Genomic DNA, 225520 nt, shown 5'->3' with positions numbered 1-225520 from the left:
ACTTTGATGATCGTGATTGCATTAGGTGCGATCGTTGTAGGTACAGCAACAATGGCGATTGAAAAGAAACGTCGTCACGCCTAAGCCTGGAGTGATCAGCGACGAATGATTCAACGAATACCGCTTACGAAGGATCTTCCTAAACAGTCGATCCTTCGTATCAATCTATTGAATAGAAGCTTTTATTCAATAGCTGACATATCGTCTTGTAAAGAGATGATGGAAAGGAAAGGAAGACGATGAGAAAACCGAACCAACTAAAACGCATGGTCCCCCTCCTTCTTCCTGTCGTGTTGATAATAGGAGTTCTTTTCTTCTATTACCATGGAAAAGCGCTAAAAGCATCAACGCCTGACGCATTGGTCAGTGTAACAGTGGGAAATGAAGCGGTTCAAAATGATTCTTTGACGACGGAGAAAGAAACCGTTGAGCTGACCCTTCAGGCAAAAGAAACCGATATTTTTGAACTGCCCTATGATGACACCGTTTCTGTGACACCTTTGGATGAAGAAGGTCAAGAAACCACGTATCCACAATTGGCTTCCTCTGACGTGAAGAAGAGTCAAGCATTAAAACTCTTTAAAGAGCGTTTGAAAACAACGGACACAAGCGACAGTCACGAAGCAAAAAAGGAAGAAACAACCAAAACAACAGAAACAGCAGAGACAACCGAAGACACAAACAAGCGGCTTCCTTATTATCAAGTTCGCGAAACTGACGACAAAGGAAGTTTTTATTTTGAATTAGAAAAAGAGCAAACTCAACGTGTTCGGATCACTCGTTTGACGAAGAAAAAACAAACAGTGAATCTGGCTTCGTTAACAGATACAAATTTGAAACAACCGATCGTGGTTTTCAAAGCTACAGAACAGCTGACAGAAACACCACCTGAGATTCCTGAAGCACCAGAATCTCAAGAACCAGTAAGTGATGAGAACCAGGAAGAACCCGCGGAACCAACGACTACTGAAAATGAAGAGACCACAGAGGAAGCAAAAGAACCCGCAGCAGAAAAAGCAGCGATCAAACCGCAAGCGGCGAGTATGACAGACCCGTTTAAAGTGACTGTCGATGTTGGGAAAAAAACTGGGACCGAACCCTTTGACAAAGAAATAGGAAATGAGCCTGGTTATGACAAAGATGAACTTAATGATATTGTTCGAACGTTTGACGAAGTCTCTTATGAATTAACACTGGGAATTTCTACTTTAGACGAAAAATACGCGTCAGTTCGAATCCGTTTAGATATAGAGTTACCAGATGCTTGGCGAAAGGACTCCTCTGGACAAGTTCGACAAGTAGCAGAATTCTCAAATGGGACTCTGGTAAATACAGGAAATGGAACGAAAAAATCCATTCGATCGACTTATCAAACAGCCGAAAAAGGTTCAGGTATTCAGGCATACTTTGGTGAAACAATTGAAGTAAAAGGTGGAGTAAATGGCTGGGAATTGAATCCTAAGTTCACTCTGGTCATAGAAAGTGCCACTTTAAAAGATGGCAGCGAAGTAAAAATAAATCAAGAGATTGATAGCACTGTTAAGCCTGAGTTGGCAGAACAAACCAAAGTAACTATTAGTGCGAAACCACTAGTTGATGTGAAGATGGCATGGACGCCAAATCGTATGAGTAATTTTGAAAAAACAACTGGATCGACAGATAAACCTCACACAATGATTACGAATGTTGGAGCGTATGTTCAACTAAAACCTCTTCCTGGAAGAAGCGATCTAACTTCTATCAAGGGTAGTACGTATCCTGTAGGTGGTATAGAGTATAAGATAGAGCAACAAATGATTTATACCAATGAGAATACGGGGAAAAGTAAAGATTTGGTTATTGGAGTGGATAACAATCCTATGCAGGTGATTACTTATGACGGTTTACCTGGTTGGGATATGAATTCTAAAAGGAAATTTACTTCAGAATTTGATTCTTATAAAACTATATATAATCCAATAATTAGACAAGGGTTAGCTACTCCAGTGGGATATACAAGGGGGACATTTCCGCCGAGTCAAGGATACTCAACAGGTATTGGGATATATGACACAGGAAACCCAGTTGTAACAAATAATAGTGATTATAGCATAGCTGTTTCAAATCAGGATTATATACCAATTAGTGTGGGGAAGAATAAGTGGCTTTTATCAGGTACGCAGATGGCTAGTAATGCAGAGCCGTTTTCTGTTGTAGCGATGCAAGTGTTATTTCCTTATGAGTATTTAAATAGATTTCCTGGTGTAAACGGAAATATAAACTACAAATTGACCGTAAACAAAATCAAGTATAAAACTGTAGAGGAGGGTGTAGAGAAAGAGGTAGACCAAAAGGTTGAGTCTACATTAAATATGATTTGGGATAAAAAGTGGCCAGGTACAATTAAAACGTATTCAGCGACTTTAAATTCAGCAACAGCAGGATTAAGTACAAATCCAGATTCCAGTAGGGGTTATGCTAGTGCTGGAGACAGCATTACTACACAAGGAAATAAAATATGGGGAAGTTTTTACTCTGCATATACGGATATAGCAGCTGATACATCAATAATGTATAGTCGATGGAATGCGAATAGTGTAACTTATGACAATTCTAGAAGAATAGTGGATAAATCGAATGGTGGAAATCTTCAAAAGCTTTTTTATGGCGTGGGTTCTAAATTTCCTGATATGACATTAAGAAAAAATGATGATATTGATCAGGAATATAGTTGGTATTCTACACCTGAAGAGGCTTTAGCTAATGGAGAAATTGTGGCAATAAAAACACTATTTAAAGTCACTGATTCTTCAGGAAGTGGATATCCAAGAATTCATGTTCCTTTAATAGCTAATGGAAAAATTGGTGCTGCAGATAGCATGGGTAATGCTAATATATTTTTGACCAATGTATTTAATTTTGAAATAGATGGTAAAACACTATCTAAGAGTTATCCAACTGACAGCATGGTTGATTACAGACCAACGACATATAATGATAAAGGAATTCTTCAAACTTCTCATAGCCCAACTTCGGATTGGGGAGACACACTCTATATTGCTGGAATGACCATCCGCCCAACGATTTCAACTGATGAAAAGGTATATTCACCGAATGATATAGTCAAATGGACGGTGGATGGAAAAGTAGAAAGTGGTTCAGAGAATAAACATAAAGTTCAATTTGCAGTTACTATCCCAAAAGAAACGCAATATATAGATGAAACGGCAAAAGACTATCAAGGAAATCCATTACCTGACCCATCATCCAGAGTTGAAAATGCTGATGGTACATGGACGTTGAAATGGGTATTGGATTATACGGCTGAAGGCAGTACCTATAATCCGAAGGTAACGTTTGACACGAGTATTATCTCTTCAAAACTAACCTTCATAAGTAATTCGGCCCAGTTAGATGGAAAAGTAGTTGCGGATGTCTGGTTAGAGGAAGACAAAAATGTTCGAGATACTTCTGATGAACAATTACGAACCAGTACAGCAAACGCAACCGTCACGAATTCTGGGGTGATTGTGGTAGATAAGGTCGTGGATAAACCATACATTGAAAGTGGGAACGAGATTGATCCGGCGAAACCGTCGGATACCAATCCAACCGATTTTACGTATACGATTTCCTTTAAGAATCATTCGACGAAACCTATGGATGATGTTCGAGTCTTGGATGTTTTACCGTTCAACGGGGATCAACGAGGAACGGATTTTAACGGAAGCTATTCAGTGACTGAGGTCAAACAAATGCCGGGAAGTGTTCCAGGAACTATCTGGTATAGAACTAGTAGTGGTGTGGGGGTCAATACTGATCCCAATGATGTCATATTAACTAGCAGTTGGTACAAGCTAGGTTCGAACATGGAAGTTTTGAAAAACGCCAAAGCAATCATCGCGGTTTATGATAAGTTGGATCCTGGTGAAGACATGGCCTTAACGATAACTTTGAGACCAGATGGTCAACAAGCAGGGGATAAATATGTCAATTCGCCAGCTCTAAACTCTAGGGTCCCACAACATGTTCAAGGTGTCCCAAGTAGTGTACGAGTTTATGGACGTGATCTATCTGGTGTGGCTTGGTACGACGATAACTTGGATGGTCTCATTGGAAACAAACCAGCTGGCGGTGCTGAAGAGTGGGCTAAGGATATTCCAGTGAAATTGTATCGAACCAGTTTAGAAGTTCCTTCCTATACGAACAAATTAGTAGAGGAAAGTTTAACAGGTGAGAAGTTTATTGATCCCTCGGGAAATTCATTGGTGAAAACTGACACGAACGGGAAGTATCAATTTAACAATTTACCAGAAGGAAACTATCTTGCAGAGTTTGTGATTGGCGACAAGGTGGTCCAACGAGAGTTTCGGGTCACTAAGAAAGAGGCCGGCAGTGATGAGAGTCTGAACTCCAAAGCAGATCAGACGACCTATAAAACCAAGGACTTTGCACAGCCGATCTTAAGTGAGGTGGCGGGCTTAGGTGCTACGGATTCGAAGAATCATGTAGAACACGTCAACCTTGGCTTGGTCCGACCATCCACGATTCGCCTGTTCAAGTTTGCGACTGGAACGGCAATTGATGGTGACGGTGATGGAAAACTAAGTGAAGCAGAAAAAGCGACTGGAACGCCGTTGAAAAATGCGGAGTTTGAGGTGTACGAAGGGGATGCGTCATCGCCATTTGCGAAGGAAACGACTGATGAAAGTGGGAATTTGAGCTTTGTCAAATTGTTCCCAGGCGAACATACGTTGATCGAAACCAAAGCACCGGAAGGGTATGAACTGATCAAATCACCGATCAAGGTCACGATCACGGAAGGCAATCAAACGATCCAAGTCTATCAAGAAGATGACAAGAAAACCGATCTGCCATTTACTGGTGGTACTGGACCGATGCTTCTGTTACTGATCATCGTCAGCGGTATGGGAATTCTTGGACTTGGGGGTCTGTACTGGTATTATCGCCAACCTAGCAGGAAGGGAGAAGGATAAGTGATGAAACGATTTTTGATAACTGCGTTTAGCCTTCTTCTGATGCTGGGAGGTCTAATCGCTGGAACGACTCGAAGTATTGCGGCAGAAGAAGCCGAAGGGTATTCGATCTCTGTCATCAAGTACAAGCTGGAAGATCCAGAGATCTTGACCAATCAACTGCCCTTAGATGGGACAAAAGCTGAGGCAGTCAAAGATGCCAAGGGCAATCAACTAGCCCCACTTGCCGGGATCACCTATGAAGTCACACGGGTGTCGCCGGTTCAAGGTACGAATACCTTTGAAGATATCATCGGTGACGATGCTTACTCTACTACGGTTACGACCGATGCCACTGGGACGGCATACTTTCCCGGTTTGGCACAAGGGATGTATCGCGTAGTCGAAAAAGAACATGAACAATTGCGGGAAACGATGGAGCCGGTAATCTTAGAATTGCCGCTGCCCCAACGGACCGGAGAAGCGTTATCAGAGGTCTATCTTTACCCGAAATCTGGGGTGAAGACGGCCGCTGATCCAACGAATCCGAAGAAAGACCTGCCCAATACTGCTGGCACGACTACCAATGCAGCCAGTGCCGCCAACAAGGAACGGCTCCCGCAAACAAGTGGAACCATCGGTTCGTATCACTCGCTGCTACTCGTTTTAAGCTTCATTCTCATCATGGCTCTGATTGGTTTCCGAGTTATGAAAACGAAGAAGTTTGATTTTTAATGACGACGAAGAAGAGTAACTCGGGATCTTTGAGTTGCTCTTTCTTTTCTAATTTCTGTAAAGGATGACACGCCATGAAGAACAAAGGAACCCAAAAACGAACCAAACGCAGTAATCTTGTCATGGGGTTCGCCATTTTTATGATCGTGGCGGGAATCCTTGTGCTGCTCTATCCAATCGTGGGTAATTATTTAGCCAATCGTGAACGAAGTTCAGCCAGTACCAGCTATGACAATGCCTTAAAGAAGATGTCCAAAAAAGAGAAAGCCCAACAGTACGAATTGGCGAAACTCTACAATCAATATGTCTTTGACAAACAACAGGGCCATCACCCAGACCCGATCGCGTACAAAAGCATCATCAAAAATGAGTCTAACGTGATGGGAACGATCGATATTCCAGCGATTGATATCGAAAAGATGCCTTTTTACCATGGAACGTCGTTTAAGACCTTGGATAAAGGTCTGGGCCATTTGGAAGGCACATCGATTCCAATTGGCGGAAAGAATACCCGCTCCGTGATCACGGGGCACAGCGGCGTAAAGAATCAGATCCTGTTTACCGATGTGAAGAATTTACAAGAAGGCGATCTTTTTTATATCAATATTCTCGGCAAACGCTTGGCGTATCAAATCGATTCCTTTGAAGAGATCTTGCCTAGTGAGTCGGACAAAGTCAAGATCGTGGAAGGCCAAGACAAAGTGACCTTACTGACCTGTACTCCGCCGGGGATCAATACCTATCGATTGTTAGTCAATGGGCATCGAATCCCATATAAAGATGCAGAAAAACAAAAAGTTCGAAAACGAAATCTATGGAGTTACCAAAATGTTGTCTTAGCGACCTTAGTGATCAACTTCCTATTGTTCCTGATCTTGGTGTCGATCTATCGCTTCCATGTCAAACGCTTCCGTTCGGATGACCCATTAGTGGTCTATAAGGCACGGAAACGACTACGGCGATTGTTTACATTAACGAAGATCTATTTTGTCTTGATCTTTGTCGCCATGTTAACGGTCTTGAGTATTGCGGTTTACGGTTATGTCCAGATGCAGGAAGATACCTCGTTAGGTGCCGTGGATGTTGGACAAACCGAACAGCTAAGCACCTTCAACTTGGATAAAGTCAATCGCGCCAATTACGCGGAAAAGCAGATCGCCAGTGTCAATGTGGCGAACTATGCAGAGGCGCGAGGAAACAGTTATGAAACAACGAATAATTGGGGGATCGGAAAATTACAGATCCCAAAGGTCGATATTGATCTGCCTGTATTGGCTGGGCTCGCCAATGAAAACCTCTTGACCGGGGCGGCGACCTATCGGGCAGATCAACAGCTTGGCAGAGGAAACTATGTCTTGTTAGCACACAATATTTTTGAACAGGATGTGCTGCTTCATCGGATTAAGAACCTATCGCTCGGAGACAAGATGTATATTACCGATTTTAAAGATATCTATACCTATGATGTGAGTGTGAATAAGGTAATCGAAGAGACCGAGGTTTCCTATATTGAGGACAAGGCAAAGGATGGGAAACAACTCTTGACGCTGCTTCGATGTGAAGGCAATATAGGCACGATCTACCGCCGCGTCGTTCAAGGCAAGCTGTCGAGTGTCCAACCAATCGAGACAGCCAGTACACAATTACTAAAAGAAGTCGGTGTAAAAGCTCAGGCCCAAGAAGCGCCGAAAAAGCTCTTGAACAAACGAAGAGTCAGTCCTTTTCAACAGTTTGCGATGTTGATTGCGGCAAAATTCGTCTCAGAACCGCTTCAAACAATGGTTCCGATGTTTCTCTTCTTTTTATTGCCGATATTATTTTTCAGTCTGATTCATTAGTACTGAAACCATGATGTGAGAAAGGAAAACCAATTCATGAAAAAACTAGTTGTGGGTGTTTGCGGGGTACTTGTCTTCATTGGCGGACTCGCCAGTCTGCGAAGCGGCGTACTAAAAGCGGGTGAACTGCCAGAAGAATCTTCTTTAATAGTAGAAACAGGCACGATAGAAAGTGCAGTCTCTATTCCTGAAAGCAGTGAAGCCCCTGTTGTGGAAGCACCTGTTCCAGAAATAGTTGAAGAAATGCCAGCAGAAGAACAGCCGGAAGTTCCTGTGGTAGAAACACCGGAACCGTCTGGAACAACAGAGTCAGAAGAGCCGACATCCTCGGAGCCAGCACCTTCTGAAAGTAGTACGGTAGATTCTTCGACCAATACCAGTTCAACAGCGTCGTCTAGTGCTAGTAACTCAAGTTCTACGAAGCCTTCAAGCAGTTCGTCGACTTCAAGTACAACAACGTCGAGCAGTACAAAACCAAGTAATTCATCTAATAGTAGTTCGTCAAAACCAAGCAGCACCAAACCAAGTACGACTACGCCGAACAGTTCGGCACCAGCACAGTCGTCTACGAGTCAAAGTCAAGAAAAGCCAATACAGTCCGTGACACCAGCGCCAACACCTGTGGTTCCAAGTTCTCCCGCAGCGGCAGCGCCAATCACACCTGAGTATGCCAGTGTGCAAGCCAGTTCTGGGTTTACGCCGACCGTGCCCGAAGCATTTGCGGGAACTAGCAGCTTGAACTTGCCAAGTGAACTGAAAACGACCGAAGTCGCCCAATCGGACTTGAAAGGGTTCGAGTTACCACTATTAAGCAGTTTTGAAAACAAAAACCATGCGGCATTGATCTATGAAGGGATCAAACAGCTTGGAACTGAACAAGAAGAAACCTATAGTGCTGAGGACATGGCAACCGAGCTTTACCAGCAATTATTCGAACGAGAAATTACAGGGACACCAGAAAAAGCACCGGAAGAACTCACGGTAGGCAGTCTGTTGTATCAAAAGAAAAAAGAGAAGAATAGTTTGTTAGGTGTCTACATCGGCGAAGAGTATTACCTAACCGTCGATGATGTGGAGATTGAGAGAGAGACAGATAACTCTTCAGATGCAGAAGAGACCAAAAAAGAAACCCAACGCCAAGTCGTTGTCGAATCCATTGATTTGGAAGAGGACCTGTTGGTTCAAGAATTACCAGAAGTAAACTTGACGGAGTATGGCGAACAAACGTTGGCAGAGTATCCGGCAGCTATGAACTTTACCGAAAATGAAGGCGCGAAAAGCTTCATTGAAACAGTCGGAGAGGATGCTAGAAAGTTAGGACAAGAATACGATGTCTTCGCTTCTGTCATGATTGCGCAAGCATTAATAGAGAGTGGTTCTGGTACTAGCAGTTTATCTCTAGCACCAAATTATAATCTGTTTGGGATTAAAGGTACCTACCAAGGACAAGCAGTGTCGATGGCAACCCAAGAAGATCGTGGAAATGGCGAACTCTATTCTATCAACTCTGCGTTTCGTAAATATCCAAACTATGCAGCATCTTTAGGCGACTATGTGGAATTATTACGTGGCGGAATCTCAGGAAACGCGGGATATTACCAACAGACGTGGCGCTCAACGGCAAAGAATTATCTACGGACAACGAATGCTTTAACGGGTACCTATGCGACGGATACAACGTATGGTCAAAAGCTGAACTCGATTATCGCTTTGTACCATTTAACACAGTATGACCAAGTTAAAACAACTGAAGGAAATTCTGGGGTCTTTATTAAAGGCAAAGACGAAATTCCAGAAGAATACCGCAGTCGGATGAAATACCCTGATTACAATGGTATCGATTATAACAGCTCAGGCTCCTATCCAGTCGGTCAATGTACGTGGTATGCCTTTAATCGCGTGAAGCAATTAGGCAAATCAGTCGATGACTATATGGGCAATGGTGGCGAATGGGCGACTAAAGGCAAGGCATTAGGCTATGAAGTCAGTCAAAAACCCAAAGCCGGCTGGTTGATTTCTTTTAAACCAGGTGTTGCTGGATCAGATGCACGCTATGGACATGTGGCCTTTGTGGAAGTGGTGCGACCGGAAGGAATCTTGATTTCAGAAGGGAACGTCTATGGCGGTACGGTCATTTCGTATCGTGTAATCGATAATGCCTTAGCCACATCTGACCAAGTCTCATATGTAAAAGCTAAGTAAGAAAAGGAGCAACGCAACTTATGGCAACTGTGCACTCACGTCAAACGAAAAAGGAAGACATTCCAAAACGGTCGATTGGTAAAAGCCTTGTGCTTACGATCTTGACTATTTTGTTATTGCTGGTGATTATCGGTTCCTCGTTATTAGTTCGTAGAGAATATAGTTTTCATCCGATCTCTGGAACATCTATGAGTCCGGCGCTGACAGAAAAAGACATGGTGTTGGTCAAACGGCGTGGCTCGATCCTTCGGTATGACGTGATCGCATTTTCCGTTAAAGGAGAAGAAGGCAAATTTGTGAAGCGCGTGATCGGGATGCCGGGGGATACGCTGTTTATCCGGAATGATCGGATGATTTTGAATATCGGAGAAGAAGGCGATTTTGAAACGACGTACACCTTTCAGCTCTCGCCGGCGGTCTCGGAGGGTTTTCAGGAGTTGACGAAGATTCCGGAAGGCTTCTATTTTACGATTGGAGATCATATCGATGTGTCGAAGGACAGTCGCACCTTTGGACTTGTTAATAAAAATGAAATTGAAGGCACGGTCCAATTTCATCTCCCATCCTTATTGAAAAGGGAGGCGGAAAGTCCATGATGATCCTACTAGGAAGTGTGAGTGCTCTCTTTGTTTTCGCAGCGGTCGTGTTGACGCTCCTGCGAATCAGTTTCGATCTGCGATTTTCTGCCATTCAAAAAGAGCCGGATCAAACGCCGTTATTTCGCAGAAAAGTGAAATATCTGAGAAAAGTCGAACAAGCCAAGCACATTCGCTATTTATTGGTGACTTGTTTGAGCGTCGGGATTGCTCTGATGATCTTACTCAGCGCTTTTTATTTTCTAGCCAAGGATCAGCAAACGATGGCAAGGCAAACGAATAAGCTGACCGAGCGTATCATTTATTTGGAACAAGAACAGAAGCAACTGATCGCAAGTCTGCCCTTAAAGAATTATCCAGCAGCGGGTGTGGGGCTCAAGGACTATGCGTGGGAAAAATTAAGTGATGAAACGAAGGACGCGAAATTACAGAATCAGATTGAAACAGCCATTTCTCAAAGGACCATTCAATATTTTGGCTCTACGGATACGTCGGTTTCATTGTCTGTTCCTCATACGTTGACTCTTCAGTTAAACGGACAGATGGCTGATTCTGCAAGTCAGGAAACCATCAAAAAAAATATCGATGGGTTTGTTAACGAAGCCGAAGCGATTTCTGATTTGACAGATATCCAGGTTCGGATGATCACCTCCGATAGTAAAAACAAAAAAGTGGTGTACCACGTGAATTACGCTCGCAAAAAATCGAGTGATTCATTCAATAAAACAAACGTTTCTGAGCAAAATCTGAAGAATGATGGTGGGAAAGGCTAAATGGCAGATAAACAGAAAAAGAACAAGTGGCTTTCAACCAAAGCGTTGAAAGATTTTATCAACGATATTTCTGAAGAGGAACTTCAAGCAGAAGAGCTGTATAACGAAACCAAGAATTTTCAGAATTCTGCTGGTGAGGAGACTGAACCTTCACAAGGTGTGCTGGATGAATTGATCCAAACGCAAGAAGAAGTGAGTCAGCAGGATCACTTAGAGAAACAAGCAAGCGAACAGCAGCACGTTCAGGAAGAATTGGCTGCGTTAAAAAAAGAAACGGCTGGCCGTCTTCAGGAGCTGGAGCTGGAAAACGAGACATTGAAGGAAAAGTTGGATTTTGAGCGAACACGAATGCCAGAAGAGTTAAATGATCAAGAGGAGCAATGGCAAGTCAAGCTTGCCTCACTAGCAAAAGAAAAGCATGGACTAGAAGAAAAAAATGAACAACTTCAACAGCAGCTGAACGACCGAGAAGAGACAGAGAGTACCGTCGAACAGCTTCAACAGCAATTAAGTGAAGTGCAGCAAAAATTAGAAGAAGCACAACAAGATTTAGAAGAAACACAAAAAGACCTGACGGAAACGATCGAGCAGGTCAGTACAGAAGATTCAGAACACAAAAATAAACTTCAAGAGTTGGATAGTTTAACCCAACAATTGGAAGAAGTGCAAAACAACTACCAAGAGTCCCAAGAAAAAAATCGGGAAAAGAAAACAGCATTAAAACAGCTTAGAGGCGAAGCAACGCAGGCTCAACAGCAGCTTGATCAACTTAAGCAAGAACATTTGGAGCTGGAGAAGGATTACCAGCAGCTCCAGACGATCAATCAAAAAAATGAGCAGGAGCAAGCAGCGCTTCTGGCAGAAAATGAAGTCTTAGTCCGAGTGCTCGCTCAAAGAGATCAAGAGCTTGTAGACTACAAGAAAATGAAAGCAGAAATGGCTCGGCTAAAAGAAGAAAATGCGGTCTATCAAGCAACGATGCAACAATTAACTCAAGAAACAAACGCAGCTGAGCAACAAGATTCGGATACCGAACAGGTGCGTAAAAATAAAATGGAGGAATCACAAATGGAGGTTGTCGAGCAAGGACAAATGCCTGAAGAACAAGCAAATGAACAGGAAGAAACTACTGAAAACTTAGAACAATTAGTGGTGGAAAAAGAAGCACTCAACAGTGCCTTGTTCGATGCGCATGAAGAAATCGCAAAGCTTGAGGAAAAGACGAGTGCGCTGGAACAGCTGGAAGCTGAAAAGGAACGACTGGCGAGCCGCTTAGCGGATGCCCAAGTCGAATTAAGTAAGCTAAAGGAACAAAAAGACGCAGAGGAAAGCCTCGAATTGATCCAAGCCAAGAAACAGGTCGAGGAATTGATTGAGAAGAACGAACAGCTGAAAAAAGAAGTCGTGCAATCCCAACAAGAAATCGGCGAAGTGCTGATCTCCGCGAAGAAGCAAGCGAATCGCACGATCGAAGAAGCCCAAACCGAGGCGAAGCACCTGATCAGCTCTGCGGAATTGGAATTAGAAAACATCAGTAACCGGGCGCGAAAGATTCTGATCGAAGTGTCAGAATCACGGAAGAATGTGCTGTCGATCTATGATGATCTGGAATTCAAGGTCGAAGCACTCTCGAACGGTACACTGTTAAAGGAAATAAAGAAAAATAGTCAGGGACAGAAGTTATCCAATTATTTTGAGTAGCTGCGAAACGAAACTAGAGAGAGAAAAGGGGAAACGAACATTTTGATCATAAATTGGATGAGCGTAGGGCTGGTCATTTTGATACTCATTGTTTGGTTTCGGCGAATGATCATTAAAGTGCAGCTGCAACGACTAAACTTACCGCCCGATACGCCGCTATCATTCCAGCGAAAGCTGGAGTATGTCAAACAGGCAGAGCAAGAAAAGCATGTTTCTGCTTTATTGATCCTCATTCTATTTTTAGCGGTGGGTCTATTGCTGACTACTTATGGGCTTTTTCAGATGCAAAATCAAGTGCACGTTGTTACCGAGCGAAGCAATCAGTTGAAGGATGAACTATACACGCTAAAAAAAGAGCAGCAACAGATTATCACCAAGCTGCCAATTAAAGCCTACCCTGCTAAGGGGATCGGCTTGAAGGACTATCCATGGGATAAATTATTCTCAGAGGAAAATCGAGAAAAACAATACGAAACGGAAAGCGATTTGTCGACGAAAGTGAAACCATACTTTGGTCTATCCACGACCTTGATCGTACTGGATATTCCAACGCAGACCTTGAACATTGCATTAGCGGGGGATTCCGGCAGTGAGGAGAATCGCCAACAGATCAAAGACAACGTCACATCCTTCGCGAAAGAAGCGAAGGATGTGACGAAGTTAACCCAGATCACTTTCCAAATGAATTTAATGAATGATAAGAATAAGAAAAAGACCTATAGCTGTACCTTTTCACGCGAGAAGGCCGACGAAGAGTTTACATTGATCCAAGAAGAAGAGTAAAGAAAGAGGAGTGGGAGTCTGTATGAACGCACAACAAAAAAAGAATGGCTGGTTTTTCAATAAAAACATCATCGATGAGATCAATTCGGTGCCAGAAGAAGAGATCATGATCGAAGACCGACCAAGAACGGTCGAGCAGCCTGTGAAGAAAGAAACCGATGAGACCGCGGAACTGAAATGTCTAATCGCTGAAAAAGACGAGCAGCTTGAACAAGTAAAACGAGACACGGCCTTAGAAAAGCAGCGCCTAGCAAAAGAAAATGAAAAATACAAACAAGCCCTTCTGCGAACGGGCGAAGAAAAAGCCGAGAACCGTCGTCAGATTCAAGACTTAGAGACAGAGGTTCGCCGAAATCGCCAAGAGATCCAACGCCTGCAGGACAATAAAGAAACCGGCTACTTAAAAGAACAACTGGAACAAGCCGAAGAAGAAGTGAACACCTTAAAAACTTCGTTGGAAAATTATCATTCGTTGGAAGCCGATCTGGCAGAAGCCAAGAAACAGCTTCACGAGTTCGCTCTGAGCCAGCAAGACGGCGAACGCCGTTACCAAGAAGCCATCCAACAAGTTGAACACCAAATGGATAGCATCACCGCTGACTTGACCAAAAAAGAAGAATTGGTGGCTCAATTGGATCACTTGATTACCGATAAGGACCAACAGATTCTGGAAAAAGAAGAGTTGGTGCAACAATTGATCGAAGATCAGAAGCATCAAGAAACCGTGATTGAAAGTGAGCAGATCGCGAGTTTACAAGAACAGATTACCGAGCTTCGAAACGAGAATGACCAATTAAAACAAGAAGCGATCCATTCCCAACACGAGATCGGTGAAGTCTTGATCTCCGCTCGCCGCCAAGCGAATCGGATGGTGGAAAAAGCCAAGATGGATGCCCAACGCATTGTGAAGGATTCGGAAGCCGAATTACAAACGATCCATGACCGGGCCAAAGAAATTTCGTGTGAAGTCGACGAATCCCGTCAAACGATCATGAGCATCTATGAAGAAATGAAGACCCGTGTGGATCAGTTGGCGCAAAGTGATGTGCCGGATTTAGAGGAAATCAAGGGTCGCTATGAGTATCCAAAGGTTTCTGTGTTGTCACGCAAAGAGTTTCAGTAAGTCAATCGGAAGAGCGCAGGGCTGCCTTGTTTTCTTCCGGCTACATAGTGCTTCAGGAGATTGGATGAATCATTATTATTAGGGTTTAACTACGAAGGGGAGATTAGCATGAATCAAGTCTTGATTCTGACGAAAAATATTTTAACCGAACAAGAGATTCAACAGAAGCTGCAGGCGTTGAATTATGAAGTCTATTGTTCCGCACGAATACTTGAAACCAGCTGCCAACAATTAGGAACATCAGATTTTTTTAGATTCTTTCAATATGTCATTTTAAGTGAAACAATCTGTGAATCGGAAATAATGGAGCTCGTTCCACTGTTGCGCAAGAGCGCCATTCGCATTATTCGAAAAGTGGAGTCCAAAGTAACAGAAATGGACCATCAGTATTTAGAAGAAGCACTGATCCACGCCATCATCTCAAATGAGGATTCTGTCGATGAACTGCGGGAGTGCCTATACGCTTTGAAGAACCAACGAAATGAGCAGTCATATGAGAATCGAAAATATGTGCAATTATCGGATAAGGTCTCGTTGATTCGTCCGAATGTCCTGCAAAAAGAAACGATAACACCGGAAGACAATTATCAATTTTTAGAAGTCCTGCACCATTTATCTACGACCGAAACAAGGATTTTGTCGATCCTGCTTGAAGCGGGGAACCAAGTCGTGACCAGAGAAACCATCTGTCATCAAATCTGGAACGATGACGCCAATAAATCCCATTTGGCCTCATTATCCAGCACGGTCACCCGGATCAAAACCAAGTTTGAAACGACGAACTTAGCCAACAAAGCGATCCAAACGTTGTGGGGCAAAGGGTATCGAATCAATCCAGAGCTTCTAGACCGGATTCAGAAAAGCGATACGCTTCATACCCTTGTTTCAAATGGGTAATATTATAATGAAGAATTTTAAAACGAGAAAGCCGAGTCCAATTTGATATGCTCCCTATAAAGTAGACAAGGAAAAAAACAAAAATTCCAAATCTACTTTATAGGGAGTTTTTGTATGTCAAAAAGAAGTAAGTATTCTGTAAGCGTCATATAGCAAAGTGTCTCGGCGATGATTGTTAAACTAATTATATCGTAAGCGCCGAACCACTGAGTACCTAGACGACCTTTAGACCGATTGTTACCCTACAATCAGGCAAAAGTCGTTTTTCAATTATCTTGAACGCCTGCTGTCCAAGGAAGATACGTATCTAAATGTTTCGTTGTAAGAACAGGCACGTTTGGCTGCTCCTAAAATAAGTACTGAAGATACTTCATACTGTTGAGACCATTAAGTTCAGCCGTTTTAATGACACTTAGGATAACTCCTGTTGTCTGTGCACCGCTCAAGCTGGTAGAGAATGGGTTAGATCCGAGAAACTACCTCGTTTACTTATTCGAACAAATCCCCAATCTGCCAAATGTAACAAAAACTGCACTAGCAGCTTATTTACCGTGGAATCAAACAGTCCAAGCAGATTGCCGTGCAAACTCTAGAGAAGCCCAGCGTTCTTCTTGTTCTATAGGAGGAACGCTGGGCTTTTAAATACACCTTAGTATTTTTCTACCATATATATCATTTCATTCGTCGTATAAGCAACTTTTTACCGTATACGACGAACTTTGGTTTCTAGCTCCAAATCTGGGTTATCCTAACAGTAACTTAACTATATAGGAGGAATTACATTATGGCAGGAGCAATTACAGTCACACCCGAACAGCTGAAATCACAGGCGAAGGTTTACCAACAAGCCTCAGCCCAAATCGAGGACGCGATCCGCAAAGTGAATTCAATGAACCAGACGATTTCACAACAATGGCAAGGGGAAGCCTTCCGAGCTTATTTGGAACAATACAATCAGCTTGAAGGCAACGTGAAACAAATGGAAGAGCTGCTAGAAAGCATCCATGGACAACTAAACAAATACGCGGACACCGTGGCAGAACGCGACCGCCAAGATGCTGGATCATTCGGCTTAAATTAATCAAACATGAGAGCATCAGTACATTGCGTGCTGGTGCTTTTTTCAAAAAGGAGTAATTAATATGGCGGTAAAAAGTAATCTAGGCGTTGCCCAACAACGAGCCAGCGCATTGAAAAGTGCGGCGGGCAGTTTGACCGCAGGCGGTGTTGCAACAAGTGATTCGCAAACGACTGTTGCAGGGAATAAATCCGCTCAAAATGCGGTGAAATCAACATACAATGCAGTGCTGAAAGTCAGCGAAGCAGTAAGCAGTGCGTCAAGTAATATCAATAGTGTTGCGAAAAACTTTGAGGCGATCGATCAAGCCGGAAAAGAATTATTTACAAGGAAGCAATTTTAATGAGTGAACAACGATTAGAAGATATTCGAAGAGAGCAAAGAGACATCACGAAAAAAAGAGATGCGCTGTATGAACGTCAACGATCAGTCGACCGATTGAATGACGGCATCGGCACCTATTTCCGAAAAACGCAACAACTATTGCAAAAAACGCGGGAAACCTTTCGAAAAAACGACGGCGGCCGTGAATTTGATGACATCTATTCCTTCTTTTCTCGCGATGCCGGAAAAGCGATGGAAGCCCTAGGAGAAGAAAAACGAGAAATCAAGCGCGAACAGCAATTACTTGAAGAACAAAACCACGCACTAACGAAAGAAAAGAAGAAACTGTACAGCGAGGAGGAAACCAATGAGCATTGATATGTATGTCGGCAGTTCGCAAGCACAGGCGAGCAGCGTCAATACGATGTGTCAAAAACAAATCCAAGGCTACCAAGAGCTGCAACAAGCCATTAACCAATTCGTCATGAGCAGCGGAGAATTGCAGGGAAAAACCTACGACTCTGCAAAACAATACTTTTCGGCCGTTTTACAGCCTTTAGCCAAAGGTGGTATGCTTCTATCGGAAGCGGTAGCCGAAGCCTGCCAGAAATTTCCAGACGACTATCAATCCCAAGTCGATAGCGCAGACTTAAAATCGTCTGAGCTAGAAGAACAGATCCAACAATACCAACAAGGGATCGATACAGCGAATGCGATCATTCAAGCACTCTCAGCTAACCCAGAGATGGGCGTACTAATGAAATCAGTATTGAGAGGCGTTAAGAATGTAAAAGAAGGCCAAGAAAAAGCGAAGAAGAAATTAGAGAAGAAACTAAGAAAATTGATGAAGTTTCATGCCTCTTCGCCTTCAATATTTTCGGAGATAGCGACACTGGAATCTGCAGTGAATGCAGGTGCAAAGCAAGCAGGTACTTGTTGGAATGGGAGTACAGGAACTTTCTCTGTTCCTAAGCAAGAAGAGATGGCTTGGGCAGCAAATGTTAATACACTTTGGGAGAAAAAAGAAGCCGCGAAAAATGAAAAAATTGAAGTAAAAAAAGTCACGATACCGGGAAAAGTAAATGGCGACGGGTATTATTACCAGATATTTGTAGATGGTGTTTACGACAAAGAAGCGTCGGAAAAATATAATCTGGATAGAGTAAAGAAAAGAACCATTGAAGGCTTATACCATTTGGGAGAACTCTCTGGTATTAATGACTTTTATCGAGTTGCGACGGGCAAAGATTGGTATACTGGAACAAAAGATAGTCGCATAAAGGCCGCAGGGTTTACACTCTTGGATCTTATTGGTGGAAAAATACTAATAAAAGGTGCAAAAGCTCTAAAAATTGGCGAAATCTTTAGTGCTGGAAAAAAAGTAACGAAAGTAAAAGTTACTACCAAAGCAGGCAGGACGATTAATAAAGGTACTGTGATTAAAGGAAAGAAAACTGGGAAGTATAAAAAGACCAGTGTGGCTAATAATTTCAAATTTGGAAGTAATTCCAAGAATCATTTGAAAAAAGTAGAGGCGGTCAATACTAAAAAAGGTGTTGTCGGTGGTCATAATATGGATGATTTCAATAATGCGCTTAAAAATCAAGGGTTTAATCCAGAAGACTTGATTGTTTCAAAAAAACCACACCCAACTATTGATGGTATTTATGAAGTTGAATACAAAATACCTAGAAAGGATATGACTGGTAATGTTGCAGAGCCAGTAACTTATAAGAGTATTGAAAAACCTAAAACAGTTTATGACCCAACAAAAATTAGTGACAATCAAATGTATGAATGGGGGCAGACTGCCATGAATAATGGAAAAATCCAACCAGATGGTCGAACAATTATTGGAACTTCTCCAAACGGTGTAAAGTTTATAGGTTATTTAAATGATGCAGGAGAAGTAACTAACTTTTTCCCTGTATTAAACTAGAATGATTGGATTGTGATACTATGGAAAATGAATTTCAAATTTTAAATGATAAGAAAAGTGTAGACCAACTAATGTTAACCTATTTTTCAATAGTAAGTGGAAAAGATCTAAAAAAAGCTTTATCTGCTTTTAAAGAAAAAAAAGGATATGGAATAGAAATAGTTTTTGTTTCTTTTAAAAATGATTTAGATGACTACGATATGGCACAATTACCTAAACCGTTAGATGATAAACATGTTTTAGTTGAATTAGGTTCTCCGGCTGTCGAAGTAGATCAAATAGCGTATTTAGACTTTAAAACTTTTTATAATTATTTAGCTGAGAATGTAAAAAAGGAGGTAGAAAAAAATTCAGAAGAAAGTGAATTAATAGAACTATTAAAACAAGTAAAGAGCAGTTTGGAAATATAGTTTTTATCAAATAAAAAATGGCACTCTATTACAAGACTGAAAATCAAGTTGCTAATAGTTAATTGTACGTAATTTACAGAAATTCGGATTTCCTGAATGCTATATTATTATCATATGGCTCAGTCATCAATTAAGATGGTTGAGCTTTTTTGACTTAAACAGGTAAGACAGCCGTTAGTATTCGTCGTACAAGCGACTTTTTACCGTATACGACAAATTTTGATTTATCACGTCAGATTTGGATTATTTTGATAGTAACTTAACTATTATGAGAAATTAAATTATGGCAGGAGCAATTATAGGCGAAGGTTTCCCAATAACTCTCATCTCAAATCGAGGATGAGATCCGTAAAGTAAACTAATAGAGAAGGTGGAGGAACAGCGATACGAATTGACTAAATGAGAAGAGAGGTAAAAATATTATGATTAGAGTTGGAGAATCATTTGACCTGTTTTTAGAAACGTTGAAGCATTCTAATATTGAAATGAGGTACTTTGTTGATGAGGGAATTGCCAACACATGAAGAGATGATAGAGGCTATTAAACTAGATTTAGATGAATATATAAATGTAGATGGATTTACATTTACACAAGCTAGTGCAAAAATTATTGAAGAAGAGTGGCAGAATATAAATAAAAGTAAGGCAATAAAATATTCTTACTTGATTATTCTGGCTCTTGAAGGAATAGCTAGAAAAGAATTACCTGATTTTTTATATAAAAAATTAGATTTTAACTTCGATGACTTGTTTGATCCAGAAAACGTTCAATTTAATCAATTGAAACAGGATTTTGAAGTCTATCTTACCAAAATCAAAGAAGAGTTTGATGTCGTAGAAACTAGTGTAGATGTTAAGTCTAGGATTGATTATATTCTCAGTCAAAAACCATAAAAAATTAGAATCAAAAAAGATTCCTAGCTAATTGGATAGACAAGCTAAGGAGATGGAATGGTATTCTATCACCCAGGAGAAGGTATCCATACAGGATCATATTATGGGCTCTCATCGGGGAAAACAGGAAAAGTAAAGGTAATAAAACCTAGTGATAATTATGTTCCAACACCAGATGATGGAGCAACTTTAGTAATAATAGAATAGAGATGAGAAATTTGAAGGAATTAACGATTGGTGAATCTTTTAATGTTTTTTTTAATAGTTTGAAAATAAAAAATAATCTAGAAAATATGACTGATCAAGAGCTTTACAATTACATTTTTGAAGACTTTCTAGGAGATATCGTAGCGTATTTAAGTCCTTATACTTTAGATAGATTAAAAAATGAAGGAATTATAGATGAAGATATTTATAGTCTGGCAAAAAATATAAGAAATGAATTGTTTGAGATGATAAATGGTCCATTATGGAATGTTAATTCAGTAAAAATTTCAAAAGAGTGGGGTAAGATATTTGAAGATTTAAAAAAAATAGATATTTTAGTTCGTAAAAAATGGACAGAAGAAGAAATAGAGTATTTGAAAACAATATAAAAATGCCCTCTACCACTCGGCGGAATCAGGAAGATAGAGCCTTGACCAGTAAGGATATACTTACTAATCAAGTTGCTAATAGTTAATAAAAGCTAGCTGTATTTATTGTATAGGTAAGAAGGTAGCAGATAAATCAATTAAATCGTTAGAAGACTTTACAGCTAAAATCATTAATCATTGGAAAAGTTGAAAAAGACCATGAGTAGGGCAAGCTTCTGTTTGATGAAAAGCTAGTGAAACAGCAGTAGAGAAGTAAAAAAACTTCTCTACTGCTGTTTTTAAATAATGAAACTCTACATTTCAGGTTTGGGCTTGCATATAATTTGTGAAAAAAGTTCTATTAAATATAGAATAGTTCATGAAAGAGATAAAAAAGCATGTGTTACTTAATTCGCGTTATGATGGCATTTGATAATTAAAAGTATTAGTGTGAAAAAAATCACAAAAAGTATTTACAAACGTTTGCGGGTGTTGTATGATGTGTATGTGAAAAGTAACACAAAAATTTTTAGGAGGATACACATGGCTAAAGCGATTGAAAAGGAAAAAGACGCGATCAGCGTTGAGCAAGTGATTGATGAACTGGCGACAAAAGCAAATGTTGCTCTGAAAGAAATGGAAGATTTCGATCAAGAAAAAGTTGACCATATCGTTCACGAAATGGCAATGGCTGCACTAGACAAACATATGATGTTAGCAAAAATGGCGGTTGAAGAAACTGGCCGCGGGGTTGTTGAAGATAAAGCAATCAAAAACATGTATGCATCAGAGTATATCTGGAACAGCATCAAGCATGACAAAACAGTTGGCGTAATCGGTGAAGACAAACAAAAAGGTTTAATTGAAGTTGCCGGACCTGTCGGCGTTGTTTGCGGGGTAACACCTACAACTAACCCAACTTCTACTACGATCTTCAAATCAATGATTGCATTGAAAACAGGGAATCCAATCGTATTTGCATTCCACCCAAGTGCTCAAAAATGTTCAGCTGAAGCTGCACGTATCGTTCGTGATGCTGCAATCGCAGCGGGCGCTCCTGAAAACTGTATCCAATGGATCGAAAAGCCATCGATCGACGCAACATCAATGTTAATGAACCACCCAGGCGTAGCAATCGTTCTTGCGACAGGCGGACCTGGCATGGTTAAATCAGCATACTCAACTGGTAAACCAGCTTTAGGTGTTGGTGCCGGTAACGTACCTTCATATATCGAAAAAACTGCAAAAATCAAACGCGCAGTAAACGACTTGATCGTATCAAAATCATTTGATAACGGTATGATCTGTGCTTCTGAACAAGCTGTCATCGTTGACAAAGAAGTCTACGAAGAAGTGAAAGCTGAATTCCAAGCACATCAAGTCTACGTAGTGAAAAAAGCAGAATTGAAGAGATTAGAAGACGCTGTAATGAACGAAGGCAAATACGCAGTTAACCCTGCGATCGTTGGTCATTCAGCTGAAGATATCGCACAACGTGCAGGCATCAAAGTTCCTGCAGGCACGAAGATTCTGATTGCAGAATTAGACGGTGTGGGTGCTGATTACCCATTATCTCGTGAAAAACTTTCTCCAGTTTTAGCTATGATCAAAGCAAACGACCATGTACATGGATTCGATCTTTGCCAAGGCATGCTTGAATTAGGCGGATTAGGACATACAGCAGTTATCCATACTGAAGACGAAGATTTACAAGTGAAATTTGGTTTGCGTATGAAAGCTTGCCGTATTTTAGTAAATTCACCATCTGCTGAAGGCGGTATCGGTGATATCTATAATGAAATGATCCCATCATTGACTCTTGGTTGTGGTTCATACGGTAAGAACTCTGTATCTAAGAACGTATCTGCTATTAACTTAATCAATGTTAAAACTATAGCGAAACGGAGAAATAATATGCAATGGTTTAAATTACCATCAAAAATCTACTTCGAAAAGAACTCTCTATTGTATTTGACACAAATGGAAAACGTTGAACGTGTTATGTTAGTTTGTGACCCTGGTATGGTTCAATTTGGTTATGCTGACATCGTTCGCGAAGTTCTAGGACGTCGTAAAAATGACGTGAAAATCGAAGTATTCTCTGATGTTGAGCCTAACCCTTCAACAAACACTGTTTACAAAGGTTTAGAAATGTTCAATGACTTCAAACCTGATACAGTTATTGCTTTAGGTGGTGGATCAGCGATGGATGCGGCGAAAGGTATGTGGATGTTCTTTGAACACCCAGACACTTCATTCTTCGGCGCGAAACAAAAATTCTTGGATATCCGTAAACGTACGTACAATATCGGCAAACCTGAAAAAACTCAGTTCGTATGTATCCCGACAACATCTGGTACAGGTTCTGAAGTAACACCATTTGCCGTTATCACAGATAGCGAAACACACGTGAAATACCCATTAGCAGATTACGCGTTAACACCGGACGTAGCGATCGTTGACCCGCAATTTGTTATGACAGTACCTGCTTCAGTAACTGCTGACACTGGTATGGACGTATTAACTCATGCGATCGAGTCTTATGTATCTGTTATGGCATCTGACTACACTCGCGGCTTGAGCTTACAAGCAATCAAACTTGTCTTTGAAAACCTTGAAACATCAGTTAAAACAGCTGATCCAGAAGCTCGTGAAAAAATGCATAACGCATCAGCAATGGCTGGTATGGCCTTTGCCAATGCATTCTTGGGAATTTGTCACTCAATCGCTCATAAGATCGGTGGAGAATACGGGATTCCTCACGGACGTACGAACGCAATTCTATTGCCTCATATCATCCGTTACAATGCCAAAGATCCGCAAAAACATGCGATGTTCCCTAAATATGACTACTTCCGTGCAGACACTGACTACGCTGATATCGCTAAGTTCTTAGGACTTAAAGGTAATACAACAGCAGAATTAGTCGAAGCATTGATCGAAGCAGTTTACAACTTAGGTGTAACTGTTGGTATCGACATGAACTTGAAAGCGCAAGGCGTGACTCAAGAAACATTGAATACAACAGTTGATCGTATGTCTGAGTTAGCTTACGAAGACCAATGTACAACAGCTAATCCGAAAGAACCATTGATCAGCGAGTTGAAAGAAATCATCGTAACAGCTTACGATTACAAAGCTTAGAGCTTAGCAGGAGTCCTCATTATGAGGGCTCTTTTTTTGCGGGCTGTTCACGGAAACATTATGTATTTTTTAGAAAAAAATAAATTTAATTGTTTTTATTTAAAACATTCATTTTTTTTAGATAAAATGAATCTCTTTGATTGTTATAGGCTGTGAAAAACGATAGACTAGAATTAGGAAAAGAGGAAGGGTTCGAAGGCATGGAGAAACTGAAACGAGAGTTAAAAGAACTAGGTGAATCAAATGCACGATTAGGTGCGTTAATTGATTATTTGGCGAATGAGAAAAAATTAATGGCAAGCAAATCCAATCATATTTTTATGTTGGATATGCAGGATTATGTTGCCGCGTTGAATCGCTTGGCTCCCTCGGATTCGAAAGTTTCTGTAACGCTACCTGAAATCAAACAAATTAATCGTCTTTTAACACAGCAATATGAACTAATGAAGCTCGTCCAAAGAGACTATGCGCGGCTTGAGGTATCTGAAAATCCGCCGGAAGATCTGGATTTTGATGAGCATAAGAAAAAACATTTAAGACGTCTGCAGATTATCAACCAATTATTATTACAAGACAATATCTTTTTCCAATCAATGCTGGATGCAAAAAAAATCAGCGGAAACATTCGAATCGGCGAAAAGAAAAATTGGCTTCAACGATTACTTAGAAGATAAAGAAATCCATTCATGGGTTTCTTTTTTTTATGCCAACTTTCTACACTTTACGAAGGTGAGCTGGATATGTTCAGAAAAAATTGCCAAGCTCTTTTCTAAATGATATGATGAATTCAAAATACATCAGATGAATTTTAGAGAGGAGCAATTTATGAAAAATAAGAAAATGATTTTTGTGGTTTTTATCGTAGCCTTGAATCTGCGTTTGGGGATTTCTTCGATACCGCCGTTGATTGGATTGATCAAGCAGGATTTGCAGCTGAATAATTTTCAGGTGAGCTTGTTAACGAGTATTCCGGTAATCTGTATGGGAGTGATGGCTTTTGGGGTTAAACGGATGCAGCAGCAGTTTGGTCGTGATCGCAGCATTTTACTTTGCTTGTTTTTACTGGCAATAGGGACTGCCAGCCGGAGTTTGCTTTCCAATTATTTGAGTTTAGTCCTTTCCGCTATCGTGATCGGTTTTTCAATCGCGATTATCGGACCGCTGCTTTCAAGTTTGATCAAAGAATTTTTCCCGCAGCAAACAGGGTTACTAATCGGCGTGTATTCGATCAGTATGGGGATCGGTTCGGCGACTGCTTCGAAATTTAGTCTTTTATTAGCAGAACATTCTTGGTCTTTTGCGTTGGGAAGCTGGGGTGTGTTCGCGATCGTTGCCGGCGGTGTCTGGTATTTTGTGATGAGACAAAAGGCAGCGAACGTGGCCACGGCATCGCCAGTCTCAAATGGTTTTCCATTAAAGAAGATTCAGGCATGGAAAATGGTTTTGTTCTTCGGTCTGCAATCAGGGATGTTTTATGGTGTTAGTACATGGCTAGTGGAGTTGCTTGTTCAAAAAGGCTTCACTCGCGTTGATGCTAGTCAGTATTTGACCATATTTGTGATTGTGCAAATGATCTTCAGCTTTATTATTCCGGTGTTGATGGATCATTGGGGGAGTACCCGCAGCTGGATAATGATCTGCGGTGCCATGATTTTACTGGGAGTGGGTTGTTTGCTGACGAGTTACTTTTTCTTGCTGATTGGCGGGATTGTTTTGCTCGGTTTTGGCTTGGGCGGTTATTTTCCGATCGCTATGCTGCTACCGCTGCGGGCGAGTGATGATCCGATGGAAGCTAGCTTGTGGACTGGTATGGTACAATCCTTTGGCTATATTGTCGGTGGAGTGATTCCGATTCTTTTAGGTGTAACGGTAGATATTTTTCAAACCTTCAATGTCTTTTTATATGTTATGATTATTTTGTGTGGCGGGATCTTGCTGCTGACAATCCAAGGAAGAGGCTATGAAAATGACGAAAAATCGGAGTCTGGTGAACGAAACGATTCAACAGTTAGAAAATTACATTCAACAAAACGAGCTGACGATCGGAGATAAGCTGCCGGTCGAAAAGGAATTGGCGGAGATTTTCGGTGTTGGACGCTCGACTTTGCGAGAAGCAGTAAAAATTCTAGTCTTCAGTAATGTTTTGGAAGTGAAGCAAGGCTCTGGAACCTTTGTTAAAAATGGCAGTATCGGGGAGTTTTCGACTGGTGATCTTTTGCGGGCACGTTCCATGATCGAAGGACAGGCAGTATTGCTGGCAACAGTTCATCAAAGTGAGAAAGACCTGCTGCGTTTAAAAGAAGTATTGTTTCAACGGAATCATTTGCTGGAGGCGGGGAAATTCTCTGAATACATTGAGGCTGATCTGGCATTCCATCAGCAGATCGTCGCTATGAGTCAGAATCCTTTTTTGATTAAGTGGTACAATGAGCTGCTGCCGGATATCAAACTGCATTTAAGTCAGCAAGTATTGCGAATGGAAGATTATCAGGACAATACGAGTTTGCATAATAAAATCTATCGAGCATTGCTTGAAGGAAAAGCCGAAGAGGCACAAGGAATGATTCAGGAAAATATCTTTACAGACGAAGAGGCTGAGATCGAATGATCTCAGCCTCTTCTTTTAGCTGCGTAGGGCTAATTTTTTATAATCGATTCCGCGGGCTTCACACCATTCTTTGGGTGCACCGCTCAGGATGATCGGGTTGTGAACTAGATCAGCAGTCGTTGCTTTATCAGTCATCAGGTACAAACGCCGAAGCTGAATTTTCCAGTCTTCGATCATTTCCACCGTAGCGTCAATGCCATTACTGATAAGGTGATCTAAAATACCAGCGGAAATACCAACCGCTTTGGCGCCTAAACAAAGAGCTTTGAAAATGTCATAGGCATTGCGGATACCGCCGGAAGCTAAAATCGTTAAGTCATTTATTTCTTGTGCTTCCAACAGGGAGATCACCGTTGATTGCCCCCAGTCATCTAAATAATTCAATTCGCGTTTTTTTCGGCGGGCATTTTCGATTTGAGAGAAGCTGGTGCCGCCGCGGCCTGAAACATCTACCGCTTTTACGCCTAGCGCTTGCAGCTGATGGATAGTTTCTCTGTTCATGCCAAAACCAACTTCTTTAACGATCACTGGAACTGCTAGTTGTTGGACTGTTTCTGCGATGTTTTTTGACCATTCATGAAAATCACGATCCCCTTCAGGCATGACCAGTTCCTGCGGGACATTCAGATGAATCTGAAAACCATCCGCCTGAAGCAGGTCGACGATTTTTTTCGCATCGTCGCTTGTTCTGCCGGCCCCCATATTGCCTAAGATCAAGCCATTGGGATTTACTTCTCGAACGACGGTGTAGGAATCCGCTACGCTTGGATCTTTTAGAGCGGCACTAACTGAGCCGGTCGCCATCATTAGATTCGTTTCGCGGGCGATGATCGCTAAGTCATGATTGATTTTCTTGGTTTTCTCGCTGCCGCCAGTCATTGCGTTGATATAAAAAGGGGCGCTGAGCTTTAACCCGAGAATTTCTGTACTTAGATCGATCTCTTCTGGTCGAGTATTCACCAAAGAAGAGTGGATCAAGCGAACATCGTCAAAGTCATTTTCCTTCGGCTTTTGATGGAAAGCCCGAGCGAGCGAAACATGTTCGTCTTTACGATTCATGGCGATCCTCCGTAAGATGATAGACATGTAAAGGCAGCGGCGTGATGCCGGCCTTTTCCCATGAGCTCATCAACGGCAGGATACCTGCCCGTTTATCAACGATCACGATCCCGCAGTCGCCTCCGCCAGCGCCGGATGATTTAGCGGCACCGCCATATTGTTCTGCCAGATCATTCAGCCGTTTCAATTCTTCGGTTTCAATCGATACGTTGCTTAGACTGGTTAATTGATTTAATAAGCTGCGATTTTTACGAATCATTTTTTGGATCAAGGCGATATCATTTTGTTTGAAGCCTTGAATCATTTGATCTACACATTCTTTGCTGGCGTTCAAAAAGTTTTCGTAGGAAGTTTTCTTTTCGATGCGAGATCGATGGACCTGATCCACGAGATCAGAGGTCGACGCCGGGCTGCCGGTCCAACCAATCAATAAACGCAAATCTTCTGGGACCTGCAAAGGTTCGATCTGCAGGTTTGGCCAATCACTTTCGATCAGCGTAGCCATCTTTTCAGATGCCAGCTTGTCTAGCACCCAGTCATGATCAAAGGTCGAAAAAGCTAGCCAGCCGCCATAACAGCTTGCCGCGATATCCCCGCATGAGCCGTTGCCTTGAACATTTAAGTGGGCCAGGGTAGCCAGCTTGAACAATTCAAGCTGTGAAAGATTTAGCTCGTAAAAAGCGTTTAGTGCTTTGACTGTCGCTACTGTCACAGCACCGCTGGAACCTAAGCCGTACTTTCGACCGTTGGAGTTATCTAGTTCGCTGGTTACTTTCAAATCAAAGAAAGCCAGTTTTTTGCCTTTTTCTTGGGCGAATTTTTCGGTAAAGTGAATCGCCGCTAAAATATAATGGAAAGGATTGTCACGAATATCCAAGACGAGTTCATTTTTACGACGAGTCCAGCGGATAGGCATGTCGCTATATTGAGCGGATTGAATACTGCCGCTTTTCTTTGCCGGACCGATCGAGACCGAAATAAATTGATCGATCGCAACGATGATCGCTGGATGTCCCGGTTCTACTACCGCATATTCGCCGGCAATGTACAGCTTGCCTGGTGCAGTCACTTCGATCATTTATGCTTCCTCCTCTGATAAGACTTCAATTGCCGGACCAGCATGCGCGACAACAAGTTGCTGCGGGTCAAATTGGTCCTTTAAGGCGTTCAATAATGCTTCTTCATTTTTTCGTTCAACAAGAATTTTAACATTTGGACCAGCGTCCATCGTGAAATAGCATGGCAAGCCGCTAGTTCTAATTTGACGAACAAGATTCATCGCCTTCATACTTTCTGCGGACCAATAAGTAAACGGCGGCGTTGCGGCTAAGGTCGTGCCGTGCATTTTTAAAGCACTGGCTTCGGTCACTTCGCCAAGCGCGGTAAAGTCCTTATCCGCGATGGCTTCTCTAGCTTTAGCCAAATCCTGCGGTACGGTCTGCAGCCAGCCATCGTAAAAAGCAGAAGTTTCAACAGTTCGCTGCATCCCATCACGGCTGGAAATATCTTTTTGCGCGTCGTTAACAACTACGAAGATCATGCTTAACTCATCTTCAAAACGATCACTAGGAATATTTACGGCATAAGAAGTCTCGTCGGAATCGCCTTTTTGCCATTCTGCAAAGCCGCCGTAAATACTGCGGCAAGCCGAACCGGAACCACGACGAGCCAAACGAGATAATTCTTCGGATGAAAGCTGTAAATTTAACGCTGCACTGGCAGCCCCTGCTAAAGCAGCTAACCCGCTAGCAGAAGAAGCCAATCCAGCTGCAGTCGGGACAAAGTTTTGACTTTTGACGACGGCATGTAAGGAGCTGCCTGCTTTTGCCCGCACTAAATCAAGAAAGCGACTCACTTTTAAGGTCGCTTTCGAATCTTGCAGTTGATTGTCTAAATAGAAGAGGTCTTCGGACGTGTCTTCCGAAAAAGTTACGTTTGTTTCTGTATAAAAAGCATCCAATGTCAGTGACAAGCTGTTGTTCATTGGAATGATCAGTTCTTGGTTTTCCTTGCCCCAATATTTTATCAAGGCGATATTGGTATAAGCTCGAGCTTTGCCGCTATACATGCGCGTACACACCTAACCCTTCGATCCATGTATTTCGAGCGCCGGCAGCTAATAAGATTTGCTGCAGTCGACGTCCGCTTGTTTCGTCTTCGGCTAGAGCGATCATACAACCGCCGCGGCCTCCGCCTGTCAATTTAGCACCTAATGCTTGATTTTCTAATGCCGTTTCGATCAAGTGATCTAAGTGACGATTGCTGGTGCCTAATAGCCGCAATAACCCTTGAGCTTGATTCATACAGTCGCCTAAAATTTGCGGGCGGTTCTGTGAAATTGCCTGTTGTGCCTGTCTGGTCAATTTGCCTAATGTCCGCATTTGTTTATTGGTTTCATAGGGACGCATCTCCATCAATTTCGCAATATCTTTGACTGCTTTGCGCGTCTGTCCTTTAATACCTGTGTCGGCGACGACTAAAAAAGCATCCATATTTAATTGAAAAGGCTGGAAGCCGATGCCTTTTTGATAAAGGATCGGTTCAGTACCGCTGATGGTTGTTGCATCGATACCGCTAGGATTACCGTGTGCCACTGCTTCAGCTTGGTTTACAAAATGCAGCACGTTTTCCTGCGTTGCCGGTTCTTCCATCCAATCAAAGACGGCACGTGTAATCGCGACAGCAACTGCCGCACTAGAGCCCATTCCGCGTTCTGCTGGAATCGAGCTTTCTATTTTTAAGTAAAATGGTTCTGGAATTTTAAAATGCTTCACTAAATACCAAAGCAGAACCGTAACATTGCGCATCGTATTCGGAGCTTCTGAAAGCGGTCCGTGGAAGAAACTGGATTCGATCCATGATTCTAATTTATTTGCGCGGATCGTTGCTTGGATGCCTGTTCCAGAAAAAGGAAAGGCAATCGCCGGTTCTCCGTAGACAACCGAATGTTCCCCCATTAATATGATTTTTCCGCTGGCATAACCCGTGCCAATCGATTTCATTAAAAAAACCCCTATTTCGTTTTAGAGTAATTCGTCTCGTCAGAAAAAAATTCAATTCCACTAATATTCATTTTAATTGATCTGATTCTATAGTAAAAACAATTCGATTTCTTTTTATCTTTAGTTGAAAATGCACAGAGAAACTTTATAAGATAATAATATTCCATTTAAGTCTTATCTCATTTTACTCAGAGAATGCCTACAAGTAAACGAAACCACTGAAAAGTTTTTGAAAATCAACGATTTTTTAAACATTCCTTAGAAGAAAAATTTGATTTATTTTAGAAGTATTTCGATTGACGGCACAAGATATTGGGGGTATATTAGATAAGTTGAAAAATACGCACTATATTTTGTATGAAGCGAGTTGGAGGTTTATGAGCGTGATCGTATTAGCAGGAACCATTGGAGCAGGGAAATCAAGTTTGACCGCGATGCTGTCGGAGCATTTAGGCAGTCAGGCTTTTTATGAATCAATTGATGATAATGAAGTATTGCCGCTGTTTTATGCTGATCCAGAACAATATGCATTTTTATTGCAAATTTACTTTTTAAATAAACGGTTTGACAGTATTAAAAAAGCGATGCAGGATGATAACAATGTCCTAGATCGTTCAATCTATGAAGATTCTTTATTATTCCATTTGAACGCTGATCTTGGTCGAGCAACTGAGACAGAAGTGAAGGTCTATGATGAATTATTGGCGAACATGATGCAGGAATTGCCCTATGCCGCTCACAAAAAGCATCCGGATTTATTAGTCCACATCCGTGTTTCTTTTGAAACGATGATGGACCGTATTCAAAAACGCGGCCGGGAATATGAACAATTGGAATTTGATCCGACCTTATATGATTACTATAAAGAATTAAACAGCCGCTACGATCAGTGGTATGAGGAGTATAATGAAAGTCCTAAAATTCAAATCGACGGCGACCGTCTGAATTTTGTTGACGATGCGGCAGCGCGGGATGAAGTACTCCGGTTGATTGATGAAAAAATTTTAGAAGTCCAAGGTGTAACAGTTAAATAATTTGGCAGTTCATATTTCTAAATAGCAGGATATAAAAAATAGTATAAAGACAACTAACGGATTGTCTTTATACTATTTTTTTGATATTACAGATAGATGCTAGCCTTGGTATCTTTGATAATAATTTTTGGCTTTTTCCATATGTAATTGGGAGATAATTTTATAAAAATGTGTTTCTGACGTTGGCATCTTATTTAATTGGCCCAATAGTTCTGATAGTTCCTGTGAATACTTCGGGAAGTCTATGTAAGTATTCACGATGCAGGTCATAAAACGCAACTGTAAGGATAAATACAAATTATCTGACTTAGCGATTGCCTCACTATAAGCGTGTAAGCATTTTTTTGCTTCTTGGATGTGATTGATCATCAGTAACCATTGAATTCGATTGAAATAAAGATCGCCAATTTCTTCATAATATATTTTTGCATCAAACGCTTCATATTTTGCCAGCTCATCAATAAGTCTTGTATAAAGTTTTTTCTCGCTAGCTTTATCTTTTTCGGAATAAGAAAGGAGGACAAGTTTCCCTAATTTGATCTCTTTTAATGTCCACATTTTCATTGCATCCAAATAAGCAAGAATTTCCGAAAAAGGGGTGCGTGAGAATTTATAGAAGTTGGTATTGGTGATAAGCACTAATAAATAGGCTTTTATTGCCAGGTATCGTATCTCCGTACGAGAATCCTGATTATAGTTTTCGAAGACTTCATAAAGAGCTTCGAAGTTTCCCTTTTTATAGAATTGATCAATTTCATCAGTTAGAGACTTTTCTTCGTTTTTCATTCGACTGTCTTTGAAGTAATTAAACTCGGATTGGCTAATGCCTAAGTTAGTCAAAAAGCTTTGAAATTTTGTTGCCTCAACCGAATGTTTTCCAGCTTCAAAATCACTGTAAAAAGTTTTTGAGCAGACACCTGTGTAGATTTCCTTTTGAGTAAGCCCCTTTTGTTTGCGAATGGATTTAATAATTTCTGCGTTCATAAGTTCTCCTATCAGTAATTCCTGTATACAGGAATTATACTTGTTTTTGGCTTTGTTTTGCATGCTATAGTTTAAAAAAAGCAAACAGGAGGCTATTCAAATGAACAAAACACATTTTAAACTAATCGGTGCATCAATTGCATTAACAATGGTAATCAGCTTATTTTCAGCGGTGGGAATCGCGTTCAACTTAAATGATAATGGTGTAATCTTGTGTCAAATAGCAGCATTTCTAATTTGTGGAGCGGCAAGCTTTCTATACATGAAGAAAAAAGATCAAACATTGAAAAAATTTGGTTTCAAAAAAACTTCTCCAAGTAAAAGACTAATTGGATTTATGGCGTTGATCGTAGTGGTTCAACCAGCTGTTTTAGGAATCAACTTCAATCTTTCATTGTTAACTTTGAGCTTAATTCTTATTCAGATGCTCTTGGTCGGTTTTGTTGAGGAAACTTTTTTTCGCGGGATATTTTTCTATGTTTTGAGGAACAAAACGCCAAAGTCAGTTATCGCTTTTTCCAGCATTGTATTTGGTCTGTTGCATTTAGCTAGTAGTTTAAATCCAGAAACGGCATTTATTTTAGTGATTTTGCAGATTATCAATGCGCTGCTGTTAGGAATCGTCTTTTCATTAATCTATTATACGAATCACTCTATTTACACGGTTATTCTTTTTCACGGGCTATTCAATGTCTTTGCAACAATTTCTAATGACGTTTCGATTGAAAAGAATATTATTGCAGTGATTCTTTTGACAATTTGCTATCTTTTGTTTTTGATTTACTATGGTCGATTGCATATTTCTATTTCTAGCGCTAACTGATTTTGTTGGTGGGAAACAGCATTGAACTCATGCTAGTCGGAAGTTTTTGTTATACTATTACTACCATTCAATATACGGAGGTTTCTGATGGACAGCAGACAGACATTCAATCAAGAGATGTGTTCGTGGATCAATGTAGACACTACGCAACCTCATGAGATAAAAAAATTGAGAACCAGCTTTGCGATCAGTGATGAGATGCTGACGTATGCGCTCGATGATAATGAACGGGCGCGGGTGGAGTATGATCCGATGGAAAAAGCGTTGCTTCTGATCTTTAATGTGCCGAACCTCTTAAAAAAGGATAATCATTACGAAACTAGTCCGATGGCATTTATCTTAAAGGACCATTACTTTTTTTCTTTTGTAAATGAACGGACGTCATATGTAGAGAATATCATCGAAAATCTCTTAGCGAACGAGCCGAATCAAAGCACGGCGAGTTTGCTGTTCCATACATTGTTCTTGATTTCTGATTACTATTTCCCGCTGGTGGAAGAAGTAGACAGTCAGCGCATTCAATTGAATAAAAGATTGCGGGAAAAGACGACGAATAAGAATTTATTGGCGCTCTCTGATTTAGAGATCGGCTTGGTTTATTTAGTCACTGCGACCAAACAGAATGCCGTACTGTTGGAGCAGGTAAAGGTGCAGTCGATTTTTTCCAGTTTTACGGATAAGGAAAAAGAAGAGCTGGATGATGCGTTGATTGAGGCTAGGCAGGCAGTGGAGATGACGAGGTTGTCCAGTGAGATTTTGGATCAATTATCAGGAACCTACAATAATTTGCTGAATAATAATCTGAATGACACGATGAAAATTTTGACGATCTGGTCATTATTATTAACGATTCCGACGATCGTAACAGGTTTTTTTGGGATGAACATGCCATTGCCATTCACTCATTCTGAGGTTGGATGGATCATAACGTTGATCATTAGTCTGGGATTATCCGTGTGGCTGATCCTGATTTTATGGCGCAGAATACGATAAAAGCGAAACGATCATTTGATCGCTTCGCTTTTTTGCTTTGAAAAATAAATTCATTAAGATGAGACAGAGATAACTGTTTACTACTATAATATAAAAGTTTCGATGACTTCAGCGACAGCACTTTGCTCGTGATCAGCGATTGTCGTATGCTGCGCGGCTTCTTTTACGGCAGGGACAGCATTGGCTACGGCAATCCCTAATTCCGCTGCATGGATCATCGCTAGGTCGTTGGTGTTGTCCCCGATCGCGATCGTCTCGTTCATTGGGATGTCGAGATGTTCAGCCAAGGTTTGCAAAGCGCCCCCTTTATTGACACCTTTGGGATTAAATTCAATGTAACGGTTAGAAGAGTAGCTGATCTCTAACAGGTCATGAAGCTCCGCCGGCATTTCTTGTTCCAGTTTTTCTAAGTAGCTGCGGTCCAAATTTTGGAACAACGCTTTATAGCAGACTTGATTTTCCAGAAAGCGAATATCATCATCCAGTCGTTTCTCATGAGGGATCGTCGTAAGATAGGCGTCTTCTTCCGGGTTGCTATGATAGACATACGTTTGATCAAAGGTATAAAGGTGGATCGCTACATCATAGTTTGAGCCAAATTCAAATAATCGCGCCAAAATATCAAATGACAAAGGAAAATCCTTAATGATCGTGGGACCTTCATTTTCAACGACCACACCGCCATTAAAACCGATCATATAGTGATTTGCTTTATTTTCCGCATCTAATTCTTTCAAGGTTTGTTTGATTGAATAGAATCCACGCCCTGTTGCCGGCGCAAAGACCAAACCTTTCGCTTCTGCCATTTTTATGGTTTCTTGCGTTCGTTTTGAAACATGCCGTCCTTTATCTAACAAGGTTTCATCCAAATCGCAAGTAATCAATCGGTACATAGAGGAGCCTCCTTCAATTTTCATGTCTCCATTATAGCAAAAACCGAGTGAGGACACTCGGTTTTCCGATCTTTCTATCTAGTTCGAATGAAATTTTCGATTGTAAAATTCTAAACTGGTGCTCATCAGCCAGCCGGCTAGAAGTCCTAATAAGCTGCCGATCACGATTCCTAAAAAGCGGAACTGGATCATGGAGTAAAGATATTGCTGGCGGACTAACATGGAGAGCATCAATGCCATCGGAGTGGTAAAAAACTGGGCAATCGCATAATTGCGTTTAACGAAATATTCAACAGTCACAAACAGGGCAGTGATTATCAGCAGCGTTTCGAAAACTGATAAAGGTAAATTCAGCAGAAAGGCGGCAATTGCCAGTCCGATAATCGTACCAAAGATGCGTTGGACATTACGATGGGCCATTGCCCGCAGGTTATCCGCCTGTAAAATGGAGGCGCAAGAAACGACGAGCCAGTATGGATTTTTCAGCTGCAAGCCCATGCTTAGATAGACTGCGAAAAATAAGATTCCACTATATAAGAGACTATCGATAACGACAGCAGGATCATCATTGATTCGCGCAATTATTGTTTTACCTGCTTTTTTCTCAGGCAAAGGCTCATTTTCTACAAAATGTAAGACGAAAGCGACCGCTATGGCGAAAAGAACCCCAATAAAAAAGTAGCCGCTCATTACAGGAATTCTAGCTAGCGGAATCTTGGTACTTACGCCCATGGCCGTAACCATGACGATGAAAAAAGGACCGGGCTTAGCAATTCCATATAAGCGAAAGAAAAATCTTCCTAAAAAGCCAATAGCAGCAACGACGATCGGCGCCGTCCAAGCGGCGTGAGTCGAAAGCATGGCGAAAAAATTTGCCGCAGTTAAAAAGCTGCCGACGACAGACAGGCGCAACATTAATTGTTTTAGCGGGAGTCTTTGATAATAGAGAAAGGTGAAGATACCTAATGAGCCGAAACTAGAAATAGCTAGTTGGTGTGATAAATAGCCGGTGAATAAAACACTGATCATACAAAGGCCAGCACCGATCAAGCGAAATGGTGATTCCTTTAGTTTTTTGTAATGAATCAATTCTTTGAGAAAAGATTGTTCCATTGCATCACGTCCTTTTTTATATTGAATAAATTTTTAAGTTGTAGAGTGTTCTGTCATATATACGTTAGCATACAAACTAAAGAAAATTCAATAGATAGTTTCTGAAAATAATCAGAAACAGTCGTTAAGAGGTTGACATTCGATAGAATAGCTTGTATACTATTAAAGTTGAGAAATAAAAGCAGAAGCACCCGCTTCTCGCCTTATGCGAACATCTCGCTGGGCTAGATAGTTAATGACTGATCTTTTCGATGAGTCGAACTACGTGCGGGCTCGTAAAGAACTCGTTTTTTTTATTCGCTTTTTTTCTCTCAAAAAATTTGGAGGTGAATGACCATAGCAAAGGATATGATGGTTAACGACGGCATTCGTGCACGTGAAGTACGTTTGATCGGACAAGACGGCGAACAACTAGGTGTTAAATCGAAAGTAGAAGCCTTAAAGATTGCTGAACAAGCAAACCTTGATGTTGTCCTAGTAGCTCCTGGTGCAAAACCACCGGTAGCACGTATTATGGATTATGGGAAGTATCGTTTCGAACAACAGAAAAAAGAACGTGAAGCTCGCAAGAAACAAAAAGTGATCAACGTTAAAGAAGTTCGTTTGAGCCCAACAATCGACTTGAACGATTTTAATACAAAACTTCGTAACGCACGTAAATTCTTGGAAAAAGGCGACAAAGTGAAAGCTTCGATCCGCTTCAAGGGCCGTGCCATTACCCACAAAGATATTGGTCAAAAAGTTCTTGATCGCTTAGCTGAAGAAACTGCCGATATCGCGACAGTGGAACAAAAAGCGAAGATGGACGGACGTAGCATGTTCTTAGTGCTTGCACCGAAAGAGAAGAAAGACTAGCAATAATTTTGAGAATGCTTCTTTGACTCTAGTTAAAGAGTATGCGAAATGAAAAGTAGGAGGAAATTTAGTCATGCCAAAACAAAAAACACATCGCGGTTTAGCAAAACGCGTAAAACGCACTGGTAAAGGCGGTTTGAAACGTTTCCGCGCGTTCACAAGTCACCGTTTCCACGGAAAAACTAAAAAACAACGTCGTCAATTACGTAAAGCGTCTATGGTATCAAAAGGCGATTACAAACGTATCCGCCAACAATTGGCACGCATGAAATAATTGCGCAACCCGCTTTACAACTTTAAAAAATTCAATGATTTATTTATTAGGAGGAATTAAACATGGCACGTGTTAAAGGTGGAACTGTAACTCGTAAACGTCGTAAAAAGACACTAAAACTAGCTAAAGGTTACTACGGTTCTAAACACACTCTATTTAAAACAGCTAAAGAACAAGTAATGAATTCATACAACTACGCATACCGCGATCGTCGTCAAAAGAAACGCGACTTCCGTAAATTGTGGATTGCACGTATCAACGCTGCAGCTCGTATGAACGGCTTGAGCTACTCAAAATTAATGCACGGTCTTAAAGTTGCCGGTATCGAAATCAACCGCAAAATGTTAGCTGACTTAGCAGTTAACGATGCAGCTGCTTTCACAGCACTAGCTGACCAAGCTAAAGATTCATTAAGCAAATAATGAATGATCGACCCCGCTCGTTTGAGCGGGGTTTTTTGTTTGCTTAAAATGTGTTTCATATCTTGCACAATTTTTCAGGTAAAAATGTTGAAGGAGTTATTCATAAATTCGATAAACTAGATTGATTATAAATTATAGCGTAAAATTACGTTTATAAAGGTTTGGGGATGCTAATAAATGAAAGTGCGGCTTTTTGAGAGGAGCAGAAATGAAAAATAAATTACAGCGTTTGTTGGTCATCAGCTTGATATTTATTTGTGTTTGTTTTGCGGCGTATCAGTTTTTTGATAGTTTGATTGTTTTGACGATTTTTGTAGAGGCGGTATCTTTTGTCTTATGCGGCTATTTGGTTTTTATTGATAAGCGATCTTCTACTTCAAAATTCGCATGGCTATTTGCTATTTTATTTTTTCCTTATGTCGGCATTTTACTCTTTTTCTTAGTAGGCAGTAAGCCTAATTTTAGACGTTTTTCTTCGGTACAAAAAAGAAATGAACAATTATTGCACCAATATATGGCTCAATTATTAAATGAGCATTCGGAAATAATCAATGAGCCTTATTCTATCTCAAAAGAGCTGACGTATCTTTCTGGAAATGAACCGCTAAAAGGAAATCGAATTACACATTTGGCGGATGGTGAAAAAGCGTATCAGGAATTATTAAAGGATCTTCAAAGCGCTAGGCATCATATTCATCTAATGTATTTCATTTATAAAGCAGACGAAACAGGTCTTGAGTTAGCTGATGTTTTAATAGCAAAGGCTAAACAAGGGGTAAAGGTTAGATTTATTTATGATAGTGTAGGATCGATAAAGCTGCCCTTTGAATTTATCTCTAAACTGAAAGAAGCCGGAATTTCGGTTCGCTCGTATGATTTAGTTAATTCTCCTTCTTTAAGTACCAGAATAAATTGGCGCAACCATCGTAAAATGGTTATAATCGATGGTCAAATTGCTCATATGGGCGGCATGAATTTAGGAAATGAATATCGAAGTATAACAGACAAATTTAAGTATTGGCGTGATACGAATTTAAGAATTTTAGGACCTAGTACGATTTATTTACAGTATGTATTTCTATTGGATTGGCTCTTCTTAAATGAAGATGAGCAAGTTTTGCAGCCATTTTTTGATGCGCGGCAAAGCTATTTTCCGCTGGAAAAGGAGTATTTTGGAGAACGAAGTGACATCTGTCAAATAATTTTTGGCGGTCCCTATGATTCAGAGCGCATTCTAAGGGACTCCATCATGGAGTTGTTTGGGAAAGCCGAACGGTCCATTCAGATAGCAAGTCCATATTTTGTACCAGATGAGGAGTCCTTATCGGTTATTCGGCGTGCAGCACGATGCGGGTTAAAGGTGCAATTGATTATTCCGGGAAAAGGCGACCGTGCCATCTCTTACTACGGGAATAATTCCTTCATAGATCGGCTGCTGTCTGCGGGAGTTGAAGTCTATGCGTATGACTCAGAGTCATTTTTGCATTGCAAATATTTGATTGTAGATGGTCTCGTTGCCTCGGTGGGCTCGACCAATTTTGATATTAGAAGCTTTCATTTAAATCATGAAATATCGGCATTTCTATATGGTCCAAGCGCCTTGGTTAGTGAGATTCAAGCACAGTTTGAAGAGGATGTTCGTCAATCAAAACGCTTAAGCAGCGAAACACAGAAGAACAGGAACGTTGCGACCGTTGTAAAGGAACGATTAAGTGAATTTTTTACCCCGCTGCTTTAATGAACATAAAAGCAACGGGGTATTTTTTGTCTTTAGATGTTGAAAAGCAGGTCTTGCAGTTCTTGCCATTCAGTATCTAAGGGAATGTCAGATAAGCGATAAAGATCGGATGAAGTCAGGTTTAGCTGCGGTTCAAAATTATACACACACAAATCAATCTGCAACGTACTTAGCAATTCATTTGTTAAGGGACGATTGAACAAAAAGTGATATTCAACGTCATTTGGGATGACTTTTTTTGCTAGGGCTTTGTAGTAACTTACGGAAGAAGAATCACCAGTTAAGGCAAAGAGCACCTTTTTCTTGTTATATTTTTTTACCTCATATAATAAGGTCAATCTAGCCGCTACATCTTCAATCTGTGAAAAATATTTGTGATTTTCTAAAATGCGGCACCAAATGGAAAAAGTAGCAGGGTAATTGTTTTTTGCCTTGCGTATCAGAATGCGAGAATATTTTTGAAATAAGTCTGTACATTCAGTTAATATTGACAGGTTTGTGAGATAGGATTGAATAGCTGATTTTGCTTTATGATTGAGTACCAAATTTTGTTTTGATTCGATAAAGAATTTCGTAATAAGCAAATCCTGCTCTGTAAATTCTTGAATAAAGTCGTTGGTTAAGTATGAGCTGTTCGATTCATAAATAATGGTATCGACTTGTGCAAAATAAGAAAACAAAACTTCTTGGTTCCGTTTGTCTTCGTTAAGTATCTTCGGGTGGAAATACGCGGAGAAGGCTGTTTTAAAACGACGGTAGCTATCTTTATTTTCATATTTTTCCAGTATTGGGGTATCAAATTTAATAAAGTGGTGGTTTTCTATTCGTTTTTCTATGATGAACATCCAGATTGTCGCTCTGTAGTAGTCGAAATTTAGATTTAGATCATATTCCTTTTTCATTTTTTCTAATACTTCTGTTATCTCATGATATTGATCATTGTGGATAATCGGTGCGCTGCTTTCGTGAATAGAGCGAAAATATTGGAAGAAGAAATAGCGAATATCTGCTTCATCCCCCACCAAGGAGAAATTGGCGGTATCGAGGTCAAGCTTGAAATCCTTAAGAACTTTACGGAAGGTTTTGATATAATTTTTCATTGTAGATTCGGAAATGTATAAGTCTAAAGCGTAAGTGATTAAATCTTTTTTTTCTTCATAAAAAATTGATTCGATAATGTGGAATATCGGATTATCAGAAATCAGGCTATCGATATAAGTGATGATTTCACGACTCGTTCCATAATTTTCAAGGGATAAGGTGTGATTGAATTCTTCCAATAACAGAGTGTTTGGCAAATTATCGATTAAGTAGGCAATGTCCTGTTGAATCGTTTTGTAAGAAACATCACAGAGGTCGCTAAAAGTTTTTAATGATACCGGACGATTGGCTTCAAGTAATATTTGAAGTATTTTGATTTTTCTTTTTATGGATTTATCGACTAGCAAATCATAGGAATAAGTATTCATAGAAAGGACCCCTTATCTAAAAGTCTCAATGCGCTTACATTATAATACGAACTGGCTTATTAAATAAAACATTTGCCTTGGGATTATTAAATTATTTTTTTGTTGGCTGATTTATAAGTACTCAAGTTTTTTTGTCTTGCTTCAGACAAAGTATTTCCATTTTTGGGAATTATTTTATTTGTGAAGAGTATCTCTGTTTACTAAACTTACAATACAATCTATCGTTGAAGCTGCTTGAATAATTATGAAAGTCATTATGAGAAGTTCGATAATAGATAAGTAAGAGAGTCAGAAGGAGAATTTTTATGAATAAAATTGTAGTTATCGGTAATGGAGATGTCGGTTCAAGCTATACGTTTGCTTTAATGGCACAGGGAGTTGGCAATAATGTTGGCATTATTGATCTGGATTCTCAAAAGGTTGCCGGCGACGTGAAAGACCTTACGAACGGCTTGGCTTATGTTGGACCTAAAAGTATTTATCCTGCGGAGTATTCTGATTGTTCTGATGCTGATCTAATAGTCATCACAGCTGGAGCAGCGCAAAAAGAAAACGAAACTCGTCTGGATTTGGTAAAGCGAAATGCACGAATTATTAAGTCGATTGTTCAATCAGTTATGGCACATAATTTTACTGGAATATTTCTAATTGCCAGTAATCCAGTCGATGTTCTTACTCATTATGTAAAGAAGTTGACTGGATTTCCTGCAAATAGAGTTATTGGATCAGGAACCTCTCTGGACAGTGCCCGATTAAGAAGTGCGGTAGGTGAAAAATTTCAAATAGATCCACGCGATGTCAATATATATATTTTAGGCGAGCATGGAGATACACAGTTTCCTGTTTGGTCCCATGGAAATATCGGGGGATTAAAGATTACGGAATGGTTGGATCAGCATCCTGAATTTTCGAAATCCGATTTAGTTGAGTTGTCGGAAAATGTGAAGAATGCTGCTTATGAGATTATCCATTACAAAGGCTCTACTCACTATGGGATTGCTATTTCACTAGCAAGAATCACAAAAGCAATTTTGCAGGACGAAAATTCTGTACTTCCGGTTTCAGTTCATCTAGAGGGTCAGTATAATAGCGAAGATGTTTGTATTGGTTCTAACGCTGTTTTAAATAGAGAAGGAATTCGGGAGATCATTGAAATACCGCTAGCTGAAGATGAAATGGAGAAAATGCGGATTTCGATCCAAACATTGAAAGACATGCAGAACACCGTACTTGAGAGTGACAGCTGATGCAATAAACCAAATAGTTAAAATATATGGCCTAAGAGAATCCCCTTTTCTCTTAGGTCCTTTTTTACATAATCGTCTGGTAAATAATAAATGATCGACATGTTTAAAAAGCGGCAGTGCTCTCAGACAAATTATTTCTAATATTGAGAAATAGTTTGTTTGAGGGCTCTTTATTATTTTATTAAACTAGCACCATACTCATTAAGGAGTCGTCACGAAGGGGGAAAGGGTATGAAAGACAATGTTACTTTAAATTTAAAAACAGGGGCGAAAAAAAGAACGCCGATTATTAATAGAGAAAAGAAAAGCGGTACTGTTCTTTCTTTTTTATTGCAGCTGCTAAAAATATCAGTAGCGGTATTGTTACTAGCAATTAGTATCAATCTATTTTTAGGACCTCATGATATTGCCGCTGGAGGGGCTAGCGGGATTGGAATTTTAGCAGAATCAGCTTTGGGTATCGATCGTTCATGGGTCGTATTATCATTGAATGTCATAGTTTTAATTCTGGCCGCTTTATTCTTAGGAAAAAAGATTTTCTTTAATACATTAATTGGAAGTCTACTATTTCCGTTAGCGTTACGTATCGTACCAATCGGTATGTTAACTGAGGATCGATTATTATCTGTTATTTTTGGGAGTGTCGTTTTCGCGGTTGGAGTAGCCATTTTATATAAAATTCAAGCTTCTAGCGGCGGAACGACCATCCCGCCATTGATTTTTGAAAAATATTTTGGTGTGAACCCATCGCTAGGATTATTACTGACAGATATGGTGATAGTTTTTATGAGTCTTTATGTTTTTGGTTTTGAAGAGTTTCTATTCGCTATCTTATCTATCGGGATTACGTCGATTGTTATGAACTACATTGAGAACGGATTGAAGAGAAGAAAAGCGGTAATGATTATAAGTCAAGATAATACAAAAGAAATTCGCGATCAATTAACAAGTGAAATCGATCGAGGAATGACGGTGTTTGATGCTAGAGGCGGCAAAAATGATTGTGATAGAGAAATGATCATGGTAGTGGTGACTGGGCAGGAATATCCGTTGGTTAGAAAAATCGTAGATGAGATTGATCCTAAGAGCTTTATGATCACATATAATGTGGCGGAAGTTCACGGCTTGGGATTCACGTATCATCCGATTCAATAATAAGGAGGAAAAATAATGGAACCTATATTAGCTTTTACTATTGTAATGTTTATTTGGACGATTGGAGAGTTTGTTTCAAACAAAAGCAAGGCCTTGATATCGATGATGCTGGTAGCATCTCTGATCTTTTTGGTTGGTTTTGCGACGGATCTGCTGCCGCATGATTTGATTCAGGATTCGGGATTGTTAGGTTTAGGAAATGCGGTCATCGGGGTGATTATTGTTCATTTAGGAACGATGATGAGCTTTAAAGATTTGAAGCTGCAATGGCGAACTTTTGTGATCGGTTCTCTAACTGTTGTTTTGATGACGGTAATACTGATTTTCATTGGCGAGCTGATTTTTGATCGAAATATTGCGGTGGCTGGAACGGCATCGATAACTGGCGGGACGCTTTCGATTTTAATGGTGCAGGAGAAAGTAAATGAGATTCAAAATGCTGGCGGTGATTTAGGTATTTTATCTAGTTACTTATTAGCGGTTTTCCCGCTCTTGATTCTAAACTTAAAAAATCTAGTCGGCTTCTTGTTTACGGCGAATATTTTGAAAAAAGAGGCGCTTCGTGTGAAGAAGCAATATCGCAATGGTGAGCTGACGTTTTTTGAACAGGAAGTCGCTGAAAATACAACTGAGGCTAAGGAAAGTATTTTACCAGAATTTTTGCGGACACCATACGGCACACTGTTTTTACTGGGGCTGACAATGTACGTATCTCGATTTTTAAGTCAATTGACTAATGGAACGGTGAATGCCTTTGTGATTGCATTATTGCTGGGAATCGTTTTGCGACATTTCAGAATTTTGAAGCCTAATGCGTTATCTTCAACCGATTCTTTCGGCTTACTAATGATTTCTATCATGGTTATCGCGTTTGGACCGTTAGCAGATATTGTTCCGGCGGATCTCTTGCATTTGATTGGACCGATTGCTTTCTACTTAGCAGCAGGTTTGGCGATTATCTTTATCGCTTCATTCCTTATTGGTAAAAAGGTCGGTTACTCGGGTCCTTTATCTATCGCTGTTGGAATGACGACACTCTTTGGCTTCCCAGGGACGATGGTTCTAACGAAAGAAGCTGCGGCAGCTGTAGGGGAGACAGAAGAAGAGATCGCTGTTATTGAGCAGAATATTCTACCGATTATGGTAACGGCAGGTTTTTCTACGATAACGATAACTTCTGTCATTACCGGCGGGTTAATTGTTGGTTTGATGCTAGGATAGTTTTTTATGAATAAAGAGGTTGATTATGAAGAGATTTAGTAAGTATTTAGCGGTTGCTTTGTTGAGTGTTGCAGTGATCTACTTTGCGTTTTTCTATAGAATTCCAGATTTATATATAACCAAGCCGGGGCCAGTAGCAGATGCGATGGAAATGGTCTCGGTGGCAGACAGCTCCCCAAAAAGTGATTCAGAAATTTTGGTAACAACGGTCAAACGAAAACAGGGGACGGTATTTACGTTAATCAAAGCGCTGATCCACCCCTATCAAAATTTCTCGAAAGAAACTCAGAATTATGAAACAGTAAGACAAGATAGCAGAGATGTTCAGCAGGCTTTTATGGCAAATTCCAAGCAAACAGCAGTTACGGAAGCTTTTCGACTTGCCGAAAAGGAGAAGGAGCTTGAGTTTATTGGAATACGAATAATGAATATCAATCGAGATGTCCAGGCTTTAGAATCACTTAGAATAAACGACGTTATCCTTTCAATAAATGGAGAAAAAGTGTCGCCTAATGCGTTAGCCAAACTTCCTCAAAAATTGAGGGCGGCGCAAACCGAACTTGTCGTTGCGCGAGAAGGTAAAAAACAGGAACTATCTATCCCGCAAGTGGCAAGAAGCGGCTATTTATTGAACGGCGTACTGGCGGTCACTACTAATGAACCAATCCGCATAAATTCTAAAGGATTTGGCGGCCCCTCAGCTGGAGCGATGCTGACGTTAAGTATCTATCAACAGATCACAGGACAGGACCTGCTGAATGGCAGGACAGTTGCTGGAACAGGAACGATAGAAGCAAATGGAAGTGTTGGTCTTGTCGGAGGAATCCCGCAGAAGGTATATGCTGCACATCATTCTCAAGCGGATATTTTCTTTGTTCCTTATTTAGGAAATGAAGAAGGAACTTTTTCAACAAACTATTTCGAGGCTAGAAAAGTGGCAGCTGATATTCAGACTGAGATGAAGGTGGTACCTGTAGGGAATATGACAGATATTATTGAATATTTGGAAGTGCATGCTTAAGAAAACAATTGATGGAGGAACAGCTATGAATACAAACCGTTTAGTGAAAACATTTATCGAACTGGTTCAGATTGATTCTGAATCGAGAAATGAAGGAGAAATTCATGCATACTTAAAAAATAAATTTATGAAGTTTGGAATGGAGATCGTTGAAGATGCCAGCAAGGAAATTACCGGATTAGGTTCAAACAATTTGATCGTTAGACATCATGGAAAAGACCGCAACAAACTGCCTCTTTTCTTTTCCTGCCATACAGACACCGTGTCGCCAGGAATGGGTATTGAAGTGATTGAAGAATCAGGTATTTTGTCTTCTAAAGGGGAAACGATTTTAGGTGCAGATGACAAGGCGGGAATTGCGATTATCATCGAAGCAATTGAAACGATTCAAGAACAGGGGATTACAACCGGTGATTTGGAGTTTGTTTTTTCTCCAGGAGAAGAAATCGGATTAATTGGTGCTTCAGCCTTGGATATGCAGCTGATCAAAGCAGAAAACGGCTATGTTTTAGACAGCGGAGGAGAGGTCGGTCGCGTGACAATTGCCAGCCCGACCTTATTCATGTATGAGGTTCAAGTAAACGGACGATCGGCGCATTCAGGTATAGAGCCGGAAAAAGGGATATCTGCTGTTGCGATTTTATCGGATGCTTTACAAAAGATCGATATAGGCCGAATTGACGAGATGACAACGTCAAATATCGGGATGATCGACGGCGGAAAAGCGACGAATATTATCATGGACTCATTGAAGCTGAAAGGAGAAGTTCGTTCGGTATTATCAGAAGTCGCTGAGCAGTTACTGAAGGAGATCGAAGCTGCCTTTAATGGAGCGGTAGAAAAATATGGCGGTTCCTTTGAAATGACAGTAGAGAAAATGGCTACAGGATACAACATTTCTGATGAATCTGTGATAATGAAAATTTTGGATCAGGCAATGATTGAACATGATCTTTCTTTGATTAAAGAGATCAGCGGAGGCGGAAGCGATGCAAATATCTTCAATGAAAAAGGAAAAGAAGTCGTCAATCTGTCTGTTGGATATGAAAAGATCCACACGACAGAGGAATACATAGCTATCGCAGAAATGGAGAAAGCCGTCAAATTGGTGATTGAATTGACAAAGAGGGCGCCTCAAAATGGATAGCTGCCGCAAGAAAAAAATTTGGACAGAGGTTTTCAATAAATAGTTGAAAGAGCTGAAGGAATTGAGTGAAGGAGGAATTGGATGATTGCATTAAGCGCCTTTTTGTTAGCAGGTATCGGAGGACTTTTTCTCATCCTCATTAGGCGGAGCAAAAAAAAATTTTCTGCAACAGATCAGTTAATGCTGTCCCTATTTTTTGTCCTGCTCTCTCTTTTCTTGATCATTCTTTCCTCTGTTCATTTATTTTTCAGCTTATAAATAAAAATGGTTAATAGTTGTACTATAAATTTTATGAATGGCGGGAGAAAAATGAACGAGCTTCATTCATCTCAGCAAAAAGAAATACAACAGGCACAGTTTTTTTATGAATGTGCCATGAAGGAATGTGAAACAAAATTCCAAATTCTTTTTTCTGAGCTATTAATGAAAAACGAACGCTCATCGATTCAGGGAGTTAGTTCAAGAGTAAAGACAAGTACATCGATTTATAAGAAATGCGAAAGAAAAGGAATTTCGATAAGCTTGGATGATATTTTATCGAATGTTTTTGATGGAGCCGGTGTTCGAGTGATTTGTTCTTATATCGATGATGTCTACCGCATCAGAGAAATGTTTCTTGGACAAGATGATGTGGTCTTGGTAAATGAAAAAGACTTTATTAAACATCCAAAGACAAACGGCTACCGCAGTTTGCATCTGATCGTTCAATTGCCAGTATTTTTATCTAACATGAAGAAAAATGTTGTGGTGGAAGTGCAGCTTCGTACTGCGGCCATGGACTTTTGGGCGAGCTTAGAGCATGAATTGAAATATAAGAGCGACAACAAAGATCCAGCATTAATCAATGAGCTGCGCATCTGTTCGGATAAAGCGCATCTATTGGATGATGAGATGATGGGGTTGAGAGATCGAATCATCGCGTTCAATCAACAACTAGAATACGCTAAAAAAAGGTACTGAATATTTTTTGTTGTATGGTTAATAAAAGCAATTGAGTGATTTTTGCATTTTCAAGAATGAATGACCGGAATGAGCATATTAGGAGATACATAGAATTACTTGTGCTATGGTTAATACATACAATAACTGAGGCAGCAATCTAGTTATAGCTGTTTCGTTTTCATTAATAATTAAAAATCATAGGAGGGGAATCGCATGAAATCACTAGTTAAATTTATGGTTGCTAGTACACTTATCGTAAGCGGCGTTTTAGTAGCGGGAACAATTTTGACAACGAAGAAAATCGACGAATACGGCGATGATCTGCAAAACTTTTTACATTAATCTGATCTAATCGTAAGCAGTTCTACTTCATATTATTGAAGCGGGGCTGCTTTTTTTATTTGCTTAAACACAATAATTGCAGTCTTCCATGAAATTATCGACCTTAAAAAATGGGATTTCTCCGTATACTTAAGGTATCAAATGAATGACATGGAGGAATACATAGATGAAATGGTATAAACAATCAAGTGAAGCGGTTTTAAATAAAGTCGAGTCGCAAATCACAGGTTTAACGACAGAAGAACGTGAGGCGCGGTTAAAAAATAATGGACCGAATAAAATGGAGGAGAAAGAGCAAGTCAAGCTATGGCGGAAAATCGCCAAGCACTTTACGGATCTGCTGATGATCGTTTTGATCGTGGCAGCCTTGCTGAAGTTCGCGACAGGCGAAGCGGTGGAAGGCGGAATTATTTTCCTAGTCGTGATCGTCAACGGCTTCGTGGGATATTGGCAAGAGCGTAAGGCGGAAGAGTCATTGGATGGCTTGAAGCAAATGATGGGTCAAGAGGCGACAGTCTTAAACGAAGGACAGCCGTTGAAGCTGGATTCAGAAAAACTGGTTCGGGGCGATGTGGTGATCTTAAAGGCTGGCGATGTTATCCCAGCCGATCTGCGTCTGATCGAAGTACATGATTTGACAGTGGAGGAGTCAATCTTGACTGGGGAATCTGAGGCAGTTGAAAAAACGGTCGAAGCGATCTCACAGGATGCTATGGCTGGGGATCAGTTAAATATGGCTTTTTCAGGCACACTCGTACAAACGGGTTCGGCTCGCGGATTGGTCGTTGAAACAGGAGATGCGACGGAAATCGGCAAAATCAATCATGCCTTGCAATCGATCCAAGCGCAGACGACACCGCTGGTTAAAAAAATGCATCAATTAAATAAACAAATTTTTAGAGGCATTCTAGCCTTAATCGTCTTCTTACTATTCTTTACGAGCTTTAGATATGGAATGGACTGGAGTTTGATGTTCTCTGCGAGTATTGCCTTGATCGTTGCGATGATTCCAGAAGGCTTGCCGGCTGTGTTGACAATGATCCTTTCGATGGGTGTCAAAGAAATGGCGGATGAGAATGCGATCATCAAAGGAATGCCCGCGGTAGAAACGCTAGGCTCAATGACGGTGATCTGCTCGGATAAAACAGGAACTCTCACGAAAAATGAGATGGCCGTGCAGGAAGTTGTCACAGAAGAGCTTTCATTAGTTAAAGAAATAATGAATAACTGCCAAGAGTTAAAGACTAAAGATGAGCAAAAAATCGAAGAGATTCATGGCAATCCGACAGAGCTGGCATTGTTGAATTATGTAGCCGAAGAAGAGCAGCAGTTAAAGCCAGTATTAGCGAAGATCCCCTTCAGCTCTAGTTACAAATATATGGCGACGCTGCACGCGGATGGCGAAAATCAGATAATTTTTGTAAAAGGTGCACCGGAAGTATTATTGGAAAAAGCTGGCTTAACAAATGAAGAACAGCTTAAGTGGGAGCAGCGCGGACTGGAGCTTGCTAGTAAAGGTCAGCGGGTACTAGGCTTCGGATATAAAAAAGTCTCTTCAACAGAATTAACCCATGAGTCATTATCTGGATTAACCTTTGCCGGCTTAGCAGGAATCATTGATCCGCCGAAAGAGAGCGCCATTCGAGCGGTTGAGCAGGCACAGCAGGCAGGGATCGCGGTTAAAATGATCACCGGCGATCACAAAGCCACGGCTCAAGCAATCAGTGAGCAGATTGGGTTGAAGCACACGTCTAAAATTTTAGAAGGTGCCGATATTGATGGCATGTCTGATGAAGAATTGGCTGAAGCGGTGGGGCAAGTAGATGTCTTTGCTCGTACGACGCCAGATCATAAGCTGAGAATCGTGACGGCGTTGCAGAAAAAAGAAGAAGTCGTGGGAATGACAGGTGATGGCGTGAATGATGCACCAGCCTTGAAGCAGGCTGATATTGGGATCGCAATGGGGATCAAAGGCAGTGAGGTAAGTAAACAAGCGGCGGATATGGTATTAGCCGATGATAATTTTTACACGATCGTAAAAGCCGTGAAGGAAGGCCGCAGAATCTTTGATAATCTGCAAAAGACGATCAATTTCTTTTTACCAACAGCACTAGCACAAGGGTTGATCGTAATCTTGGCTCTGTTGATGAACCGTCCATTACCATTAACACCGATCCAAATTTTGTGGGTCAACATGGTGACGACGATCACACTCTCTTATGCATTAGGCTTTGAAAAGGCGAGTGCCGATACAATGACTCGTCCGCCGAGAGATACAAAGATGGGGATTTTATCCGGCTACAGCTTCTTCAGGATCTTGTATGTTTCCTTGCTGATCATGATTCCGGCGTACTTCTTATCAATGCGTTTTGATGGTGCGGCGTTGCAGCAGACGATTCTTTTACAGAGTATTGTTTTAGGACAGGCGGTTTATATGATCAATTGTCGTGAGATGGTCGATCCGGCGATCAACCGCCGCTTCTTCGAAAATAAATTCTTGTTTATTTCATTAGGAATCCTCTTTGTTCTTCAACTAGGTGTTGTCTTCTTACCATTAGGCCAGCAGTTGATTGGAACAACGGCACTTAGCTTCACACAACAATTAGTGATTTTAGGCAATGCGCTGCTGCTGTTCTTCGTAGTTGAGATCGAGAAAAGAATCAGTAAAGGGATTTTTCGAAAAAAAGAAAAAGCGGTTAGCCATTACCAAAATGACTAACCGTTCCATCTAAAGATACGAATGAGAAGTGAGTTCAGTCAATTGGCTGAGCTCATTTTTTGTTGGGATGGTGGAAATGTAGACCACCGGGATCGGCATCGAATCCAGCGGAATATTGGAAAGGATCAAATCACCGCTTTGAAGTCTTCCAGTTTGCAGCTGAGAAACTTCCAGTGAAACTAAGTTGACTCGTTTGCCCAAAAGATCCGCCAGCTCCTGCTGCAGGAAGATTTTCCAAGCGGGTTCACTTTGGAAAACAAAGAAGATCGTTTTCGTATAAGGTCGGATCATGAAAATGGCCTGCTGGCTTAATAGTGAAAAGAGATTAACGAAATAAGTCGTATCTCCGATCGCAGAAAATTGCGGCAGACTATTAAAAAGCTCCGTGCTTTTTTCGGTTAAGATCGCGTAAGTTTCATTTCTTTGCAGCAGCAGTTCTTGATATTCTAATTGAAATTGCTTCGACAGCGCCGGTGATTCGGCGTATTTTAACAGCAGCAGCAAAATATTTGTCAGCAGGTTTGTTTGAAGTAACGACGGCAACAACAGCTCGCCGGCGATTTCTTGAATGGTTTGCTGCGCTTTTTTTCGCAGCAAGGGATATCCTTCAGCTAATACATCGGCGACTTTTTTTCCTAAAGGATTATTGTAGTTCCAGCTTTCTAAAAAGCAGAAAAAGGCAAAAAAGATTTCTTCGTCTTGCAGATAGACGCCTTCTTTTTTGTATAGGTCCTTTAACAGCGGTGCGTAAATATTGAATAAGGGATCGCTGGCTTCAAAGCTGAAGTCATCGATGGGACAACCGGCCTTGATGCGGATACTATTGATAAAGAACCAGCAGATTCCAAAAATCTGTTCCGTATCCACAAACAACTCATCGGTGATTTCTTTTGTTAAGAAGCGTAGATAATGTTCTTCGTGGATCGTATAGTCCTCAAAAAAGTAATTGTTATGAGTAAAGGGCAGCAGCAGCCGATGATAAAAAATTCGGATGGCACTTTCTTCGCCGATCAAATGGGCGCGTGTAGAGGTTAGATGGATCTTGATGTTAAAAAGCTGCAGCTGGTGATTGATTTTTGTGCGCTGCCGTTTGAGCGTTTCATAGGAGACACCTGTTTCATCAAGAAAACGAGGAACGTTTAATTCCTTGGTAAAAAATAATTGTTTGATTAATTGCAGACTGACTGAATGGGGTAAAAAGGTTTCCCAGATATCATTGGTCAACGCCTTTTCCTGAGCAATCAAGCGGATGCCGCTTTTGTCAGAGTCCAACTCCCAATGTTGCGGCAGATAAGTACGAATCAGCTGCAAATCTGAAAAAATGGTGCGCTCGGTGGTTCCGATTTTTTCGGCCAGCTCTTTGGCGGTTAATTGTGAATGATTAAGAAGCTGTTCCAAGAGTAAAATCTGACGATAAATATCCTTTTCGGTAATGATTTTTTTCAGCATCGAGTACATATAGGAACCCTCCTTCAAAAATAAGCATACGAAGAAAGGTCTGTTGGGTCAAGCGAGAACTGCGGAGTGCGATTCTAAGGGCTGGGGATTTTTTTTATCAACAAAATAGTCTATACTTCTATAGGTAAGAAAAAATGTTTTTTCAGAGAGGATGGACACAATGCTAAAACGAAAAATCGGCAACAGCTATTGGGAAGCTTCAGCGATCGCTCTAGGAATCATGCGAATGTCAGCGCTAACGTCAACAAAGGCAGCAGAAGTTTTAGAAACTGCTTTAGAAAGTGATATTAATTTTATCGATTCAGCGGATATGTATGGCGATGGAAAATCCGAATTAGTTTTCGGCGCGGCTTTAAAAGAAGCAAACATCTCGCGGGATAAATTCTTTATTCAATCAAAAGGCGGCATCGTGACTGGCGACGACAAACGTTATGACTTTTCGAAACAACATTTATTAGATTCTGTAGATGGTATTTTGGAACGGATGGGCATCGACTACTTAGATAGTTATCTGCTGCATCGTCCTGATCCATTGATGGAGCCGGAAGAAGTTGCAGAAGCGTTTGATATTTTGCAGGCCAGCGGAAAAGTCCGTCACTTCGGTGTATCGAACGTTAACCCAGAACAATTCCAATTATTGCAATCTCATGTAGATCAAAAATTATTGATCAATCAATTGCAATTTTCAATCATGCATACAGGGATGATCGATTACGGCATGCATACGAATATGACGGATACCCGTTCATTCGATCATGATGGCGGCGTGTTAGAATTTTCTCGTCGTAAAGGCGTGACGATCCAAGCGTGGTCGCCATTCCAGTACGGATTCTTTGAAGGAGTCTTTATTGATAATGACAAGTTCCCAGAATTGAATGAGCTGCTGGCTAAACTAGCGAAGAAATATGACACGAATAAAAATGCGATCGCGACTGCTTGGATCTTACGTCATCCAGCGAATATGCAAGTAATCTTAGGTACGATGAATCCGACTCGGATCAAAGAAAGTGCTGCAGGCGGCGATGTAACCTTAACGAAACAAGAATGGTACGACGTGTACTTCGCAGCAGGAAATGATTTACCATAAAAAATAAGGGATGTGCCGATTCGGCACATCCCTTTTAGGTATCTAAGAACATAGGATCAATTTGTTTTGCAGCGATTTTAAGTTTCTTTTTTTGCGAACGGCAACCGGAATCGTCGCCCCATCATCCATCATCAATGAGTTGTAGTCTTTAGCAATTGAAGCGATGGCTTTTTGATTGATCAAAAAGCCGCGATGACAGCGAATAAAACTATCCTGCAACTGTTCTTCTAGATGATTTAGAGTGTTTTGGTAAATTAAATATTCATTATTCTTTGTATGCAATGATAAAATGTGTCCCTTGTTAGAAGAAAAGTAAAGAATATCATCCACCATAAATGAAGTAATCTCATTTCCGGTATTTAATTTGATCGTTTGACTAGTCGTTAGTAAATCCAAGCGTTGTTCAATCGTTTTTAAACAGGAATGAACCCGCTCGCGAATATCAACATTCGGATCTTTAATAATGAAATCCAAAGCTTGAACGCGATATTGGAAAGTTAAGAAACTTAGTTCAGATCTTACGGTGATAAAAACGATGAATCCCAGCGGATCAAATTTTCGGATTTCCTGTGCAACGGCAAAACCATTTTTCAAGTCCGCCTCCTCATCTAAGTTGATATCCAGAAAATAAACATTCCACTGATTTCTCCGGTCGACTTTTTCCAGCAGCTCATCACCTGAGCCGGTACTGCAAGCCAATTCAAATTCCCAATCAGAGAATAACTGATAATTTGTGATGGTTTGTTCGAGAATCGCTCGTTGAGCACTATTATCCTCTACAATATAAACTTTAAGTGCCATAGACACGCTCCTTTTTTAAAATCAATGTTTGACAAAACTCTTGCTCATTTTGTGTCGTCTTCAATGTTAATTTATGAGAATAATTCTGAATGATCGATTGAACAATCGACAGTCCTAGTCCGCGATTTTCACCTTTAGTTGAGAAGTTTTCCTTTTGCATCAAAGCTGGAGAAATAGTTCTGTTTTTAGTCGCATTAACCAGAACAAACAAGTAATGGTGCTCTTCTTCCAATATAGCCAAACGCACAAACGGTTTTTCGCTTTCTTCGGCAGCTTCTAAAGCATTGTCAATCAGAATACCGAAAATTCGTGCCAAAGCCAGATGGTCAATCGGCAGTTTTTTAATTGGTTGATCAATCTCGATATCAAAGGGGATATCTTCTTTTGTCGCCGCCATTAGTTTGGTGAAAATCAAAGTTTTCAACTCAGGATTTTCTAAGTTGCTGAGTCGGGATATTTCTAAAAAGTAATGATAATCCGCCTCAAAGGTTTGTGTAACATCTTCAAAATATTTTTTTAGCTCCTTTTCATTGATGGGCTCTTGGTAAATATATCCGCCCAAAGAAAAAAGCAGGTTGCTGAAATCATGGTGATTCTTTCGAATGTTTTGGGTCACACTTTCAAGACTATTAATGTATTGCGTTAACTCATATTTTACTCGCTCCTGAGCTTCCAATCTTTTTCTCGTACGGCGGTTTATGAAGATCAACATGGAAAAAGCAGTTAAACCAGTCATATTTATAAAGATAAGCACAGAGCCTTTAAAGAAAACATGATAGATCGGTTCAATAATAAATGTTGCTGAAGGAGCCAACCATTTGATCAATGAACGTCCAATATAACTATCAGCTAAAAAAATTATCGACGAGTAGTTTGTTTGCCCAGCTACTTCTCTTATGGAGCAGACTTGAACAAACATAAAGAAATAGTTTAGCGACAGTAAAAGCATCCACAACAATACAAGCAAAGATAAAAGTGAATTGGTTAAAAAAAGATTGATCCAATTCAATAGTTTTCTTAGTAATGGAAGAAACAGCAAAAAAACTAAAAAGTACCAATTGATTATTTTGGTGGAAGCTAATGGAGCGCCTACTCTATTTAATAGGAAGATACAGATATATTCGAATAGACCTGCCGCCAAAGTCACGAGAATAGTAACCAGCATTAAATCAATAAGAAAGGTTCGCTCGCCTCTGTGAAAGACCAGATACAAAATCAGCATCATTAATGATTGGGAAATAATGCTAAAAGCATTATGAATCGCCAAAAGATCCTGAAAATAGTATTGGATGATCGTATTGAATATCCAGCCCAAGTTATAGGCGGAAAGCGACAATAATAGGATGGTCCGCCAATTAATTTTTGTAGGAAAACAATATTTAAGTGCGCCGCAGTAAACAATCAAAGCAGGTGTCATCTGAAAGAAAAGCAGAATCAGCATCTCTTTTGTGGACATACCAGCAGTATAAAAGTTAATCATATGTGGATATTTCCTTTTGTTATTAGGTTAATAAATTATTTCGAAAAAAATGTCAGCAATAATTAATAAGTCGACATACTTATTATATAACAATTGGGTTAAGAAGAGTATACAAATCATGTGAAAATAACTGTTGAATCCCATGAAATGATCTCGTGATTAAATATAGATGATTTCTATTTAAAATAATTTAAATGTTAATGTTTAATATAATGATGAATTAAAGATAATTTAAAATGATATAGAAAAAAACAGACGTTTATGCATCATAAACGTCTGTTTTTTTTGTTTGGAATGACGCTCAGGTGATTATTTTACTGTTCATGAATAAAGTAGTTAATATTTTATTGATTATCATATAATTTTTTATAGACATGATTATTCCTTGGGTTCTATTAGAGTAACGGATAGTTATTTCATCCAATATTCGTATTCGGATGGAATAAGTGTGGAGATAAAAAAGATCATAAATTTAAAGATTGGATGGATAAAAATGAGAAGAAAGTTGATTAATTTATTTACTATAGCTTTTATACTTTTTTCTTCAGTGAATTTTCCGAAATTAGTATCAAGTGATACTGAAGAATTAACTTTGCTGAGTGTAGAGGATATAACCGGGGCTGTGCAAATACACGGATCAGAGGTTAGTGTAAATGGAAGTCCGGTATCAGAAACAAACGAGGTAAAAGTTGGTGATGATGTTGAGTTTAAATTTACCTGGTCGATTAATCCGATGCCAGAGGTCGAAGCAGGTAGTTATTTTACAGTAACTTTACCACCATCAGAATTTTTTCATTTTCCCAATAGCGCTTTTGATTTCATTATAAGAGATCCGATAACTAATGAAGTGATCGGAACATATAAAATAATAGATGGTTTAGTGAAAGTAACTCTTTCAGAAGACGGCGTGAATTCAGAAAGAATCGTCAATGGTGTCTTTACTGCAAAAGGCAAAGCCCAAAAAGAGGGAACATCTCCCGGTGGTGGGAACGGACAAGGAACTCCAGTTGAGATAAAGCCTAATCCGATCGATCCCCCAATTGATCCCCCTGACCCACCGATCGATCCGCCAGAACCGCCTGGTCCGATTGAAAAGCCAGAATATCCAGAAGAAGAACAAAAATTTAAGAAGGATGGTCATCAATTAGGCGATCAAAATGCAATTGTCTGGAGTCTTAAAGTGAATCATACGAGTCTAGGAGAACTCGCTGATAAATACAAAGAAAATGGGCAAGTTGAAGGCGGATATATTCAAGAAAAGAAAGATGGAATTTTAGTAGATCATCTTCCGCCAGGGGTGAAGTTCCATGAGGGTTCTTTATGGGTAACTGTTCCAATTAACGCACTAACAGCTGATGGTAAAATAAGCAGTCACGGACTAGGAAATGGCAATATTAAAGTTCACGGTTCTTTTACCAAGCTCACCCCTAATAACGGTGAAAGCTATGAGGATTTTTATGAGCGAGTTAAAAATTATCCTAAGGAACACAATCAAAGGGCATACGGTGTTTACGAACAAGCAAATGGTCGAGAAACGTTTTTAGCTTCTTTAGGTGATACTCCAGGATCAAATGGATTTCAATATGAAGATATCAATGAGGGTATTGTATCTACACTCATCGACGAAACAACTGATTTAACAGATGAAGAAAAAGAAAATTTGAAGAAATTGTATGGTATTGGTAATGAAAACAAGGCCATCAGCCCAAGTAAAGGTGCGATTGTAGCATATGATATAGCCTTTCAAGTTAGTGTTCAAGGTGGGACAGGCGAGTATGTGAATGAAGCAGAATATTTTTATGGTGAAGATGGTAAAGATGAAACTGCTACACATGTGGATTTTGTTGAAATTGGCGGTTCTGCCGAACTAGAAGATCTTACCTACGCAATCTTACAAAAGACAGATGATGAAACTGGAGAGGTATTAAAGGGCGCCAAATTTAAATTGTATAAAGATGGCGAATATATAAAAACATACACGACTAATCAATATGGAAAACTTCAAACAGATGGTCTAGAAGCTGGTGAATATGAGTTAGTAGAAGTTGAAGCACCAAATGGATATTTGACCGATCAAACACCAATACCGTTCACAGTTACTGCAGTATCAAAGCCGACTTTCATCAATTTAAGTATGACGAACAAGAATAAGTATAAATTCTCAGCAACAAAGGTTGTTAAGGGATCAAGTAACTTTACTGGTGAAAAGTTGTTTGAGTTTGAAATTAGAGATAGTTCTGATGTGGCTGTTGCCTTTGGGAAAGTGAATATTTCGAACAAGGATACTAGTCATTCAATCGAGTTCTATAAAGAGTCTACTTATAATAATCGAATAAAGGATTCGGAGTGGGCGACGATACTAGAAGATGGGAAGCAATACTCATTAGTTGAAACAAATACGCAGGGTTATAAAGTTAGTTATTCAGGTGGAAATATTAATGATGACAATCAATTTTTAGTGAGCCACACAGAAAATCCAACTGACCCTGTTCAATCAATTCAGATTGCTGTAACGAATAAAGATTCTTTTGATTTTAAAGCCTATAAAGAAGTAAAAGGTTCTGGTAATTTAACACCCGCTAAGACATTTGAGTTTGAACTTAAGGAAATGGCTGGTTCAGGAAATACTGTTGCATACGGCAAGGTGTTGGTTGGCACTAAAGGACAAAGGGAGATAATCGAGTTTTATACCCAAGCAAATTATGAACCGAGTACGCTAATAACTGACTGGACCACTGTGTTGACAGAAGGTAATAAATATAAATTAGTTGAAACAGTGAACCAGTTCTACAACGTGGATTATTCAGGTGGTACGGGAACTGACAGCAATGAATTTGAAGTTGTTTATAACAATAAGGCTAAGGATATTACTATCAACATTGTAAACTCCGATACTTTTGATTTTAACGCTACTAAAAAAGTTGTTGGAGATGGTGTATTTGAAAAGGAAACATTCAAATTTGAGCTATTGGATAGCTCGAACAACGTGATCGCTCACGGAAGAGCAGAAGTAACCGACAAAAATACTGAAGTACCAATCATCTTCTATACTGATCCAGAGGATTCGATAACCAAAATCACTGATTGGACCGATGTATTATCAGAAGGCGAAACTTATCAGTTGAATGAGGTTGATGACTCTGGATATGCTGTGACTTATGTAAATCAAGCTGGAGAAAAGACGAATCAAATTACTGTTCAGTTTAATACCGGACAAAAATTGAGCGTCCAAGTTGAAAATAAACGCGATAAAGTACCATTACCAGAAACTGGCGGCAAGGGCTCGCGACAACAGATGATTTTTGCTAGCGCGTTTCTCGCGTTCATTATCTTGGTAGGCGGAATCATCGAGTACCGCAGAAAGGCGGGTGCTTAATATGAAGAAACCTTCTATTATACTCTCGCTTCTGGCGACAGTCTTTCTTTTAGCGGGAAACCTGTTCTTTTCGCAGCCTGTTGCGGCGGCAGAAACTCATACTGTTTATCTGCACAAGGAGGCTGAAAAACCGAATCAAACTGGTCAAAGCTTGCTAAAAGAAAAACAAGGCATCAATGGAGCGGAGTTTACCGTGATCGATATCACGCATTTTGTTCGGACACATTCAACCTCCCATGAAGAAGCTTTGGAACAGGCTAAGAGCGTAACGAAAGCGGAAGTTGCCGATTTAGCGATCGGACAAGCAGTTCCCAATCGTTTAGGGATGGAAGTTGTTGCCAAAGGGAAGACGGCGCAGATGGAGGTGCCGAACAAGCAGGGACAGAATGAGTCAATGGATGGTGTGCTGAAACTGGCATTGGCTAAGAAAAACAAATCGCATGACGCCAGCTACTTATTCATTGAGACCGATTCGGTCAGTCAAGCTGCGCCAAGTGATTCGATCATCATGCATTTTCCAATCGAAGACGAGTTGAATAATGCGGTGCCTGATGAAGCGGTTCATGTTTATTCCAAAAATGACAGTCTGCTGATAATTCCGACAGAACCAAAAATCGAGAAGAAATTGGCAGAGGATCACGCGGATTTCACTTATGGTGAAGCAATTAATTACGAGATCAATGTAACGATTCCGATACCAATCAGCAGCTATCAATATTTCAAAGTAATTGATACGCCTGATCCGGCTTTGGCAGCGGATCTTAAATCGGTAAAAATTGTCGATCAAAAAGGACAGGCGATTGATTCAGACATTTATCAAGTCAGTGCCAAAGAAAATGGCTTTGTTGTAGATTTTGTACCAAGTAAGTTAGTAGCTTACCAAGATACTCAATTGAAGATTTCATATCAATTATCGATCAAAGCAGGGGCGGCACCTGACACGCCGTATTACAACAAAGTCTTGTTGCAATACAACGATTCTTTAAAGGATCAGGAACAGACATCTACTTCAAAAGAAGTGCTGACCGGCGGCTATCACTTTATCAAAGTGGATGAAAGTAATCACGAGTCAAAACTTAAAGACGCAACTTTCGTGGTGAAGAACAAAGAAGGCAACTATTTGACGTCGGAGTATGAGTGGAAAAAATCAGATGAACCAGCTAACGATGAAGCGTTGTTAAAACTCGTTTCGAATCAAGAAGGGTTATTTGAGGTGAAGGGTTTAGCTTATGGTACGTATCAAATAGAAGAAACGATTGCCCCGGATGGGTACCGCCGATTACAAAAGCCGATTGATTTTAAGATCGAGAAGAACACGTATGAAGCGGGGAAAACGACTGGCGCATTAGAAGTTGTGAACAGTAAATTGCCAAATACTGGTGGCGGAGGAACGAACAACGACGTTCAAGCAGCTGGTGGTTCAAACACTACTTATACTGCCCGTAACATTTCAAGCCGATTGCCAAGTACCGGTGAAAAAATCTTAGATTTTGGGATACTAGGCGGTTTATTAATTTTAATAGTGTTCGTTGTTTATGGCTTTAGAAAAAAACAGCAACAAGAAAACAACTAAATAGAAAACTGGAGGAAATGAAAGTGAAAAAGAAATTATTGGTTATAATTGCGAGCCTTGCTATGGTGTTGCCCATCGCATTAGGTTTCGGGTCGTCGTTAACTGCACAGGCAGCAGGAACGACTGTAGATATCAAATTACACAAAAAACGTTTTAGCAGCGCACAAACTGAGATTCAAAATACCGGGGAAGAAATGCCGGCATTCAATTCGGCTGCTGGATTTGGCGGAGTAGAATTTAAAATCTACGATGTAACAGCTGATTTTTATAATTTACTAAATTCAGTTAATTCAGCGACAACTGAAAAATACACGATGGATGAAGCTTTGGCAACAATGAAGGGGAAAAACTACAGTCCTGCAACACCTGTCGATACGCAAACGACTGCAACAACTGGAACTGTCGGCGATTTGACATTTGCGAATCTACCAGCCAAAACAGGTGGCAAAAACGCTGTTTATGTCATTGTTGAAACACCTATGGCTGGTGTAACGACAGCTGATAACATGGTCGTTGCTTTACCTGTCAAAAATGCTAGCGATGTAACGTTAGATACGATCCACTTATATCCAAAAAACGTCGTTGAAACAGCAGGTATCGAAGTAGAAAAAATCTCCAATTTGAAAGCTGGAGATGGCTCAACGATTCCGTTGGAAAATGTCGAGTTTGTGATCCACCGCAAGGATGTATACAAGGCTGCAACGACTGAATACTTAAGCGGATTTGACGGATCAGACACCCCAACTTGGTCAACAAACCTAGCGGATGCGTATAAATTTAAAACCGACGCAACTGGTAAATTCACTGAACAACGCTTACTATACGGAACTTACTATTTAACTGAGGTAACAACAGCGCCTGGTTATGTGATCCAAAACGGTGCAATCAACCAACAATTTACCTTGGATAATGCCAACAAATCAAAAGCATTTACTGGCACGAACGCCATTCAAAATGATGATATCGATGTGAAGAAAACCAATACTGGCGGTTCAGTCAATGTTGGCGACAAGATCGACTATAAAGTTGAGACCGTCATTCCAAATGGTATCAAAGACCAAATTGACACAGATGGAGACGGAGTGAACGATGCACCGCGCTACGTGAAATATGAAATCAAAGATACACATGGCGTGCATTTGAAACTAGATAATACGACTTTAGTTTTAACTGATGGTACGACAACATTTACTTCACCAGCTCACTATACGTTGAATGAAACAACAGCTGGCGAATTCACAGTGGCGTTTACTCCAGCAGGTATTGCAGCAATGGAACCAAATGCAACACTAACAATGACTTACAAAATGGAATTGATGCAAACAATCGCACCGGGTGTGGAAGTAAACAATACTGCGAAAGTTGACACAGATTATGATACTGATACTGGTTCAGGTAAAGAGGTTTATACTGGCGGATACAACTTTGTGAAGGTTGATGGTTCAAATGACAACGAAGCATTAGCAGGCGCGGAATTTGTTGTACGTGATGCGGATAATGATTCTGCGAAGTACTTGAAGGTTGGCGCAAACGGCGAAATCTCTTGGGTAGCAAATCTAAATGACGCGAAAGTATTCGTTTCAGATAGTTCAGGGTATGTAACGATCAAAGGTTTGGAAGATGGCACATATTATTTAGAAGAAACAAAAGCACCAAATGACAAATATGTATTACTAGAAGATCGAGTATCATTTGAAGTCAATAAAAATTCATTCGACAGTACTGATCCGTTAAATACTGGTACGGCTGAAACAGTAATCAACAAACAAAAAGGCAGCCTACCGTCAACTGGTGGTTCAGGTATTTACTTGATGATGGCTGCAGGGGTTGCTGTGATGGCGATCGTAGGAGTTGCCTACATGCGCTCACAACGTAAAGAAGCGTAATAAACTCACAGCACGAAGCTTTAGAAGACAGTAACGAAGGCGACATCAATCGTTGCTGTCTTCCTTTTTCAAAAAAACGACAGTTGTTATGGATAGGAGAGTTTTTATGGTGAAGCGGAAAGAAAAATCAAATGCAACAGCAGTATTGATCCAACGACTGGTGATGATGCTCTTTTTTCTTTTCGGCCTGGCACTACTGGTCTATCCGTTAATCAGTCAAGGAATCAACGACTACCTTGATCAACGAACTGTCCAAAAGTATCAAAGAGAAGCGTCAAAGAAAAACAAAGCTGAGATTGAAAAGCTGCAAAAACAAATGGCGGCGCAAGATGAAAAAGCAAAAAAGGAAAAAAATCCTGGATCAGATGGTGAACCTTTTTCCCAACAGCGGAGAAACAAAGAAAAGAAGCCAAAACCGACTCAATCCTATGTCAAAGAACATACGACAGGAACGATCATTATTCCTAAAATTGATGTGAAGCTTCCGATTTTTGATGTGACGAATGATTTCTTTCTATCTAAAGGCGCAACGGTGTTGGAGGGAACATCTTCAATCAACGGAGGCGAAAGTTCCCACAGTGTCATTTCTTCCCACCGTGGATTGAAAAAGGCGAAGCTGTTCACTGATCTGCCAAAGCTTAAAAAGCAGGATCAGTTTTACCTTGAGATTTTGAATGAGACTCATGCGTATGAGGTGGATCAAATCAAAGTGATCGAGCCAACTGAGACAAAGGATTTGTTGATCGTTGACGGTATGGATTATGTGACGTTGATGACATGTACACCTTATGGAGTGAATTCTCATCGGCTGTTGGTTCGCGGCCATCGCATTCCCTATACCAAGGCGATGGCTAAGAAAAAAGCGCAAGTGGATGAGCGGAAGAAATTCAAACAGCTTTTGATGCTGGCAGCAGTCATCATTGGCACTCTGCTGATTTTATGGATCTTTTATCGGATCATTCGAACAGCAATGGTTGGACGGAGAAAGTATCAGCTTACCTTTTATCTGCTGGATCAAACAACGAAGCAGCCAATTACAGAACAAGAAGTGTATCTGTCAGGAAGGCGTGGAAAAAATCCTATTATATTTGATGGTAAGCCTCTCGTTGTTTTGTCTGATAGCAATGGCAAAGTGACATTCCCGCCGCTTTTCGGCAAAGTGTACGGCTTGAAATTTTCAGAAGGGCCATCGGTATTCGCGCAAACAAAAGTGAAGAAAATCAAAGCGATAAACTTTTCGCTAAAACCAAAAAGCAAGCAGGTTGGTATCAACGAAGCGGATCAGCTCTCTGTTTTCAGAGGTGAAGCATGAAAGAAAAACTAAAAAAACCGGTTTTTATTTTGTTGGTTGGACTCATTTTATTGATGGCGGGCTTGATCTGGCGAAACAGTCAGTGGGTGATGAAGGTCAACGATCAGAAAATATCGGAGACCGAATATACTTTTTACCAAAAACTGTATCCTCGTTTGGATGAAAAGGCTTTGGCAAAACAGATCGTGGAAGACAAAGTTCAGCTGCAGCAGGCAAAAAAGCAGAAGATTGAAACGATTCCAGATTATAAGACCTTGCAAAAGAAATTGAAAACAGTCAATCAAGAAAATGAACGGAAAATCAAAAAGAAACAAGTCGTCTATGGTTTAAGAATGTACGATGAAGTCAGTTTTTATCGCTACTCATTAAGCAATACGATCAATGAGCTAAAGAAGATCGGGGCCAAAGATATCACGACTAAAATGATGCGCAGTTACTATGATAAGCATCAATCAGAGTTTAAGGAAATTGACGCAAAGGAACTTTATCGTGTGTCTGGTAAAAAATCAACGCTCGAACAATTACGTAAAGAAGATACGACGCAAGAAAAATTAATCACTCATTCAGGTATCACTTCTGAGCAAGTTACTCTGAATGAAACCACTTTGCGGGATTGGATCAAATATCGAGAGGATGACCTGTCGGCGGTAAACGATCTCTCCATTGGGGAATGGAGTGTCACGTTTGATAATGCAGACAAGTCATGGAGCTACTACTGTCTATCAAGTAAGGCGGGAGAGGTGCAATCCTTTGAGGTAGTAAAGGAAAAAATTGCTTTGCGTTTAGAAAAGGAACATTATCAGGCAAATGTAAAAAAATGGGTGAAGCAGGCTGAAGTGGAAGTCAAATAGGGAGAAATAAATGAAAAAGAAAAAGATATGGCCGTTTATAGGAGTGCTGACTTTGGTTATTCCGTTGCTTTTCGGGGTATTACCTGAAAAAACGGAGGCTGCTGGGGCAGTCTACTACGTAAATGCTGAAAGCGGCAATGATACGAATGAAGGTACCTCGCCAGATCAGGCGTGGGCCACTCTAGACAAAATAGAGAAAACAAAATTTGAACCAGGTGATACGATTCGTCTCCATGAAGCTAGTGTGTTTGATGATACGCTTGTTTTGGAAGGTGATAAGAACGGTGAAGGAGCCGATGGGGCACCGATTATTTTGGAAAGTTACGGTGATACTGGCGGTAAGGCAACAATCAACGGTAATGGCAAAGGTTACGTTGATCAAATGGAGAAGAAAGACATTTATTCAACTGTTACATTATTCAATGCCAGTCACTGGACTATTCGAGATTTAGCGATCACTAATATTGGTCCGGGTGAAGACACGAATGAAATGTCTAAAAAAGATCGTGTGGGTATGTACGTATTAGCCAAAAATAATGGGTTGACGCAAGATATCCATGTGGACAATTTAGATGTCAGTGATGTAAACGGCAGTTGGAATGCAAAGGATATCGGAAATGGCGGAATCTTCTTTACAGTTACGGGAACACCTACTGGTGAAGTTACACGTTTTCATAATATTTCGGTAACTAATTGTCAGGTTGATAATGTAACTCGTACAGGAATTTCAGTAGGTGCTACAGTTTATGGGGATATTATCACTCCTGACACCGAAGCGACTACGATTGAAGCTGGTGTGATCCAACAATATGGACATACCGACGTTTTGATTGAAAATAATTATGTGAAGCAAAGTGGCGGCGATGCGATCGTTCCGCAATTCTGCTACAAACCATTAATTCAATACAATGTCTCAGATACTGCAAGCTTCAGCCATTCGAAATGGGACTTAACCAGTAAAGAGAATGGCACTTGGCAAGTGAACGCAGGGATTTGGCCGTGGCTGTGCTACTTCCCAAATTTCCAATACAACGAAGCGTTTAATACGGTCGATAATTACGACGGGGAAGCCTATGATTGCGATTCTGGCACTGGAACAATCTATCAATATAATTACAGTCATGACAATGAAGGCGGCTTTATGCTGATTTGTTCACCGAAAAATTTTGATAGCTTGATTCGCTATAATATCAGTCAAAATGATCGGAAGCATCTGTTTTTAGTTTCCAACAGCTTGAATCCGGATTACTATGACCCTCGCTATCCGGGAATTTCAGAAGAGGAGACTGCTTACGTTTATAACAACACATTGTATACTGGACCTGGACTCGATGTAACTGTGATGAGTCAAGAAGAACCAGGGTATGTGCGAATGAAAAATAATCTATTCTATAATGAAGGAATAAATGTGACACCATATTGGCAACCAGCTCATTATGGTAAAGAGCATCCGGCAACAGTTAAGTACGATCATAATCTTTATTATGGGTATACGAACTTGCCGAATAATGAGGAAAATCCAACTATAGTTAAGAATCCTTCTGTAGAGTTAACCGGAGCCTACAATTCTATCACGCTCCCTGAAGAACCTCAGCATGAACGAGGGATCAAGGAAGATGAAGCGGTAGAAGGAGAAGTAATGACTGCTCCAGGAACAGGCGGAATTGGACTAGATAGCGTAGCTGGCTACCAATTAACATCTTCTTCACCAGCGATCAACGCAGGAACAGCTATTGTTGATAATGGTGGCCATGATTATTTTGGAAATGCTTTGACTGATGGACAAACAGATATCGGCGCACATGAGTACGCTGGCGAGATCACACCACCAACTAGCAGTACGGAAGAAAGCAGTTCAACAGAACCATCTTCAAGCAGCACAGAAGAAAGTAGCTCGACAAAACCATCGTCAAGCAGCACGGAAGAAAGTAGTTCGACCAAACCAACTTCAAGTAGTACGGAAGAAAGCAGTTCAACAGAACCATCTTCAAGTAGCACAGAAGAAAGTAGCTCGACAAAACCATCTTCAAGCAGCACGGAAGAAAGCAGCTCGACGAAGCCAACTTCAAGCAGTACGGAAGAAAGCAGTTCGACGAAGCCATCTTCAAGTAGTACGGAAGAAAGTAGTTCGACAAAACCATCTTCAAGCAGCACGGAAGAAAGTAGCTCGACGAAGCCATCTTCAAGTAGCACAGAAGAAAGTAGCTCGACGAAACCATCTTCAAGTAGTACAGAAGAAAGTAGTTCGACAAAACCAACTTCATCAAGTACGGAAGAAAGTAGTTCGACAAAGCCAACTTCAAGCAGTACGGAAGAAAGTAGTTCGACGAAACCAACTTCAAGCAGCACGGAAGAAAGTAGTTCGACAAAACCATCATCAAGTACGGAAGAAAGCAGTTCGACAAAACCATCTTCAAGTAGTACAGAAGAAAGTAGTTCGACGAAACCATCATCAAGTACGGAAGAAAGCAGTTCGACGAAACCATCATCAAGTACGGAAGAAAGCAGTTCGACGAAGCCATCTTCAAGCAGTACAGAAGAAAGCAGTTCGACGAAACCATCATCATCTGTAGATGAAGGTACAGATTCGACGAAACCATCATCATCTGTAGATGAAGGTACAGATTCGACGAAAGCTTCAACAAGCAAAGACAGCAGTAGCAGCTCTAAAGAGAAGACTTCGGATGATTCAAAAGATGATAGTAAGAAGAAACCAACAGACGATTCCAAGGGGAATTTAGGCGGTGGCGCTCAGAATACACCAAGTAACAGAGGCGGCAGCAATGTGACTGTTCGAAATCAAACGGTGAATGGAGCATCAGAATCAACGAAGAAAGAGTTGCCTAAAACGGGTAGTGTAACGGATTCATTACTGATTTGGTGTGGAATAACGTTGATCATTGGTAGTGCAATATTAATCAGAAAGACAAATATTGTTCGCAAATAACGAAGCGAAGAAATGAGGTGTAAAATGGAAGAATTCCTCGCTGGTTCTCGGAACTGAATGAGGAAGAAATCAACTTTACAAAAAAATTTATACTAGCTTCAGGTTCAATAAAGGAGTTGGCTGAAACTTACTCAACTAGCTATCCAACGATTCGAAAAAGATTGGATAAATTGATCCAAAAAATTCAAGTGAATGAAAGAAAGGAAAATGATACGGTTGTAAAGTTGATCAATCAATTAGAAGAAGAGGGAAAGATTGATCAAGAGATAGCCAAAACGGTTGTCCTAGAATACAGCAAATCATTAAACTGTTTGATTGTAGATTAATCAAACTATAAAAGTTAGACTTTTTCGGAGTGGAGAGATCCACTCCGTTTTTCTTTGTTTGATATTCGATGGTTCTGCAATCGTTTAGCCGTAACGCTGCATTTTTTAAACTAACAGTCAACAGCAAGCTCTTCCAAAGGATAGGTGAATTCTGTCTTTTGGGAGAGTTTTTTTGTCGCAAAAAAGCGAGGTCATTTGATGCACTTGCTGCGACTTGTTAATGCAAGGATCGTTACTTGAAGCGTTTGAATCAAAGATAACGATTTTGCTGCTTTCCATTCTTCAAAACTGATCCTTAGAAGATCTGTTCAGCTTATTCTTTTCTCTTTCTTCAAAACCACTAATAGTATTTTTTTGTATTAAGTATTAATAAATCTGAAAAACAAGAAAATGAATTCGTTCAATTAATCTTTTAATAATTTATCCTTAATAACAGTTGAATATAATCTCTTTATAAATTACAATGATTATTAAATTGATTAAAAATTAGTTACTTTTAAGTTAGTGGAATCGATTAAGTATTTGAAGCATTGAAGAATCTACAAACAATGTTGAATCCTTTTGGATTAATTGTTCCATAGATACATATCGGACTGATTTACATTAAAAATAACGATTGTTTCTTAATGCTAGTGAGGATTGAAAAGGAAAAGTGAGGATAATGAGAATGAAGAAGGACAAATGGACTATTTTATTTGTTTCAATGTTAAGTGTTTTTATTTTAGGGGCAGCTGGACAGACGGCTTTTGCGGATGAAGTGGCAGTCGATACGGTAGCTGAGCTGCAGGATGCAGTGAAGAATGCGCCAGAAAATCGGCGGGTCACATTGAGCGGCGCCTTCCCAACAGACCTCAGCGCCACGATCGGATTAGCTGAATCACCGTATCAAGTAGAAGTTGACGGTGAGGGCAAGACGATTCAATCCAGTGCAGGAAAGCAGTTGTTTTCTTACGGCGGCGGGACTGGGACAGCGAGCTCCACATTGACGTTGAAAAACTTTAATTTGCAAGGACTGGGGAATAATGCTCGAGCGTTATCCGTCTCAGGCTACAAGGGCGAGTTCATTTTAGAAAATACCGTAGTCAATAATTTTCGCGGATACGACGATGGCAGCGCCTTTTATACAGCCGGAAATACGACGATCAATAATTCTACGTTCTCAAACAACGTGAACAATGCATCGGGATATTCTGGTGGTGCGATTGCCTGTAAAGGCTACTCAGCGAATTTCAAAGTATCCAATTCTAAATTTATTGCCAATGAAACACTTCAGGCGGGAACCGGAAATGTCGGCGGTGAGGGTGGCGCGATCTACTTCTTCCAACCAAGCGCCTCAGCGAAATTCACCTTCAAGAATAATTATTTTGAAGGCAACAAATCGGTCGAGAATGTTTCTGGCGGCGGAAAAGCTAAATTAGCAGATGGCGGAGCGATCGCATTTTTCAATACGGTGAATGGCACCGATATTTTGTTTACTGGAAATTCATTTGTAGGTAATGTCGCTGGTGATGACGGCGGGGCGATCTTGATTCAAACGAATGACAACATCTCAAGTGCAGCGACCTTTATCAATAATACCTTTTACCAAAACAAAGCTTTAGGGCAGGATCTTTCAGCGAATAATGGCGGAGCGATCCAGATTTACGCGAATGGCGGACCGTTAGAAGGCAGGAGAGCTGCAGTTGATTATATCAACAATAGTTTTGTTGAAAACGTAGCGGTATACGATGGCGGTGCGATCGGAAGCTCTGGCTATGGATTGAATTATTCAGCGGGACGTTACGCGAATAATCTATTTGCTGGCAACAAATCACGTACAGCTAGCAAAAAAAATATTGCCGATGGCAGGGTTGATGGTGCTGGGAATCTCGAATCAAACCTCGGCTATGATAACGGCACTGCGACTTCGGTAACGATGGAAGATGTTTTTGGAACAGTTCCGGTTGGTTTAGTCGATAATTACAATAAAATCAAAGCCGGAACTTCAAGCGATGCGATCGTTTTACCAACAGTTCCGATTGCACCAGAAAAATTGGCGGATGATCAGGTAGATAATCTTCGGGCAGTGAATGAAGATCAACGAGGATTGCCGCGGTCAGCGAAAGCGGACATTGGCGCCATTGAGATCGATTGGATCAAATACGACAGCAATGGCGGGATCTTTGATCTAGGAACGGTGCTGCCGAAATATGAAGGCACGATCTATTATGAAGGCACGCAGCCGGAAAAATATTACCAAGTCGGTTACAAGGATTTGAATCAAACGATTCCAGCCGGTACAGATTTGAAGGCAACACGAGAGGGCTATCAATTTGCGGGCTGGTCCAAGGATAAGAATGCCAAAGAACCGGATGCTAATTTAGCTGCGGGTCAAACCATTACGATTCCTAAGGGCAATGAAACGCTGTATGCTGTTTGGAAAAAATCAGAGCCGGTCATCGTTCATTATATGACCTATGATGAAAATAAGAATCTGGTCCAAATCAGCCCGGATGTCACCTTGACCGGCGCATTAGGCGATTCGTATCATGCAGAAATCAAAGAAATCGATGAATATGCTTTTTCTGGTGTAAAAGAAGGTGATTCGATCACCGGTATCTTTAGCGATGAGGCGAAGGAAATCACCTTGATTTACATTAAGGTTCCCAAAGAAAAAGGCACCGTGCTGGCACAATATCAAGACGAATCAGGAAGACCGTTAGCAGGTAGTGAGATGACTTCGGGTGTGATCGGCAGTGATTACACCACGGTTCAAAAGGATATCGAGGGCTATACATTTAAAGAAGTACAAGGGGCTGCTGCTGGCAAATATGTGTCAGGGATTACCCAAGTGATTTATGTGTATACCAAGAATCCCGCGGAGCAGGGGAAAGTGATCGTTCATTATCAAGATGAGGATGGCGTACCGCTGAGTCCAGATGTTGAGTTGACAGGAGATGTTGACGATATCTATACGGCAGAAGTGAAACTATTTGATGGCTATACTTTGAAGGGGATCGAAGGGAAGGTCAGCGGAAAGTATGCGCTTCAAGATCAAGAAGTGACCTTGACCTATGCGAAAAAGGGGACTGGCGTTGAAAAAGGTGTTCTGATCGTAGAGTATCAAGATGAAACCGGTCATCCGCTGCTAAATAGCGAAGTGACGATCGCAGAAATCGGCAACTCATATACAACTGCGAAAAAAGATATTGCAGGTTACAGCTTTAAAGAAGTGATCGGCGCTGAAAGCGGCCAATACGTTGAGGGCATTACAAAGGTGACGTATGTCTATGAGAAAGATGTTCAGAAAGGCAAAGTGACGATTCATTATCAAGATGAAGCGGGCAAGAAACTGGCTGAAGATTATACTGATGAACAACCAGTTGGGACACCTTTGCCGATCGAAATGATGAACAAAGAAATCTCTGGTTATCAATGGAAAGAAATTAAGGGATTAACGAAAGAGGCGCGATACACAGAGAAGGCGCAAGATATTACCGTTATATATAAGAAGCAAAAGGGTCTAGTGATCGCTAATTATCTTAGCGATGGGGGGAAAGTATTAGCCGATCCTGTTACAACGCAGGGGGAAGTCGGGGAAGCTTACCAGACTGAGCAGAAAGAAATCAAAGGCTATCAATGGAAGGAAACAAGCGGCAATGTCGCCGGGAAGTATAATGCAGAGCCGCAGATTGTGACGTATATCTATTCAAACAAAGGTGCGATCACGATTCAATACGTCGATGAAGCGGGCACCGAGCTGGCGCCTGCCGAACAACAAATCGGCACCATTGGCAAAGAATACGAAACAACGGCAAAAACGATTGACGGCTGGAAGGTCAAAGAAGCACCGAAAAATGCGAAGGGAACCTACCAAGCAGAAGAGCAGACAATCACCTATGTCTACCTAAAAGCTGCGCCGGCAGAAGAAACAACGAATGGAGACGGCGGCCAAGCCCCATCTGGCAATGGCGGAACGACCACGGGCACACCAAAAACACTGCCTCATACTGGTCAGTCTCAAGCAAGTGCAAAGAAATTACCTGCCACAGGTGAGAAACGAACAGGTTCGCTTGTTCTGTCTCTAATCGGGCTGGGAATTATTGGGACTATCGGCATGAGTGTTTTAAGAAAAAAAGTGTAGGCTGAATAAGCTGCTGGATTGAGAGAAATTTCTCAGTTCGGCAGTTTTTTTATCGGCCGAATCAGTCGCTGAAATTTGGCGCACTAAATAAACCCTTGTTAATGAAGCGATTTTTCAGGTCTTATTCTTTGGAATGCCGTTTTAGCCAGTTATCGATCAAATTCATTCTATAGGCCAGCTTACTTGTGTTGGGCTTCTTTTTTTTCGGTTTTTTGGCAGGCGTCGGCGAAGCGGCGGCCTTAATGGTCTCTGGTTTAGTGGCGGTTGCGTCAGTTTCAGGCCAAGGCAGCGGTTCTGCTATCACGGGCGGCTGTTCTGCAGATGGAGAGTCTGCGGGTACTTCTTCAACAAAGGCGACAGGGATATTTTCTATACTGTCGATTTCCGGATGAGCGGCTTGAACCAAGGCCAACACGTCGCTTTCATTTAAGCCGCTTGGATCAACATCTGCGGGAACAACGATCTCGATCGGATCTGGCTCAGAAAACTCGGCATCAACGAATTGGACAGACTCCTCCTGCAGCTCTTCCGGCCACCCATCATCATCGAAGGTATCCTTTGAGCCGGGACGGCTAGTTTTGATGAATTTCGCAAAGCGTCGTCAGGATTTCTAAAATTTTCGAGGTATGCGCTCTTGTGTAGGTTTCATCCATGTCACGCAATGACATTCGATGCTTTTTACCAGCCGCGTCTTCAAAGATCGAGATCAGACGTAGCTCAAGGTCAGGATATTTGCGGGTGCTGGTGCTGGTGCCGGGGGTGGTCAAAAATCTACTATATAAACGAGCTTCTTTGGTAAAATGCTGAAATTCCTCTTGATTCTTAAACAAACGATTGATGACTTTTTGCCAGTCATTCTCATCGCTAAAGTAGTTTTTAAAATAATAGCAGTATCTGCGCAGCGTATTACTAGGCTTAGCAGTCAGCAGCAATTCGCAAATCAAGTCTTGAAACATAAAGGAATAGTCGCTGAGAATCAATGTATTTCGCACCATGATCGCCACAGCGTACTCGATTACAGCCGAAACATTCTGAGAATGCTCGAAGTAGCTGATGATTTTACGTTCAAGGTTGTCGCGTTTTATGGAGAAGATTTGTCGTTCGGTTAATGGTTTCGTTTGCACGTCTGATTTTTTCATGTCAATTCGCTCCTGTCGGTAATGTATCCGTTTTCTGTTGTTTCTAAAATTATCATACTCTTGAATGGTTCAAAATACTAATTCATTTTTATTCCAAAAAATAAAGAAAAGTACCGTCTTTTTTTCTTAAATTGACCATTAACGCAGAAAAAAGGGCTGGATACCTTGAAAATAACAGCTTTTCTTTAAATTCATTTAGGACCATCATTTATTAAGAAATAGATTTCGAGTTTCAGTCTAAAATTTTTAGGTTACAAATATTTTCGCTTTTTTTAGCTAAATTTCATCGTTTTTATGCCAAAATCGGGTGAAAAAGCCGAAATCACAGTTTTATATGAAAATAAAATCGCGTTTTATTTGGAAATGATTAGAAACTCGCCGGGGCAATAAAAACTCATTCTCTTTATCGAAAATTAAAAAACAGAGTTTTTATTGTGAGAAAAAGAGCGTAGAAAAAAGCAAAGATTAAAAACGTCAGATAAGCGTTTTCACCGATCTGAATTTTTTTAGAATCATTATTACTCGCCTATTGTGAAAGAAGACACGTTGTATTTTTCGTATTTCAATCGCTAAAATGAGCGGGATTTCTCAACCCAAAAACTAAATTTTGAATTATTAAATAAAATTGATTAGAAAGATTCTAACTTCTATGATAATTCAAAGAATTGTCGAGGTTTAAAGTTGTAAACGTTATCAATCCCGCATAAACTATGGGTGTACAGAAGGAAAGCGCAAACAAATTGAGCAGCTGTTCATTTTTTGAAAGCTAAAAAATAACAACTTCAATTGCGCAATAATCAATACGGAGGAGAATCGTTATGAGTTCAAAAGTTCTTGACCAATTTCTTGAAACGAACTTGGCAGATTTAAAAGAGAAAGGATTGTTCAATACAATCGATGTGTTAGAAGGAAGCAACGGTCCAATCATTACTGTTAATGACAAAAAAATGATCAACCTTGCATCTAACAACTATCTAGGATTTGCTACTCGACCTGAGCTGATCAATGCAGATGTGGAAGCAACGAAACACTATGGAGCAGGTGCAGGAGCGGTTCGGACGATCAACGGAACTTTAGACATCCACCAAAAACTAGAAGAAAAAATCGCTGAGTTCAAAGGAACAGAAGCAGCCATTGCTTTCCAATCTGGCTTCAACTGTAATATGGGTGCCATTTCAGCAGTTATGAAAAAAGGCGATGCAATTTTATCAGATGAATTAAACCACGCGTCAATCATTGACGGCTGTCGTTTATCCGGCGCGAAAATCATCCGCGTCAACCACCAAGATATGGAAGATTTAGAAGCCAAAGCAAAAGCAGCGACTGAAAGCGGCGAATACAACAAAGTAATGTATATTACCGACGGCGTCTTTTCAATGGACGGCGACGTAGCGAAGATTCCTGAAATCGTTGAAATTTGCGAAAAATACAATGTAATCACTTACGTCGATGATGCTCACGGAACTGGAGTTATGGGTAAAGGCCGCGGAACAGTTAAACATTTTGGCATGCAAGATCATATTGATTTCCAAATGGGAACATTATCAAAAGGGATCGGCGTTGTCGGCGGTTATGTAGCCGGAACAAAACAATTGATCACTTGGTTGAAATCACAAGCACGTCCGTTCCTATTCTCAACTTCATTAACACCTGGAGCTGCTGGTGCAAGTATTGAAGCGATTGACTTGATTGAAAAACATCCTGAATATGTTGAAAAACTTTGGGATAATGCGAATTACTTTAAAGATGAATTGAAACGAATCGGCTACGATATCGGTCATTCTGAAACACCGATTACTCCGGTTATCGTTGGCGATGAAAGATTAGCACAAGAATTTTCTAAGAAATTATTGGAAAACGGTGTTTACGTTAAACCAATCGTCTTCCCAACAGTACCACTAGGCACAGGCCGTGTTCGTAACATGCCAAACGCAGGCCACACAAAAGAAATGTTAGACGACGCAATCAAAGTTTATGAAAAAGTCGGCAAAGAATTAAACATCATCAAATAAAAAAGCAAAATTAAGCTAAAGAGAGAGGAAGTCACATCCATGAAAAAAGTATTGATCACAGGCGCATTAGGACAAATCGGTTCAGAATTAACAGAAAGACTCCGTAAAGATCTAGGTGTTAAGAATGTCATCTCAACTGATATTCGTACGATTGAAGGCAGCCCAGTAGTTGAAAATGGTCAATTTGAAGAATTAGATGTAACCAATTACGAAAACTTTTTAGATATGGCAAAACGCTATGAAGTTGATACGATCATTCACTTGGCAGCATTACTTTCTGCTACAGCTGAAAAACGTCCAGCGTTTGCTTGGAACTTGAACATGACTGGTTTAATGAACGCTTTAGAAGTGGCTCGCGAAATCGGACCAGAAACTAAATTCTTCGCACCATCTTCAATCGCAGCTTACGGACCAGATGCTGAACCAGATAATACACCGCAAGATACTGTGATGCACCCAACTACAATGTATGGTGTTACAAAAGTAGCCGGTGAATTATTGGAAAACTACTATCATACAAAATATGGTGTGGATACTCGTTCCGTCCGTTTCCCAGGCTTGATCTCATATAAAGTAGAACCTGGCGGCGGTACTACAGATTACGCAGTAGACATTTATTACGAAGCATTAAAAAACAAATCTTACACATCATTTATCGATAAAGGAACATATATGGATATGATGTATATGGATGATGCAATCGAAGGAATCGTGAAATTAATGAATGCGGATGCAAGCCGTTTGGAACACCGCAACTCATTCAACATCACAGCGATGGCCTTTGAACCAGAACAAATCGCGGCTTCAATCCGCCGTCGTATTCCAGACTTTGAATTGAACTATGACGTTGATCCAGCGCGCCAAGCAATCGCAAATTCATGGCCTAATTCCATCGACGACAGCGATGCACGCAAAGAATGGGACTTCAGTCCAAGCTTTGATTTAGACAAAATGACGGATGAAATGTTAGAAAGACTATCAGCAAAATTTAAGGCAGAAGGCATCGAAACCAAAGTGTCTTTTGATAAAGTAAATTCATAAAACGGCTAGTTTTTCTTAATAGAACATGAGGGGGAAATAAGAAAAAAGGAAATGTTTAAAATAACGTTTCCCTTTTTCTTTCCTCGTGTTAAGATAATGACCGAACAAATGAAGGTAGTTATTAAATACTTGGTATATCGCAATTTTTTGTTCTGTTTCTCTTATTCGATAACTTCAATTATTTGTTTTAAAGATCAAGTTAAGAAGTGAACAAGAAATCGCTTCGCAATAAGGAGGAAATATTATGGCAGTCAACCAACAAGACGTCGTTGGTTCACAACAAGGTGAATTAAAACGAACGATGACATTCTTCCCGGCTCTTTCGACAGTAATGGGTACTGTAATCGGAGCAGGGGTATTCTTTAAAGCAGCCAGTGTTGCTGCAGTAACCGGGTCAACCAGCTTGCATATGTTGTCTTGGTTCCTAGGCGGATTGATCAGTGTCTGTGCGGGATTAACAGGTGCGGAATTAGCGGCAGCAATTCCAGAAACCGGCGGGATGCTGCGCTACATCGAACGTGCTTATGGAGAATTTTGGAGCTTTTTACTTGGTTGGGCGCAAGTAGTCATCTACTTCCCAGCAAACGTAGCCGCTTTATCAATTATTTTTGCCACTCAGTTCAAGAACTTATTCGGTATGAGCGATGCAACGATCATTCCGATCGCAATCGTCGCTGCGGCGTCAATCATGTTGATCAACTTCCTAGGCTCAAAGGCCGGCGGGATGTTCCAATCAATCACGTTAGTTTGTAAGTTAGTTCCTCTAGCATTGATCGTTATCTTCGGTTTGATGCGCCAAGGAGATGTCTCAGTCAGCTTGTTCCCAGTCCAAGCAGGACCAGCGGTTGGCGGTTTTGCCCCAGCATTAGGTGCCGGTCTATTAGCAACAATGTTTGCTTATGACGGTTGGATTCACGTCGGAAATATCGCCGGCGAATTGAAAAAACCAGCGCGCGACTTGCCTCGTGCCATCGCTGGCGGAATCTTAGGGATCATGGTCGTTTACTTATTAGTACAATTCGCATTCCTACGTACATTGGATATGTCTGCTTTAGCAGGTAACGAAAATGCGGCGATGGATGTTGCTGGAAAAATCTTCGGCGGCATGGGCGGTAAATTAGTGACGATCGGTATCTTGATCTCTGTATATGGAACGATCAATGGTTACACCATGACTGGTATGCGTCTTCCTTACACAATGGGACTTGAAAAACAATTACCATTCTCAGATAAATTAGTAAAATTAAACAAAAACCACGTTCCTTACATTGCAGGTATCCTAGAATTAGTGATCGCTATCGGTATGATGATGATCGGCGGATTCGATATGCTGACTGACATGCTGGTATTCGTCATCTGGATCTTCTACACATTAGTATTTATCGCAGTAATCAAATTAAGAAAAACAGAACCAGATTTGGTTCGTCCTTATAAAGTACCACTTTACCCAATCATTCCAATCGTTGCGATCATCGGCGGAATTTTCATCCTAGTGATGACCCTGATTAACCAGTTCCAATTGGCAATGGTCGGTATCGTGATCACAGCATTAGGTATTCCTTTCTACATTTACTTGAAGAAAAAATACAAATAAGCGTTAAAGCCGTCATCTTCGATTTATTACGAAAACGGCTTAAAGCAAACAAATACGAGAAAACATCTAAGGCAGATTCTGTTGCTTTAGATGTTTTTTTGTCTTTTTAAAACAACTTTCTTCTATAGAAACTACCCCAGCTAGCAAATTGCCACAACGCTGTGGCAAATGTCTGAGTTCCGAATGTAACCGCTATCTCTTATGATGAGGATAGTAAAGGAAAGGAAGGTAAACGTATGACAGGATTTCCAAAAGATTTTTTGTGGGGAGGTGCAGTGGCCGCTCATCAGCTTGAAGGTGCTTGGCAGGCAGATGGAAAAGGAACCAGCGTAGCAGATGTGATGACTGTCGGCGGACCAGGAGTTCCGCGAAGAATTACTGAAGGGGTGCTGGAAGGAGAGTATTATCCCAATCATGACGGAATCGATTTTTATCATCGCTACAAAGAAGACATCGCACTCTTTGCTGAGATGGGCTTCAAGTGCTTCCGAACATCGATTGCCTGGACGCGAATTTTTCCTAAAGGAGATGAGGAGGTTCCCAATGAAGCGGGGCTGAAATTTTACGACAATCTTTTCGATGAATGTTTGAAATACGGCATCGAACCCGTCGTGACGCTTTCGCATTTTGAGTTGCCGTATCATTTAGTCACCGAGTATGGCGGTTTTTCCAATCGTAAAGTCATTGATTTTTTTGTAAAGTTTGCCGAGGTTTGTTTTAAACGTTATAAAGACAAGGTCAAATATTGGATGACCTTTAACGAGATCAATAATCAAGCCAATTACAATGATCCATTTTTCTTGTTTACCAACTCAGCGATTCCTTTTAAGGAAGGGCAGGATCGTGAGAAGATTATGTATCAAGCCGCTCATTATGAGTTAGTGGCTAGTGCGAAAGCTGTTCAAATCGGAAAAGCGATCAATCCAGATTTTGAAATTGGTTGTATGATCGCCATGTGTCCGATTTATCCGGCAACCTGTAAACCATCTGATGTTTTGATGGCGCAAAAGGCCATGGAGAAACGCTATTACTTTACTGATGTTCATGTGCATGGTGCTTATCCGGGTTATATGATGACATACTTTGCCAGAAAAGGTTATGATTTAGATATCACATCGGAAGATTTAGCAGAACTGAAAAAAGGAACCGTTGATTACATCGGCTTCAGCTATTACATGTCATTTGCCATCAAGCATAATGAGGACAATGTTTTCTACGATTACCATGAGCAAGAAGACTTTATCCGAAATGAGTACATCGGTATCTCAGATTGGGGCTGGCAGATCGATCCAGAAGGTTTGCGTTATGCCTTGAACTGGTTCACGGATCATTATCGCGTGCCGCTGTTCATTGTTGAAAACGGTTTTGGCGCGATCGATGAAAAAGAAGCGGACGGCAGCGTTCATGACACGTATCGGATGAATTACTTCCGCGACCACATTAAAGAAATGAAGAAAGCAGTCGTAGAAGATGGCGTTGACTTGATGGGGTATACACCTTGGGGCTGCATCGATTTAGTTTCGGCGAACACCGGCGAAATGAAAAAACGCTATGGCTTTATTTATGTCGATCGGGACAACGAAGGCAACGGAACCTTGGAACGCAGCAAGAAAGATTCATTTGATTGGTATAAGCAGGTGATTGCTTCAAATGGTGAAATTCTAGAATAAAAAACGAACCCGCTATAAGCTGTGATTCTATTAAAATAATAGTAGAAAGAAATATAAGGATAAAAATATTTAAATAATATAGGGAGGAAACAACGATGAAAAAAGCATTGATTATTTGTGCCGGAGGAATGTCTTCATCAGTAATTGCCAAAAAAACAACAGAGAACTTGCAAGGAAAAGGAGAAGAGATCCAAGTAGATGCCACTTCTCAATCGCAAGGAGCAAGCACGATTGCCAAGGACGAATATGATTTGTATCTGGTTAGTCCGCAAACAAAAATGTACTTTGACAGCTTAGAAAAGAGCGCGAAGAAATACAGCAAACCAATTGTCAACATCCCGCCGCAAGCGTATGTACCGATTCCAATGGGGATTGATAAATTGTCTAAAGTGATTCTTGAAAATATTTAGTAAGGATTGATAGCAATGTTGAGCAAAAGAGAAACACAAATCCTAAAACTGCTTTTTGATCATAAGCACACGTATTTGACGAGCCAAGAAATTGCTTCGGGGATTGATGTTTCCAATCGGACAGCCAGAAAATATCTGCATTTGTTAGAAGATACATTAAAAGCTGAGGCTGTCGCGACGATCGAAGCGAAACAAGGAAATGGGTACCAGTTGAAAATTGAGGACGCAAAAAGATTTGATGAGTTTTATCTGACCGAAGTAAAAGATCAATCAACTTCAAAGGATATTACGACGATTCAGGAATCAAATGATCGACAGTACTATATTCTAAACCGCTTATTTTTTGAACAAAGTGCCGTGTATGTTGATGCAATCGCAGACGAACTATTTGTTTCTCGCTCAACCATATCGAACGATCTAGTTGAAATAAAAAAACTGATCGCACCTTACCAAATCGAGCTTCAAAGTAAAAGCAATAAAGGAATTTTCATAGTAGGGAATGAACAGAATATTCGCCACTTCATTATGAATTATTTCTTTATGGAACGTCTGCATGACAATCTGTTTGCCTTTTCAATGTACGCGAACTTATTGGAAGGGATCAGTGTTGAGGAAATTGTCATTATTGTTTTAGATGAATGTCGGGAATCACAATTAAAACTTTCAGATTTCATCGTTTATAACTTAGTCCTTCATATCGGCCTGGCGATCAAACGAATCCAAAATGGTTTCTTGATGGACATCCAGGCGCCGATCGCTTTTGACGAAGATTCGATTGAATACCAAACAGCATTAAAAATCTTAGCAAGAATTGAAAATGCGATGGGGATCACCTTTTCTTCTGAAGAAGCCGATTTTATCGCGCTTCACTTGAAGAATAAGATCACCGCTAAAACCATTTTTCAAAAGGCCGATGCGACCGAAGCTGAAATTCGATCGCAGTTGCTAGAAACATTAAAGGCGATCGATCAGAACACGCCGTTTAATTTGGAACACGATACGATCTTAATTGATGGGCTGATGATTCACTTCATCCCGCTATTGACACGGCTGCAAAACAACTCCAGCATCGAAAATCCGCTGCTCGAGGAGATCAAGACACAATATCCTGATTTGTATGAGCTGACAGTCAACTATTTTTCAAAAATGCCTGTCTTTAAGCCTTATCAAGTGACCGAAGGGGAATGGGCCTATCTTGCCATTCACATAACGGCAGCGGTGGAACGCTACTTCAATGAGCAAAAGACTCATGTTCTAGTTATTTGTGCGACCGGCTTAGGCAGCTCCCAGATGATCAAAAATCGGTTGGAACGAGAATTTGGCTCCAGAATCTTGATCGAAAAGGTCATCAGCTACTATGAGATCGCCGAACAGGATTTAAGCCAGATCGATTTGATCATTTCATCGATCAATTTGGGAAATATCGTTTTAAATGCACCAATCGTTAACGTCAGCGTCTTCTTAGGGAAAGAGGACATCCAAAAAATCAATCATGAAATATCCAGCAATAAGGGTGGCCATTTCAAAGATTGCAAAGAAAAGAATCAGCCAGAAATGGTCGAAGAACAAATTGAATTAATTAAGCGAAGCTTCAAACCAGAGCTGTTTTATTTTGCCAAAGGACCCGCAACAAAAGAGGCGGTCTTAAAAGAATTGATCGGCAAGATCGAAGCAGTCGAAAACACCGACTTGCAGGAAAGCTTTTTGAACCAGTTGAAACTAAGAGAATCCTATAGTTCAGTCGTCTTCTCAGAATTTATGGCTGTACCGCATCCAATCGAAGCGCTGACCAAAGAAGGTCACGTTGCGGTAGCGGTAGTACCGGAAGGGATCAACTGGGGCGAGGAATGTCAAAGCATTCAATTAGTATTCTTGCTGTCACCGGATAAAATAGGGAAGTTTGAGATAGACAAGGTTAGTCAAATGTTGGTCGAAATCATGGAAGATGATCACTTCAGGAAAGCCTTAGCTTTCAGCGATACTTTTGATAACTTTATCAAGGCGTTTATTGATCAATTTAAAAAAGCATAAAAAGGAGAAAACAAATGGACTCAGAAAAATTACAAGAAGCTGCATTTGAAATTATTTTGAGTAGTGGCGATGCCCGAACTCTTGTACATGAAGGTTTCAAAAGTATGCGTGAAGGAAACTATGAAGAAGCCGAAGGACATTTGAACGAAGCAAACGAGTCGCTAGTCAAAGCCCACAAAGCACAAACCGAGCTCTTACAGCAATACGCCAGCGGAGAAAAAATCGAAATGGAAATCATTATGGTGCACGCACAAGATCACCTGATGACCACTATGACCCTCCGCGAAGTCGCAATCGAGATGCTGTCTTTATATCAAAAAGTAGCACAATAAGAGCTACTTACCTTAGTAAGAACAAGGAGCGCTAAGGATGAATAAAAAAATCGAATTAAAACGGGTGGAGCTGAACAACTTAAAAAAAGAGTTGGACACCATCAAGCAGTTGCCCTACGGCGGGATACCGCTAGCCGTTGAAGCCAAACGAGTCGAGAAAAAATATAAACAGCTAGAAAAAGAAATACAAGAATACGAACAAGCAAATGATGTTTGAAAAATAGCTACCGAAGAACGAGATAGGATGTCAGTTCTGCTTTTCGCAGTAGCACAAAGTTCGATATAGAGACATCAAGTTTCTAGAAAAAAGAAGTACGTACGTTTTAGCAGAATGATATACGGCATGAGAATAGGAGTGATTTTTGTTAAAAAATCATTACCTTACTACGAATAAGGATGTCAGTCCAACTTGTTAGCAGCTAATAAGGTGAAAAAACCTAAAAAGCAGTTCAAAGAAAACAAAAATGAAAGAACTAGTTGGATGATATACGTGGCGAGAATAAAACCTATTTTTTCGGTTTTTGAAAAAATAGTTACCGAAGAACGAGATAGGATGTCAGTTCTGCTTTTCGCAGTAGCACAACGTTCGACGTAAAGACATCAAGCTTCAAGAAAAAAGAAGTACGTGCACTTTAGCAGAATGATATACGGCATGAGAATAGGATTGATTTTTGATAAAAAATCATTACCTAACTACGAATAAGGAGAGAACACACGATGGATAAAGAGTCTGTTAGTCAGTTAAAAAAAGAAACGGCATTGAAGAATTTTAGATATAATCGCTTCCTTTTACTTAGATATTTATTAGCCGGTTTTTTCTTTACTAATTTATATTGGTTGCTTTCTTTAGCTATGAGTAAAAGTATGTGGGCACTGCTGCCGCTGGGATTAATTGTACTTTCAGTGCCAGCCATTGCAGAGCATTTACGTCTGTACGGCTATCCATCAGATGATGTTCGCGACCAATTAAAATGGCATCGGCTATATCAAATAACTCAAATAGTAATGAACATCATTTTGTTTGCGGCTGTTTTGACGAATCTAGGCTTCGAACAAGTCTTCCCATTTTTCACAAATAACATGACAAGCAAAGGGTTTGTCAGCTGCATATTGATCGTTGGAATCCTGTTGTCAGGAATTATTTTAAAAAGAATTAACAGCATTTATAGTCAAAAGGATAAACATGCATCGTATATTACAGAATTTAGCAAACTAAATAATAAATAAAGGGTGATTAAAAAATGGACGGATCAAATAATAAAGTCTTTGCTTTCTTAGAGAAAAACTTGATGGGCCCAATGGGGAAAATCGCATCATTAAAAGTTGTGCGGGCAATCATGGGTGCTGGTATGGGCGCAATTCCATTTACGATCGTTGGTTCAATGTTCTTAGTGTTCAATATTTTGCCAATGACATTTCCGTTTTTAGAAGGCATTTTCAACGCGACGTTTTTCAAATTCAGTGACCTTTACATGTTAGCCAACAGTACGACGATGGGGATTTTGGCATTATACTTTTGTGTTGGCTTAGGATATGAGTACACGAAAATCATCGCGGAAGAAGAAGATTTGAACATGGCGCCGATCACAGGTGCATTGCTGTCAATGTTCGCATTCTTCTTGTCGATTCCTCAATTAGTGATGGACAACGGCACAGTGGTTCGTTTGACTGACGCTAAAGAAAACATCATCAACGGTTGGGCAATCGGCGGTGACGGCGTTGCTCGTTTAGGAACAGTCGGAATCTTTACAGGAATCATCATGGCAGTCATTGCCGTTCAGCTTTATCGTTTGTGTGTATCAAAAAATTGGGTCATCAAAATGCCTGAACAAGTTCCAGAAGGTGTATCTAGAGCCTTTACAGCATTGATCCCAGCATTTGTTGTAGCCTTTGTTATCCTGATCATTACAGGGGTCTTAGTATTCCTCAATACCGATATTTTCCAATTGATCGCTATTCCGTTCGGTTTCGTAACGAACTTAACCAGCAGCTGGATCGGTGTTATGGTGATTTACTTCTTGATCCACGCTTTATGGATCGTGGGTATTCACGGCGCCAACATTATTTCTTCATTGATCGCTCCGATCACTTTGGGCAACTTGGCTTTGAACGCTGACGGCGCACATATCCCGTTAGCCGGTGAGTTCCAAAACGCCTTCGTAACAATCGGCGGATCTGGTGCAACATTAGGTTTATGTATCTTCTTAGTTTACATGGCTAAATCAGAACAGTTAAAAGTCTTAGGTAAAGCAGCAATCGTTCCATGTCTGTTCAATATCAATGAACCGCTAATCTTCGGTATCCCATTGATCTACAATCCATTCATGGCGATTCCGTTCTTCTTAGCACCAATGGTTTCAGCATCGATTGCTTACTTTGCGATCCAATTAGAATTCATTCGTCCAGTAATCGCGAACATGCCTTGGCCTTCACCAGTTGGTGTCGGTGCCTTCATCAGTACCGCTGGTGACTGGAAAGCAGCTTTAGTCGCAATCATCTGTGCGGGTGCAGCGTTTGTCATCTACCTGCCATTTGCTCGTGCTTACGACAAAAAATTGGTTGATGAAGAAACAAGTGTGTCAGAAGAAACTGCTGGCGAAAGCATTTCAGCATAATAAGAGAGACCGGAAAGATTTCTTAAATTAAAAATAGCCGTTGGCAATTTGCCAGCGGCTATTTTTTTACAAATCTTCTTTGGTTGTTTCGTAATATTCTAAAAATAGTTCATGCAGGGCAGGATGAGTTTTTCGCAGCTGCACTAAACGGTTAGTTTCGTAGGACATGAAGCAGTGTTGGCTCGTACCGGTCGTCACCAGTCTGTCTCCATTATAGACACGGTATTCGAAATCTAGGCGTGTGCCGGTATATTTAGTGACGATTGGTTGGATCAGAACTTCGTCGCCGAAGCGGACCATTTCCTTGTACTCGCAGCTGACACCTAAAACAGGGATCATAATACCATCAGCTTCGATTTTTTCAAAGGGGCAGTTCATAAAAGACAGCGCGTCGACACGGGCCTCTTCAAACCAGCGAATGTAATTAGAGTGATGAATGATGCCCATCTTGTCTGTTTCATAATAAAAAGGCTTGCGAAGATAGCCGGGATATTTTTCCATAGTTAGTTCCTTTCGGTTGCATATTTTTTCATATAACGAGGCAGAGCCTCACTGATGGAGGTAGGCAAGACGACGTAATGATCTTTTGCCAGCTCGTCGCCTATCAAGCTATGGAGATAGACCGCCGCTCCGACCGTATCGATATTTTTTTCAAACTGAGCTAAAAAGCCGGTGATCATACCAGCCAAAGTATCTCCCGTACCGCCTGTCGCCATTCCCGGATTACCTAAGGAATTTTGATAGTAGGCGATCGCTTCGTCGTAGATCGTTGTGCGATGACTCTTCAAAACGATCTTGGCGCCTAAAAGAGCCTGCTTGGCGCGATTGTTTTCATCCGTCTGCTGGATAAAGGATAAGCCGCTCAGTCTTTCCCACTCCGCCTGATGAGGAGTGAACACGGTCTGTTCAGGATGCTTTAATGTCAGATTATACTCACTAAAGAGCGAGATGGCTGAACCGTCAATTACCAGCCATTGCTGCTCTTTTTGACTTTTCAATACGCCTTTTAACAGGGTCAGTGCCGTTTTATCCAAGCCTAGCCCAGGACCAATCAAGACAACATCGGCTTTTTCTAGAACCTGATAGATCATCGTCGTCTCCCAAAAGGCTAAAACCATCGCTTCTGGCAGGCGTGCGTGAAGGGCGCTATGATTTTTTTCAGCAGTGACGACGGTGGTAAGTCCCGCGCCGCTTTTGATACAAGCCTCGGCACTCATGATGATCGCACCGCCATATTGTTGATTGCCGCCGATCAAAACAACTCTGCCAAAGGTTCCTTTGTGGGAAATCTTCGGTCGTTTTGTAATCACTTTATGCAATATTTCTTCGTTTAGTTGGACCATCTAGTCACCCGCTTTCATTAACTTTATATTGGAATCATTTTTAATGGTAATAACAGGATAAAATTCACTATGAGTCTCATTATAAGGGAAAAAGGAGAACCTGTCCTTGCATTTCTTAAAGAGTTTTCATTTTTATTCTATTCAATAGAATGCTATCATTAAAGTGGTTTAAATTAAGGGATGTCAGTTGCGAGTTCCACTTTGTATTTTTAATACGCTAGTGGAATCGTATGCCAACGACAATAAGAAAATTTGTCTCAAATTTTTACATCTTCATTAGAGTTGGCTCAACTTTTCGCAATTCACTAAGAAGAGAAAGCCGTTTAAAAGTGAGGCAATCATTCAAGTGAATGCAGTAGTTGAATGTTATATGGCATTCGAATCGAATAAGGAGGAATCTTTCAATGACAATCGATTTTAAAAAAGAAGTCGAAGCACGTAAAGACGATCTATTAGCGGATCTATTCACTTTATTACGTATTAAGAGTGAACGTGAAGACGACAAAGCAACTAAAGAAGCACCATTCGGACCTGGGCCGGTGGAAGCATTAGAAAAAATGCTTGAGATCGCAGAACGCGATGGCTTCACAACAAAAAACGTCGACAACTATGCCGGCCATTTTGATTACGGTGACGGCGATGAAACCTTAGGAATCTTCGGTCACTTAGATGTGGTACCTGCTGGCGACGGTTGGAGTTCAGATCCTTACGAACCAGAAATTCGCGACGGCAAATTATACGCCCGCGGATCAAGCGATGATAAAGGCCCTTCAGTTGCGGCTTACTATGCTGTAAAAATCATCAAAGAATTAGGTTTGCCAATCTCTAAAAAAATCCGTTTCGTCTTCGGTACTGACGAAGAAAGCGGCTGGGGAGATATGGACTACTACTTCGAACACGAAGAAAAACCTGACTTTGGTTTCTCACCAGATGCGTATTTCCCAATCATCAACGGTGAAAAAGGGAACGTAACTATGATCCCTCATTTTGATGGTACAAACGGTACTTCTTATGTACTTGTAAGCTTTGAAGCTGGTCTTCGCGAAAACATGGTTCCCGGCAATGCAGTTGCAGAAGTAAAAGTTGCAGATGCAGACGCTGCTGAAAAATTAGCGAAGGAATTCGCCGACTATGTTGAAAACAATCCAGTTAGCGGAAAAGCTGAAGTATCTGGTACAACAGTTACTTTACATTTAGACGGAAAAGCAGCTCATGGCGCAAGTCCTCAATTAGGTACGAACGCTGGGACTTTCTTAGCAGTCTTTTTGACAAACTATGATTTTGAAAAGGGTGCTAAAGCCTTTATCGAAAACAGCGCAAAATACATCCATGAAGATGTTTATGGTAAAAAATTAGGCGTAGCATTCAACAATGAAAAAATGGGCGAATTGACGATGAACGCTGGAATCTTCAGCTTCAAAGACGGTCAAGACAACGACAACCATATCACGTTGAACTTCCGTTACCCTAAAGGTACGACAGCCGAAGACATCAAAGCAAAATTAGAAGAACTATTCGGCGCGGACGTGAAGGTGACTCAAGGAGCACACCACATGCTTCCTCACTATGTACCAGCAGATGATCCATTGGTAGCTACTTTGCTAGATACCTTTGAAGACCACACTGGTATCAAAGGGGAAGAAAAAGTGATTGGCGGCGGAACATTCGGTCGTTTACTAGAACGCGGTGTCGCTTACGGCGCACAATTCCCTGGCTTTGAAGATACAATGCACCAAGCCAACGAATACATGTCCGTTGAAGATATTTTGAACTCTGCAGTAATCTATGCAGACGCGATCTATCGTTTAGTGAAATAAGCATTTGCTGAAATGAACCTCACAATTTTTAATTGTGAGGTTTTTTCTGTTGGAGAGGATGCACTGGTTGGCATAAAAGCGAATCCTGTTGTATGCTTTTTGAGAACGCTTGAGACTTAAAGAGAAAGAGAGAATGCTATGAAGAAAAGACCAGTCATTTTAAGTACCGATCCGGGAATCGATGATGCAGTTGCGATCGCTTTGGCCCTTTTTAGCGAGGAGCTGGAGGTCAAATTGATCTGCCCGATCTTCGGTAATGTCAGTTTGGAACACACGAAAGCCAACACCGAAAAACTATTGACGCTCTATCAAAAGACACCGCGCGTTGTTCTAGGAAGCTCGCGTCCGTTATTAAGAGAAGCGATCGATGCCAGTGAGATCCATGGGGAGTCAGGTATGGACGGCTATGAGTTTCCGGAGGCGACCATTTTTGCGGATGAATCTCAGACGGCAGTTGAGGCGATGCACGAGGTAGTGAACGAAGCCGAAAAAACGACACTAGTCGGAATCGGTCCATTAACGGATATCGCGCTGTTTATCCACCTTTACCCGCAGGACTTAGCCAAAATCGATCGAATCGTTGTGATGGGCGGCAGCTTGGGACGTGGAAATTATGGCGTGCTGTCTGAATTTAATTTTGCGGCTGATCCCGAAGCGGCAAAGATCGTCTTCAACAGCGGCATCCCGATCCAAGTGGCGCCATTAGAAGTCGGCAATCAAGCTAAGATCATGCCGGAAATTACGGACAAGCTGAAAAGTATGGGTGAAATTGGTGAAATGATCCATCAACTATTTTCGAAGTACCGCAGCGGAAGTGTTGATGCGGGTTTGAATATGTACGATGCTTTAGCGATTGCCTTGATCGTAAAGCCGGAAATGTTTGAATTGGTTTCGACGCGCGTCGAGATTGAGACGACCGCGTCATTAACCTATGGGGCATCCTTGATTGATCTGAACAATTATTTAGATCTGCCGGCAAATGCGGAGGTCGCGGTCAACGTAGAGGCGTCGCGTTTTGAACAATGGTTTATCGACTCGCTTGCCAAAACAGCGAAGTAAAAATCGTTTTACAAATTTAACTTTTAAGCAAAATATTTTTGCTTTTTGCCAATATCGCGTAGTGTTAGAGGTAGAAAGTGAGGAGATAGAATGAACGAACCAAACTTAATCGATCCGCGAAAAATGTATCATGAAGGACAATTTAAGAAGCAAGATCAAGATACTCCGGCACTGCAAGATGACATGGCACCTAAACCAGATTGTGGTGAGGAAAGCTATGTTGGAAATAAAAAATTAGAGAATCGCCGAGTATTGATTACAGGAGGAGACTCTGGAATCGGTCGTGCCGCAGCGATTGCATTTGCACGAGAAGGTGCGGATGTGGCTATCCATTATTTCCCGGGCGAAGAAAAAGATGCGAAAGAAGTTGCCGACTATATTGAAAAAGCCGGACGTAAGGCACTGTTGCTGCCATACGATCTAAGAGAAGATCACGCCCCAAAAGAAATGGTCGCTAAAACAGTCGAAGCCTTTGGCGGATTAGATACGTTAGTCCTAAATGCCGCGCAGCAGATTACACGAGAATCAATCGAAGAATTACCAGTCAAACAAGTGGAGGATACCTTCAAGGTAAATATCGTTTCAATGTTTGCCATCGTACAAGCCGCACTGCCTCACTTACCGGCAGGCAGCAGTATCGTGACGACAACGTCTGTTCAAGCCTTCAATCCAAGCGATCATCTGATGGATTACGCTTCAACTAAAGCGGCGATCGCGAACTTCACTGTCAGCCTAGCGAGCCAGCTGGCGAAAAAAGGGATTCGCGTGAACGGGGTTGCTCCTGGTCCAATCTGGACACCGCTGCAATTGGATCACGGCCAACCAAAAGAAGCGTTGCCTGAATTTGGTCAAAACGCGTTACTAGAAAGAGCAGGTCAGCCAGCCGAGTTGGCCCCAGTTTATGTCTTTTTAGCATCAAACGACGCCAGCTACGTGACATCACAAATCTATGGTGTGACCGGCGGCGAACCAATCAACTTATAAAAAATAGCGTATGCCGATTGCCGGCATACGCTTATTTTTATTCGCTAATGACTCGATCAATACTTAAAACAGCTCCTGTTTTAGCATCAGCTTTAAATTCATAGGCAACCAGATGATCGTCTTCTGTACGAGTGATCCCGCCAGAAAGAACATCCATCGTGATGGCGAATTTCTGCTTGTGCTCTGTGTCAAAAGAGATCCATGAGCCCTCGATCGGACCTTCCTTTAAAAAGGCCGCTTTGATCTGATCCAACACTTTATCTGGGGACATTTTTTGTTTTTTGCGGTAATAATGATTTGCAGCAATCCCTGCGGCTAAGCCGATCGTTGAACCTACAGCGAGGCCTTCTGCAAAGTTTTTAACTTTTCCCATAGTAGCAATCTCCTCATTCAATTTAATGTTTTTAAAGCTGAGTTTCACTTTACTTAAATGTAATGGTAGAAGTAAAATTATCAGCTATCTAATTAGTGCGGGCGTAGTAGTTTCTTGCGTTCGCCTTATTTTACCATTCTTCCAATCAAATTTGAAAACTATCTGCCATTCTTTTCCATAAAAAAGAACTATGAGGCAGCGCATTGAGCAGAAGCAGTCCACGAGTAACCTTCTTTCTCAAAAAGAACGAAAAGTGTATAATCAAGGTAGTAAAAGAAAAGGTCGTGACGGAATGATTATCCCTAAAAGTATTGAAGAATTAGCCGATTATGCGCAAAAAGGTAAGAATGTCTTCTTTTTTACCGCTGACTGGTGTGGCGATTGCAGTTTTATCAAGCCTCAGATGCCTGAGATCGAAGCGGAGTTTCCGCAGTTTCAATTTATTCAAGTAGATCGTGACGAATTTATTGACGTAGCGGCTGAATGGAATATTTTTGGGATCCCTAGTTTTGTTGTGGTAAATGACGGAGAAGAATTAGGTCGGCTGGTCAATAAAAATCGTAAAACCAAAGAAGAAATCGCCGGCTTTTTACAACGAGTAGAAGGGTAGGAGATCGTTATGTTCACACAATCATATCAAAATATTTTAGTTGGGATCGACGGCAGCGATCAAGCGATGGAGGCCTTCAAAAAAGCCTTGGCGGTTGCTAAACGAAACCACGGAACAGTTTACGTCGCAAACGTGATCGATCATCAGATCTATACGTTCATGAGCTATTCGCCCTTGAATGAAAACATTATGGATCAGCTAGCGGCAGACGCTAAAGACTTGATCAATCAATGCAAAGCGATCGGAAAAGAGCTTGGCTATAACAAGATCGAAGGCATCATCGCCTATGGCTCGGCAAAAGAAGCGATGGCAAAGACCTTGCCTGAAAAATACGACATCGATCTAGTCATGGTCGGACAATCTGGACTAAATGCTGTCGAACGCTTCATGACCGGCAGTGTTGCCAGCTATGTGATTAAAGAAGCGTTGTGCGATGTTTTAATCGTTCATCCAAGTGCCGAATAAAAGCTGGCTTGACCAGCTTTTTATTTGGAGAAAAATGGGAACTGAGTGATAAGCTGGAAATGAAAAAAATCTCATGCACAAGGCCCATTAGATTTGTTAAGATACGAGAGGACTACGACTGGAGGTAAAAACGTGATTTTTGCGTATAACAAACAAACTGTTGGCGACACGTTAATGGTGATCGTCAAAAATGATGAAAACAAAGAAAATGCTGCAGAACGAAAAGGGGCAGTTGCCCGCGTTCAAACGACTGATGGTACGACTGTTGCTTGGAACTTTTTCAACGTATCCGAATACTTGAATATCCAAGGCAATGGACAAGTCGAGCTGTCAGAAAAAGATATCGAAACCTTAAACGAACAATTAAAGCTGGCAGGATTTGAAGAACGTCTAGCAGCGGACCTTTCACCAAAATTTGTGGTGGGCTATGTGAAGACTTGTGTCGATCATCCTGATTCCGATCATCTGCATATTACCGAAGTAGAGATCGATGACGGCAAGACGCTGCAAATCGTTTGCGGTGCACCAAATATCGAAGCCGGACAAAAAGTCGTTGTAGCAAAACCAGGTGCGATGATGCCAGACGGTCAAATGATTTGGCCCGGCAGCTTACGCGGAGTAGACAGCTTCGGCATGATCTGCTCAGCCAAAGAATTACACCTGCCAAATGCCCCAGAAAAAAGAGGGATTCTAGCCTTGGACGAAGACGCGAAGACCGGCGAAAAATTTGAAGTAGGCAAATAAAACAACTCTCCACTTTGACCTCCGCTGGGCTGTCAAAATGGAGAGTTGTTCTTTTTTATCAAGCTGAAGGCCAAACAAAAAATGTCTTTAGAAGCAACATTCAGAATTATGACGTTGATTCAAAGCGGCAGTATCGGAACGAATCATCCGCTTAATCAAAGGAAGAACGATCAGGGAATAACGCATTCATTCGATCCAAAGAAATTTTTTCTTTGAATTTTTTGATGTCCAAACTGTTAATTGACCATTAGTTATCGCACAAAAACGACTCTATTCGTTGTTGAATAGAGTCGTTCATTTTATTGATTGCTTTGTTTTTGCGAGTTTGATTTCAATGAAGTAGCATCGATGCTCAACTTGACTGAAACTGTTTCTTTCTTATCCTGACGGTAGTAAGTGACCTTCACGGTGTCGCCAACTTTGTGTTTATACAATTCAGATTGCAATTCAACACCCGATGACACATCTGTGTCATCGATTTTTGTGATGACATCATACTTCTTCAAGCCCGCTTGATCAGCTGGTGTAGAAGATTGAACACTTGCAACGACAACACCTTGAGTGACAGAACTTGGCACCTTAACGATCTCGCTTACTTGTTCGGTTGATAGGTCAGAAAGATTTGCCATTGTGATACCTAGAGCTGGACGAATCACTTTGCCGTCTTTTTCTAGTTGGTTGATGACATTCACAACGTCATTACTTGGAATAGCAAAACCAATTCCTTCAACACTGACATTTGATTCCGTTTGAACGATCTTGCTAGAGTTGATTCCGACTACTTGACCAGCCATATTGACTAACGGACCGCCGGAGTTACCAGGGTTGATGGCCGCATCTGTTTGGATTGCGTTGATATTGACTGTTTGACCTTCATCATTTTGATTGACCACTTGGCGGTTCAATGAAGAAATGATCCCTGAAGTGACAGAGTTGGCATATTGTGAACCTAATGGAGAACCAAGCGCGATAGCAGGCTCACCAACTTTTAAGCTGCTAGAGTCGCCAAAGGTAGCGGGCTTGATGTCGGCAACTTTGTCAGATTCTACCTTTAAAACAGCCAAGTCTGTATAAGAATCGGTACCGACTAGGGTTGCTTTGACCTTCGAGCCATCTTTCAACAGCACCTCAAGGCCATCTTGTTTTTCTACCACGTGATTATTCGTTACGATATAGGCTGTTTTGCCTTCGAGCTTGTAGATAACACCGGAACCCTCTGACGCTTCTTCCAGCTGGCCGCTATCATCTTGTGATTGCTGATCATCATTTCCGTTACCGAAAATATCAGAGAAGCCGCCTAAACCGCTTTGTGATTGCTGTTTCTGCAAGTTGATGACGGATACGACTGCGTCTTGGACTTTGCTGGCCGCATCTGTAATATCCGAATTGACATCAACCTTCATATTGCTGACTTTCGTATTGCCGGCACTTGGTGATCCGCTGGCCGTCTGATTATTTGGTGCAAGCAGCGAGCCGTTCGCCACATAAAAAATTCCGATCGTTAAAACGGCGCCAAGCACACCGCCTAATAAACTGATCCCAAATCGTCTGAAAAAACCGGGTGACTTTTTGGGTGTTGGGGTAATATCTTTTCTTATCATATTTTCCTCCACCTCTACTGTGATATACGTTATATTGAGTATAGTATTTTTTTGTAAGTTAAGTCTACTACACCGATTTGACTTTTTTATGAAAAAGGTTCGGAGGAAAATGTAGAGAAGTGATAAAAAAACTTGTTTTCCACATACCTAGTGGAAAACTAAGGAAAAAGTTTGTTAATTGTTTGAAGTTTCTTATCCACACAAATGTGGATAAGGTGGATAACTCGGTGGAAAACATATGTTTGTATGTAAGAATACTTGCAAAAAGGGAAAGAACTATCTAAAAACTGTGGATAAACCTGTGATTAGTGTGCATAACTCCGTGGAAAAAGAAAAATGAATCCCCATTTTAGCGTTTCCATCGGTGGATAAGTTTTATCTGAAATTAAAAATATAGTCTATGGAAGCAACTTATATAGAAGAAAAGTAACTTTTTAAAAGGTTAAGGAGGAAAAATATGAACATCAAAATTATTTCTGTAGGAAAGCTGAAAGAAAAATATTTGGTTCAAGGAATCAACGAATATACGAAGCGCCTATCAAAATATTGCAAGATCACATTAGTCGAAGTCCCCGACGAAAAAGCCCCCGAAAAACTCAGCGAGGCTGAAATGATCCAAGTCAAAGAAAAAGAAGGCGAACGCATCCTCGCCAAAATCAAAGAACAAGAATACGTCTTTGCCCTAGCCATCAACGGCCAAAATCCCAGCAGCGAAGACTTCGCTGCTACACTCGATAAACTCCAAACCAGTGGCAAAAGCCAGTTCGCCTTCATCATCGGCGGCTCACTAGGCCTCAGCGATCAAGTCCTAAAACGCAGCAACGCCCAAATCTCCTTCGGCAAGATGACGTATCCCCATCAATTAATGCGCTTGATTTTGGTGGAGCAAATCTATCGCGCATTTCGGATCAATGCAGGGGAGCCGTATCATAAATAGGGATATTTTTTTGTTTTTATGCTGTAATTGGGTTTATTAAGTGAAAAAGATTAGAAAGAAACGTCACACAAGTATACTTAATTGGTACTTGTATGACGCATTCTTTTACATTATGGAGATACCCCTTGAGGAGTTCCTTGAATATCTTGATAAGCCATATTACGATAATTTTCGATCATTCTAAAGTTGGAGTCATTATATAGTTGAGAAAAGTCGTAATCTGTTAGAGTATCATGAGCCTGCGTTTTCATATCCATAAATGAGTTGCCTGCGTTTATAGAAGCTTGATAATCACCTTGTTTATAATAGGATTTGACACCATTCAAATAACTTTCAGCATTCATTTTGACAGATTCATACTCTTGCTTGTCCGCAGAGGATTGGCTAGTATTAGTCTGTTCACCATTGACGGCTTCAAAAGATATTTCCTCGTTTATGGCATTGACGATAGCTCTGTATTCTTCTCCTTGTTCGATAAAAGTAAATCGATAAAATGTACCGTCAAATCCTTCCGATTTTTTTATATCGACATGATTAACCCTTTTACTATTAACTAAATTTAGTGCGTCTTGTTCACTATTAACTGAATATTTTTGTGTAGAAGCACTATTTTCAGCTGCACTACTTTGTAACGAGGCCTGTAACTTGTTCAACTCAGATAACTTGTTAAAGGCGATATTTTCGGGATCGTTCAAGATTTTTGCTGAGGTGATTTTCTCTTTTAGTTCATCAATTTTATTTTCTTTTTTTAAATCTAACGCTATTTGCAAACTTTTTATGCCAGCAATATTTTTCTTAATGCGTCTATCTTTAGAGCCACCTCTTTCCAAAGCTATTTCATACGCAGCAATTGATTTATTATATTCTTCTTCTTCAAAATATTTCTCAGCCTTTTTTATAAGTGCTTTATACTCTTTATCAGATGCTTCTAAAGTACTCGTGGGATCCGTTTCTGCTTTTTTTTCTTTTGTGGAACAAGCAGTAATAGGAAATAGTGACAAGAGTATTAAAATTACAATTAATTTCTTTTTCATTTTAGTAAACTCCTCGTCATATTTTATTCAATACTGGTTCGATTTGTTAATAGACTATTCATACGTTTATAAAAACTTAATTATGTCGAAAGATTTGGATTTTAAAACCCAAATGTTTCCCCAGTTTTAATATCAATTGCACCGACAGCATGAATTGGGATGTCCCCAGTCTCTTTATTTCTTAAAAAAACATTCATCGTATCTTCACCAGCAGGTTGAAACTCATAAACTTCATATTCAGGAAATTGACTTGCTACTTTATCGCGCGCTATCTGTTCATAATCAATGGTTTGGGTATTTGTGGTTTTGATTTCTTCAAAAGATAAAGAACCGTTTATAGCATTGACAATAGCCCGAACTTCTTCTCCCTGTTCAATAAAGGTAAAGCGATAAAAAGTACCATCAAACCCCTCAGCCTGTTTAATTTCAACACGATTTACTCGTTTGCTATTAACTAAGCTTAAGGCATCTTGTTCACTATTAACTAGATATTTTTGTGTGGAAGAGTTGTTTTCAGCAGTTTTACTATTGATAGTGCTTTGCTCTGATACTTGTAGTTTATTCAATTGAGATATTTTATCAAAAGCAATATTTTCGGGATCATCTAAAATTTTGGATTCCTCAATCTTTTCCTTCAACTCATCAATTTTATTTTCTTTTTTTAAATCTAACGCTATTTGCAAACTTTTTATGCCAGCAATATTTTTCTTAATACGTCTATCTTTAGAGCCACCTTTTTCCAAAGCTATTTCATACGCAGCAATTGATTTATCATATTCTTCTTCTTCAAAGTATTTCTCAGCTTTTTCTATAAGCGATTCATACTCCTTCACAGTTGATTGCGAAGAATTCGTGGTGTCAGTTTCTGCATTTTTTTTCTTTGGCGAACAGGCGGTAACAGGTAATAGTAACAAGAATATCGATAGTAAAACCAATTTCTTTTTCATTTGATAACCCCTCGTCTATATATTATATAATCAGTTTACCAAAGCAGAGGATGGGTTAGAAGAACTATCACCATAAAAATATTTTTAATTGTTTTATTCGTTTTTAAAATGAAAAAATAGTAACAAAATAAAGATATATCGCATAAACAAAAATATATATTATTACCATGAAGCCCAATCATCTTAATCGATGATTGGGCTATTTTTATGTTCAGAAGTAGTAAACGAACAAGTTTCGAAAGAAATTCAGTTACGCTGTTGGCAGTTGATTGACAAGAAGATTAAGCAATCAGAGATTCAAATGGATTACTTACAAATTTTTGAATTCAATCGAGATGATCAACGCAAGACCATTAACATCACTCATCGACAAGAAGAACCGTTCTTCATCGACTATCATGAATGTCGAATAACAAAGGAATTAACAAATTTCCAAGTAAAGAAATTATGGGTTATTGATGACCAGACACACCAGACCATGTTATTGCCAGATGAATACTAGAATAAAAAACTCAGACTATAAGTAGAAAATCATAAAAAGTAATAGAAAGAAGGTCTTATTAATGAAGAAAAATGAATCGCAAAAACGAGTAAATGTAGTGTCTTTGCAATTGGTAAAAGAATCATCACTATTATATGGACCAAGAAGAATTACCAGCACTCGGTTGGCATATGAGCTCTTTGAACCTTATTTGAAAGGGAAGGATCGAGAACATCTTTATGTCGTTGGGTTGAATACGAAGAAAGAGCCTACATTTCTAAATTTAACATTGATCGGCACTGTTAACCAAGCAATCGCAGTACCTAGAGACATTTTGAAACCAGCAATACTGGCGAATTCAACAAGCATTATTGTTGCCCATTGCCATCCGAGTGGTGATACCACAGCATCGATCCAAGACATACAATTTACTAAAAATTTGATACAAGCGTGTAAGACAGTGCAAATTCAATTGGTAGATCATTTAATCATTGGATGTGTGACGGATAAGTACAGCTCACTAAGAGAGCAAGGACATATTAAAGAGGATGAATAACCCTAATGACGATTACTGGTCATTAGGGTTTTCTTTTTGCAGAGAGGACGGATTGAAGTGTTACATCAAGCAATCAACATACTAAAAGAACAAACTGGGATTGAATCAACTAAAAAAGACTGGGGATTCGAATCGGTTACTGCTGAAAGAGAAGAACTCGACAGAATAAATTAATCAAATTTATTTCTTAATGAAGATTCAATCGCATGAATCAGATGATTGAAATCTGGTTTTTTTGCAAATTCTGCAAATGATTTTTGATCTTGTAAAAATGTGGAAAGATGATACCAAAATTGAAATTCCTTTGGATTATTTTTTGCAATTGAAACAAGTATTATGAATTTCACGTGATTTAAGTTGTCCCATCTAATCTCCTTATCTAGTGCTACAAATGAAACAAATGTCTCTTCTGATATTGGACTTAAAGTATGAGGGATCGCAATTTTGTTACCAAAATATGTACTGTTTAATTGCTCTCTTTCATAGATAGAAGAGGCAAAATCAGATGATAAGTGATATTTTTTTTGAGCATTTTCAATAGCGCAAGCTAGTGCTTGAGATTTTGAAGTAAGCTGACCATAGAAAAAAGTTTCTTCACTAAATTTTCCAAGTATACTTTCCAAACTGTTGTATCCATTTATTGCTAAATTAATTTTCTCGAAATCTTTTTCATTTGGAAAAAGACTAATGAATGTAATTGCACCTTGATTTTGCTTCAAATTCTTTTCTGTTGTAAAAATTCCATCATAATCCTGGATAGATAGATCAGATGAGAATTTGGAAGGGTGAATAAAATCAAAAGTATCTATTTGATTTGGGAACCAACTCAAAATTTTATGGCGTAACAAAATTGTTTCTGATTTTCTCAGTGATGTGATTAATAAAATCTTTTTCTCTGATGAAGAGGAAAGATAGTTGTCAATCCCGTAGTTAAAATATAATGCTAAATAAGAGACTTCACCCGACAGAATATTCACTGAAAACAGATTATTCATTAACCTACAGAAATATAGAGAGATGTCATAAGCCTGAGGAAATGACTGATGAATTTCTGACTCTAATGGATTATCAAGCTGTGTGCCTGATTGTGCTCTGTAAAGTAGTGGCATTAAATGTAGGACAAGCAATAAACGCAAATTATCAGCAGAATCAAAGTTGATGGCAAATTTTTGATATATTGCTTTAAAAGACTCATCAATAAATTTGTTTACTTCTCCATGTAGAGGATCGTTGCTGTTTAAATTTACTTTGCCTAATATGATTTGCGTCAAAAGAGCTGACTCATCAGCAATTTTTTCCTCTTTTATTCTATAGCCATCTAAAAGAGTGTTTAGAATCTCTCTTGAAATCTTAAATTCAACTGTTTCCTTAAACTCAGAAAAATGCTGCTTCTCAACAAAATAATTTTTTTTAATTCTTTCTATTGACCTAGCGATATGAGCCGTTATATTTTGTAAAATTTGTTCATCAATTTTATATTGGAAGTTAATGAAGGTATCGGCAACCACATTGTAGATGTCGGTTGTATTTTCGTGAGAATAGTAAGAATTTGTCCTATCAACATAGCCAATTTTATTTAAACAGGTTCTTTTATCAAGTTCTTTTCCTGAAATATAATAGCCCGTATTAGACTTATATTCTAGGTCTAAGTTGAAGCGGGATAATATGTCTTTGACTTTTTTCATTTGATTATAAAGAGTAGTATCTGCGATAAAAAAGATAGTCATTAATTTTGGTTTTGATATATGCTTATTGCTGTTTAACAAATAATAGATAATTGCGTTGCTTCTTTGTTGTATGCTATTGAATTTAGTTAGTCGTTTCTCAGTGAAACGCTCTATTTCCTTTTCAAATCCTTCTTTATTAATAATTACTAATTTATTGCCTTTTCTCGGATAAGTTTCAATTTCAAAAGTAGACAAAGATTGCGTTTCTTCACGAATAGTCTGCAACTCGCTTTTTACAGTACGAACACTTACATCAAAGAAATCAGCAATTTCTTTGGCTGTTACAAATCGATCAGTTTGTTTAGCCAAAAAGGTTAATATATCGGTTTGTCTTTTTGTTAAGTACATAAAAATCCCCTCATTATCTTTATTGTGCGAAAAAAATCACGACAATCATGTATCTTGTATATTTTCAATTTACCATATTCCTTGCTGTTTTGTTCCCCTTTTATTGCACGAATGAATATTGGGCATATTGAATAAAAAATTGCACTCCCTTTTGATATCAATCGTGCAAAGTTAAGAAAATAAAAAAGTTTTTCCTATGGTAAATTGTAGTTGTTAAAACTTATATAAGCAGGAAAAAACGTTTATCCTAATTTTTTAGTTGGAGGTTGAAAGATGATTACTTTGTATCGAGTTGATGAGAGACTGATCCACGGTCAAACAATGATCAAATTATTGCCAAGCTATCCTTGTGATGCAATTATCATTGTTGATGATAAGATCGCAAAAAACAATCAAATGAAGATGGTTTATCAAAGTGTACTACCTACTAATGTAAAACTTTATGTTTTTGATACTCAAAAAGCACTAAGAAAATTACCTGAAGCAGAAATTTCTAAAAAAAAGTACTACGTGATTACTAAGGAAATTAGTGAATATGAAAAATTATTAGAAGGTGGTTACCGTGTGAATCGACCGATTACTGTCAGTTGTGCGAACAAAAAAGAAGGCTCAGTTTCAATCAATAGTGGTTTCGCGCTCCTTCCAGAAGAAATTGAAGTTTATAATCGTCTTGATGATGCGGGTTATAATTTTGAAATATTAACGTTAATCTCTAGAGTACCTCAAAGTTGGAAGACCTTTCGAACACAAATCAAGAAGGAGGGATAAATAATGTTTGTTTTACAATGTACTCTAATATCTTTGCTATGTGCGATTAGTGGTAATGCTTTTCCGTTGCTAGGAGGTTCTCTTGGTTGGTACACATTGGGACGTCCATTAATCGGTGGTGCACTATGTGGCCTGATTTTGGGGGATGTACAAGCGGGCGTGACATTAGGTGTGGCCGTCCAGCTTGTATTTCTAGCTGTTGTAACACCGGGTGGTGCGATCGGTGTGGACTTGTCTTTCATGTCCTTTCCAGTAATGGCAATTGCGATTTTATCTAAAATGGATACGGGATCAGCAATCTCTCTTGCTTCAGCAATTGGCGTTTTAGGAACGTTCACCTTTCAAATAACTGCATTTATCACGAGTTTATATGGGCCAAAAGTAAAACAGTCTTTAGAAAAGAAAAATTATGCACAGTTTATTAGAAGGTATTGGGGTTTTAAACAAATTGTTTACATGTTAATCCGTTTCGTTCCATCGTTTGTTGCCATCTATTTTGGTTCAAAATATGTTGCAGACTTTATGCAATTGCTTCCAGAATTTGTTACGAATGCAATGAATGTATTGGGAGGAGTTTTGCCTGCAGTTGGAATAGCAGTTCTTTTGACGATGAGCATACGTAATAATTTCTTCGTTGTTTTCTTTGTCATTGGTTTTATCTGTGTTGTTTTCATGAATGTAAACATTATTGCGTTGACATTCATAGCAGCTGGCACTGCCTATCTTTATTATATCGCGAATTCTTCTAGTAATTCGAATAATAATCAAACGGATGCTATCTTTAACGAAGATGAGGAGGTTCTATGATGAAAACAGCAGAAAGACTAACTAAAAAAGAACTATCGACGATTTGGAGAAAATTTTATCTTTCTTATGGCGCTTGTGGAGGATACGATGTTTTATCGGGACCTAATTTCATGTGGGGCCTAACACCTTTATATGATAAGTATTATGATAATGACCAAAAGTGTGAACGTATGTTGAAACACTATAAATTTTTTAATGTGGAAAATATTTTTGGTAGTATCATCTATGGAATCGTAACAGCAATGGAAGAACAGAAAGCTTTGAATGGAGATATTGATGATGAGATGATTGAAACAACTAAGGTATCATTAATGGGCCCAATGTCAGGCATTGGAGACGCTCTAAATCCAGGGTTAATTGTACCGTTGTTATTATCAATTGCTATTGAGTTTTCAAGAGGTGGTAGTATTTTAGGTGCTCTATTCTATATATTTGTCTACAATATCCTCATGATTGTTATTTCAAAATCTTTGTTTACTAGCGGCTATAAGCTTGGGATGGATGCTTTAAAAAGCTTAATGAGCAAAAGTGCAAGCAACATTAGAGATTCTCTACTCTTAATGGGAATCATTATCATGGGTGGAATCACGGCCAGCTATGTAAACTTTAACTTGGCTGTTACTATCCCTAGCGGGAACGACAGAATTCTTTTACAAGATATTCTCGATGGCATTTTGCCACATTTGCTACCTTTATTACTTGTGATCATTTGTTGGCAAGTTATGGCACGGAAAAATATTTCTATGGTAAAAATGATTTTCATTTTGTTTGTTTTGACATTTGCTTTAGCTTTTATCGGAATTATTTAAAGGGAGTGAATTTAGTTGCAAATTGTACTGTTGTCACATGGCTATTTTGCCAAAGAATTGATGAGGTCATGCAAATATATAAATAGTGATATAGATGATGTTGATTATTTATGTTTAACAGATGAAGGTATTGACAAATTTGGCGAGTCGATAAAATGTCTATTACAAGAAAACAGAGAAGAAGAAAAACTGTTTTTCTGCGACCTTGCACATGGCAGCCCTTACAATCAGTTGCTTATTGCATTATTGGAATTAGGCATTACTAATTATAGAATCATTTCAGGAATGAATTTACCTATGCTACTACAAGCTACCATAATGGTAAAATTAGAAAGCAATTTAGCCCATATTTCCGAAGAATGCAGCAAAATCGGATCTAGTGGAATAGTAGTTTATGAACCAAATAATGATTAAATAGAGCGATAAATTATTTATTTGAAGGGTGGTTTAAAAATGCAAAGAGAAATTTTTGAGATTGAACCTATATTAGAGGAAAGGATTTGGGGAGGAAGAGCTTTAATTGATAAGTTTCATTTAGAAACAGATCTAGAAAATGTTGCGGAATTGTATTCGGTGATAGCTATTCCTAATCATTTAGATTGTGTAGTCAAAGAAATCAACCAACATTTATCAGATTTTTATCTTGAAAACAAAAATCTTTTTGGCTGTAAACCGGATCATTTACCTGTTAGATTAGTTGCAGGACATTCTGTGTCTCCGCTATCTGTCCAACTGCATCCTGATGACGATTATGGTCTAAAACATAGTGGTATGCGAGGAAAAGCTGAGAGTGAGTGGATATTGGGCGATAATAATAACTGTGGAGAATTAATTCTGGGGCATCATGCAAAAACAAAAGAAGAATTTATAGACATGGTTACTCAGAAAAATTGGGGCCAATTATTCAGGAAAATTGATGTTAGGGGTGGCGACTTTATTAACATTCCTACTTGTACGTTGCACGGTTCTGTTGGAGAAGGAGAAGTTGTGGCTTTCTCAACAAATGGAGATGTAACTTATCGTCTTTATGATTATGATAGGATAGGGAAGGATGGACAGCCGAGGGAACTACATGTGCAAGAAATATTTGATAATGTTCGTGTACCTGATAATCAAATTAATTCGGTAAAGTATACTGTTACAGAAAAAGATGGTTGTCTAATTTCCGATTTTTTTGATCAACCGGGTTTGTACACTTGTGGAAGTGTGGAAACTTTTACAAAGGGAGTCTACGAGAAGGATGAGTTTATTTTCTTGTTCTGCATAGAAGGAAAAGGGAAGATCGAAGCCAAGGAAATAAAAGCAGGAAAAACCTTCTTTATTCCATGTAATCATGGACCGGTTCATTTAGAAGGGAAAATGAAATTGGCATACATTAGTTATAAGGATAAAGAATGATCGTGAAGAATTTGGAGGGAAATATGAGTTCTGAAAAAAAGCCATCGGTTGTGATCATCGGTGCTGGTAGATTAGGCAAAGGATTTATTGGAGAAGTTTTTGATAAGGCAAATTGGCAAGTTATTTTTGTTGATAAATGTATCAAAGTGGTTGAGGAGTTAAGAACAGGCTCGTATAAAGTTAGAATTACTGGAGAGAAAGAGGTATCTACGAGAGAAGTCTCTAACTATCAAACAATTTATAGCATTGGTAGTAAAGAGTTTGAAAAGGCTTTTTTAGAGAGTAATTTAGTCATGATACCAGTCTATCCTGAAGATTTAGATGAAGTCTTTACTGATTTAGTTCCGAGCATTCAGAAGATGTATGAGGAAGACTCTAATAAAAAAATCGATCTAGTCTTATTAACAAATCAGATAGGTCTTGTTGAAAAGCTGTACGGTCTCTTGCAATTGAATGTGACAAAAGAGCTTTATGATTGGATTCAGGATCATCTCTTTATTCGAGATTCAATTATAAGAAGATCCACAGATGCTTCATCAAATACTTCACTAAACATTCATAGTATAGCTATTGCATCATTGTTGATCGAAAAGCCAATTCATGTTTCATTAAAGAACGTTGATTGGATGGAAACAGTAGGAGAAGTTCAAAAGTTAAAAAAATTGAAACTTTTCATGATGAATGGTCCTCACGCGGCAGAAGCTTTTATGGGGAAATACAAAGGCTATAACGATATATTGGATGCTCAAAACGACTCAGAAATTGCTGTATTGGTAGAGAAAGTAACCAATGAAATCTATTCAGCCTGCAAAGTAGAATTCGATTTGGACACTGAAAAAATTAATTCAATAATTAAGTTGCCAGAAGAGAATCAGAATATGCATGATAGTACTTTTAGAATTGCATTTGATCCAATTAGGAAGTTAGCTATAGAAGATCGTCTGTGTGGCCCTATTATGTTGGCAGAAAAGAATAAGTTAAACCACATATATTTAGACAAAGCGGTTGCTTATGGTTTCAAGTATTATGATAAAGAAGATCCTAATGCAGTGAAACTTCAAGAAGAGATAAAAGGAAAAGGAATCTTTTCAACTGTGCAATCTGTGACGGGTTTGGAAGATAATGTAGTTTGTAGAATAGTTGAGGAATATGAAAAATTATAATAGTCTATTGCTGAATTTTAACTATCGGAAGAATTGAAAGAGGTAGAATAAAGAAAATAAATCATACTACAGTTCTTACAAAAGTTTCAAATATATATTATTATCATGAAGCTCAATCATCTTAACAGGTGATTGGGCTATTTTTATGTTTAGAAGGAGGAATACCCAATGTTCGATACACAGGAAAATCGCTACATCACGAAGGGAGTAAATGAACAAGTCCCGAAAGAAATTCAGTTACGCTGTTGGCAATTGATCGACGAGAAGATGAAGCAGTCAGAGATTCAATTAGATTACTTACAAATTTTTGAGTTCAATCGAGATGATCAACGAAAGACCATTAACATCACTCATCGACAGGAAGAACCGTTCTTCATCGACTATCACGAATGCCGAATAACAGAGGAATTAACAAATTTCCAAGTAAAGAAATTATGGGTGATTGATGACCAGACACACCAGACCATGTTATTACCAGAGGAATACTAATGAAAAGAATCAAATCATAAGTAAGAAATAATAAAAAAGAATCGAAAGAAGGTCTTGATATTGAGGAATAAAGTAGAGCCAAAGAAACGTGTGACTATCGTTTCCTTACAGATGGTAAAAGAGTCATCCGTACTCTATGCAGGTAGGAAATGTAATAGTCCACAAGCCTTGTATCAGTTATTCGCACCGTTTATTGAAAACAAGGATAGAGAACATTTAGTCATGGCGGGATTAAATCAAAAGCTAGAACCCACAATTATTCAAACGATCCATATTGGTACGATCAACCAATCGTTAGCATATCCACGAGATATATTGAAAGCGGCGCTGTTATCGAATAGCGTTTCAATTTGTATCGCCCATAATCATCCTTCGGGGGACGAAACCGCCTCGTTAGCCGATATTCAACTGACAGCGCGATTAGAAAAAGCAGCGAAACTACTGCAGATTAAGCTACAAGATCATCTTATTATTGGTTCTACTGGAAAGTTTTTATCCATGCGAGCAGAAGGACATATTAGTGAAGATACTTAACCTCAACGACTATTGCAGGTCGTTGAGGTTTTTATTTTGTAGAAAGGAATGAACAGAGATGATGGATGAAGCGATCGTCATATTGAAGGAACAAGTAGGAATACCAACACAAGAAACAGATTGGGGATTTGAGTCTGTCACTGCTGAGCGTGAAGAGTTAGATCCAACAATCATTAAATCAGCTGACATTGACTTACCTAAACTAGTACTGACTCATTTGTACTTGTATGTAGATCAAAGATCGGGAAATGACTATGTAGTGTACTTCATCACGGATACTACCAGTAGTAGAGAATTTACTCGCGGCTTACTAGTAGAAGGAAAACTTCACTGGTATTCAAATGGTGAATCTCATGATTAGTCCAGAAATATGGAAAACGATAGCCGAGTGTTTACAGGAAATCTTATTGGCGCTTGAGAAAAATGAAAGGATTGAAACGAATGAAGAAAATGAAATGGTTCAAATTGATTGCGAAAATCGCAACAGCAGTGATAGTGACATTGATTAACGCACAAATGATTTAAGAAGGGAGAAAGATGAATGATTAAAAAAGAAGTTATTACGATTAATACGGAATCATGGAGATCAGAGGACCAAACGCATCGCTATGTTTTACGGAAACAGTGGTATGAAGGTCTCAAAGAAGAGAAATCAGGAAAATTAGCGCTGGTTATTACTATTCGTCCGACCAGTACATCCGCGTTTGTAGAAGATATGACGAGCATGTTCATTGAAAAGAATATCCGACAATTAGGATTCACTGGCTTTATTGCCGTGAATCTTTTTTCATCTATCCACGCGACCAACAAAGCAACTTATTTAAAAGGAACAAATGAAAATACGCTAGAGGTAATTTCTACTGTTGTAAAAGAAAAACGCATCAGCCAGATTATTTTTGCCTGTGGGTCCATTGTCGAAACCAATTTACTAACGGAAAAGCAAAAGAAGGCAACGAAGATGTTAGTTAATCCCAATACAGGAAAACCCGCACACCCCTTTGAATGTTTATGTGAGGAAGGAGTGAAGCAACTTTTCCCGTCAGAATAATCGTAGACATTTCCAAGTGGAATGTTCTTCATTTTGTCACAAGATAAGTCTTTTCATATATCTACACCTAAATTTAGAAGACGCATTGGGATGGTTGCTAATGGAGAGGATAACTCAATTGATTTCATTTAAATCTGTAAATCTATTAGATGGTGAGTAAGAGAAACTAGCAGTAGGCTGATTCTATAAAACCACCGACTTTTGAGTCGGTGGTTAAGATCATTTTTATACCCTAACTTTCATTAGTCGTTCGAATAGTTGCTGAGCCTCGTTTATCACCACTTCATCCTGCAAATCTCCCAAATCCCGCATACTTTGGTGCAGCAAAGGTAACTGACAAGATATTGAGAACATTTCCATTGCTAAATCTTCGTCATTCTCTACAAAACGCTTTAGTTTTTTTTGCCAAAGCTACAACGGCACTCATATCAAGAACATATAATAAAATAGACCCTAGATAATGGTATCTGACAAAAAATGTCAGCGGATCCCATTATCTAGAGTCTTTTTGGTGCACACTCAAACAAATAAAGTGTAATTATGGGTGATACTTTATTCTGCTTATACAAAATCAATGTTTACAAAGCTGTTGCCATTTTTAATAGTTAAACTGATCGATTGTAAATAAAACTATTACAGATCTTCTTTAACTGTTGTCCATGTCTGCTTCAAAACTTTTTTTAAATTACCATTAAGTAATGGAACGCCCATACTATTTAAAAGGTCGTCAAGATAATCAATCCTCGCATCTACATCGTCAATATCATTATTGAAAAAAGAAGGATTAAACCAAATGTTTAGGAGCAGTGGAAGCACTTCAGCAGTGTAAATTGGTGAAGCTACTTTCATTGAGCCGTCAGCATTTCCCATTAGTATTAATTGATGATACACCGGAATTGCATCTGAGGATAATTGATTCAGAAAAAGTGTTAAAAACTCCGGACTAGACATTAATTTGTAAAATAATTGGCCTCTTGAACTATTACGAATTGCTTTATGTTCCTCATACAATATCTTTCTAATTTTCTCAATTGTATTCAGATTTTTGTCCTCAAGAATATCATTCATAGGTAAGCTATCTTTAAATAAAAATTCGGGCAAAGCTTCAAGAATATCTTCTTTTTTAGGGAAAAAATAGTATAATCCTCCCCTTGATAAATTTCCTGCTTTTTTGCGAATATCATTTGTGGAAGTTTCACTATAGCTTTTTTCAATAAATAACTCTAAAGCACTATTCAAAATTAACTCTCTAGTTTCCTCAGATTTTTTTTTCATTAAAATCCTCTACTTTCTATATTCTGATCAATCCCTTTAATTCAATCATATCTTCAGCGTGAACAATTAGTATTATACCAATTAATATCAGACTGTAGATAAAAAAAATTCAAAGTTTTAAATTTGGTTTTTCTATATTCTCTACAGTAATTTTATATTTATTGCAGAGTGTTCACACCCTTTAGTTGAACACCAAATAAATATAAAAAAACATTTTGATGAGATATATGGGATCACATCTTAGACGTTTAAGATGTGAACAGACCTCTTCATTGACCACACAAAACTAGTTTCGTCCATTTTTGAAGGCTTTGACATTATAGTTGTCATTTTTCGCATTCATTTATAAGTTAATTGTATAAAAATGAATTGTAAACATCATTCGGAAAGTGGACTATGACTACATTTTGTTGTTATTAGGTCAAGTTAAGATAAAAAATAATCGTTTTTTCAAGAAAACAAACAGACAGCCTGCCTCTTTTGTGATAATATCCTTATTAATGAAACTACAATTAATGTCATTATAAGGAGAAATTGCAAATGGTGCACTTCAATAAAGAATTAGTCCAGCAAATCGAAATTATAAATATACTTAGTAGTCAGACAGAGCCACTTTCTTCAAAAAAAATAAGTGAATATGTTGGTGATGTAACTCCTTCGACAGTTCTTAATTATTGCAAGATGCTGAAAGATGATATTGAAAGAATGTACTCAAAGAAAGAATTAAACTTATTCATCGATAAGCAGGGAATCTTTTTAGAAAATAAAGGAGTAACGCTAACAAAAATAAAAAATTATCTTTTGTCCTCAGATTTATCCTATCAAATTCTATATGCCGTTTTAACTCAAGACAAGGTTGATACATACTACTTTTGTTTAACTCATGGAACTAGTCATTCAACATTACGACGAAAAATTAGGTCGATTAATTCTGAACTTTCTAAATATGGATTTCATATTATTTGTGCCAATAATTTCGCTATAAAAGGTGATGAGAAAAAATTAAGGAATTTTTTCTCAGTATTTCTTTGGGGAATTCATCGGAAATTTAGTGACATGCCTAATGTACCTAATAAAGACTTCTATTTAAATTTGGCAAAAACTATTTTAAATAGTTCCGATCCTTTCTCATATGAATCAGAATTACTAAGCTTCTTTCTTTTTACAACAAATACTCGAGTAGAGAATGGGCATATTATTAAAAATGTGCAAGGAAATGATGCGATTCTAGAAAATTACAGATGCACTAAACCAAAAGCTCTCTCTCATTGGAATTTTTCTGACTATGTATATACTCACTTTAGTTATTCTAGCTATTATTTTAAAGATATTAAAGATTTGGAATACTTAGACAGCGTTACACTATCCGCTTCAGAACAAAAACTCTTGGATGATTGGGTAGAGATTTTTATCAATATTTTTGGTTCCATTTCGTGGCAAAATATAGATTTCATAAAAAAGCTTTTAAGGAGAAATTTAATATCAGAAAGAGTATTAAAAATATCAACGAACTTAATTCCCTTTTTTTCAAGCGATGATTTCAATACAATCAAAAAGGATCATTTCTTTTTAGAAAGGAAATTTGAGGTTTTTTATACTGAATTATGTAATACTCACCCACATTTAAATAGTGATTACTATCGATATTTTTACTTCTGTATTTGTTTGATAGTTAATCCGCCAGAAGAAACCATACCTAAATTAAAAATTTTTTGTTTAACCGATTATTCTTATGTTTTAAATAAAGTTTTTGAACGTACTTTGAAGACAAAGTTTACTAATAGATATTTGCTGGAATTTTTAAGTGCACCTGATGATGCTGACTTAATAATTAGTAATCTTGTAATACCTAACTCTCTGAAAGATAAATTTAGTGACCGCCAATTTTTACTACTTGAAAATTCATTTTGCAGCCAACATTTGAATATCATTGAAAAAGTAATGTCGACTATAGCTTTAGAGGATTTATGATTATATAGTCCAATATTAAATTAAATAGGTATTTTTCGGCCGTTTTACAAACAGACTGCCGGTATTTAAAAAACAATAATAGGAGTGTACAATATGAAATTTAAAAAAGGATTCAATAAAAAAAGACGAGGTTTGTTCTCTATATTTTGTTTTTTGGCACTAATGATTTTTATCCCATTAGTTATTGCAAATGCTCAAGAAACAAGTCATTCTGAAACTTCTGGTATTTCAGAAAGCAGTACATCGAAATCAGAAGCTTTAGACAATAAAGTAGAGAAGAAGAGTTCTGTTAGTAATGAATCAGCAAAAAAAACAGCTGAAAGTCAAGAGAGTATTCTTGAGAATAAAGTGCCAGTTACACAACTGAAGGATACAAATGTTTCTAAAAATACGAGAGTATCATTTGCCGGTGAGTCAATTCTAAATTACCAAAATACAGTTATTCCAGATGATGATACTGAGATTCCAGGTTCCTTTGTAATTAAGTTTATTGATGGGAAAACTTCAGTTGAGCCAATTGGAGAAGGGTGGCAGTCTGTTTCGAGTACTGAGTATGGCTTCGTAGCAGCCGAATGCGAAAGTCAGAAAGGAAATATCGGGATACTTTATAAAAATGTTGGGATATATGAAGGAAGAACGATCAATTTGAAAATTACCATCAATGATTGGTCTCAGTTCTCGACGGAAAATGGCTACATTAAATATAGGAAAAACAGTATTGGAACAGCTACTCAAAAGTTCAATTGGGTTGATCAAACTTGGCAATTTGAATATTCCGATGGTCAAACAGCCGAGTTAAAACATACTTATATGACTTGGTACGATATAGACCAGCTACAATTTATGACCTTTGAATCAAATACTGTTAATAGTATTGCGGCTGTTTATGTTTCTGCCAACAATTGGATGAATTACTCTAATAACGACTCTTTTGGAACAACTTTTTATGCTCCAACTGATGAAAAATCCAATGATGACGATGACTTTGCAATGTATACAACGCTATTTTCTAATGTATCCTCAATCCGTTTTAAATGGGGGAAAGATTATTCAAATCAGAACCCATCAGGGACTTTGGGTGCAGGTGAATTTTTAGGATTTACAGCTAAAAAACCTGCTCGAACAGCTCCTGATGCACCAACCAAAACCGTATCTGACAAAGATGAGTTTAACGAACATGAACGAAACAATCTTTATAATATGAACGAATCATTTAAGTATGACATTTATCAAAGTGTACCTGATGAGTACAGTGAGTTTTACTATGATTCATTTACTATCAAAGATAATGTTGATGAGAAACTGAACGTTGAAAATGTAAAAATTTTTAACGGCAACGATCAAGATGTAACTGACAAATTCTCTATTAGCAATATAGGGAACGAGTATAGTTTTTCAGCCAATGAATTCTTTTTGAAGGATAAAAATTTTTACTATACAACGTATCGAATTGAAATCCAAGTTAGTGTTAATAAAAATTTGGAGCAAATTCCTATCGAGGAAAATGGATCAACGTACAAGTACGACAATAGTTCAACTATAAACATAGCTATTGGAAATAAAAATTATTTGAAAGAATCTAACACGGTAAGTACCTATGTTGAAAGACAAAATATTCCAATATTAAAAATTTGGAACGATTTTGATAATTTATATGGAAGCAGACCGGATAGTATCAGTGTAAATCTTTATAAAAATGATGAAGTTATTTCTACAAAAGAGATTACAGAGAAAGAGAATTGGAAAGGACAATTTACCGATCTAGATGTACAAGATGATGAAGGAAATTATATTCAATATCGAATGGATGATAAGGTCGATGGGTATAATTCTGTTTTTGAAAATGGTTATCTTATTAATGAACTCAATAATAAGACCAGTATTTCAGGAGAAAAAACTTGGCGCGACAATGATAACGAACTAGGCGAGAGACCGGAAGCAATTATCATTAATTTATACCAAAAAGAGGGAAATGATGAATTGCTTATAAAGACTGTTGAGGTAACTGAAGCTGATAATTGGCAGTATAGTTTTAATGATTTGGATAAGTACGATAATAATGGTAAAGAATACAGTTATCGAGTAGATGAAGAAGAAGTACCTAAGTATAAAAAGATAATTGAAGGTAATAACATAATCAATTCTTATATTGGCGAAACGCGTATTGAGGGTGAAAAAATTTGGCAAGATCAAGATAATCAAGCCGGAAAACGACCAAATAAAGTGACCGTTAATTTATTAGCGGATGGGAAAATGGTTATGAGCCAAGAAGTCAGCGAAGAAACAGACTGGAAATATAGCTTTGAGAATTTGCCGGAATATGAGGATGGAAAAGTAATTGAATACACAGTGACAGAAAACGAAGTCCCAGGATACACGACAGAAATTAAAGGAACAACACTAACGAATCATTATACACCGGGACAAAAGAGCGCAACGGTGACCAAGCGCTGGGAAGACAATAATGACAAGGATGGCATACGACCTGATAAGGTGACCGTTCAATTATATGCAAATGGCGAGAAAAAAGGGGATTCAATAGATTTAAATACCGAGAATCAATGGACGTATACGTGGCAAGGACTACCAGAAAAAGTACAAGGTAAAGAGATAGCGTATACGGTCAAAGAAGTAAATAAAGTATCAGGTTATACAGCAACGGTTAATGATAATGATTTAGGAAATATCATCATAACTAATGTGCACAATTTGAAAACAAGCACCTCGAAGACAAGCACATCGAAAACAAGTCCCTCGAATGCGTCAAAAAACAATGGAAAAATATTTCCTAAGACAAACGAGGTAATACGATGGGAATATCCGATGATTGGTTTACTACTTATAACAGGAATTCTTATCGCTTTTTACAGAAAGAAATCAAATGGTAAAGTGGGTAATTAGTTTTTTTGCTATTAAAGAAATTTGGCAGCTTTCAGTTCAGAAAATAATTACCAAAAGTCTTTCGATTTGAATCAGCTCCAAATGAAAGCTGAACGACCTTGCAGCTATTAATGATGATAGTGCATGGTTGTTCAGCTATTTAATGCTTTATAAGAGTAAATAAGCTATTTTGTTTGTCAAAAATTTGTAGCTGGGCATCATTTTTTCTTTTTGAATCAGCTGCTTCATTCTATTTTTTTGAAGTTAGAAATTTAAAAAATGAATCTAAAATCTTTCAACACTAAATAAATTGAGAAGCAACGATTATATGTATATTAATTGTTCGTAATTGTCTGGCGATCTTGCAATGTTGCTTGTTTTATATTAAATAATATGAAAATAAGGTTAACTTAATTTATATTTTGTGATATGTGTTCAAAAAAATAGTCAATGATAGTAAAAAATGAACGTGATTTTACTATTTGGATTTGATAATATGACAAATGTGAAAGCTGATTATAAGGTAAATGTTATTGCGATGTTGTTTAAATATAGTTTTATCAGGTAAGGAGTTTTGGATAAGTTTAAAAATAAATTTTAATGATTAGAAAAATAAAGAGAAGATTTTATCGTGCTTTAAATATTCTCGATTTTAAATGACGAAAATTCAACAGCCAGAGATGCGAGAGAATATGAGGAGAAGAATAACGAATCTAAAGAAATAACAGGCGGCTCTGGTGTTAAGGAAGATTAAAATCGGAGCAAAATAGGAGGTGGATAGTTTTTGGGGAAAAAGTGTAAGTACTTGAAAAATATAAAGAGCGTGATTAGAAAATTAAAAATTGTGATGATTATTGGAATCACTCTTGATGCTAGCAGTCTAGTATGTTCAGGCATTGCTTTTGCTGAGTCAAAAACTGAACCTAAAACTGAAATTAGTTCACAAGAATCTATTCAGAGCGATGTTGTGGAAAATGTTTTAGAAAAGGAACCTTACAACAACTCAACAGATACCAAACAATTCGTTGACTCTTCAACTACAGAAGAAAGTGTTTCTCAGGTTCCTGAGAATACAGATGTTGAAGAACCTGCAAATAATTCTCCCCAAAAGACTAGAGGAGCAGCGGACGCTGTTGCTTCGAAAATAACCGTTGCAAATACTGGCATCGTTTTGAAAAACGATGGAAGCTATCTTTTGATGGACACACCGAAAGATTACGTGGATGGTACATATGATCCTGATACTCATGTTAAAGAGGAAGGGCTATATGACGAAAACACCATCATTGAAATTTCAAATACAAATAGTTCGAATATCAATGAACTCTATTCTGAAAGAAGAACTTCTGGAGTTAATCAGATTCAGCAAATCATAATCGCTGATGGAACTTATAGTGAGCTAACTATTATGAGTAATTCAGCATTAGATATTCAAAATGATTTGGATTATGGAATAAAAGTTTCAAAATTGATTATTGGTGAAAAAGAGGAATTGGATTGGAAGCCTGTAAATCTAAATGTATCATCAAGCAAGATTGGAATATATACGATTGATGGCACGGAGAATATTACTGGTGATGTTCATACATCGGCGGGGCAAGCAGGGATCAGTATAACAAATGAAAATCCACCATTATCCGAAGACTATGTATCAATGAAAACCTTTCAGAAGAAGCTTGAACAAGAAGGAGCATATGGGGAGTATATAGGAGAAATTGGAACAAAGATGTATGCGGAAGCAAATGGAAGTTCTGGTTCGGGAGCCATTTTTACAATGTATACATTAAATGGAGCTAAGTTGACGGGCAAGTCTCATTCAACTGGCTATGGTGTTTTATCAACTGAAGGAGCACTTGTAGAAACAAAAAACGGAAATGCTGGAGAAGTTTCTGATCGTACTTATGAAGCGGATCTTTCCGGAGAAACAGCAACTGGTTCTGGTGTTTTTATCGAAAGTATTTTATCAAATTATGGTGGGATAGTTACTGGTAACTCTATAACGGGAAAAGGTGTCGAAGCTGGTTACTATGAATCCTATCCTGATCCATATAGCGGTGAGGATTACCCTTCTGAGCTGAATGGATCAACCGAAACAGGGTTCGGGATTATGATGAGGGACTTTTATGAAAACGGCGAAGAGATCGAAGTTGAAGCTGGATCAATAGGATTGACTTCAGGGAAGATCAACGGTCAATCAAAAGATGGAACGGGTCTTTTCTCTGGAGAGATTCGAGTGGATCCGGATCAAGAGGTAGATATTAGAGGTTCTGCCACTAAAGGACAAGGAATTGTTGCGAAGGGGATATTTACCAATAAATATAATTCTCCAAGACCAAAGATGTCTATTTTAGGAGAGTCAGCAGGTGAATCTAGTACGACTCTTTCTACAATAGAACAACTATATTCAGATAGTGATATTTCAACTGGTGAACTTCCTATATCCGCTGGAACAATTTTACTCCGTGGTATAGAGCATTCAGGAGTTGATTTAAGTTTAAAAGGAACTGCGCCGATTGAAATAGATCACTCATATGGTATTTACTCCAAGGATGGAATGGAGTCAAGTATTGGTATTGCTGGTGATAAAAGCGTAAAGATTGAAGCCGAAGGTGATTACGGCATCAAGGCTAGTAAATTAGAGGTTGGATTAGACGAACCTCTAACCGATACTGAAGGATTGATATCAGTAGAAGTAAATGCTCGCTCTGTAGGAATTCAGTCAAAACGAGATATCGCGATTTTTGGAAATTGTGAAACTGAACGTGATACGGGCTCGAAAATTAATATAGTCGCTAGTGAAGGAAATGGTATTGTTTCTCCACAAGGAATACGACTATTTTTTACTGGGGAAGCTAATATGCACCAAATACCAGTGACGATCGCAGCAAAAAATATTGCTATAGAGGCGGATGTTACTGATGGAGATGAAAATTATAGTACACAGATGGAGTTCACTGGTGTAAATGTCATGATTTCAGATGCCGCAATTGGAATTAAGGGAGTAAACCAAAGAAATTATAATTTTGCAGACAGTCAATGGTCCATAAAAACTAGTGAGAAAGGAATTGATCTCGAGGAATTTGATGGATCAGGCTATATGACAATTAATAAATCCTCTATAGATATTGAAAGTGGCAACTTTGGATTTAAAACCAATAACGTAGACATAGTCATTCTAGGTGGAGACAGTCAGAGAAATGGGCATCGAAGCGATACTATAGATGTAACAGCAGAGAAATATCCGATCTGGTTTGCTGGAGATTTTTCAGGCGGACAACCAATTGTTACTATCTATAACAATAAAAACTATGATGAATCTTGGACTGAACAGCCTAATGAGTTGCGTATCATAGCAACATCTAAATTACTTCAACCCGATAAAGGCAGCCAGCCGGCCTTTTATGTAGAGGATCATTCAATGTCCGCTGAGGGTTCGCAAGAGGAAGTAAAAATCATTGAAAACTATGAGACAAAAGTTTCTGAACCATTCAATGCCACACCAACTACACCGTACTCAGCAGCTGCTGATTTTAATATTGAAAAATATGCAAATTATGAATGGAGTGCTGTTAGGACAGATACGAGCAACGCGATTATTGTTGATACAACTCAAGTTGCTCAAAATAAACTATCTACCCCAGATACTGATTACAATGAAGCGAAATTGACTGCAAGAAGGCTGAACCATAAAACGGAAGAACGAATTTTTACTGACGAGGATAATATTGTAAATCCAGACATGATTTTACACGAGATTAACATGATAGTCCGACGAGAACAGCAGTATACAGTTACTTACAATTCTAATGGAGCTGACGGGGGAACTACTCCCAATGATTCAGCTTTATATAGTCAAGGGGACATAGTCAATGTTGCTCCGCAGGGGGATTTAGTCAAATCAGATCATAAATTTGTTGGTTGGTTAAACAGCGCGGATGGACAAATTTATCAAAACCCATTCTTACCCAGCACACCAGCTACGTATGCGATGGGACAAGAAGATGTAGTTTTCACCGCTCAATGGCAGTCGGATAGTATCGCTGAAGAATTAGAATTGTTAACCACAAATATTCCTGACAATTTGAAATTTGGAACCCACAAAATAGATAATACTGCCGACAAAATCTATTACGCCACAGATAGTGGAAGTGATAATGAAAATGAAACAGCAGCAGATATTACAACAGGAGCAGTCGGGGTTAAGGATACACGCTTATCTAATGCTGGATGGAGGTTGACTGTGCAGCAGTTGACTCAATTTGAGACTGCTGCTCATCAGGAACTAGCTGGAGCTCAGTTATCATTTCATGCTGGTGAGCCTGACTTAAATCAAAGTACTGGGGGCGGACCAAGTGGTGTAAACAATCAAAGAGTTACGTTAACACCTAATGTCTCGAGTCAGTTATTGTTGGCCACAGGGGGACAGGGAAAAGGAATTGTCGAATTACCTATTGAAAAATTTAAGTTAGAGGTTTCTGGTAATGCTGAAAAGTATGCTAGTGAGTATAACACTCAAATAGAGTGGTTGGTATCTAATGTACCGTAAATGGAGGAAGGGAGAAGAACGAATGAAACAGCAGCTGACGAGAATTTTTGCTTGCCTGTTTTTGAGCCTGTTCGTATTTCTAGCAAACACCTCTATTGGGTACGGTGCTCAGGAATTGGAAAATAATAAAAATGGTTCAACCGGCAAAGTTGGCTTCTATTTAGAAGACACAAAAACTTCTGAGAGCAATACGAAAGAAGAAACGGTTTCTAAAACACGACCTTCCTCTGACTCACGATCACAATCCAATAAGCGGTTTCCACAAACAGGCAGCCTGCTAAAATGGTCAACAGTTGGCATAGGGATAGGAATAGTAGTGTTTTGTATCATGCTTTATCTAACTAAGTTAGTAAAACATTTGTTGTTTTATTATAAAAAAAATTAAGGAGAGAATAATATGAAGAAAAGAACATTAGGTTATGTGTGTGGAGTCGTTGGGATTTCACTATTAAGTTTGAATGCGGGGTTGCCAACAGCAGATGCAGCGGTCGCTAAAACAACAGATGGGCATGTTGCTTATGTTGAAGGGGAACTAGAGTTAGTTGGCTCTGACTTACCAGATGACCTTGACTTTGGATCGCATACGATTCAGTATGACACGGATAAAACTTATTACGCTACTGACAGTGGAACTGATAATGAAAATGCAACAGCATCAGACCTTACGACAGGAGCAGTAAAAGTAATCGATGGACGTAGTGCTGCTAATAAAGGATGGAGCGTAACTGTTCAACAAACAGCTCAATTCAATGACGGCACAAATGATTTAGCGTCAGCAGAACTATCTGCTTATGGTGATCCATCTTCTCTTTCTGTTTCTGGTTCAACAGATTTCATTTCTGGAAAATTAACTTTAACTCCAGGTCTGGACAAAAAAGTAATGGGTGCAACTGCTACTGAAACTGGTTCAGTTGGAAAAGGAACAACAACTTTGAATTTAACACATTTCACTTTGGATGTACCGGGGGCATCTGCTAAGTCAGTAGGTACCTACGATTCTGAAATCGTTTGGACTGTTTCAGCAACTCCAGCAACTTAATAAGTAACGAGTAAGATTGGCTCAAACATTTCTGTTTTTTAAGGCAATGTTTGAGCCTGTTTTTATGATAAATAAGATGAGATTAAAGTGAGGTCAGTATATGAGAGCCCGTAAGTACGTAGTCTTTTTACTAAGTGCAATTCTAGTTTTAAGTGGTTTGGCGTTTGGCCAAAAAGCAGAAGCAATTGATGGTTTAAAATTTAATGTAAAGCCTAATATTCCGGATAATCAATATAATAAAGAAGTCTCCTACTTCGATCTGATTATGAAACCTGAAGAAGGTCAAGAAATTGCAGTGATGTTGAAAAATACTACAGATGAAGAAGTAGTAGTAATTCCACAGATAAATTCAGCTATGACCAATTCTAACGGAGTCGTTGAATATTCCAATCATAATAATAAGAAACGTGTGTATGATAAGAGTTTAAAAAATAATATAGAAGATATTGTTCAGTTGGCAGAAAATGAGGTGGTACTAGCACCGCAGGAAGAAAAAGAATTGAAGCTGACAATTACCATGCCCTCAGAAGAATTTAATGGTGTAATTGCCGGGGGAATATATTTAGCCCAAAAAGATAATTCGACTGAAGGAACTGAAGAAACGACAAAAAAAGAAACATCAACTAGTTTAAAAAATCTTTATGGCTATCAAATTGGTTTACTGCTGCGAAATAATGAAAAGTTAATTACTCCAGAAGTTGTTATTGGCGGAGCACAGGCGGACCAATTAAACGTACGAAATGCAGTGTCTTTGAAAGTACGTAATACTGCCCCTACATATATAAATAAAGTTCATTTTCAGGCTGAATTAAAGAAAAAAGGTTCGGATGAGGTAATTGCTAAAACAGATCAAAAGGAAATGCAATTTGCCCCCAATACTATTTTTGATTTGTTTGTATCTATGCAAGGGAAGAGGTATGAAGCAGGTGATTATGTTCTGACGGGCTCGATCACTTCTGGAGATAATAATTGGCCAATCAATGAAGCGTTCACTGTAACTCGTGAAAAAGCCAATAAATTTAACGAAGCCGATCCAGATGTTGAACCTGAGGATTATACCATGATCATTATTCTTGGGGCGCTAGTTGCGGTGTTCGCCTTAGCTGCTATCTATTTAATACGCAAAAACAACAAGCAAAAAGCATTATTGAAGCAATTGAACGACGAAAAAAATGAAAATTAAATCATTAATAGTAATTTACTCAGTTGATAGATACTCAGGAATAACTAGGTATGAATAAGAACCATTGCATTACTTTCCAAATTGCTAAAAACACAAAAGATGGAGGGACATTATGACCAGAATATTAATACTAACGAAAAACGTATTGCATGAGGTAAGTTTTGAAAAGCAGTTAAGGCATTTAGGTAATGAAGTTTTTACCTCCTTAACCATATTTGAAAACATTATGTATGATCAACTGCCACGTGACTTTCTGTCGATGTTCCATCAAGTAATTATAAGTGAAACTATTGATAATAAGGAAGCAATCAAACTTATCAATAAATTGAAGCAACCTTCAATTATTCTCTTGAGAAAAACAGACGAATGCTTGGAAGAAAACCGCTGTCTCGAATGGAAAGAGCTCGGACTCACTGATTGGGTTGAGTGTCATCCAACGTTGGAAACGTTAAGAGATCAATTGATTTGTGATCAAGTGGAATTAGCGAATAGTACCTTGTTACATTGCCCTACGAAAAAGAGCATAGATATTCTGAGCCTTCCGTTAAGTGTAGGAGAGTCCAGATTATTGACGATTCTGTATCAGCATCAGAAAGTGTTCACATCTCGGGAAGACCTTTGCGTAGAAATGTGGAGCAAGCCTAAAACAAACTCCACCATGTCTCAACTCTCAACTTTAGTCAAAAAATTGAAACGAAAGCTGGAAGAGTTTGGTGTGGAAGGAGAAATCATTGAGACCTCTTGGGGGCAAGGCTATCGGTTAGCGGAGCAAACCTATTCACAGTTATATATAGGGGACACATACGAATCGTTCGTTCATGAGGGATAGTCTCCATCGGTATGTGGTGCTTTTTCTTAACTTGAAAGAGAGAAAAACTAATTATTCGAAGAACAAGCTGAAACTGCTCATGACTATTGAGCAGTTTTTTCCTTAAAATGATACTCGTTTGAGAATGTTTTTTTTCGTTAGGCGGCACAAATTACTTTTACTAAAAGATTTTAATCGTGAAAGTTTGCTGATATGATGGAGGGGAGACTTATAAGAGGAGAATGCATTAGATGAACGATCAGCAAAAAGAAGCGCTCGCACAAATGGAGGCGCAATTTAGGACGCTAGGAGCCACCCCTATCCAGGCATTATATAAATTGGACTATTCTGATAAATTAAGCAAAGAAGAGTTTGAGATGGTTACGAAGGTATTCGTCAGAAATTATTTATTCTCGGAGAAATAATAACTTCTATCCAATGAAGCGCAATCTAATGCTCTTCATCCGAAGCCCTTTTCTGACACGCAAGATCTTTACAGCAAAAAAACGAATTTTACTTCGTTCCCCACTAGCAGGAATTTCCCTTCTTTTATTTTCACAGAAAATCCGTACTATTTAAAAAAGAAGATTCAATAATTTAACAGCGCGGTGAATTAATATTTCTAAAGACTAAAAAGGACGCGATTTGAACCTATTTGTTCAATCGAATCCTTTTTTTCTATAGTCCTATATTTTTTTGATAAGATTTGCCCCAATTTTCCATGGAGCGCATGACTGGAATAAAACTTTCGCCTAGATCGCTTAAACAATACTCAACCTTTGGCGGAACTGTGTTGTACACTGTTCGTTTGACCAGCTGATCTTGCTGCAGTTCCTTTAGATGCTGGGTCAGCATTTTTTGCGTCAATTTTGGGTCATCAAAAGCGGCTTTTAATTGATTAAAGCGCAGAACCTTATGTTCAGCTAAAAACCAGATGATCGACAATTTCCATTTGCCAGCCATAATTCTCTGAGCCGTGACTAATGGACAGGTATCTTCCCAATCTTCTTGTTTGATGGTCAACACCTCTTTCTTTAGTTACTTTTTTGTAAGTATACCACTTTAAAGTACCTTCTTGTACCTCATAAAAGCGGCTCTTATACTTAGGAAAAGGAGTGAATGAAGTGGATAAAATAGAAATTGGAAATGATTTAAAGGTGAGTAAGATTGGTTTAGGAACGATTAATTTTGGAACAAAACTGGATACGAATGCTGCGCATTTATTGTTATCAAAATATGTGGAGTTGGGAGGAAACTTTTTAGATACGGCTAATAACTATGCCGTTTGGAACGGCGGCGATGGCGGAGAAAGTGAGCGAACTATCGGAGAATGGCTAAAACAAACCAAGCGAAGAGAAGAAATGGTTATTGCTACAAAGCTGGGTGCTTTAGCGACCACCAAAGAAAAGGGATTTTCTAAAGTAGAGGGACTTAAAAGAGATGTCTTGTGGCGTTCAGTTGAACGTTCTTTAAAACATCTTCAGACTGACAGAATCGATCTACTATACCTGCATATTGATGACTTTTCAGTCTCGCAAAAAGAAGTAATGGGTACTTTAGCTGATTTAGTGCGTCAGGGAGTAGTTAAGGAAATAGGCTGCAGCAATTTTTTTGCTTGGCGTGTTGAGCATGCGCGACTGATTTGCCAAGAAAAAGGCTGGCCTTTTTTCAGCGCGATTCAGCAACGCTACAGCTTTTTGTCTCCTTCTGCAACAGCAGATTTATATCCTCAAGTAGTATTAAACAGAGATATGGCAAGTTATCTGCAAAATTATCCCCAGTTAAAATTAGTCGCTTACTCTCCATTGTTAAAGGGCCAATACAACGCAGATCAAATCTTAGATCCAGCATATGATTCTTTAGAAAATCGCGAACGATTAAATTTTGTGAGAAAACAGAGAAAACCAAATTCTTGGGTTTTGAAGCATATCACGGATCAATTTGGTGGAAGTGCAGCGTTAGTAACAACCTCTTCTATTAAACATTTAAAGGAAATTATGGAAGATACAGATTTTTAAAAATAGCCTATGATTTTTTGGATATGCAAGCATCTAGTATCACCATGAAGCTCAATCTTCTTATAGGAGATTGGGTTATTTTTATGCTTCAGAAGAGGATCAAGCAGTTTTTTCACTTCACGCATAGTCAGAAATGGTCCAAAAAATTTTCGCCATAATGTACAGGCCGCAGACTGACTTTAGAAACTGCGATATCATGCTCTAAAACATTAACTTGGGAACTGTGTTAGACTGAGGAAACATGAGGGTGTTAGCTTGAAACACTTTTTTAAGAAAGAATCTATACAAAATTTAAAAATTGAAATGGAGATGGAATTATGAAATTAGGTTTTATAAAGTCAAATTTTCCAAATGAGCGTCGGATTCCTTTGTTACCTGAACACATTAAACAATTCGCCAATTCAATTTATATTGAGAGCGGTTTCGGAGATTATTTAGCGATTCCTGATGAGGATTATCTAAAAGCAGGCTGCACTATCTTATCCCGTTCTGAAATTTTTGCCTCATGTGATAGTATATTTTCGCTAAAAATCATCCAACCGTCTGATTATGATATGATTCGTCAAAATCAAGTGATTATTGGCTGGACCCACCCGCTGGGATCAGGTAAAGAGTTCATGGAAACGCAAGCGCTTCCTAAAAATCTTTATGTTCTTGATATCGATAATCAAGAACCGACGATGTATCATCAAGGAAAAGCTTACCCTACAAAGTTGATTCCTCAAAATTTTGTCTATCAAAATAGTTTTTACGCCGGGTATGCTGGAGTATTGCATGCATTGTTGAGTTTCGGCCTGCTGCCAGATAGTGATCTCGAGGTTGCTATTTTAGGTTCAGGAAATACCGCTCAAGGAGCATTTCATGCCATTTCTAAAATCACTTCATCTGTCCAACTATTTTATCGAAAGACACTACCTCAGTTTAAGCAGCAGCTAGATAAATATTCTATTATCATTAATGGAATCGAAGTGGGGGATGCGGGAACGCCAATCATGACGATTGAAGAACAGGCGCAGCTGAAAAAGGGCACTTTTATTATTGATATTGCCGCTGATGCTGGAAATGCTATTGAGGGAAATGAATTAACGACCGTTACTGATTCAGTCTATGAAAAGAATGGTATTTACTACTATACGATACCGAATACACCTACGTTTGCTTATCGGAATATTAGTAAAATATTAAGTGAGCAGTTTAGCCAATACATCTTTAAAGAAGATATTTCCAACTTCATTGATGAGATTGCAGATTAAGAGTAAGATTGTTTTCTCAGCTAGTTAATTCAACGTGTGTTACACTCAGTACAAGAGGTGAGTTTATGCTAAGAACACAAATTGATGTCGTTTCTCTAATGAAGGCTGTCTCGATACGAGTGGCCGATTCTTTCGACACCGCGTCTGTTGTCGCAGAGTTCGAGTCGCCCAAAGAATTACTAGACTATTCAGAAAGCAATTTTGATTCAATTTCAGATGAATTTTTGAACAACTTTCGAAAAGATTTTCAGGATGCGTATGTTACCGAACTAATTAAACAATTAGAAGAACAAAGCGTGTCCTTCGATTAGACTCTATCCCAGAGTCTTTTTGCTTTATTATAATAGAAGAAACTTGACTTGCAATCGTCTTTATTAGGTTAAGTCTTTCATTTGTGGTATACTCATTTATGGAATTTCGTTATGAACGTTTTAGTTGCCTTTCGTCACTAATTGAGAAAGGAGAATGCTATATGACATTCACTAACAACAAGTTGGAGTACCGCGTAACTTTAGATACTAACTTAAATCTATTTATTGTTTTCGACAAACAAGACGAAAATAAATTTGCGACAGGTACAACAATTGAAAATGCAGTACAAGAATTAGCAAAAATCGCATAAGGAGTGTAATCCTCTAATGGACAATTACTGTTCGTACTGAAAGCAGCTACTGTTGAACACGGTAGGTGCTTATTTTTTTTGCCTTTTTATAATTGTTAACGATGCTAGACCGATCTTCTTTATCAACAATGGGTCTATTTTTATGACTGGAAAAGCTCCGCTCCTTTTCACTGCATTCTCAAAATGCTCACAATCAAATAAGTTGACGACAACCTATTATTCGATTATGCTCGTATTAAGTTGTCGACAACATAAAAGAAGGGAAGTTTTTTAATATGGAATTTAATACGTTATGGAAACCAATTACAGTAGGAGATATGCATTTGCCCCATCGTTTAGTTATGGCTCCCATGACTCGCAACCGTGCAAATGATGATGGAACTGTAGACGATCATTCAGCACTTTATTATTCTCAACGTGCTTCTATGGGATTATTGATCAGTGAAGGAACACAACCATCGTTAGAAGGTCAGGGCTATTTAAAGAGTCCGGGAATTTATACACAAGACCACATCGAAGCATGGAGACAAGTCACAGAAGCGGTTCACGAGAAGGGCGGTAAATTTTTCATTCAACTTATGCATGCTGGACGGATGAATCATCCAGAAAATACAAGTGATCATCATCAAGGCGTTGCACCGTCTGCTATCGCACCAGAGAATGGCCATATATTTACTGCTGAAGGGATGAAACCAGTGCTTGCATCACGTGAACTGACGGTTGAAGAAATCGAAAGTACAATTGAGGACTTTCGAAAGGCGGCAAAAGCTGCCATCGAAGCTGGTGCGGATGGTGTTGAAATTCATGGGGCGAACGGCTATCTGATCCATGAATTTTTAGGTGAAAATTCAAATATGCGTACGGATCAATTTGGTGGAACAGTTGAGAATAAGGCGCGGTTTGCTATCGAAGTTGCAAAAGCGATTGTCGATGAGATAGGAGCTGAAAAAGTCGGCTTTCGCATCTCGCCTTATACTGATTTTAGTACAATTGATGAAGGTCAAGACGGGGTGGAGGTATATGATTACCTAACTAAGGAATTAAATAAACTTCATTTAGCCTATCTGCATGTGTTGTATACAGGGCGGGAAGATATATTGACAAATATACGCAATAATTGGGATAATGTGTTAATTGTTAATCGCATGGGGCGTCCGTTAGAAAAGCTGGATTATGACATTAAAAATGGGCAGGCCGATATGGCATCTATCGGTGCATGGGCACTGGCCAATCCAGATTTTATTTCACGAGTGAAACAAGGAGCCGAGTTAAATGAACCAGACGGTAAAACGTTCTTTGGCGGAGGAGATGAGGGCTACATCGATTATCCAACGCTTGACGAACAAAAATAATTGAACTTTAGGAGTAGGTTTTATGAGATATCAAGATGAACAATGTAATATCGTTTCTTTGTTAAGTAATATTAGTCCTTTGGGGGCTGATATCATAGAACTTGCGACAGCTCATAAAGCAGTGGTATCTGAAAAAATCCGCTCTTTAAATTTATATCCCGGCCAAGAAATGGCACTTTTAGCATTGCTTGAAATGCAGCCGTGCTCTCAAAAAAGCTTAGGACAATACCTTTGTATCGACCATTCGACAGTGACTACCTCTATTTCTCGCATGGAAAAAGTCGGTTTGGTCATTCGAAATAAATCAGAAGAAGATCGGCGCCTAACTATCATAGAATTAACTCCAAAAGGCGTTGAGGTGGCAGAAAAGGTAAAGGAGATTATGTCAGATATCGAAAGCCAAATGACTGTTACTTTATCAAATGAAGACCTCTCTACCTTCAATAGAATTTCAAAACAAATTATCAATGATTTGCAAGATTGATAAAATGAACGCCGGTTAGTGGCCGATGTTCGAAAAAGGGATCAAGATCGTCATGACGATTTTGATCCCTTTTTTGTCTATTTGTATCTCGTCGTTCACAAAACTTTATAAACGAAATTAAGAGTAATCAAAAGAGTCCTGCAACGTTCCATCTTGTTTGTAAACTTTAACAGAGGAATTTTTATTTTTGGCGATTTCTTTGGCGCGTTCAACTGCTTGTTCTTTTTTGTCGAAGGTGTCACTGGCTTGGCTGGCTTTTTCAGAAATAACGAGCCATTTGTCCTCGAGATATTTGACTTGAACATCCGCATTCATTAACTTCTTCGCGTTTTTATCATGCTCATGGGTATCATTTTTTTGAGGTGCTTTTGCTTTTTGAAAATCTTTTTTTTCTTCTGCAGAAGCATCGTCGTACCATTTCTCTGCTTGGCTAGTAGCAATCGGGATCGCTCGATCATCGGGATAACCATCATCTAATAGTGCATTGGCGATATCGATCGCTTTTTTTCGAATCAAAGGATCTAAGTTCTTCATTGAGGCTGGGTAATCTTTCATGTTCCAAGGCATAAGTGTGTCCTCCTTTAAAATATTTATAATTTCACCTTACTACGGATAGTCTTCATTTAAAATTCATATGCTTAAGTTAAAAACTGCGCACCAATTAGGATGCGCAGTTTTTTCTAATCAATCTTTTCTGATTTTAGAGACATGTTTGCTGCGGCCGCCGATTTTTTCGGCGAACTGCTCGGATTCTTGTTTACTTTGGAATATCCAAAGTTTCTCAGGGTCTTTTTCACGGGTGCGACGACCTTCTTTACCAATGTAACCATGGAGGACTTTGACAACATACATAAGATCACCTGCTTTTTTTAGTTTAGCTTCCAGTATACGGGGTAAAAAAACGAAAGCAATTTATCTGCCCGAGAATTAAGAAAAACTTCAATGCTGACTCTTCGTACCGCTTGCTTAGAATCCCTTTTTTGAGCGATACTATAGTGGAAAGAGCATGGTTATTAGGAGGTGGAAAGTTCAATGAAGAAAACTTTTGTATTGGCGCCAGATTCCTTTAAAGAGAGTATGAGTGCCAAAAGAGCCTGTGAAGCAATGGAGCGCGGCATCCGCAAAGTTTTACCTGATGCAAAAGTGGTTCAGGTGCCGATGGCGGATGGTGGAGAAGGGACAGTTGATGCGTTAGTCGATGGCAGCGGCGGTACAAGCGTCGAAGTAACAGTGTCAGGACCGATACCGACTGAAAAAGTTCGGACTTATTTCGGTTTGTTGGCAGATAGACAGACTGCTGTGATCGAAATGGCAAAAGCTAACGGAATCGAATTACTGTCCGAGGAAAAACGTAATCCGCTGATCACTTCGACCTACGGAACCGGTCAAATGATCAAGGCAGCTTTGGATCAAGGCGTGAAAAAAATTATCATCGGTATCGGCGGAAGTGTCACAAATGATGGTGGTGCTGGTATGGCGCAAGCGTTAGGTGTTCGCTTATTAGATAAGGAAAATAATGATCTTGCGGCTGGCGGCGGCGCTTTGTCAAGATTGGCAAAAATCGATATGACAACGATTGATGCGCGACTTGCGGATACCGAGGTCGTGATTGCCAGCGATGTGACGAATCCGTTGACCGGGCCGAACGGTGCATCCGTCATTTTTGGTCCGCAAAAAGGGGCAACACTTGAAATGGTTGAAGAACTGGATAAAAATCTCGCCCATTATGCCGAAATCATCAAAAAAGATCTAGCTATAGATATCGCAAAACAAGCTGGAGCTGGTGCGGCCGGTGGTTTAGGTGCAGGGCTGTTAGTTTTTGCTGGTGCTAGTATGCATTCTGGTGTCGATCTAGTGATCGAGTTGACACATTTAGAAGAAGAAATTGCTCATGCCGATTATGTATTCACTGGTGAAGGTGGTATGGATTTTCAAACGAAATTCGGTAAAGCTCCTTATGGTGTCGCAAAGCTGGCAAAAAAATACAACAAACCGGTTTTTGCATGTGCTGGATATATTGGCGAACAAGTAGAGGTGTTGTACGACGAGGGAATGACGGCGATTTTTGGTATTTTAGATAAGGCAGGATCGTTGGATGCAGCCTTGAAGTCAGGTGAAGCCAATTTAGAACGCACGGTGGAAAATATTGTACGTGTATTGTGTATTGAATAAAAATTGAATTTATAAGAAGAAGGCATTCTCAAAAAGAGGATGCTTTTTTTGATTGTTTTTAACTGTATTGAACTGGATAAGTTTCTAATTTCAGCTAAATATGAGATTTTATCAACTTAATTCACTTTTTTTACCACTTATTAAGCACTAATTGAAAAAGTATATTGTTGAATTTGAGGGCTTTTCTGTTATTTCTTATTAATGGGCTAGTCTTTTTTGGTTGATATAGATTGTTTTCTTTATTAAATATTCGTATATATACCGTAAAATAATAATGATCAAAGAAAATAATTAACTTAAAAATGATTAGAAAAGATAATTCGACCTTAAATTAACTATATAATATAATTATTTTATAAAAATATTTTTATTTTTTTGTAATTGTTAATCTAATTAATTTCAAAATGCTTATTTGAACGAATGGTTTTCAATTGAAATCAATCATAAATACAGCATAAGGAAAGGAGAAAATGATGCAGTTATTGATTTTAACTAAGGTTCCTTCCTATGAGGAGACCTTCGAAAGTCAGTTGAAGCAACTAGGAAATGAGGTTTATTGCTCGAATAGTCTAATCACCGAGTTGAAAAAGGAGAAATTTAATAAACAATTTTTATCTCAATTTGATGGAATCATTTTCAGTGAATCATTATATGACAAAGAAGTAGAGAGGTTGGTTCAACAATTACAATACGGACGCTTTAAACTCTTTCGCCGTGTCATTGATATGAGCTGTGATGAAATGACGGAGACGAATTTTGATGGCTTGATCCCAGTAGATTCAAATTTAGAAAGACTAAGGGAACTTTTGCTGATTGCTGAGATTTCTCGTTTGGCATTCCAAAAAGAAGATCACGTTCAACAAATGAATGTTAAGCAGAAATTATCTGATTTGAATCTGAAGTTGAAACAAAAGGAAATTGTTGATTATTTAATCCATTCTGGCAATCGAACAGTATCTAGAGAAGAAATCAGTCGTCAAATTTGGAACAAAGAACCCAATAAATCTGTTTTAGCAAGCTTGTCGAAAGTTGTCTCTAAAGTAAATGAAAAGCTGGAGTACGAATGCGGACATGGAGCGATCCAAACAGTATGGGGGCAAGGCTATCGACTGAGAAAAGAGTTTTTTGATTATTTTGAAAATGATCTTGTTGAAAAGCAGTTAGCTGAAATAGAAGAGTAGTATACAGGATGAAATTACTAGGGAGGTGACGCTTAACGGGGAAGAAGAGAGAGATTTATTGGCGAAAAGGAGAGAAAAAGAAAGGGAGTGCAAGAGAATGAAAACAAGAATTATAAAAATTCTTGGTAAAATGACTCGAGTTACGGCAGCTATATTTATGGTGCTGTCGTCATTAGGGTTTAATGGTTTGTCGATGATCGTAGAAGCGAAGCCTGCGGGTGGAAATACTGGTTATGGACAAAATGCATATGGTTATATGTTTGAAGGCGGTGTAGGAGATGTACGAACGATTTCCTATGCTACTGGCGGTAGCGAACCAATGGGGAATTCCTTCATGTTTTGTACAGAATCAGGAAAATATGTAAGCCCGTCATCGAATTTTACCAATGCTAATAAGTCAGTTGATTCGTCTAATGCAGCAGCAATTGGAGCATTTATGTATCACGTGCTAGTCGCTGCACCAGCACCGGATCATACAAATCATGCGGCGATGTCGTACTTTACGCATACTGAGTTGGAATCATCTTCAACAACTAGAGCGGATTTTTTGACAAAATTTAACAGCCGCCTAAGTAGTGGTAATTCAGAAGCCGTTGCGGCCAAAAATAAGAATGATGAAATTAGAGCGTTGGCTGATAATTATTATGGACCGTATACTTTGTCACTTGGTTTGACTGAAGTCGCGGGTTCAAAAAAAGCCAATATGAATTTATCACTTAAATCAGCTGCATCGAAAGATATGAAAAATGTTGATTTACGTCTGTTTGGCGGTAAATTAGAAATGAGCATGACCGGCGGACAATTTGTGCCGAAGTCAGGCGGAACGGGTTCTGGGACTATTACCTTAAACAGCATCGCTGAGTTAGACAACTATACAGCTAATCAAGGCCCAGCTGGAAATCCATTGAATATTACGGCAAAGGTAACCAAACTTCCAGGTCATCAAATGCAGCGTTACGCTTGGGATACTTCTCAGAACATGATAACAGCATACACTGCTACTGGATTAAGCAAAGAAGCATCCGCTAGTATTCAATTTAAAGAAGAACAAAAAACGTTTGCACCAGTTGGAACAACTGTTTCTAAACAAGATGTACAAATCGGTCAACAGTTATCGGACCAAGTAACAATCAGCGTAGAAGGTAATAAACCTTGGCCAACTATCGTTGATACTCAAACACCAGTCCCAGCTTCATTTGAAATTGATTGGTATTATTCACCGACAGATTACGGGAATCAAAAATTTAATGTGAACAGTCTACCTGCAGATGTAACGAAATTACCGCACACGGATACATTCACGGTAAATGCTCCAGGTGTAAAAGATGTTCCTTCAGCAAATACGGCTGACAAACAAGGCTTCTATTATCCGGTATTAAAACTAGATAAGAACAAGCAGAATACTCCGGATGCTTTTGAAAAAGGTTTCCAAGCACAGTTCAATGAAGAAAATGAAAAAACCAAAGTCATTGAAAAGTTCGCAGTAAAAGGAACGACCGTTTCTAAGGTACAAATCAAAGAAGGCGATAACCTAGAAGATAAAGTAAGTATTTCTTTAGCTGAAGGAAATTGGCCGAATGTTATTGGTACGAATAATAAGGTTCCAGTGAAATTCCAAATTGATTGGTATTACTCAGCAACCGATTACGGTACGCAAAAACTTGATGTGAACAGCTTGCCGGGAGATATTTCTTTTATCGGCAGTGATACCGAAACCGTAACCGCAGCGGGAGATTACACTGTCACCTCTCAACATAAATCAACTGGACCAGGTTTTTATTATCCAGTATTGAAGGTCGTTGTGGCAGATCAAGCAAATCAAGAACATTTTACAAAAGGCTTCCAAGCACCGTTTAATGATGACGACGAAAAAACTATCACTAAATGGCAGCCTAAAGTCAAGACCGAGACGACTGTTGCCCAGTTGGGTCCTAAAGGTGGGAAAGTTGCCGATAAATTGACGGTTACTGACAATAAAGACGGTCATCAGTTAGTTGTTAAGAGTACTTTATATGGTCCTTACCTGACTAAACCAGACTTCATCCAAAGCCCAAATCAACATGACGGCGGATCAACAACATTGCCTCCGAGTTCAAAAGTTGCGGGCACAGTTACAACAACAATCAATGGAAATGGAACGTTTACTACTCCTGAGATTGAAGTAACTGAAAAAGGCTGGTATGTGTGGGTAGAAGAAATCGAGTCTACCACTTACACAGAACCGTGGCATTCAAACTTTGGTAGTGCGGATGAATATGTTGTCGTTCCATGGGTACCAAATATTGAAACAACTGTTTCTGATGCATCGGGTACAGTTGGTGCGCAAATCTATGACACGATCAAAGTATTAGATCTTCCTGGAATGTGGGGATTACCGATCGATGGTAAAGGAAACTTAAACGATTGGGATAGTAAAAATCCTGAACTGATTGGTAAAGATCGTGATCCAGATAAAAATGGCGATTACAATTTACCAGATGGTTGGGGAACGGGTGAAGAAACTGCTGAAGAACTGACAGCTACCTTCACTATGTATTACAGTCCAACCAAACCAATTCGCGATGATAAGATTCCTGCTGGCGCAGAAGTTTTCGATGTCGTAAAAGCACCATTGATTTCTGGTGAATTACGTACGACGGAATTTAAAGCGTTTGATAAAGCCGGCTGGTATACGATTGTTGTAACCGGTGGTTCAGACTCAGGACGTTTGGCTAAATTCCAAACTGATTATGGAATCCCTTCTGAAACAGTCCATGTCCCATCAGGCAGCGAAGAAGAATTTTACACGCAAGTAAATGAAGAAAATGTCTTCTCTAATAAACCTGTTTATGACACATTACATGTGAATAAAGCTTTATCAAGCGATAATGCAGAAGTAACCTTCACGCTATATAAATATAGCGACAAAGCCAATGATTTTGATTATTCAAATCCGACAGAAGTTGCAAAATCTTCTAAGGGAATGCCGATTAAAAAATATGGTGAATATAAATCAAACGTTGACGGTTATGGTTTAGAAGATGTTCGGATCACTGAACAAGGAACATATGGCTGGATTGCGAAAGTCGTGGATACGAAAACAGGAAAAGTTATTTATGAAGGAAACCATGGCGATCCTGGTGAAGTCTTCAATGTTCATAAAGTAAATATCCATACAAAAGCTTCTAGTAACGATATTTATCTAGGTGAACCGATCCATGATACGGTTATCTTAGAAACGACTGTACCGGATGGTTATTATGTCATTGTTGATTTGTACAAATTCTCAGATAAAGTCAATGACTTTGCCAACGCTGAAAATGCGACAGCAGCAGATATCGTTTGGACTTCTGAAAAAATCAAAGTCAGCGCTTCTGGTGAATACAAGACAGGATCGTTTACACCAAAAGAAGTTGGTTCTTATGGGTATGTGGAGAAATTGTATGACGATAAAGGAAAATTAGTTCATACAGGTAAAAAAGGTGAAGAAACTGAAAATGTGATTGTTCGACCTAAAATTGAGATCGGAACCTCTGCAAAAGATAGAGAAACTGATATCAATGAAGGAAATGCGCTGGACGAGAATGGTCAGCCAAAAGAAGAAGTTACGATTGTTGATACTGTTTCTTACAAAGATTTAGTGGTTGGTCGTGATTATACCGTTAAGGGTGTATTGATGGATAAATCAACAGGGCAAGCATTTGTCGGCTCTGATGGTAAAAAAGTAACCGCTGAAAAAACATTTAAAGCAGATAAAAAAAACGGTACGATTGATTTAGAATTTGTCGTGAAGAAAACAGACATGCGCGGAAAAACGGTTGTAGTGTTTGAAAAACTTTACGAAGGCGAAAAAGAAGTTGCGGTTCACGAAGAGATCACTGATGAAAAACAAACAGTGAATTATCCTGAAATAGAAACAAACGCCAGCGATGTTGGCACAGGAACAGATGAAGGAAATGCAACTGAAAAAGTAACAATCAAAGATATTGTAAGCTATAAAAATCTAGTGGTTGGTCGTGAATATACTGTTAAAGGTGTATTGATGGACAAAGAAACTGGCCAACCATTCTTAACAGCTGATGGCCAAGAAGTACGCGCTGAGAAGAAATTTACTGCTGAAAAGAAAAATGGCACGATCGAATTAGAATTTGTGGTAACTAAAGGAGATTTAGCAGGTAAAACTGTCGTGGTCTTCGAGAAGTTGTTTAACCAAGACAAAGAAGTGGGCTCCCATACTGACATAGAAGACGATGACCAAACCGTTTCTTATCCTAAAGTCGGTACGAAAGCCGCTGAGTCTAGTATACACGGTGACAAAGTAGTTATCGAGGATAATGTTTCATATGAAAACTTAATTCCTGGAAAAGAATATACCGTTAAAGGTAAGTTGATGGATAAATCAACTGGCAATGCCTTCTTAGTTGATGGCAAAGAAGTGACAGGCGAAACAACCTTTAAAGCACCAGATTCAGGTAAAGGTATCGTTAAAGTGACCTTCACCTTCGATCGCAGTGCGTTGAAAGACAATAAAGAATTAGTTGTCTTTGAACGACTTTATGGCGCGACTGGAAAAGTTGTTGCGACTCACGAAGACATCGATGACGAAGACCAGACGGTGCCGGTACAGCCTCCAGCGGAAGTGAAAACATCTGCGAAAGACCTAGAAACCGGCTTGAATCTAGGAAATGCGAAAGAAGAAGTAACGATTGTCGATACTGTTTCTTATAAGAACTTGATTGTAGGGAAAGAATACACAGTCAAGGGTGTCTTGATGGATAAAGGAACAAATCAACCATTTAAGACAACCGACGGTAAAACAGTCAAAGCTGAGAAAACATTCACAGCAGAAAAACAAAATGGCACAATCGATCTTGAGTTCAAGATTACCAAAGGCGATCTAGCTGGCAAGTCTGTCGTAGTATTCGAAACATTATATCTAGGTGAAAAAGAAATTGCTTCTCATACAGATATCAATGATGAAAATCAGACAGTTGACTTCCCAGAAGTAGAAACAAAGGCCATCGATAAAGATACAGAACAAAATGAAGGCTTAGATAAAGAAGAAGTCATCATTGTCGATACCGTTTCTTACAAAAATCTTCAAATCGGCAAAGAGTACACAGTCAAAGGTGTCTTGATGGATAAGAAAACGAACCAACCATTCTTAACCACTGAAGGCAAAGAAGTTCGTGCAGAAAAAACCTTTACTGCTGAGAAGAAAAACGGCACGATTGATCTTGAATTTGTAGTAACCAAAGGCGATCTAGCAGGTAAGACAGTCGTCGTCTTTGAAAATCTCTACCATGAAGATGTTGAAGTAGGCGCGCATACCGATATTGAGGACGAAGACCAATCAGTCAATTATCCGAAAGTTGGTACGAAGGCGGCAGAAACTTCTATTCATGGAGATACCATTGTACTTGAAGATAACGTAGCCTATGAAAACTTGAAGCCGGGTCAACAGTACAAAGTTGACGGTGTGCTGATGGATAAAGCGACAGGTCAACCATTCTTAGTAAATAAAGAAGAAGTGACTGGTTCAGCAACATTCAATGCAAGTAAAACAGGTTCAGGTACAGTTAAAGTTAAATTCACCTTCAAACGCAGTGCATTGAAGGAAAACCAAGAATTAGTTGTTTTTGAAAAACTTTATGGTGCCAAAGGTGTTCTCGTTGGGACTCACGAAGATATCAATGACAAAGATCAAACGGTTGAAGTGAAGCCTGAAGTTGAAGTAGAAACAACAGCTATTGATAAAGATACTGAAATGGACGAAGGTCTTGCAAAAGAAGAAGTCAAAATTATTGATACTGTTGAATACAAAAACTTAAATGTAGGTCAAGAATACACGGTTAAAGGTGTATTGATGGATAAAGCGACAGGCAACCCATTCTTGACAACAGAAGGCAAAGAAGTCCATGCTGAGAAAACATTTACAGCAGAAAAACAAAATGGCACGATCGAACTTGAATTTGTGGTAACCAAAGGAGATCTAGCTGGTAAAACAGTCGTTGTCTTTGAAAAACTTTATCATGAAGACAAAGAGGTAGGTTCACATACGGATATTAATGATGAGGACCAATCAGTCAATTATCCAGATGTTGGTACGAAAGCTTCTGAAACAAGTGTTCATGGTGATACAGTGACAATCAAGGATATCGTTTCTTATGATAATCTAGTTCCTGGTAAGGAATACAAAGTTACTGGTGTCTTGATGGATAAAGAAACGGGCGAAGCCTTCAAGGTAGACGATAAGGAAATTACTGGTGAAGCAACCTTTACCGCGAATAAAAAAGGAACCGGCACTGTTGAGGTTGAATTTACTTTCAGCCGTAAAGCGTTAGAAGATCCTAAGAACTTAGTGGTCTTTGAAAAACTTTACAATTCTGCAGGTAAATTAGTTGGTACTCACGAAGATATCAATGACAAAGACCAAACAGTTGAAATCAAACCTGAAATTGAACTAGAAACAGATGCGATTGACAAAGATACTGAAATGGATGAAGGACTTGCTAACGAACGAGTAACGATCGTTGATACAGTTTCTTACAAGCATTTAAATGTTGGTCAAAACTACACAGTCAAAGGTGTGTTGATGGATAAAGCAACTGGCAAACCATTCTTGACTCGTGAAGGTGATGAAGTTCGTGCGCAGAAGACGTTTAAAGCTGAAAAACCAGATGGAACGATTGATTTAGAATTTGTAATCAAACGTGGTGATCTAGCTGGCAAGACAGTTGTAGTCTTTGAAACACTTTATCATGATGAAAAAGAAGTAGCAGCTCATACTGATATCGAAGATGAAGATCAAACTGTAACGTATCCGAAAGTTGGAACGCAAGCTTCTCAAACAACGGGAAGTACAGACAAAGATGTGAAGATCAAAGATATCGTGTCTTATGAAAATCTTATTCCTGGCAAAGAATACACGGTTAATGGTGTGTTGATGAACAAAGAAACTGGCAAACCATTCATCGTTGCTGAAAAAGAAGTGACTAGCAAGGCAACCTTTAAAGCTTCTGAAACAGGTTCAGGTACAGTGGAAGTTGAATTTGTTTTCCCACGCAGCGAAATCAACGAAGATACAGTGTTAGTAGTCTTCGAAAAACTTTACAATGCAGAAGGAAAATTAGTTGGAGTCCATGAAGATCTGGAAGATGAAGATCAAACAGTTCGTCAGCCGCAAGTTTCAACCAAAGCAAAAGATAAAGACTCAGGTACAAACGAAGGCTTTGCCGATGATGAAGTAACAGTTGTCGATGAAGTCAGCTACAAGAACTTGATTGTAGGTAAAGAATACACAGTCAAAGGCGTATTGATGGATAAAGCAACGAACAAACCATTCCTAACCCGCGAAGGTAATGAAGTTCATGCTGAGAAAACATTCAAAGCGACTAAGCGTGACGGCACTATCCAATTGGAATTCAAGATTACGAAGGGCGACCTGGCTGGTAAGACAGTGGTAGTCTTCGAGACCTTGTACCAAGAAGAAAAAGAAGTGGCATCCCATACAGATATTGAAGACAAAGATCAGTCGGTTCATTATCCAAAAGTTGGGACACAAGCAGCTGAAATCAGTAAAGATAGTGATGAAGATGTTATTATCAATGACATCATCTTCTACGAAAATCTGATTCCGGGTGAAAGCTATACAGTTCGCGGAACATTGATGATGAAAGAAGCGAACGCACCATTCACTGTGTTAGGACGCGAAGTTGAGAGTCAAGCAACCTTTGTGGCCAGCGACACAGGTACCGGCACGGTTGAAATGCGCTTTACTTTCCGCCGCAGCCTATTGTCGAATGATCTAACACTAGTGGCCTTCGAAAAATTATTTGATGCGAAGGGGAATCTGATCGGTTCTCACGAAGATATCAATGATGAAGCTCAAACTGTGACGATCAAGAAAACAAATCCTGATCTGCCTTCAACGAAGGGTGATACCTTTACCGATGGCAGCAGCTTGTCCAGTGGATCATCATATGGAACCAGCAGCGGCGGCACTTTACCGCAGACTGGGGAACAAGTATTGAAGGTTCTGCCATATATCGGACTAGTAATAATTGTTTTGGCAGGCGCTTTGTATTTCTATAGGAAGAGACAAGTTTAATTTTCTAATAAGTACAACGTGAGTTATTCCAAACAATAAGAGCCCCCACTCAAAATTAGTTTTGAGTGGGGGCTCTTTGTGGTCTTAATAATTTGTAAATCGTGTAAAATAAAATTTAAAAAATCTACGCTGCGGTGGATAGATCTAAATTCTTTTCATTAAAGGTATCTCCATGTTTCAAATCACCATACTGAAACCCGCGTTTAAACCAGTTGATACGCTGCTGGCTAGTTCCGTGAGTAAAGCTGTCCGGTACGACGTATCCTTGGTATTCTTTTTGCAAGGTATCATCACCAATCGCATTTGCTGCAGTGATCGCTTCGTCTATGTCGCCTTCTTCAAGAATGGGTTGTCCCTGATAAGTTTCTCCAGCCAAGTATTTTGAAAAGCAGCCCGCTAAGTAGTCAGCCTGCAATTCTAAACGGACACTGTATTTATTATATTCGGATTCAGAGACTCGTTTACGAATTTTATCTAATTGAGCAGAGATGCCCAGCTCGTTTTGCACATGATGCCCGACTTCATGTGCGATCACATAAGCCATAGCGTAATCACCAGTTGCACCATATTTATTTGATAGCTCATCGGCAAAGCTCAAATCTAAGTACACATTCTGATCCGCTGGACAATAAAATGGTCCGACCTGTGAACTGGCCTGTCCGCAAGCGGAACTTACACTATCTGTAAATAGTACGAGCGTCGGATTTTGATATGGTTCATTTAGCTGTTCAAACTCATCATTCCAGTAGTCTTCTAAATGAGCAAAGACGACTGCGGCAAATTCTTTTTGGTCTGTGTATTCTTTTGAAGAAACATTTTCAGTTTCATATGTTGCCGATGTAATGCCGCCGCCCAAAGTATCTGTGACTGTACTCAAATCTCCACCGGATAGGAAGAAAACAATGATAGCTATTAAAAATACACCAATGCCGCCGCCAGCCGCCATTTTTCCTGTCGATCGTCCACTGCTTCCGGATCGGTCCTCTACATTTGAACTTTGTCGATCTCCTCGCCAACGCATAACAGTTCCCCTTTCTTCTCTCAAGTTTATTCTATTCGAAAAGCGCAATAGAACCAAAGAAAATGACCGGCCAAAATAAGGGCTTATAATAGGAAGAAAAATTTCTAGGTCAGCACCTATCAAAATCATCATTTTGTTTGATAGGTGAGACGATAACTCATTTTATTTAATAGACAAATGCTTACAAGTAGTTTTCCTTGAAATTATTTTCACTTTTTTTATCAATCATAAAGAAACTGGGTTAATGGAAAAGTACAGAGTTTCACTTGAAAAAGCTGCTAAATAGCGCTTTTTTGTATTTTTACGCAACGTTTCAAAAATTTTAAAAAATATTTTGAAATGTATTTGTAACATTTCTTTTATATGCGTGATATATCACTATGTTAGAATTACATCTGACGTTATGCGATCTATAATTTTAAATCAACATAATAGCCGGAGGAATAATTAGTGAAAAAGAGTTTATTATCAGCATTGTTAGTTTGTACAATCGCTGTATCAGCAGTACCAAGTATTGCTTTAGCCGATAATTATGATCAACAGATTCAAGAAAAAGATCAAAAGATCAGTGATTTACAAGGAAAACAATCCGATGTTCAAACACAAATTGACGGATTAACAAGTGAAATTGCAACAGTTAGCGAAAAAGTTAAAGACTTAGAAGCTAAGCAAGATCAATTGAATAAAGATACAATGAAATTACAAGAAAAAATCGCTACTTTAAAAGTACGTATCGCAAAACGTAACGAAGTAATCAAAAGCCAAGCCCGTGATACACAGGTGAAGGGCCAAGCTACTAACTATGTTTCTGCAGTTTTAGAAGCAGATTCATTATCTGATGTAGTCGGACGTGTTCAAGCGATGTCAACGATGGTCAAAGCGAACCATTCATTGATGGAGCAACAAAAAGCCGATGAAAAAGCGGTAGAAGAAAAAGTTAAAGACAACGAAACAAAAGTTGCTGAAATTCAAACGAATCAAAAAGAATTAGAAGCGCAAAAAAATGAGATTGCTAACAAACAAGCTGAATTGAATGTTGTAAAAGCAAACTATGCTGCAGAACAAGCAACAGCTGAACAAGACAAATCTAAATTGAAGAAACAACAAGAAGAAGCCAAAGCAGAACAAGCGCGTGTCTTGAAAGAACAGCAAGAAGCTGCAAAAGCACAAAAAGCTGAACAAGAACGTCAAGCACAAGAAGCTGCGAAAGCCCAAAAAGCCTTCGAAGAATCTCAAGCCAAAGCGGCTAAAGAACAAGCTGAACAAGCCAAAGCATCTGCTGAAAGCTCAACTTCAACCGAAGCTTCATCAAGTGCAAGTGAAGAAAGCTCAACTTCATCTTCTGCAACAACTGAACCAAAAACTGAAACAAGTTCAACAGACGATACAAAAACACCAGAGCCTACACCTCCAATAAATACAGGTGGAAACAAAGTGGATCACACTGGTTCAGGTAATATGTATGCAGTAGGTCAATGTACTTGGTACGTTAAAAACGTTGCACCTTGGGCTGGAACTTACTGGGGTAACGGATGCCAATGGGGCGCGTCAGCAGCAGCTGATGGCTTCCAAGTAGACGGCTCGCCAGCAGCTGGTTCGATCGTAGTCTTTGCACAAGGTCAATCAGTTGGAACATGGAATGCTGATCCTTCATACGGACACGTTGCTTATGTTCAATCATACAATGCTTCAAACAATACAATCACTATTACTCAAGGTGGTATGGGCTTCCCAACACCAACCGGACCGAACACTGCGACATTGAGCGCAGCCGGCTTACAATATATTCATCCATAAGAAATAAGCAAAATAGTTTCCGAGAAATCGGGAACTATTTTTTTGCTTTCATTCGTTAACTAAATAATCATAGGACGGCCAGTATAAATTAATTTTGTACTGGCCTTTTTCCACGTGCGTGGGAATCACTATCAAAGTTGAGAAATTTCGGTATAATGGACAAGTATGATTTTTTACATAGAGGAGATATTTTGCATGCTTACAAAGCTTTCAAATTACATAAAATCAGATCTAATCGAAGCAGATACAGAAGTAGATGATCAAGCGAACTTGCAACAGTTGATTGCTAATAATGGCGGCAATCAATTTAGTGAAGAGCAGCTGGCGGCGATCCGTTTTCCAATGCAGACACATCTGCGGATTATTGCCGGAGCTGGAAGCGGGAAGACGCAAACTATTTGTGCTAAAGCAGCTTATTTAGTATTGGCAGAATCGGTTGATCCAAAGACGATCATGATGTGTACTTTTTCCCGCAAAGCAAAGCTGGAGATGGAAGCGCGTGTCAATAAATACTTAGGCGGCTATGCTCGTGTTAAAGTTCAAACATTTCATGGCTGGTTCAATACAGAATATAATGAGTTAATTCGTCAGAAACCGGATCTGAAAAAATGGGGGATCGAAGGCGAGATCGATGAGGAGCAATATTATCAAACGGTGAATCAATTGATCAAAAAATATCGTTTGTATAATTTTGACAAGCTGGATGAACGAACGCTTGCTTCGCGAATCAGCTATTGGCGCAATATGGGGTATTCCGATGAAGAGATGGTTGAGCTTGTCGCAAAGCACTTTGATGCGCAGGAGATTCTTCTAAATAAAAAGTTGAGTACGGTTTTTCAGCAGTTTTTAACAGAACTGGCGACAATAAAGAAGGCGCAGCAGTTTATCAATTTCGATGACATGCTGTTTAATTTGAAATTAATGCTGGAAAACGATACGTCTGCTCGCAAAGCTTTGCAGGAAAAATATCGCTACATTTTTATCGACGAGTTTCAAGATATCAATCCGCTGCAAAAGCAAATCGTGGCTCTGATTTGTCCGCCAGATAAACAGGCTCCGCAGAAAAATGCTGGCAAATTGATCATTGTTGGTGATGATGATCAAAGTATTTACTATTTCCGTGGCGCAGAACCTGGGTATATCAAAGCATTCGAGGAAGAATATCAGCAGACGTCTTTGAAACTGATGACGAACTACCGCTCGGATGCACCAATCGTGGAAGCAGGAAATCGATTGATTCGCTACAATACCCACGACCGTTTAGAAAAAACGATGACAGCCTTCAAAACGACAACAACTCATGATTGTTACGGGATCAGTTTTCCCGATGACGAGGAAGAAGCTGCTTGGATCGGGCAAAAAATTCAAACGTTGGCAAATAAAACGCCAATGGCCGATGGCAGTCCAGATTATCGTGATACGATGGTCCTATACCCAACTCGGGTGCAATTGCGATCTTTGCTGAAGCAATTAAAAAAGCAAAAGGTTCCGTTTGTCACTCCATCGAACGATGATTTATTGGGAATTTTTGAGTTGCCGTTGTTTAAGACGCTCTTCCAGCAATTAGAAATGCTGGATTCTGCAACAACGATCCAGCAAAAAAATGAGGCGTTGAAAAAAATCATTCAGCAATATGCTTTTTTTCACTTTATAAAATTTGGTGTCAGCGCTAAATTTAGCGAGGAGCTGTTTCGTAAGAATAAATTCAAGATCAATGATTTGGTGGCCTTTCTGATCAGCGAACGCAATCTTTCTCAACATGCTCAAAATCAAGCGAAGGAATTCTTTAAACAGATTTATTTGTTTTATCAGCGCCGACAATTGAGTCTTGCTTCACTAGCCGAGGCATTATTAGCAACGCCGAAATTCCAAAAAGATTTGAGTGAGGAAGAGACAGAGTGGCTGCGTAAAGAGTTAGTTGCGGCAGGTGATTGGCCGGGACTATTAGAAGCGTATCAGCAGGCGAGTCAGCAAAATCAAGGGATGAAAAAGCGCTTGAAGGACTACGACCAGGAAAAATTGAATGCTGTCTATTTACTGTCGATCCATGCCAGCAAAGGATTAGGCAAGAAAAATATTTTCATTAAGGGTGTTTATCAAGATGCGCTGCCGAATCATCATACGGTCAAAATGACCGATTGTGATCTGCAAAAGGCAAAAGAAGAAGCGGCTCCGCCTACAACGATCGAAGAGCAGCGTCGATTGATGTATGTCGCTATTACACGTGCCAAAGAAAATCTATATGTCACTTACCCAAAAACGGTCAATAATAAAGCAACCGAACCGTCGTCTTTCTTGAAAGAAGCAGGATTGACCATCAAAGAGGTTTCAAAAAAATAGTATAATAGAAGAAACAGGAGGAGCTATGACAAACTTGAGATTAGAAGTAGGCCGTGACAGCGATTTACGAGCAGCCAGCAGTTATATTCGAATGCGCGTCTTTGTATTGGAAAAAAAGATCGCGTTGGCTGATGAGTTTGATCAGAATGATACTTCTGATACTATTTACAGCGTCCTTTTTGATGGATCGCGTCCTGTTGCGACTGCTCGTTTGTTGATGGAAGATACCGAAACTGCACGGATTGGTCGTGTGGCAACAATCGAGGAGTATCGTGGAAAACAACTAGGCAGTCGAGTAGTTAGGGCTTTGGAAGATTTAGCCAAGACCCAAAAGTTTAAACAGATTTTGATTCATGCGGAATTGTCAGCAGCAGGATTCTACGAAAATTTAGGCTATCAAAAAAAGGGCGAGCCCTATGAAGAAGATGGCGTACCTTGTATTACATTGGTAAAAAATTGTTGAGACAGTTTACCGAAAGGATGGAGGGACATGAATCATCAAGAACAAGCAAGAATTTGTTTTCAGGCTGGCCGCAACTGTTGTCAGGCGGTCGTCGGTGCTTACTGTAAGGAAATAGGAGTCGATCAGGAAGAGGTAGACGCACTTGCGAGTAATTATGGCGGCGGAAACTATCAGGGCTTGTGCGGGGCATTAGCAGGCACGTACATGGTAGCCAATTATTTAAAGGGATCACCTGATGTGGATGATCCGGCAAGGTGCAAAGATGATGAGGCTGGCAAACTCCTAGTTGAGCTGACGCAGGACTTTGAACGAGAATGTGGTTCGTTGTATTGTACACAGCTGCTTGGAAAAAAGCCGTGTGTTGACTATGTTCAAGCAGCGATGGAGATTCTGGCGGATAATTTAGCTGAATAGAGGAGGATCAGTTATCAGAAATGATGACTGGTCTTTTTTTATTCAAAATTAAAAATAGAAAAGATTAAAAAAGGATTTGTAAACTAAAAAGCATTATGTTACGATTTTCACTATTGAAAGAGAAGTGCATGATTATACGGTTATTGGAGGATTAATACATAGGATGAGTATTTCAACGTTCGAAGAAATCAAAGAAAATCTTGTGAATTACTTGTTTAAATGGAGAAAACAGATTGCCAGCGGGTTGATGATTTTAGCGATCCTGCTTTTTTTGACGATTATTAACAGGGTGACGCCTAATAATTGTGCTTGGCTGCAGGGCGGTTGGACTGGTGAGGCGGTCGGGTATTCCTTCAAAGCTCAAAATAAAAATTTTACTGATTGGACGATCAAGTGTGACGGTGCCACAATTTTGAAACATGCTAGGGTAGCCGTCAATTCGAATAAAAAAAGAGTGATTATGACCGATGATGGAAATAACATCGAGTATCACGCAATCAGAACAGGTCGTAAACAATTGAAATTAAAAATAGTGAGCGGCGGGAAAACGACAAATCTACGGGAACTAAAGAAAAAATAGGCAAAGATCAATCATCAATTGAAGATGATTGATCTTTTTTGTGTTGGAGAACAATTCTTTGCCGGTATTTCATAAAAATAGTAGTATCAAGAAAGGAATAGGAGTTCCTCTTTTCACAGTTTGTTTAGTTCAAAAGTTAGGTCAAAATTTTAAGCCGATTATCGCCACACATGTTTAGAAAAATGATATACGGCTTGAAAATAAATTCTTTAAATTGAAAAAGGAGAGATTATCGTGAAATTTGTAGTTATCGGCGGAGTAGCAGGCGGCCCTTCATTTGCTACGCGCTTGCGTCGTTTGAATGAAGAGCATGAGATCGTGATTTACGAACGTGGGGAGAATATTTCCTACGCCAGCTGTGCGTTGCCCTATTATTTAGGCGGCGTGATTGAAGACTTAGATTCGTTGATTGAACGGACACCTGAAATTTTGAAGGTGAAGAATAATATCGATGTCTTTACGACCCATGAAGTACAGGTGATTGATCCAGACAAGAAGCAATTGGTTGTTGAGGATTTAAAAACTGGTGAAAAGACAACGACTAATTATGATAAGTTGATTATTTCTGCTGGGGCTCGACCAGTATTGCCGCCGATCAAAGGAGCAAGTGAAGCGGAGAACGGTTTTGTTTTGCGAAGTGTCACGAATGCGGCTGAGATTAAAACGTTTATGGATGCCCATGAGCCAAAAAATGTGTTAGTTATAGGTGCTGGGGTGATGGGCTTGGAATTAGCCGAAAACTTTAAACATCGCGGGATGGACGTAACATTAGTGGATCAATTGCCGCAGGTCGCTTTTCCTTATGATGAGGAGATCGCGGATTTGATTTATGATAAGCTGATCGAAAATGGATTGCAGGTTCGTTTAAGTACCCACGTTGAAGAGATTCGCAAAGCAGGGAAAGAGGTTGTTTTATCAGACGGCACGAAGCTTGATACCGATATGATTATTTTCGCGACAGGGGTAGCGCCAAACAATGAAGTGGCAAAATCTGCTGGAATCGAATTATCAGACGACGGGCAGATCATCGTTAATGATCAATTAGAAACAAACGTACCAGATATTTATGCGATCGGTGATATTATCAAGACAACGAGCGTGGTTACAGGTCTAGCAACCTCCAGCATGTTATCCAGTGCGGCAAATCGTCAGGGGCATATGCTGGCGGATATGGTCAATGGCACACCGATGCGCTATCGCGGTTATATTGGTGCAGGTGTTGCGAAAATTTTTGATTACACTGCAAGCTATGCGGGTATGACCGAACATGCGTTGAAGGCAGCAGGCATCACAAATTATAAATCTGTATTTGTTACCCCCTTCGATCACGCATATTTTTATCCAGGCGCTACACGCTTGAATCTGAAAATTATTTTTGACGCGACGAGCGGAAAAATTTTAGGCGGGCAGGCTGTTGGTGAAAAAGGTGTGGATAAGCGCATGGGTGAATTATCGGTTGCGATCACTGGGAATCTGACTGTTTTTGATTTGCCGGATTTGGAGCTGCCGTATTCACCGCCCTATTCAACAACGCGCGATCCATTGAACATCGCCGGTTATGTAGCAATCAATCAAATGACCAATGTGGTAGAAACAATCAAGGCAGCGGATATTCCAGCAGAAGATCTGAAAAATGCCTTCTTCCTAGATATTCGCGAACCAGATAAGGCAACGGCCGGCAGTATTGAAGCGACCAAGAACATTCCGATGAACGAGCTGCGCGATCGGATCAACGAAATTCCAAGAGATCGCAAAGTTTATATTACCTTTAGAAAAGGGTTGAATACCTATACTTCCGCGCGTATCTTGGCTGGCTTTGGTATTCCTGCGATTTTGATTGAGGAGTAAGGCGATGAATGAATTTAAACAGGTATTTAATAAAGCACAGCAGTTTTTGATTTTACAAGCGTATATTGATTCACAGCTTTCAGAAGACGAGTTGATGAATTTTACTTTGTTGGAAACAGTGGACGAAATTCCTGTGGTTTTCTATTCGGCAGGGGTAATGCTGATTCAGCCCAAAATTGATTTGGATCAGTTTACGCATGTGTTTTTTCCAATCTATAAGCTAGAAATCCAGCGCAAAGAAAATGATTTGGAGATCCTATTGCCAGAGCAAACATTGTTTTTCCATTTTGATCAGCTAGATGAAGCAGAGCAAGTCGCTAATGATCTCGTTTATTTATATACGAACGTCGAATAGTTGCTCTTAGAAAATCCCCGTAGTAAAGTGAGGAGAGAGACTATTTTTTTAATGAGGATCACCATACGAACTAGGAGGATTTTAAGATGGAGAACACGCAATTTGCAATGGAAATGTTGGATCGTGCGCAGGAACGTTTTGAGGATACCTTTGACCAGATGACGACAGAAGAAGCCAATCAAATGCCAGCGCCTTTAATCAAATCAGTGGTATGGTTAATGTGGCATACAGCGCGGGAATTGGATATGCAGATCTCGGAACTAAATGGCACGGAGTATCTCTGGACAAGTGCCGGCTGGTCAGAAAAATTTGCCTTAGACCTGCCAGATGATACTGAAGATTATCGTCACACACCAGAAGAAGCGGCAAAGGTTATTGTAACGGATCGACAATTGGTTTTAGACTATTTATCTGACAGCATAGCTTTTACGAAGCAGTATTTGAATAAAATCGATGAAAGCAGTCTTGCCGATGTGATTGATACTAATTGGAACCCACCGGTAACACGTCAAGTCCGGATCATTTCAGCGATCGATGATGCGGTGATGCACTCGGGGCAGGCGGTGTATACTAGAAGAATGGTTATTGGAAAATAAATATTGTAAAGCAGATCTTTCGTGAAGAGAGGTCTGTTTTTTTGTGCTCAAAATTCAGTTTAAAAAAAAACGGTGAATTTAAAGCATTGAAGAAGGATGAAAACAATCTTTTAGTTTAATGGTTTATAAAGCTTACTAATCTATTAAACTTATCATTTTTATTGTGGTGGCTATACACGGTTGATACAATTCTTAAAACGTCTACTTCAAGCTAGCGTGATTTTTCTAAACAGACACGTTTTTCACAGTTGGCTGGAAAAAGTGCAACTTTTCTAATTGAAAGGGTTTTCTTATACTGAGGATGTAAATGATAACGCTTGCCGAAAAATTGCTGGTCAACTTATCTAGCTGCTTAGTGAGAAAGATAAATGAAGCAAAACGTGTAGAGGACAATTTTATTCAACGATAAATAATTATTCCTTATTAAGGAGAAAGGAGAGACGAGGATGAGAGAGGTACAAATACTGACAGCGTTAAAAGAGAATGACTACTTAAAAATTGATCAGCTGGCAAAAAAGCTCGGTGTTTCCTCTAGAACAATCCGAAATGATCTGCAGGGCTTAGCAGAAATGCAGCAGGGCTTTACGATTGAACGCTCCGCTAAATTAGGCTGCCGCTTGATCATCACAGATGAGGAAAAGTTCTCCGCTTATCTGGCCGGCTTTTCTGAGACGACGATTGAAATGCAAAAGGATCGGCTGGAATCTTTATTGAGTCTGCTTTTGATCAATGAAAATTATCAGACCGTCACTCAATTGAGCGATGAACTGCTCGTCAGCGGCAGCCAAATCAAAAAGGATCTTTCCAAGCTTGAATTATATCTTAAAGGCAGTTCCTTGATTTTGGAACGGAAAGCTCATTATGGGATTCGAATCATTAGTGAATTGAAAAATCGACTGCTGCTTCTGTTGGATTGTTATCAAAGAGGCAATGTGAAACTACTGGAAAAATTGGAAGCGGCCTTCACCCGTGAGAAGCAACAGCAGGTAAAAGACAGTCTGTATCATTTGATCGGCAGGCATAATTGGGAGATCGATTATGTGGAGTTTCGAAGACTGGAAGAAGAGCTGTTTTTACTATTACTGATCGAAAGAAAAAATACGCAGACTGAGATTCCAAAATCCTTTTTAACAGAAGTTCTTCAGGAGACGAGCCTTTCGGTACCCCTTCAAAAAGAAGTCCATGATTATTTTGAAGCCAGCTTGTTAGCCAAAACAAAGAAGCTGGAAATACTCAGCAACAAGCAAATGCTGAAGGAAGAGATCACGAACTTTTTTCAAGCGATGGACAAACAGCAAAAGACGCATTTTTCAACCGATCAAGAATTTATTGATCTTGTTTATCTTCATGTAGCGGCGCTGATCGAGCGCTCTCGCAAGGAAGTGAACTTCAGCAATCCTTATTTAGAAGATATCAGTAAAGACTATCCCGTGATTTTCAATTTTGCTGTGATGTTTTCAAAATGGCTGGAGGAAAAATTTGAATTGAAAATCACATCTGGCGAAATCGGCTATCTCGCGACCCACATGACCGTGCCCTATCATAGGTGGCAGCAAAAATTGATCGAGAACATTTATCGGATCGCGGTGGTTTGCTCGTCTGGCGGCGGGATGGCCTATTTGGTGGAAATGAAATTGAAGAGGATTTTTCCAAGGGCGAAGATTCAGACCTTTTCAATGTTTGAAATCGAAAAAATTCAAGACTATTATCCTGATTTGATTTTTTCAATTATTGAATTAACGATCGAAGTCGATTGTCCCGTGATTTTGATGAGTGAGATTCAAAGCGAGCTGGATTACTTAGAGGTGAGTGAAAACCTCAGCCTGCTAAAAATCGACGAGAACTTTTCGGTGGAGCGAGCCTTTTTTGAATTATTTTCCGAAGACTTGTTTCGGATTGAAAAGGATCGTGTTTATTCCGATATTTTAGCGGGACTGGCAGAGCAAGTGGAACAACAGGTCGGCTTTGAAGGCTACAAGGATTCGTTGGTGGAACGTGAGAATTATCTATCGACGATTTACCAAAACGGAATTGCAATTCCCCATCCGCTGGTGATGTCTGGCAAAGAAAATCGTGTTGCGGTGTGTTTGCTGCCAGAAGGGGCGAATGAGACGGACCGAGCCGTAAAAATTATTTTTATGGTTTCGCTAAAGGCCGAGCAATTAGATATCCATCAAATTATTTCGAAGGAACTAAGCAAGCTGATGAATCATCCGGCGGCGATCAACGCATTAATTGAAAGCAAGGATTACCACGAATTTTACTATACATTAAAACGAGTTTTAGGAAGAAGGAATCAGAATGAACATTGAGTTTTTGAAAAATCTCTCCAACGCTGACGGTATCGCCAGCAATGAAAAGGAAGTTCGTCAAACGATTTTAGCCGAGTTAGCGGAGCTGCCTTACGAAAAAAGGACGGATGGACTTGGCAGCTTGATTTTTACTAAAAAGGGAAAGAGTCCCAAAAGCATTATGATCTGTGGGCATATGGATGAAGTCGGCTTCATGGTTCGCAGCATCAGCAATTTAGGATTGATCCATTTAATGGTTGTTGGGGGAGTCAAGCCGATAGCCCAGCATTTGCAAAAAATTCGGATCACAACCTTTGATGGAAGAAAAATCAGCGGCGTTATCAACGGCGAATATCGCGATGGCAAGACAGAAAATCTATACTGCGATATTGGCGCAACGACAGCAGAAGAGGTGGCAGACTTAGGAATTGAAGTTGGCAACATGGCTTGTTACGCGACTGACTTCGAAGAGTTTGCGGTGAAGGATATTTATGCCGGAAAAGCGTTAGATGATCGTTTGGCCTGTTTTGTGATGGGCGAGCTGATGAAGAAATTAGCGCAAACGGAGCTGCCTTTGACTGTTCACTTTGCCAATACCAGCAGTGAAGAAGTTGGGATTCGCGGAGCTAAGACAGCCGTTCAAGCAGTGAATCCAGATATTGTTTTCGTGATTGATGTGGCGACGTTTAGCACCGAATTTGTTCGCGATCACACCAATCAGCGGCAAATTGGCAAAGGTCCGATTTTGACACACTTTGACCGAACCTTAGCGCCGAATTTGGAAATGGTTCATTACGTGAAGGAAACTGCGAAAAAGCAACATATTCCATTGCAGCTGGATATGTTCAATACTGGTGGTACCGATGGCGGTGAAGCCCATAAAGTAAATGAAGGGAAACCGACTGTCGTAACGATCTTGCCAGTCCGCTATGGACACTGTGCTTATTCGATCGTAAATAAGCAGGATGTACAGCAAATGATTGATTTATATGAAGGGCTAATCAAAAATTTTACGGAAGAAATGTATCACCGCATGGTGGATTTCATTTAGAGGGGATAGACAACATGACAAAAGAAGAACAAGAAATCGTACAACTGATCTCGATCGCTGGCGAAAGCAAAGCAAAAGCCTTCGAAGCGTTGAAATGTGTAAAAACCAAAGAGTTTGATAAGGCAACAGAGTTAATCGCGGAGTCGCGGAATTTAGATTTGGCAGCGCATAATATTCAAACGGATTTGATCAGCCGCGAATTGAATGACGAGGTCGAATCATCAAATGTCGGTTTGCTGATGGTCCATGCTCAGGATCACTACATGACCAGTCAATTAGCTAGGGATTTAATCGAAACATTGATTTCAGTATTACAATAAAAAAATTATAAAGGAGATAGATGTCATGAAAATTTTATTATGCTGTGCTGGGGGCTTTTCTACAAATATGCTGATGCAAAATATGCGCAAGGTGGTTCAACAAAGCGCCAAATTGAAGGATGAGGATTTCGATTTTACTGCGATTCCCGCAGATTCCATTGAAAGCCAAATCGATGGCTGGGATATTGTTTTAGTCGGACCGCAAATCACTCACAAAATTGATTTCATCAAATCGATTCTGGACCCACGAGATATTCCTTACGCTGTGATCGATAAAGATGTATATGGCCAAATGGATGGTGCGACCGTGATGAAGCTGGCTTTAGTTACTCATAAGAAACATCAGTTAGCGAAACAATCAATTTAACCAGAAGAAATGTCCATTCTGCTTTTCCATGCCAGAGATGTTTATTTGGAAAAAAGCAGAAGGACATGTGCGGTGAAATTCAAATCTATTTTTCTTGAATCGATTTATTAATATGAACTAGGAGGAGCATTATGTTCGCAAAATTTGAGGCTTTTATGAACCGTTACTTCGTCCCGTTAGCGCACAAAGTTGATAATCAACGACATCTGAGCGCCATCAAAGCCGGGATGGTTGCTATGACCCCATTTACTATTCTAGGAAGTTTCTTTGCTATTTTACCTGCCTTGCCGAATATGTTGGGAGAATCCAACGCATTCAGCCAATTTATTTTGAATAATGCAGAGCTATTTAATCTGCCGGTGACGTTATCGACTGGCTTGATCGGACTTTATGCCTGTGCAGCGATCTCGTACAACTTGGGCAATCACTACAAACTGTATATTCCAGGTGCAGTGACTTTATCACTTTTCGGCTTCTTATTTATGACAGCGATCTTTGATGAAAATGGGATGCTGGATATTACCAATTTTGGAGCTAAAGGGTTATTTACGGCGATGTTTGTCGCGTTGATCACAGTTGAATTATACAACTTCTGTAAAAAACACAACATGACGATTCGAATGCCAGATGGGGTGCCGGACTTTGTTTCTAAATCCTTTGAACTTATTCCAGTAACGTTGCTGGTGGGTGGTACGTTTATTCTAGGTCGTTTTGCCTTGATGCAAACTGCCGGAGAGCTTCCTCCAACGATTTTGACTCGTTTCCTATCACCATTAGTCGGATCAATGGACAATCCATGGTCAGTTTTGGCGTTGAACTTCTGTATTTGCTTGATCTTCTTCTTTGGGATTCATTCATCGGTGTTCAGCCCAATTACTCGTCCGATCATGGTGGCCTTTATCGCAGAAAATATCACAGCCTTCCAAGCTGGACAACCGATCCCGCATTTTTACACAGCGGGAGCATCTAGTGCCTTCTTTGGATTTACTGGCTGCGGAATTTCAATCGGCTGTATAGTAGCATGTTTGTTTTCAAAATCAAAACGTTACCGTCAAATCGGGAAAGTCTCTCTGTTTCCAGCTTTGTTCGGGATTAATGAACCCATCTTGTTTGGTGCACCGATTATTTTAAATCCATTGATGTTCGTTCCTCATGTGTTTGGCGGGGCGATCATTGGGACACTGCCGATGTTCTTTATGCATTGGGGCTGGTTAAACAAACCGATCTTTGATCCGCCATATGTGGGCGTATTCTTAGAAGGCTTCTTGACGAATGGAGACTGGCGGACAATTTTAGTCAATGGGCTGCAATTAGTTCTGGCGGTCGCAATCTATGTGCCATTCTTTAAGGTCATGGAACGGAATGAATTGAAAGATGAAGCGAAGAAAAAAGAACAGAAAAATATCTTTGACCAAGGGGATACAGATATTTTGGACGGCTTAGATCTAGACTTCTAGAATTGGAGTGCAACTGATGAGAATTAAAAAGTTACAGCAGCTTCTAAAGGAATCAGGCAAGGATGCTATTATCATTAAAAACCGCGAGAATAAAAAATATTTTGGTTCATTAGGAGGCAGCGGCATCTATTTAGTTGTCACGCCTTCTGCTCGCGTACAGTTTTTTGATGGACGGTATCGACAAGAAATCAAAGATTTGACGAAGGACTTTGAAAATTTCGAGGTTCCGCAAGGCAGTTATCTTCCTGAAATAATCACTTGGCTGTACCAGCAGGGGATTAAAAAGCTTGCGATCGAAGCAAATGGCTTGTCGATCCAAGAATATCGCGAGTTCTCTGAAGCATTTGAGGTAGCGATTTGGTCAAGCCAAATCCAAGAACTGCGGGCCATTAAATCGCCAGAAGAAATTCAGCTGATCAAAGCTGCTTGCGTGATGACCGATGAAATTTTTGCGGAATTACTGCCGGAGATCAAAGTCGGCATGGGTGAGAATGAGCTGGGTGCCTTGATTCATTACCTTGCGTTGAAAAAAGGTGCCTCTGCAATGGCCTTTGATCCAATCGTTGCCAGTGGTCCGCGCAGTGCCTTGCCCCATGGCCGGCCAACTCAGCGGAGCTTTGAAGCAGGTGATTTTATCACGATTGATTTTGGTATCGTTTTGAATGACTATCAATCAGACATGACGCGGACGGTTGCTTTAGGTGAAGCCAGCCAAGAATTAATGACGATTTATCAAGTCGTCAAAGCTGCACAGCAGGCGGCGGCTGATTTTATTCGCGAAGGAGTCACGGGACAAGAAGTCGATGCGGTCGCGCGAAAAATCATTACTGAAGCAGGCTATGGCGAATATTTCAGTCATGGCTTGGGACACGGTATCGGTATGGGCGGCGATGTGCCGATCTTGAATCCGAAGAGTCAAATGGTTTTAAAGGAAAATATGGTAATGAGTGTTGAGCCGGGCATCTACCTGCCAGGCATTGGCGGTGTGCGGATCGAAGATGATGTCATGATCCAAAACGGTGTCGGCGTTGCATTGAACCAAACAACCAAAGAATTAGTGAGCGTGGGTGAAGGCTATGTATAATTTAGATAAAATCATCGACCGAAAAAAAGGCAATGCCCGCAAATGGAGCAATCAGGTATTAAAGGAAAAATTTGGACTGAACGAAGATGCGATCCCGATGGATTTAGCCGATATTGATTTTGAAGTCGCTCCGGCGATTCAACAGGCGTTGATGAAACGAGCAAGTATCGGTGATTACAGCTATTCATATGTACCGGATGAGTTTTATGATGCGGTGATTGATTGGAATCAGCGACGTTACGATACCCACGTTGAAAAAGAATGGATCAAGCTGACCTTTGGAACGGTGTCGACTTTGCATTATATCGTGCAGGCTTACACGGAAAAAGGCGAAGGCGTCATGATCAATACTCCTGCCTATGATCCTTTTGCGGAAGCGGTGGAGCATAACGAACGAAAACTGTTCTGCAGCTCATTGATCAATCGCGACAATCGCTATTATCTTGATTTTGCGGATATGGAGCGTCAAATGAAGGAAAATGATATCAAGCTGTTCATTTTTTGCAGTCCGCAAAATCCTTCCGGTCGAATCTGGACCAAAGAAGAGCTTTTCCAACTAGCAGAATTATGTATTCGCTATGATGTTCTTTTGGTCTGTGATGAGATTCATCGGGATATCGTCTATAAGAACCAGACCTTCACTTCGATTTGGAATGCACATCCAGAAATTTCTCAGCATAGTGTTCTGTGCCTGTCGCCTAATAAAGGATTTAATCTCGGCGGACTGAAAACGTCTTATGTGGTGATTCCAAATCCTGAAATCAGAGAAACGTTGCTGACTCAATTGCAAAAAAATTCGATTACTTCGCCCCATGTTTTTGCTGTGCCGGCAATCGTTGCGGCCTATAATGAAAGTGAAGCTTGGCTGGATGAAATGATCGACTATGTGGAGGAAAACATGCAGCTCATTTATGATTTCTTTGCGGAAATTCCCGAAGCCAAAGTGATGCCGGCTGAATCATCCTTCTTAGCGTGGATCGATGTCCGCAATTGGTTCAAGGATGAAACAGAAATGCAGGAATTTTTCCGTCGCGCGAATTTAACGATGGTGGTCGGCAGCTATTTTGTCCAAGATGGCGAAGGCTTTGTCCGCTTGAGTATCGGAATGCCGCGCGAATTATTGTTAGAAGCATTAAGCCGCATCAAAAAAGAATACAGCAAGAAAATTGAATATGCATAAACTTATTGAAAATCAGCGCACTGCAGCCAGTGTTCTGGTTTTCTTTTTGCCCTCTTCACTAGAGCATCGCGGACTTCTGTGGTAAAGTGAGTCAGTGTGAAACTTTAGAGGAGGCATGAACCTATGCGAAATATTAAATTAACGATCGAATACGATGGCAAACGTTATCTTGGCTGGCAGCGTTTGGGGGACTCAGAAAAGACGATCCAAGGGAAAATTGAAAGTGTCATCAACCAGATGACTGGCGAAAAAATCGAGATTATCGGTTCTGGTCGGACCGATGCGGGAACGCATGCTAGAGGTCAGGTAGCGAATTTCAAAACGAATTCAGAAATGTCACGAAATGAAATGTTGGCTTTCTTTAATCGCTATTTACCCGGAGACATCGTAGTGAAAAAAGTGGAAGAAATGCCGGAACGCTTCCATGCCCGCTATAACGTGAAGGGAAAGCAATACAGCTATTATGTCTGGAATGATCCGATCCCGACGGCTTTTGAACGGTATCGCAGTTTTTATGTTCCAGATAAGTTAGATCTGGATAAGATGAACCAGGCTTGCGAACGCTTGCTTGGCAAACATGACTTTATCGGTTTTTCAGCACTGAAAAAGACCAAAAAATCAACGACACGGACGATCGAAAAGCTTTCGATTGAACAAGAAGGCAGCATGCTGCGTTTTACCTTTGTCGGTGACGGCTTCTTGCACAAAATGGTACGAATCTTGATGGGAACTATTTTGGCGATTGGTTCAGGCAAGCTGTCGTTAGATGTGATCGATGAAGTGTTAGAAAATAAAGTTCGAGCAGAAGCCGGAGAAACGGCACCGGCGCAAGGACTGTTCTTGGACGAAGTACATTATTAAACATGAAACTGATTTTGACTCCCGCCGAGTTCAGAATCAGTTTTTTTGCGGGTTCATTTATCTGGTACGATATAATGAAAATGTCTGAGGAAATTCTTAAAGAAACGAGGGAACGACGATGAAGAAAATATTTTTAGTTTCGATGTTTCAAAATGTTTCGGGATTGTTGAAATCAGTTGAAGAGGTAAAAGGAAAGACGGTGACTTTTATTCCTACTGCCAGTAAGGTAGAAAAGCTCGGCTTTTTTGTAAAAATCGGTAAATGGGCGCTGCGCTTCAGCGGAATGAAGGTGGAGGAGTTAGATATTTCCACAGCATCTTTTGAGCAGGCCAAAGCTGTCTTAGTCAAGAATGACATTATTTATGTGGCAGGCGGGAATACCTTCTTCTTATTACAGGAGCTGCGAAGAAGTGGGGCGGATCAGCTAATAATTGAGGAAGTAAATAAAGGCAAGCTCTACATCGGGGAATCGGCAGGCGCAATCGTGGCATGTCCGGATATCGGCTATTCCTCGATAATGGACGATCCGCAACAGGCTCCCGAGTTAACCGATTATAGAGGTTTAGGGATCGTCGATTTTTATGTAGTGCCTCATTATCAAAGCCGAGAATTTAAAGCGGCCGCAGAAGAAATCGTTCAAAAGAATCGAGAACAGAAAAAGCTAGCGGTGATCAATGATCATCAGGCTGTTTGGGTTCGGGGGAATACTAGTGAAGTATTAGGTAAATGAAGAGGACTCTTTGCGAAGACTAAAAATTGTATTGCTTTCTACCTCGCTAGATGATAAAAACAAGCTAATAACTCTTTGAAGGGGAATACTATGCGAATTGATAATATTTATGAATGCCTTTATAAATTTCATCAAGCAAATGAACTGGTTCTAGGAAATTTAAAAGGCTGTACAGTGAAGGATATTTGCCAGATGACGGATTATGCGCGAACGGCCGTCAGTGAAGATCTCTCTAAATTAACCAATAAACATCAAGTGATCAAAGTAAAATCACGTCCCGTCTTATTTTTTGCACGTCCCGTTTTAGAGAAAGCCTTCTTCTTTTCTCCTTCCAAAGATGAATATGCTTCAATCGATCATTTGGAGGCGGAAATTCGTCAAGAAGTGGAAACAAAAGAACGGGTCAAACACGAGCTGCGCAATAATCCATTTTCAAAAGTGATCGGCTATGATGGCAGCTTGGCGGACAGTATCAAAAAATTGAAGGCCGCTGTTTTATATCCGCCTAAGGGTTTGAACATTATGCTGACAGGTGAATCCGGTGTAGGAAAAACCTTATTAGCAGAACACTTGCATCAGTTTTTCGAAGCAAAAACCGAGACAAAGGTGCCCTTCATCTACTTTAACTGTGCGGAATATTTTAACAATCCAGAATTGTTGACCTCCCATTTATTTGGATATAAAAAGGGCAGCTTTACCGGGGCTGACAGTGATCATCAGGGCTTAGTAGAATTAGCCGATGGCGGTTTTTTCTTTTTAGATGAGGTACATCGATTGACGAATGAAGGGCAGGAAAAACTGTTTACGTTGCTGGATAAGGGCTATTTCACCCGGATGGGAGAGGCTGAAAAGCAGCGGCATGTAGCAATCAAGTTTATTTTTGCGACGACCGAAGAATTAGAAAAAACGTTTTTGAAAACTTTTTTGCGGCGGATTCCGGTAAATTTACATATCCCAAGCTTGTCCAATCGTTCGATCAAAGAAAAAATTCAATTGATCCTGACCTTTTTTATGGAGGAGAGCCAAGGAATTCAAAAGGATATTTTTATTTCCTATAATACGCTGAAGTATCTTGTTTTTTCTAAATATAAGGCTAATGTAGGCGAGCTGAAGTCAGAGATCCAGTTTATTTGTGCGCAGGCTTACTTGGACGCTATTGATTATGAAACGCAGGAGCTGACTATTGATCTGCCGCTGGGGCTGCTGGATGAAAATACAGTTGATACTAAGGACATCGTTGTCTTGAACGAGTATGTTCCTAGCGGAGGAATCAAGATTCGGCATGATTATTTTTATCCTCATGTGGAGCAGCTGCTGCAAGTCAAGGATAAGCAGAATGACCGCTTTTATAATTTTCTGTTAAAAGAATATGCGGATCTAAAGAATGTCAATATCTCTTCAAAAGATGCTGTGGCGATGATGCAGAACAAAATGGATCAGCTCTATGATATGGATTTATTTAATCAGTCCATTTCAAAAGAGCATGACATCGATGAACAATTCTACAGCCAAATTAATCAGATCATCCAGTACATTGAACAAGAACTGGCTATCCTTCTGCCGGAAAATTTGAAAAATGTTTTAGCGGCTCATATTTATTCCAGCGTGTTTTATTCTGCTCAGATCAATGAAGACTTTTTTGATCTGACCAAAAATATTTTTTCTGGAAAAATCGAAAATTACCAACTGGCAGAGAAGATCGTTTTGTATATTGAGAATTATTTTGCCTTGAAGCTGCCGAATACGGAGATCATTTTTTATGATTTGTTTATTCGTAAAATCAGGTCGGCGGATCGGCGCTATGAGCTGGATGAAAAATGCGGCATTGTCGTAGTAGCTCACGGAAGCGCGACGGCCTCTAGTATGGTGGAATATACGAATGTTTTATTTTCCACCAGCTTGATGAACTCGGTCAATATGCCGATCAATCAATCGGTCGAAGAAACTCTGGATAAAGTTCGCGCGGTCGTTCGTAAAAACGGCTATAGCAAACTGATTCTAATGGTGGATATTGGTTCGTTAATTTATTTTGGCAATGTAATCAGCAAGGAATTTCAAATCGAAGTACTCTTGATCAGCAATATTAATTTACTGACATTGCTGGAGGTTGCGCGAGAAGTCATTTATGAGTCGACGAAGTTTGATTATTTGCTGCCGGTTTTAAAGGAGAAGAATCATAAGGCGCTTATCTGCCGCAAAGGAAATTTTGAAGATTCCAAAGTATTAGTGATTTCCTGTTTGACCGGATTAGGTACGGCGTTGAAGATTGAAAAATTATTATTAAACACATTTCCGCAAGAGCTTTTGACGAATGTCCGAATTGTCACGCTTGAGAAAAAAGAGCTGGAAGATCTCAGCCGCCTGCTTTCCTTTGTTCATGAAGATGAGAAGCTGGTGGGGATTATTGGGACTGTGAAGACCGAGATTCCTGATATTCCCTTTGTTTCTTTGGATAATTTGCTTTCGGATCAAGGGATTCGCTTAGTTTTTCAAATGCTGGGTTTTGATTTAACGAAGGATGAGAATCAGGCGGTCTTGAAAAAAGTTTCGGCTAAATATATTCAAGGCCTATCGATTGAGGCTATCACAGACCTATTGAGCATCTTGAATCCTAAAAGCATCACGATCGAATTATCCAAAATCTATTCGGATATCTGTATGCAGACTAAAAAGAAAAGTGATGAAAAACGACTCTTGCGATTTATCATTCATTGCGCGTGTATGATCGAACGGCAAATCCAACATCCGGAATATGATCATACCTCGTATGAACTGTCATATCGTGAGCTGCCAGAGCTGGCATCTGTCATCAAGATGGCCTTCAGACCGATCGAAGTGTCATATAATGTCGTCATTCCGCCGCTGGAAGTGAAGTATATCTATGAGCTGCTGTTTGAAGTCAATGTTTAAACCGCGAGAAATAGCCCTTTTGATAAGGGTTATTTTTTTGGCACAGCACTTGCTTTATATAAAAGTGAAAACAACTTGAGGAGTGTGAGGGTATGGAGAAAGAACCAATTTTAATCTTGACTCATAATGGATGGGGCAATGAACTTCTAAAAAGTGTCCAGATGATTGTTGGGGAAATCAGCAATGTGTATGAAGTCGCTTTAAACGCAGAGGATTCGTTGCCGGATTATCTCGAACGGGTCAAAGTGCAAATCGATCAATTGGAATGGAAAGAAAAGTTATTGATTCTAACGGATATCAAAGGAGGCACACCTAGTAATGTTGCTTTGCGGCTATCGAAGGATTATGAGGTCGTAGCAATTTCGGGATTGTGCGCGTCTATGTTGTTAGAGGCGGTAATGAAGCAGGAGGCAGGCGGGTTTAGCCGGGAGTTGGCGCAAGAGATTCATAAAGCAGTAATTGACAGTTGTCAGATATTGGAATTACCAATTAAACAGTAAAGGATGAGTAAAATGTCAAAAATCGTATTAGCCAGAGTTGATAGTCGCTTGATCCATGGTCAAGTTGTTACAAAATGGCTGCAGCAATCCGCAGCTAATGAAATTATTGTCGTCAGTGATGAATTAGAGCAAGATGAATTCCTGCAAAGTATTTATTTGATGGCAGCCCCTCCAGGAGTGGAGGTCATTATCAAAGGAACAGAATCAGTTAAAGGTTTCTGGGAAAATGAAGCGGCGGCAAAAAATACCAAGGTGCTGTTTTTAGTTCCGGATTTAATCACATTGAAGGAAATGGTCGCAGCAGGAATCATCACCGAAGCTATTCAAGTTGGCGGCCTCGGCGGCGGACCGAATCGTAAAAACGTAGTGAAGAATATCAATTTATCAGAAGAGGATGTCGAAATTTTAGAAGGCTTGCTGGCAAAAAATATGGATGTGTACTTCCAAGCGATTCCAGAGGAAACACCAGTGCCGATCCATAAACTAATTGAAAAATATAAATCACTATAAAAACCAGTGTGACCGGAGTTAGTTAGCTGGTGGAAGGCTTTGAAAATAAAAAGATCAATAAAAAAGGAGAGTTTGAATTATGGGTGTTTTAGGTATTTCAATCGTAATGGGCTTATACTATTGGTTTGCTCGCCTGCGTTTCGGGTATACATTCTCGGGAATGCTTTCCCAACCGCTTTCGGCGGCGTTGATAGCCGGGGTTGCGACTGGAAAATTAGCAGAGGCAATGGTGATCGGTGCTGGTATCCAGCTGGTTTATCTAGGTGTAACTTCGACGCCAGGCGGGAATGTTCCTAGTGATCCAGCGTTGGCTTCGGCAATTGCGATCCCAATTGCTTTAGGTGTCGGAATGAACGCGGAGGCGGCGATTGCTTTGGCAGTACCATTTGGAGTGCTGGGAGTATTTATGGATCAGCTTCGCCGGACGGTCAATGCGACTTGGGTTCATATGGCGGACAAATATGCAGAGGAGTTAAATTATTCTGGAATTTATCGCGCAGCCTTTTTATATCCGGCAATGGCTGGTTTTGTGATTCGTTTTCCGTTAGTGTTTGCGGCAAACTTCTTTGGTCAATCGATTGTTAATCAAGTGTTAGATGTGATTCCTGAATGGCTGATGCACGGCTTTGAAGTGATGGGCGGTATCTTGCCGGCTCTCGGATTTGCTTTAACGATCATGGTGATTGGCAAGAAGCATCTGATTCCGTACTTCTTAATCGGTTTTGTGGCAGTTGTTTATTTTGGAGCAGAAGTGATGGCAGTAGCAATTATTGGTGTCTGTGTAGCATTCTTAGTTAGAAACAAGGCGTTAGAAGAGGAGGCGGCTGCATAATGGAACAAATGACAGAAAAAAATGAACAGCAATTAGAGCAGAAGAAAATTACGAAGAAAGAATTATCGCGTTCTTTTTGGATTTATCAGCTAGGCTGTGAGTTATCCAATTCCTATGAACGACTACAAAGCCTGGTCTTTTGTGCTTCAATGATTCCGGCTGTTAAAAAGTTGTATGCCGATGATGAAGAGGCGCAAAGAGAAGCATTGAAACGCCATTTGAATTTCTTTAATACAGAAGGAACGATTGGTTCTTCGATTCAAGGGATCGTGATTGCGATGGAGGAGGAAAAATCCAACGGCGCCGCGATTACAGATACGGCGATCACTTCCATCAAAACAGGATTGATGGGGCCTTTAGCTGGTATCGGAGATTCGATCATTTGGGCGGCGGTTATGCCCTTAATTATTTCAATCTTTATTCCGATGGCTTCTAACGGAAATGCGATTGGCGGGATAGGACCGATCGTGATTTATACCGCGGTTACGATGTATATCAGCTGGCTGTTGATCAACAAGTCTTATACGTTAGGCCGGAATTCGATCTTGAGCTTGCTGAAAGATGGCAAGATCAAGCAGGTGATTTATGCAGCGAACGTTTTAGGAATGATGATGATGGGAGCCTTGAGCGCCAGCTATGTAAATATTGCCAGTCCGATGAAATTCAAAGTCCCTGGCGGCGCAACGATTATTTTACAAGATATTTTTGATCAGATTGTCAGAGGCTTATTGCCGTTGACGGCGGTATTTGCGATTTATTTCTTTATGGTCAAAAAAGGTCCGCGATACGGCATTATTATCGGTACGATCGTTGTGATCAGTATTGTCGCTTCATTCTTCGGACTATTATAAAACTATTGAAGGTGTAAAAATGATCAGCTATGAAAAATTTGGTTTGAAAGAAGTCATCAATGCTTCTGGACGAATGACGATTTTAGGGGTTTCGAAGGTATCAGAAAAAGTGCTGGCGGCGCAACGTTTTGGCGGGGAACATTTTTTTGAGATGAGCAATTTGATGGTTCAAACGGGGAAATATCTCGCGGACTTGTTGAAAACAGAAGATGCCCAAATCGTGTCTTCTGCTTCTGCCGGCATTGCTCAGTCTGTTGCAGCGGTAATTGGAGAAGGCAGTCTTTATCATGTCTACCATCCTTACACGGACAGAATAGATAAAAGAGAGATCATTCTTCCTAAAGGGCACAACGTAGATTATGGCACGCCGGTGGAAGTCATGGTCGAGCAAGGCGGCGGGAAAGTCGTAGAGGTTGGCTATGCCAATATGTGTTCGCCGGAGCATCTTGAAATGATGATAACACCAGCATCTGCGGCGATTTTGTACATCAAAAGCCATCATACGGTTCAAAAAAGTATGCTGAGTGTTGAAGAGGCAGCAACCGTAGCTAAAAAATATCGGCTGCCGCTGATCGTTGATGCAGCTGCAGAGGAAGATCTTTTCAAATACACCCAAGCAGGGGCAGATTTAGTCATTTATTCTGGAGCTAAGGCGATGGAAGGTCCTAGTGCAGGACTAGTTATCGGGAAAAAAGAGTATGTAGAGTGGGTCAGACTGCAAAGTAAAGGAATCGGCCGCTCGATGAAAATCGGCAAAGACAATATCTTAGGCTTTACCCAAGCGGTTGCCGATTATTTAACGAAGGGAACCGAAGCTGGCGAATCAATGAAGCGGCGATTAACTCCGTTTATTACAGCGGTCAATCAAATTGACGGCTTAGAGGCGAAGATTGTTCAAGATGGAGCTGGCCGCGATATTTATCGGGCAAGTGTCAAAGCTGCTGGAGCTAAACCAGCTAAGACGATCATTACTGAACTGAAAGAAGAAAATCCTGCAATTTACACCCGTGAATACCAAGCAAATAACGGAATTATCGAATTTGATATCCGTTCGGTTGATGAACAGGAACTGACCCAAATCGTTCAGCGTCTGCAGGAAATTATGAAGTAAAGGAGAGACGGTATGTCATTGATACCAAATTATTTAGCAGATCGTATTTGCTTAAATGTCTTAGCGAATTCTGTTGAGAATGCCAAAGAATGTTACGAGGCGGCCGAAGGGCATGTTGTATTAGGAGTGTTGTCAAAAAATTATGCTACTGATGAAGCAGCAATAAAAGACATGAAGCTTTATCAAGCAGCAACGAATAACGCATTATCTGTAGGGCTGGGAGCCGGAGATCCTAATCAAAGTCAGATGGTTTCCCGCATTTCTGCGATTCTACAACCGCAGCATGTCAATCAAGTATTTACAGGAGTGGGGACTTCACGGGCACTGTTAGGCCAAAACGAGACAATCGTAAATGGCTTAGTTTCTCCAACCGGCAAAATCGGGTATGTGAATATTGCGACTGGCCCATTGAGTACGACAGCTCCTGAAGCTGTCGTACCGATCGAAACAGCGATTAAATTGCTGCAGGATATGGGCGGCAGTTCGGTGAAGTATTTTCCCATGAAGGGTTTGGCTCACAAAGAAGAGTATCAGGCCGTTGCGAAAGCTTGTGTCGAGCATGACTTTTATTTAGAGCCGACTGGCGGAATCGATTTGGAAAATTTTGAAGAGATCGTCCAAATAGCGGTGGATGCTGGGGTCAAAAAAATCATTCCCCATGTCTACAGTTCAATCATTGCTCCTGAGACAGGAGCTACGAGACCGGAAGATGTCCAAACTTTGTTGGAGATAATGAAAAAGATTTTGAATAATAGCTAAAAAAAGCTGAGTATGAGCAAACAAATTGCTCGTACCCAGCTTTTACTTTAACTTCTCAATCCGCGTCCGCGATCGATCAGATACCAGCACACACTGTAAAGGACAACAATGAAGAGGACCAAGATCGATAGTGAGATGACGATCGATACATCCATGACACCAAGGAAGCCGTAACGGAAACCCGAGATCATATAGACGATCGGATTGATTTTTGAGACTGCTTGCCAAAATGGCGGCAGCATCGAAATCGCGTAGAAAACTCCGCCGAGATAAGTTAATGGCTGCAAAACAAAGGTCGGCACGATGGACACATCGTCAAAGGATTGAGCGAAAATACCGTTCAATAAACCTGCCAATGAAAATAAGATCGAAGTCATCAGCAGCGTCAGTACAACAATCACCCAAGAATAAACATTCAGCGGCACGAAGAACAATGAGATCATCGTAACTAGTGTGCCGACTAAAACACTTCTTCCTAAACCGCCGAAAACAAATCCCCAAATAATGATGTGGGTAGGGACAGGTGCGACTAAGATTTCTTCGATGTTCTTCTGAAATTTTTGCGAGAAGAAGGAAGAAGAAACATTTGCGTAGGAACTTGTGATCACAGACATCATAATTAGTCCAGGTACGATAAATTCCATATAAGAAAAGCCGGCCATGTCGCCGATCCGTCCACCGATCAGATTGCCAAAAATGACAAAGTATAAGGAAGTGGTGATGACTGGCGGCACTAAAGTCTGTACCCAGATCCTTAGATAGCGATTTGTTTCTTTGACTGCCAGACTTTTAAGGGCAGTGAAGTATAGATTAGACATGATTTTCCTCCGTGATTTTAAGGAATAGTTCTTCTAGCCGGTTAGATTTGTTCCGCATGGATAAAACTTTGATTCCTTGATTTGATAATTGTTCGAATAGTTCGTTGATTCCTTGATCACGCACGACTTCGACTTCTAGCGTTTGGTCATCTTCAAAATTATATCGGAAGCCGTTGATCACAGGTTTTGTCTCGTAAGGAGCCAGATCAAAAATAAATGTCTCAAACTGTAATTTTGCCAGTAATGATTTCATGCTGGTATTTTCGATCAGTTCGCCTGATTGGATGATCCCGATATTGCGGCAAAGCATCTCCGCTTCCTCTAAATAGTGGGTCGTTAAAATGATCGTTGTTCCGTTGGCGTTCAGCTCTCTTAAAAAGGTCCACATTTCGCGGCGCAGTTCGATATCTACGCCAGCCGTCGGTTCATCTAAAATCAGCAATTTCGGCTCATGCATCAGTGCGCGGGCGATCATTAAACGACGCTTCATTCCGCCAGACAGCATGCGGGCACGGACGTTGCGTTTTTCCCACAGGTCGGATTGTTTCAAATATTTCTCGCTGCGGATCATCGCTTCTTTTCGCGGTACGCCATAATAGCCTGCTTGATTCACGACGATTTGCTGGACGGTCTCAAAGGGATTAAAGTTGAATTCCTGCGGTACCAATCCGATCTGTTGTTTAGCCATCACTAGATCTTTGTCTAAGTCATAGTCGAAAACTTTTACGTTGCCGGAAGTTTTGTTGACTAAAGAAGTGATGATCCCGATCGTCGTCGATTTCCCAGCGCCATTTGGCCCCAGCAGCGCATAAAAATCGCCTTCCTCTACCGTGAGATCGATCCCCTTTAAGGCTTCCACCCCAGTGGCATAGACTTTTTTCAAATTTTTAATTTCAAGTGCATTGGTCATTTATGCTGTTCTCCTTATTCCTTTTTATGTAGTAGTGTGCCGTCTTTAAAGCAGTAATTTTTTCGTTTGAAATAATTACTCGGCGCAACCTCCTAATTTAGTCCGATTCTTTATTCTATCATTCATTCTGATGATCACAAACCCGAAAATCTTAATTAAGTTCTGAATTTTTTTGATGAAAAGTTGTTTCTATTTTTGTTTATTTGACATACGTAGATTATCGACATATAATTTAAGTAGATAATCTACATATGGAGGTGGAAAGAATGATCGACAAAGGGTTAGTATCGGGAAGTACGACGATGTTGATTTTAAGCTTGCTCTCTGAACGAGATATGTATGGGTATGAAATGATCGAGCTTTTATCCCAGCGTTCTCAAAATGTTTTTGAGTTGAAAACGGGCACCTTGTATCCACTCCTGCATCAGTTAGTAAAAACGAAATGTCTCAAATGCTATGAAAAAGAAGTAAATGGCAAAAAGCGGAAGTATTATCAATTAACGAAAACCGGAAAAGTTTATTTAGAAGCCAAAATCAAAGAATGGGATACTTATTCCACGACTGTTTCAGATATTCTGGGAGGTGTGGGTTATGGATACTAAAGAGTATTTGAAAAAACTGGCGAAGTGTATAAAAGTGACTAGTGCACGCAAAGCAATCATTCGCGAATACGAAGAGCATATTGAAGATCACAAAGCGGCTTTGATTGAAAGCGGATTCAGCGAAGCGGAGGCTGCGCAAGAAGTTTTAAAGCAACTAGGCGATCCAATCAGTGTTGGTGAAGAATTGAATCAGGTCCATCGCAGAGGAATCGAGTGGGGAATGACGTTGTATTACCTTGCTTGGGCAGTAGGGCTAAATATAGTTCCATACCTGTGGGGCGGCGGTCGAACGACGGCATCCGCACCCGATTACATTCTCTATGGGATTGCAGGTATTTTGGCGTTTGCTGGATTTGTTGTCTGTTTCATTGAAAAGTATACAGATGCGTCGCTGTTTTATGCCTGGGCGGAAAATTGGAACGGCGGCGGACTCACGAATAGCGGACTGATTCTCGCAATCTCGATCGCACCGTTGGCAGGTCCTATTCAGTTGAAAATTTTTTGGATCATTGTGCTCGGTGTATTGCTGAATGTCGAACGGTATTCGCTGGCTGTCTTGAGAGATCGCAAGGAACAAAAATTACTTTTGGAAATTGGTGTGGCGGTTACAGATATTACGTATAAAGGTCAGGGAATCATTGACGGAAAGAAAGTTCGTTTGAAATGTCAGGAGACTTTGATCAAAAAGGGCTCGCCGTTTGTGATTATTGGCTTAGAGGGATTCAAGCCGGTGGCGATGCCGATATAACGCAGGACCAATCAAACGTGATTGGTCTTTTTTACTGCCAAAAGCAAGTAAAGAAATGCTGATTTCCCTCATGGTTTTTAATGGTAAAATGATTAAAAAAAGAATGTGAGGGGCAGATATTGGGAGTTTATGGAATTGTTCTGGGGAGTGTGGGGCTCTTTTTCCTGGTTTATTTTTATTTTCTGTATCGTCATAATCAAAAAATAAAAGCGCAAATCAGAGCAGAGTATGGGAAAGTCTCGGAATGGAAGCTGGATGAACGTGATTATGCCAGTATGAAAAAGTATTATCACCATCGGAAAAATAGTGAACAGCTGATTGATGACATCACTTGGAACGATCTGAATATGGATGAGCTTTTTAAGCAGATGAAAAATACGCAGTCTAGTATTGGCGATGAATACAGCTATTATTTTTTTAGAAAACACAAGAATCCGGATTTGGTTCATTTTGAAGAAGCTGTCCAGAGTATGAGTAAAAATAGGGAAGCGCGCGAACGACTGCAGTTTGCTTTTTATCGCATTGGCCGTAAGACTAATAATCAGCTGATTGATCTATTACTTGATCCAAGCAAGTTTCCGTCAATCTCCATGCTGCCGATTATTTTAGTGTCAGTGTTGGGGATTGGGAGTTTGGTTTGGTTAAGTGTTGATATTGATTATGGTGTTCTCGCGGTTACCCTCAGCTTTTGTTTGGGGATTATTTTATTTTCCTTCGTGCTGCGAAAAATCTATCAAGCCTTTGAAGCTTTAGGGATGTTTACCCGCATGGTGCGGGCGGCAAAAGTAATGGTGAAGTTGGAGCTTCCGGCTTTCAAAAAAGAGACTGAACTGCTGCGTGAAAATCTTAAAGTCTTTAAGAACATCACTGCTTTGGCCGATTATTTAGTCCAAGTATCCGGCTCATCAAACAGCTTGATGATGATCATCACCTCCTATTTTTCTTTGTATGGTTATGCTTATTATGTGATGGTCAGGCTGTTTCAAAAACATCGGAGTAAAGCGCTGGAACTGTATGAAACACTTGGTTATATCGAACTTTGTATCTCGACTGCCTCATATCGTGAAAGCTTGGCTTATTATTGCCAGCCGACGTTTAGCGATAAGAACGAAATCGCGTTTGAAGAGATTATTCATCCGCTATTAAGAAAGCCTGTTCCTAATACCCGCAGGATCGGTAATAAGATTCTGATCACTGGTTCAAATGCCAGCGGAAAATCAACCTTCGCTCGAACGTTAGCGGTCAATACGGTTCTTGGTCAGCTCTTCAACACTTGCTTAGCGAAAAGCTACAGCTTTAAACCGTGTGATGTCTATAGCTCGATGAATCTTAAGGACGACATCGTAACTGGAGACAGTTTCTACATGGCCGAAATAAAGTCACTGAAACGTCTGTTGCATATCGCTGAATCATCCGAGTACGCCATGATTTTTATGGATGAGATGTTTAAGGGCACGAATATGATCGAGCGAATCGCCGCTGCGTCAATCATCTTAGAAAAATTTTCCGCTTTAGACTGCTTTATTTGTTTAGCGACCCATGATGTTGAACTCAGTCAAATTTTGGGTGAGCGCTACGAAAACTATCATTTCCGGGAAGTCGTTACCGCTGATGATATATTATTTGACTATACCTTGCGCGAAGGTGTAACGACCGGCAGCAACGCGATCAAGTTATTAGCATATTGTCAGTATGATCCGCAGATCGTTTCGCAGGCTGAAGCCTATGCCGAAAAATTCAGAGAAACAGGAGAATGGACAAACCTATAAAATTGTCAAAGCCGTATCCAATGAGGATGCGGCTTTTTATTTTTAAAAAGTTTTATTCTCGTTATTTTGCTTATTTGTAGCGAGACACCAATATAATCGTTATTGTCTTTTAAATAATTAAATTTTAAATCCGACGTAAGTATATTTGTATAAACAATAAATAAATTAAGGATATTATCTTAAATGTAGTTTAAAAAGAATATTTTCACGACTTGATTTCAACCTCTTATTCTGCTGAGATGCATCTTGTTCCAAAAATATTGTCACTGGAAAATAATAGAAATATAATGAAAAATGATTTTAAAATGATTTTATGCGTTTATTTTTATAAGTTGAAAATACTTGAATATTCATATTAAAGAATGAATAAAAACATTTGATTGATTTTAACTTTGAAGATAAGTGCATTTTGAAACAGAGTGGAGGGATCGCTTATAAAGAAATTAGAAAAAATCATAACTGAAAGGAGGGTATCATGAACAAATTCAAAAACCATTGGTGGACACTTCTTTCAATCTTGTTGATTGTTTTATCTAGTTTTCCGCTTCAAACGATTGCAGAAAACCTGCAAACGGCAGAAGAGAGTGGTGTAAACAATCTGAGACTAACGGCTTTGGATGGCAGTCCACTTCCGCAGGAAATTGACCCTAAAGCTTCATATCTTTCACAATTCGATTTAACGATTGCTGAAAATAAGAAGCAGACACTGGATCTTCCGGCAGAAATCACGACAGCAGATAAGAAACTTTATCAAAATGAGGCGGTCACTGTTTCTGTTAAAGGAAATCAATTGAAAGTCGTAAATGACAGCGATCAACAAGCTTCGATTGAAGGCATAAGTTTTGAATTTAAATTGGCGGATCAGGTTCGTTCTCTGTCAGAAGTACAACTAAACTTTTTTGCTTCCTATGAGTTTAAGCTGAATCTGAAACAAGAGAGTCAAACTGAAAGCAGCAAACAAATCAAACCACTAGGTGGGGCAGCAACATCTTTTGCAGGTAGTGACAAAACCAGTTCGATCGGCGATATGAAATTGAACAATATTTATCTAAAGCGCGGCGGTAGTCAAATTTATATTGTTAAGGATGGTGTAAAGCAGGACCCGCAGCCAACGATCAAAGTTGGCGATGGTGTGTATTTTGATTACACCTTTACTGTCCCTTCTTCTGCAAACTTAAAAAATGGTGACTACATTTATATCGCATTGCCAGAAGAATACTTCAATTTCTCTACTGTCAGTAACTCAGTTCCCTTTTATGAGAGCAGCGGTGATAAAATCGGCGATATGACATTAGAAACGATCGCTGGGAAAAAATATTTGAAGATCACTTTTAATGAGGCAGTAGAAAAAGACTGGAATGGTCTGCAGGATTGTTATGCGACGGCGTATGGAACGGCTAGCAAGGAAAGCAACGGCGGTTCAACCGGTAATACCGAAACAGGTAAATATCCGATCGAGATTGATCCCAAACCAACTGAGCCTCACCCCGGAAAGCCGATTGGCGATCAAAAGCCGATAACTAAAAATGGTGGAGCAACTGAAAATAGTAATCGAGTTTATTGGAACATTCCGATCATGATGGATAATTACAAAAAAGCGTTTGAAGATGATGGTCCTAGTTTGTACAAAAAAGTAGTTTTAAAAGACCAATTAGATCCGACCTTGACACTGGAAGAATACTCCATATATATGAACATCCATGCAGCTGATGAAGACGGAAATATGACATCGGATAATCTAGGGTCCTTTCAACTTATGAGTACGACCAACACCAATACGAGTACTCCTTTAGAGAAATTGACACAAGGCAGTTCTGAATCAGATGATGACTTTGAAAGTCGGATCGAAAGTCATAACTATCCTTGTTATGGAGTGACCACCGGGAATAAGTTAGTAATGAATTTTAAGGACCTGCCCAACTTAACCAATGATAAAAGCAATGGTCTGCTGTTATTTGGGAATGCAGCAAAGAGTACGAAAGAACGTATATGGGATCTGATCGATACTGCTGTAATAGATGGCAAAATGACAGCTTCTCGTGGGGATAAAACAAAAGAAGCCTATGAAAAATATTTCAGTGTTGATAGTGGACAGACCCATGATAACTATCCATTTGCACTTGTAACACGTATTACCTGTTCAACCACTTTAGGCGGCGGTTCAATCATCGAAAACAAAGCGACCGTCTATTGGGAAACTAATGAGTCTGGTGATGAAAGTAACGGAAATAAAGTCACTGTTAGTGAATGGGGCGGAGGTGCAACCCGCGTACCGCCAACGACCTTCCGATTGAAAAAGATGGATAAAGATACTCAAGTAGTTTTAAAAGATGTCGAGTTCGAATTACAGAAAGAAACAACTCCTGGGTCAGGCACGTATGTCACAATTGCAGGCGGAAAAAAGAAAACTGATAGCACCGGAGTGTTACTTTACGAGAACTTGACCGACGGAAACTATTGCCTAGTCGAGGTGAACAATCCAGATCCGCGTTATACGGAGAAGCTGGAAATCATTCCATCGGACGGAAAAGACGAAAAAGGCAAGTATTACTTTACCATTGACGGAACAGCTTCAGAAGGGGTGGCCGTCAGCGCCTATAACGACTTGGCTAAAGGAGAAATCACTTTAGTCAAAAAGGATGCGGATACCGGTGAAAAATTGAACGGAGCCAAGTTCACGCTGCGCAAGAAAAACGGCGATGAATTGGTTACACCAAAATTTCTGCTAGAAACCGGGAAAAATTATCTTTATCAATACAACGCCACGGACAAGAAATATGAATTGGTAGAAGACACGGGCTCGACCGGTAAAAAGGGCGAGATCACGGTCTCAGGGTTACCAATCGATGAATATTACTTCCAAGAAGAAGCAGCACCTGATGGCTATATTTATGAGGATAATGGCAAATCTGGTCTAGCAGAAATTACTGCTGATGGGGATACCGTCAGTGTGACGCGAGAGAATCGGCAAAAAGTCGGAAAACTCAAGCTGACGAAAAAGAATTCCGATGGTGAAAAGTTGGATGGCGCCGAATTTGAATTGTACTTAGTTAATCCAGATACGTCTGAAACAAAAATGGGCACCAAATTTGTGACTGGCAAAGATTATGAGTACAAATACAATTCAACGTCTAAGAAATATGAATTTATCGAAAGTACGGGAACTAAAGGGGAAATCAACATTTCCGGATTGCCTTTAGGAAAGTATTACCTGCTGGAAACTAAAGCACCTGATGGGTACAAAATTGTCGGTGATGGCAAAACGGCGGTTAGCGAAATTACCAATGACGGTGTGACCATAACCTTTGAGGTAACTAACGAACGAGCAGAAGGCGGCGTAATGCTGGAGAAGAAAGATGCCACGAATGACAAAAATTTGAAAGGCGCGAAATTTAAAGTAGCCACTGATAGTGCTGGTACTACTTGGTTTGCACCGGAAGAATTGGAAGTCGGCGATGGGACGAATGCAAAAGGCACCTATAAAGCCGTCAAAACAGGTTCGACTTGGAGTTTTCAACTAGAGAACGTCGTCACACCTGTCGGAGAATTAGTGATTACTGGCATGCCGGAAGGAATCTATTATTTTGTAGAAACCCAAGCACCGACTGGCTATGTAAAACCTTCATCGCCAGTAAAATTCACGATCACCGGCGGACAGTTGGCGAGTGCGAATATCGTAACGGTTGAAAATCATCCGAAGGGAACACTGCCTGAAACTGGCGGCAAGGGTCATTCATTGATTATCAGTCTGGCGCTCAGCGCGTTCATGATCGTATGTATCTATTTTGCGACTGAACGATTCAAGCAAAAAAAGGCAGGTGATGGACGATGAAATTGAAGCATATTCTTTCTCTGCTGCTGGTCTGTATGGCTGGATTTTTATGGATGCAGCCGACAGAAGCGGCAGGAGCAGAAACCCAAGTCCATCTCCATAAACGGCTCTTTGTTAACCAAGAAGCGCCTAGTCAGATCAATCAAGGCGGCGCTTTAGGAAATGCGGATCTGTTAAAGGATTCGTACGGCGTGAATGGCTCAACCTTTGCGATCTTTGAAGTTGGCGATTATCTTCGTCAGCATGTTATGACCAAAGAAAGTCTTTCTTTTGATCAAGCAAAAGAGTTCATCGCTGATGAAGTCAATGTCTTGCGCAGTGAGCTGGAGGTTTTGGCGACTCCTGGCCATGCGGATCAGACGGCCATTCAGGTGCGTTATCCGAAAATCCGCTTTGTTCAAACCAAGGAAACAGCCAAAGGCAGCTTTACAGATAGCGCTGGGAATAATGTAACGGAAGATGGTTTGCTCTCTATTAAATTATCGACCGATCAGCAGCAGGTCTATCTCATCGTAGAGTTAAACAGCGGTGACAGCTTGCCAGTTGATCATGCTGGATTATCCAACTATCTGGTTTTAGACAGCGGCTTGTTTACCTCAGGTGACACACATGTGTACACCAAGAACAAAGCGTATGTGCGCGAACCGTATTTTGTCAAAATGGCGAAAGAAAGTGATGGTTCCACGAGTCCCTTAGCAGGTGCGAGCTTTGTTCTCTCCAAGAATGATAAGGGCGAGAAATTCTATTTACGAACTACTGCAGGCGCAGTCAGCGATTGGCTTTCTGAAAAAGAAATCAAGGATTCGCCGTTGAAAGATGAACGGGTGAAAAAAATGGTTTCTGATAAGGATGGCGTCGTTAGAACAAATCTAGGACTGAAAAGTGGCAGTTATCTCTTTGAAGAAGTCGCAACTGCAGCAGGCTACGAAATTTCTGAGCAGGCCCGTCAAATTTCGGTGGAGATTCCGAAAGATCAGCGGCAACTGATCTTGATTAACGGGACCGAAGTGGGTGCTTTATCGCAGAAAGATAAATTACCGGTGGTGTACAACCAGCGCGTAGCCGGAAAGAAAAGCTTCCAAAAAGTCGATGAAAAATCTAGCGATGCGTTAAAGGATGCCAATTTTGTTGTGACAAACAAAGACACGCATTATTTAACGAAAGAAAAACAATGGGTGACTGCCGATTACGGCAATGCGCATCCAGATGAGCTGCTGATTTTGACGTCTGACGAACAAGGAATGTTTGAGTTAGGTGAAATGGCGTACGGCAGCTATTCCTTATTGGAAGTCAAAGCACCCGAAGGATACATTTTACCTGAGAATCACTTTGTTGACTTTGAGATTAATGAGGTCAGCGGAGAAACCAAAGAACCGCTGAAAATCGTTAATAAAAAAGGTGAAAATAAAGAATTACCTTCTACCGGCAAGTCAACTAGTGTGCAGATAACACTGCCTAGTCGGCGATTGCCGCAAACCGGGATGGAGCAATCCATTTCACTGCTGATTATTGGTTTTACCTGCATTCTTGCAGTTATTATGATTAGGAAAAGGAGAACAATAAATGAAAATTAAAAGAAAAATTTGGGGATTGTTAGGCGTTTTGATCTTCATGGCAAGCAGCTTTGTCGGATTAGGCAACGGACTAGTCGCTGAGGCAGCACCAACAAATGTTGATGTAAATATCTATAAAGGGGCTTACGATTCAAAACCTACGGATATTCAGAATAGTGGGGAAAAAAATGAAGCATGGCATACCTCTCAAGGCGGTCGTCCATTGAAAGATGTCGGCTTTACTGTGTATGATGCAACTGAACAGTTTTATATTTTAGCCAAAGCTAACCCAACTTGGACAGTCAATCAATTGCGTAATGCAATCGCAACTGCTGGTCCGACTGGTTTGACTGCTGTAGGGGCTGAAAAGACAACAGATGCGACTGGTCATGCGAAATTTACATTACCTGATAAAGTAACTGTAAACTCTGTCGAAAAAGATGCAGTATATCTATTTGTAGAAACTTCTCGTCCAAGCAATATTACGGCAGGCGGAGCTGCAGATAACATGGTAGTGATTTTCCCAGTCTACAAAATGAACATCGACGGAACACCAACAGATACCAAACTTTCTGAGCTTTTCTTATATCCAAAAAACGTTCAAACAGATGATATCGATGTAGAAAAAGAAAAAGAAATAAAAGACGATTTTACGGTTGGCGAACCAATCGAATACAAAATCACTTTTGATGTTCCAGTAGGGATCGATGGTCTAGCAAACACTGACCCATTGAATCCGGTATATCGCTATACTCAATTCTTCTTACGCGATGAATCACAATCAAACTTGCATTATTTAGATAATCAAGGTCTATACGTAGTTGAGAGCGACGGCGTTACTTTGACAAAAATCACTGATGTCGATTTCTCAGTAGTGGCAGATCCAGCCGGTACGCCAATTAATACTGGTTACGACAATATCTTCCACGTATTCTTCAATGCGGATAATAGTTTAACGAAAAAAACACCAGATGTGGTAAAACTTGGCAAATACGCTGGTAAAAAATTAGTCTTCAAATACCGTATGTATTTAGATGAAAATACAAAACCAGATAAATGGATCGATAACCAAGCGACCTTACAATATGAAAATAATCCAACGAACGGATTAGAAACATTGCCTTGGTCTGGTGATGACGTGATCACTTACGGACGTCGTTTTGAAAAAGTGGATCAAGACAACGGCACATCATTAGATGGTGCAGAATTTATCGTAAAACGTAAAAATAATGGCGTGACTGAGTATATGATCGCTAAAGCAACAGCTAGCAGCCCATCTCGCTGGTCTACTACTAAAGGCGATGCACTTGTATTAACTTCTGCAGGCGGCGGTCTATTCACTGTTGAAGGCCTTGAAGGTACAGTGAGCCATGATGCAAGCGGTACAGCATTACCTTTAGAAACTGTTTCTGGAAGTTCATCAATCGGTGATCCATCACATCCAGCAACTGTTGGTAAAGAATTGGTTCAATACTGGTTGGAAGAAACAAAAGTACCAAATAATAATTATGTAAAACTTACAGCAGATATTCCTTTCACTGTTGACTATGGTACGTATACATCAACAATCGTAGTTGGTGACGAAACAGAAGTAGAAAACAAACGTAAAGGGACTTTACCAGGTACTGGTGGTAACGGCATCTATGCTATTATTGCAATCGGTGCGGTAGCAGTACTTGCGGTGGGAGTATACTTCTTACGCAACAAAGAAACAGTTGAAGAATAAACCAAACAACTGATCCATCAAAGGCCGGGATATCAATTCATTGCGATTTGAATCTCGGTCTTTGCATTAAAGGAGAGTGGCTCAATGAAGAAATGGCAGAAAAAAATCATCATCGATGTCGTCATGATGTTGATTTTAATATTTGGAATTGGAGCCATCGCGTATCCTTTTGTTGGAAATACCGTAATGTCCTATCTTGATCAGCGCATCATTGAAAAAGCACAGGAAAAGGCGAATCGGGAAGATCAGGCGAATTTGGCGGCCTCGCAAAAGAAAATGCTGGAAAAAAATGCCAAGCTGGCTTTGGAAGGAATCAATGCAGGCGGTGATCCCTTTGCCGGCAAAGAGGAGGAAACGGATTTTTCTAAAAATCCGGATTATTTATCGGACCATACCCTCGGCACGATCTCGATCCCTAAGATCGATGTCCGCTTGCCGATCTTTGATCGAACCAGCGATTTTTTTCTTGAACGGGGTGCTTCTTTATTAGAAGGAACTTCCTATCCCATCGGTGGAAAAAATACCCATTCTGTCATCTCAGCCCATCGCGGCTTATCAAAGGCAAAATTTTTTACGGATCTGCCTGAATTAAAAAAGAAGGATCTTTTCTATATTGAGATCGGAGGCAACACCTTTGCTTATAAGATCAAAAAGGTTCAAGTAATCAAGCCGGAAGAAACCGAACAATTGCGAATTGAAGAGGGCAAGGACTTAGTAACGCTGCTTACGTGTACGCCTTATATGATCAATTCTCATCGCTTATTAGTGACAGGCGAACGAACGGACGTGCCGTCCAAAGCGAAGCAGGAGCTGGATGCGTTAAAGAAAAAACAAAAGTGGCTGCTGTTTTTCGTGGTAATCTTAGGATTGCTCATGCTGGCAGGCATCTTCTATCTATTCTGGCGGCGCATCAAAAAGCAGATCATCAGCCATCATCGCTATAACATTTTGATCCGTGTACGGGATACTCAGGATTATAAATTATATTATAAAAAAAGTAATAAACCCGTGCTGGAAGAAAAGAAACCAATCATACTAAGGTCTGATGCCGACTCGATGTTGGTCAAATATAATATAAGAGGAGGGAAATACGTATTGAAAGGAGAAAATCAACAGTATTTTCTATGGATAGATAAAATCAAGCAAGCGAATTTTTCATATAAAAATAAATAACATTAATAATTAAAAGCATATTATTTATTTTTTATGTATAATATTCTGGTAAGGTTGGGAGGTTTTTTCTATCAAAATCACAGTGGATATCATTGACCAAGGAGAGGAAGAACTTGTCCTAAAAGTAAAGTCATTGGATGATGATTTATTGCGATTGATTAATTCCATGCAAGTAAAGGATGCTTTTTTATGGGTAAATAAGGATGAACAGCTACATAAAATAAAATTAAAAGATGTTTATTATTTTGAAGCGGTAGAGAAGAAGGTGTTTCTTTATACCAAAGATGAAGTCTTTGAGATTAAAGAAAAACTCTACCAATTAGAAGAAAAATATAAAGATACACAGTATATTCGAGTCTCTAAATCGGTTATTCTTAATATTGAGAAAATTGAATTAATCAGTCCGACTTTTAACGGGCGGCTGATAGTGAAATTGAAGAATGATGAAAAGATTTCTATTTCAAGGAATTATGTTAGAAATCTCAAGAATCAGTTAGGGATGGAGGAGTGAGTATGAATAAATGGGTAGTTATTCGAGAATTGTCTATGATTTTCTCGTTTATTTTAACCTTGAGTATCATGTTTGCACTCTTCACCGGCGCAGAGCTAACGAATGACAGTGTATTTTCTCTCCTGATTTTTTCATTAGCATCAGCGATTGGATGCAGCATCTTTTATATTGATCCTTTAGTGGATTTTTTAGGAATTTTTTGGATTCAAGCCGTTTATCTCGGCATTCTCTTTTCAATATTCATCGCTTGCAATCAGCTTTTTATCTGGAATATTCCGCCTATGATTATGGCAGGGGCTTTTGCTGTTATGACTGCCGGATTTTTCATTGGGAGGACAATTCTGTTTAGTTATAGTGTAAAAATGACAGAACAAATGAACAGACAGCTCAAGAAAAAATTTCAAAAAGAGGATCATAAATAAATGACTTTCAACAAACTTACACCAAAGAAGGGGTGAAGAAATGATATCAATACTACTTTTAACAAAAAACATATTAGTAGAACAGAAAATGCAGACAAAGCTGCAGCGCTTAAATTATGAAGTGTTTTGTTGTTCCAACATGTTCTACTTAGCGGCTCAGCAGGCTAAAAAGCTGCAGATGATCAATTATTTCGACTATATCATTTTGAGCGAGACGATCTCTGAAAATGAGATGCGGCAGCTCTTGGCGACAATACCGGAGTCAAAAACTATCTTGCGGAAATTAGAAAAAGAGCCTGAAAAGCAATTGGAAGGTGTCGACGGCTGGATCAGTGAAGGATCAAGCCTTGAAGAACTCCGCGAAACACTTTGCCGCTGGGAAAAGAGCTCAGCATCGCAAGACGTGATCTTATCGCTTGTAGGCAGTCGGATCGGCGTTGGAGCAGAGGTGCACACTACCGGATCATTGACCTTGTCAAAATTAGAACGCCGTGCACTGGAAAAACTCTATCAAGCCAATGGCAAGGTGATCTCCCGTGAAGATCTGTGTGAGTATCTTTGGACAGACGGCGCGACGAAATCTCGTTTAGCACAGCTGTCGATCCTCATCAAAAAATTACGGATCGCTTTTCAAAAGGACGGGATCACTGGCGAAACGGTTCAAACATCTTGGGGCGAGGGCTACTTATTAACCACTACCGCTATGGAATATTATGAACAAGAACGCGAGCGGGAAATGCTGCTGTCGTAATCTTGTATTCAAAAAAAGGGTCGTTCTCGCTGGAGAATGACCCTTTTAATATATCAGAAAGCCGATCAAGCCTGCCAAACACATCAAGACGATCGGATTGGGCTTGAATTTTCGCAGGATCACTAGAGCTACCCCGAACAAAAGTGCCGACTGCCAATCAAAGTGAGCGAGCAGACCGCTGGAAAGTTCAGATGTTCCGAAAAAGGTCAGCAGCAGGATCGTAAAGCCGGCGGACATGATCAAGCCTACCGAGGAAGCCTTGAGGCTCTTCAAAGCCGCCGCAACGTAAATGGATTCCTGATGCTGTTGGAAAAACTGATATAAGCTGATCGAGATGACACAGCCGCCTAGGATACAGCCGATTGTTGCCACAACGGCTCCGAGGACACCATTGATCTGCATGCCGACAAAGGTTGAGGTATTGACCGCTATTGGTCCGGGGGTCATTTGCGAGATCGTGATGATGTCGGCAAAGACCTTCTCGCTCAACCAGCCCTGTTGATGAACGACTTGCTCTTGGATTAAGGGAATGATGGCATAGCCGCCGCCGATACTGAATAAACCGATTTTTAAAAATGTCCAAAACAATTGCATCACTAAACCTCTTTTCTTTGCTGAGCATAGGTGTGAACAAGACAGATTCCTATGCTGATGAATAAAATATAGATGACGTTCAGATTAAAAAAGACATTCGCGATAAACGCAAGCGGGACCAATGCGTTCAGCAGGCTAGAATGTTCTTCGCGGATCAGCTGATACATGTCGATCACTATATCAATGATCAAAGCCGTCACACAGGCCTGCATGCCTTTTAAGATCGCCATGATCGTGTGATTGGCGGCAAAGGCGGCGTACCAATTTGAGATCAGTCCTAAGATCACTAAAGGCGGAATGATCGAGCAGATCGCGCTGATGAGCACCCCCAGCATTCCAGCTACCTTTTTTCCGGCGAGGACACTGAGATTGATGGCGATCGCACCGGGAGATGATTGAGCGACGGCGGCCATCTCCATTAATTCATCGTTGGTGAACAACGCCTTTTTTTCGACGTAATATTTGCGAATCATCGGGACGACAACATAGCCGCCGCCGAAGGTAAAGGCACTGATAAATAAATTGATTCCTGCTAACCATGAATAAAGCTTTAATTTTGTCATGAGAACAACCTTTCTATCTGCTATCTCTTTAGTATAAAGCTTGGTTTGACATGTGTGAAATGATAATATTGGCTAGTAGACATGAATTTAATTCATGGGAAAGGAGCCGCGATGAACTTTAAACAGTGCACTATTTTTCGGGAAATCGCCCGGACAAAAAATTTTACGAAAGCCGCTAACAATATGTATCTTACTCAATCAGCCGTTTCCCACGCGGTCAAAGATTTAGAGGAGGAAGCGGGGACGCAGCTGTTTGAACGGCTGCACCGCAGTGTCAAGCTGACACCTGCCGGCGAATTGTTTCTGCGGGAGATTCAACCGATCATCGAAGAATTTGAGTCCGTTGAAGCCCATCTGCCGAATTTAGAAAAGGGGCCGCCGATCAAAATTGCTTCCTGCATCACCTATGCTCAAACGGAGCTGCCGCAATTACTGCGGAGATTTACTGAGAAATATCCGGAGGCCAGCTTCAATGTCCAAGTCTTTCCGGCATCTGATTCTATCGCTCGTTTAGAACGGGGTGAAGTCGATGTGGCGTTTATTGAAGGACATGTGCTGCAGCCAGCCTTTGAAGCCAAAAAGATTGCGGATTATCGCTTGTGTGTGGTGGCAGCCGCGGATGCCGCCGAAGAAGAACTCAGCTTTGAAGAGCTCATGCAGCGGCCGTTGTTGCTGCGGGAGAGGGGAAGTGCTGTGCGGGAGGCCTTTGAGTCGATCGCTGTTTTGCAGGGCTTCAAGCTTTTTCCGACGTGGGAAAGTATCGATTCGCAGGCGTTAATCTCGGCCATCAAAGCAGGCTTTGGACTATCGGTACTGCCGTATCGTTTGGTGAAGGAAGAACTCACGCAGGGTCGATTAAAGGAAATCAAGATTGCTGATTGGCAGCTGACGAATGATATTTCCGTCTTGGTTCGCAAGAGTCGCTATCAGCCGAAAATGCTGGCTGATTTTTGGGAAATGCTGCAGCCATTAAATTAAGCTGCCGGGCAAATTCAGCCAAAAGACTTTCTAAAAAAGTTGCGATATATTAAACTATTGAACAGAAAGGGGTTATTTGGTTATGAAAACGACTGCTGAATTAAAGACAGAGGCGAAAGCCGCACTGAAAGGGCAGTGGGGACAGGCGGTTATCTTAAATTTGATTCCAACATTATTAACAGTTGCGGTAATGTTTTTTGTTGTCTTGTCTGGAGTGATCTGGTTCTTTATCCACGGTTCTGGCGGAGACATGATTACATCCATTGCTGATTACCATCAAAACAATGCCAGCGGCGGCGGAACGAGTCTAGTTACTATGATTATCAGTGCTTTGTTTATGAGTGGGATTTCTTGGACGTATTTAGATTTATTAAGAGGCGAGCGCACTCAAATTGAACCATTGAAGGATGCCTTCCGCGGCTTTCAAGGAGTGTTTATCGGCGGGGTCATTTTATTAGCGCTGCTGACGAATATCTTTACTACGCTATGGACCTTCCTATTCGTCATTCCCGGGATCGTCAAAGCCTACGCGTATTCTCAAAGCTATTTCATCTATTACGATCAAATCCAGCAAACGGGTGAAAAGCCAAAAGTGCTGGATACAATCACTGCGAGTCGTCGTTTGATGGATGGTCACAAGGGACGTTTGTTCTGGCTGGACCTGACATTTATCGGCTGGTACTTCTTGGTTGCATTGACACTGGGAATCGCCTACTTATGGGTAGCACCTTATATCTCGGCTACCAAAGCAGCATTCTACGAAGACCTGCAAGCACATATCTAAAAAACTTCTGGACCAAGTTTATTGGGTCCAGAAGTTTTTTTTAGGCAAATTTCTTTTTATTTTGAATTGCTAGCAGGCGCGGCAATAGGTCTGATTTATAATCGGCATTCAAGATGTTGATCAGATAGTAGTCGCTGTTTTGAGACGGCAGCAGTTCCTTGAAGGTAGTGATGAAAAGATCGATCGGTTCGTCCGGCTGCGGCTGAAAGACGATTTCGATGAAGTTTAGATTCTTTAAAAATTTAACGACATGCTGCAAATACAGGTAGTTCGGAATGGACACCAGCCCAACGCGGATTTTTTCGTCATTGGCGATGAAAAGCGGCAGCAGGTTCAAGCATAGAGTCCTTGCAAGGGATTCACTGACTGCCGCCAGCCATTCCAGCTTCCTGCGGCGGCTTAATTTATGGATCGCTTTTTTGACCGCTGGATAAAGCTCAAGATATATCTCGGATTGCAGAAATTGTTCCTTGTTGCCTGTTTCAAACAGCAGCGGGATTTTTTTCTTTTGAATCGAATAGCCTAAAAAGGTGCGGGCGATGTTGTTCAATAGGATCTTTTCCTCTTGCTCGTCCAGTAAATCTTGTAATAATTCTCTCGCACAATAGCGATAAAAGCTGTCGATGGCTAAACATAAGGGGTCACGTTCCTCGACGTTCTTCGCATAATAAAGCATCAAGGGATTGAGCGATTGAGCGTCCTTTTTGACCGAGTAAGGGTAGTAATAAAATAAGTAATTGAGAAATTCAACATTTCTTTTGATCTGGACAGGCGAATCCAGAATCTCGGAAAGATAGAGCTCAAGCTGCGGCGTCGTCTGAGAAAAGAGGAGATCCTCAAAGGGCGCTTCATTCAAATATTTTTTTTGATCGTTTCGCAGACGGCAGACGTACAGCATCAAACGAATCAATTTTGGATGAAGGTGCAACGGGAATAATTCCAATAAATTTCTGAGTAAATTATCTTCGGCGGTAAAATCCAGCTTGCTTTTTACTAGGTCTTCGCCTAATGAAGCGGCCCAAAAGGCTTTGATATAGAATAAGCGAATGACTGCTTCGTGCCCGGTCAGTTCCATTTTTGAGAAATTGAGCTGGATATTACATTCAGCTAAATAATCGATCAGCGGGCGCATGCGGCGTAAGATGGTGGACTCGCTGACAAAGACCTCTTTGCTGAAGTCTGAGATTTTTTTTTCAGGCTCCAATAAGGAAGAAGCGATGAAACGATAGGAGACAGATTGTTTGACCAGCGAGACCAAAAAATGATTTGAACGTTCGGGATTACTTTTCCAATAGAGTTTTGAAGCGGCGATCAGCAGCGGGTCTTCCTTAAGTTCGATCAGGGTATCGTTGATTTCACGCAGCAGCTGCAAAAAAGGCTGATAGTTCCAACCAAACTCGTGACTGAGGGTATTTACAGAGTACTCGCCTTCAGGAAAACCTTCCATCAGCTTGAAAAACTGGATTTTTCTCCGCTGCTGATTGGTCAAAAACAGTTCTCTAAACATAAGCTTCACGCCTTTCTACGATGAGGTAAAAGTAAGAGCCGTTTCGCTCTTGAAGTTATTTATAAGTTGATTTTAGCATAGCCCTAAACGGCTAAAGCCTAATGAAATTCACTTATTGACTTTAATAATTCGTCAATTAATGTTGAGAATTGCTCGATTTGTGACTTGCAGCGTGTATTGAGCGGTATTTTCTTAAAAATGCTGAACCAATGTGACTGGATCGTTCGTTGTTTAATCTGATATACCAAAAATATTATGATCAGTTCAAAATCTGGGAGGTTATCCTTTGGGGAAAAATCAATGAAGGGCTGGCATAAAAAGACGTTCGCAGCAAGGATCAGTTAACAAACATAAGAGGCGATTGAAGTGTTAAATCTAACTTATTTGATGAACCAGCAACACGAACATTTGGGGTTGTTCTTATCTGTTTAGAAAGCCGAGAATGTTGGTCGTTTAATGCTGAAAGCTCCTTTGATGTAAACGTTTTTTCGGGTATACTAAAACTATTATTATGAAGGGAAGGTAGAGTGTATGATTGATCATTTAAGTATTGGGGTAACGGATTTAGCAAAGAGCAAAGCGTTTTATGAGGAAGCGTTGAAACCATTGGGCTATCAGGTGAAAGTTGAGATGGAGCATGGCGTGTGTTTCGGTGGTGATAGCGGAGCTCTTTGGATCGTGAAAAACGAACCTAGTAAATTCCATTTGGCATTTGGTGCGCAGGATCGAGCGATCGTCGATCAGTTTTATCAAGCAGCGATAAAGGCTGGCGGAACAGACAATGGGGCGCCGGGAGTACGTCCTCATTACCATGAGAATTATTATGGCGCGTTTGTTTATGATCCGGACGGGTACAATATCGAGGCGGTTTGCCACAAAGCAGATTAACGAAAGTGCTGGCTGAAAGGCCAGTCTTTTTTTGTTATGATAAGAGCATCAAGGTGGTGGGAAGATGACGAGTAAATCTCAATGGTACAGCGATCGCTGGGGGAAGCCGACCCATGATGATCGAGAGCTGTTTTTATTGCTGACAATCGGGGTTTTTCAGGCTGGTTTAAGCTGGCAGGCAGCGGCCAGTAAGAAGGAAGTATTTGAAAGAAATTTTTGCGGGATGGACTTTCGCCAAGTAGCGGCCTTTTTCCCAGAGGATATCGAGAAAATCGCCAAGGACCCTGAAATGATTCGCAATCCGCGAAAGATCAAAGCTGTGGTGCAAAACGCGCGGGCAATCGTGACACTTCTCGCAGATTATGACAGCTTTGCGGATTATCTTTGGGATTTTGTCGGCGGCGTGCCGGTGATTCATGAGTACGAATTGGCCGAGGAAGTACCCAATATATTACCGGAAGCCACTGTGATCGCCAAGGATATGAAAAAAAGAGGCTTCACCTTTGTTGGCCCAATCGTTACGTGCATGTTTTTAAAAGCGGCAGGGATCATGCAGGATCGGGTCTGGAACGCGGAGTAGTTCATAGTCAATTTATGAAGTCTGTTTCGAATCATGAAGAAGTTTGAATAAAAGCAGAGCAAGTGGCAAGACGCTGATTATCGGCGTCTTTTTTGGTAGTCGAAATTTTCCAGATTACTAAAAAGATTGTCTAGTGCAAAGCGATAAAATGAGCAGACAGTAGCCGAGATCGTCGGGAGTTTCTGACGATCTTTTCTGTCTGGTCAAAAGTTGAAAGAAGAGAATACATTTTCTGATGTTGTTTTATAATTAACATTGTTCTATAATTTGTTAATTGACAACAGTTATTTTTTAATTATATTTTTAATAAAATAAATCTAAAAATATTTGTTGTAACGAAAAGATAATCGTTATGGGTTTCTATTATCGCTTCGTTGATTAATAAATCAGGAAAGGTGTTAGTGGTTATGAAAAATAAATTAGTAGTGATTGGCTTAGTGGCGTTGCTTGTCTTGCAAACGCTTAGTCCGGTCTTTGCTTATGGCCAAGGAACAACTGAAGCAACGACAAATTCAACGGAGAAGAAGGCAACGGCTGTTTCTTCGACGAAATCATCTATACCGACCGCAGCAACGTCATCCAGCAGTAAAGACAAAGCGGTTGAAACCAGCAGTACGACGGCTGCTTCCGAAGCTGCAAAAACTCCAACAGCAACAACGGAGACAGAAAACAAAGAAGCAGCGAAAAAAAAGGCACGTACAGCGATTGCTGACAACATCTTCAGCTCAGTAAAAATGTACAAAATCAATGGGGATGAAGTTCAGCCGAATGATAGCTTGCCGAATATGACCGGTGTTAAGCTGGCGCTGAAATTCTCGTTTTCTGGTAAAAATTATCAGACTGGCGATACCTTTACTACGCAATTGCCAGCTCAAGTAGCTATCGCCAAGGATCTATCCGGCGACTTTAGTCCCATGACTTCGGCCAAATGGTCTATCAATGCAGCGACGAAGGAATTAACGATCACCTTTTTAGAGGATAATGTGTCTTCAGAAGCTTATGATCTGACCTTGGTGACGTCGTTAGAAAAAGTGACCGGTGTTGATGAAGAAAATCAAAACATTGTTTTTGATACAGCGCCAACACCAACGACTTTCTCGATCGAAATGATCTCCAGCGTCGATCCTGGGAAAAACAGCACGGCGGCAACGATTAATACGTTGAATCCTAAAAAAGCCGAAATCAATTCGGTCTTTAATTTAGATCGAACCGACAATGAAAATCGGATGTATCAGATCGATGCTTATAACAATACAAGCAAGATCAGCTTTGATTCTGTCAAAGTTTATTCAAGCGATGTCGATTTTAATGGAACTTTAGTAGGCAGTAAAACATTACTGACCAAAGATGATGATTACGAGATCGTCTACAAAAATGCCGGCACGACTCGCGCGACCGCAGAAATCAAACTGATTAAATCAATCGGGAAAAAAGCGATCGTCACAGAAGCGGCTGTTTCTGGAATCGACGGCAAATACTACGTCGATGAATCAATTGCTGGAAATGAATATAACTATTTCTATGGCTATTCTTATACGTATGAAAAGGGCACTCAATTAAATTATTCCAGTGCGAACCAGGCATTTGTGACACTGCAGCCGTTAGAGGCTAAAGGGAAAATCAATCAGGATACTGGGGCGATCGACTGGGAGATCAAATACAATTTTAATGAGCAGCCGCTGACCAGCGCTTCTCAGCTGATCACAGATTTAACTGATCAAGGGGTCGAGCTAGTGGATGGCTCGATCAGTATTGAAAAAGTCGGCTTTAATTATACCAGCGGAAACAGCTATGACGTCGTTTCCCAAGGAGATGGAGCAGGTGATTTTACGGTTTCACCTGACAGCTCTGGTTCATTGACATTCACACCTAAGGCAACGTCGACACAGGCCTATGTGATCAAATATTCGACCAAAATCACTGATCCGACCGAACGTGTCATCAAGAATAAGGTAACCAATGGAACCGTCACAAAAGAAGCCCAAGTAAGCCTTATACCTAATCTCTTAACCAAAGAATCAGGGACGATCGACATCTTCAATCGCACGATGGAATGGAAGATCACCATCAACTCTGAAAAATACACGATGAAAAATCCCGTCGTTCATGATTACTTTATCGGCGCGGTCAAGGATTATACCGGATTAACGGTCAATAAAAAAATCTCTGATACTGAGTCAGTGCCGTTAGTTGAAGATGAAGACTACAAAGTAACCAAGTTTGATGAAAATGGTTCGCCAGTCGGAGCTCAGCCGAATGTCAACGGTGCGCCGGACAGCTTTAACGGCGGCGTGCGAATCGACTTTCTTGGTGAGTATAAAGAGCTGAAGGATACATTAGTGATTACGATCAATACCAAGATCGATACGGATCAACAGAAGACAGAGATCAAAAACAAAGCGACCTTGAATTATGGCGATACCCCTGGAGTGATCGAATACGAAGCCAAAGGAACATTTATTGATCCTTATTACACTGGCGGCGCGAAACTAGGGACGAACGCAGGCGTATCTGGGAATTATATCTATCAAAACTGGCTGGTCTTTTTAAATTCTACCGGTGCCGACTTTGATTTGACGAAGATGGAAGACAGCTTGCCGGCCGGATCAGAATTAGTTCCAGACTCTCTACGTTTTGAAGAGGTCACGAGCCAATCCATGATCGATAACATGACCCGCTATCTATCGAATGATTACAATTTGGTTCCAGAAGGAGCGGATGCGTATCCAACGAAGATCGATACAAAGAACAACCAAATCAATTTGGAGTTCGGCAAGCTGGGTTCCAAACGTGTTTACGTCAAATATAAGACGCGGGTCAAACGTGACTGGTATGTCTACAATCTGTTGAACAATGTTGCCAAAGTAACCTATGGCGATAAAGCGCCGGTGGAATATAAAGCCGGAGTCTATGCCTATAATTATGAATATGCGCTGTTAAAATCGGTGGCGAAAGATCCAGAAAAAGAAAACGTGGCAAACTGGACGGTTAACACGAGAAATATTTCGGCGGACTTGCCGGTTCAAGACCCTGAAATTACAGATACTTTGACTCCAGGGACAACAAATGCGGCTTATGATCCGACTTCATTTGTCGTTATCGATACAGCAACAGGCGAAAAAATCAGTACCGATCATTATCGTTTAACCATTACGGGAAATACCTTCAAAATTGCTTTTTCTGATTATAAAGCAGAAAGCAATATTCGGGTGCAATACAACACCGTCAGCGAGTTCCCAGGCGGTGTGAAAAATACGTCGCAAGTGAATTCGGCCAGCTATGGCGCTTTGAATTCATACTATCGTCAAGGCTCTGCAGCGGTTAATTTGAGCTTTACCAGCGGCAGCGGGACCGGTGTAGTCAAGACTGACAACCTTTCCGTACTAAAAGTTAACGAGCAGGGTGAACCATTAGCCGGAGCGACCTTTGAGATTCTGAAAGCAGATGGCTCAGAAACGGGGCTGAAAGCTGACACAGACGATGAAGGTAAGCTGACCTTTACTGGACTGCCATTGGGCGATTATCTGTTGAAGGAAACAAAAGCACCAAACGGCTACGAAATCAATCCTGATTACAAAGACGGAAAAGCAATCACACTGACCGAGAATATGGCTGCAATCAAAGTAGTCAATAAGGAGACGGTACCGAACAGTGTCGAGCTGACTAAGACCGATGAACAAACGCATGAAGCACTAGCAGGTGCCAAATTCCGGCTAGAAAAAGCTGACGGCGAAGTAGTCAGCGAGGATCACGAAACAGGAATGGACGGCCGCTTCACCGTAACGGATCTGCCGATCGGCGATTATCAGTTTGTCGAGACCGAAGCGCCAACCGGCTACAAATTAGATAAAACGCCGGTTGAATTCTCGATCACCGAGCGTCAAGGGCAAGTGGTCAACCTCAAGAAGACCAATACGCTGGCAACAGGTTCGGTTATCCTGAAGAAAATCGATGCCCAGACACAGGAAGTATTAAAGGGAGCGACTTTCCAATTAAAAGATAGCAGCGGAAATATCCTGAAAGACGATTTAATTACTAACGGAGACGGTCATTTAGAAATAACCGACCTAGCACCAGGTGATTATCAATTTGTCGAAACCAAAGCACCAACAGGCTATGAAAAAGAAACAACGCCAGTTGAATTCACGATCACCAAAGCCCAATCAAAGGCGGCGGAAGTGGAGAAAACCAATACCAAGACACCGACGAAACCAGGCTCGATCATTCTGACTAAGACAGATGATAAAACGGGCAAAGCTTTATCCGGTGCCGCCTTTGAATTGCAAAACGCTCAAGGAAAAGTATTGGAAACGGAACTGATTACTGATAAATCTGGGAAGCTACTGATTGAAAACCAAAGTCCGGGCAGCTATCAATTAGTCGAAACCGAAGCGCCAACAGGTTATGTCAAAGATGCGACTCCTGTGAAGTTTACAGTCAAGGATCAAGCAGAGACGATTGAATTGACTAAGACTAATAAAGCGATCGATAGTGGAGTCATTTTAGAAAAAATCGATGAAACGACCAAACAGCCATTAGCTGGGGCGGAATTTGTTTTACAACAAAATGGCAAAACGATTTCGACCGAGAAAATGAGCACTGATGACAACGGTCTTTTAGCGGTGGAAACTAAAGCACCGGGTGACTATCAATTAGTGGAAACTAAAGCGCCGGCTGGTTATAAGCTGGATGCAAGACCTGTACCTTTCACGATCAAAGCGGACCAAACCAGTCCGGTTCGAGTAACGAAAACCAATAAAGGACTTACTTGCACGGTCGTACTGAGAAAAATAGACAGCAAGACCGGTGAAGGATTGGCAGAAGCAACTTTCGCGTTACAGGATCAACAAGGTAAAGTCTTAAAGGACAAATTAAAGACCGATGAAACAGGAACGCTGGTCGTGTCAGATATGGAACCAGGGAAGTACCAATTAGTCGAAACCGAGGCACCTAAGGGCTATGTATTGAATACAAAACCGGTGACCTTCCAATTGACAGAAGCGAAGAAACAACTAGTGACAGTCAAGAAGGAAAACGTGAAGCAGAATGTCAGCGGTAAGACTGGAACAAATAGTTCACGGACCACGACTTCCACTTCCTATGGCACACGAAACCATACGTACCTGCCTAAAACAGGGGAGCAAAAATCAACGATCCTAGTGATCGCGGGTATAGTCGTCTTACTTGTCTTAGGAGCAGTCATCTACTTTAAACGCAAAAAATAAGTTTGAATTCATCCGGCTAGTCTGCTGACTAGCCGGATTTGTTTTGTCCGTCGTTTCATTGTATTTTATAGGTAAAAGAAGAATTAGAAAAAGAGGGGGAAGGGATCAAGATGGGGAATCAGTTTGTTCGGATAGATGAAAAGAATTGGAAACGGGCGATGCATTGCAGGGTCTTCAGAGATAGTGTGGAGCCGGCATTTTGTGTGAGTTTTGAACTTGATATTACGCATTTTTTGCAGCAGGTTCGCAAGCAGCACTATTCCTTCACGTTTGCGCTGATCCATAGTGTAACGGTTTGCGCCAATCAAATTGAAGAGTTTCGTTACCGATTTGTGGATGGCGAGGTGGTGCTTTATGACCAGATCGATACGGCCTTTACGTACCTGGATAAGGAAACAGAGCTGTTCAAGGTCGTCAATGTTCCAATGGAAGCAAAGCTTGAAGACTACTTGGCTTCCGCAGCGAAAACAGCGGAGGAGCAGAAGGAATACTTTACGGGACCATTAGGAAGGGATGTCTTTCAATTTTCGCCGCTGCCATGGGTTTCTTTCACGCATATCTCCCATACAAATTCTGGCAAAAAGGACAATGCCACACCGCTGATCGATTGGGGGAAATATTTCCAACGTGATGAGAAGATCATCCTGCCGTTCTCAGTTCAAGCCCACCATTCCTTTGTTGACGGGCTGCATATCGGAAAATTGGCGAATGCGCTGCAAGCTTATTTGGATGCTTTTTAATATAATGGAAAGAAGAGCAATACAAATGATGAATGAGGAGTAAGTATGATTACGAATATTGACGAATTGTATGAAGCGTTTAGCCGTGTCATGGCACATAAACGCTGGTGGGATACGGATAACAAGTGGGAAATCCTGCTAGGTGCGGTGCTGGTGCAAAATACCAATTGGCGCAATGTGGATTACGCGCTGGCTAATCTAAATGAAGCGACGCAATTCCTGCCGAAAAAAATATTGGCTTTGGATCAGGAGCAGCTGCAGGCGTTGATTCGTCCAAGCGGCTTTTATAAAGGTAAATCAAATACGATCATCGAGTTATTGACGTGGCTGGAGGGCTATCATTTTGACTTGAAACAGGCGGCAAGCAAGGATTTTTCGACGCTGCGGAAAGAATTATTGGCGATCAAGGGGATTGGCGAGGAGACTGCCGATGCGCTGTTGGTGTACGTCTTTGACCAGTCGACCTTTATCGCGGATAAGTATGCTCAACGGATGTTTGAGAAATTCGGTTTTACCTCTAACGGCTACAAGCAATTAAAGAGCAAAATCGGCTGGCCTGAGACGATGGATACCCTCAAGGCGCAAAATCTTCATGGCTGGATCATCGAATACGGCCAAGTTTATTTGAAAAATGACGAGGTTTGGCAAAGCGGACCGTTGAAAAACTTTAAGCTCAAATTAAGGACAGCCGATGATTAGCGAACAAAAAGTGTCGGGACTTTCCTTCAAAAGCATTTCGTGGTATAACATTTCAATACTATAATAGAAGAAAAATATAATTTTAGGAGTAATTAAATGGTCAATTTGAAATCAAGCAGAGAAATCGAACAAATGAAGGAATCCGGCGCTATTCTAGCCGGTATCCATAAGCAGCTACGCGAGATTATCGTTCCGGGAATCACAACGAAGGAAATCAATCAATTCGTTCAAGAAAAAGTGGAGGAAGCAGGAGCGACAGCGGCACAAATCGGCTTTGAAGGCTATGAATTTGCGACCTGTACGAGTGTGAATGATGAGATCTGTCACGGCTTTCCCTCAAATTATCGCTTAAAATCCGGTGATGTGCTGAAGGTCGATTTTTGTGTCGACTATCATGGCGCGATCTCTGATAGCTGCTGGACTTATGCAGTTGGCGAGATCACCCCTGAGCACCAAGCGTTGATGGACGTGACGAAAGAAGCCTTGATGATCGGGATCGAACAAGCCCAAGTCGGCAACCGTGTTGGTGATATCGGACACGCGATCCAAACCTATGCAGAAGGCAAAGGCTATGGTGTCGTCCAAGATTTTCTGGCCCATGGGATTGGACCAACGATCCATGAAGAACCCTTTTTCCCGCATTTTGGAACAGCCGGTAAAGGTCCGCGTCTAAAAGAAGGCATGACGATCACGATCGAACCGATGATCACGACGGGCACTTGGGAGGCTGGGATCGACGGCAACGGCTGGACTGCCCGTACGCTAGACGGCAGCTACTGCGCTCAGTATGAACATTCCATCGCCATCACTAAAGATGGGCCGATCATTATGACCCAGCAAGAAGCTTAATCAATTTATGAAGAGAAATTCGGAAAATATAATCCGGATTTCTTTTTTTTGTCCAATTATTAAACTTTTGGGAAAAAAGACGTTAAAATTATTTTTCAAATCAAACGCTTAATTTTTTATTAAAAGAAACATTTTTATTTCTATTTACAAAACCATTATTTAATTTGTATCATAGGTTTATAAAAAATAAAGAAAACGATTTCTTAAAATATTAATTGTAAGTGGGGGACTGAAAATATGGAGGCAGTGAAATTAGGGCAAAGACAGGTATTTTTGATGAAAAAAGAGAGTTTAACCAAACGAGTACAAATGTTTTACGAGCAGACGAAAAATATTGAGCAATTGATTCAGTATATGGTAGCCATCCTTGTGCGGAATGCTCTTAGTCAAGGGATCTTTACGGAGCAGCTAAAGGAGTTGGCTCGAGAAATCTATCTTACCTCAGAGCCGAATGATACGCTGCGCCAATACAGTCCATTTTTCAAGCATTGCTTTAGCGGAGGCGAATGGAAAGAACTCATCAAAAAAATGTTCAAGAATGAGTCAACTTATTTCGACAGTACCAAAGAAGCGCGTTTCTATAATAACTATTTAGGAAAAGACGGCACTCTCAATAATCGCAGAGAAGGTCTTGTTTATCATGTGGAATCTGTTTTTGAAGACGCTGCCGGGAAAAAGCATAAATTGACGATTCCTGATACAGATCCAACGAAAAACGAAGAACAGACCGAGAATATTTTACGGACTTTATCGATCCTGACGGTTTTTGAAAATGCCGGAGTGAGGAAATTTGTTGAATATGTCAGCTATAAAACACCGGGAATGACTATCGCATCTGCTCACAATAGCCGCAAGGAAAAGAAAGCGGCAGCCGCTGAAGCAACAGATGATACTGAAAAGAGTACACCTCAACAAGAAAATCCTCAAAAGCAGTCTGTTCACAGCACGTCAGTCAAAAATGAAACAGGTCAAATATTATCGGCTGATCAAAAATCTGATGATGACAAAGCCTTGATAGAAGAATTATCGCCAACAGAACGGATCGGAAACCGCGCCCCATCAGCAAAAAAGGCTAAAAAAGCTGAAACCTCAAGCGGAAATGAATCCGCTTCACCAGTGAATCCGTCGACCTCAGATAAAAGTAAAGATCAAGCAAAGGCACAGCCCGCCGCGAAGAAAAAAACGAATAAGCCGCTAGATTTGCCGAAAAAACCAGATACCTCTCACATGCGCTATGGCAAAAGCGAGGCCCAGATAGAAAAGGAACGGGAAAACAGACGCCTTCAACGAGAAGCCGCCAAGCAGAGCGGTAAAAAGAAGAAAAAGAAAAAACGGAAATAGTTAAGTAGCTGTTTTGACCAATTCAAGAAACTGCATGATTGAAAAAAAATTGAGTCAATCAGGCTTCTTTAGTCTGGGCAAAAATAGAAATGCTAGTTTTCTTTTTGCGAAGCGCGACTAGTCAAAAGTGTTTGAGTGATTTTTTGCGGAGAAAATTCATTTCGACTGATTTTTTTGAGTTATTGATCAGATTTTTTAGACAAATTGGCGAAATAGTCTAGTTTTTCCAAAACGCAAGAGCGTCTTGTTTTCATTAAAAATTCCCTGCTGGTATGCTGAAACTAGATTATTAGAGGAGGGAACATCATGAGATATACGAATGGAAATTACGAAGCTTTTGCTAGGCCGAGAAAACCAGCAGGCGTTGATGAGAAGAGCGCTTATATTGTTGGTGCTGGATTGGCTGGATTAGCCGCTGCTGTTTTTCTGATCAGAGATGGCCAAATGAAGGGTGACCGGATTCACATTTTTGAAGAGCTTTCCTTATCCGGCGGCTCCTTGGATGGGAAATTCATTCCCCACGACGGTTTTGTGACCCGCGGCGGACGTGAAATGGAAAATCATTTTGAATGTTTATGGGATTTATTCCGCTCTGTACCGTCATTGGAAGTAGAAGATGCGTCCGTCTTGGATGAATTTTATTGGTTGGACCATGATGATCCCAACTCATCAAATTGCCGGATCATTCATAACCGCGGCGAACGAGCAGAGGATGATGGCGACTTTACTTTGTCGAAAAAAGCTCAAAAGGAATTAGTCGATTTGTTTATGACCTCAGAGGATCAATTGATCGGCAAGAAGATCGAAGATGTATTTGGCGAAGAATTCTTTGCATCCAACTTTTGGCTGTACTGGTGCTCGATGTTTGCCTTTGAAAAATGGCATTCAGCGATTGAAATGCGCCGCTACGTAATGCGTTTCATCCATCATATCAAAGGCTTGCCGGACTTTACCGCCTTGAAATTTACCCGCTACAATCAATATGACTCATTAGTAAAACCATTGTTGTCATTTTTGAATGATCACGGAGTTGATTTCCAATACGAAACCAAGATCAACAATATCCAAGTCGAAGCAACACCTGACAAAAAGGTTGCGAAGAAAATCTTGCTGACCCGTTCAGGCAAAGCTGAAGAAATCGAACTGACAGAAAACGATTTGGTCTTTGTTACTAATGGTTCGATCACTGAAAGTTCCACAGAAGGCGATCACCATACACCTGCGCCAATTACTCATGAATTAGGCGGCAGCTGGAATCTATGGAAAAACTTGGCGAAGCAATCACCAGAATTCGGTCATCCAGAAGTCTTTTGCGACAATTTACCGGATGAAAGCTGGTTTGTTTCGGCAACAGTCACTTGGGAAAACTTTGATATCGAACCTTATATTTCACGCTTGACCAAACGGAAATTGCGTACCGGAAGAATCGTGACCGGCGGGATCATTACCATCAAAGACTCTAATTGGTTAATGAGCTTTGCGACCCACCGCCAACCGCATTTCAAGGAACAAAACGATCAGCAAACCGTCACTTGGGTCTATGGCTTATTGTCTAATACTCCCGGAAACTACATCAAGAAACCGATTGAACAATGCAGCGGGCAAGAGATCGTACAAGAATTGATGTATCACTTAGGTGTGCCAGAAGATGACATTAAGAAATTCTCAGAAGAATCTTGTGTTGTGACCCCAGTTTATATGCCGTTTATCACGTCATACTTCATGCTGCGGGAACCAGGCGACCGCCCATTAGTAATTCCAAACGGGTCGGAAAACTTGGCCTTCATCGGAAACTTCGCCGAAACGGAACGAGATACCGTCTTCACCACTGAATATTCTGTTCGGACTGCGATGGAAGCTGTCTATTCCTTCTTAGACATCGAACGCGGTGTGCCTGAAGTCTTTGCTTCAGCGTATGACATTCGAACCTTAGCCAACTCAGTTTATTACTTGAGCGATCGTAAGAAGCTTTCTGAAATGGATCTGCCATTCGTTGAGAAAAAAGTGCTGGAGCATTTCGTTAAGAAAGTGGAAGATACCTATATCGGTGATGTGTTGAAGGACAATCATTTATTGTAAACGATATAAACCGCAGGCAGCAGCCATTTTATGGAAGCTGCCTGCGGTTTTTTTCGTTCGTATATATCAAGAAAGCTTTTATTGCCCCGCATGTTCTGCTATCTTTGAAGTAGTAAAGGAGGAGTGAAAATGAAAAAATTTATTGGGGTTTTGTTTGTTTTAGCGGTATTTTCTTTATCTGCCTGTCAGAACGACAGCACTGAAAAGCAGAATCAAGAAAGTACAACCAAACAAACATCAGCAGCACAGGAAACAAGCAGTTCATTGGACAAGGGTAGTGCAATGGATATGAAGGGGAAGCTTCAGAAACTATACAATAAGAATAATTCTGAGGACTATGACACTGTCTGGTTTTATGCCAGCGAGAAACATGAGAAAAACTATCTGATTGCTTTTATTTCTGAAAATGAAAACGGAAGTGCCGAACAAATCAAGGTAGTTACAAGTAAAGGCGGAAACTATCACTTAGATACAGATGACATGGATGTGCAGGTAGAAGGAGAGAGTGACGATGAGGTCTTTTCGTTGCCGGACACCCAGTCGATGGTACAGTTTTCTGTAAAGCATAAGTATTATGAGGAGATTGACGGGGAACCGTTTGAGCGATACTATTATTACCTTTATGATATTACCGAGGATAAAGCGAGACATACCAATACGGAGAGAAGCGTTGGTGAGTATAACGAAGACTTTGTTTTAAAAGGGGTGCAATGTAAAAATAATAAGGTCGATGTTGAAAAATGTCTGAATGAGAATTTCTAGCTGATTTATCAATTAAAAACCAAGAAATGGATTGCACGCAGTCATCCGTTTCTTGGTTTTTTGACTATAAAGAAAGTATAGAATTTCAACATGAATAAATCGCTTTGTAGCGGGTATATCCATGTCTGGCTTCACGAACTAGCTTTATCGGCAATAAGCAAAAATATTTCGAAATTTGAGAAGCAATTTAGAAATATTTTGGTCTTATTGCTCAAAAGCTGAGCGAGTTCGCGAAGCCTTTCTTACTTTAGTAAAATGACAGTCAAAACTTTTTTGGTCAATTCTCTTGCCATAAACCATGGTTCAGGGTTTAAAGTAGGTAAAAATTGATGGAGGTCTTCAATGATGACAGACAAAGTATTAGTAACAGGCGGCACAGGCTTTTTAGGCATGCAAATGCTCTTGCAATTATTAAACAAAGGCTACGATGTTCGGACAACGGTGCGTTCATTGAAAAGCAAAGACAAGGTGCTTACTACCTTGCGGAATAATGGGGTATCGAATCTTGATCGGCTTTCATTTATCGAAGCGGATCTTTCAAAGGATGATAATTGGGAGGCGGCGATGGCAGATCGTGATTATGTACTAAGTGTTGCCTCACCTGTGTTCTTTGAGATTCCCAAGGATGAAACAGAAGTGATTCGGCCTGCGATCGAAGGAATCATCCGCATCTTAAAAGCAGCGACTCGTACAAAGGTGAAACGGGTCGTAATGACTTCGAATTTCGGCGCGGTGGGTTTTACTAATCAGGACTGGCAGACCGTTACTACCGAAAAGGATTGGACGGATGAAAATGCCAAGGGTCTTTCCGCGTATGAAAAATCAAAACTATTAGCCGAAAAAGCGGCTTGGAAGTTTATCGCAACAGAAGGGAACGGCCTGGAATTTGCGACGATCAATCCCGTGGCGATTTTTGGACCATCACTAGACAGCCATGTTTCCGGCAGCTTTGATTTATTGAAAGGGATCGCCAGCGGTTCGATGAAGATGATTCCGAATATCCAATTGAACGTTGTCGATGTCCGGGATGTTGTTGATCTGCACATTCGAGCAATGACCACACCAGCCGCCGCCGGACAGCGTTTCATTGCCTCGACGGACGGAATGATCTCGATGCCGGAGATCGCGGCCTTAATACGGAAAGAACGTCCGCAATTAGCTGAACAGGTTTCAAAAAGAACAATGCCTAATGGGCTGCTGAAACTAGCCTCTCACTTTAATGCGACAGCGAAAGAAGGGCAATTCATGGCTGAGATGAACCGCAATGTCAGCAACGCGAAAGCCAGAGAGGTTTTGGGCTGGAAACCGATCGGAACCAAAGAGGATGCGGTGCTGACTGCCGTTGACAGCTTGCTTAAATATGATTTAGTTTAAAGTACTTGAGAGGTTCTTAAAGCAGCTTCCTTTTTACGGAATGAGATTTTTCTAATGCTGATCTTCTATTTATAGTATAATTCTAATAAATAGGATTAGGAGGACAACGAATGATCAAAATAGCAATTGTCGGATATGGAAACTTAGGGCGCGGTGTGGAACGAGCGTTGAAGCAGAATGCAGATATGGAACTAGTCGGAGTATTCTCAAGAAGAGATCCAGCGACCGTGCAGACCGATGGCGCTTCAGTCTATACGTTAGATGAGCTGGAAGCACAAAAAGGCAAAATCGATGTTTGTATTTTATGTGGCGGTTCGGCGACCGACTTGCCTGTCCAAACACCAGCGATTACGAAAAACTTCAATACGATCGACAGCTTTGATACCCATGCGAAAATTCCTGAACATTTCGCCAATGTCGATCAGGCGGCGAAAGAAAGTCAAACTGTTTCAGTGATCTCGACAGGCTGGGACCCCGGCTTGTTCAGCTTGAATCGTTTGTATGCTCAAAGTATTTTACCAGAAGGCGAGACCTATACTTTCTGGGGCAAAGGTGTCAGCCAAGGGCACTCTGATGCCTTGAGAAGAATCAAAGGCGTTGCCGACGCGATCCAATATACGATCCCTAAAAGTGAAGTTATCGAGAAATTAAAAGCCGGTGAAAAGCTGGAATTGACGACTCGAGACAAACATTTGCGGGAGTGTTTCGTGGTCTTAGAAGCAGACGCTGATGAAGCGGCGATCAAAGAAGAAATCGTGACGATGCCGAATTACTTTGATGAATACGATACGATCGTTCATTTTATTTCAGCAGCAGAACTGAAGCGCGATCACCGTGCAATGCCTCACGGCGGAACGGTCTTACGGACAGGGAAAACTCATGAGAACACGAAGCAAGTGATCGAATACAATCTTCAACTAGAAAGCAATCCTGAATTTACTGCCAGTGTATTAGTTGCTTATGCCAGAGCATGTGCTCGCTTGGCAGCAGAAAAACAATACGGTGCCTTTACCGTATTGGATATCGCACCCAAATACTTATCACCGGTCGATGATGCGACATTAAGAAAAGAATTACTATAAGCAAAAAAAGCGAAGTGACCTAGTTTACTAGGTGCCACTTCGCTTTTTAAATATCGCTGATTAAGACAACTACGGAAAATCGTTTGTCATCATAGGTGATATCCAAGGTGCCGTCATAGCTTTCAACAATTGATTTAACGGCTTGCAGCCCAATGCCGTGCTCGTCCGGCTGTTCCTTGGTAGAGAAAAAACGATTTCCTTTTTTCTGGATTTTTTTAATCTTCGTATTCTTGATCTCATAGCTGAAAAAACCGTTATAGTATCTAGCCTTTAAGGTAATCTCCTTTTTCGCCGCGTCCTTTGCGGCATCAATAGCATTATCCAGCGTGTTGCCAAACAATGAACAGAGACTAATATCATCGATCGTTATCAGCGTATCAATGTCTAACTGCATCGAACACTTGATTTGATAATCCTGCATCATTTGATATTTGGCATTCAAAACGGCATTGACGATACTATTTTTACAAAAAATATGATTAGCGAGGCTATGCTGTTTTGTTAAATTTGCTAAATATTCCTCGGCCTGCTCCGGCTGTTCTTCCCGCATCAAATTGAGCATGACACTAAAGTGATTATTCATATCATGATGAATTTTCCGCAGCTGTTTTTGATTCCCTTCTAATTCCTGATAATACTCCTTTTGCATTTGCAAACTTTGATTTTCTAATTTGTAGCGAAAGCTTTTCGCGATGTGACCGGTCATATACAAACTGCAGATGCTGGTCAGAATACAAGCAAAAGCAGCCGGATAGATCATTCGTGCATCTGACGGGGTAAAGATAATCAAGCTGATCATGGCAATTAGCGGCGTCAAGCAGATAAAATCAAGGATCAGCCAGAACTTAGCTGGGATCTGCGTTTTTGCATAAGGCAATGAATAGCTGAAAAAGCGATACATGCCGTACCAAATCAAGCCCCGCAGCAAATGCGCTGTTCCATGCAGAAAATAATCCAAAGCCAGCATTTTTCCTCCAGCCAGCCAAATCCTCATTCCGATGTCTTCCAATAAAAAGTTCAATGCCACAATAAAGGGATATAAAGACAGCACTAAAGAAATTTTGTGTATGACGGGGCCTTTTAAAAACAATAGAAAAGCGGCCGAAAAAAACAGAAAGATAAAGCATACATTTGTCGCATCATTGGGATAAATAGGCAACGATATGGCAATAAAGTTTATAAAAAAAAGTAGTAATTGAAGGAACTGATTTTCTTTAACAGGAATAAATGTCGCGATCAGCTGATAAAGAAAATACGATCCAAGTAAAGCAGTCCCCTGATTAACGAGAATTTTAATTATAATCATTCGACCACCTACCCTAACATGTTCTTAGCAAAGCTGACCATCAGCGACTGACGGTATTTCCTGCTGATGGGTAATTGTTCCCGATTGCAATAAAGAAAAGCGGACTCGACTTGATCCACATAGTTCAAATTGACTAAAAAGCGATTGTGAATTCTGAGAAAGTGATCAGGCAGCCGGAGCTCGCTCAGCTTTCCATAAAAGGTGCAGGAATCTTTGACGGTTACTACTGTAAGCATGCGGCGGTCACTGGTGAAATAGCAGATATCCTTCAGCGCTATTTTAGTGATGCCGGCTTTTTGCTCGACGACAAAATATTTAGGCTGGGCCGTCTCCAGCTCATCTAGGGCTTTATGTAAAACCTCAATAATCTTTTCCTCGCCATAAGGCTTCAATAGGTAATTCAAGGCTTTCACTTCATATCCTTGAAAGACAAAATCAGCAAAAGCTGTGATAAAGACGATCACCGCATGCTGATTGATTTTTCGCAGCCGCTTGGCTGTTTCGATGCCATCCAAAGTGTTCATTTCAATATCTAAAAAAAGCAGATCAATGGCTTCTTGCCGGCTGCTGCTAAGTAATTCTTCCCCCGAAGAAAACTCACTAACCTGATAGTCAAGTCCTTGCAGCTGCAAGGCCGGCTCAATTATTTTTATCAATGCTTTGCGCATTTCTTTTTCATCATCACAACAAACAACCTTTAACATTTCACAACCCTCCATTTTTCATCATTATATCATTAAAAGATAACCAAAAATGACATAAAAAGCGTCAAAGTTTACAAAATGACTCATAGGTAAAAGCGATCGATTTTCTTAGAATAAGGGTATAGCAAACAAGAGTGTCAGCTCTGTGAAATAGGAGGAAGAAAAATGTTAACTGTGGATCATTTATACAAAAGTTTTCATACTGGCAGGGTCCAGTATGACGTGTTGAAGGACGTGACCTTTACCATCGATGAAAGTGAATTTGTAGCGGTAATGGGACCGTCAGGAAGCGGGAAAACGACCTTATTAAACTGTATTTCCTGTTTTATTCCCTATGAAAAAGGGGAGATTCGTTTAGATGATACTTTGTTGGCGAATTTGGATGAAGAAGCGATGGCTGAGGTACGCAATAAGAAGCTAGGCTTTGTTTTTCAGGATTTTATGCTGCTGGATGGATTGACGATCTTTGAAAATGTCTGTGTCCCTAAAGTAATCACGCAAGCACCGTATCGTCCGATGGAACAGAAGGTGACGAAGCTGCTCCAATTATTTGGGATCGATTCGATTGCCAACAAATATCCGGTGGAAATCTCTGGCGGACAAAAACAGCGGACGGCAGTAGCCAGAGCGTTGATGAATGACCCGCTGATCTTATTAGCCGATGAACCGACCGGAAATCTTGATAGTAAATCTCGTGATACTGTGATCGAAGCCTTTATCGAAGCCAAACGTACATTAGGAGCAACGATCTTCATGGTGACCCACGATACCTTTTCAGCGAGCTATTGTGATCGCGTATTGGTTATGAAGGACGGTACGATTTTTACCGAGCTGGTAAGAAAGGGTACCAGACAACAATTCTTTGATGAATTGCTCCAAATATTAAAAGAATTGGAGGGCAATCCTGATGAAGCTATCCATGTCTGATTTATTAAAGAAGCTGCGGAAATACAATCAGCGCAATTATCTGCAATTTGTGTTCTGCATGACTTTTTCGGTGCTATTAATCACTTCCTATGCGGTGATGCTGTATAGTACACTCGTCCAGCAGACGCTGCCAGTCGGAGGAGACAGTCGGAAGCAAGTCATGATGATCTTTGCGATCGCACTGGCCGGGTGTCTGATTTTTATCGTCTACTCAGCAGGCTTGTTTTTGAAATATAAAAGCCGTGAAACGGGAGTCTTTTTAGCCTTAGGGGCCAAAAAGAATTATTTAGCCAAAAAACTAACGATCGAGCTGCTGCAATTAATGCTGGCTTGCATTGTCAGCGGAGTTTTATTCGGGATTGGTTTAGCTTTTCTGATTTGGCGGATTTTTCAACTGGTGTTGTCGAATCTTGGCGACATGACTTTAGGGTTATCATTTACCGGTGTTGCCATCGGAGCTGCATTTGGCCTTGTTTCGATGATTTTAGTTTTGTTCCAGCTGTATCGTTTTGTTCGTCGAACAGATATGATGGAGATTTTATACCATCAGCAAACGAGTGAGCCATTGCGCCCTGTCACTACTAAGTATGGGGTTTCGGGTGTTGTCCTGTTAGCTGCAGGTGTCCTTTTAGGCTTTGTTGGAAGGACCGTTGTAGGCCACATGGGCTTTCAGCTTCCCGCCCTCTGGAATTTAACCTATTTGCTTTCTTTAGTGGGAATTTATCGGATCATGACCTATACGATTATGAAAAACAAACGCGGCCGTAATCCGCAGCAGTATTATAATCATTTGATCGCTGCAAATATGATGAAATTTCAAGGACGTCAAACGGTTCGCAATATGAGTATTGTCGCTTTATTGCTGGCTGCCAGCATCTTTGCCAGTTTTTACCCGCCGCAGCTAGCCAATTCAAGGCAATCTGTTTTAGAATCACCTGCTGATTATACATTGCATTACCAGCTTTCAGAAGATGAGGTGGATCAAGCAGCTATCTACCGACTCGCGAAAAAACACGATGTTAAAATCAAAGGATATCAAGAAATCATCTTTTCAGAGCTTATAATCAGCGGTGTTGAACGGGACTGGACAGATGACGGCAAGTTAAAAGAAGAATACATCCCAGATTATCGCTTAGCCGATTTTATCGACGCGACGACCTTCAATCAAGAAATGAAGCAAAAGCTGGTGGTACCAGAAGGAACATATTACAAGATCAAAGGAAAAGAAGCGACAGAAAGCTTTTTTGAAAAAGATAGCGATATGGATCAAGTAACGAATCCAGTGACCAAACAAAAGACAGCGCTAAAGTTTGCCGGTACCATCGTTTCTCAGCAATTGATCAATAACGGCAATTCGCGATATATTTTGAATGATCAGGATTATCATAAAATCACCAGTCAGTTAAATGCAAAGCACCAAATAAAACAGATTCTCTTCAATGTGGCAGATGTGGAGGTGTCGTATCCCTTTGCTCAAGAACTGTATCAAGTGTTTCTTTCAAAAGCGTCACCAAAAATGGCGGTCCAAAAAAATTATGATGCCTATCAAGAATCAAAAGCATTAACTGAAAATCAGCGCTACGATTATGGCGAGAAAATGAAACTTACAGTGGAAAATCATGATCTAATGGAGTATTGGAAGTATTATCCCATGATGAAGATTTTGGTGCAAAACACCTTCTTTCAAACCACAGCGGTCTATTTCTTAGTCTTCATTTATGTTGCGATCATTTGTCTAGCAGCTGTCGGAGTAATCTCTTATACGAGAAGTATTACGATTGGTTTGACCAATCAGCAGCTGTTTGAAGACTTGAAACGTTTAGGCGCGAACAATCGCTACATTCGCAAATGTGTGATCAATCAATTAAATAAATTATTCGTTGTTCCTACACTTGTGGCAGCGCTCATGATTTATGCCTTTACGTTACTGATCTTTGGAGTGAATGACGGACAAATCACCAGCAATGAAACTCGCGCGCTAATGATGGACAGCGCCCTGCTTGGCTTGATACTCATTTATCAGCTGATCATCTACAGCGTGTCCTTCCGTAAGATCAAAGGGATTTTGAATATTTAAGCGCAGCTTCGATTGTAATATCTTGATAATCGATTAAAATTAAAAGCTCAAGGAAAAAACCAAATTGGTTGCTCCTTGAGTTTTTCTTTTGCTTAATTTTAGCGGATTGGGTACGTTACAAGTAATAAAATTTGGAAAAGCGAGGTAGGAATATGAAGTATGAAAAAATCTCACCAACAGATAATTACCCGTATAAAATCTTTTCGTTTCATTCAAAATCATCCGACCGTCTGATTCCACCCCATTGGCATGAAAGCTTAGAGCTGCTTTTTTGCTTTTCTGGTGAACTGGAGGTCATTTTCGCAGGACAAACCTATCATTTAAAGGCGCAGGAATTCATTATTATCAATTCGAATCATGTTCATTCAACGAGAAGTCCGGTTTTAGGCGAGTGTTTAGTGATCCAGTTTCCTTTGGAATATCTGCAAAGAATCACCGAGGAGCAGTATCTCAAGCAGTTTTTGTTCAAGGCGATCCCCGATCAGCAATACTCAGAGGCGCTGGCTTGTTTGCTGTTCATCTATCAGAATTTTTCTTCGGCCGATTTAGTCAATCATTTGTACGTGAAAGCGAAGATTTATGAATTGTTAGCCATTCTTTGCGAAAGTAATACATTTTCTAGTGCCAATATTTACGAGATCAAATCCTTTAAGTACTTGGAGAAAATGAAAGTGGTCAACCAATATATTCAAGATCATCACACGCAAAATTTGATGATCGAAGAGGTAGCAAAAATATTTAATTATAATCCGTCGTATTTTTCGCGTTTCTACAAAAAATTTATGGGAATCACCTTTACTGAATACCTCAATTCTATTCGATTAGATGCCGCCTACAAGGAAATGCGGGACACTGATAAAACGATTTTGGAAATTGGGTTGAATAATGGCTTTGCGACGAATAAGACGTTTTACAACGTTTTTCGCAATAAATTTGGCATGTCGCCGCAAAAGTTTCGCCAGCAGTTTCTCAAAAAAAGTAATTAAATTTCCACTTTGTCGTAAAAAAGCGGAACGACTTGGAACCACTAACGATTCTATAATGAAAGCGTTATAACAATCGTTTGATGAGGAGGAGCAACATTGAAAGAAAAATTCACAAATCTATTTAACAAACTGAATCCATGGTTTGATAAACTGGGTGCCAACCCTTACTTGCAGGCAATATCCGGCGCCATGATGGCAACCTTGGGTCCGCTTTTCATTGGTTCAATGTCGGTATTGATCGTTGTCTTGATGGGGATGGTGCCAGCCTTAGCAAAGCTGGATAAGCTGACTGAACTGTTGTCTAAAGTAAATACCATGACGCTCGGTGCTCTGGCAGTCTATATCGCGGTATTAATTGCGTATCACTTAGTAAAAAAATTGGATGAAGACGAAGATCCGATTTCTGCTTCGATAATTTCCTTGATTAGTTTTCTGATCATTACTCCTTTAGGGAAAATGGCGGATGATTCAATGGGGATTCCAACGAACTGGCTAGGCGCTCAAGGTGTGTTCTCTGCGCTGATCGTCGGGATTGTAAGCGCTCGTTTATACTTAGCGATCAAGCATCGCGGCTGGACGATCAAGATGCCGGCTGGTGTGCCGCCTATGGTGACAAAGACATTCGAAGCATTGATCCCAACGATTTTGATTGGACTATTATTTGCTATTGTTGATTTATTGTTTAGTCTGACAGCGTTTGGCAGCATGCATCAATTTGTTTACAGCATTATCCAAGAACCGCTGAAAGGTGTGGGCGGTTCGATCGCAGTGATGATCTTATTAAGTCTGTTGCAGCAAGTTTTATGGTTCTTCGGGATTCATGGGACCAATGTAATATTGCCGCTGGTTACACCCTTATGGTTAGCGATGGACTTGGAAAACTTGAATGCAGTTCAGGCGGGATTGACTCCGCCGAACATCGTAGGTCTGGCATTCTTTAATATCATTACTTGGAGCGGCTTAGGTTTGGGATTAGTGCTACTGATGCTGCGGGCTAAGAGCCAGCAATATCGCCAAGTCGGAAAGATATCGATCGTTCCCGCGATGTTTGGAATCACTGAACCAGTCATTTTTGGGACACCATTAGTATTGAATTTTGATCTGGCATTTCCTTTTATTACCAACAATGCCATCGCATTGACCTTGGCCTATGTACTGACCAAACTCGGAATCGTCGCAAAATTTATTGGAGTTCAGGCGATCTTTGGGTTGCCGCTCGGCTTCCACGCAGCGGTCGAAGGCAGCATCTCGATCATTTTATTACAATTATTTATCCAATTAGTCTTGTCGCCGGTTTTATGGTACCCGTGGTTCAAACGCCTAGATATGCGTACCTATAAAGAAGAACAAGCTGCTGAAGGAGTTAATGACTAATGCAAGAAGCAAAACTAAAAGAGCTGCTGGATTCATTGACGTGGACGGAAAAAGTCGGTCAATTGGTCCAACTATCTGGTGATTTCTTCCATAGTGAAGAATTAGCGGTTGGACCGAAAAAGAAATTAGGCATTACGCAGGAGACGATCGATGTTGTCGGTTCTGTTTTGAATGTCACAGGAGCTGAAACGACCCGCACCATCCAAGAGAAATACTTAAAAAAGAGCAAGCATAAAATCCCGCTGCTGTTTATGGCCGATATTATCTACGGTTACCGCACGATTTTTCCGATACCATTGGGCTTAGGTGCGACGTGGAATCCTGAGCTGATCGAGGAGGCCTACGGTGTCATTGCTCGAGAATCACGTTCTGCTGGTGCCCATGTGACGTATGCGCCGATGGTGGATTTAGTTCGCGATGCTCGCTGGGGACGCTCTTTAGAATCAACAGGAGAGGACCCTCAATTGAATGCTGATTTTGCAGAAGCGATGGTTCGCGGATTGCAGCAGGAACAAGATGAAAGTTTTGAAGGAATCGCTTCTTGTGTCAAACACTTTGCTGCCTATGGAGCCGCAGAGGCCGGGCGGGAATACAATACCGTGGATATGAGCGAACGTCGTTTAAGACAAGATTATTTAAGCGGGTATAAATCGGCAGTTGATGCGGGAGCGAAATTAGTCATGACCTCCTTCAATACGTATGATGGTATGCCTGCCACAGGCAATGAGTTCTTATTGAAAGAAATTCTCCGCAACGAATGGGGCTTTGACGGAGTGATCATTTCTGATTACGCTGCTGTCCAAGAATTGATTGCTCACGGTGTTGCCAAAGATGAACGGGAAGCGACCTTGTTAGCGATGAAGGCTACGAATGATATCGATATGAAGACCGGCTGCTACGCCAATGAGCTGGAGCCGTTGGTCAAAGAAGGAGCCATCGATCCAGAATTAGTCAATGACGCAGTTTGGCGTGTATTGAAGCTGAAAAATGAGTTAGGCTTGTTCGAAGATCCTTATCGCGGCAGCACCGTTCAGCGGGAACAACAGACTTTATTAACAGAAGAAAATAGAAGCTTGGCCCGCAAAGTCGCCCAAGAAGCGATCGTTTTATTGCAAAACAAAGAGGAACTGCTTCCTTTAAAACCCAATCAGGAGAAAATTCTATTAGTCGGACCTTATGGTGATGAACAGGATCTGATCGGGTTGTGGGCGGTCCATGGAAAAAGCTCTGATGTGGTTTCCATTAAAGCAGCGCTCGAAAAGGAACTAAGCAAAGAAGTATTTTCTTATGAAAAAGGCTGCGACCTGTTAGCAGATTATCAGTTTTTAGGAGAGTTCGGCGCAACCAAAGAACAGATCCATTCGTTAGGAATGTCGAAGGTGGAACAGGAAGCGGCGTTGAACAAAGCACTCGAGGCTGGTAAAAATGCGGACATCATCATTTATGCGATGGGTGAACACACGATGCAAAGCGGCGAAGCAGGCAGCCGTACGGATATTTCTTTACCGGCGATACAAAAAGAATTTATGGAGAAAATGGTCGCATTAGGCAAGAGGAATATTTTGATTGCCATCAGCGGCCGGCCGTTGACGCTTGCTAAAGAGGTTGAGCAGATGGATGCCATTATCCAGGCCTGGTTCCCGGGAACTGAGGGTGGAAATGCGCTTGTCGATATTCTATTCGGCAAGGTCAATCCATCCGGCAGACTCAGCATGGGCTTTCCAGAAAATGTTGGTCAGCTGCCAATGTCCTACAACGAATTTAAAACAGGACGTCCGCTGAACAGCAGCACGCATCGCGGTCGATTTGTTACAAAGTATTTAGACAGTTCAAATGCTCCGCTGTTCCCATTTGGTTTTGGTTTGAGTTATGGCACGGTAGTTTATGACGAACTGACACTAAGCTCAACGCAAATGACCGATGATTTAACTGTCTCGATCAAGCTGAAAAATGCTTCTGACTATGAACGGTTGGAAACAGTTCAACTGTATATTCAGGATGTTACCGGCTCGGTCGTTCGGCCAATCAAGGAATTAAAAAAATACCAAAAAGTAAGATTGCTGCCGCATGAAGAAAAGATCGTTGAGTTTTCTCTTCAGCGAAAGGATTTATACTACTATATGAAAGATATGCAGTTTGGCACTGAAGCAGGCGAATTTATCGTTTTTGTCGGTCGAAATGCCAATGATACGCAGCAAGCAGGTTTTGAACTGCTGTAATAGTTAAAAGAAGGATCGCAAATTTTGTGATCCTTCTTTTTTGTGAGTAATATTCTTTGTTTGAAATAGCCATAGCTGCTCCAATCCTACTATTCGAATATTTCCCAAAATTGTGGTAAATTGCAGATGAATTTAGTCAGTGAGGAAGTGGAGCGCATGTCAATGACTCAAGAAGAAGTGCTGAAGCAGTTGTATAATCTGATTTTGAATCCGAATACTCGCGAGTGGGAGCGCTACTTATTAACGACGACTAAAAACGCGCTAGGTGATCAGGCAAATTTCAACGAACAACTAGCCAAGCTGGAGGCCGAGCTGCGTCCGTTAGCATTGCGAAATAATTTAACACCGGATGTGACGGATTTTTATCAGCTGATTACCGGAGAGGAAACCGCCGTCGACCAATCCGTGAAAGAGCATCACTTAGTTACTGATCCTGCTTACCAAGAACGGGCGATTTTTGCGGGCGGCTGCTTCTGGTGCATGGTGGAACCTTTTGAAACGCAGCCTGGGATCGACTCGGTTTTATCTGGCTATACCGGCGGCACTATCGAGCATCCCAGCTACGATCAAGTCAGCAGCGGGGCGACTGGACATGTCGAAGCCGTGGAAATCATTTTTGACACACGAGTGGTGAGTTATCAAGAATTGATCGCCCTCTATTGGCAGATCACCGATCCCACGGATGCCTTTGGACAATTTCAAGATCGCGGCGCGCAATATCGTCCCATCGTCTTTACAACAACTAAAGAACAAAAAGCGATCGCTGAAGAAACAAAGCAAGCAGTGATCGATTCTGGCAGATACAGCAAGCCGATCATTACAGAAATCAAAGAAGCAGATACCTTTTGGCCAGCGGAAAACTATCATCAAGAATTTTATAAGAAACAGCCCAAGCGCTATAAAGCAATAAAACGTGAACGCCAGCAGTTTTTAAGGTATCAACAGCTAAAAGGAAAGCTCCACGCAAGGCGGCAGCGAAGGAAATCATTTCAATGAAAAACACATTTTAAATCTTTTTTTGAAAAAGCGTTGACAAAAGTATTGTAAAAGATTATATTATATACATACCAACCGAATGTATGGATGAGGAGTTGTCAATCATGGCTCGTAACAAATACCCAGAAGAAACAGTGAATAAGATTTTAGATGTATCGATGCAGCTGTTTTTAGAAAAAGGCTATGAGCATACGTCGATCCAAGATATCGTCAATAACCTTGGCGGCTTATCAAAAGGTGCGATCTATCATCACTTCAAATCAAAGGAAGACATTTTGAATGGTGTGATGGATAAACTATATCAAGGCAACGACAATGAAATAGACCATATCAAGCGACTTGAAAAAAATGCAAATATGACTGGGTTAGAAAAGCTTCAGGCCTTATTCACATCGGCATTGGATAATCCACGCCAAGAGGATATGTTTCAGATGGCCCCAGATTTTATTAAAAACCCTCAGATGTTAGTGATGCAGTTAGAAGGGATTTTTAAAGAATCAGCTCCGCACTATGTGCAGCCGATCATTGAAGAGGGGATCGCGGATGGCTCAATCCAAACAGAGTATCCTAAGGAATTAGCGGAAGTGATCCTGCTGCTGATCAATATTTGGCTAATCCCGCTGATCCATGAGGATGATCCAAACAACGTAGCCAATCGTTTCGCGTTGTTCCAAGAAATGATGGCAAAATTAGGAATCGAAGTTTTTGACGCGGTCGCAATCGAACGCCTAGAGAAATTTCGCAAGCTTTACGAACAAAAAAAATAATCTCTGCCTTCAATCAAAGGCAGTTTTATTTTAAAGTTATACATACCGTCGTTCGGTATTAAAAAGTGTTTAACAATGCTTCAAAAAAATAAATACATTAAAAGGAGTGTTCAAAATGGAACAAAAAATGAATAAAAAAAATATGTATGGTGAAAATGGCGGAAACAAAGGAAACGTGATTGAACGAATCGGCAGCGGGATCGCAGTAGTCTTCTCAGGAATCTTTATCTTACCAATCTTGTCTGTATTGACGGGGGCTTTTGGAATGATCGGGATTGGCCTGCCAGCAGTCGCAGTGATGAACTTCTTCGGAATTCTTCACATTCCATTCAATGTCTTGTTCGTAAATATAACTGGTTTTCCGCAAGTATTTGTGGGAACTATCGTTGGGATGATCTTTATCGCTTTATCTGTTGTTTGCGGAAACTTATTGAAGAAATATGTGACGATCGCGAAACGTACTTTCTAAGAAGTAACCATAATATGTCGATATATTCTTACAATATCGAATCTGGTTGGTTTGATTCTGATCGCCAATCGTACTATAGAGATTAAAAACAGAGGATAGCCTCTGTTTTTTTTATACTTTCCTTCATAAAAGCGGTTGTAAATGAGAAAAACAATATAGAAACTAACTACAATAAAAAAACAGTCTATATAATTAGCTGATTTCTTCAAAATACAATTATTTTTTTACATTAATTAATAATATGTTAATATTAAATTATAGAACGAAAGTGATTTGTATTGTGCAAGTCTCTTTTTTTTGCTCAGATTTAAAAATATAAGGACAAATAGATTATTTTGCTGATTAAAATGTAGCTATCTGGATAATATAATTAAAATATATTAATCGAAAATTAATCCAGATTCGGAAGGAGCGAGAAATGCAGGCAAACGATTTATTAATGGATGATGACCGTTATAAATGGTATTTACTTCAGTATTTGGAATTAAACAAGAATGCGTATTGCTCAGTTGATCAGCTTGGAGATATTTTAGAGCTTTCTCGCTATAAACTAGAAAAATATCTGCAGGAACTTCAGGATGAGCTGAAAGAAAATCATTACGACGCAACGATCGAGTTGTTGGAAACTGGTGAAATCGAGGTTCACCACTTGACCCATGCGATCGTCAAAAAAATGCGGCTTTACTTGGTGGAACGAAGTCTTTCCTACCAGATTTTTCACCGCTACGTAACAAAAGAAACAAGTCTTGATAATCAGATTGAAGAGCTGCATGTGAGCCGTTCGAGCACCTATCGTTTATACAAACGTTTGAAAGATCAGCTCACCGATGAAGGCTTTCAGCTGAAGAAAAACCAATTGATCGGTGATGAAGGAACTCTCCGAAATTTTTTATTTGGTTTGTATTATGAAATGTTCAATGGTTTAGCCAATCCATTTGATGAGGAGATCCAGCATCAAACAAAGGAGCTTTTTCGTTATTTAGAACATTATCTGAATTTATCGCTTCCTAAAACGAAGGAACATAAGCTGCTGTTTTTCATGAGTATCGGCTTGATCCGTATGAGAAACAATCATTCAATGGATCAAGAATACGTCGAGTATGAGGAAAGTGCTGCCACTGAATATCTGAGCAAATGGCTGGATAGCCATTTTTCTTTGACTCAAACAGAAAAGCGGCGAGAGATTGCCGCATTGCTGCTGTTTTGTCAGATGATGGAGATCGACTCGAAGCAGGAGCTGACACTCCTCGCGGGAAAAGAAATGCGGCAGGCCGAGGATTTGGTGGGTGATTTTTTAACTTATTTGGCCGCTCACTCACGTTTTGAGATCCAGCGATTAAAAGAGGATACCGGATTAGTCTCAGGATTACTCAGAATCAATCGCCGATGGCTGCTTTATCATTTCCGTGAAACGACCTTTGTGACGAAAATCCAGCGTCGCTATTTTCAAGAGATCAATCCAAAACTCGATGAGTTGATCCAAGACTTCATTGAAACGATCGCTCAACGCGGTTTGTTTCATTCGGATCAAGAGCGTAATAAATTGTACTACGATTATCTATTCTTTCTGATCACACAGATTTCAGTAGAAGAATTGGAAGATCCAGTCTTTATTTGTATCGACTTTTCTCATGGCAGCAGCTACAACGAATACATTCAAACAATGCTGAGTTCCTTGCAAAGCATGAACATCTGCTATGAGGAAAAGTTAAGTACCAAAACTCAAATCTATTTATCTGATTTTCTGATCGATACGCTTCCTTGCCATCAAATGATTTGGAAGCGACCGCCGACACCGGAGGATTGGGCGGAATTTGGCCACTTATTATTGACTGTTAAAGGAGGCGCTTATGAATAGGAATTTGTTGATCGCACTGACTTTGCCGTCGATGATGTTTTATCAATCAAATGCGCCGATCATATACAGCAGTGAGAAGTTGATCGCTCAAGTAAAAGAAGAGCAGGCGATGCGGACGTTTGATTTATCAGATACGGGAAATACGCTGATTGTGTCAAATGATCGGATAGAAGAAAAAAGGGAATCCGCTGCTTCAACTGAAAGCGTTGAACCAGATCAGTCCACGAATCACGCTCGAGAGAGGGAGAGTGATTCGTCTGAAACGACGGAAAGTACGCACAGCGAAAAAACAGAGACATCAAAAACGACAGGTGTCCTGCCGAAAACGAATCAAAAGGCTGCGGAGCACAAGAAAAACAGCAGCGAAGTTTTAGAAACGATCGAGCAGAAAATCAGCGCCTTGCCATTTACGAACCCGCCTGCTGATAAAAATGGCGAACGGGAACTGGTTCGGATGCTGGCGAGTATGTCTGGGACGATTCTGTATGGCACCAAAATGACTGAAACCAATCGACAAGAATATATTACTTTTTAAAGGGGATGGAACAGGATGAAACAATTGAAAAAAATCTGGTCACTGACAGCAATTTGCGGAATGATTATCGGAATTTTCCCGATGACCATTTTCGCAGAGACGATCACAGCAGCGAATGTTGTGATCAATCAAGCAGAGATCACTACTACTGAGGATCAAGCAATCACGGAAGACAATCCGATAAAACATAAAGCAACAGTAAAAACGAAACTAAGCTGGTCATTGGATCAAGCAGTCTTGATCGATGAAGGGACACTGACAGCTGTCAATTTGCCGGCGAATCTAAATTTTCCAGATCAAGCCGGTAGTTTAGGCGAGATGGGTAACTATCAAGTCAGCAACCAGCAACTGCTTTTTCAGTTCAATAAAAATTATCAGGAAACAGAAGATGGTCGCGCACCCGATTTTGCCAGTGCAAAGTTCTATGAAGGCATAGTGGAATTGACTGCTGAAACAACAGCAGAAGATGTGGAGACCGAAACGGTCGACTTTGGAAATAATTTAGTTTCGACACTTTATTACGATAAAAAAGTTGATCCAGCTGCTGATCCACTAGGAGCAACCGAAGCAGCGCAGAAAATTCAACCGCAGACACACAATCCTAGTTTGAATGAACGAGGCGTAAAGTTTTTTGACAATATTAAAATTACTGATTTGGATGGAAATGCCTTTACCGAAGCCAATCCAGCTGTGAAAGATGCGGAGATCAAGATTCATTTTGATTGGTCGTTAGATGATGATGTAGAGATTTTAGATGGCGATACTTATACGTATCAATTACCAGAATATTTTTCCGTGCATAATCCTGTGGAGGGAGAGTTGTACGATGAAGTTAATCAGCTTGTTATGGGGAAATTTAGCCTAGATGTAAATGGTAAATTGACTGTCACATTTAATGGTAATGGAACAAACCTGAGCGTCCGCGAAGGTACGATCGATTTAAGGACAGAGTTGAAGGTAACCGATGAAAAAGAAAAAATTGAAATTGTAACAGATATTGAGGATGAAGATGGTCAAGACATTACTATTCACATCCCGATAGCAAAAGGAGATATCCATAAAGAAGGGGCAATCGATACAGACAACACTGTTATATGGACGATTACGATCAATCGAGATCGCCAACCTTTAAAAAATGTCGTCGTGACAGATTATATACCTGAAGGACTTACGATGTGGTATGACAGTTTCTATCTTCAAAATGAAGCCGGTGAGTGGGTCACAACGGATAAATTTCAAAATAAGCAGGTAGATTCAAAGACTTATCAATACATCTATAAGGATGAAATATTGAATGTTCCCGCAAAAATTGTGGTCAGAATGAAAGTGGCAGATAAAGAAAAAATAGAATTTCTTAACAAAGCGACGATCGAAGGCGATAATTTTCGCCCGAATTCGTCGGAAGCAAGTATTTCATTCAATGAAAAAGCGAATTACAAAAAATTATTAGACTATAACTTGGATAAAGGAATTTTCAATTGGGAAGTCAAAGCCACTTTTACTCAAAGTGGTGGTATTTTCAAAGATTGGATGTACTCTAAATATGGTGATCCGAACACAGCTGTTCACTTCTTAAAGGAAGGAACAATGAAAATTTTCGATGCCGATGGAAATGAAATTGCTGCTGAAGATTGGGAATTTGTAACGACACCTGAAAGTGAATTTAAACAAAAGGACGGGAAATATGTTCATTTTACACTGAAATTTAAAAATCCTGGAGTTTACACAATCAAGTATTCTACGGAAGCCTTCGAAACACCTGTGAAGCCTGGAACAGAGGTTGCGAATTTTGCGACGATCATTGATGGTGAAACAAAAGAAGATCTGACGGCAGGAGAAGTAGTCAAAGTAAATGGCGAGTTAGGTGTCAAGAAATGGGCGGACAATAAGGATTACACAAATTCTACGATCGACTACACGGTTGAAATCAATACGAACAAGATTTTTATGAAAAACGCGGTGATCACAGACCGTTTTGAAAGTTTGAATGGTAAAAACAAGAGTGCCATGCAATTAATTGAAGCAACCTTGAAGCTTAAAACAGCAGATGGAACGCTTTTGACGGCTTCTGATTATGAGCTGCAAGAATTACCCGGTGATCCTGATTATAAAACGGGATTTGTTGTGAAATTGAAGGGCGCTTACGCCGAAACCAGAGAAACCATCATTATGACCTACACCGCTAGATATTTTATTGATGAACAGGAGAAAAATGAGTTTGGGGTGCCAAATATCCGTTTTGACAATAGCGCCTTAATATCTTATACGGGTGAAGATGGAGCGACGCATACAGATGGCTCTGAGGTTGCTTTTTGGGTCGATGCAATACTAAGGTATAACGGTGTTAAGTTTGGTACGTATGTTGCTAAAGACGGAGATGTTGCAAAGAAACTAGATATTTATAATTTGAATCCGTTTAGCGATACAAAGGCTCCGGTAGACAGTGTTTACTGGTCAGCGATCTTCAATCTTTGGAATACAAAAATACCAAAGGATACAACGATTCGAGAAGCCTTGGGAGAAGGTCAGGATCTGCGTGAGATCGTCATCTATGATGTAGGTCTTTCTAGTGCGGCGACGAAAATAAATGAGCTGGGAACTAAATGGCAAGAGAATACAGATTACAAGATTACTTACGACGATGGGGTGCCGGTGATCCAGTTGTTAAAAGATAAAACAAAAATGTTTGCGGTCTTTGTTTCTGCCGATGCCTCTGAAGAAGTTTACAAATATAAAAATGTAGCGACCATGACAGTTCCTGGCGGAGAGCCTCTAAAGGTCGAAGGACCGGCAGAAAAGAGCGACAAGGATGCTTGGATCGATAAAAATGGGCAGCAGGGTATTGGCGATGACTACCGTTTGATCAACTGGTCGGTGGTATTGAACAAGGATGGTCACAAGGTCGTTCAACCATATATTGAAGATACGATCGATATGGCAGATCAGACCTTTGTCTATGATGCCGACAAAAATGTGGTCGTTAAAGTTTACAAAGCAAAAGATGATGGAGCAGGCGGTTTTGAAAAAGACGGGGAAGCAATTGTCTTCGATGAAGAAAATCGTCCAGTTGTGACAACCGACTTGGCTGAAGGAACCCAAACACTGACAATCAAGTTGGGAGATTCAATCAATTCGCCGTACATCATAGAATACCAAACCATGCTTGATCCAGATATCGGCAATAATGAAAAGGTCAGCAATAAAGCCATACTCTTCGGAAAAGATATCAGTATCCAAGAAACATCCAAAGAAGTCGTAGTGAAATCAACGAATGGCGAAGGAACCTCCAGCGGGAAAAACGGGTCATTGGAATTCAGAAAGTTAGACGAAAACAAAGAACTGATTACGAGCGATTCCGCCTTTTTCGATCTTTATCGAAAAGACAAAGAAGGCAACTTAACGTTGATGCTGTCAAATATCGAAGTAAAAGGCGACAAGATTATTGAAGACGGCACTGAAGTCGATAATCTCTCCAAGCTGCGCTACGGAAAATATGTCGTTGTCGAAAGCAAAGCACCAGACGGATATGTAAAAGATGATACGGAGTATGAGTTTGAAATTGATAAGGATCATGTTGAATACACTTTTACTCTAGAAAATAAAAGAGAATCAAACAGCCTTGATACGAAAATCGAGCTGGCAGCGCAAAAAGAATTAAGCGGTCGCCCGCTAGAAAATAAAGAATTCTGCTTTAACCTAAAAGGTGATGGCGTGGATCAAACAGTCAAAAACGATGAAGATGGCAAAATTGTTTTTGACGAAATCTACTATCTCGCAGAAGGGACACACGAATACACAATCTCAGAAGTCATCCCATTTGAAAAAGAAACAGGAATCACTTACGACGAGACGAAGTACAAAGTAACAGTCACAGTAGAAGAAAAGGCTGGCAAGTTAGAAGCCACGGCAGTCTACGAAAATGTAAAAGCCGGTGAAGTTCCAGTCTTCAAAAATGCCTATAAAGCATTACCAACCAGCATCAAGTTGGAAGCGAAGAAAGAACTAGAAGGTCGAAAACTAAAAAATGAAGAATTCAGCTTCAATCTAAAAGGTGATAATGTCGATCAAACGAAACAAAATGACCTTGATGGTAAAGTCGAATTTGATGAGATCACTTATTCAGAAGAAGGTGTGCACGAATACACGATCTCAGAAGTCATCCCATCTGAAAAAGAAACGGGGATCACTTATGACGAGACGAAGTACAAAGTAACGGTCACAGTAGAAGAAAAGGCTGGCAAGTTAGAAGCCACGGCAGTCTACGAAAACGTGAAAGCCGGCGAAGTTCCAGTCTTCAAGAACACGTATAAAGCATTGCCAACCAGCATCAAGCTGGAAGCGAAGAAAGAACTAGACGGTCGAAAACTGAAAAATGAAGAATTCAGCTTCAACCTAAAAGGTGACAATGTCGATCAAACGAAACAAAATGACCTTGATGGTAAAGTCGAGTTTGATGAGATCACTTATTCAGAAGAAGGCACACACGAATACACGATCTCAGAAGTCATTCCATCTGAAAAAGAAACAGGAATCACTTACGACGAGACGAAGTACAAAGTAACGGTCACAGTAGAAGAAAAGGCTGGCAAGTTAAAAGCCACGGCAGTTTACGAAAACGTAAAATCCGGTGAAGTTCCAGTCTTCAAAAATGCCTACAAAGCATTACCAACCAGTATCAAGCTAGAAGCGAAGAAGGAACTAGAAGGCCGAAAACTGAAAAACGAAGAATTCAGCTTTAACTTACAAGGTGATAATGTCGATCAAACGAAACAAAATGACCTTGATGGCAAAGTCGAATTTGATGAGATCAACTATGACCAAGCTGGCACCTATGAATACACAATCTCAGAAGTCATTCCATCTGAAAAGGAAACGGGGATTACCTACGACGATACGAAGTACAAAGTAACAGTAACGGTTAAAGAAGAATCCGGCGAACTAAAAGCCACGGCAGTCTACGAAAACGTAAAAGCCGGCGAAGTTCCAATCTTCAAGAACACCTACAAAGTTTTACCAACCAGTATTAAGTTAGAAGCACAAAAAGAATTAAGCGGACGCGAATTAAAAAATAAAGAATTTAGTTTCAACCTAAAAGGCGACGATCTCGATCAAACAGTCAAAAACGATGAAAATGGCAAAGTTACGTTTGCTGAAATCAACTACACGAAAGCTGGCACGTACAACTATACGATTTCCGAAGTGATCCCAGAGGAAAAAAATCCGACGATCACTTACGATGATACGGGGTATAAAGTCATCGTTACAGTAGCAGAAAAAGCTGGCAAGCTGGAAGCATCGGTAGACTATGAAAATGTCAAAGCCAATGAAGTTCCGACCTTTAAAAATCTGTTCACTCCTGAAAAGAAAGTGCCAACAGGCGAAATCCTATTGAAGAAAGTCGATAGTAAAACTGGGAAAACACTAGCAGATGCAGAATTCAAGCTTGTTGATGAAAAAGGGCAGCCGGTAGCGGGGCATGAAAAAATCGTTACTAGTGCAGATGGAACGATCTTCATCAAAGGATTGACTGATGGGAATTATCAATTGATCGAAACGAAAGCACCAAAAGGCTATCAATTAGACGAAACACCGATTGAATTCACGGTAAAAAATAGTCAGCCAAGCAAAAAAGAAATCAAAAAAGAAAACACGCGAATCAATTTACCAGATACCGGTGATTCTAGTGATCCAAAAACTAATAATGCAGCGACTAACACCCACACAACTTATCGCAATGGCTCTGCAAGTAGTTCAGCAACATCAAAACGATTGCCATCGACAGGTAGTGTTCGCAGCAATGGGTTAATCATTTTAGGCCTGTTCTTCTTAGCCATGATCGCCTTAGTAATTTTTGGGAAACGTAAAAAAGTTTAGCTATAAGAGCAGAAAAGAGGGAAGATATGAAAATCGGTGAAGAACCTAGTTGGATTTTGGATTTGAACGATGAGGAGCTTGAGTTTATAAAATATTTTGTCCTTTCGTCCGGATCAATTAAAAAATTAACAGCAATCTACTCCACGAGTTATCCAACCTTACGGAAACAATTGGATAAACTTATTCAAAAAATTCGCGTCGGCGAACGCAAAGAAAACGATAAGGTCATTCGCTTGATTCAGCAACTTGAAAGAGAAGGAAAGATTGATCAAGATATTGCCGACACAGTTGTGTCAGAATATGGCAAGTCATTAAATTGTTTGCTTACAGAATAAAATGAAGTTTCAAGTCTAACCTATATACTGGGGAAGACTTGAAACTTTTTTTGTTAATCAAATGTCCGAATGAAGATGACAAACACTTTACTCTGTGAGCGTTTTGTCTCTACATAGATGACAAATAAAACATGTTGCAACGCTTTAATTGTCTGTATGATGAAAATGTAGGAGGCGAACGAAATGGAAAAACTTACTGAGAAAGATTTAAACTTTGATTTGAAAGCGGATACGCAAAAAGAAGCGCTGCATGCTCTAGCTGAACAGGCGTTTGAAAGAGGAAAAATTGCGGACACAGAAATTTTTTATCAAGAATTATGCAATCGTGAAAAAGAAAGTACCACAGGATTTGGAAATGGTGTGGCAATCCCACATGCAAGACATAGTGTCGTACAAGAAGCTGGAATTTTAGTTGCTCGCTGCAAAAACAACTTGGAATGGAACTCAATGGATGGTGAACCAGTCAATGTATGTATTTGTCTGATTGCACCAGATGATCAAAATGATTTTCATCTAAAAACATTAGCAAAAATTTCTCGACGGATGATCCATGATGATTTTATTGACACATTGAAGAATGCTTCAGAAGCAGATGTGTTAGCGGAAATAAATAAAGTCATTGAGTAAGATAGTCATTTATTTTTTAGGGGTCAAAAAATAAATTCATTAATATGAATCAGGAGGAAAAAGAATGAGTTATAAGATCGTAGCAATAACAAACTGTCCGGCTGGGATCGCCCATACCTATATGGTAGCGGAAGCTTTTGAAAAAAGAGCGCGTGAGCTTGGGCATGAGATCCATGTTGAAACTCAGGGAGCCAGCGGGGTTGAAAATCGTTTGACCGATGCGCAGATCGCAGAAGCGGATTATGTCATTTTAGCGATGGGAAAAACCATGAGCGACTCAGAGCGAGCACGTTTTAATGGAAAGAAAGTCATTAACCTTAAAGTCAGTGATGCGTTGAAGGAAGCCAAAACGATTTTTGATCAATTAGAAGAACGTTCGGTATTAATGGAGGGTGACAAACCTCATGTAAAATTAGGCAAACAGGATTCGGCGCAAGGTTCGATCATGTCTCATTTGATGGCAGGAATTTCTGCCGCATTACCATTCGTAATCGGCGGCGGTGTCTTAGTCGCACTGGCCAACGTTCTGATGCGTTTTGGGATGGCTTATACCGGCTTCGATGATGGCGGCGCGTCATTCGCCTGGATCATGGAGCAAGTCGGATATTTAGGATTTAAGTTTATGATCCCGATCATGGGTGCTTATATTGCCAATAGTATCGGCGACAAACCAGCATTAGCACCAGCCTTTATTATTACTTATTTTGCCAATGACAATACGATGTTAGGAACGGAATCTGGTTGTGGTTTCTTCGGAGCAATTTTCTTTGGTTTGACGATTGGTTACTTTGTTAAATGGATCAAGGGCTTCAAGTATCCTCAAGCTGTGAAATCGTTGATGAACTTGACGATCATTCCGTTTCTCACGATTCTTATCTTTGGTACTTTGACCTTCTATCTCGTCGGTCCACTTTTGGGCGGTATGATGGACGGCATGTTGAAATTCTTGAATGGTGTACCGGCTGAATTTAAGCTGCCATTAGCCTTCTTGATCGGTGCGATGTTAGCCTTTGATATGGGGGGACCAATCAATAAAATCGCTTGGTTCTTCTGCTTCTCACTTGTTGCGGAAAAAGTTTATGTTTGGTATGCCATCGTTGGTGTAGTTGCTTCAGTACCGCCAGTTGCTGCGGGAATCGCTTCACTTGTTTGGCCAAAAATGTTTTCTAAGGATCTACGTGATACAGCTACATCAGCGATCATTGTTGGGGCAACAGTAGCCACCGAGCCGGCGATCCCATTTGCAATGTCTGATCCAATTCCAATGATTGCCGCGAATACCTTATCAGGCGGATTGACTGGGGTCTTGACCATTATGTTGGGAATCGAACGTTTAGCACCTGGTATTGGTGTGTTTGATCCATTACTAGGTTTGATGACACCAGGCTGGGCCTTCTATCTAGCTTATGCTTTTGGTGTAGCCAGCAATATCTTGTTGATTGTTGTCTTTAAGAAGCTCCGTGTTCGTCACACTACCAAGAAATTAGCTGCCAAAGCAGCGCAGGGTGATGTGATCGAAGGGGAGATCGTCAAAGAATAAGACAAAACAAACGATTGAGCGTGAGAAGCTTTTGTTTTCTCACGCTTGAATTGATTGGAGGAAAAAGAATGATTCATGATTTTGATTCCATTATTGATCGAAAAAATACATATAGTACTCAATGGGACTTTGTCATTGATCGCTTTGGAGAAGCGGATCTTTTGCCCTTCTCAATTTCGGATACCGACTTTCGTGCGCCAGAACGGCTGCTAAACAAGCTGCATCAAGTGATTGATCACGGGATTTTCGGCTACAGCCGTTGGAATCATGCCGATTTTAAACAAACGATCACTCATTATTATCAGCGGGCGCACCATACAAAAGTAGCAGATGATTGGGTCGTTTATAGTCCGAGTATCCTGTATAGTATTTCAGTTCTGTTGCGGCTGTTGACTGAAAAAGATGAGGGAATACTGGTTTTTGATCCAATGTACGATGCCTTTATCAAAGTGGTCAATGAAAATGATCGTAAGCTGTTGACTGTGCCGCTAAAGCGTGAGGAGCACTACAAGATCGACTTTGCCTTACTGGAAGAAAAAATCGCAAAATGCAAAGTCTTTTTACTTTGTTCGCCCCATAATCCCACGGGCAAAGTTTTTACTAAAGAAGAACTGGCTAAGATCATTTCACTATGCAAGAAATATCAGGTGTATTTGATTAGTGATGAAATCCATAGTGACATTATTTTGTTTGATGCCATTCATTATCCAATCTTGAATTGGTACAATGACTATGATCGGCTGATTCTTTTGAACTCAGCCTCAAAGACCTTTAACATACCAGGATTAGGCGGTTCGTATGGGTTGATCCCTGATCAAGAATTGCGAATGGAATTTTTGGTTCAGACAAGGGAACGCGATTTTGTGAACTCTCCCAGCATCATGGGGATGCTCGCTACGATGACTGCGTATAATGAGTGCCAGAAATATGTCATGGAGTTAGTTCATTATATAGAAGAAAACATGCGCCAATTAAAAAACTATCTAGCTGAGCAGCTGCCGGAAATTCAATTTGAGCTTCCGCAGGCGACCTATTTGGCATGGCTGGATGTGCGAGGATTGCCGTTTTCTGATGATGAACTTCAAAAAGCTTTGGTTCAAGTTGGGAAAGTCGGGATTATGTGTGGTGATGTGTACGGAGCAGAGGGCCGCGGCTTTTTACGGATGAATGTGGGCTGTCCGCAGGTGAAAATGCTAGAGGGGCTTCAGCGCATGAAACAGTCTATGGATTTTTTAGAGGAGGGATAGTATGTTGAATGAGCGCCAGTATATTATTATTGAATTGCTGACAAAGGCGCCTTCGCCTATTCGCGCCGATGAGATTGCAAAAATCGTAGTGAAATCCAAACGAACGATCATGCGGGATTTATCTAGTATCAAACTTTTTCTGGAAAGCAATAATGTCGGTGAGTTAATGGCGTCTCCTGATCAGCAAGGCTACAAAATTCGGATCATCGACGATCAGGCCTATGAAGAAGTCATGATGAAAAATATCAATGATGAACATATTATTTTGTATCAATTGATTATGAACGATTACGTCACTATCGAGCAGCTAGCAGATTTATTGTTTGTTTCTCGGATTACCGCTTCTGAGAAAGTTGGGGTTATCAAAGAAACCTATTCTTCGGTACTGAACATCACCGTTTCTCATAAAGGACATTATTTGGCGGAATCGAATGTGACCAAGTGTTTTTTATTGAGCAATTTGGTCGAGACGAACCCAAAGTATTATTTAGAACTGGCTAGGGTAACGGCTGAGCAGTATGAGCTGTTACTTTCGCAACTCAAGCATTCAAAAGTAATTATGGATTATTTTCCAAACATGTCAGAAAGCCAGTTGGCCAATCTTTTTATTGCTAGTTTGTTGTATATCAACAACGGCTGCGAAGAAAACGAAGACTTTGAATACATTTATGAAGCGTGCCAATTGTCATATACATCGCAGGCAATCAAAAATCTCAGTTTGGTCTCTGATTATTGTGTGAACACAAATTTGAATTTGGGAATTCATCAAATTGAAGAGATCCTTCAAAAAATCGAACAGGAAAATAATATTCGCTTTTCGAATCCTGAACTAGCGAAGCAATTGTATCATCATCTAAAACGAATTCTTTGCTACCCGGTCTTTCTCAAGAGCAAGGAAATCCATAATATTTCCAATATCAAGGCACTGTATCCTTTTGCCTTCGATTTAGGAATCGTCTTTATTGATTATATGAAGAAGCTGTACGATTACCGAATTACGAACAGCGATTTGATTGGCTTGTATTTTACCGTGGGCATGGAAAGCATGATGAAAAAGAAACCTCATATCTTGATTTACTCCCATGTCAATTCAATTGCCAACATTAATCGGCAGCTGATCGAAGCGTCTATTTCAAATTGTAAAGTAGAGATTTGTGATTCCTTAGAGCAGGTTCAGCTAGAAGATTTTTCCTTGATTGTTAATAGCAGCTCGGAAGCATTAGAGTGCAACCTTCCTGTGTTTCAAACAGAGTATATTTTTAGCGAAACTGATCTGGCGAAGCTCAAGGCGATGATGGAAAACATCAGCATCGGTTATAGCTTGAAAACCATTTTCCCGAAGGAATACAGCTTTACTTATAAAGTCAAAGAGAATGAGAGCTGGTTGGAAATCCTCGCGGCGATTTGTGATCGTTTAGAAGAATCGTTAGTCATTTCGAAAGAAGAGGCGAAGCGCATCATTGAACGAGAAAAATCTGGGAATCCGTTAGTGATCAATAATTACTCGGTCCCTCATTGCATCAGCAAACGAGAGAATTTTGTCATTTGTATCTATATCCATTTAGATCGTCCGGTAATGGTTGAAACGACGTCCGTTTCGCAAGTTTTGCTGACGATGATGAATCCAAATATGAACAAATCAATCAATATTTTTAAATTCCTATATCGTTATTTACAGGAATATCAAGAGCCGTTATCGACAGTAGAAAGCTATGATGAATTTATTCAATTTATTGAAAAATGAGGTCTTATCGATGAGTGAGATAGTAAAGATTTTTCTGGAACTAGCAAAAATTCCGTCGCCGTCAAAAAAAGAACGTCCGGTCGCCGAGTATATCAAAAACTATTTGGCTAAGTATCCAACGATTGAGGTGCTAGAGGATCGAACGGGGCAAAAAATTGACGGCAATTGCGGTAATCTGATCGTAAAAATACCAGGCGGCAGCCCTCACATTTTATTTGATGCTCATATGGATACTGTTGCTCCTTGCGATGCAATCAATCCTCAGCTTAAAAATGGCGTGATTACTAGCGACGGTACATCAATTTTAGGTGCCGATGATAAGAGTGGATTAGCTTTGATGCTGGCCCTGATTGATCACCTGATGACAGATGACTTTCCACATCCGACGTGCACTTTTCTGTTTACCGTTTGCGAAGAGCAAAGCCTTATGGGAGCCAAGTTATTAGAACAAAAATATCTCGATTCAGTGGATTACATCTACGTTTTAGATGGTGAAGGGCCGATTGGGACAGCAGTAACGAAGACACCTCATGGCTGTAAGGGAACTTTAAAAGTTATCGGAAAAGAGGCGCATGCAGGAGTTTGTCCAGAAGAGGGGATCAATGCCTTTGTAGTTGCCGCCGAGGCGGTTTCAGCCTTGTCAATTGGTCGAATTGATGAGGAGACTACCTGTAATATCGGCGTTGCGCAAGGCGGCACCGCGACTAATGTGGTTATGGGAGAGCTGAGTCTTCAATTTGAAGCTAGAAGTTTTTCTCCACAGAAGCTTGAGGAATTAACAAATCATGTAAAAGAAACTTTTGCACGGTTTTGCCAGCAATATGGTGCTCAGTTTGAAGA

General features: G+C 40.3%; 188 protein-coding genes and 1 other annotated feature (1 of these 189 running past the window's edge). Of the genes, 157 read left to right on the top strand and 31 right to left on the bottom strand.

What is annotated here, in order from left to right:
* Nucleotides 1-239: 239 nt before the first annotated feature.
* From FFR60_RS05195 to FFR60_RS05095, 21 genes are all read left to right on the top strand, one after another.
* Complete coding sequence (locus tag FFR60_RS05195) at nucleotides 240-4976, top strand: prealbumin-like fold domain-containing protein (protein ID WP_137663329.1); 4737 nt, start codon at nucleotides 240-242, stop codon at nucleotides 4974-4976.
* A gap of 3 nt (nucleotides 4977-4979) precedes the next feature.
* The gene (locus FFR60_RS05190; protein WP_137663328.1) at nucleotides 4980-5690 is read left to right on the top strand and encodes a pilin N-terminal domain-containing protein; all 711 of its coding nucleotides are present in this window, start codon (nucleotides 4980-4982) and stop codon (nucleotides 5688-5690) included.
* A 74-nt stretch (nucleotides 5691-5764) separates the two neighbouring features.
* Nucleotides 5765-7528, top strand: coding sequence for a sortase family protein (locus FFR60_RS05185; protein WP_137663327.1), 1764 nt, complete (start codon nucleotides 5765-5767; stop codon nucleotides 7526-7528).
* 36 nt (nucleotides 7529-7564) lie between these two features.
* Nucleotides 7565-9730, top strand: a complete 2166-nt coding sequence (locus tag FFR60_RS05180) for a glucosaminidase domain-containing protein (RefSeq protein WP_137663326.1) — start codon at nucleotides 7565-7567, stop codon at nucleotides 9728-9730.
* A gap of 20 nt (nucleotides 9731-9750) precedes the next feature.
* Entirely contained in the window at nucleotides 9751-10326 is a 576-nt protein-coding gene (lepB, locus tag FFR60_RS05175) for a signal peptidase I (protein WP_137663325.1), read from the top strand.
* A complete protein-coding gene (locus FFR60_RS05170; RefSeq protein ID WP_137663324.1) occupies nucleotides 10323-11099 on the top strand; it encodes an MFS transporter in 777 nt (258 codons plus the stop codon). Before lepB ends, FFR60_RS05170 begins: the two co-directional genes overlap by 4 nt.
* Nucleotides 11100-12800 carry a coiled-coil domain-containing protein gene (locus FFR60_RS05165; protein ID WP_137663323.1) on the top strand — a complete coding sequence of 567 codons (1701 nt, stop codon included), beginning with the start codon at nucleotides 11100-11102 and terminating at the stop codon, nucleotides 12798-12800.
* Nucleotides 12801-12842: 42 nt separating this feature from the next.
* Nucleotides 12843-13583 carry a hypothetical protein gene (locus FFR60_RS05160; protein WP_249354952.1) on the top strand — a complete coding sequence of 247 codons (741 nt, stop codon included), beginning with the start codon at nucleotides 12843-12845 and terminating at the stop codon, nucleotides 13581-13583.
* A 22-nt stretch (nucleotides 13584-13605) separates the two neighbouring features.
* Nucleotides 13606-14706, top strand: a complete 1101-nt coding sequence (locus tag FFR60_RS05155) for a coiled-coil domain-containing protein (RefSeq protein ID WP_137663321.1) — start codon at nucleotides 13606-13608, stop codon at nucleotides 14704-14706.
* A 108-nt stretch (nucleotides 14707-14814) separates the two neighbouring features.
* Nucleotides 14815-15603: a helix-turn-helix domain-containing protein gene (locus FFR60_RS05150; protein WP_137663320.1), complete on the top strand. Its 789-nt coding sequence runs from the start codon at nucleotides 14815-14817 to the stop codon at nucleotides 15601-15603.
* Nucleotides 15604-16387: 784 nt separating this feature from the next.
* Complete coding sequence (locus tag FFR60_RS05145) at nucleotides 16388-16684, top strand: WXG100 family type VII secretion target (protein WP_010742512.1); 297 nt, start codon at nucleotides 16388-16390, stop codon at nucleotides 16682-16684.
* Nucleotides 16685-16745: 61 nt separating this feature from the next.
* Nucleotides 16746-17024 (top strand): TIGR04197 family type VII secretion effector, encoded by a 279-nt coding sequence (locus tag FFR60_RS05140; protein ID WP_088934297.1) that lies wholly within the window; start codon nucleotides 16746-16748, stop codon nucleotides 17022-17024.
* Nucleotides 17024-17383 (top strand): DUF3958 family protein, encoded by a 360-nt coding sequence (locus FFR60_RS05135; protein WP_137663319.1) that lies wholly within the window; start codon nucleotides 17024-17026, stop codon nucleotides 17381-17383. Before FFR60_RS05140 ends, FFR60_RS05135 begins: the two co-directional genes overlap by 1 nt.
* Nucleotides 17373-18944, top strand: a complete 1572-nt coding sequence (locus tag FFR60_RS05130; protein WP_137663318.1) for an EndoU domain-containing protein — start codon at nucleotides 17373-17375, stop codon at nucleotides 18942-18944. Before FFR60_RS05135 ends, FFR60_RS05130 begins: the two co-directional genes overlap by 11 nt.
* A gap of 20 nt (nucleotides 18945-18964) precedes the next feature.
* Nucleotides 18965-19354 carry a ribonuclease toxin immunity protein CdiI gene (gene cdiI, locus FFR60_RS05125; protein WP_137663317.1) on the top strand — a complete coding sequence of 130 codons (390 nt, stop codon included), beginning with the start codon at nucleotides 18965-18967 and terminating at the stop codon, nucleotides 19352-19354.
* A gap of 501 nt (nucleotides 19355-19855) precedes the next feature.
* The gene (locus tag FFR60_RS05120) at nucleotides 19856-20248 is read left to right on the top strand and encodes a hypothetical protein (protein ID WP_137663338.1); all 393 of its coding nucleotides are present in this window, start codon (nucleotides 19856-19858) and stop codon (nucleotides 20246-20248) included.
* Nucleotides 20249-20466: 218 nt separating this feature from the next.
* Entirely contained in the window at nucleotides 20467-20844 is a 378-nt protein-coding gene (locus FFR60_RS05115) for a hypothetical protein (RefSeq protein ID WP_137663316.1), read from the top strand.
* Between the two features lie 522 nt (nucleotides 20845-21366).
* Nucleotides 21367-23967, top strand: a complete 2601-nt coding sequence (adhE, locus tag FFR60_RS05110; RefSeq protein ID WP_088934303.1) for a bifunctional acetaldehyde-CoA/alcohol dehydrogenase — start codon at nucleotides 21367-21369, stop codon at nucleotides 23965-23967.
* A gap of 200 nt (nucleotides 23968-24167) precedes the next feature.
* The gene (locus FFR60_RS05105) at nucleotides 24168-24641 is read left to right on the top strand and encodes a hypothetical protein (RefSeq protein WP_088934304.1); all 474 of its coding nucleotides are present in this window, start codon (nucleotides 24168-24170) and stop codon (nucleotides 24639-24641) included.
* A 151-nt stretch (nucleotides 24642-24792) separates the two neighbouring features.
* Nucleotides 24793-26019: an MFS transporter gene (locus FFR60_RS05100; RefSeq protein ID WP_137663315.1), complete on the top strand. Its 1227-nt coding sequence runs from the start codon at nucleotides 24793-24795 to the stop codon at nucleotides 26017-26019.
* A complete protein-coding gene (locus FFR60_RS05095) occupies nucleotides 25934-26575 on the top strand; it encodes a FadR/GntR family transcriptional regulator (protein ID WP_088934306.1) in 642 nt (213 codons plus the stop codon). The genes FFR60_RS05100 and FFR60_RS05095 overlap by 86 nt, the downstream gene beginning before the upstream one ends.
* Before the next feature lie 15 nt (nucleotides 26576-26590).
* Here FFR60_RS05095 and fni read toward each other — a convergent pair whose 3' ends face one another.
* From fni to mvk, 4 genes are read right to left on the bottom strand one after another with little or no spacing between them, the layout of a single operon-like run.
* Nucleotides 26591-27634: a type 2 isopentenyl-diphosphate Delta-isomerase gene (gene fni / locus FFR60_RS05090; protein WP_137663314.1), complete on the bottom strand. Its 1044-nt coding sequence runs from the start codon at nucleotides 27632-27634 to the stop codon at nucleotides 26591-26593.
* Nucleotides 27624-28712 carry a phosphomevalonate kinase gene (locus FFR60_RS05085; protein WP_137663313.1) on the bottom strand — a complete coding sequence of 363 codons (1089 nt, stop codon included), beginning with the start codon at nucleotides 28710-28712 and terminating at the stop codon, nucleotides 27624-27626. Before FFR60_RS05085 ends, fni begins: the two co-directional genes overlap by 11 nt.
* Nucleotides 28713-29702 carry a diphosphomevalonate decarboxylase gene (mvaD, locus tag FFR60_RS05080; RefSeq protein WP_137663312.1) on the bottom strand — a complete coding sequence of 330 codons (990 nt, stop codon included), beginning with the start codon at nucleotides 29700-29702 and terminating at the stop codon, nucleotides 28713-28715.
* Entirely contained in the window at nucleotides 29695-30636 is a 942-nt protein-coding gene (gene mvk / locus FFR60_RS05075; protein ID WP_088934310.1) for a mevalonate kinase, read from the bottom strand. Before mvk ends, mvaD begins: the two co-directional genes overlap by 8 nt.
* Before the next feature lie 377 nt (nucleotides 30637-31013).
* Between mvk and FFR60_RS05070 the strand changes: the two genes are divergently transcribed.
* On the top strand, nucleotides 31014-31670 hold the full coding sequence (locus tag FFR60_RS05070) for a deoxynucleoside kinase (RefSeq protein ID WP_137663311.1): 657 nt from the start codon (nucleotides 31014-31016) through the stop codon (nucleotides 31668-31670).
* A gap of 99 nt (nucleotides 31671-31769) precedes the next feature.
* Here FFR60_RS05070 and FFR60_RS05065 read toward each other — a convergent pair whose 3' ends face one another.
* A complete protein-coding gene (locus FFR60_RS05065) occupies nucleotides 31770-32717 on the bottom strand; it encodes a helix-turn-helix domain-containing protein (protein ID WP_249354951.1) in 948 nt (315 codons plus the stop codon).
* A gap of 37 nt (nucleotides 32718-32754) precedes the next feature.
* Between FFR60_RS05065 and FFR60_RS05060 the strand changes: the two genes are divergently transcribed.
* Together FFR60_RS05060 and FFR60_RS05055 are read left to right on the top strand one after the other, a co-directional pair.
* Nucleotides 32755-33477 (top strand): CPBP family intramembrane glutamic endopeptidase, encoded by a 723-nt coding sequence (locus tag FFR60_RS05060; protein WP_137663310.1) that lies wholly within the window; start codon nucleotides 32755-32757, stop codon nucleotides 33475-33477.
* Nucleotides 33478-33564: 87 nt separating this feature from the next.
* Entirely contained in the window at nucleotides 33565-34470 is a 906-nt protein-coding gene (locus tag FFR60_RS05055) for a magnesium transporter CorA family protein (RefSeq protein ID WP_088934314.1), read from the top strand.
* A gap of 83 nt (nucleotides 34471-34553) precedes the next feature.
* Here the strand turns inward: FFR60_RS05055 and FFR60_RS05050 are convergent, their stop codons facing one another.
* Nucleotides 34554-35363, bottom strand: coding sequence for a Cof-type HAD-IIB family hydrolase (locus FFR60_RS05050; RefSeq protein WP_137663309.1), 810 nt, complete (start codon nucleotides 35361-35363; stop codon nucleotides 34554-34556).
* Nucleotides 35364-35441: 78 nt separating this feature from the next.
* A complete protein-coding gene (locus FFR60_RS05045; RefSeq protein WP_137663308.1) occupies nucleotides 35442-36476 on the bottom strand; it encodes an FUSC family protein in 1035 nt (344 codons plus the stop codon).
* Nucleotides 36477-36649: 173 nt separating this feature from the next.
* Nucleotides 36650-36778 (top strand) — a sequence feature (ribosomal protein L20 leader region).
* Between the two features lie 28 nt (nucleotides 36779-36806).
* Here FFR60_RS05045 and infC point away from each other — a divergent pair.
* The 4 genes from infC to cls all read left to right on the top strand — a co-directional run bounded on the left by infC (nucleotide 36807) and on the right by cls (nucleotide 39765).
* Nucleotides 36807-37331: a translation initiation factor IF-3 gene (gene infC, locus FFR60_RS05040; RefSeq protein WP_088934317.1), complete on the top strand. Its 525-nt coding sequence runs from the start codon at nucleotides 36807-36809 to the stop codon at nucleotides 37329-37331.
* A gap of 73 nt (nucleotides 37332-37404) precedes the next feature.
* Nucleotides 37405-37605, top strand: coding sequence for a 50S ribosomal protein L35 (rpmI, locus tag FFR60_RS05035; RefSeq protein WP_010747119.1), 201 nt, complete (start codon nucleotides 37405-37407; stop codon nucleotides 37603-37605).
* A gap of 62 nt (nucleotides 37606-37667) precedes the next feature.
* Nucleotides 37668-38027, top strand: coding sequence for a 50S ribosomal protein L20 (rplT, locus tag FFR60_RS05030; RefSeq protein WP_137663307.1), 360 nt, complete (start codon nucleotides 37668-37670; stop codon nucleotides 38025-38027).
* A gap of 208 nt (nucleotides 38028-38235) precedes the next feature.
* Nucleotides 38236-39765 carry a cardiolipin synthase gene (cls, locus tag FFR60_RS05025; protein WP_137663306.1) on the top strand — a complete coding sequence of 510 codons (1530 nt, stop codon included), beginning with the start codon at nucleotides 38236-38238 and terminating at the stop codon, nucleotides 39763-39765.
* Between the two features lie 32 nt (nucleotides 39766-39797).
* Here cls and FFR60_RS05020 read toward each other — a convergent pair whose 3' ends face one another.
* Nucleotides 39798-41234 carry an AcpB/EbpR/MafR family transcriptional regulator gene (locus FFR60_RS05020; protein ID WP_137663305.1) on the bottom strand — a complete coding sequence of 479 codons (1437 nt, stop codon included), beginning with the start codon at nucleotides 41232-41234 and terminating at the stop codon, nucleotides 39798-39800.
* A gap of 305 nt (nucleotides 41235-41539) precedes the next feature.
* Here FFR60_RS05020 and FFR60_RS05015 point away from each other — a divergent pair, with 305 nt between their 5' ends.
* The 8 genes from FFR60_RS05015 (at nucleotide 41540) to FFR60_RS04985 (ending at nucleotide 51028) form a co-directional block, all read left to right on the top strand.
* The gene (locus FFR60_RS05015) at nucleotides 41540-42481 is read left to right on the top strand and encodes an L-lactate dehydrogenase (RefSeq protein ID WP_137663304.1); all 942 of its coding nucleotides are present in this window, start codon (nucleotides 41540-41542) and stop codon (nucleotides 42479-42481) included.
* Between the two features lie 231 nt (nucleotides 42482-42712).
* Nucleotides 42713-43636: a YitT family protein gene (locus tag FFR60_RS05010; RefSeq protein WP_137663303.1), complete on the top strand. Its 924-nt coding sequence runs from the start codon at nucleotides 42713-42715 to the stop codon at nucleotides 43634-43636.
* Between the two features lie 15 nt (nucleotides 43637-43651).
* Complete coding sequence (locus FFR60_RS05005; RefSeq protein WP_137663302.1) at nucleotides 43652-44857, top strand: hypothetical protein; 1206 nt, start codon at nucleotides 43652-43654, stop codon at nucleotides 44855-44857.
* A gap of 25 nt (nucleotides 44858-44882) precedes the next feature.
* Entirely contained in the window at nucleotides 44883-45878 is a 996-nt protein-coding gene (locus FFR60_RS05000) for a SepM family pheromone-processing serine protease (protein WP_137663301.1), read from the top strand.
* A gap of 25 nt (nucleotides 45879-45903) precedes the next feature.
* Entirely contained in the window at nucleotides 45904-47025 is a 1122-nt protein-coding gene (locus tag FFR60_RS04995; RefSeq protein WP_137663300.1) for a M20/M25/M40 family metallo-hydrolase, read from the top strand.
* Between the two features lie 309 nt (nucleotides 47026-47334).
* The gene (locus tag FFR60_RS04990; RefSeq protein ID WP_137663299.1) at nucleotides 47335-47985 is read left to right on the top strand and encodes a GTP pyrophosphokinase; all 651 of its coding nucleotides are present in this window, start codon (nucleotides 47335-47337) and stop codon (nucleotides 47983-47985) included.
* 195 nt (nucleotides 47986-48180) lie between these two features.
* Nucleotides 48181-48309, top strand: coding sequence for a hypothetical protein (locus FFR60_RS23080; protein ID WP_088934318.1), 129 nt, complete (start codon nucleotides 48181-48183; stop codon nucleotides 48307-48309).
* A 166-nt stretch (nucleotides 48310-48475) separates the two neighbouring features.
* Nucleotides 48476-51028: an HAD-IC family P-type ATPase gene (locus FFR60_RS04985; RefSeq protein WP_137663298.1), complete on the top strand. Its 2553-nt coding sequence runs from the start codon at nucleotides 48476-48478 to the stop codon at nucleotides 51026-51028.
* A gap of 9 nt (nucleotides 51029-51037) precedes the next feature.
* On the opposite strand, the gene mafR is transcribed toward FFR60_RS04985, so the two are convergent.
* Complete coding sequence (mafR, locus tag FFR60_RS04980; RefSeq protein WP_088934320.1) at nucleotides 51038-52486, bottom strand: global transcriptional activator MafR; 1449 nt, start codon at nucleotides 52484-52486, stop codon at nucleotides 51038-51040.
* Between the two features lie 160 nt (nucleotides 52487-52646).
* Here mafR and FFR60_RS04975 point away from each other — a divergent pair, with 160 nt between their 5' ends.
* Nucleotides 52647-53573 (top strand): aldo/keto reductase, encoded by a 927-nt coding sequence (locus FFR60_RS04975; RefSeq protein ID WP_137663297.1) that lies wholly within the window; start codon nucleotides 52647-52649, stop codon nucleotides 53571-53573.
* 42 nt (nucleotides 53574-53615) lie between these two features.
* Here the strand turns inward: FFR60_RS04975 and FFR60_RS04970 are convergent, their stop codons facing one another.
* Both FFR60_RS04970 and FFR60_RS04965 read right to left on the bottom strand, forming a co-directional pair.
* Nucleotides 53616-54374 (bottom strand): LytR/AlgR family response regulator transcription factor, encoded by a 759-nt coding sequence (locus FFR60_RS04970; RefSeq protein WP_137663296.1) that lies wholly within the window; start codon nucleotides 54372-54374, stop codon nucleotides 53616-53618.
* The gene (locus FFR60_RS04965) at nucleotides 54364-55854 is read right to left on the bottom strand and encodes a sensor histidine kinase (protein ID WP_137663295.1); all 1491 of its coding nucleotides are present in this window, start codon (nucleotides 55852-55854) and stop codon (nucleotides 54364-54366) included. Before FFR60_RS04965 ends, FFR60_RS04970 begins: the two co-directional genes overlap by 11 nt.
* Nucleotides 55855-56347: 493 nt before the next feature.
* On the opposite strand from FFR60_RS04965, the gene FFR60_RS04960 reads away from it, so the two are divergent.
* The 9 genes from FFR60_RS04960 (at nucleotide 56348) to FFR60_RS04920 (ending at nucleotide 72640) form a co-directional block, all read left to right on the top strand.
* Nucleotides 56348-59230, top strand: a complete 2883-nt coding sequence (locus FFR60_RS04960) for a prealbumin-like fold domain-containing protein (protein WP_137663294.1) — start codon at nucleotides 56348-56350, stop codon at nucleotides 59228-59230.
* 1 nt (nucleotide 59231) lies between these two features.
* Nucleotides 59232-60803 carry a SpaH/EbpB family LPXTG-anchored major pilin gene (locus FFR60_RS04955; protein WP_137663336.1) on the top strand — a complete coding sequence of 524 codons (1572 nt, stop codon included), beginning with the start codon at nucleotides 59232-59234 and terminating at the stop codon, nucleotides 60801-60803.
* Between the two features lie 23 nt (nucleotides 60804-60826).
* Nucleotides 60827-62689: a SpaH/EbpB family LPXTG-anchored major pilin gene (locus FFR60_RS04950; RefSeq protein WP_137663293.1), complete on the top strand. Its 1863-nt coding sequence runs from the start codon at nucleotides 60827-60829 to the stop codon at nucleotides 62687-62689.
* A gap of 106 nt (nucleotides 62690-62795) precedes the next feature.
* Complete coding sequence (locus FFR60_RS04945; RefSeq protein WP_137663292.1) at nucleotides 62796-64001, top strand: class C sortase; 1206 nt, start codon at nucleotides 62796-62798, stop codon at nucleotides 63999-64001.
* Nucleotides 63998-64852, top strand: a complete 855-nt coding sequence (locus tag FFR60_RS04940; RefSeq protein WP_137663291.1) for a SurA N-terminal domain-containing protein — start codon at nucleotides 63998-64000, stop codon at nucleotides 64850-64852. Before FFR60_RS04945 ends, FFR60_RS04940 begins: the two co-directional genes overlap by 4 nt.
* Before the next feature lie 10 nt (nucleotides 64853-64862).
* Nucleotides 64863-67799, top strand: coding sequence for an LPXTG cell wall anchor domain-containing protein (locus FFR60_RS04935; protein ID WP_137663290.1), 2937 nt, complete (start codon nucleotides 64863-64865; stop codon nucleotides 67797-67799).
* Between the two features lie 32 nt (nucleotides 67800-67831).
* Complete coding sequence (locus FFR60_RS04930; protein WP_137663289.1) at nucleotides 67832-68125, top strand: DUF2089 family protein; 294 nt, start codon at nucleotides 67832-67834, stop codon at nucleotides 68123-68125.
* Between the two features lie 667 nt (nucleotides 68126-68792).
* Nucleotides 68793-72248, top strand: a complete 3456-nt coding sequence (locus tag FFR60_RS04925; protein ID WP_137663288.1) for a MucBP domain-containing protein — start codon at nucleotides 68793-68795, stop codon at nucleotides 72246-72248.
* 185 nt (nucleotides 72249-72433) lie between these two features.
* Nucleotides 72434-72640 carry a hypothetical protein gene (locus tag FFR60_RS04920; protein ID WP_137663287.1) on the top strand — a complete coding sequence of 69 codons (207 nt, stop codon included), beginning with the start codon at nucleotides 72434-72436 and terminating at the stop codon, nucleotides 72638-72640.
* A gap of 180 nt (nucleotides 72641-72820) precedes the next feature.
* Here the strand turns inward: FFR60_RS04920 and FFR60_RS04915 are convergent, their stop codons facing one another.
* Complete coding sequence (locus tag FFR60_RS04915; protein WP_137663286.1) at nucleotides 72821-73387, bottom strand: hypothetical protein; 567 nt, start codon at nucleotides 73385-73387, stop codon at nucleotides 72821-72823.
* A gap of 818 nt (nucleotides 73388-74205) precedes the next feature.
* Between FFR60_RS04915 and FFR60_RS04910 the strand changes: the two genes are divergently transcribed.
* From FFR60_RS04910 to celB, 10 genes are all read left to right on the top strand, one after another.
* Entirely contained in the window at nucleotides 74206-75399 is a 1194-nt protein-coding gene (locus tag FFR60_RS04910) for a glycine C-acetyltransferase (RefSeq protein ID WP_137663285.1), read from the top strand.
* A 39-nt stretch (nucleotides 75400-75438) separates the two neighbouring features.
* Nucleotides 75439-76440: an NAD-dependent epimerase/dehydratase family protein gene (locus FFR60_RS04905; RefSeq protein ID WP_137663284.1), complete on the top strand. Its 1002-nt coding sequence runs from the start codon at nucleotides 75439-75441 to the stop codon at nucleotides 76438-76440.
* A gap of 244 nt (nucleotides 76441-76684) precedes the next feature.
* Nucleotides 76685-78034 (top strand): APC family permease, encoded by a 1350-nt coding sequence (locus FFR60_RS04900; RefSeq protein WP_088934335.1) that lies wholly within the window; start codon nucleotides 76685-76687, stop codon nucleotides 78032-78034.
* A gap of 236 nt (nucleotides 78035-78270) precedes the next feature.
* On the top strand, nucleotides 78271-79704 hold the full coding sequence (locus FFR60_RS04895) for a 6-phospho-beta-glucosidase (RefSeq protein ID WP_137663283.1): 1434 nt from the start codon (nucleotides 78271-78273) through the stop codon (nucleotides 79702-79704).
* Nucleotides 79705-79799: 95 nt separating this feature from the next.
* Entirely contained in the window at nucleotides 79800-80114 is a 315-nt protein-coding gene (locus tag FFR60_RS04890; RefSeq protein ID WP_088934345.1) for a PTS cellobiose transporter subunit IIB, read from the top strand.
* Nucleotides 80115-80129: 15 nt separating this feature from the next.
* Nucleotides 80130-82145 (top strand): BglG family transcription antiterminator, encoded by a 2016-nt coding sequence (locus FFR60_RS04885; RefSeq protein ID WP_137663282.1) that lies wholly within the window; start codon nucleotides 80130-80132, stop codon nucleotides 82143-82145.
* Nucleotides 82146-82159: 14 nt separating this feature from the next.
* On the top strand, nucleotides 82160-82477 hold the full coding sequence (locus FFR60_RS04880) for a PTS cellobiose transporter subunit IIA (RefSeq protein WP_088934347.1): 318 nt from the start codon (nucleotides 82160-82162) through the stop codon (nucleotides 82475-82477).
* Nucleotides 82478-82514: 37 nt separating this feature from the next.
* Nucleotides 82515-82694, top strand: coding sequence for a hypothetical protein (locus FFR60_RS04875; protein ID WP_137663281.1), 180 nt, complete (start codon nucleotides 82515-82517; stop codon nucleotides 82692-82694).
* 500 nt (nucleotides 82695-83194) lie between these two features.
* A complete protein-coding gene (locus FFR60_RS04870) occupies nucleotides 83195-83704 on the top strand; it encodes a hypothetical protein (protein WP_088934701.1) in 510 nt (169 codons plus the stop codon).
* Between the two features lie 14 nt (nucleotides 83705-83718).
* Complete coding sequence (celB, locus tag FFR60_RS04865) at nucleotides 83719-85092, top strand: PTS cellobiose transporter subunit IIC (protein WP_137663280.1); 1374 nt, start codon at nucleotides 83719-83721, stop codon at nucleotides 85090-85092.
* 66 nt (nucleotides 85093-85158) lie between these two features.
* Here the strand turns inward: celB and FFR60_RS04860 are convergent, their stop codons facing one another.
* Both FFR60_RS04860 and FFR60_RS04855 read right to left on the bottom strand, forming a co-directional pair.
* On the bottom strand, nucleotides 85159-85593 hold the full coding sequence (locus tag FFR60_RS04860) for an acyl-CoA thioesterase (RefSeq protein ID WP_137663279.1): 435 nt from the start codon (nucleotides 85591-85593) through the stop codon (nucleotides 85159-85161).
* A 2-nt stretch (nucleotides 85594-85595) separates the two neighbouring features.
* Nucleotides 85596-86435 (bottom strand): NAD(P)H-hydrate dehydratase, encoded by an 840-nt coding sequence (locus tag FFR60_RS04855; protein WP_137663278.1) that lies wholly within the window; start codon nucleotides 86433-86435, stop codon nucleotides 85596-85598.
* Between the two features lie 404 nt (nucleotides 86436-86839).
* On the opposite strand from FFR60_RS04855, the gene pepV reads away from it, so the two are divergent.
* The 3 genes from pepV (at nucleotide 86840) to FFR60_RS04840 (ending at nucleotide 90295) form a co-directional block, all read left to right on the top strand.
* Nucleotides 86840-88252, top strand: a complete 1413-nt coding sequence (pepV, locus tag FFR60_RS04850; protein WP_088934354.1) for a dipeptidase PepV — start codon at nucleotides 86840-86842, stop codon at nucleotides 88250-88252.
* Between the two features lie 138 nt (nucleotides 88253-88390).
* A complete protein-coding gene (locus tag FFR60_RS04845; protein WP_137663277.1) occupies nucleotides 88391-89311 on the top strand; it encodes a nucleoside hydrolase in 921 nt (306 codons plus the stop codon).
* 90 nt (nucleotides 89312-89401) lie between these two features.
* On the top strand, nucleotides 89402-90295 hold the full coding sequence (locus tag FFR60_RS04840) for an SDR family oxidoreductase (protein ID WP_088934356.1): 894 nt from the start codon (nucleotides 89402-89404) through the stop codon (nucleotides 90293-90295).
* Nucleotides 90296-90332: 37 nt separating this feature from the next.
* Here FFR60_RS04840 and FFR60_RS04835 read toward each other — a convergent pair whose 3' ends face one another.
* Nucleotides 90333-90668, bottom strand: coding sequence for a hypothetical protein (locus tag FFR60_RS04835; RefSeq protein ID WP_137663276.1), 336 nt, complete (start codon nucleotides 90666-90668; stop codon nucleotides 90333-90335).
* Nucleotides 90669-90858: 190 nt separating this feature from the next.
* Between FFR60_RS04835 and FFR60_RS04830 the strand changes: the two genes are divergently transcribed.
* The 3 genes from FFR60_RS04830 (at nucleotide 90859) to ytpR (ending at nucleotide 92487) form a co-directional block, all read left to right on the top strand.
* The gene (locus FFR60_RS04830; protein WP_371852843.1) at nucleotides 90859-91278 is read left to right on the top strand and encodes a thioredoxin family protein; all 420 of its coding nucleotides are present in this window, start codon (nucleotides 90859-90861) and stop codon (nucleotides 91276-91278) included.
* A gap of 9 nt (nucleotides 91279-91287) precedes the next feature.
* Complete coding sequence (locus FFR60_RS04825) at nucleotides 91288-91743, top strand: universal stress protein (RefSeq protein ID WP_137663274.1); 456 nt, start codon at nucleotides 91288-91290, stop codon at nucleotides 91741-91743.
* Between the two features lie 132 nt (nucleotides 91744-91875).
* Nucleotides 91876-92487 carry a YtpR family tRNA-binding protein gene (ytpR, locus tag FFR60_RS04820; RefSeq protein WP_137663273.1) on the top strand — a complete coding sequence of 204 codons (612 nt, stop codon included), beginning with the start codon at nucleotides 91876-91878 and terminating at the stop codon, nucleotides 92485-92487.
* 299 nt (nucleotides 92488-92786) lie between these two features.
* Here ytpR and FFR60_RS04815 read toward each other — a convergent pair whose 3' ends face one another.
* A complete protein-coding gene (locus FFR60_RS04815) occupies nucleotides 92787-94088 on the bottom strand; it encodes a S1C family serine protease (protein WP_088934361.1) in 1302 nt (433 codons plus the stop codon).
* 457 nt (nucleotides 94089-94545) lie between these two features.
* Here FFR60_RS04815 and rlmH point away from each other — a divergent pair, with 457 nt between their 5' ends.
* Nucleotides 94546-95025 (top strand): 23S rRNA (pseudouridine(1915)-N(3))-methyltransferase RlmH, encoded by a 480-nt coding sequence (gene rlmH, locus FFR60_RS04810; protein ID WP_137663272.1) that lies wholly within the window; start codon nucleotides 94546-94548, stop codon nucleotides 95023-95025.
* A gap of 110 nt (nucleotides 95026-95135) precedes the next feature.
* On the opposite strand, the gene FFR60_RS04805 is transcribed toward rlmH, so the two are convergent.
* A complete protein-coding gene (locus FFR60_RS04805; RefSeq protein ID WP_137663271.1) occupies nucleotides 95136-96059 on the bottom strand; it encodes a hypothetical protein in 924 nt (307 codons plus the stop codon).
* 101 nt (nucleotides 96060-96160) lie between these two features.
* Nucleotides 96161-97006: a hypothetical protein gene (locus FFR60_RS04800; protein WP_137663270.1), complete on the bottom strand. Its 846-nt coding sequence runs from the start codon at nucleotides 97004-97006 to the stop codon at nucleotides 96161-96163.
* Between the two features lie 190 nt (nucleotides 97007-97196).
* On the opposite strand from FFR60_RS04800, the gene FFR60_RS04795 reads away from it, so the two are divergent.
* Nucleotides 97197-97508: a DUF960 family protein gene (locus FFR60_RS04795; protein WP_137663269.1), complete on the top strand. Its 312-nt coding sequence runs from the start codon at nucleotides 97197-97199 to the stop codon at nucleotides 97506-97508.
* A gap of 61 nt (nucleotides 97509-97569) precedes the next feature.
* A complete protein-coding gene (locus FFR60_RS04790; RefSeq protein ID WP_137663268.1) occupies nucleotides 97570-98043 on the top strand; it encodes a JAB domain-containing protein in 474 nt (157 codons plus the stop codon).
* Between the two features lie 170 nt (nucleotides 98044-98213).
* On the opposite strand, the gene FFR60_RS04785 is transcribed toward FFR60_RS04790, so the two are convergent.
* Entirely contained in the window at nucleotides 98214-100118 is a 1905-nt protein-coding gene (locus FFR60_RS04785; protein ID WP_137663267.1) for a BglG family transcription antiterminator, read from the bottom strand.
* A gap of 273 nt (nucleotides 100119-100391) precedes the next feature.
* Between FFR60_RS04785 and FFR60_RS04780 the strand changes: the two genes are divergently transcribed.
* From FFR60_RS04780 to FFR60_RS04730, 11 genes are all read left to right on the top strand, one after another.
* The gene (locus FFR60_RS04780) at nucleotides 100392-100886 is read left to right on the top strand and encodes a PTS sugar transporter subunit IIB (protein ID WP_137663266.1); all 495 of its coding nucleotides are present in this window, start codon (nucleotides 100392-100394) and stop codon (nucleotides 100884-100886) included.
* Between the two features lie 3 nt (nucleotides 100887-100889).
* Nucleotides 100890-101693, top strand: a complete 804-nt coding sequence (locus FFR60_RS04775) for a PTS mannose/fructose/sorbose/N-acetylgalactosamine transporter subunit IIC (protein ID WP_137663265.1) — start codon at nucleotides 100890-100892, stop codon at nucleotides 101691-101693.
* On the top strand, nucleotides 101690-102502 hold the full coding sequence (locus FFR60_RS04770; RefSeq protein ID WP_137663264.1) for a PTS system mannose/fructose/sorbose family transporter subunit IID: 813 nt from the start codon (nucleotides 101690-101692) through the stop codon (nucleotides 102500-102502). The genes FFR60_RS04775 and FFR60_RS04770 overlap by 4 nt, the downstream gene beginning before the upstream one ends.
* 15 nt (nucleotides 102503-102517) lie before the next feature.
* Nucleotides 102518-102916, top strand: coding sequence for a PTS sugar transporter subunit IIA (locus FFR60_RS04765; RefSeq protein ID WP_137663263.1), 399 nt, complete (start codon nucleotides 102518-102520; stop codon nucleotides 102914-102916).
* Nucleotides 102917-102955: 39 nt separating this feature from the next.
* On the top strand, nucleotides 102956-103900 hold the full coding sequence (locus FFR60_RS04760; protein WP_137663262.1) for a class I mannose-6-phosphate isomerase: 945 nt from the start codon (nucleotides 102956-102958) through the stop codon (nucleotides 103898-103900).
* Between the two features lie 23 nt (nucleotides 103901-103923).
* A complete protein-coding gene (locus tag FFR60_RS04755; RefSeq protein WP_137663261.1) occupies nucleotides 103924-105063 on the top strand; it encodes a mannitol dehydrogenase family protein in 1140 nt (379 codons plus the stop codon).
* 168 nt (nucleotides 105064-105231) lie between these two features.
* Complete coding sequence (locus FFR60_RS04750; protein ID WP_137663260.1) at nucleotides 105232-105552, top strand: DUF960 family protein; 321 nt, start codon at nucleotides 105232-105234, stop codon at nucleotides 105550-105552.
* A gap of 54 nt (nucleotides 105553-105606) precedes the next feature.
* Nucleotides 105607-106086, top strand: a complete 480-nt coding sequence (locus FFR60_RS04745; protein WP_249354950.1) for a JAB domain-containing protein — start codon at nucleotides 105607-105609, stop codon at nucleotides 106084-106086.
* Between the two features lie 58 nt (nucleotides 106087-106144).
* Complete coding sequence (locus FFR60_RS04740) at nucleotides 106145-106447, top strand: 4'-phosphopantetheinyl transferase (protein ID WP_137663259.1); 303 nt, start codon at nucleotides 106145-106147, stop codon at nucleotides 106445-106447.
* Entirely contained in the window at nucleotides 106440-106595 is a 156-nt protein-coding gene (locus FFR60_RS04735; protein WP_171004868.1) for a hypothetical protein, read from the top strand. Before FFR60_RS04740 ends, FFR60_RS04735 begins: the two co-directional genes overlap by 8 nt.
* A gap of 32 nt (nucleotides 106596-106627) precedes the next feature.
* Nucleotides 106628-107134 (top strand): DUF1643 domain-containing protein, encoded by a 507-nt coding sequence (locus tag FFR60_RS04730; RefSeq protein WP_137663258.1) that lies wholly within the window; start codon nucleotides 106628-106630, stop codon nucleotides 107132-107134.
* A gap of 633 nt (nucleotides 107135-107767) precedes the next feature.
* Here FFR60_RS04730 and FFR60_RS04725 read toward each other — a convergent pair.
* Nucleotides 107768-108409 (bottom strand): TetR/AcrR family transcriptional regulator, encoded by a 642-nt coding sequence (locus FFR60_RS04725; RefSeq protein WP_137663257.1) that lies wholly within the window; start codon nucleotides 108407-108409, stop codon nucleotides 107768-107770.
* A 540-nt stretch (nucleotides 108410-108949) separates the two neighbouring features.
* Here FFR60_RS04725 and FFR60_RS04720 point away from each other — a divergent pair.
* From FFR60_RS04720 to FFR60_RS04685, 8 genes are all read left to right on the top strand, one after another.
* Nucleotides 108950-110380, top strand: a complete 1431-nt coding sequence (locus tag FFR60_RS04720; protein ID WP_137663256.1) for a helix-turn-helix domain-containing protein — start codon at nucleotides 108950-108952, stop codon at nucleotides 110378-110380.
* 93 nt (nucleotides 110381-110473) lie between these two features.
* Nucleotides 110474-113281 carry a Cna B-type domain-containing protein gene (locus tag FFR60_RS04715; protein ID WP_137663255.1) on the top strand — a complete coding sequence of 936 codons (2808 nt, stop codon included), beginning with the start codon at nucleotides 110474-110476 and terminating at the stop codon, nucleotides 113279-113281.
* 763 nt (nucleotides 113282-114044) lie between these two features.
* Complete coding sequence (locus FFR60_RS04710; RefSeq protein ID WP_137663254.1) at nucleotides 114045-117806, top strand: WxL domain-containing protein; 3762 nt, start codon at nucleotides 114045-114047, stop codon at nucleotides 117804-117806.
* Nucleotides 117807-117828: 22 nt separating this feature from the next.
* Nucleotides 117829-118191, top strand: coding sequence for an EF2685/EF0750 family sortase-dependent surface protein (locus tag FFR60_RS04705; RefSeq protein ID WP_137663253.1), 363 nt, complete (start codon nucleotides 117829-117831; stop codon nucleotides 118189-118191).
* A gap of 12 nt (nucleotides 118192-118203) precedes the next feature.
* The gene (locus FFR60_RS04700) at nucleotides 118204-118845 is read left to right on the top strand and encodes a WxL domain-containing protein (RefSeq protein ID WP_137663252.1); all 642 of its coding nucleotides are present in this window, start codon (nucleotides 118204-118206) and stop codon (nucleotides 118843-118845) included.
* Nucleotides 118846-119002: 157 nt separating this feature from the next.
* On the top strand, nucleotides 119003-120028 hold the full coding sequence (locus tag FFR60_RS04695; protein ID WP_249354949.1) for a WxLIP family cell surface protein: 1026 nt from the start codon (nucleotides 119003-119005) through the stop codon (nucleotides 120026-120028).
* 112 nt (nucleotides 120029-120140) lie between these two features.
* Nucleotides 120141-120857 carry a helix-turn-helix domain-containing protein gene (locus FFR60_RS04690; protein ID WP_088934391.1) on the top strand — a complete coding sequence of 239 codons (717 nt, stop codon included), beginning with the start codon at nucleotides 120141-120143 and terminating at the stop codon, nucleotides 120855-120857.
* Nucleotides 120858-121087: 230 nt separating this feature from the next.
* Nucleotides 121088-121261, top strand: coding sequence for a hypothetical protein (locus FFR60_RS04685; RefSeq protein WP_171004867.1), 174 nt, complete (start codon nucleotides 121088-121090; stop codon nucleotides 121259-121261).
* Nucleotides 121262-121514: 253 nt separating this feature from the next.
* Here the strand turns inward: FFR60_RS04685 and FFR60_RS04680 are convergent, their stop codons facing one another.
* A complete protein-coding gene (locus FFR60_RS04680; protein WP_206919522.1) occupies nucleotides 121515-121859 on the bottom strand; it encodes a winged helix-turn-helix transcriptional regulator in 345 nt (114 codons plus the stop codon).
* A gap of 101 nt (nucleotides 121860-121960) precedes the next feature.
* Here FFR60_RS04680 and FFR60_RS04675 point away from each other — a divergent pair, with 101 nt between their 5' ends.
* The 6 genes from FFR60_RS04675 (at nucleotide 121961) to FFR60_RS04650 (ending at nucleotide 126565) form a co-directional block, all read left to right on the top strand.
* Entirely contained in the window at nucleotides 121961-122854 is an 894-nt protein-coding gene (locus FFR60_RS04675) for an aldo/keto reductase (RefSeq protein WP_137663250.1), read from the top strand.
* A 317-nt stretch (nucleotides 122855-123171) separates the two neighbouring features.
* Entirely contained in the window at nucleotides 123172-124107 is a 936-nt protein-coding gene (locus FFR60_RS04670; RefSeq protein ID WP_137663249.1) for a Rossmann-fold NAD(P)-binding domain-containing protein, read from the top strand.
* 65 nt (nucleotides 124108-124172) lie between these two features.
* A complete protein-coding gene (locus FFR60_RS04665; RefSeq protein WP_088934399.1) occupies nucleotides 124173-124418 on the top strand; it encodes a toxin-antitoxin system, toxin component in 246 nt (81 codons plus the stop codon).
* A 161-nt stretch (nucleotides 124419-124579) separates the two neighbouring features.
* Entirely contained in the window at nucleotides 124580-124729 is a 150-nt protein-coding gene (locus FFR60_RS04660) for a hypothetical protein (RefSeq protein ID WP_010743699.1), read from the top strand.
* Between the two features lie 275 nt (nucleotides 124730-125004).
* Nucleotides 125005-126081, top strand: a complete 1077-nt coding sequence (locus FFR60_RS04655; protein WP_137663248.1) for an alkene reductase — start codon at nucleotides 125005-125007, stop codon at nucleotides 126079-126081.
* Nucleotides 126082-126103: 22 nt separating this feature from the next.
* Nucleotides 126104-126565 (top strand): MarR family winged helix-turn-helix transcriptional regulator, encoded by a 462-nt coding sequence (locus tag FFR60_RS04650; RefSeq protein WP_137663247.1) that lies wholly within the window; start codon nucleotides 126104-126106, stop codon nucleotides 126563-126565.
* Nucleotides 126566-126682: 117 nt separating this feature from the next.
* Here FFR60_RS04650 and FFR60_RS04645 read toward each other — a convergent pair whose 3' ends face one another.
* Nucleotides 126683-127132 carry a DUF2188 domain-containing protein gene (locus FFR60_RS04645; protein WP_137663246.1) on the bottom strand — a complete coding sequence of 150 codons (450 nt, stop codon included), beginning with the start codon at nucleotides 127130-127132 and terminating at the stop codon, nucleotides 126683-126685.
* A 117-nt stretch (nucleotides 127133-127249) separates the two neighbouring features.
* Nucleotides 127250-127417, bottom strand: a complete 168-nt coding sequence (locus tag FFR60_RS04640; protein WP_088934403.1) for a hypothetical protein — start codon at nucleotides 127415-127417, stop codon at nucleotides 127250-127252.
* Between the two features lie 180 nt (nucleotides 127418-127597).
* Here FFR60_RS04640 and FFR60_RS04635 point away from each other — a divergent pair, with 180 nt between their 5' ends.
* The 3 genes from FFR60_RS04635 to FFR60_RS04625 all read left to right on the top strand — a co-directional run bounded on the left by FFR60_RS04635 (nucleotide 127598) and on the right by FFR60_RS04625 (nucleotide 138007).
* Nucleotides 127598-128737: a glycerate kinase family protein gene (locus tag FFR60_RS04635; RefSeq protein WP_137663245.1), complete on the top strand. Its 1140-nt coding sequence runs from the start codon at nucleotides 127598-127600 to the stop codon at nucleotides 128735-128737.
* A 470-nt stretch (nucleotides 128738-129207) separates the two neighbouring features.
* On the top strand, nucleotides 129208-129918 hold the full coding sequence (locus FFR60_RS04630) for a helix-turn-helix domain-containing protein (protein ID WP_371852828.1): 711 nt from the start codon (nucleotides 129208-129210) through the stop codon (nucleotides 129916-129918).
* Nucleotides 129919-130015: 97 nt separating this feature from the next.
* Nucleotides 130016-138007, top strand: a complete 7992-nt coding sequence (locus FFR60_RS04625) for a VaFE repeat-containing surface-anchored protein (RefSeq protein ID WP_137663244.1) — start codon at nucleotides 130016-130018, stop codon at nucleotides 138005-138007.
* Nucleotides 138008-138131: 124 nt separating this feature from the next.
* Here FFR60_RS04625 and ypfJ read toward each other — a convergent pair whose 3' ends face one another.
* Entirely contained in the window at nucleotides 138132-139028 is an 897-nt protein-coding gene (gene ypfJ / locus FFR60_RS04620; RefSeq protein ID WP_137663243.1) for a KPN_02809 family neutral zinc metallopeptidase, read from the bottom strand.
* Between the two features lie 450 nt (nucleotides 139029-139478).
* Here ypfJ and FFR60_RS04615 point away from each other — a divergent pair, with 450 nt between their 5' ends.
* The 24 genes from FFR60_RS04615 (at nucleotide 139479) to dagF (ending at nucleotide 164235) form a co-directional block, all read left to right on the top strand.
* Nucleotides 139479-140825: a CHAP domain-containing protein gene (locus FFR60_RS04615; RefSeq protein ID WP_137663242.1), complete on the top strand. Its 1347-nt coding sequence runs from the start codon at nucleotides 139479-139481 to the stop codon at nucleotides 140823-140825.
* A gap of 195 nt (nucleotides 140826-141020) precedes the next feature.
* Nucleotides 141021-143165 (top strand): ATP-dependent helicase, encoded by a 2145-nt coding sequence (locus FFR60_RS04610; protein WP_137663241.1) that lies wholly within the window; start codon nucleotides 141021-141023, stop codon nucleotides 143163-143165.
* A 25-nt stretch (nucleotides 143166-143190) separates the two neighbouring features.
* Entirely contained in the window at nucleotides 143191-143628 is a 438-nt protein-coding gene (locus tag FFR60_RS04605; protein ID WP_137663240.1) for a GNAT family N-acetyltransferase, read from the top strand.
* Nucleotides 143629-143655: 27 nt separating this feature from the next.
* Entirely contained in the window at nucleotides 143656-144042 is a 387-nt protein-coding gene (locus tag FFR60_RS04600) for a C-GCAxxG-C-C family protein (protein WP_137663239.1), read from the top strand.
* Between the two features lie 163 nt (nucleotides 144043-144205).
* Nucleotides 144206-144622, top strand: coding sequence for a hypothetical protein (locus FFR60_RS04595; RefSeq protein WP_137663238.1), 417 nt, complete (start codon nucleotides 144206-144208; stop codon nucleotides 144620-144622).
* A gap of 234 nt (nucleotides 144623-144856) precedes the next feature.
* The gene (locus FFR60_RS04590) at nucleotides 144857-146470 is read left to right on the top strand and encodes an FAD-dependent oxidoreductase (protein ID WP_137663237.1); all 1614 of its coding nucleotides are present in this window, start codon (nucleotides 144857-144859) and stop codon (nucleotides 146468-146470) included.
* 4 nt (nucleotides 146471-146474) lie between these two features.
* A complete protein-coding gene (locus tag FFR60_RS04585) occupies nucleotides 146475-146825 on the top strand; it encodes a hypothetical protein (RefSeq protein ID WP_137663236.1) in 351 nt (116 codons plus the stop codon).
* Between the two features lie 86 nt (nucleotides 146826-146911).
* Nucleotides 146912-147421: a DinB family protein gene (locus FFR60_RS04580; protein ID WP_137663235.1), complete on the top strand. Its 510-nt coding sequence runs from the start codon at nucleotides 146912-146914 to the stop codon at nucleotides 147419-147421.
* Nucleotides 147422-147867: 446 nt separating this feature from the next.
* Entirely contained in the window at nucleotides 147868-149733 is a 1866-nt protein-coding gene (locus FFR60_RS04575; protein WP_137663234.1) for a BglG family transcription antiterminator, read from the top strand.
* Entirely contained in the window at nucleotides 149723-150763 is a 1041-nt protein-coding gene (gene ypdE / locus FFR60_RS04570) for an aminopeptidase (protein ID WP_137663233.1), read from the top strand. The genes FFR60_RS04575 and ypdE overlap by 11 nt, the downstream gene beginning before the upstream one ends.
* Nucleotides 150764-150777: 14 nt before the next feature.
* A complete protein-coding gene (locus FFR60_RS04565; RefSeq protein ID WP_088934418.1) occupies nucleotides 150778-151083 on the top strand; it encodes a PTS sugar transporter subunit IIA in 306 nt (101 codons plus the stop codon).
* Between the two features lie 25 nt (nucleotides 151084-151108).
* Nucleotides 151109-151450 (top strand): PTS sugar transporter subunit IIB, encoded by a 342-nt coding sequence (locus FFR60_RS04560; RefSeq protein WP_088934419.1) that lies wholly within the window; start codon nucleotides 151109-151111, stop codon nucleotides 151448-151450.
* A gap of 131 nt (nucleotides 151451-151581) precedes the next feature.
* Nucleotides 151582-152907 (top strand): PTS sugar transporter subunit IIC, encoded by a 1326-nt coding sequence (locus FFR60_RS04555; RefSeq protein ID WP_137663232.1) that lies wholly within the window; start codon nucleotides 151582-151584, stop codon nucleotides 152905-152907.
* Nucleotides 152908-152923: 16 nt separating this feature from the next.
* On the top strand, nucleotides 152924-153991 hold the full coding sequence (locus FFR60_RS04550) for a M24 family metallopeptidase (protein ID WP_137663231.1): 1068 nt from the start codon (nucleotides 152924-152926) through the stop codon (nucleotides 153989-153991).
* On the top strand, nucleotides 153984-155171 hold the full coding sequence (locus FFR60_RS04545) for a MalY/PatB family protein (RefSeq protein ID WP_137663230.1): 1188 nt from the start codon (nucleotides 153984-153986) through the stop codon (nucleotides 155169-155171). Before FFR60_RS04550 ends, FFR60_RS04545 begins: the two co-directional genes overlap by 8 nt.
* Nucleotides 155172-155294: 123 nt before the next feature.
* Nucleotides 155295-156032, top strand: coding sequence for a tRNA pseudouridine(38-40) synthase TruA (truA, locus tag FFR60_RS04540; protein WP_137663229.1), 738 nt, complete (start codon nucleotides 155295-155297; stop codon nucleotides 156030-156032).
* 118 nt (nucleotides 156033-156150) lie between these two features.
* Nucleotides 156151-156762, top strand: a complete 612-nt coding sequence (locus FFR60_RS04535; RefSeq protein WP_137663228.1) for a Type 1 glutamine amidotransferase-like domain-containing protein — start codon at nucleotides 156151-156153, stop codon at nucleotides 156760-156762.
* A gap of 90 nt (nucleotides 156763-156852) precedes the next feature.
* Nucleotides 156853-159672, top strand: a complete 2820-nt coding sequence (locus FFR60_RS04530) for a sigma 54-interacting transcriptional regulator (RefSeq protein ID WP_137663227.1) — start codon at nucleotides 156853-156855, stop codon at nucleotides 159670-159672.
* Between the two features lie 92 nt (nucleotides 159673-159764).
* Entirely contained in the window at nucleotides 159765-160172 is a 408-nt protein-coding gene (locus FFR60_RS04525; RefSeq protein WP_137663226.1) for a PTS sugar transporter subunit IIA, read from the top strand.
* A gap of 12 nt (nucleotides 160173-160184) precedes the next feature.
* The gene (locus FFR60_RS04520; RefSeq protein ID WP_088934427.1) at nucleotides 160185-160682 is read left to right on the top strand and encodes a PTS sugar transporter subunit IIB; all 498 of its coding nucleotides are present in this window, start codon (nucleotides 160185-160187) and stop codon (nucleotides 160680-160682) included.
* 79 nt (nucleotides 160683-160761) lie between these two features.
* The gene (locus FFR60_RS04515; RefSeq protein ID WP_088935923.1) at nucleotides 160762-161514 is read left to right on the top strand and encodes a PTS mannose/fructose/sorbose/N-acetylgalactosamine transporter subunit IIC; all 753 of its coding nucleotides are present in this window, start codon (nucleotides 160762-160764) and stop codon (nucleotides 161512-161514) included.
* The gene (locus FFR60_RS04510) at nucleotides 161514-162365 is read left to right on the top strand and encodes a PTS system mannose/fructose/sorbose family transporter subunit IID (RefSeq protein ID WP_171004866.1); all 852 of its coding nucleotides are present in this window, start codon (nucleotides 161514-161516) and stop codon (nucleotides 162363-162365) included. Before FFR60_RS04515 ends, FFR60_RS04510 begins: the two co-directional genes overlap by 1 nt.
* A 19-nt stretch (nucleotides 162366-162384) precedes the next feature.
* Nucleotides 162385-163476 (top strand): DgaE family pyridoxal phosphate-dependent ammonia lyase, encoded by a 1092-nt coding sequence (locus FFR60_RS04505; RefSeq protein WP_137663225.1) that lies wholly within the window; start codon nucleotides 162385-162387, stop codon nucleotides 163474-163476.
* A 12-nt stretch (nucleotides 163477-163488) separates the two neighbouring features.
* The gene (gene dagF, locus FFR60_RS04500; RefSeq protein ID WP_137663224.1) at nucleotides 163489-164235 is read left to right on the top strand and encodes a 2-dehydro-3-deoxy-phosphogluconate aldolase; all 747 of its coding nucleotides are present in this window, start codon (nucleotides 163489-163491) and stop codon (nucleotides 164233-164235) included.
* A gap of 47 nt (nucleotides 164236-164282) precedes the next feature.
* Here dagF and FFR60_RS04495 read toward each other — a convergent pair whose 3' ends face one another.
* Complete coding sequence (locus tag FFR60_RS04495; RefSeq protein WP_137663223.1) at nucleotides 164283-165053, bottom strand: ABC transporter permease; 771 nt, start codon at nucleotides 165051-165053, stop codon at nucleotides 164283-164285.
* On the bottom strand, nucleotides 165046-165963 hold the full coding sequence (locus FFR60_RS04490) for an ABC transporter ATP-binding protein (RefSeq protein WP_088934432.1): 918 nt from the start codon (nucleotides 165961-165963) through the stop codon (nucleotides 165046-165048). The genes FFR60_RS04495 and FFR60_RS04490 overlap by 8 nt, the downstream gene beginning before the upstream one ends.
* Nucleotides 165964-166229: 266 nt before the next feature.
* Here FFR60_RS04490 and FFR60_RS04485 point away from each other — a divergent pair, with 266 nt between their 5' ends.
* The 10 genes from FFR60_RS04485 to FFR60_RS04440 all read left to right on the top strand — a co-directional run bounded on the left by FFR60_RS04485 (nucleotide 166230) and on the right by FFR60_RS04440 (nucleotide 179050).
* On the top strand, nucleotides 166230-166565 hold the full coding sequence (locus FFR60_RS04485) for a PadR family transcriptional regulator (RefSeq protein WP_137663222.1): 336 nt from the start codon (nucleotides 166230-166232) through the stop codon (nucleotides 166563-166565).
* On the top strand, nucleotides 166555-167313 hold the full coding sequence (locus FFR60_RS04480) for a permease prefix domain 1-containing protein (protein WP_137663221.1): 759 nt from the start codon (nucleotides 166555-166557) through the stop codon (nucleotides 167311-167313). The genes FFR60_RS04485 and FFR60_RS04480 overlap by 11 nt, the downstream gene beginning before the upstream one ends.
* 119 nt (nucleotides 167314-167432) lie before the next feature.
* On the top strand, nucleotides 167433-169082 hold the full coding sequence (locus FFR60_RS04475) for a MutS-related protein (RefSeq protein WP_249354948.1): 1650 nt from the start codon (nucleotides 167433-167435) through the stop codon (nucleotides 169080-169082).
* Between the two features lie 475 nt (nucleotides 169083-169557).
* Nucleotides 169558-172914: an MSCRAMM family protein gene (locus tag FFR60_RS04470; RefSeq protein ID WP_137663219.1), complete on the top strand. Its 3357-nt coding sequence runs from the start codon at nucleotides 169558-169560 to the stop codon at nucleotides 172912-172914.
* The gene (locus tag FFR60_RS04465; RefSeq protein WP_137663218.1) at nucleotides 172911-174488 is read left to right on the top strand and encodes a SpaA isopeptide-forming pilin-related protein; all 1578 of its coding nucleotides are present in this window, start codon (nucleotides 172911-172913) and stop codon (nucleotides 174486-174488) included. Before FFR60_RS04470 ends, FFR60_RS04465 begins: the two co-directional genes overlap by 4 nt.
* Nucleotides 174478-176193 (top strand): SpaH/EbpB family LPXTG-anchored major pilin, encoded by a 1716-nt coding sequence (locus FFR60_RS04460; RefSeq protein WP_137663217.1) that lies wholly within the window; start codon nucleotides 174478-174480, stop codon nucleotides 176191-176193. Before FFR60_RS04465 ends, FFR60_RS04460 begins: the two co-directional genes overlap by 11 nt.
* Nucleotides 176194-176277: 84 nt before the next feature.
* On the top strand, nucleotides 176278-177366 hold the full coding sequence (locus tag FFR60_RS04455; RefSeq protein WP_137663216.1) for a class C sortase: 1089 nt from the start codon (nucleotides 176278-176280) through the stop codon (nucleotides 177364-177366).
* Nucleotides 177367-177448: 82 nt separating this feature from the next.
* Nucleotides 177449-177877 (top strand): LytTR family DNA-binding domain-containing protein, encoded by a 429-nt coding sequence (locus FFR60_RS04450; protein WP_249354947.1) that lies wholly within the window; start codon nucleotides 177449-177451, stop codon nucleotides 177875-177877.
* A gap of 2 nt (nucleotides 177878-177879) precedes the next feature.
* Nucleotides 177880-178299: a hypothetical protein gene (locus FFR60_RS04445; protein WP_137663333.1), complete on the top strand. Its 420-nt coding sequence runs from the start codon at nucleotides 177880-177882 to the stop codon at nucleotides 178297-178299.
* Nucleotides 178300-178339: 40 nt separating this feature from the next.
* A complete protein-coding gene (locus FFR60_RS04440) occupies nucleotides 178340-179050 on the top strand; it encodes a winged helix-turn-helix domain-containing protein (protein WP_137663214.1) in 711 nt (236 codons plus the stop codon).
* Between the two features lie 45 nt (nucleotides 179051-179095).
* Here the strand turns inward: FFR60_RS04440 and FFR60_RS04435 are convergent, their stop codons facing one another.
* Both FFR60_RS04435 and FFR60_RS04430 read right to left on the bottom strand, forming a co-directional pair.
* Entirely contained in the window at nucleotides 179096-179644 is a 549-nt protein-coding gene (locus FFR60_RS04435; protein WP_137663213.1) for a chromate transporter, read from the bottom strand.
* 2 nt (nucleotides 179645-179646) lie between these two features.
* Nucleotides 179647-180207 (bottom strand): chromate transporter, encoded by a 561-nt coding sequence (locus tag FFR60_RS04430; protein WP_137663212.1) that lies wholly within the window; start codon nucleotides 180205-180207, stop codon nucleotides 179647-179649.
* 111 nt (nucleotides 180208-180318) lie between these two features.
* Here FFR60_RS04430 and FFR60_RS04425 point away from each other — a divergent pair, with 111 nt between their 5' ends.
* Both FFR60_RS04425 and FFR60_RS04420 read left to right on the top strand, forming a co-directional pair.
* Complete coding sequence (locus tag FFR60_RS04425; protein ID WP_137663211.1) at nucleotides 180319-181185, top strand: LysR family transcriptional regulator; 867 nt, start codon at nucleotides 180319-180321, stop codon at nucleotides 181183-181185.
* Between the two features lie 82 nt (nucleotides 181186-181267).
* On the top strand, nucleotides 181268-181969 hold the full coding sequence (locus FFR60_RS04420) for a DUF975 family protein (protein WP_137663210.1): 702 nt from the start codon (nucleotides 181268-181270) through the stop codon (nucleotides 181967-181969).
* Nucleotides 181970-182009: 40 nt separating this feature from the next.
* Here the strand turns inward: FFR60_RS04420 and FFR60_RS04415 are convergent, their stop codons facing one another.
* Nucleotides 182010-183476, bottom strand: a complete 1467-nt coding sequence (locus FFR60_RS04415; RefSeq protein ID WP_137663209.1) for a helix-turn-helix domain-containing protein — start codon at nucleotides 183474-183476, stop codon at nucleotides 182010-182012.
* Between the two features lie 531 nt (nucleotides 183477-184007).
* Here FFR60_RS04415 and FFR60_RS04410 point away from each other — a divergent pair.
* The 11 genes from FFR60_RS04410 to FFR60_RS04360 all read left to right on the top strand — a co-directional run bounded on the left by FFR60_RS04410 (nucleotide 184008) and on the right by FFR60_RS04360 (nucleotide 199095).
* Nucleotides 184008-184364: a VOC family protein gene (locus FFR60_RS04410; protein WP_088934447.1), complete on the top strand. Its 357-nt coding sequence runs from the start codon at nucleotides 184008-184010 to the stop codon at nucleotides 184362-184364.
* A gap of 64 nt (nucleotides 184365-184428) precedes the next feature.
* Nucleotides 184429-184944 carry a DNA-3-methyladenine glycosylase I gene (locus FFR60_RS04405; RefSeq protein ID WP_137663208.1) on the top strand — a complete coding sequence of 172 codons (516 nt, stop codon included), beginning with the start codon at nucleotides 184429-184431 and terminating at the stop codon, nucleotides 184942-184944.
* A 407-nt stretch (nucleotides 184945-185351) separates the two neighbouring features.
* Nucleotides 185352-190169, top strand: a complete 4818-nt coding sequence (locus FFR60_RS04400; RefSeq protein WP_137663207.1) for a SpaA isopeptide-forming pilin-related protein — start codon at nucleotides 185352-185354, stop codon at nucleotides 190167-190169.
* Between the two features lie 110 nt (nucleotides 190170-190279).
* On the top strand, nucleotides 190280-190909 hold the full coding sequence (locus FFR60_RS04395) for a CatA-like O-acetyltransferase (protein ID WP_137663206.1): 630 nt from the start codon (nucleotides 190280-190282) through the stop codon (nucleotides 190907-190909).
* Nucleotides 190910-190954: 45 nt separating this feature from the next.
* Nucleotides 190955-191608, top strand: coding sequence for an endonuclease III domain-containing protein (locus FFR60_RS04390; protein WP_137663205.1), 654 nt, complete (start codon nucleotides 190955-190957; stop codon nucleotides 191606-191608).
* Between the two features lie 96 nt (nucleotides 191609-191704).
* The gene (gene map, locus FFR60_RS04385; RefSeq protein WP_137663204.1) at nucleotides 191705-192457 is read left to right on the top strand and encodes a type I methionyl aminopeptidase; all 753 of its coding nucleotides are present in this window, start codon (nucleotides 191705-191707) and stop codon (nucleotides 192455-192457) included.
* A 237-nt stretch (nucleotides 192458-192694) separates the two neighbouring features.
* On the top strand, nucleotides 192695-193798 hold the full coding sequence (locus FFR60_RS04380; protein WP_137663203.1) for a hypothetical protein: 1104 nt from the start codon (nucleotides 192695-192697) through the stop codon (nucleotides 193796-193798).
* A 306-nt stretch (nucleotides 193799-194104) separates the two neighbouring features.
* Nucleotides 194105-195877 (top strand): oleate hydratase, encoded by a 1773-nt coding sequence (locus tag FFR60_RS04375; RefSeq protein ID WP_137663202.1) that lies wholly within the window; start codon nucleotides 194105-194107, stop codon nucleotides 195875-195877.
* Nucleotides 195878-196006: 129 nt separating this feature from the next.
* The gene (locus FFR60_RS04370) at nucleotides 196007-196639 is read left to right on the top strand and encodes a hypothetical protein (RefSeq protein WP_137663201.1); all 633 of its coding nucleotides are present in this window, start codon (nucleotides 196007-196009) and stop codon (nucleotides 196637-196639) included.
* A 345-nt stretch (nucleotides 196640-196984) separates the two neighbouring features.
* Nucleotides 196985-198013: an NAD-dependent epimerase/dehydratase family protein gene (locus tag FFR60_RS04365; protein WP_137663332.1), complete on the top strand. Its 1029-nt coding sequence runs from the start codon at nucleotides 196985-196987 to the stop codon at nucleotides 198011-198013.
* Nucleotides 198014-198123: 110 nt separating this feature from the next.
* Nucleotides 198124-199095, top strand: a complete 972-nt coding sequence (locus FFR60_RS04360; RefSeq protein ID WP_137663200.1) for a diaminopimelate dehydrogenase — start codon at nucleotides 198124-198126, stop codon at nucleotides 199093-199095.
* A gap of 46 nt (nucleotides 199096-199141) precedes the next feature.
* Here the strand turns inward: FFR60_RS04360 and FFR60_RS04355 are convergent, their stop codons facing one another.
* Nucleotides 199142-200401, bottom strand: a complete 1260-nt coding sequence (locus FFR60_RS04355; RefSeq protein WP_137663199.1) for a sensor histidine kinase — start codon at nucleotides 200399-200401, stop codon at nucleotides 199142-199144.
* Nucleotides 200402-200409: 8 nt separating this feature from the next.
* Nucleotides 200410-201105, bottom strand: a complete 696-nt coding sequence (locus FFR60_RS04350; RefSeq protein WP_137663198.1) for a LytR/AlgR family response regulator transcription factor — start codon at nucleotides 201103-201105, stop codon at nucleotides 200410-200412.
* 165 nt (nucleotides 201106-201270) lie between these two features.
* Here FFR60_RS04350 and FFR60_RS04345 point away from each other — a divergent pair, with 165 nt between their 5' ends.
* From FFR60_RS04345 to FFR60_RS04265, 17 genes are all read left to right on the top strand, one after another.
* Nucleotides 201271-202032 carry an ABC transporter ATP-binding protein gene (locus FFR60_RS04345; RefSeq protein ID WP_137663197.1) on the top strand — a complete coding sequence of 254 codons (762 nt, stop codon included), beginning with the start codon at nucleotides 201271-201273 and terminating at the stop codon, nucleotides 202030-202032.
* Nucleotides 202013-204109 (top strand): FtsX-like permease family protein, encoded by a 2097-nt coding sequence (locus tag FFR60_RS04340; protein ID WP_137663196.1) that lies wholly within the window; start codon nucleotides 202013-202015, stop codon nucleotides 204107-204109. Before FFR60_RS04345 ends, FFR60_RS04340 begins: the two co-directional genes overlap by 20 nt.
* Before the next feature lie 152 nt (nucleotides 204110-204261).
* A complete protein-coding gene (locus FFR60_RS04335) occupies nucleotides 204262-205095 on the top strand; it encodes a helix-turn-helix transcriptional regulator (protein WP_137663195.1) in 834 nt (277 codons plus the stop codon).
* A gap of 96 nt (nucleotides 205096-205191) precedes the next feature.
* A complete protein-coding gene (locus FFR60_RS04330) occupies nucleotides 205192-206469 on the top strand; it encodes a PTS sugar transporter subunit IIC (protein ID WP_137663194.1) in 1278 nt (425 codons plus the stop codon).
* Nucleotides 206469-208688, top strand: a complete 2220-nt coding sequence (bglX, locus tag FFR60_RS04325) for a beta-glucosidase BglX (protein WP_137663193.1) — start codon at nucleotides 206469-206471, stop codon at nucleotides 208686-208688. Before FFR60_RS04330 ends, bglX begins: the two co-directional genes overlap by 1 nt.
* A 156-nt stretch (nucleotides 208689-208844) precedes the next feature.
* Complete coding sequence (msrA, locus tag FFR60_RS04320) at nucleotides 208845-209684, top strand: peptide-methionine (S)-S-oxide reductase MsrA (RefSeq protein ID WP_137663192.1); 840 nt, start codon at nucleotides 208845-208847, stop codon at nucleotides 209682-209684.
* Nucleotides 209685-209788: 104 nt separating this feature from the next.
* Nucleotides 209789-210451: a TetR/AcrR family transcriptional regulator gene (locus tag FFR60_RS04315; RefSeq protein WP_137663191.1), complete on the top strand. Its 663-nt coding sequence runs from the start codon at nucleotides 209789-209791 to the stop codon at nucleotides 210449-210451.
* Nucleotides 210452-210566: 115 nt separating this feature from the next.
* Entirely contained in the window at nucleotides 210567-210920 is a 354-nt protein-coding gene (locus tag FFR60_RS04310) for a hypothetical protein (RefSeq protein ID WP_088934466.1), read from the top strand.
* 418 nt (nucleotides 210921-211338) lie between these two features.
* Nucleotides 211339-212778 (top strand): helix-turn-helix domain-containing protein, encoded by a 1440-nt coding sequence (locus tag FFR60_RS04305; protein WP_137663190.1) that lies wholly within the window; start codon nucleotides 211339-211341, stop codon nucleotides 212776-212778.
* On the top strand, nucleotides 212771-213313 hold the full coding sequence (locus tag FFR60_RS04300; protein WP_137663189.1) for a hypothetical protein: 543 nt from the start codon (nucleotides 212771-212773) through the stop codon (nucleotides 213311-213313). Before FFR60_RS04305 ends, FFR60_RS04300 begins: the two co-directional genes overlap by 8 nt.
* A gap of 15 nt (nucleotides 213314-213328) precedes the next feature.
* Nucleotides 213329-219187, top strand: a complete 5859-nt coding sequence (locus FFR60_RS04295; RefSeq protein WP_137663188.1) for a Spy0128 family protein — start codon at nucleotides 213329-213331, stop codon at nucleotides 219185-219187.
* A 26-nt stretch (nucleotides 219188-219213) separates the two neighbouring features.
* On the top strand, nucleotides 219214-219522 hold the full coding sequence (locus FFR60_RS04290; protein ID WP_137663187.1) for a DUF2089 family protein: 309 nt from the start codon (nucleotides 219214-219216) through the stop codon (nucleotides 219520-219522).
* A gap of 183 nt (nucleotides 219523-219705) precedes the next feature.
* Nucleotides 219706-220149 carry a PTS fructose transporter subunit IIA gene (locus FFR60_RS04285; RefSeq protein WP_137663186.1) on the top strand — a complete coding sequence of 148 codons (444 nt, stop codon included), beginning with the start codon at nucleotides 219706-219708 and terminating at the stop codon, nucleotides 220147-220149.
* Nucleotides 220150-220213: 64 nt separating this feature from the next.
* The gene (locus tag FFR60_RS04280; RefSeq protein ID WP_088934472.1) at nucleotides 220214-221689 is read left to right on the top strand and encodes a fructose-specific PTS transporter subunit EIIC; all 1476 of its coding nucleotides are present in this window, start codon (nucleotides 220214-220216) and stop codon (nucleotides 221687-221689) included.
* A gap of 68 nt (nucleotides 221690-221757) precedes the next feature.
* Nucleotides 221758-222936 carry a MalY/PatB family protein gene (locus FFR60_RS04275; RefSeq protein WP_137663185.1) on the top strand — a complete coding sequence of 393 codons (1179 nt, stop codon included), beginning with the start codon at nucleotides 221758-221760 and terminating at the stop codon, nucleotides 222934-222936.
* Nucleotide 222937: 1 nt separating this feature from the next.
* Nucleotides 222938-224680, top strand: a complete 1743-nt coding sequence (locus FFR60_RS04270; protein ID WP_137663184.1) for a PTS sugar transporter subunit IIA — start codon at nucleotides 222938-222940, stop codon at nucleotides 224678-224680.
* A gap of 10 nt (nucleotides 224681-224690) precedes the next feature.
* Nucleotides 224691-225520: the 5' portion of a M20/M25/M40 family metallo-hydrolase gene (locus tag FFR60_RS04265; protein WP_171004865.1), read on the top strand. It continues 274 nt past the right edge of the window; the window shows 830 of its 1104 coding nt (coding positions 1-830); the start codon lies at nucleotides 224691-224693; the stop codon falls past the right edge of the window.

Origin of the sequence: Enterococcus hulanensis (genome assembly GCF_005405485.1) — a bacterium.
Taxonomy (GTDB): Bacteria; Bacillota; Bacilli; order Lactobacillales; family Enterococcaceae; genus Enterococcus_A; species Enterococcus_A hulanensis.
This window is presented reverse-complemented; position numbering and strand designations above follow the sequence as displayed.

Coding starts and splice junctions, on each gene's coding strand:
- FFR60_RS05195 (WP_137663329.1), top strand. CDS start 240: ATGAGAAAACCGAACCAACTAAAACGCATGGTCCCCCTCCTTCTTCCT.
- FFR60_RS05190 (WP_137663328.1), top strand. CDS start 4,980: ATGAAACGATTTTTGATAACTGCGTTTAGCCTTCTTCTGATGCTGGGA.
- FFR60_RS05185 (WP_137663327.1), top strand. CDS start 5,765: ATGAAGAACAAAGGAACCCAAAAACGAACCAAACGCAGTAATCTTGTC.
- FFR60_RS05180 (WP_137663326.1), top strand. CDS start 7,565: ATGAAAAAACTAGTTGTGGGTGTTTGCGGGGTACTTGTCTTCATTGGC.
- lepB (WP_137663325.1), top strand. CDS start 9,751: ATGGCAACTGTGCACTCACGTCAAACGAAAAAGGAAGACATTCCAAAA.
- FFR60_RS05170 (WP_137663324.1), top strand. CDS start 10,323: ATGATGATCCTACTAGGAAGTGTGAGTGCTCTCTTTGTTTTCGCAGCG.
- FFR60_RS05165 (WP_137663323.1), top strand. CDS start 11,100: ATGGCAGATAAACAGAAAAAGAACAAGTGGCTTTCAACCAAAGCGTTG.
- FFR60_RS05155 (WP_137663321.1), top strand. CDS start 13,606: ATGAACGCACAACAAAAAAAGAATGGCTGGTTTTTCAATAAAAACATC.
- FFR60_RS05150 (WP_137663320.1), top strand. CDS start 14,815: ATGAATCAAGTCTTGATTCTGACGAAAAATATTTTAACCGAACAAGAG.
- FFR60_RS05145 (WP_010742512.1), top strand. CDS start 16,388: ATGGCAGGAGCAATTACAGTCACACCCGAACAGCTGAAATCACAGGCG.
- FFR60_RS05140 (WP_088934297.1), top strand. CDS start 16,746: ATGGCGGTAAAAAGTAATCTAGGCGTTGCCCAACAACGAGCCAGCGCA.
- FFR60_RS05135 (WP_137663319.1), top strand. CDS start 17,024: ATGAGTGAACAACGATTAGAAGATATTCGAAGAGAGCAAAGAGACATC.
- FFR60_RS05130 (WP_137663318.1), top strand. CDS start 17,373: ATGAGCATTGATATGTATGTCGGCAGTTCGCAAGCACAGGCGAGCAGC.
- cdiI (WP_137663317.1), top strand. CDS start 18,965: ATGGAAAATGAATTTCAAATTTTAAATGATAAGAAAAGTGTAGACCAA.
- FFR60_RS05120 (WP_137663338.1), top strand. CDS start 19,856: ATGAGGGAATTGCCAACACATGAAGAGATGATAGAGGCTATTAAACTA.
- adhE (WP_088934303.1), top strand. CDS start 21,367: ATGGCTAAAGCGATTGAAAAGGAAAAAGACGCGATCAGCGTTGAGCAA.
- FFR60_RS05105 (WP_088934304.1), top strand. CDS start 24,168: ATGGAGAAACTGAAACGAGAGTTAAAAGAACTAGGTGAATCAAATGCA.
- FFR60_RS05100 (WP_137663315.1), top strand. CDS start 24,793: ATGAAAAATAAGAAAATGATTTTTGTGGTTTTTATCGTAGCCTTGAAT.
- FFR60_RS05095 (WP_088934306.1), top strand. CDS start 25,934: ATGACGAAAAATCGGAGTCTGGTGAACGAAACGATTCAACAGTTAGAA.
- fni (WP_137663314.1), bottom strand. CDS start 27,634: ATGAATCGTAAAGACGAACATGTTTCGCTCGCTCGGGCTTTCCATCAA.
- FFR60_RS05085 (WP_137663313.1), bottom strand. CDS start 28,712: ATGATCGAAGTGACTGCACCAGGCAAGCTGTACATTGCCGGCGAATAT.
- mvaD (WP_137663312.1), bottom strand. CDS start 29,702: ATGTATAGCGGCAAAGCTCGAGCTTATACCAATATCGCCTTGATAAAA.
- mvk (WP_088934310.1), bottom strand. CDS start 30,636: ATGAAATCGATTGGCACGGGTTATGCCAGCGGAAAAATCATATTAATG.
- FFR60_RS05070 (WP_137663311.1), top strand. CDS start 31,014: ATGAGCGTGATCGTATTAGCAGGAACCATTGGAGCAGGGAAATCAAGT.
- FFR60_RS05065 (WP_249354951.1), bottom strand. CDS start 32,717: ATGCAAAACAAAGCCAAAAACAAGTATAATTCCTGTATACAGGAATTA.
- FFR60_RS05060 (WP_137663310.1), top strand. CDS start 32,755: ATGAACAAAACACATTTTAAACTAATCGGTGCATCAATTGCATTAACA.
- FFR60_RS05055 (WP_088934314.1), top strand. CDS start 33,565: ATGGACAGCAGACAGACATTCAATCAAGAGATGTGTTCGTGGATCAAT.
- FFR60_RS05050 (WP_137663309.1), bottom strand. CDS start 35,363: ATGTACCGATTGATTACTTGCGATTTGGATGAAACCTTGTTAGATAAA.
- FFR60_RS05045 (WP_137663308.1), bottom strand. CDS start 36,476: ATGGAACAATCTTTTCTCAAAGAATTGATTCATTACAAAAAACTAAAG.
- infC (WP_088934317.1), top strand. CDS start 36,807: ATGACCATAGCAAAGGATATGATGGTTAACGACGGCATTCGTGCACGT.
- rpmI (WP_010747119.1), top strand. CDS start 37,405: ATGCCAAAACAAAAAACACATCGCGGTTTAGCAAAACGCGTAAAACGC.
- rplT (WP_137663307.1), top strand. CDS start 37,668: ATGGCACGTGTTAAAGGTGGAACTGTAACTCGTAAACGTCGTAAAAAG.
- cls (WP_137663306.1), top strand. CDS start 38,236: ATGAAAAATAAATTACAGCGTTTGTTGGTCATCAGCTTGATATTTATT.
- FFR60_RS05020 (WP_137663305.1), bottom strand. CDS start 41,234: ATGAATACTTATTCCTATGATTTGCTAGTCGATAAATCCATAAAAAGA.
- FFR60_RS05015 (WP_137663304.1), top strand. CDS start 41,540: ATGAATAAAATTGTAGTTATCGGTAATGGAGATGTCGGTTCAAGCTAT.
- FFR60_RS05010 (WP_137663303.1), top strand. CDS start 42,713: ATGAAAGACAATGTTACTTTAAATTTAAAAACAGGGGCGAAAAAAAGA.
- FFR60_RS05005 (WP_137663302.1), top strand. CDS start 43,652: ATGGAACCTATATTAGCTTTTACTATTGTAATGTTTATTTGGACGATT.
- FFR60_RS05000 (WP_137663301.1), top strand. CDS start 44,883: ATGAAGAGATTTAGTAAGTATTTAGCGGTTGCTTTGTTGAGTGTTGCA.
- FFR60_RS04995 (WP_137663300.1), top strand. CDS start 45,904: ATGAATACAAACCGTTTAGTGAAAACATTTATCGAACTGGTTCAGATT.
- FFR60_RS04990 (WP_137663299.1), top strand. CDS start 47,335: ATGAACGAGCTTCATTCATCTCAGCAAAAAGAAATACAACAGGCACAG.
- FFR60_RS23080 (WP_088934318.1), top strand. CDS start 48,181: ATGAAATCACTAGTTAAATTTATGGTTGCTAGTACACTTATCGTAAGC.
- FFR60_RS04985 (WP_137663298.1), top strand. CDS start 48,476: ATGAAATGGTATAAACAATCAAGTGAAGCGGTTTTAAATAAAGTCGAG.
- mafR (WP_088934320.1), bottom strand. CDS start 52,486: ATGTACTCGATGCTGAAAAAAATCATTACCGAAAAGGATATTTATCGT.
- FFR60_RS04975 (WP_137663297.1), top strand. CDS start 52,647: ATGCTAAAACGAAAAATCGGCAACAGCTATTGGGAAGCTTCAGCGATC.
- FFR60_RS04970 (WP_137663296.1), bottom strand. CDS start 54,374: ATGGCACTTAAAGTTTATATTGTAGAGGATAATAGTGCTCAACGAGCG.
- FFR60_RS04965 (WP_137663295.1), bottom strand. CDS start 55,854: ATGATTAACTTTTATACTGCTGGTATGTCCACAAAAGAGATGCTGATT.
- FFR60_RS04960 (WP_137663294.1), top strand. CDS start 56,348: ATGAGAAGAAAGTTGATTAATTTATTTACTATAGCTTTTATACTTTTT.
- FFR60_RS04955 (WP_137663336.1), top strand. CDS start 59,232: ATGAAGAAACCTTCTATTATACTCTCGCTTCTGGCGACAGTCTTTCTT.
- FFR60_RS04945 (WP_137663292.1), top strand. CDS start 62,796: ATGGTGAAGCGGAAAGAAAAATCAAATGCAACAGCAGTATTGATCCAA.
- FFR60_RS04940 (WP_137663291.1), top strand. CDS start 63,998: ATGAAAGAAAAACTAAAAAAACCGGTTTTTATTTTGTTGGTTGGACTC.
- FFR60_RS04935 (WP_137663290.1), top strand. CDS start 64,863: ATGAAAAAGAAAAAGATATGGCCGTTTATAGGAGTGCTGACTTTGGTT.
- FFR60_RS04925 (WP_137663288.1), top strand. CDS start 68,793: ATGAAGAAGGACAAATGGACTATTTTATTTGTTTCAATGTTAAGTGTT.
- FFR60_RS04915 (WP_137663286.1), bottom strand. CDS start 73,387: ATGAAAAAATCAGACGTGCAAACGAAACCATTAACCGAACGACAAATC.
- FFR60_RS04910 (WP_137663285.1), top strand. CDS start 74,206: ATGAGTTCAAAAGTTCTTGACCAATTTCTTGAAACGAACTTGGCAGAT.
- FFR60_RS04905 (WP_137663284.1), top strand. CDS start 75,439: ATGAAAAAAGTATTGATCACAGGCGCATTAGGACAAATCGGTTCAGAA.
- FFR60_RS04900 (WP_088934335.1), top strand. CDS start 76,685: ATGGCAGTCAACCAACAAGACGTCGTTGGTTCACAACAAGGTGAATTA.
- FFR60_RS04895 (WP_137663283.1), top strand. CDS start 78,271: ATGACAGGATTTCCAAAAGATTTTTTGTGGGGAGGTGCAGTGGCCGCT.
- FFR60_RS04890 (WP_088934345.1), top strand. CDS start 79,800: ATGAAAAAAGCATTGATTATTTGTGCCGGAGGAATGTCTTCATCAGTA.
- FFR60_RS04885 (WP_137663282.1), top strand. CDS start 80,130: ATGTTGAGCAAAAGAGAAACACAAATCCTAAAACTGCTTTTTGATCAT.
- FFR60_RS04880 (WP_088934347.1), top strand. CDS start 82,160: ATGGACTCAGAAAAATTACAAGAAGCTGCATTTGAAATTATTTTGAGT.
- FFR60_RS04875 (WP_137663281.1), top strand. CDS start 82,515: ATGAATAAAAAAATCGAATTAAAACGGGTGGAGCTGAACAACTTAAAA.
- FFR60_RS04870 (WP_088934701.1), top strand. CDS start 83,195: ATGGATAAAGAGTCTGTTAGTCAGTTAAAAAAAGAAACGGCATTGAAG.
- celB (WP_137663280.1), top strand. CDS start 83,719: ATGGACGGATCAAATAATAAAGTCTTTGCTTTCTTAGAGAAAAACTTG.
- FFR60_RS04860 (WP_137663279.1), bottom strand. CDS start 85,593: ATGGAAAAATATCCCGGCTATCTTCGCAAGCCTTTTTATTATGAAACA.
- FFR60_RS04855 (WP_137663278.1), bottom strand. CDS start 86,435: ATGGTCCAACTAAACGAAGAAATATTGCATAAAGTGATTACAAAACGA.
- pepV (WP_088934354.1), top strand. CDS start 86,840: ATGACAATCGATTTTAAAAAAGAAGTCGAAGCACGTAAAGACGATCTA.
- FFR60_RS04845 (WP_137663277.1), top strand. CDS start 88,391: ATGAAGAAAAGACCAGTCATTTTAAGTACCGATCCGGGAATCGATGAT.
- FFR60_RS04840 (WP_088934356.1), top strand. CDS start 89,402: ATGAACGAACCAAACTTAATCGATCCGCGAAAAATGTATCATGAAGGA.
- FFR60_RS04835 (WP_137663276.1), bottom strand. CDS start 90,668: ATGGGAAAAGTTAAAAACTTTGCAGAAGGCCTCGCTGTAGGTTCAACG.
- FFR60_RS04830 (WP_371852843.1), top strand. CDS start 90,859: ATGAGGCAGCGCATTGAGCAGAAGCAGTCCACGAGTAACCTTCTTTCT.
- FFR60_RS04825 (WP_137663274.1), top strand. CDS start 91,288: ATGTTCACACAATCATATCAAAATATTTTAGTTGGGATCGACGGCAGC.
- FFR60_RS04815 (WP_088934361.1), bottom strand. CDS start 94,088: ATGATAAGAAAAGATATTACCCCAACACCCAAAAAGTCACCCGGTTTT.
- rlmH (WP_137663272.1), top strand. CDS start 94,546: ATGAACATCAAAATTATTTCTGTAGGAAAGCTGAAAGAAAAATATTTG.
- FFR60_RS04805 (WP_137663271.1), bottom strand. CDS start 96,059: ATGAAAAAGAAATTAATTGTAATTTTAATACTCTTGTCACTATTTCCT.
- FFR60_RS04800 (WP_137663270.1), bottom strand. CDS start 97,006: ATGAAAAAGAAATTGGTTTTACTATCGATATTCTTGTTACTATTACCT.
- FFR60_RS04795 (WP_137663269.1), top strand. CDS start 97,197: ATGATTGGGCTATTTTTATGTTCAGAAGTAGTAAACGAACAAGTTTCG.
- FFR60_RS04790 (WP_137663268.1), top strand. CDS start 97,570: ATGAAGAAAAATGAATCGCAAAAACGAGTAAATGTAGTGTCTTTGCAA.
- FFR60_RS04785 (WP_137663267.1), bottom strand. CDS start 100,118: ATGTACTTAACAAAAAGACAAACCGATATATTAACCTTTTTGGCTAAA.
- FFR60_RS04780 (WP_137663266.1), top strand. CDS start 100,392: ATGATTACTTTGTATCGAGTTGATGAGAGACTGATCCACGGTCAAACA.
- FFR60_RS04775 (WP_137663265.1), top strand. CDS start 100,890: ATGTTTGTTTTACAATGTACTCTAATATCTTTGCTATGTGCGATTAGT.
- FFR60_RS04770 (WP_137663264.1), top strand. CDS start 101,690: ATGATGAAAACAGCAGAAAGACTAACTAAAAAAGAACTATCGACGATT.
- FFR60_RS04760 (WP_137663262.1), top strand. CDS start 102,956: ATGCAAAGAGAAATTTTTGAGATTGAACCTATATTAGAGGAAAGGATT.
- FFR60_RS04755 (WP_137663261.1), top strand. CDS start 103,924: ATGAGTTCTGAAAAAAAGCCATCGGTTGTGATCATCGGTGCTGGTAGA.
- FFR60_RS04750 (WP_137663260.1), top strand. CDS start 105,232: ATGTTCGATACACAGGAAAATCGCTACATCACGAAGGGAGTAAATGAA.
- FFR60_RS04740 (WP_137663259.1), top strand. CDS start 106,145: ATGATGGATGAAGCGATCGTCATATTGAAGGAACAAGTAGGAATACCA.
- FFR60_RS04735 (WP_171004868.1), top strand. CDS start 106,440: ATGATTAGTCCAGAAATATGGAAAACGATAGCCGAGTGTTTACAGGAA.
- FFR60_RS04730 (WP_137663258.1), top strand. CDS start 106,628: ATGATTAAAAAAGAAGTTATTACGATTAATACGGAATCATGGAGATCA.
- FFR60_RS04725 (WP_137663257.1), bottom strand. CDS start 108,409: ATGAAAAAAAAATCTGAGGAAACTAGAGAGTTAATTTTGAATAGTGCT.
- FFR60_RS04720 (WP_137663256.1), top strand. CDS start 108,950: ATGGTGCACTTCAATAAAGAATTAGTCCAGCAAATCGAAATTATAAAT.
- FFR60_RS04715 (WP_137663255.1), top strand. CDS start 110,474: ATGAAATTTAAAAAAGGATTCAATAAAAAAAGACGAGGTTTGTTCTCT.
- FFR60_RS04705 (WP_137663253.1), top strand. CDS start 117,829: ATGAAACAGCAGCTGACGAGAATTTTTGCTTGCCTGTTTTTGAGCCTG.
- FFR60_RS04700 (WP_137663252.1), top strand. CDS start 118,204: ATGAAGAAAAGAACATTAGGTTATGTGTGTGGAGTCGTTGGGATTTCA.
- FFR60_RS04690 (WP_088934391.1), top strand. CDS start 120,141: ATGACCAGAATATTAATACTAACGAAAAACGTATTGCATGAGGTAAGT.
- FFR60_RS04685 (WP_171004867.1), top strand. CDS start 121,088: ATGAACGATCAGCAAAAAGAAGCGCTCGCACAAATGGAGGCGCAATTT.
- FFR60_RS04670 (WP_137663249.1), top strand. CDS start 123,172: ATGAAATTAGGTTTTATAAAGTCAAATTTTCCAAATGAGCGTCGGATT.
- FFR60_RS04665 (WP_088934399.1), top strand. CDS start 124,173: ATGCTAAGAACACAAATTGATGTCGTTTCTCTAATGAAGGCTGTCTCG.
- FFR60_RS04660 (WP_010743699.1), top strand. CDS start 124,580: ATGACATTCACTAACAACAAGTTGGAGTACCGCGTAACTTTAGATACT.
- FFR60_RS04655 (WP_137663248.1), top strand. CDS start 125,005: ATGGAATTTAATACGTTATGGAAACCAATTACAGTAGGAGATATGCAT.
- FFR60_RS04650 (WP_137663247.1), top strand. CDS start 126,104: ATGAGATATCAAGATGAACAATGTAATATCGTTTCTTTGTTAAGTAAT.
- FFR60_RS04645 (WP_137663246.1), bottom strand. CDS start 127,132: ATGCCTTGGAACATGAAAGATTACCCAGCCTCAATGAAGAACTTAGAT.
- FFR60_RS04640 (WP_088934403.1), bottom strand. CDS start 127,417: ATGTATGTTGTCAAAGTCCTCCATGGTTACATTGGTAAAGAAGGTCGT.
- FFR60_RS04635 (WP_137663245.1), top strand. CDS start 127,598: ATGAAGAAAACTTTTGTATTGGCGCCAGATTCCTTTAAAGAGAGTATG.
- FFR60_RS04630 (WP_371852828.1), top strand. CDS start 129,208: ATGATGCAGTTATTGATTTTAACTAAGGTTCCTTCCTATGAGGAGACC.
- FFR60_RS04625 (WP_137663244.1), top strand. CDS start 130,016: ATGAAAACAAGAATTATAAAAATTCTTGGTAAAATGACTCGAGTTACG.
- ypfJ (WP_137663243.1), bottom strand. CDS start 139,028: ATGCGTTGGCGAGGAGATCGACAAAGTTCAAATGTAGAGGACCGATCC.
- FFR60_RS04610 (WP_137663241.1), top strand. CDS start 141,021: ATGCTTACAAAGCTTTCAAATTACATAAAATCAGATCTAATCGAAGCA.
- FFR60_RS04605 (WP_137663240.1), top strand. CDS start 143,191: ATGACAAACTTGAGATTAGAAGTAGGCCGTGACAGCGATTTACGAGCA.
- FFR60_RS04600 (WP_137663239.1), top strand. CDS start 143,656: ATGAATCATCAAGAACAAGCAAGAATTTGTTTTCAGGCTGGCCGCAAC.
- FFR60_RS04595 (WP_137663238.1), top strand. CDS start 144,206: ATGAGTATTTCAACGTTCGAAGAAATCAAAGAAAATCTTGTGAATTAC.
- FFR60_RS04585 (WP_137663236.1), top strand. CDS start 146,475: ATGAATGAATTTAAACAGGTATTTAATAAAGCACAGCAGTTTTTGATT.
- FFR60_RS04580 (WP_137663235.1), top strand. CDS start 146,912: ATGGAGAACACGCAATTTGCAATGGAAATGTTGGATCGTGCGCAGGAA.
- FFR60_RS04575 (WP_137663234.1), top strand. CDS start 147,868: ATGAGAGAGGTACAAATACTGACAGCGTTAAAAGAGAATGACTACTTA.
- ypdE (WP_137663233.1), top strand. CDS start 149,723: ATGAACATTGAGTTTTTGAAAAATCTCTCCAACGCTGACGGTATCGCC.
- FFR60_RS04565 (WP_088934418.1), top strand. CDS start 150,778: ATGACAAAAGAAGAACAAGAAATCGTACAACTGATCTCGATCGCTGGC.
- FFR60_RS04560 (WP_088934419.1), top strand. CDS start 151,109: ATGAAAATTTTATTATGCTGTGCTGGGGGCTTTTCTACAAATATGCTG.
- FFR60_RS04555 (WP_137663232.1), top strand. CDS start 151,582: ATGTTCGCAAAATTTGAGGCTTTTATGAACCGTTACTTCGTCCCGTTA.
- FFR60_RS04550 (WP_137663231.1), top strand. CDS start 152,924: ATGAGAATTAAAAAGTTACAGCAGCTTCTAAAGGAATCAGGCAAGGAT.
- FFR60_RS04545 (WP_137663230.1), top strand. CDS start 153,984: ATGTATAATTTAGATAAAATCATCGACCGAAAAAAAGGCAATGCCCGC.
- truA (WP_137663229.1), top strand. CDS start 155,295: ATGCGAAATATTAAATTAACGATCGAATACGATGGCAAACGTTATCTT.
- FFR60_RS04535 (WP_137663228.1), top strand. CDS start 156,151: ATGAAGAAAATATTTTTAGTTTCGATGTTTCAAAATGTTTCGGGATTG.
- FFR60_RS04530 (WP_137663227.1), top strand. CDS start 156,853: ATGCGAATTGATAATATTTATGAATGCCTTTATAAATTTCATCAAGCA.
- FFR60_RS04525 (WP_137663226.1), top strand. CDS start 159,765: ATGGAGAAAGAACCAATTTTAATCTTGACTCATAATGGATGGGGCAAT.
- FFR60_RS04520 (WP_088934427.1), top strand. CDS start 160,185: ATGTCAAAAATCGTATTAGCCAGAGTTGATAGTCGCTTGATCCATGGT.
- FFR60_RS04515 (WP_088935923.1), top strand. CDS start 160,762: ATGGGTGTTTTAGGTATTTCAATCGTAATGGGCTTATACTATTGGTTT.
- FFR60_RS04510 (WP_171004866.1), top strand. CDS start 161,514: ATGGAACAAATGACAGAAAAAAATGAACAGCAATTAGAGCAGAAGAAA.
- FFR60_RS04505 (WP_137663225.1), top strand. CDS start 162,385: ATGATCAGCTATGAAAAATTTGGTTTGAAAGAAGTCATCAATGCTTCT.
- dagF (WP_137663224.1), top strand. CDS start 163,489: ATGTCATTGATACCAAATTATTTAGCAGATCGTATTTGCTTAAATGTC.
- FFR60_RS04495 (WP_137663223.1), bottom strand. CDS start 165,053: ATGTCTAATCTATACTTCACTGCCCTTAAAAGTCTGGCAGTCAAAGAA.
- FFR60_RS04490 (WP_088934432.1), bottom strand. CDS start 165,963: ATGACCAATGCACTTGAAATTAAAAATTTGAAAAAAGTCTATGCCACT.
- FFR60_RS04485 (WP_137663222.1), top strand. CDS start 166,230: ATGATCGACAAAGGGTTAGTATCGGGAAGTACGACGATGTTGATTTTA.
- FFR60_RS04480 (WP_137663221.1), top strand. CDS start 166,555: ATGGATACTAAAGAGTATTTGAAAAAACTGGCGAAGTGTATAAAAGTG.
- FFR60_RS04470 (WP_137663219.1), top strand. CDS start 169,558: ATGAACAAATTCAAAAACCATTGGTGGACACTTCTTTCAATCTTGTTG.
- FFR60_RS04465 (WP_137663218.1), top strand. CDS start 172,911: ATGAAATTGAAGCATATTCTTTCTCTGCTGCTGGTCTGTATGGCTGGA.
- FFR60_RS04460 (WP_137663217.1), top strand. CDS start 174,478: ATGAAAATTAAAAGAAAAATTTGGGGATTGTTAGGCGTTTTGATCTTC.
- FFR60_RS04455 (WP_137663216.1), top strand. CDS start 176,278: ATGAAGAAATGGCAGAAAAAAATCATCATCGATGTCGTCATGATGTTG.
- FFR60_RS04445 (WP_137663333.1), top strand. CDS start 177,880: ATGAATAAATGGGTAGTTATTCGAGAATTGTCTATGATTTTCTCGTTT.
- FFR60_RS04440 (WP_137663214.1), top strand. CDS start 178,340: ATGATATCAATACTACTTTTAACAAAAAACATATTAGTAGAACAGAAA.
- FFR60_RS04435 (WP_137663213.1), bottom strand. CDS start 179,644: ATGCAATTGTTTTGGACATTTTTAAAAATCGGTTTATTCAGTATCGGC.
- FFR60_RS04430 (WP_137663212.1), bottom strand. CDS start 180,207: ATGACAAAATTAAAGCTTTATTCATGGTTAGCAGGAATCAATTTATTT.
- FFR60_RS04425 (WP_137663211.1), top strand. CDS start 180,319: ATGAACTTTAAACAGTGCACTATTTTTCGGGAAATCGCCCGGACAAAA.
- FFR60_RS04420 (WP_137663210.1), top strand. CDS start 181,268: ATGAAAACGACTGCTGAATTAAAGACAGAGGCGAAAGCCGCACTGAAA.
- FFR60_RS04415 (WP_137663209.1), bottom strand. CDS start 183,476: ATGTTTAGAGAACTGTTTTTGACCAATCAGCAGCGGAGAAAAATCCAG.
- FFR60_RS04410 (WP_088934447.1), top strand. CDS start 184,008: ATGATTGATCATTTAAGTATTGGGGTAACGGATTTAGCAAAGAGCAAA.
- FFR60_RS04405 (WP_137663208.1), top strand. CDS start 184,429: ATGACGAGTAAATCTCAATGGTACAGCGATCGCTGGGGGAAGCCGACC.
- FFR60_RS04400 (WP_137663207.1), top strand. CDS start 185,352: ATGAAAAATAAATTAGTAGTGATTGGCTTAGTGGCGTTGCTTGTCTTG.
- FFR60_RS04395 (WP_137663206.1), top strand. CDS start 190,280: ATGGGGAATCAGTTTGTTCGGATAGATGAAAAGAATTGGAAACGGGCG.
- FFR60_RS04390 (WP_137663205.1), top strand. CDS start 190,955: ATGATTACGAATATTGACGAATTGTATGAAGCGTTTAGCCGTGTCATG.
- map (WP_137663204.1), top strand. CDS start 191,705: ATGGTCAATTTGAAATCAAGCAGAGAAATCGAACAAATGAAGGAATCC.
- FFR60_RS04380 (WP_137663203.1), top strand. CDS start 192,695: ATGGAGGCAGTGAAATTAGGGCAAAGACAGGTATTTTTGATGAAAAAA.
- FFR60_RS04375 (WP_137663202.1), top strand. CDS start 194,105: ATGAGATATACGAATGGAAATTACGAAGCTTTTGCTAGGCCGAGAAAA.
- FFR60_RS04370 (WP_137663201.1), top strand. CDS start 196,007: ATGAAAAAATTTATTGGGGTTTTGTTTGTTTTAGCGGTATTTTCTTTA.
- FFR60_RS04365 (WP_137663332.1), top strand. CDS start 196,985: ATGACAGACAAAGTATTAGTAACAGGCGGCACAGGCTTTTTAGGCATG.
- FFR60_RS04360 (WP_137663200.1), top strand. CDS start 198,124: ATGATCAAAATAGCAATTGTCGGATATGGAAACTTAGGGCGCGGTGTG.
- FFR60_RS04355 (WP_137663199.1), bottom strand. CDS start 200,401: ATGATTATAATTAAAATTCTCGTTAATCAGGGGACTGCTTTACTTGGA.
- FFR60_RS04350 (WP_137663198.1), bottom strand. CDS start 201,105: ATGTTAAAGGTTGTTTGTTGTGATGATGAAAAAGAAATGCGCAAAGCA.
- FFR60_RS04345 (WP_137663197.1), top strand. CDS start 201,271: ATGTTAACTGTGGATCATTTATACAAAAGTTTTCATACTGGCAGGGTC.
- FFR60_RS04340 (WP_137663196.1), top strand. CDS start 202,013: ATGAAGCTATCCATGTCTGATTTATTAAAGAAGCTGCGGAAATACAAT.
- FFR60_RS04335 (WP_137663195.1), top strand. CDS start 204,262: ATGAAGTATGAAAAAATCTCACCAACAGATAATTACCCGTATAAAATC.
- bglX (WP_137663193.1), top strand. CDS start 206,469: ATGCAAGAAGCAAAACTAAAAGAGCTGCTGGATTCATTGACGTGGACG.
- msrA (WP_137663192.1), top strand. CDS start 208,845: ATGTCAATGACTCAAGAAGAAGTGCTGAAGCAGTTGTATAATCTGATT.
- FFR60_RS04315 (WP_137663191.1), top strand. CDS start 209,789: ATGGCTCGTAACAAATACCCAGAAGAAACAGTGAATAAGATTTTAGAT.
- FFR60_RS04310 (WP_088934466.1), top strand. CDS start 210,567: ATGGAACAAAAAATGAATAAAAAAAATATGTATGGTGAAAATGGCGGA.
- FFR60_RS04305 (WP_137663190.1), top strand. CDS start 211,339: ATGCAGGCAAACGATTTATTAATGGATGATGACCGTTATAAATGGTAT.
- FFR60_RS04300 (WP_137663189.1), top strand. CDS start 212,771: ATGAATAGGAATTTGTTGATCGCACTGACTTTGCCGTCGATGATGTTT.
- FFR60_RS04295 (WP_137663188.1), top strand. CDS start 213,329: ATGAAACAATTGAAAAAAATCTGGTCACTGACAGCAATTTGCGGAATG.
- FFR60_RS04290 (WP_137663187.1), top strand. CDS start 219,214: ATGAAAATCGGTGAAGAACCTAGTTGGATTTTGGATTTGAACGATGAG.
- FFR60_RS04285 (WP_137663186.1), top strand. CDS start 219,706: ATGGAAAAACTTACTGAGAAAGATTTAAACTTTGATTTGAAAGCGGAT.
- FFR60_RS04280 (WP_088934472.1), top strand. CDS start 220,214: ATGAGTTATAAGATCGTAGCAATAACAAACTGTCCGGCTGGGATCGCC.
- FFR60_RS04275 (WP_137663185.1), top strand. CDS start 221,758: ATGATTCATGATTTTGATTCCATTATTGATCGAAAAAATACATATAGT.
- FFR60_RS04270 (WP_137663184.1), top strand. CDS start 222,938: ATGTTGAATGAGCGCCAGTATATTATTATTGAATTGCTGACAAAGGCG.